Raw genomic sequence first — 226,494 nt, forward strand, 5'->3', positions numbered from 1 at the left:
CACGCCCACGATGACCAGGGTGATGGAGACGATCTTCAGGGTGGAGACCAGGTCGCCGAGGAAGACCATGCCGTAGACCGCGGTGCCCGCCGCGCCGAGGCCGGTCCAGACCGCGTAGGCCGGGCCGACGTCGAGCCGGCGCAGCGCCAGCGTCAGCAGACCGAAGCTGGCCAGGGCGAACGCGGCGAAGGCGATGGTCGGGTAGATGCGGGTGAAGCCGTGCGAGAGCTTCAGGCAGACCGCGAAGCCGGTCTCCAGCAGCCCGGCCACCACGACCAGCAGCCACGACCACGCCATAACCACGCCTCCGTCAGCTGGATGGGTGACGACGGGACTTCACCCTCACTCGTCCGGGGCCCCGTCCGGGCGACCAGGGCCTGGTGACCAGTTCGTCAGCCTTGGTGTGATTATGCATTTACCTCGGCAGGGTGGTGGCAAACGTCGGTGATCAGTCGCCCTCGCGTCGCTCCCGGGTGGCCAGGAGGCGCCGCAGCGAGTAGAGGCGGGCCGGATCGGCGTGGCCGGTGGCGACCCACTCGTCCAGTGCGCAGTCCTGCTCGTCGTGGCTACAGGCGCGCGGGCATTCGACGGTGCCCGGCTCCAGGTCGGGGAAGGCGTGGATGACCCGGGACGGGTCGATGTGCGCCAGCCCGAAGGAGCGGACGCCCGGGGTGTCGATGACCCAGCCCGAGCCGCCGGGCAGCGGCAGCGCCAGCGCGGAGGTGGTGGTGTGCCGGCCGCGGCCGGTGACGGCGTTGACGTGCCCTGTGGCCCGGCGGCGCTCCGGGACCAGGGCGTTGACCAGCGTCGTCTTGCCGACGCCGGAGTGTCCGACGAACGCCGTCATACGGCCCGTCAGCGCCTGCCGGACCCGCTCGGCGGCGCTGCCGTCGGTGAGTTCGTCGCGGTTGGTGACGACATAGGGGACGCCGAGCGCGCCGTAGGACTCCAGCAGGGTGTCGGCGGGGGCCAGATCGGACTTGGTCAGCACCAGCAGCGGGTCCAGGCCCGCGTCGTAGGCGGCGACCAGACAGCGGTCGATCAGACGGGGGCGCGGCTCGGGGTCGGCCAGTGCGGTGACGATCGCGAGCTGGTCGGCGTTGGCGACCACGACCCGCTCGTACGGGTCGTCGTCGTCGGCCGTACGGCGCAGCGTCGAGGAGCGCGGCTCGACCCGGACGATCCGGGCGAGGGTGTCCTTGGCACCGGTCAGATCGCCGACCACGGCGACCCGGTCGCCGACCACCGCGCTCTTGCGGCCCAGCTCACGGGCCTTCATCGCGGTGACCGTACGGCCGTCGACGAGACAGGTCAGCCGGCCGCGGTCGACGGTCAGGACCAGGCCCTCGCCGGCGTCCAGGTGCTTGGGGCGGATGTTGGTGCGGGGACGGTTGCCCTTGGGGTTGGGCCGGACGCGGATGTCGTCCTCGTCGGGGTTCTTGCCGTAGCGGCGCATGGCGCGTCAGCCCTCACGCTCTCCGGGCGGGGACGGCCGACGGACCGAGCATCTGTGTCCACAGCGCGGGGAAGTCGGGCAGGGTCTTGGCCGTCGTGGCGACGTTCTCCACCTCCACGCCCTCGACCGCGAGGCCGATGACCGCCGCGGCGGTGGCCAGCCGGTGGTCCTCGTAGGTGTGGAAGACCCCGCCGTGCAGGGGGCGCGGCCGGATGTGCAGACCGTCCGCGGTCTCGGTGACATCGCCGCCGAGTTCGTTGAGCTCCTTGGTGAGCGCGGCCAGCCGGTCGGTCTCGTGCAGCCGCAGATGGGCCACCCCGCGCAGCGTCGAGGGGGAGTCGGCCAGCGCGGCGACCGCGGCGATGCCCGGGGTCAGCTCGCCGACCTCGCTCAGGTCGACGTCGATGCCGTGGATCCGGCCGCTGCCGGTGAAGGTCAGGCCGTGCTCGGTCAGCTCGCAGGAGCCGCCCATGGTGGTGAAGATCTCGCGCAGCGCGTCACCGGGCTGGGTGGTGTGCTCGGGCCAGTCGGGGATGGTGACGCTGCCGCCGGTGACCAGCGCGGCGGCCAGGAACGGCTGGGCGTTGGACAGATCCGGCTCGACGACCAGATCGCGGCCGAGCATCGCGCCCGGGGTGACCCGCCAGACGTTGGGCTCGCCGCCCGCCTCCGGGGTGTCCACCTGCGCGCCGACGCTGCGCAGCATGTCGACGGTCATCCGGATGTGCGGCATCGAGGGCAGCGCGGCGCCGATGTGCCGGACCTCGACGCCCTGGTTGAAGCGCGGCGCGGACAGCAGCAGGGCGCTGACGAACTGGGAGGACGAGGACGCGTCGATCTCGACCGCACCGCCCTCCAGGGCGCCGCCGCCGAAGACCGTCATCGGGAGCGCACCGCGGTTGTCGTCGTCGATCCGGGCGCCCAGGGCGCGCAGCGCGTCGATGACCCCGCCGAGCGGGCGCTCGTAGGAGCGCGGGTCGCCGTCGAAGCGGACCGGGCCGTCGGCCAGCGCGGCGACCGGCGGCAGGAAGCGCATGACCGTTCCGGCATTGCCGACGTCGATGGTGGCCGGGCCGTGCAGCCCCGCCGGGATGATCCGCCAGGCCTCACCGCCGCCGGGCTGCCCGGCACCCTCGGCGGAGCCGGCGGAGCTCGAGGAGGCCGTCTCCTCGATGCCGACACCCATGGTGCGCAGCGCCTCGGCCATCAGCAGGGTGTCGCGGGAGCGCAGCGGGCGGCGCAGCCAGCCGGGCTCGGAGGAGAGGGCGGCCAGCACCAGGCCGCGGTTGGTGACCGATTTGGAGCCGGGCACGGTGACGGTTGCATCGACGGCGCCGGAGGCGAGGGGGGCGGGCCACAGGGCGGGGTGTGCGGGGCTCTCGGTCATGCCCTTACTTTAATGGCTGGGCAAGGGTGCCGATCTTGATCAAAAGTGGCACAGCCCCTCCGGCACACGGCGCCGACACCGTGCGCGCGTACCGGGGTGCGGCAAGCGGCGGAAACGCAGGGCCCGTTGGGACGGGAACCGGCCGCGGACGGCGTCACAGGCCCAGCAGCCAGCGGCCGCCGCCTATCAGGGAGCACAGCGTCACCACGTGGAAGAGGCCGAGCCAGACGGCAGCCGGGACATTGGTCAGCCGTGCCAGCTGGTCCGGATCGGAGTCCGCTGCCCCGCCCCGGCGCCGCTTGCCCATCAGCTCGAACGGCGGCCGCACCCCGCCCAGCAGCAGGAACCACACCACCATGTACCCGAACGCGGCCTGCACCTCGGCCGTCGTCATCCAGGAGACCAGCACGAACGTGGCGCCGGCCAGTACGACGGTCAGTACGCCGTAGGCGTTGCGGATCATGACCAGCATCGCCAGCAGCAGCGCGGTGGCGCCCCACAGCAGCGCCGTGATGTGCCCCGCGGCGAGCAGCGCGGCGCCGGCCAGACCCAGCAGGGACGGCGCGATGTAGCCGGCCGCGGCGGTCAGCACCATGCCGAGACCGGTCGGCTTGCCACGCGAAACGGTCAGACCCGAGGTGTCCGAGTGCAGCCGGATGCCGTCCAGACGGCGTCCGGTGACCAGCGCGATCAGCCCGTGCCCGCCCTCGTGCGCGATGGTGACGGCGTTGCGCGACAGCCGCCAGGTGGTGTGCGGGACGACGGCGCCCAGCGCGAGCACCGCCGTGACGATCACCAGCCAGAGCGAGGGGGCGGGCTGGGTCCCGAAGACGCGGCCCCATATGTCGGTGAGGTGGTCGGTGTCCATGTCTCCCCTTCGTGTGGCATGGCAGTGTGGCATGTATGTGCGGTAGGTATGCAGCGAGCCGACGCCCGGAGGACCTGGTGGGGGTCTTCGGCGTGCAGCAGTGGGAGCCGAAGGAGACCCTGGCGCCCAGTTGGAACGTGGCTCCGACGGACAACGTGCACGCGGTGCTCGAACGCCCCCTCAAGGGCGAGGCGGCCGGGGCCTTCCCGCCGGGCCCGGTGCGCCAGCTGCGGACGCTGAAGTGGGGCCTGGTCCCGTCGTGGTCGAAATCACCCGAGGGCGCGGCGCGGATGATCAATGCGCGGGCCGAGACGGTGCACGAGAAGCCGTCCTTCCGCCAGGCCTTCGCGGTCCGCCGCTGTCTGCTGCCCGGTGACGGCTACTTCGAGTGGGTCACCGACCCCGCCGAGCGTCAGCTGGAGGAGCAGGGCAGGAAGAAGCGGCCCCGTAAGCAGCCGTACTTCGTCACGCCCGCCGACGGCTCGGTGATGGCGATGGCCGGGCTGTACGAGTTCTGGCGGGACCGGACGCTGCCCGGGGACCACCCGCTGGCCTGGTGGGTGACGTGCGCGGTGGTCACCACCGAGGCCGAGACCACCCCGCTGGCCGGGGCGGACGGCGGTGAGGGGCCGCAGGCGCTGGCCGACATCCACCCGCGGATGCCGCTGGTGCTCACCCCGGACCGCTGGGACGCCTGGCTCGACCCGGACCGCACGGACCCCGACACCGTGCAGGACCTGCTGGCGCCGCCGCCCCCCGGCATGATGCGCGCCTATCCGGTGTCCACCGAGGTCAGCAATGTCCGCAACAACGGGCCCGAGCTGGTGGCCGAGCTGGAGGCACCCGAGGTCGGCACGCTGTTCTGAGGTGCCCGTGCGTGCTGCGGTGCCCTTCCCGCCGCGGCGCGGGCAGGATGGGCGTATGAGTACAGGGGCGATGGAGACCGAGACGGTCGCGACACCGGTGGGCGACGCCCGGATCACCTGGTACCGCGACGCGGAGCCGGCCCGGGCCGTGGTGGCCGTCAGCCACGGCGCCGGCGGCGGCATCGAGGCGCGTGATCTGCGGGCGCTGGCGGCGGTGCTGCCGGCCCGCGGCTACACCGTGGCGCTGGTCGAGCAGCCGTGGCGGGTGGCCGGCAAGAAGGTGGCGCCCGCGCCGAAGACCCTGGACACCGGGTGGACCGCGCTGTGGCCGGCGCTGGAGAAGCCGGGGCTGCCGGTGGTGGCCGGCGGCCGGAGCGCCGGGGCCCGGGTGGCCTGCCGTACGGCGCGTGAGCTGGGCGCCGAGGCCGTACTGGCGCTGAGCTTTCCGCTGCACCCGCCGGGCAGGCCGGAGAAGTCACGGGTCGACGAGCTGACCGGCGCCGGGGTGCCGACGCTGGTGGTCCAGGGCGGCCGGGACCCGTTCGGCCGGCCTGCGGAGTTCCCGCCGGGGACCACGCTCACCGAGGTCCCGCACGGCGACCACGGCTTCGCGGTGCCGAAGAAGGCGGGCGTCGGCGAGGCGGAGTCGATGGCGGTGCTCACGGACGCGGTGGTGGCGTGGCTGGACGGGATGTTCGGCTGACCGCTGGGGTGGGGGCCGGCGGCAGGTGCGGCTGACCGGGCGGGCCGGGACCCCGGACGGCCGCCCGGACCGGGGTGCCGCGTCGCGGCCCGCGGAGTCAGTCCGCCCGCCCCCGCGGCCGGGCCCGTACGTGCATCCGCTCGCCCTGCCGGCCGAACAGGCTCAGCAGCTCCACCGGCTCGCTGTCCGCGGGTCCGAACCAGTGCGGCAGCCGGGTGTCGAACTCCGCCGCCTCCCCGGCCCGCAGCTCCACATCGCGGTCGGCCAGCAGCAGCCGCAGCCGCCCGGACAGGACGTACAGCCACTCGTAGCCCTCGTGCGTCCGCTGCTCGGGCGGACCGCCGCCCGGGTCGATGACCAGCTTGAACGCCTGGAGCGCGCCCGGCTGCCGGGTCAGCGGCACCACGGTCCGGTCCCCGCGCCGCACCGGCACCGCGCGTACCCGCGGATCGCCCACCTGCGGCGCCCCCACCAGCTCGTCCAGCGGCACCTGGTGCGCCTGCGCCAGCGGCAGCAGCAGTTCGAGGGTGGCCCGGCGGCCGCCGGACTCCAGCCGCGAGAGCGTGCTCACCGAGATCCCGGTCGCGTCGGAGAGCGCGGCGAGCGTCACCCCGCGCTCCTGGCGCAGCCGCCGCAGCCGCGGGCCCACCTCGGCGAGCACCCGCTCGTAGGCGTCCTCGGTCACGCCGCCACCGCCACCGTCGCCGCCGTCGTTTCCCTTCGCGCCGCCGCGCGCCTTGTCGTCCACCTCTCCATTGCCGAACCGGCAAGGGGCTTTGTCAACCCGGGCGGCTGGCGGACAAAGATCGCCCCGCCGGACGGGAATGCCCCGGCGGACGCGGCTGTTGTGGCTTGCGTAGGTACTCGAGTACGTCCAGCGCAGCACGAGGAATGGGAGTCCGCCGCATGGGAATCGCTTGCCCGGCCCGCCCGGCCGCTGATCTGCCGTGGTCGCAGATGCAGGTGACGCAGCCCGCCCTGGCTGGAGCGGCGGCGGCATCGGATCGTCGTCTATTCTCCGAATCGAGTGGGTCCGCTTCCGGATCCGTGACGGTGTTGGAGGAGGTGGGTCCGGTCACCGGTACCGACGCAGGGGCCGACGGCGCGGCTGAGGAGAAGTCTGCGCGCCGGGAGGAGAGTGCGTCCGAGCGCAATGCGCGCTTCGAGCGGGATGCGCTCACCTTCCTCGACCAGATGTACTCCGCCGCGCTGCGCATGACGCGCAATCCGGCCGATGCGGAGGACCTGGTGCAGGAGACGTACGCCAAGGCGTACGCGTCCTTCCACCAGTTCCGGGAGGGCACCAACCTCAAGGCCTGGCTCTACCGCATCCTCACGAACACCTTCATCAACTCCTACCGCAAGAAGCAGCGGGAGCCCCAGCGCAGTGCCGCCGACGAGATCGAGGACTGGCAGCTGGCGCGCGCCGAGTCGCATATGTCGACGGGTCTGCGCTCCGCCGAGTCCCAGGCGCTCGACCACCTGCCCGACTCGGACGTGAAGGCCGCGCTCCAGGCGATCCCCGAGGAGTTCCGTATCGCCGTCTACCTCGCGGACGTCGAGGGCTTTGCGTACAAGGAGATCGCGGACATCATGGGGACACCCATCGGCACGGTGATGTCCCGACTGCACCGCGGCCGGCGCCAACTGCGCGGCATGCTGGAGGACTACGCCCGTGAGCGCGGGCTGGTCCCGGCGGGGGCGACGGCTGCGGACCCGCAGGCCGCGCGGACGTCGGAGTCGCACGACCGGAAAGGCTCGGGATCATGAGCTGCGGACAGCCGCACGAGAAGGACTGCTCAGAGGTCCTTGACCACCTCTACGAGTATCTCGACCGCGAGATGCCCGCCGGGGAGTGCGCGGAGTTCCAGGTGCATCTCGAGGAGTGCTCGCCGTGCCTGGAGAAGTACGGGCTGGAGCAGGCCGTCAAGAAGCTCGTCAAGCGCTGCTGCGGGCATGACGACGTCCCCAGCGATCTGCGCTCCAAGGTGATGGGCCGGATCGACCTCATCCGGGCGGGCGAGACCGTGCCCGAGGTGAGCGTGCTCGAACAGGCACGGCACGAAGCGGCACAGCGGGAGCAGGCCGACGCGGAGGCCCGCTCCGAGGAGGCCGGCGGGCCGTCCGGGACGGCCGGCTCCGCCGAGGCACGTTCGAAGACCGCGCGCGCCGAATAAGGCGGCAGATCACCCTAAGGGGTGAGGGGCGGGCGATTCGTCCGGCCCGATCCGCTGATGCGCCTTCCCCGGCGCCCCAGCCCCTCTATTCTCACCGGACCCGAGCGCACTGCGGATGCGGGCGCCGGGCATCCCCTGCTCCCCACGGGCGGGGGAGAGCCGTGGGCACGGTGAGGAGGGCGCGATGCGGGGACTTCCGGCGGCCGCGCGAGGGTACATCGGCTGCGCCGCCCTGGTCGCGGCGCTGTGCACCGCCCCCGCCGTACGGCTCGGCCCTGGCGCCCCCTGGAGCACCGCTCTGACCCTGGCCGCTCTCTATGCGCTGTGCGAACGGCTCCGCCGCTGCCCGCTGACGGGCGGCCGCACGCCGCACGGGACATGGTCGTCCGCGGGCCCCGGCTGGGCCGGCCCGGTGCTGCTCGCCGCGGTCTTCCTGCTGCCGCCGCCACTGGCCGCCCTGGCGGCCGTGCCGGGCGCCCTGCTCGCCCCGGCCGCGGCCCGCTCGGCCGCGGCCCGCAGACTCTGGCACGCCGCCGAGCTGGCGCTCGCCTGCTCCGCGGCCGCCTGGGTCTTCGGCGCCCTGGGCCACCAGCCGCTCACCGCACCGGAGTTCCCCGTCCTGCTGCTGCCCGCCGCGGCCGCCGCAGCGGTCTTCTGCGCGGTGCCGGCGGCGCTGGAGGGCGGGGTGCTGGTCACCGCCGAACGGCACCCCGTACGCACCGCCTGGCGCGGTCTGCTGACCCGCTCGCTGGGCCCGCACCTCGTCCACGGCCTCGCCGGGCTGATGATGGCGGTCCTGTGGTGCAGCTCGTACGGGCCGCCGGCGGCGCTGCTGGTGCTGCTGCCGATGTATCTGTCGTGCTGGGTCTTCGACCGCTACCACCGCGAGCGCGCCGCCCATCAGGCCACCATCCGGGCCCTGGTGCAGGCCGTGGACCTCAAGGACCGCTACACCCGGGGGCACAGCGAGCGGGTCGGCCGGGCCTCCGTGATGATCGCCCGGGAACTGGGCATGGCGGAGGACCGGGTCGAGGCGCTGAGGTTCGCCGGCATCCTGCACGACGTCGGCAAACTCGGCGTCCCCACCCGGCTGTTGCGCAAGGACGGCCCCCTGACCCCGGAGGAGCGCCGGGTCATCGAGCTGCATCCGGAGTACGGACACGAGATCGTGCGCGGCATCGGCTTCCTGGGAGAGGCGCGGAAAGCGATCCTGCACCACCACGAACGGCTCGACGGCCGCGGCTACCCCTACGGCCTGAGGGGGCATCAAATTCCCGAGTTCGCCAGGGTGGTGGCGGTCGCCGACGCCTTCGACGCGATGACCTCGACCCGCTCCTACCGCCGGGCCCGGCCGGTGCCGGCGGCGGTCGCGGAGCTGCGCCGGTGCGCCGGTGCGCAGTTCGATCCGCGGATGGTCCGGGCGCTGGTGGCGTCGCTCGACCGGTACGGCTGGCATCCGGACCTGGTGACGGCGGCGGACCCGGAGCCGGGAGGGGTGCGAGGTGGTGTGCGGGGCGCCGGAGGAAACGTCACGCCCCCGCAGGTGGAAGGGGCGCATGACGCGGACGGGGTGCGCGGGGCGGAAGGGACGCGAGGGACGGACGGTGTGCCGGGGGCGGTACGGGACGGTGCCCGATGACCGGCACGCCTACCGGCACGCCTGAGGAGCCTTCCGAGGAGCCCCCCGAGGTCAGGACCCCCGAGGACCGGCGCCCCGAGGACGACCGGGCCCGCGAGGACCGCCCGGCCCCGGACGACCACACCGCCCGCTGCGCCGGCCGGTCCGCCGCCCGCGGCCGCGCGGTGATCGCCGCGGTGTATGTGCCGGCCGCCGCCCTGGCGTGCTGGTCGCTCGGCGGCACGCTCTGGGAGGGGCTGGAACAGCCCGGTATCGCGCTGGCCTTCGGCGTCCTGATCGCGGTGGGTGAGCTGGCCGGCCGGGGCCCGGCACCGGCAACGGAGGACGGGCGGGCGCCGGGGGAGCGGGAGGGCGCACCGCTCGGCGCGGCCGGCGCGCTCGCGTATGCGCTGCTCGGCGAGGCCGGCGGCCGCCCGACCACCCATGGCGTGGCGCAGGTCGTGGCGGTCGTCCTGGCGGCCGGGCTGGTCGGGCTGGTCCCGCGGCTCGCGCGCGGCCGGGGGCCGGCGCTGGATCCGCTGGCGCGCCGGGTGCTGACCGTCGGCTTCGCCGCCACCTGCTTCCAACCTCTGTACAACACCGGGAGGTTGGGCAGCTGGCTGGCGTCCGGTCCTGGCTGGGCGCTCTTCCTGGTCGGTCTGCTGGCCCTGACCACGTTGTGTGACGCGGTGCTGGCCGCCGCGCTCGCCCGGGCCCGTACCGGCTGGCCGTACGGACCGCTGCTGCGCGACGAGTTGCGGGCGCTGCTCGGCATCGGCACCGCCATCTGTGCCACCGGGGTGGTGATCTCGCTCGCCACCGCGGTCGCCGGACTGTGGGCGCTGCCGGTGTTCTGTCTGCCGCTGCTGCTGACCGAGTGTGCCTTCCGCCGGTTCGCGGCGGTGCGCGCCACCTACCGCCAGACCATCGCCTCACTGGCCCGCTCCACCGAGATCGCCGGGTACACCCCGCACGGTCACGCCCGCAGGGTGGCCGCGCTCAGCCGGGCGGTGGGCCGTGAACTCGGCCTGAACGGACCGGATCTGGACATGCTGGAGTACGCCGCCCTGATGCACGACATCGGCCAGCTCTCGCTGTTGGACCCGGTGCCCGACGGGGCGACCGCACCGCTGCCGCCCGCCGAGCAGCGCCGGATCGCGCTGCTGGGCGGCGCCGTCGTCCGGCAGACCGGGGTGCCCCCGGAGGTGGCGGTGATCGTCGAGCGGCAGGCCGATCCGTACCGGGACCAGCCGGTCACGGCACGTATCGTCCGCACCGTCAACGCCTACGACGATCTGTCGGGCGGCAGCGCGGGGCCCGGCGGCCCGCTGCGCGCCCTGGAGCGGCTGCGGCTGGCGACCGCCCAGGACCATGAACCCCAGGTCGTGGAGGCGCTGGCCCGGGTCCTGGCGCGCGGTGGACGAGCCGTGTGCGCCGGGCGCAAGGCGGTGTGAGTGCGCCGATGTGAGCGGTGCACGGTGCCGCTTGTGCGGCCCGCTGCGGGCTCCCCGCGACCGGCCCGCGGACCCCTCCCCGAACGTATCGGACGGTAAGGTCGGAACTAGCCCATGACGGGTGGAGAACGCTCCCCGCCGGATCCGTCCGGTCGCGCCGAAACCCCGCCGTTGAGCCTTCGCAAAGTGCCCGAGGTCATGGAACCCATGGGTAATGAGCGCCCTTCGAGATGGGCATGGTTGGATGCGAAGGAAGCCCCTTCAGGGGGGTTCAGGGGGTCGGCACAGGGCAAGGAGCCGCAGGGGGCGCAGCAAACCAGGCTGAGCCCGACGGCAATCTGTGGCAGGTTGTCGAGTGGGCCCCCAGAAGGGCCCCGGGCGCCGCTCGGGACACCTCCGGAGCGGCATCGAGAGCAACCAGCAGGCGGGAATCGTGAGGATCTTCGGCAAGGTACGGCACCGGCCCTCCGCCTCGTGGCGACAGGCGACCGACCGCGCTTTCACGCTGATCGGCGACGGCCGTTACGAGGACGCGGGGGCGCTGCTGACCCGCGCCGCGGACATGGAGCCGTGGCTGTCGGAGTCCTGGTTCAACCTGGCCCTGCTGCACAAGTTCCGGCACGACTGGGAGCAGGCGCGGGCCGCCGGCCTGCGCGCGGTGGCGCTGCTGGACCGCGAGAGCGGGGCGCCCGACTGGTGGAACGTCGGGATCGCCGCCACCGCCCTCCAGGACTGGCCGCTGGCCCGCCGCGCCTGGCAGGCGTATGGGCTCAAGGTCCCCGGCGACGGCTCCCCGTCCGGCGAACCGCTCGGTATGGCCCTGGGCAGCGCCGCCGTCCGCCTCTCCCCGGAGGGCGAGGCCGAGGTGGTCTGGGGCCGACGGCTGGACCCGGCCCGTATCGAGGTGCTGTCCATCCCGCTGCCGTCCTCCGGGCGGCGCTGGGGCGAGGTGGTGCTGCACGACGGCGTACCGCACGGCGAGCGCACCACCGCCGCGGGCACGGCCGGTGCCACCCGGGCGTTTCCGGTCTTCGACGAGATCGAGCTGTGGGCGCCCTCCCCGGTCCCCACCTGGGTGGTGCTGCTGGAGGCCGCCACGGAGGCCGACCGGGACGCCCTGGAGCGGCTGGCGGCCGATGCCGGCTTCGCCGCCGAGGACTGGTCGTCCTCGGTACGGCTGCTGTGCCGTACGTGCTCGGAGAGCCGGATGCCCAGCGACGAGGGCGACGGCGAGCATCTGGACCCGCACGACCACAGTGAGCCGGGCCATCCCGGTCCGCTCGGACACCGCACCGCGGGCTCGGGATCCCTGTGGGTCCCGGAGCGCGAATGCGGGATCGCGGCGCCGTCCGCCCTGGTGCGCGGCCTGCTCGACGGCTGGGTCGCGGACAGCCCGGACACCCGGGAATGGCGCGATCTTGAAGAGGTCTGCTGAGGGCCCGCTCCGGTCCCCGTAGGCTGTACGGCGACTCATCAGGGTTTTTTGAGGAAGGCGTACGGCGGAGATGGCCCAGCAGCCTGTGTTTGATCAAGACGGTGACCAGCGGGTGGACGACGAGTTCATCGACGATGTCACGGACGCCGAGGAGCGGGAGGCCGCCCACCGCGCACGCGGCACCTCGCGGCCGATCACGGTTGTCGGCAACCCGGTGCTCCACAAGGAGTGCAAGGACGTCACGTCGTTCGACGACGAGCTCGCCCAGCTCATCGACGACATGTTCGCCAGCCAGCGCACCGCCGAGGGCGTGGGCCTGGCCGCGAACCAGATCGGTGTGGACCTGAAGGTCTTCGTCTACGACTGCCTGGACGACCAGGGCGTCCGGCACGTCGGTGCGGTCTGCAACCCGGTGCTGGACGAGCTGCCCGCCGAGCGCAGGGTGCTGGACGACTCCAACGAGGGCTGTCTGTCGGTGCCCGGTGCGTACGCGGAGCTGGCCCGCCCCGATTACGCCGTCGTCCGGGGGCAGGACGCCAAGGGCGAGCCGATCGCGGTGGAGGGCACCGGCTACTTCGCGCGCTGCCTCCAGCACGAGACCGATCACCTCTACGGCTACCTCTACATCGACCGGCTCAGCAAGCGGGACCGCAAGGACGCGCTGAAGCAGATGGCCGAGCAGGAGCCGCGCTACCCCGTCGTCGCCAACGACTGAGGACGGTGGGCGCCCGGCCCCGTGGCCGGGCGCCCAGGCGCGTCAGGACGCGTTCTGGTAGGCGCTCCAGACCTTCGGGGGCAGGTCCGTGCCCAGTGCCTTGTCGTCGCCGCCGACGCCCTGCATGGGCAGCAGCTCGGGCGCTCCCGGCTTGTTGCGGAACAGGGTGATGGCGGTGGTCGGCTCGCCGCCGTCGCCGGGCGTGAGGCCGGGGCGCACCCCGTCCCACTTCCCCGCTCCGGTGCCGGGGCCGGTGCCGGTCTCCGGGCCGGCGACCGGGCTGCCGATGAACCACGCCGACTTCATCCGGTCGCCGGGCTCGGTGCGGCCCGCCGCGACCAGCTGCCGGGACGCCTTGCCGCCGGGCAGGCCCGGCGTGCGCAGGCCCAGCCCCTCCAGGGTGCCGGACACCTGCTGGGCGACCCCGGCGTCGAGGACCTGGTCGGGCTCGGCCCGGTCGAAGCCGTGGACCTTCTTGCCGCCGTAGGTCATCGATGACACCGCGTACGGGTCGGAGTGCAGTCCGCCGTTGACGAACGTGGTGTAGGCGCTCGCCATCCGGATCGCGCTGGGTGCGGAGGTGCCCAGCGGGAAGGTCTGCTCCAGGCGGGCCATGCTCTCCTCGCGCAGGCCCGCGGCCACCGCCAGATCCCGGATCCGCTCCAGCCCGATGTGCTGCCCGGCCTGAACGAACGGCGGGTTCTCGGCCTTCAGCAGGGCCGAGCGGAGATTTTCCGGTCTGCTCTTGAGGTCCACCGGCTGCGCCTGGTCCGTGCCCTCGTACGTGTCGAAGGAGTCGTCGGGCCGGTCGAGCAGCTGCTGGAACGCGGCCGCCAGCACGAACGGCTTGAAGGCGGAGCCGGCCGGAACCGCCGTGGTGTCCGCGTTGTTGCTGAAGTGCCGGGTGGCGTCCGTGCCGCCGTAGACGGCGAGGATCGCCCCGTCCTTCGGACGGACGGAGGCCGCGCCGAACTCCACGTAATTGTCCGCGGCGCGCTTCTTCGGGTCGATGTTCTGACGGCGGACATCGGTGACCGCCTTTTCCAGGCGGCGGGTGCGCTCCTTGTCGAAGGTGGTGTGAATGCGGTAGCCGCCGCGTGCCAGGTCCTTGTCGGTGAGCCCGGTCTTCGACTTGACGAACTTGTTGGCCACATCGACGAGATAACCGATCTGGCCGGCCTGGCTGGTGGGCTTCGAGGGTGACCGGGGCTCGGGGAATTTCCGGTACTTGGCCCGTTCCTGCTCGCTCATCTTCCCGGTGGCGACCTGCCGGTCGAGTATCCACTTCCAGCGCGCCACGGCCCGCTCGTGGTTGGCCTTGCCCATCCCCGGGTCGTACTGCTCCGAGCCCTTCAGCAGGGCGGCCAGCAGGGCGCCCTGACTGGGGTTCAGGTCCTTGGCGTCGATGCCGTAATACGCATGGGCGGCGGCCTGTATGCCGTACGAACCCCGGCCGAACCAGCTGGTGTTGAGGTAGCCGCGCAGAATCTCCTGCTTGGACTGCTGATTGCTCACCTTCAGCGCAATGATGAATTCCCTCAGCTTGCGGGTGACCGTCTGGTCCTGCGAGAGATAGGTGTTCTTCACATATTGCTGGGTGATGGTGGAGCCGCCCTGGGTCTCCTCACCGGAGACCATATTGACCACCGCGCGGGCGATGCCCTGGAAGGAGATGCCCGGGTCGCTGTAGAAGGTGGCGTTCTCCGCGGCGATGACGGAGTTCTCGACGGAGTCCGGCACCTTGTCGAGGGCGACGTTCTGCCGGTTGACGGCGCCCACGCTCACCATCTGGCTGCCGTCCGCCCAGTAGTAGACGGTGGCCTCCTGTCCGGCCAGCGTATTCTCGTTCGGGATGTCGACATTTGCATACACAATGGCGAACAGCCCGGCCAGCGAGAGGATGCCGAAGCCGAGGGTGCCGAGCCACAGCCGCCATGACGGCAGCCAGCGGCGCGGCCCCTCCCGGCCCCGGCGCGGATAGTCGATGAACCGGCGACGCCCCTTCGTGCCCTTCATACCCAGATAGATGCGCGGGCCACGGCTCCGGTTGCCGAGGTAACAGAACGCTCACAATCGGGGGTTGACCAGGCTGAAGGGGCGTCGCGGCCGGGGGAGTTGCCCGTCTCTAGAAGTCGTCGTCGAAGGAGACCGAACCCTCGACGGCGACCTGATAGGCGGAGGCCCGGCGCTCGAAGAAGTTGGTCAGCTCCTGGACGTTCTGGAGCTCCATGAAGGAGAACGGGTTCTCCGAGCCGTACACAGGCGCGAAGCCGAGCCGCTGAAGCCGCTGGTCGGCGACGCACTGGAGGTACTCGCGCATCGACTCGGTGTTCATCCCCGGCAGGCCGTCACCGCACAGGTCGCGGCCGAACTGGAGCTCCGCCTCGACGGCCTCCCTGAGCATCTCGGTGACCTGCTGCTCCAGCTTGTCGTCGAAGAGGTCGGGCTCCTCCTCGCGGACGGTGTCCACCACGGAGAAGGCGAACTCCATGTGCATGGACTCGTCCCGGAAGACCCAGTTGGTGCCGGTGGCGAGCCCGTGCAGCAGACCGCGCGAGCGGAACCAGTAGACGTAGGCGAAGGCGCCGTAGAAGAACAGGCCCTCGATGCACGCCGCGAAGCAGATCAGGTTGAGCAGGAAGCGGCGCCGGTCGGCCTTGGACTCCAGCCGGTCGATGCTCTCGACCGAGTCCATCCACTTGAAGCAGAACTCGGCCTTCTCACGGATGGAGGGGATGTTCTCCACGGCCGCGAAGGCGGCGGCGCGGTCCTCCGGGTCGGGCAGATAGGTGTCCAGCAGCGTCAGATAGAACTGGACGTGCACCGCCTCCTCGAAGAGCTGACGGCTCAGGTACAGCCGCGCCTCGGGGGAGTTGATGTGCTTGTAGAGCGTCAGCACCAGGTTGTTGGCGACGATCGAGTCACCGGTCGCGAAGAACGCGACCAGCCGGCCGATCATGTGCTGCTCGCCCGGCGAGAGCTTGGCGAGGTCGGCGACGTCGGAGTGGAGGTCGACCTCCTCCACGGTCCAGGTGTTCTTGATCGCGTCGCGGTACCGGTCGTAGAACTCCGGGTACCGCATCGGACGCAGCGTCAGCTCGAAGCCCGGGTCGAGGAGGTTCTTCGCGCCGGTGGTGGCGGTGTGCGCCGCTGCGGCATTCGTCTCGGTGGGGCTGCCGGCGCGCAGCGCCGTCGTTGAGGGGCGGTGGTCGGGCGACGGGTGGGACATTACTGGCAGGCCTCGCAGGACTCGGGGTTTTCCAGGGAGCAGGCGACCGCCTCGGGGTCGGTGACCTGCTGCGGCACGGGGACGGACGCGGCGGAGGTGCCGCGGGCCGACTGGGCGATCCGGGTCGCCGGACGGGAACGCAGGTAGTACGTCGTCTTGATGCCGCGCTTCCAGGCGTAGGCGTACATCGAGCTGAGCTTGCCGATGGTCGGCGACGCCATGAAGAGGTTCAGCGACTGGCTCTGGTCCAGGTACGGCGTACGGGCCGCGGCCATGTCGATCAGGGCGCGCTGCGGGATCTCCCAGGCGGTGCGGTACAGCGCCCGGATCTCCTCGGGGATCCAACTGACGTCCTGCACCGAGCCGTTCGCCTCGCGCAGCGCGTCACGGGTCCGGGCGTCCCACAGTCCCAGGGCCTTGAGCTCCTCGATCAGATAGGCGTTGACCTGGAGGAACTCGCCGGACAGCGTCTCGCGCTTGAAGAGGTTGGAGACCTGCGGCTCGATGCACTCGTACACGCCGGCGATCGAGGCGATGGTCGCGGTCGGCGCGATCGCCAGCAGCAGCGAGTTACGCATTCCGGTCATGGCGATACGGCTGCGCAGCGCCGCCCAGCGGTCCGCCCAGCGGGGCTCGGCGTTGGGGTAGTGGTCCGGGTGCAGCACTCCACGGGCGGTGCGGGTCGCGGACCAGGCCGGGTGCGGGCCGTGCCGCTCGGCGAGGTCGGCGGACGCCTCGTAGGCGGCGAGCATGATCCGCTCGGAGATCCGGGTGGACAGCTCCTGCGCCTCGGGCGAGTCGAAGGGCAGCCGCAGCCGGAAGAAGACGTCCTGAAGGCCCATCAGGCCCAGACCGACCGGGCGCCAGCGGGAGTTGGAGGCGCCGGCCTGCTCGGTCGGGTAGAAGTTGATGTCCACGACGCGGTCGAGGAAGGTGACGGCCGTACGGACCGTGGCGTCCAGCTGCTCCCAGTCCATCTCACCGTCCGCCCCCAGGTGGGCGGCGAGGTTGACCGAGCCGAGGTTGCAGACCGCGGTCTCCCCGTCGTCGGTCACCTCCAGGATCTCGGTGCACAGGTTGGAGGAGTGCACGACCTTGCCGCGCTCGGCGGTCTGGTTGGCGGTGCGGTTGGCGGCGTCCTTGAAGGTCATCCAGCCGTTGCCGGTCTGCGCCAGGGTGCGCATCATGCGCGAGTACAGCACCCGGGCCGGGATCTGCTTGAGCGCCCGGCCCTCGGCCTCGGCCTTGCGGTACGCGGCGTCGAACTCCTCGCCCCACAGGTCCACCAGCTCCGGGACGTCCGAGGGCGAGAACAGCGACCAGTCGGTGTCCGCCTCGACCCGGCGCATGAACTCGTCGGGGATCCAGTGCGCGATGTTCAGGTTGTGGGTACGGCGGGCCTCCTCACCGGTGTTGTCGCGCAGCTCCAGGAACTCCTCGATGTCCGCGTGCCAGGTCTCCAGGTACACACAGGCGGCGCCCTTGCGCCGGCCGCCCTGGTTCACGGCCGCGACCGAGGCGTCCAGCGTGCGCAGGAAGGGCACGATGCCGTTGGAGTGCCCGTTGGTGCCGCGGATCAGCGAACCGCGGGCGCGGATGCGGGAGTACGAGAGGCCGATGCCGCCGGCGTGCTTGGAGAGCCGGGCGACCTGGTGGTACCGGTCGTAGATCGAGTCCAGCTCGTCCAGCGGAGAGTCCAGCAGGTAGCAGGACGACATCTGGGGGTGGCGGGTACCGGAGTTGAAGAGGGTGGGGGAGGAGGGCAGGTACGACAGCGAGCTGGTCAGACGGTAGAGCTCGGCGACATCGGCCACGGCCCGCTCGGTGTGGTCCTCGGCCAGGCCGCAGGCCACCCGCAGCAGGAAGTGCTGGGGGGTCTCGATGACCTGACGGGTGGTGGGGTGGCGCAGCAGGTAGCGCGAGTGCAGCGTACGCAGTCCGAAGTACCCGAACCGGTCGTCGGCCCCGTCCGTGAGCGCCTGGTCGACCAGCGCGTCCAGCCGCCCGGCGTGCGTCCGTACGAACTCCGCGGTCTCATCGGCGATCAGCCCCTCGCGGTGGCCGACCTCGATGGAGGCGGAGAAGGCGACCGCCCCCTGTGCGGCCGCCTCCTCCGAGATCGAGAGGGTGAGCAGCCGCGCGGCGAGCTTGGAGTACTGCGGCTCGTCGCCGATCAGACCGGCCGCGGCCTCGATGGCCAGCGACCGCAGTTCGGCCTCGTCGGAGCCCGCGTGCCGGCCGCGCAGGGCGGCGGCGGCCACCTTGCCGGGGTCGGTCGCGGTCAGGTCCTCGGTCAGCTCGGTCAGGGTGCGCAGCAGCGCAACACCCGGACCGTCCTGTCCGTCCTCGCCCGGCCCGGCGGGGGTTCCAGGCGTGACCACGGCAGGCGGCACGACCTCGGCGTCTGACGCGGGCTCCGTTGGCGCGATGGTCACGTGATGCTCTCCCTCACTCGGCGGGGGCCAGGAGGGGGGCGACGGGCGCACGCGGGCATGCGGCACCCCATGACGATCAGGGGTGCGCGGGCACACCGCGCGGCGTCCACCGGCCCATCCCTCGGGGCCCGGACGTATCGACGTCCACACCCATGGCGGTGCGGACGTACCGTCGGCAGGTCCTCGGACTACACGGGCGCGCGAGAGGCCGTCATCAGGCCACCGGCGCGCTCCCACACCGTTGCGGGACAGTTCCGGATTCGCACCGGATTCCCCTGCGGCGACAGCGAGGACGAGCATACATGTGGTGGTGGCCCCTCAGGCGCACCCCCACATCTAGTGTGTCGAGAGTGATCACGCGGTGTCTGTCAGTGGCCTCGTCCCGCGCCTCCCGGCCCCGTGGGCCGCATGCGCGAAACCGAGCGGTCGAAGGACCGGGCGAACTGGCCCCGCCGGCACGCCAACGGGCCGCCGCACCCCCGAAGGGACGCGACGGCCCGTTGGTGAAGAGCGGCCGGTGGCTCAGTGACCGGCCGGCGACCCTGCCGTGGCCGGGGGCAGTTCGACGGTGACGCCCTTGTCGCCGGCGTCCGCGGTGTAGTCGGAGGGGCTGGTCTCGTCGGGGCCGTCGGGGGCCTTCATGGCCTTCAGGGCGAGGGTGAGGACCACCGTGACCACGACGTTCAGGACGAAGGCCGTCAGGCCGATGTAGCCGATCTCACCGATGCCGGGGATCTCCTTGCTGGAGCCGCCGAAGTGGGCCTGCGTCGGGCTGGCGACGCCGTAGGCGGCGAGGGTGCCGTAGAGCATGCCGGCCGCCCAGCCGGTCAGCAGCGCCCAGCGGTGGAACCAGCGGGTGAACAGGCCGCCGACCAGCGACGGCATGGTCTGGAGGATCCAGATGCCGCCCAGCAGCTGGAAGTTGATGGCGACGGTCTTGTCCATGGTGAGGACGAAGACCAGGGCGCCGACCTTGACCAGCAGGGAGACGAGCTTGGCGACCTTGTGCTCCTGCTCGGGCGTGGCGGCCGGCTTGAGGAAGTCCTTGTAGACGTTGCGGGTGAACAGGTTGGCCGCGGCGATCGACATGATGGCCGCGGGCACCAGCGCGCCGATGCCGATCGCGGCGAACGCCACACCCGAGAACCAGCTGGGGAACATGTCCTCGAACAGCTGCGGGATGGCCAGCTGCGGATTGCCCTGGATATCCGTACCGGCCGTGATCGCCATGAAGCCGAGCAGCGCCAGCAGACCCAGCATCAGGGAGTACAGCGGCAGGATCGTGGTGTTGCGGCGGATGACGTTGCGGCTGCGGGAGGACAGCGTGGCCGTGATGGAGTGCGGGTACATGAACAGGGCCAGCGCCGAGCCGAGGGCCAGCGTGGCGTACGCCCACTGGGCGTTGGGGCCGCTGGTGAGCTCGCCCCGCGGTTTGCCGGGCACGGGCCCGGGCTGGGCGAGCGCCTCGCCCGCCGCGTCGAAGATGTGCCCGAATCCGCCCAGCTTGATCGGGATGTAGATGATCGCCACGGCGATGACCAGGTAGATCAGGCCGTCCTTGACGAACGCGATGAGCGCGGGGGCACGCAGGCCGGAGGAGTACGTGTAGGCAGCCAGCACCGCGAAGGCGATCAGCAGCGGCAGGTCCTTGACGAACCAGTTGGTGTGTTCGCCGCCGCCGATGCCCATCACGTCCAGGACCGCCTGGATGCCGACCAGTTGGAGCGCGATGTACGGCATCGTGGCGAGGATGCCGGTCAGCGCCACGGCCAGCGACAGTCCCTTGGAGCCGAAGCGGCCGCGGACGAAGTCCGAGGTGGTGACGTAGCCGTGCTTGTGCGAGACCGACCACAGGCGCGGGAGGAAGGTGAAGATCAGCGGGTAGACGAGGATCGTGTACGGGACGGCGAAGAAGCCGGCGGCGCCCGCCGTGTAGATCGCCGCCGGGACGGCCACGAAGGTGTACGCGGTGTAGAGGTCACCGCCCAGCAGGAACCAGGTGATCCAGGTGCCGAAGCTGCGTCCGCCCAGGCCCCATTCGTCGAGGTTGGCGGACTCCTCGGCCTTGCGCCAGCGGGCGGCGAGGAAGCCCATGACCGTCACGGCCAGGAAGAAGAAGACGAAGACGGCGAGGGCCACGCCGTTGACGCCCTTGGTCTGGGAAGCGGCAAGGACGGCCAGGGCGTCCGGTGCGGTGGTGGTCGGTGTCACTGGTCCGCACCGCCCTTGCGCACGCGCTGCTCATGCCGGACGAGCTTGTACGCGACGGTCGTCAGCGCCGTCGAGATCAGCACCCAGAGCATCTGGTACCAGTAGAAGAACGGGATGCCGGTGAGCTTGGGCTCGATCCGCGCGTACGAGTTCACCCACAGCATCGCCACGAACGGAGCGAGCAGGCACAGTCCGGCCACCACACGTGCCGGCGTGACGACGGGGGGTCTGCTGGTCAGGGATTCGGCTGGCTCTGGCATCGCTGGCTCCGTCCGTGGCGATCTCCGGTGATCGGCTGGAAATCTATGGCAGGGCCGTGGCGCGCGTCACTAGCTGTCCGCATATCGGTATGAAGAATTCCTGCACGGCGCCACGCCGCAGGGGCCGGAGACCGGGGAACGGGGAACGGGAAACGAGCCGGTCAGTCCGCGGGGCGCTGGAGCCGGGCGACGAACTTGTAGCGGTCGCCGCGGTAGACCGAGCGCACCCACTCCACCGGCCGGCCCTGGGCGTCGAGCGAGTGCCGGGAGAGCATCAGCATCGGCAGGCCGACGTCGGTGCCCAGCAGCCCGGCCTCGCGCGGGGTGGCCAGCGAGGTCTCGATGGTCTCCTCGGCCTCCGCGAGCCGGACGTCGTAGACCTCGGCCAGCGCGGTGTAGAGCGAGGTGTACTTGACGAGGTTGCGGCGCAGTGAGGGGAAGCGCTTGGCGGACAGATGGGTGGTCTCGATGGCCATCGGTTCACCGCTGGCCAGCCGCAGCCGTTCGATGCGCAGCGCCCTGCCGCCGGGGGCGATGTCCAGCAGCCCGGCCAGCCGGTCGTCGGCGGTGACATAGCCGATGTCCAGCAGCTGGGAGGTCGGCTCCAGGCCCTGGGCCCGCATGTCCTCGGTGTACGAGGTCAGTTGCAGCGCCTGGGAGACCTTGGGCTTGGCCACGAAGGTGCCCTTGCCCTGGATGCGCTCCAGCCGGCCCTCGACGACCAGCTCCTGGAGGGCCTGACGCACCGTGGTGCGCGAGGTGTCGAACTCCGTGGCGAGGGTGCGCTCGGGCGGTACCGGGGTGCCGGGCGGCAGGGTCTCGGTGATCTCCAGCAAGTGCCGCTTGAGGCGGTAGTACTTGGGCACCCGCGCGGTCCGCGCGCCGCCGCTGATCTCGGCACTGCCCCCGTCGGTCTCCATGACCCGCCTCTCCGACTCCTGTCGTGCTGCCGTCACCGGCTCCTCCGTACGTAGCGGCTCACATCGTGGCACGGGCGGGTTCGCCGTGCTCCCTCGCAGGTCCCGGCGCGCCATATGTCGGTCCGGTAACGGACCTGACAGCGACTCTTATACACCCTTGACACTCCAAAAGGTCTAGGCCAAGCTGCGGGGCACTGGTCTAAACCATTAAAGACCACACCCGGCCTTTAGGGGAGAGCGCAATGAAGCGTGGGCTCATAGCGGCGACGGCGGTCGCGGGAATGCTGGTGAGTGTCGCTGCCTGTGGAGCCGGCGGCGGCAACACGGCGGGGGCGGACGGCTTCAAGGGCCAGAAGCTGACCGTCTGGGTGATGAGCGGGTCGAATCCGGAGCAGTGGACCAAACAGGTCTCCGCGCAGTTCAAGAAGAAGACCGGCGCGACCGTCGAGTTCAAGGTCCAGCAGTGGAACGGCATTCAGCAGAAACTGAGCACCGCCCTCTCCGAGGACACCCCGCCGGACGTCGTCGAAATCGGCAACACCCAGACCGCCGCCTACGCCAAGGCCGGCGCCCTGGCCGATCTCGGGGATCTCAAGAAGGAGATCGGCGCCGACTGGAACGACGCCTTCAACAAGGCCGCGCTGGTCGACGGCAAGCAGTACGCACTGCCGTGGTACGCCGGAAACCGCGTGGTGATGTACAACAAGAAGATCTGGGCCGAAGCCGGCCTCAAGGGCACCCCCAAGACCCGCAATGAGCTCTTCAAGGCCTTCGACACCATCAAGAAGAAGACCGGCGCCGAGCCCCTCTACCTCCCCGGCCAGAACTGGTACTTCTTCGACGGCCTGACCCTCGGCACCGGCGCCGACCTGGTGAAGAGGCAGGGCGGCACATGGGTCTCCAACCTCGGTGACCCCAAGGTCTCCAAGGCCATGGACATCTACCGGCAGTACCAGGCCTTCAGCACCGCACCGAAGAACAAGGACGAGGCCACCCCGCAACAGGCCGAGATCTTCGCCAAGGGAAAGACCGGCGCCCTCATCGCCATGGGATACGAGGCGGCCGAAGCCATCAAGGTCAACCCGGACATCAAGAAGGACATCGGATTCTTCACCATCCCCGGTGAGACCGCCGGCCGGCCCGAAGGCGTCTTCCTCGGCGGCTCCAACTTCGCCGTCGCCGGAATGGGCAAGAACCAGGAACTCGCCAAGGAATTCCTGAAGATCGCCCTGTCGAAGGAGAACGACGCGCAGATGGTCAAGGAATCCGGCTGGACCCCGAAGTCCCCGGACCTGGCCGGCGCCGCCAAGGAGAATCCGGCCGCCGCTGCCGCCGCGCCCGCGGCACAGCGCTCCGGCGGCACCACACCGCTGATTCCGCAATGGGCCGCGGTGGAGAACGTACCGAACCCCATCAAGAGCTATATGACGGCCGTGCTGAACGGCAAGGCCCCGGCCGACGCCGCCAAGGACATCGAGTCCGAGATCAACGCGCGGCTCGCCAAGCAGTAGGCACCCAGGCTGCGTACGGGGCCGGCCGACCCCGGCCCCGTACGCGTAACAGCACACGACGGGGACGAGGGGGAGCAGGGGCCCATGGCAGTGCAGCTCGACGACGCGGCCGGCGAGGCCGCACCGGGGAACGGCAAGGAAAGCCCCCCGCCGCCCCGCGACGACAGAGGCAGCCCGCCTCCCACCGCCCGCCGCGCCGCTCTCCCTCCCACCCGCCGCGCCCCTCTTTCCCCCGCCCGCCGCGCCCCGTATCTCCTGCTGCTGCCGGCCCTCCTCGCGACCGCGGTCCTCCTGGGCTGGCCCATGGTCCGCAATCTGCTGCTCTCCTTCCAGAACCTCAATATGAAGGAGCTGATCCAGCACCTCACCGACTGGCGCGGCACCGGCAACTACCAGGAGATCCTGGGCAGTGCGCAGTTCTGGCGGGTCACCCCGCGGACCATCGTCTTCACCGCGGTCAACGTCACCCTGATCATGGTCCTCGGGGTGCTGATCGGGCTGCTGCTGGCCCGGCTGGGCAAGAAGATGCGGCTCACGCTCTCCCTGGCGCTGGTGCTCGCCTGGGCGATGCCGGTGATCGCCGCCACCACCGTCTTCCAGTGGCTCTTCGACTCCCGCTACGGCGTCGTCAACTGGGTGCTGGACGCCCTCGGCCGGCACTCGATGGCCCACTACGACTGGGTCGGCACCCAGCTGTCGACCTTCTTCGTGATCACCGTACTGATCGTCTGGCAGTCGCTGCCGTTCGTGGCACTCAACCTCTACGCGGCCACCACGACCATCCCCAGGGAGCTCTACGAGGCGGCCCGGATGGACGGCGCCGGCACCTGGAAGGTCTTCACCTCCGTCACCTTCCCTTTCCTGAAGCCGTTCTTCCTCGCCACGACGTTCCTGGAGATCATCTGGGTCTTCAAGGCGTTCCCGCAGATCTTCGCGATCAACGCGGGCGGCCCGGACCGGCTCACCGAGACCCTGCCCATCTACGCCTTCACCGAGGGCGTCGGCAACCTCCACTTCGGGATGGGCGCCGCGATCTCGGTGCTGACGATCGTGGTGTTGCTGACCATGACCGCGTACTACCTGCGTCTGACGCTCAAGCAGGAACAGCAGGAGGAGAACGAGCTGTGAAGCGCGCTGCCTTTTCGACGGTTGGCCGCATCTGGCCCAACGCCACTGCGATCGTGCTCGCCGCCGGCTTTGCCTTCCCCGTCTACTGGATGTTCAGCACCGCCTTCAAGCCGACCCGGGACATCCTCAGCGAGGACCCCGTGTGGTTCCCCCTCCACGGCACCTTCGAGCACTTCGCGACGGCGGTGAACGCCCCGAACTTCTGGACGCTGGCTCGGAACTCGGTGATCGTGACCGTGCTCGCGGTCGGACTGTCGCTGGTCATCGCGCTCTGCGGGGCCTTCGCCCTGACCCGGATGCGCTTCAAGGGCCGCCGGGGCGTCCTGCTGACCTTCATGGTCGCCCAGATGGCACCCTGGGAGGTCATGGTGATCTCGGTCTATCTGATCGTCCGGGACGCCGACCTGCTCAACAGCCTGGTGCCGCTCACCCTCTTCTACATGCTGATGGTGCTGCCCTTCACCCTGCTGACGCTGCGCGGCTATGTCGCCGCCGTGCCCAAGGAGCTGGAGGAGTCCGCGATGGTCGACGGCTGCTCCCGCCCCCAGGCCTTCCTCAAGGTCGTCTTCCCGCTCCTGGCGCCCGGCCTGATGGCCACCTCCCTCTTCGGCTTCATCACGGCCTGGAACGAGTTCCCGCTGGTGCTGGTCCTCAACAAGGAGCCGGCCATGGGCACGCTGCCGCTGTGGCTCTCGCAGTTCCAGAGCCAGTTCGGCGACGACTGGGGTGCCACCATGGCCGCCGCCTCGATCTTCGCCGTACCGATCCTGATCCTCTTCCTGTTCCTGCAACGCAAGGCGGTCGGCGGTCTCACCTCCGGCGCAGTGAAGGGATAACGCAGCCCATGACTCCTTCCGTAGGCTCTGCACGCCCGGTACGTTCCCCCGACACCCTCACCCGCGACGCGCTCGCCGTCCTCCAGCCCGGCTTCACCGGCACCACGGCCCCCGACTGGCTGCTGCGCCGGCTCGGCGAGGGCCTGACCGCGGTCGGCCTCTTCGGCCGCAACATCGCCGACCCCGCCCAACTCGCCGCGCTCACCGCCCGGCTGCGCCGTGAGCGGGAGGACCTGCTCGTCGCCATCGACGAGGAGGGCGGCGACGTCACCCGCCTGGAAGTGCGCGGCGGCTCCTCCTTCCCCGGCAACCACGCACTGGGCGCCGTCGACGACACCGCGCTGACCCGCGCGGTCGCCCGCGAACTCGGCCGCCGGCTGGCCGACTGCGGTATCAACCTCAACTGGGCGCCGTCCGCCGACGTCAACTCCAACCCCGCCAACCCGGTCATCGGCGTCCGCTCCTTCGGCGCCGACCCGCAGCTGGTCGCCCGGCACACCGCCGCCTACGTCGAGGGCCTCCAGTCCGCCGGCGTGGCCGCCTGCACCAAGCACTTCCCCGGACACGGTGACACCGCCGTCGACTCCCACCACGACCTGCCGCGGATCAACGCCGGCCTGGCCACCCTCCAGGAACGCGAACTGGTGCCGTTCCGCGCCGCCATCGCGGCCGGCACGCGGGCCGTGATGAGCGCGCACATCCTGCTGCCCGCGCTGGACGGCGACCACCCCGCCACGCTCAGCCCGGCCGCGCTGCACGGACTGCTGCGCGCCCCCGCCGCCGAGGGCGGCCTCGGCTTCGACGGCCTGATCGTCACCGACGGGATGGAGATGCAGGCCATCGCCGCCACGTACGGCATCGAGCGCGGCAGCGTGCTGGCCATCGCGGCCGGCGCCGATGCGATCTGCGTGGGCGGCGGACTGGCCGACGAGGACACCGTGCTGCGGCTGCGCGACGCCCTGGTGAGGGCGGTACGCGAGGGCGAGTTGCCCGAGGAGCGGCTCGCCGATGCCGCGGCGCGGGTACACGCCCTGGCACGCCACCCCGGGGGCACCCGTGCGGGGGAGTCCACCGGTCAGCACGCGGGGGAGGGACAGGCGGCCGCGCCCGCACCCGCCCCCGGGATCGGCCTCACCGCCGCCCGACGCGCCCTGCGGCTCACCACCGCCGCCGGCCGCCCCTACGAGCCGCTGACCACCCCCTCCTACGTCGCTGCCTTCACCCCGCTCGCCAATATCGCCGTGGGGGACGAGACCCCTTGGGGCGTCGCCGCCGAACTGGCCCGGCTCCTCCCCGGCACCGAAACCGGCACCTACACCGCCGAATCCGCCGCCACGGCCGGAACCGCGGCGCTGATCGACACTCTGCTCACCGCCGCCGCAGGCCGCCGCATCGTCGCCGTCGTACGGGACCTGCACCGCCACCCCTGGATGGCCGAAGCACTGACAGCCCTCCTGGCCGCCCGCCCCGGAACCGCGGTCGTCGAAATGGGCGTCCCCCAGTCCCCGCCCCAGGGCGCCCTGCACCTGGCCACCCACGGCGCCGCCCGCGTCTGCGGCCAGGCCGCAGCCGAGGCCCTGACAGGCCGAACCCCGACCAACGACGCCTGAACCAACGGGCCGACAGCCCCCGGCCGAGCATTCCCCGGCCAGGGCATTCCACGGCCTGGGCAGCCACCGGCCCGGGCAGCCACCGGCCTGGGCAGCCTCCGGCTCGGGCGGCTGCCGGCCTGTGCAGCCGCCAGCTCGGCAGCCGCCGCCCGGAGTTCCCGCCCGGGCAGTTCCCGCCCGGCCAGGCCGCCGGCCTGTGCAGCCGCCGGCCCCGCCAGTCGCCGACTCGGGCGGCCGCCGGCCCGGGCAGCCCCCGACTGAGCAGCCGCTGGCCCGCCAGCCACCGGGTCGGGCAGCCGCTGGCCTGGACATCCCCGGCTCGGCAGCCGCCGCCCGGGCAGTTCCTGCCTGTGCAGCTCCCGCCTGGCCAGGCCACCGGCCTGTGCAGCCGCTGGCCCGCCAGTCCCCGACTCGGGCGGCCGCCGACAGAGCAGCCACCGACTGAGCAACCCCCTGCCTCGACAGCCACTGCCAGGGCAACCACCGACTGAGCAGCCGCCGGCCTGAGCAACCGCCCCGCCGCCCGCCTGCCCCGCCAGCCACCGGCCCGGGCAACCACCGGCCCGGGCATGCACCGCCCTGACCGGCCCCGGCCACGGCTCGGCCGGAGCCTCCCGACGGGACCACGCCGGCCGCACCTTCGCCCCCCGCCCGCACAGGCATCCCCAGGACCAACCGGCTGCACCTTCGGCACCCGCCCCGCACGGGGAGGGGAGGGGCGGCTAGAGGCCCTGCCAATCCGGCTTGGCGGCGTAGGTGGCGCGGAAGTAGTCGGCGAGCTTCAGCTTGGCGGCTGCGGCCTCGTCGACGACGACCGTGGCGTGCGGGTGGAGCTGGAGCGCCGAGGCCGGGACCAGTGCGGCGACCGGACCTTCGACGGCATGCGCCACCGCATCGGCCTTTCCCTCGCCCGTGGCGAGCAGCACCAGATGGCGGGCCTCCAAGATGGTGCCGATGCCCTGGGTGATGACGTGGTGCGGCACCTCGTCGAGGCTGTCGAAGAACCGGGCGTTGTCCTCCCGGGTCTGCCGGGTCAGCGTCTTGATGCGGGTACGGGAAGCGAGCGACGAGCAGGGCTCGTTGAAGCCGATGTGCCCGTCGGTGCCGATGCCGAGCAGCTGGAGGTCCACCCCGCCGGCCTCGCCCAGCGCACGGTCGTACGCCTCGCAGGCAGCCTGGACGTCGTCGGCCGTCCCGTCGGGGCCCATGAAGGAGTCCTCGCCGAGACCCAGCGGTTCGACCACCTCGCGCAGCACCACCGAGCGGTAGGACTCGGGGTGCCCCGCCGGCAGGCCGACATACTCGTCGAGCTGGCAGATTCGGGTTCGCGAGACATCGACCGCCCCGGCCCGGACCTTCGCCGCCAGCGCCTGGTAAATGGGCAGCGGGGTCGAGCCGGTGGCCACACCGAGCAGCGCGTCGGGCTTGCGGCGCACCAGGGTGGCGATGGCCTCCGCAATCAGCTCGCCGCCTGCCGCGGCGTCCGGAACGATGACAACTTCCACGCTTTGGCCTGCCGTTCTGGAGAGTGGTCCCATGAGGTCATGTGGTATAGACCAATCTAGCAGAGCGCGGGTTCCCCTTCCCGGTGCCGCTCCCGAACGGTGGAGCACGATTTCCCGTCCGCCCGGTGACCAAGGGGCCACCGGGGCGTGCGGGCGGACGCTGCGCCGTCACAACAGGGCGCCTCCCGTCGCATCGATCCACTGGCCGGTCACCCAGCGGCTGTCGTCCGAGGCCAGGAACGCCACGATGTCGCCGATGTCGGTGGCGTCCGCGAGCCGGCCCAGCGGTGATATCTCCCTGAGCCTGCGCCGCGCTTCGGTATTGGCCTCTCCCCGCAGCCACCCGGCATTCATGTCCGTGTCCACCGCGCCGGGTGCCACCGCATTGACCGTGATCCCGCGCCGGCCCAGGTCCTTGGCGAGCGTCGAGGTGAACACATCGAGCGCGCCCTTGGTCATCGCATACGCGATCAGCTCGGGTTTGGCCGCGCCATGCGTCAGCCCCGTCGAGGTGTTGATGATCCGCCCCCCGTCCCGCAGCCGGCTCAGCCCCTGCTGGACGATGAAGAACGGCGCCTTGGTGTTGACCGCGAAGAGCCGGTCGAAATCGTGGGGCGCCAGTTCGCCGATGCTCTTGAGTGTCCCGTCGGCCGCCTTGTTGATCCCGGCGTTGTTGACCAGGATGTCCAGCCCGTCGGCCTGTTCGTCGAAGGCTGCCCACAGCGCCTCGGCGTCGCCCGGCACGCCGAGTTCGGCCCGGACCGTGAACGCCCGGCCCCCTGCCGCCTCGATCGCCGCGACCGTCTCCTTGGCCGCGGTCTCGTCGTGGCCGTAATGCACACCGACCCGCGCGCCGTCCCTCCCCAGCCGCTCCGAGACCGCCCGGCCGATTCCCCTGCCGCCGCCGGTCACCAGCGCCGTCTTCCCGCTCAGCGCACCCATCGCGATGCCCCTCCCCGATCCGTGTCCGGACGCACGGCTGTCCGTGCACCGACCTCTTTCTGTATCGCTCGCTACAGAAAAACCGTAGCACGCGTTCCGTACCGACCGCTATAAAATTCCTCCCATGGCGACCAAGGAAACGAAGCAGCGAGGCCGGCCCCGGTCCTTCGACCGGGAGACCGCCCTGGAACAAGCGGTCCGTTCCTTCTGGGAGCAGGGCTACGAGGCCACATCGATCTCCGACCTCACCCACGCCATGGGCATCAGCGCGCCCAGCCTCTACGCCGCCTTCGGCGACAAGCGGGCACTGTTCGGCGAGGTCGTGACCGAGTACCGGCGCCTCTACGGCGGCTTCATCTCCCGTGCCATGGCCGAGGAACCCACCGCCCGCCGCGGCGTCGAACGGGCGCTGCGCGAGGCCGCGGCCGAATACACCCTGCCCGGCCGCCCCCGCGGCTGCCTCGTCATCAGCGCCGCCCTGAACACCTCACCGGCCTCCGCCGAAGTCGCCGCGTCCCTGCGGGAGATGAGGCGGTCGAACATCCGGGAGATCGCGAGCGCCATCCGGGCGGACATCGCCTCCGGCGAACTCCCCGCCGAGACGGACGCGGGCGCGCTGGCCGACTATGTGGGCGCCGTCGTCCAGGGCATGTCCCAGCAGGCGCGGGACGGCGCGGAGCGGACGGCGCTGGAGGCGGTCGCCGAGCTGGCGATGCGGGTCTGGCCGCGGACGGCGAGCGGCACGGCCTGACGGCGAGTGGCACGCCCCCTGAAACACCCGCGGGCCGCGGCGCCGGGACAGGACCCTCAACCTGTCCGGCACCGCAGCCCGGAGCTCATATCGGCCGGCCCCGCCGTGCGGGCGGAGTCTCGTCCCCGTGTGCGGTGGGAACGCCACCCCGTCCTAGGACCGGTCGATCGGAGGCCGCTTGGCGCAGTCAGGGCAGAGAGCGCCGCCGGCCTCTATCCGCTCTCCTGTGCGGGGAGAACGGAGGCCTTTGCTGAATTGTGGACTAGACCATTCTTACTTGTCCATGCCCGTGCAAGCACAACACTTACACCGTACGCCGGTAGGCTCCAAAGCGTGCCCTCCATGAACGATCTCGTACGCCAGCACACCGCTCTGAGCGACTCCGACCTCGAGTGGCTCCACTTGCTGGTCTCGGAGTGGCAGCTGCTCTCCGACCTGTCCTTCGCCGATCTTGTGCTGTGGGTCCCCACCCTCGACGGCACCCGCTATGTCTCCGTCGCCCAGATGAGGCCGAACACCGGCCCCACCTCCTACCAGGACGACATGGTCGGCCACCTCGTTCCGCGAGGCCGCCGGCCGATGCTGGATTCCGCCTTGGATGAGGGCCGCATCGTACGCGAGGGTGACCCGGAGTGGCGAGAGGAAGTTCCGGTCCGCGTCGAGTCCATCCCGGTACGCCGCGAGGGGAGGGTGCTCGGGGTGATCGCCCGCAACACCAATCTGCTGACCGTACGCACCCCCAGCCGGCTGGAGCTCACCTACCTCCAGAGCGCCTCCGACCTCGCCCAGATGATCGCTGCCGGAACGTTTCCGTTCCCCGGTCAGCAGGTCGACATGGATGCCTCACCGCGCGCCGGCGACGGACTGATCCGGCTCGACGCGGACGGCGTCGTGCAGTACGCCAGCCCCAATGCGCTCTCCGCCTACCACCGGCTCGGTCTCGCCGCCGACCTGGTGGGCCACCACCTGGGGCAGGCCACCGCCGAACTGGCGCCCGCCCGCGGCCCGGTGGACGAGGCCCTGGTCAAGCTCGCCAGCGGCTGGGCCCCCAGGGAATTCGAGGTCGAGGGCAACGACGGGGTCATCCAACTGCGCGCCATCCCGCTCAAACCGAAGGGCACGCACATCGGTTCGCTGGTGCTGCTGCGGGACGTGACCGAGCTGCGGCGCCGCGAGCGGGAGCTGATCACCAAGGACGCCACGATCCGGGAGATCCACCACCGGGTGAAGAACAACCTGCAGACCGTTGCCGCGCTGCTGCGGTTGCAGTCCCGCCGGATGGATTCCGAACAGGGCCGCGAGGCGCTCAACGAAGCCGTCCGCAGGGTCGGTTCGATCGCGATCGTGCACGAGACGCTGTCCCAGAACCTCGACGAGCGGGTCGAGTTCGACGACATCGCCGACCGGGTACTGGCCATGGTCGCCGAGATCTCCCCGGGCCGGGTGACCACCCGCCGCACCGGCCGCTTCGGGATCCTGGACGCCGAGGTCGCCACCCCGCTGTCGATGGTGCTCACCGAGGTGCTCCAGAACGCCCTGGAGCACGCCTTCGAGCAGACCGAGCAGGGCGTCGTCGAGGTCGGCGCGGTGCGCGGGGGCAGCCGCAAGGAGCCACGGCTGCTGGTCACCGTCCAGGACAACGGCCGCGGGCTGCCCGAGGGATTCGATCCGCACCGCGCCGGAAACCTGGGGCTCCAGATCGTACGGACCCTGGTGGAGGGGGAGTTGGGCGGAAAGTTCGACATGGTGCGGGCACCCGGGCGCGGCACCCAGGTCGTCCTCGATGTGCCCGTGCGCCCCGAGAAGCAGCACTGAGACCGTACCGAGGCGGCACCGAGACGGCATCGATACCAGGGCGGAGCGAAGCGCGGATCCGGCCCGGCACAGCAACAAGCCCCGGACCGTGTGGTCCGGGGCTCAAAGCTATTGCGATGCGGTAACGACCGGGCTTTTCAGCGCCGATGGTGCATCGGGGGTACTGCGCGCTGCGGCTCGGGGGCCACGGGGCGGCTGGCTCAGGCGCTGGCGTTGCGCGCCCGGTTGCGAGCTGCACGGCGCTTCATCGCGCGGCGCTCGTCCTCGCTCAGACCACCCCAGACGCCGGAGTCCTGGCCGGACTCGAGCGCCCACTGCAGGCACTGCTCCATGACGGGGCAGCGGCGGCAGACGGCCTTGGCTTCCTCGATCTGCAGCAGCGCAGGACCGGTGTTGCCGATAGGGAAGAAGAGCTCGGGGTCTTCCTCGCGGCAAACGGCGCGGTGACGCCAGTCCATGGCTGCTCCATCTCCTCGTGTGACGGGATCGTTGCTTGTGAATGTGAACGCTTTCACGAATCCCTCCACAAGGGAAGGGCCGAACTCCAGTTGCGCACTGGTGCGGTCCTGTGGAATGAGGAGGAGGATTCGGGCTCTCAAGGGGGCCGGTAAAGCGGCCGTCCCGATCGCCATGAAGAGACTCGCAAACCTCGGCTGCGGATACAACCCCTTCCGGAAACTTTTTTTTGATTCCTTGGTGTCGCCTCGGTCACAGCCGTCATTCCAGGGGGTGGGAACCAGCCTAAACGTTCGAGTGAAAGGACTTTAGGCCCTACTGCTCACACAATCACACGCAGTGCACGGCGAACGCCTGTGAACGTCACACTCGTACGCACTCCTAGGTGGTCGCCGTCCATCTGGAAGGGCAGTGGAACCTGCGAATGCAAGGTGAAGTCCGTGAGGTCGTGAAGTGACAGTGCGTGCTTGCCGTGGGGGCCGCGCTCGGGCGTTGACGTCAGCAACTGGGTGGCATACCGGGCAGCGGCGGGCGGCGAGAGCTTGTCCAGTGCGAACAGGTCCAGCGCGGCGTCGAACGAGGCGTCCGGGGAGGGGTAGATCGGCCGGTTGCCCAGGTAGGTCCATGGGGCGGTGTTGCAGATTATGGCCATCGCCAGGTTCTCGACGATCTCCGTGACGCCCTCCGCGCCGCCCGGACGTTCGAGGGTGATCGTCCCTCCCCGGCGGTTCGCCTCCACCAGGAACTGCCGTACGACCTGTCGCATATACAGGGCATGGGTCGAACGCTTGCCGCGTTCGCGCTGCTGCTCCACCCGGCCGACGACGCCGGCGTCGAAGCCGAAGCCGGCGCAGAAGGTGAACCAGCGCTCGGGCACGCCCTCGTCGTCGGTGCCCGGAGTGCCCGCGGCCAGACCCAGGCCGATCGTGCGCTCACTGCCGTCGCGCAGCGCGTCCAGCAGAGCGCCGGTCGCCTCCACGACGTCGTTGGGCAGTCCCAGCGCGCGGGCGAAGACATTGGTGGAGCCGCCGGGGACGACGGCCAGCCGTGGATGCGAGTCCGGATCGGGGCCGTTGGCCAGCAGGCCGTTGACGACCTCGTTGACCGTGCCGTCGCCGCCGAGCGCCACGACCAGCTCGGTCTCGCCGCCCTCGGTGGCCTGCCGGGCCAGATCGCGGGCGTGCCCGCGGTACCGCGTCTCGGCGACCTCCAGCTTGAGGTCGCTGGCGAGGGCGTGGGCGAGTACTTCACGGGTGCGGGCACTGGTGGTGGTGGCGGCGGGATTGACCACGAGAAGTGCGCGCATGTGCAGCAGCGTACCTACCTGCTGGTACCGGCCTCACGCCCCGTCCGGTTCCGGGGCATCCCCGGGCCTCCGGGGCGCCGGCGCTACCCTGCTGGGGTGAGCAGTCAGCAGAAGCAGTCCGCGAAGCGCGCCGCCGGCGCCCCCGCAGCGCCCGAGCCGGCCGGCCCCCGGCCCGCACGGCTGAGCGCCGCCGCCGCGCTCACCGCGGTCGAAGGGCTCGCCCTGGCCGCACTCGGTACGTACATGCTGATCATGGGGCTGGCCGGTTCACCGGACAGTCCGCAGCAGGCGGAGATGGGCGGGCTGACCGTGCTGGCGCTCGCGGTGCTGCCGCTGGTGGCGGCGCGCGGGCTGTGGCTGCGCCGCCGCTGGAGCCGGGGCCCGTCCCTGATCACCCAGATCGTGGCGCTGCCGGTGGCCTGGACGCTGGTCAACGGGGGCGGGCCGCTGATCGCGGCCGGGATCGCGCTGGCCGTGGCCGCGCTCGCGGTGCTCGTCCTGCTGGTCAACCCGACGGCCACCGAGGCGCTGGGCATCGGCCCGCGCGAGACGCCGTAGGCGAGGCCCGGTAGGCCCCCGTAGACCCGCTAGAGCCGGTAGGCCCCGTAGGGGAGGGGCGAACACATCCCGTAGGGGGTGCGGGCGCCCCCTACGGGGCCACAACAGGGCGGGGGTGGGCGGGTATTCCCGTGCGCCACTACGCGGGCCGGGACAGGACGGGATGGAACGGGACGGGTGCGGGCCGGGCTGGTATCCAGCCCCTCGCTTCTCGGCACGGTGCGGGCCGGGCCCGTTATTCCCGTGCCGGCCCGTATTCCGGTGTCGGCCCGTTGTTCCGGTGTGGGCCCGTAGCCCCGCCCGTCACTCCTCGACGAGGAGCTTGTCGCGTAGCTGGGCGAGTGTGCGTGCCAGCAGCCGGGAGACGTGCATCTGGGAGATGCCGACCTCCTGGGCGATCTGGGACTGGGTCATATTGCCGAAGAAGCGCAGCAGGAGGATCTTCTTCTCGCGCGGCGGCAGGTCCTCCAGCAGCGGCTTGAGGGATTCGCGGTACTCCACGCCCTCCAGCGCCTCGTCCTCGGCGCCGAGGGTGTCGGCGACCGCCGGGGACTCGTCGTCGGTGTCCGGGACGTCCAGGGAGAGCGTGCTGTACGCGTTGGCGGACTCCAGGCCCTCCAGGACCTCTTCCTCGGAGATCGCCAGATGCTCGGCCAGCTCATGGACCGTCGGCGCCCGGCCGTGCCGTTGGGAGAGCTCGGCGGTCGCCGTCGTCAGCGACAGCCGCAGCTCCTGGAGGCGGCGCGGGACGCGGACCGCCCAGCCCTTGTCGCGGAAGTGCCGTTTGATCTCGCCGACGACGGTGGGGGTGGCGTACGTGGAGAACTCCACCCCGCGCTCCGGGTCGAAGCGGTCCACCGACTTGATCAGACCGATGGTGGCGACCTGGGTCAGATCGTCCAGCGGCTCACCGCGGTTGCGGAAGCGCCGGGCCAGATGCTCGACGAGCGGGAGGTGCATGCGGACGAGGGTGTTGCGCAGCTCCGCGCGCTCCGCGGAGCCCTCGGGCAGCTTGCGCAGCTCGTGGAACATCGCCCGGGCGCCGCTGCGGTCCTGCGGCTCCTGGGAGTCCTGTGGTTCTGGCAGCTTGTTCTCGGGAGCCGGCGCACCGTGCTGCTGCGCCTGCTGCCCCTGCTGCTCGCTCTGGTCCATGTGGTCCGCCCGCTCTGCCTGCTCCGCCGCGTCCAACTGGCCGCCGTGGTCGTCTACGCCCATCGGATGCGGCCGGGCCTGCTGCTCGGGGATGGTCGCACTGGACGCCATCCGCCCGCCGCGTTCGAGATCTTTCACGGGGCCCCCTGTTCGGTCATGACGGTCCGGGACCGGCGCCGCGCTCCTTGTACAGACTGATGGTGACCGTACGGTCCTCGGCGACGGTGGAATCGACCTTGCCGGCCAGTGCGGAGAGCACCGTCCAGGCGAAGGTGTCGCGCTCCGGCGCGCGGCCGTCGGTCGTCGGGGCGGACACGGTCACCTGCAGTGCGTCGTCGATGAGACGGAAGACGCAGCTGAGCACACTGCCGGGGACGGCCTGTTGCAGCAGGATCGCGCAGGCCTCGTCGACCGCGATGCGCAGATCCTCGATCTCGTCGAGGGTGAAGTCCAAGCGGGCTGCGAGCCCGGCCGTGGCCGTACGCAGCACGGACAGGTAGGCACCCGCAGCGGGCAGACGGACTTCCACGAAGTCCTGAGTCCCGGGCTCGCCTGCGATCTGGGACACCCTCACCTCCAAGGTGGCACAAGCTGGTTGAGCTGGAATGCGCGATATTCGCGTGGTTCGGAATATTTCGCTCCGGTCCTTTCTCCCCTCGGATGAAAGGAGAACGATCCGGCGCTGCTCATGGTTCGGCTGTGACGCTATCGCGATCTGCGGGCCGGTGTCGCCCGGAAGGAGCACGACCGCTCCGCGGGCGCATTCCACCCCGAGGCCGCCGGGCACCTCCGCTGTCACTGATTGTAAAGCGACGGGTACGGACAGTGGCTAGGGGTGTGCACTGCCAAATCGAGGACGATTACGCTCCGTTGACGGGCGAGGCGGCCGCAAGGTTGTGCAGTGCCTCTCCAGTGAGCCGGAAGACGGTCCATTCGTCCATGGGCTGCGCGCCGATCGACTGGTAAAAACCGATGGACGGTTCATTCCAATCCAGGACTGACCACTCGAAACGCTCGTATCCGCGGCGTACGCAGATCTCCGCGAGCGCCGCGAGGAGCGCCTTGCCGTGGCCGCCGCCGCGCGCCGCGGGGCGTACGTAAAGATCCTCCAGATAGACACCGTGCGTGCCCGTCCAGGTGGAGAAGTTACGGAACCACAGGGCATAGCCCACCGGGGCGCCGTCCGCCTCGGCGATCAGTGCGAAGGCGGCCGGCTGCGGGCCGAAGAGGGCCTCCTTCAGCTGCGGCTCGGTGGCCTGGGCGGCCTCGGGGGCGCGTTCGTAGGCGGCCAGCTCGCCGATCATGGCGAGGATGGCGGGGACATCGTCGGGCGTCGCTTCGCGGATCATTCTTGAAGGCTAAACCGACACTGCCGAAGGTTTCATACCCCTCACACCAATTGCTGGTCGACGAAGCACCAGCGCCAGGAGTCACCCGGCTCGAACGTCCGCATCACGGGGTGGCCGGTCTCCGCGAAGTGCTCCGTCGCATGCCGGTAGGGCGAGGAGTCGCAGCAGCCGACATGGCCGCAGACCAGGCACAACCGCAGCTGTACGGGATGACTGCCGACCGCCAGGCACTCCGGACAGGTCGCGCTCAGCGGGGCCGGTTCGGCGCGCGGCAGTTCAGCAACGTGCGTGCACTCACTCATGCCGGATCCTCGCTTCCCTCGGCCCCGCATTCGCGAGGCGCGCACCTTTCCATGATTCGCTCGCTGCGCTCCCTCATGATGGCCAGGTTAGATCGCCGGGACGGTCGGCGGAGTTTACGGGGACGGGACGGGCCGATGGCTGTGATGCCGCTGTTTTTGCTGGTCGCGGGGAGCGCGGCGGTCGCGGGGCTGGCCCGCAGGACCCCCGTACCGGCGCCGCTGCTGCTGGTCGCCGCCGGACTCGCGGCGTCCACCGTCCCCGGGATCCCGGACTACACCCTCGATCCGCACATCGTGCTGCCGCTGGTGCTGCCCCCTCTGCTGCACACCGCGGCCCTGGACAGCTCGTATCTGGACCTGCGGGCCAATCTGCGTCCGGTGGCGCTGCTGTCGGTGGGGTACGTCCTGTTCGCGACGGTGGTGGTCGGCTGTGCGGCCTACCTCGTCATCCCGGACCTGCCGCTGCCCGCCGCGCTCGTCCTGGGCGCCGTCATCGCCCCGCCGGACGCCGTCGCGGCCACCGCGATCGCCCGCCGGCTCGGGCTGCCGCACCGGATCACCACGATTCTCCAGGGCGAATCGCTGGTCAACGACGCCACCGCGATCACCGCCTACAAGGTGGCGGTGGCCGCCGCCGTCGGCGTCGGTGCCACCTGGGGCGGCGGTCTCAAGGAGTTCGCCATCGCCTCGGTGGGCGGTATCGGCATCGGTCTCGTTCTGATGGTGCCGCTGCACTGGCTGCGGGTGCGGCTGAGGGAGTCCGCCCTCCTGGAGAACACCCTCTCCCTGCTCATCCCCTTCGTGGCCTACGCGGCGGCGGAGCAGTTCAAGGCCTCGGGGGTGCTCGCCGTCGTCGTGGTCGGCCTCTACCTGGGGCACCGCTCCTGGCAGGTCGACTTCGAGACCCGGCTCCAGGAGGAGGCCGTCTGGAAGATGATCTCGTTCGTCCTGGAGTCCGCGGTCTTCGCGCTGATCGGGCTTCAGCTGCCGGTCGTGGTGCGCGGCCTGGGACAGTTCAGCGAGACCGAGGCCCTGTGGTACGCGGCCGTGGTGTTCTTCGTCGTCGTTCTGGCCCGTTTCGTATGGGTCTTTCCCGCGACGTATCTGCCGCGTCTGCTGTCGGCGCGGATCCGTACCCGCGAGCCCGATACGAACTGGACCGCACCGGTCATCGTCGGCTGGGCCGGGATGCGCGGGGTGGTGTCGCTGGCCATCGCGTTCTCGATCCCCGCCACGGTGCCCGGCGGCGGCCCCTTCCCGGCCCGCAACCTGGTGCTGTTCCTGACCTTCACCACCGTCATCGCCACCCTCGTCGTCCAGGGCCTGACGCTGCCGGTGCTGATCCGCGCCCTGAAGCTGCCCGGCCGGGACGCGCGGGCCGAGACGCTGGCCGAGGCCCAGGCGCAGAACGAGGCCTCACGGGCCGCCGAGGAGCGCCTGGACGAACTGCTGCGGGACGAGCGCAACGCCCTGCCCGGGCCGCTCTCCGACCGTCTGCGCAGCGTCCTGGAGCGGCGCCGCAACTCCGTGTGGGAGCGGCTGGGCACGGTCAACGAGGTGACCGGCGAGTCCGCCGACGAGACCTACCGGCGCTTGGCCAGGGAGATGATCGACGCCGAGCGGCGGGTCTTCGTCAGGCTGCGCGACGCCCGGCGGATCGACGACGAGATGATGCGCACCCTGCTGCGCCGGCTGGACCTGGAGGAGGCGGCGGCGTACCGGGAGCGCGCGCTGTGACGTGAGGGGTCCCGGGGGCGGGAGCGCCGTTGTCTCACGGGGTGCCGGTGATGACGGCGGCCACCGTGCTGCCGGGCGGGAAGGCGCCCTCCTCGGCCAGCGTGGTCAGCCCGAACAGCAGCTTGGCGACGTAGATCCGCTCCAGTGCCAGCCCGTGCCGCCGCTCGAAGGCGTCCGCGAAGGCCTCCAGCTCCGGGGTGCGGCGGGCGTATCCGCCGCAGTGGAAACGGTCCTCCAGCCGCCAGTTGCCGTACACCGTGCCGAACGCCGCGCGTTGCAGGGCGCCGACCGTCCCATGGAGGAAGTGCGGGTGGCCGCCCTTGAGTACGGGGAAGCCGAGAGCCCGCTGGTCCGGGTCCAGCCCGGCGGCGAGACCGGCCACGGTGCCGCCGGTTCCGCAGGCCACCGCGACGGTGTCCGCGGCCCCGCGCAGCTCCCGGCCCAGCTCCGCACACCCCTGTGCGGCAAGGGGGTTGCTGCCGCCCTCCGGGAGGACGCGGAAGGCACCGAAACGGTCGTGCAGGGCGGCGAGCACGTCCGGGTCGTCCTTGCGGCGGTAGCGGGCCCGGTCGAGGAAGTGCAGCCGCATCCCGTCGGCGGCGCAGCGGGCCAGCGAGGCATTGAGCGGTGCCCCGGCCAGCTCGTCACCGCGGACCACGCCGATGGTGGTGAAGCCGAGCAGCCGGCCGGCCGCCGCGGTGGCCCGCAGATGGTTGGAGTACGCACCACCGAACGTCAGCAGCGTCCGCTCGCCCGCGGCGGCCGCGTCCCGCAGATTCGGCGCCAGCTTGCGCCACTTGTTGCCCGGCAGATCCGGGTGGATCAGATCGTCCCGCTTGAGCAGCAGCCGCACCCCACGCCGCGCGAAGGGCTCGTCCTCGATCTCCTGGAGGGGCGAGGGCAGCCGGGGGCGCAGGGTGGTGGCGAGGTCGACGGGCTGGTCCACCCCTCCATTGTCGCCGCCGCCGTCCTGGGAGAACGCCGGACCGCATCCCGTCCCGGGGACCGCGAGCGCACGGGGCGGTGGACCGAGGCACGCTCCGTCCGGACGGGCCCCGGGGGCCGTTCACTTCAGTTGTTCGGCGATCCGGGCGCGGAGGGCGGTCATGGTGAAGCCGCGGGGATCGACCTTGCCCGGTTGCCACTCCAGGTGGCCGATCACCGAGCGTTCGGTCCAGCGGTGGGCCCGGCACACCGCCGCGGCGGCCCTCGCCAGGGCGTCGAGCTGGGGCTCGGGCCAGGGGTCCTGGCCGTTGCCGAGGTTTTCGCACTCGAAGCCGTAGAAGGCCCGATTGCCGTCGGTGTCCTTCTCGTTGTCCGGGGGCAGTCGTTTCTCGGCGATCACCGCGCGCAGGACGTCACCGTCGCCGAGGCCCGCGTGATTGGCGCGGCCGTAGCCCACCAGATGCACCGTGCCGTCCTTGGTGATCACGCCATGGCACAGCGGGCCCGGCAGATCAGGCCGGCCGTCGTGGCAGAGCCGGACGGTGCGGTCGGCGCCGGAGGTCGCGGTGTGGTGCACCATGACGCCGTGCACCGGGCCCCACGGCCCCTTGCTGTTGCGGTTGTGCGTCTTCCAGCCGTCGACCCCGACGACCCGCAGCCCTTCGGACCTGAGCGCGGCGAGGAACCGATCGGCGGACAGCGGTACGGACATGGCCCACTCCGGTGTCTGCGCGGCGGCCGCAGGCCGCGTACCGCCTCCTGTCTCGCTTGTACGGGACGGTCCGGCGCCCGGCGTGGGGAACGGAATTAAACAGATCGGTTGTTCGGGGCCTGTGCGAGCGGTTTCGGCCGCCCGGAAACCCGGCGGCCGTGCGCGCTATCCGTGCAGGAACGCGTCGCCGTGCGCGTTGACATGCGCCTCCAGCGTATGGAGCGCGTCCTGGGTCGCCTCGGGCGAGCCGCTGCCGCGCCGCTCGGCGAGGTACGCGGCGCCCAGCTTTCTCAGCAGGTCGTTGCCGTGCCGCTGCTGCTGTACCTCGTCGACCTTCTGCTTGCCCGCTTCCAGCCCCTGCCGTGCCTGCTCCTTGGCGCGGTCGAGAAACCCTGACATGTGCCACCTCCATGAGGTCCGTGTCGTAAGGGATCAACGGCGCGGACGGCCGTGAGGTTCCCGTGCCAGGGTGGGGGACGTGGGTGAAGAGCGCGACACGGATGGGCCGGCCGGAGTAACGGGCGGGTACCGGGAGCGGACGTCGAGGCTGGCCGGCGCGGTGCTGTGGACCACCACCACGCGGCCCTCGGCGCGGCCGGTACTGCCCGACGGCTGCATGGATCTGATCTGGAGCCAGGGCCGGCTCCTGGTGGCGGGGCCGGACACCGGGCCGCAGTACCCCGAAGGCGTACCGCCCGGCACCCGCTACACCGGTGTGCGCTTCGCACCGGGCCAGGGCCCCGCCGTCCTCGGCGTACCGGCCCATGAACTGCGCGACCGGCGCGTGCCGTTGGCGGACCTGTGGCCCGCGGACCGGGTGCGGGAGGCGGCCGGGCGGGCGGCGGCGGCCGGAACGCCGGGTGGCATCGCCCGCGTGCTGGAGCAGACCGCGGCGGCCCGGCTGCGGCAGGCCGCCGCGCCGGACGGCCGGACCGCCGCCGTCGCCGCGGCGCTCGCCCGCGGCCGCCCGGTCGCCGAGGTCGCCGGGGCAGTAGCCCTGAGCGAACGCCAGCTGCACCGCCTCAGCCTGGATGCCTTCGGCTACGGCCCCAAGACCCTGACCCGTGTGCTCCGGCTGGTGCGCGCCCTCGGCCTGGCCCGCTCCGGGATGCCGTACGCCCAGGTCGCGGTCCGCGCCGGATACGCGGACCAGGCGCACCTCGCACGGGAGGTGAAGGCGCTGGCAGGGGCCCCGATGGGGCGGCTGCTCGCCTCGGGTTAGCGTGTCCGTCATGGACTACCAGGCCGTTCTCGAGGAGGTAGCGGCCCACGCCCGGCCGTTCGTGCGTCAGGGACAGGTCGCCGACTACATACCCGCGCTGGAGCGGGTGTCCGCGGACCGTTTCGGGATCGCGGTCGCCGACATCAACGGTGCGGTGTACGGCGTCGGCGACTGGGAGGTGCCGTTCTCCGTCCAGTCGATTTCCAAGACCTTCTCGCTGGCGCTGGTCATGGCCCAGAGCCCGGGGAACCAGGGCGACGACGGCATCTGGAAGCGGGTCGGCCGTGAGCCGTCCGGTACGCCGTTCAACTCGCTGGTCCAGCTGGAGGCGGAGAACGGCATCCCGCGCAACCCGTTCATCAACGCCGGTGCCCTGGTGGTCACCGACCGGCTGCAAACCCTCACCGGCGACGCCAGCACCTCCTTGCTGCACTTCCTGCGTGAGGAGAGCGGCAACCCGGACCTCGCCTTCGACCAGGCGGTGGCGGGATCCGAGGCCGAACACGGTGACCGCAACGCCGCACTGGCGCACTTCATGGCGTCCTTCGGCAATCTGGAGAACCCCGTCCCCAGCGTCATCGAGCACTACTTCTGGCAGTGCTCGATCGAGATGAGCTGCCGCGATCTGGCCGTCGCCGGGGGCTTCCTGGCCCGCCACGGGCTGCGCGCGGACGGCAGCCGGCTGCTGGAGGCCCGTGAGGCCAAGCGGATCAATGCGGTGATGCTGACCTGCGGGACGTACGACGCGGCCGGGGAGTTCGCCTACCGGGTCGGGCTGCCCGCCAAGAGCGGCGTCGGCGGCGGCATCATCGCCGTCATCCCCGGCCGCTGCACGCTGTGCGTCTGGAGCCCTGGCCTCGACGCCCGCGGCAACTCCGTGGCGGGCGCGGCGGCCCTGGACCACTTCACGACGTTGACCGGGTGGTCGGTGTTCTGACGCGGTGCGGGCGCGGGTTTTCCGGCCGGGGGTCCGGGGGTTGTCTCCCGGGGGATGCGGTACGACGTTGACCGGGTGGTCGGTGTTCTGAGCCCCCGGCAGAGGGGATCAGCTGGCGTTGTGGCCCCCGGGCGGCTGGCGCATCGTATGGGTAGGAGGTGCACCGCCATGGAGCACGAGATACGGGCCGAGTACGAGGAAGGCGTCCTGCCGCACAAGGACACGCCGGTCAAGCTCTGGCACATGACGCGGGTGGGCACCACCACGGCCATGTGCGGACGGGACCTCGCCCCGGCCGCCGCCACTCAGCCGGCCGACGCCTGGGGCGAAGCCGGCGCCAAGCCGTTCTGCCGCCTCTGTGGCGTGCTCTACCTGGGTGAGCACCCCGCCAGCTAGGCGGACGCGGCCTGCGCCTCTCCTTGGGGCAGCGGTGCGAACAGGTCCACGCCATGGCCGTCCGGGTCCTGTACGACGGCGTAGCGCTGGCCCCAGAAGGCGTCCCACGGCGGCTTCTCACCCGTATAGCCGGCGGCGGTGAGCTCCGCGTAGACCGCGTCGACACCGGCCGGGCCTTCGCACTCGAAGGCCAGGCCCGTGGGGACACCGCCCTGCGGCGGTGTCCAGTCCGGGTCGATGGCGCGGGCGGTGGCGTACGAGTCCCACATCAGGCGCAGGCCGCCGGGCAGCTGCGCCTCGGCGTGCGGGGCGGTGTCCGCTTCGGCGGGGATGTCCAGGCCCAGCCGGCGGTAGAAGGCGAGGGCGGCGGCCATGTCGGAGACGACGATGCCGATGGCCGCGAAGCGTGGTGTGGCGGATGTGGCAGGAGTGCTGGTTGTCATGTGGCGAGCGTAGGCAGCCGCGCGGGCCGCCGTCTTGAACGAATCGGACGCGGCCGGCCCGCCGTGCCCCGTCTCAGGGGCAGCGGATGACCTGGCCCGCGTAGGAGAGGTTGCCGCCGAAGGCGAACAGCAGTACCGGGTCGCCGGAGGCGATCTCGCGGCGCTCCACCAGCTTGGACAGGGCCAGCGGTACGGAGGCCGCGGAGGTGTTGCCGGAGTCGACGACGTCCTTGGCGACCACCGCGTTGACCGCGCCGAGCCGCTGCGCGACCGGCTCGATGATCCGCAGATTGGCCTGGTGGAGCACCACTCCCGCGAGATCGGCGGGGGTGATCCCGGAGCGCTCGCAGACCTTGCGGGCGATGGCCGGCAGCTGGGTCGTCGCCCAGCGGTAGACGGTCTGGCCCTCCTGGGCGAAGCGGGCCGGCTCGCCCTCGATCCGTACCGCGCCGCCCATCTGCGGCACCGAGCCCCACAGCACCGGACCGATGCCGGGCTCCTGGGCGGCGGAGACCACCGCGGCGCCGGCGCCGTCGCCGACCAGCACACAGGTCGTACGGTCCGTCCAGTCGACCACGTCGGTGAACTTCTCCGACCCGATGACCAGCGCGTTCGTCGCGGACCCGGCCCGGATGGCGTGGTCGGCGGTCGCCAGGGCGTGGGTGAAGCCGGAGCAGACGACGTTGATGTCCATCGTGGCGGGCGCGTCCAGCCCGAGCCGGGCGGCGACCCGGGCCGCGGCGTTGGGGCTGCGGTCGGTGGCCGTGCAGGTGGCGACCAGGACCAGGTCGATGTCCTGCGGGGCGAGGCCGCTGCCGGCCAGTGCCTTGGCCGCGGCGGCGGCCGCCATCGAGTCCACGGTCTCGTCCGGCGCGGCGACGTGCCGGGTACGGATGCCGACCCGGCTGCGGATCCAGGCGTCGTCGGTCTCGACGATCTTGGCGAGGTCTTCGTTGGTGAGCACGCCGGAGGGCTGGTAATGGCCGAGAGCCAGGATCCGTGACCCGGTCATGAGTTCCCCTGTACGTGGACGTCGGTGCCTCACCAGTCTCACCCGCCGGAGATGACCGGCGGGTGAGCGATCCGCCAATGTTCCGGCTCCAGAACTGGAGACAGGTGCCAGAACTGGGCAACCCCCTGACAGTGCGGGTCAGCCGCGTCCGTCCTGCTGGACCAACGCCTTGAAACGGCGCAGTCGCAGACTGTTGCCGACGACGAAGACCGAGGAGAAGGCCATCGCGGCCCCGGCGATCATCGGGTTGAGCAGTCCGGCGGCGGCCAGCGGCAGCGCCGCCACGTTGTAGCCGAACGCCCAGAACAGGTTGCCCCGGATGGTGCCGAGGGTGGCGCGGGCCAGCCGGATGGCGTCCGCGGCGGCGCGCAGATCGCCCCGTACGAGGGTGAGGTCGCCGGCCTCGATGGCGGCGTCGGTTCCGGTGCCCATCGCCAGGCCCAGATCGGCGCGGGCGAGCGCGGCGGCGTCGTTGACGCCGTCACCGACCATGGCGACCGAGCGGCCCTCGGCCTGGAGGCGGGCGACCACGGCGACCTTGTCCTCCGGCAGCACCTCGGCGATCACCTCGTCGATGCCGACCTCGGCCGCCACCGCCTCGGCGACGGCCTTGTTGTCGCCGGTCAGCAGCACCGGGGTCAGGCCCAGCGCGCGCAGGTGGCGCACCGCCTCGGCGCTGGTGGGCTTGACCGCGTCGGAGATGACCAGGACCGCCCGCGCCTTGCCGTCCCAGCCGACGGCCACCGCGGTACGGCCCTCGGCCTCGGCCGCGGCCTTGGCGGCGGCCAGGCCCGGCGGCAGGGGCTGGGTCCACTCGTTCAGCAGCTGCTCACGGCCCACCAGGACGGCGTGGCCCTCGACGACTCCCTGGACGCCCAGGCCGGGAACGTTCCTGAAGTCCTCGGGGACCGGCAGCGCGGCGCCGGTACGGGCCTCGGCGCCGGCGGCGACGGCCCGGGCGACGGGGTGCTCGGAGGCGTGCTCCAGCGCCCCGGCCAGCCGCAGCACCTCCGCCTCCTCGACGCCCTCGGCGACATGGACGCCGGTCAGCGTCATCACGCCGGTGGTGACCGTGCCGGTCTTGTCCAGGACGATGGTGTCGGCCTTACGGGTCGACTCCAGCACCTCGGGCCCCTTGAGCAGGATGCCGAGCTGGGCGCCCCGGCCGGTACCGACCATCAGAGCGGTCGGGGTGGCCAGGCCCAGGGCGCACGGGCAGGCGATGATCAGCACGGCGACGGCGGCGGTGAAGGCGGCCACCGCACCCGCGCCGGTGGCGAGCCAGTAGCCCAGGGTGCCCAGGGCGAGCGCGATCACGGCCGGGACGAACACCGCGGAGATCCGGTCGGCGAGCCGCTGCGCCGCGGCCTTCCCGTTCTGCGCGTCCTCGACCAGCCGCGCCATCCGGGCGAGCTGGGTGTCCGCGCCGACCCGGGTGGCCTCGACCACCAGCCGGCCGCCCGCGTTGACGGTGGCTCCGGTGACGGTGTCGCCGGGGGAGACCTCCACGGGGACGGACTCGCCGGTGAGCATCGACGCGTCCACGGCGGAGGAGCCCTCGACCACCGTGCCGTCGGTGGCGATCTTCTCCCCGGGGCGCACCACGAACCGGTCGCCGACGCTCAACGCATCGGTGGGGACGCGGATTTCGCGCCCGTCGCGCAGCACCGCGACGTCCTTGGCGCCCAGCTCCAGCAGCGCCCGCAGGGCCGCGCCCGCCTTCCGCTTGGAGCGTGCCTCGAAGTAGCGGCCGGCCAGGATGAAGGCGGTGACGCCGGCCGCGGCCTCCAGGTAGATGGCGCTGCCGCCGTCGGTGCGGGCGAGGGTGAGCTCGAAGGGGTGGGTCATCCCCGGCATGCCCGCGGTGCCGAAGAACAGCGCCCATACGGACCAGCCGAGCGCCGCGAGGGTGCCCATCGAGATCAGGGTGTCCATCGTGGCGGCGCCGTGCCGCAGATTCGTCCAGGCGGCCTTGTGGAACGGCCAGGCCCCGTACGCCACCACCGGGGCGGCCAGGGTCAGCGACAGCCACTGCCAGTTGGTGAACTGGAGCGGCGGCACCATCGCCATCAGGACGACCGGGACGGCGAGGGCGAGCGAGACCAGCAGCCGCTGCCGGAGCGGGGCGAGGGCGTCGCCGGCCCCGTCCGGGCCCTCGGCGCCTGGGCTCTCCGGCGCCGGTGCGGCCGCCGGCGGCTCGGGGACCTGGGCGGTGTAGCCGGTCTTCTCGACGGTGGCGATCAGGTCCGCGGTGCCGACGCCGCTGCCCGCCGCGATGGCCACCTGCGCCTTCTCGGTGGCGTAGTTGACGGTGGCGGTGACGCCCTCCATGCGGTTGAGCTTCTTCTCGATGCGGGCGGCGCACGAGGCGCAGGTCATCCCGCCGATCTCCAGCTCGACGCCGTGCTCTCCGATCGCGGTGGTCATCAGGGCTCCTCGGTCTGCTGCGACGGCATGCGCCAAGTAGCGCATTCCCCAGGAGAAACCATATACCCCCTAGGGGTATTCCGTCAGGGAGTGCTCTGTGCGGCCCCGTACGCGTCGCCGCCCGCCGCGCGGGTCACCCGCCGGCCCATCGCCCGCAGATACGCCACCAGCTCGGGCGGCCCCTGCACCGTGAACTCGCGTCCCAGCATCGTCAGCCGCACCGCCAGCCACTCCAGCGCATCGGGGGAGCTGTGCCAGCGGCAGGACGCCTCGTCGAGCGGTTCGACCTCGCCCGCCGCCCCGCCCAGCCGGGCCGCCACCTCGGCGGCCGGTGCGTACACCGTCGCCACCGCCCGGTGGGCCGTGGCCGGGCCCTGCATCCGCGCCCGGACGTAGGCGGCCGCGTCGGCGGCGGGCAGCTCGCGCGGCGGGGTCCGTACGCCGGTGGGGAACGGCTCGGTCAGCCGGTCCACCCGGAAGATCCGCCAGTCCTCGCGGTCGTTGTCGTACGCCACCAGGTACCAGCGCCGCCCCGCCGCCACCAGCCGGTGCGGCTCCACCAGGCGCTTGGTGCGGGCGCCGGCGCCCGACCGATATGCGAAGCGCAGCCGCTCGTGGTTGGTGACGGCGGCGGCGAGCACGGTCAGATGCTCCGGGTCGACGGTCGGGCCGTCGCCGGCCGGCATCGGGACGGTGGCCGTCCCGAGCGTGCCCACCCGCCGCCGCAACCGGGCCGGCAGTACCTGTTCGAGCTTCGCCAGCGCCCGTACGGACGCCTCCTCGATGCCCTCGATGGTGTGGCCGGCCGCCGAACGCAGCCCGACCGCGATGGCCACCGCCTCCTCGTCGTCCAGCAGCAGCGGCGGCATCGCGGTGCCCGCGGCCAGCCGGTAGCCGCCCTCCGCGCCCCTCGTGGCGTGCACCGGATACCCCAGCTCCCGCAGCCGCTCGACATCGCGGCGGATGGTCCGGGAGGTGACCCGCAGCCGCTGGGCCAGCTCACTGCCCGGCCATTCGCGCGGGGTCTGCAACAGGGACAGCAGATTCAGCAGTCGTGCCGATGTCTCGCTCATGGGACCGATGATGCCCCTCCCAATAGGACCGGTCCTGTCCTATAGCGCTCCTAACGTCAGGGACGGCAGAGAGCCGCCGGCGTCCTGAACCGCCGGCGCCGCGCGCCATGACGCACCGACCAGAGCCCCGGGAGACCGCATGACCACCACCACCGTCCCGACCGCCCCCGACGCGGCCGGCCGCAGACGCTGGATCGCGCTCGCCGTCGTCCTCACGGCCGGCTTCATGGACCTGGTCGATGCGACCATCGTCAACATCGCGCTGCCCAGCATCCGGCAGGACACCGGCGCCGGCTTCAGCGCCCTCCAGTGGGTCACCGCCGGCTACGCCCTCGCCTTCGCCCTCGGCCTGATCACCGGCGGCCGGCTCGGCGACATCTACGGCCGCAAGCGGCTCTTCCTGCTCGGGATGGCCGGCTTCACCCTGGCCTCCGCCCTCTGCGGCCTCGCCGCGACCCCGGGGGTGCTGGTCGGCGCGCGGGTGCTCCAGGGCGCGATGGCGGCGCTGATGGTGCCCCAGGTGCTGGCGATCATCCATGTCAGCTTCCCCGCCGAGGAACGCGGCAAGGTCTTCGGGATGTTCGGTGCGGTGATGGGCCTCGGTGCGGTCTGCGGCCCGCTGATCGGCGCCCTGCTCACGGAGGGCAACCTCTTCGGCCTGGAATGGCGCCCGATCTTCCTGATCAACCTGCCGGTCGGCATCGCCGGCATCCTGCTCGGCCGCCACTTCATCACCGAGTCCCGGTCCCCTCAGGCGCTGCGCCTCGACCTCGTCGGTACCGCGCTGGCCACCGTGGGCCTGCTGATGCTGCTCTACCCGCTCACCCAGGGGCAGGAGTCCGGCTGGCCGCTGTGGGGCTTTGTGTCGATGGCCGCGAGCCCGCTGGTCCTGGCGCTCTTCGTCCGCTACGAGCACCTCAAGGCCCGCAAGGACGGCTCCCCGCTCGTCGAGCTCTCCCTCCTCAAGATCAGGACCTTTGCGGCGGGCGCCGGCGTCCAGCTGACGTTCGGTGCGGTCGGCGGCCTCTTCTTCCTCATCTGGACGCTCCATATGCAGCTGGGTCTGGGCTGGAGCGCGCTGCACGCCGGACTGACCGGGGTGCCGTTCTCGCTGGCCTGCTCGGCCGCGGCCGGGATATCCGTCCAGAAGCTGGTGCCGCGCTTCGGACGCAAGGTGATGCAGGCCGGCGCGCTGATCATGCTGGCGGGTGCGCTGCTCTACCTCGAGGAGGCGGGGCGTCACGGCACCGCGCTGACGTCCTGGCAGATGGTGCCGGCCATGGTGCTGCTGGGCGCAGGGATGGGGCTGATCGTCGCCCCGATCACCGATGCGGCGATCTCCGATGTGCCGGCCGCGCACTCCGGCTCGGCGTCCGGCATCTTCAACACCACCCGCCAGCTGGGCATGGCGCTGGGCCTGGGCCTGTCGTCGGTGGCCTTCTTCGGGGTCGCCGACGGCACGGGGGAGGCGGGCGGCGCCGCGCGGGGGACCTCGTTCGTCGACGCCACCACCCATGCCCTGTGGTGGGTCTCGGCCGGCCTGGTCCTCGTCTTCGGCCTGCTGTTCCTGCTGCCGCGCCGGGCCCGTACGCAGCACACGGCGGAGCGCCCGGCGGCGGACGACGGGGCCGGGTCGGAACCGCAGCCGGCGCTGGCCGGCTGAGCCACGGACGGCGGCGAGCACCTGCCCAGGGTGCGGGCCGGCGAAGTCCTGGCGGGCTCCACGGAGTTGACGGCCGGCACGGTCACGGTGGGGCCGCAGGCCCGGGGGCGGCCGGCTCCGGCGGGCGGCCCGGGCCGTGGCCGGCCGGGTAAAAACGCCCCCTCCGGCATACCGTCCGCGGGCCGTCGCGGGCCATACTGGCCGGGTGTCGATGATCAGCAACCTCCGCAAGGCCGTCCGGCTGCCGCAGCCGCGCACCCGGGGTGTCGACCTCAGCCACCCGGCCCGTTCGCCGCTGGGCACCGCCGTGGTGAACTGCGCGGTGTACGTGGACGGTGTGCGGCAGAACGGCAACCACCCCGCCGATGTGGCGATACGGCAGGTCCGCAGATCCGGCCGGGGATTTGTCTGGATCGGGCTGCATGAGCCGTCCGAGAGGGAATTCTCCGGAATTGTCGAGCTGTTCGGGCTGCATCCGCTCGCCGTCGAGGACGCGGTCCACGCCCACCAGCGGCCCAAGCTGGAGCACTACGACGATGCGCTGTTCACGGTCTTCAAGACGGTCCGCTACGTCGAGCACGACCGTCTCACCGACACCAGCGAAGTCGTCGAGACCGGCGAGATCATGGTCTTCACCGGCACCGACTATGTGATCACGGTGCGGCACGGCGGACACGGCTCACTGGGACCGCTGCGCGAGCACCTGGAGTCCGAGCCCGAGCAGCTGTCGCTCGGTCCGTCCGCCGTACTGCACGCCATCGCCGACCTCGTCGTGGACGACTATCTCGACGTCACCGCCGCCGTCCAGGACGACATCGACGACGTCGAGAGCGAGGTCTTCTCGGTACGCGGCAGCGTCGGGGCCGGCCGGATCTACCAGCTCAAACGCGAACTGCTCGAACTCAAGCGGGCGGTGGCCCCCTTGGACCGGCCGATGCAGGAGCTGGCCACCCGGCCGATGCGGCAGCTCGACCCCCGGATCAAAACGTACTTCCGGGACGTCGCCGACCATCTCGACCGGGTCACCGAGCAGATCACCGCCTTCGACGAACTGCTCAACTCGATACTCCAGGCCCATCTCGCCCAGGTCACCGTCGCCCAGAACGAGGACATGCGCAAGATCAGCGCCTGGGTGGCGATCCTCGCCGTACCGACCATGATCTGCGGGGTGTACGGCATGAACTTCGAGCACATGCCGGAGAAGCACTGGACCTTCGGCTACCCGCTGGTGATGGCGGTGATCGTGACCCTGTGCTGGACGATCCACCGCGGCTTCAAACGGAACGGCTGGCTCTAGGACCGAGCCGGGGGGCGTCTTCGCGGCCACACGAAAGCGGTGGGGCTCGGGAGGAGCCCCACCGCGTGGGCGGCGCAGGATGCGAGGGCTGGTGGGGATACGAGGGCCGGCCGCCAGGTTCCGGCACTCGTCAGCCCCAGGCCGTATGCGGACCGATGGTAGTCAGCCAGCTCCGGACCGCGGGCCACCGCCGAACTCGTGATGCAGCAACTGCTTCATGTGCATCGTGGTGGAGAAGGTGTGAGGTACGGGGAGTGTCCTGACGGCGCTGTCAGGACGCCTTGCCGAAGTGGACGCCCTTCAGGCCGTTGGCCCACAGCTCTTCCACCTTGGCGCGCTCGTTCTCGTCCGGCTGGCTGTTCTGGCAGGACGTGCCGGGGCCGCCGCCGGACATCAGCTCGCTGCACGGGCCCTCGTAGTGGTCCGGCAGGCCCAGCACATGGCCGGTTTCGTGCGCGGTGACGCGGGTCGAGTTGTACTCCTGGTTCTGCTGGTAGTCGAGGAAGACGAAGCCCTTGCCGTGGCCGTCGGTGCTGGCGTACGACCCGTTCGGGTCGTTGCCTTCCTTGTACTGGAAGTCGCCGCCGCTGCCTTCCTGCAACTGGACATTCTTGACGGCGCTGTTCCAGATCGACGCGCTCTCGGCTATCTGGCTCTTGAACGTGGGGGCCGCGCTGGCGTCATAGGTGACGGTGACCGAGGCCGCGTTCGGATGGGCCTTCATCTTGGCCCGGGCCGACTTGATCACGGCTTCGAAGAACGCCTTGGTGTTGGCCTTCTCGGCCGCCGAGCCGTTGTACGCCGCGATCGAAGCCGGGGTGCTGTGAGAGGAGTGAGTGGCGGAGGAGGGGGTAACTGCGGATACCGGCGCCGCGCCTGCGAGCGCGGCGACGAGGCCCAGACCGAGCGCTGCCGACAGCGCCGTCCGAGGAGATCTCATGTGGGGGGCTCCTTAATCTCCGAGGGCCGTACGGTCGCCGTGTGGGGCGGCGACCGGGGCCCTGCGGATTTCTTGGTGCCGTTGAGTCTGGACGGAGTTCACCCGGAAGACGGAGATGCCAAGTGGCGATAGCGTCAGCCAATACCCCTCGGAAAAAGGCGAGTTCCGACGGGTTTGGGAGTCTGGTGTGACGGATGCCCGGTCGTTATGCTCCCGACGTGGAGCTCGAGGTAAGGCATCTTCGCGCATTGTGCGCCATCGCGGACTCCGGCAGCGTACGCAAGGCGGCCCGGCAGCTCGGCATGACTCAGCCTTCCCTGACGACCCAGCTCCACCGCATCGAGAAGGCCCTCGGTGGCCAGCTCTTCTTCCGTGAGCCGACCGGCAGCCGACCCACCCCGCTGGGGCACTCGGTGCTGTGCCGGGCCCGGCCGATAGTGGCCGAAATGCGGGCGCTTCTTGACGAAGTTGCCTCTGCCTCACAGCGCGAACAGGGCGCCCGGCTGCACATCGGCAGCACCAACAGCCCCGCCGTCGCCGGCTGGCTGCGCCGGCTACGGGTGCGGCTGCCGGAGACGGATACCACGATAAGGACCGATGTGTCCGCCAATGCCCTGTTGCACATGGTGGCCACGGGGCAGCTCGACGCCGCGTTCGTGCACGAGGTCGAGGGCGCGCCGCTGCGTGTGCCCGACGGACTGGTCGAACATGAATTGATCGCCAGGGAACCGCAGTTCATCGCGCTGGCGGAGACCCACCCGGCGGCCGCCCAGGAGATCGTCCGGGTCGCCGACCTCGCCGACGACCACTGGATGGTCGACCCGACCGTGGACGGCGAATGGGCCGGTTTGCGCCGGATCTGGGCCGCGGCCGGTATCAACCCCCGGGTGGCGCACGGCGATTACCTCACCACGGTGGATCTGGTCACGGCCGGTGAGGTGGTCACCCCGTGCCAGCCGACCGCCCGCGCCCGGCCCGGGATGGCGATCCGCCCGCTCTACGGCGACCCGCTGGCCGTACGGCTCTTCATGGCCTGCCGCCAGGAGGGCACCCCGGCCGCCTCCCCGGACGAGCTCTTCGCCGATCTGACCGCCTCGTACATGGAGATCGCCTGGGCGAGCGACGCGTACCGGGCCTGGCTCGTCCGCCATGACGGGCCGCTGCCGGTGGCCACGTAGGGCCCGGTTTCGGACGACCGGCCCTACGAGCCGGGCCGCTGCTCCAAGGCCCGCTGCTCCAACAGCGTCCGCTCGCGGGCATTGCGGGTCAGGGCGGCCGCCCGCAGAAACTCCTCCCTGGCCTCCGCCGCCCGCCCCAGCCGGGCCAGCAGATCGCCCCGTACGCTCGGCAGCAGATGGTATCCGGCCAGCGCCGGCTCCGCCGCCAGCGCGTCGACGACGGCCAGCCCCTGCTCGGCCCCGAACGCCATGCCCACCGCGACCGCCCGGTTGAGTTCCACCACCGGCGACGGCGCGACCTGCGCCAGCGCCCCGTACAGCACCGCGATCCGCGGCCAGTCCGTCTCCTGCGCGGTGCGCGCCCGGGCGTGGCAGGCGGCGATCGCGGCCTGGAGGGCGTACGGGCCGACCGTTCCGCCCAGCTCCTCGGCGCGGGCGAGCGCGGCCAGTCCCCGGCGGATCAGCAGCCGGTCCCAGCGCGCGCGGTTCTGCTCCAGCAGCAGCACCGGCTCCCCGGCAGGGCCGGTCCGCGCGGCCGACCGCGAGGCCTGGATCTCCATCAGCGCCACCAGCCCGTGCGCCTCGGGCTCCTGCGGCAGCAGCCCGGCCACCATCCGGCCCAGCCGCAGCGCGTCCTCACACAGGGCCGGCCGCATCCAGTCGTCCCCGGCCGTGGCCGCGTACCCCTCGTTGAAGACCAGGTAGATCACTTCGAGCACCGACGACAGCCGCTCGCCGAGCTCGTCCCGGCCCGGCACCTCGAACGGCACCCGCGCCTCGGCGAGCCGCTTCTTCGCCCGGACGATCCTCTGCTGCACGGTCGCCTCGGACACCAGGAAGGCCCGCGCGATCTCATCGGTCCGCAGCCCGCCCACCAGCCGGAGGGTCAGTGCGACCCGGGCCTGGGTGGACAGCACCGGATGGCAGGCGATGAAGACCAGCCGCAGCAGATCGTCCTCGATCTCCGCACCGTCCACCACCCGCTCGAAATCGGCCTCCGCCCAGCCGGGTTCGCCCTCCGCCTCCCGCCCCAGCACCTCGACCTTCCGCGCCAGCCGCTCCTGTCTGCGCAGCAGGTCGACCGCGCGGTTCCTGGCGGTGGCCATCAGCCAGGCACCCGGGTTGTCCGGGACACCGGTTTTCGGCCATCGCTCCAGCGCGGCCACCAGGGCGTCCTGCGCCAGCTCCTCGGCGAGCCCCACATCCCGTACGATCCGCGTCAGCCCGGCGATCAGCCGGGCCGATTCGATCCGGAACACCGCCTCGACCGCGCGATGCGCCTCACCGTTTGCCGCTCCAGCCGTCACGGCCACCCATCAGAGCAGCCGGGCCCCGCCGCGGCAATCCACCACCACGGACGAGGCCCCGGCCGGCGCACCGCTGCGTCACGCATCCGCCCCCGGCGGCTCCTCCACCTGCCGGATCTCGGACGTCAGCGTCCACTCGTCGCCGTGCACCCGCAGGAACCGCTTCGCCCATTCGACGGCCTCCTCCTTCGATGCGGCCTGGATGAGGGCGTAGCCGCCGATGACCTCCTTGGCCTCGGTGAACGGCCCGTCGGTCGCGGTGATCTTCCCGCCCGAGAGATGCAGCCGGGTGGCCTGCGCGCTCGGTGTGAGCCCGGCGGTGTCCAGCAGCACCCCGGCCTTGGTCATCTCGTCGAGCAGCTTGCCCATCTCCGCGATCAGCTCCGGGCTGGGCCCGCCGGCCGGCACCGCGTTCTCGTCGATCTTGAGCAGCATCATGAAACGCATGACGGTCTCCTTCTGGCTCTGTCTGTCTCTGTTCGTCCGTATGACCGGGACGGAATCAGTGGCCTGAACCGGCCGCTGACCGGTGGCTCGAATCCGCCCCCTTACTTACGCGACGAACGGCCGGCACCGGGATCGACACCACGAACGGACATTTTTTTTCTCCCGCTTTCCTTCCGGAGCCCTCCGCTCGGCCAACCGTGTGAAAGGCGCCGTCCCGGGCTATGGACAGCGGTCCGGGGGCGCGGGCATGGCGGAGGGTTGGGGGCTCGATCGTGGTGGGCCAAGCCTGGAGACCCTGTGGACGGCACCTCTTCCCTCGTCCTGTTGCTGCTGTTCGCATGGTGTCTGTGCGCACGGCGGATGGAGCGCTTCGAACTCACCGCTCCGGTCGCCTTCGTGCTGGCGGGCCTGCTGCTCGCCGAGGGCACAGGGGTCCTCGACCTCGCCCTCCCGCACGAGACGGTCAAGGTGCTCGCGGAGATCACCCTGGTGTGGGTGCTCTTCACCGACGCCGCACGGCTCTCCTTCCGGGCCCTGCGGCCGGAACTCGGCCTCTGCGTACGGCTGCTGGGGATCGGACTGCCGCTGTGCGTGGGTCTCGGCACACTGCTCGCGGCGGTCCTGCTCCCCGGGGTCTCGGGGTGGGCCGCCCTGTACGTCGGGGCCGCGCTGGCACCGACGGATGCCGCGCTGGGCGCCACCATGATGGTCAACCCCGAGGTCCCGTCGCGGGTCCGCCGGATCATCAATGTGGAGAGCGGCCTCAACGACGGCATCGCGACGCCGCTGGTGGTGCTCGCCCTGGCCGGTGTCTCCGCGGCCGAGGGCGCCACCGGCCCGGACGCCCCCGGTCACGCCGTGGTGCAGCTCATGGTCGGTGCGGCGTACGGCATTGCGCTGGGGCTGGCCGCCGGATGGCTGCTGCGGACCACGCTGCGCGCCGGCTGGGCGGCCGAGGACTTCGCCGGGGCGGGCGTGCTGGCCCTGGCCCTCCTCGGCTACACCTCCGCCCTCGCGATCGGCGGGAACGGTTTTGTCGCCGCCTTCGTCGCCGGGCTGGCCTTCGGCACTGTGCACGGCGCACCGCCGCGGGTGCTGCTCTACGCGGAGCAGTCCGGGGCGCTGCTCTCCGTACTGGTGTGGCTGGTCTTCGGCGCCCTCCTGCTCCCGGAGGTGTGGGCCCACCTCACCTGGCAGGCCGTGCTCTACGCCGTGCTGAGCCTGACGGTGGTCCGGATGCTGCCGGTGGCGCTGTCCCTGGCCGGAAGCGGACTGGACCTGCGGACCGTGCTGTTCGTGGGATGGTTCGGCCCCCGCGGACTGGCCTCGGTCATCTTCGGACTGCTCGCGGTCGAGCAGCTGACCGGCCCCGGCCGTCGGGCGCTCGTCCCGGTGGTCGGCTGCACCGTCCTCCTCAGCGTCCTCGCCCACGGCCTCACCTCCGCGCCCCTGGCGAAGCGTTACGGCAGGGCGGCGGCCGCCGGCGCGGGCCCGCGGGGCGCGGTGGCGCCGGAACTGCCCGTCAGGGGAATGGCGGCGGGCGGTATGCACCGGGCCCGCAAAGCCCGGTGACACCGAGCGCTGACGCGCGACGAAGGCCATCAGGATCCAGACCCGCCCCATGACCGAAGAGGAAAAGACGACGCGGTGCGGCAACGCGAGCCCCGGCCACGGCAGTCGGCGCACCGTGCGGTGACCGCCTGACACACCAGCCCCAGGTCTGTGACCTGGGGGCTTCTGGCATGGAGCGGGTGACGGGAACCGAGTCGGCGCTGTGTTCTCGCGGTCAGCCGTGGTCCTTCTTCGCCGTCACGGCGAAGTCGCCCCGGATGCCGTTGCCGGCCATTCCGGGCTTGCAGGCGGTGGTGTAGGAGCCGGGCTTGGTGATCTTCACGGTCATGGTGCGGGAGGTGCCGGGGCCGATGCCCTCGACCTCGCTGACCACTTTGTGGTCCGGGCTGTAGAGGTAGAACTCGGTGATCCTGCCACCCTTGTTGGCGACCTCGAAGCTGATGGACCCGGTTGGTGCGGAGGTCCGGGAGAGCTTGCAGGCGTCATCGGTGGACTCGACCGTGATGGCTCCCCGCTTCCCGCCGCTGTTGTGGCCGCTGTTCTTCTCGGCGCACGCGGCCAGCAGGGCGAGGGGGCTGACGGTGAGCAGGGCAAGGGTGGTGGATCGGGTCACGCGAGAGGTCACGACGGGCTCCAGAGGGGCATACGGGGGACGGGCAGCGCGCAGCTTAGGCGAGGGACAGGCCTGGGTGTCCAGATACTTATCCTTCCGCTGCCGCTCGAACGGGCTGGTCGGCCTGTCGACGGTGTGTCAACTTGCCTTCTGACTAAGGGAGTCCCTTCGGCGGCGTCGGATGTGCGAGCAATGTCCGTAATGCGAGAGGGGTTGACTCGCGCACGACAGCTCTTTAGGTTCGCCTTACCTTACTTCCTACCGAAGGTTTTCAGCCATGCCTAGGTCCTCGCTGCGTTCGCTCGCCCTCGCCGTCCCGCTGGCCCTCGCCCTGACGGCTTGCGGCGGCGCCGATTCCGGCAAGGCCGAGAAGGCGCCCGCCAAGGGTCAGGCGAAGGAGACCGCACCGGCCGGCGTGGCGCACCAGCACACCGTGCTGGAGGCGGAGATCGCGGCCAAGGGCGGCGAGGTCAAGGCCGGCGAGTACCGCATCGGCTACATCGTCGAGGCGGCCGAGCCGTGGTTCCACGGCGAGCACGGCGAGCACGGGAAGCTGGTCCACCGTGAGCCGGCCAAGGGCGAGACCCACCACATCGAGATCATCCCGATGGAGGCCAAGACCGGCCGCATCGTCCCGGATGTGCCGATCCGCCTCGAAGTCGTCGACAGCAAGGGCAAGGTCGTCCAGGCCCAGGACCTGAACTTCTACTACGCCGAGTTCTTCCACTACGCCAACAACTTCTCCATCCCCAAGGGCGGCAAGTACACCCTGCGGGCCACCCTGGAGCGGCCGACGTTCCTGCGGCACGGCGGCAGCGGTGAGAAGCCCCCGCTCAGCGAGAAGACCACCGCGACGTTCCGCAATGTGGAACTCACCTCGGAGAACTGACCGGTGGCCCCAACCTCCAATCTGCCGGTGGCCGCTCCGCGGCCCCGGCACACCGGGGCACCCGGGTGGGCCGCGTCCGGCGACGGCGCCGCAGCCGGTGCCGCCCCGCCCACCCCGGCCTGGGCACTCGTCGCCCTGGGAGTTCTGAGCTGCGCCACCCTTGCGGCCGCCTGCTGGGTTGCCGGCCATGTGCACGCCGACCCGTCGCTCCAGATGGCCGCTCGCTTTCTGCATCTCGTGGCGCTTGTCGTCGGGCTGGGCTCCGTGCTCGCCGTCGACTGGTTCGCCCTCCTGTGGTTGCTCGGACGGCGTCGGCTGGCCGACGTCCTGCGTACCGCCTGCACGCTTCAGGTCCCCATCTGGCTGGGGCTGGCCGGCCTGGTCGTCACCGGCCTGTTCCTCCGCCCGGACCTGGGGTCGCCGCTGACCGCCGTCAAGTTGGGGCTCGTGCTGGCCATCACCCTCAATGGTCTGTACGCCCATCGGCTCGGGCAGCGCCTCGAACTGTGCGGCAACGCCCGGGTGTCCCGCCCCCTGCGCATCCGGTCCGGTATCGCTGCCGCCGTAAGCCAGCTCGGCTGGTGGGGCGCCAGCCTGATCGGCTTCCTCAACGGCCACTCCTGACCGCTCCTGAGGGCGGTCATCCTTCGGCGCGGGCGGGGCCGACGCGCACCGTCAGCCGTACCGCGCTGCTCGTGAGGCCCGCGATGTTCCGCAGACTCCATAAAGAATCCGGTCACGGGCCTCACCGGCGTATATGACGCACTCGGCCGGAATGCGGTCAGAGGCGGCGTACCCGTGCAGCGATCCCATGGCCGAGCAAGAGGTAAATCACCGCGGGCAGGCCGTAATTGAGAAATACCCGCAGACCTTCGGTCTCCATGGTGAAGATGTCCTGGGACCAGCCGGCGAGCCAGTCGGCCATACCGTGCACAAAGCCGACGAAGGCATTTCCCTGGTTGGCCTCGAGCAGGTACAGCAGGATCCACAGGCCCAGAAAGCCTGCGGCAATGTCCGCGACCGTATGGATGATCAAGGCCGTCCGGTGCGCTCCGGAGCCGTCCCGGCGGGGCCTTTGGGTGTCCCGGTTTTGGCTGTAAGGGCCGTAGGTGTCGCTTACGGGCATGGGTTCATGAGGGCTGTTCATGCCCCCCTGCTTGCCTCGCCCGAGGGCGCGAAACCTTTCTCAAACCTGCGATTGCATATCGGTTCGGGCCACGGCCGGAACGGTGCCTTTGCTGCAAAAATCGATGCCCGGACTTCACCTGGAATTCTTACCCGTACCGGTGTGAACACCGAACTCTCACATTCTGGTTCGGCACATCCGGCGGTTCGCCTCAGGGGTGGTAGAGCGCGCGGACGCGGTCCGGGTCGGCCGGGCCGGTGGCGGGAAGGGGCAGGAAGTAGCGCACCTGCCACTCCTGGGTGGTGCGGGCCTGGCGGCTGGTCGTGGTCACCCACGGCGGGTAGACGCGGAAGCCCCGCTTCCCGCCGGCGCCGTCGCGCGAGAGGATGCCCCGCACGCCCAGCGCCTCGCGCGGAAAGACGAAGTGCCCGTAGCAGTTACCTTCGCGGCTGCTGATGACGAAGAGGTCGACCGGGTCCTCGACGCCGAACGGCCGGATCGGGCCGCCACCGTGGGGCCGCTGCCACAGCGTGACGAACTGGCCCACCTTCGTCGGGGTGGTCTTTGCCACCCGGAACCTGACGGCCAGGCCGTCCAGGGTGAACGTATGCGCCCCGTACTCGGCGCTCTCCGCCTCGGGCACCGGCCGCGAGCAGACAAAGCCGCCCGGTTCGTACACCGCAGCCTGGGCCGCGCGAAGCTCGTCGTGCATCCCGTCATCATTCCACTCCCGCCGGCACCCGCCTCCAGCAGGCCGGAGGCCGAGGCCCGGCCGGAGCTTCGAGCCCGGCGGGCTGCCGCGCGCACCGGTGGCCGGGCGAAGAAGACCGCACCCGCTCCGTCATGGACGCCGTGCTCGGCGGCCTGCGGACCGGGTGCGGACAGATAGGCGAAGTGACCCGCGGAAGTGCGGGCCGGGACGCCTAGGCAAGGCTCAGGCCTTCTTCGTCTCCCAGAAGATCCGGTCGATCTCGGCGATGAGCTCCAGCGCCTTCTCGCCCGTCTTCGGGTCGTTGGAACCCTTGGCGGTGCTCAGGGCCTTGAGGGTGTCGTTGACCAGCTGGTGCAGCTGCGGGTACTTCTCGAAGTGCGGGGGCTTGAAGTAGTCGCTCCACAGCACCGACACGTGGTGCTTGGCCAGCTCGGCGCGCTGCTCCTTGATCAGGACGGCGCGGGTGCGGAAGTCCGCGTCCTCGTTGGCCTGGTACTTCTCCTGGACGGCCTTGACCGACTCGGCCTCGATGCGGGCCTGGGCCGGGTCGTACACGCCGCAGGGCAGGTCGCAGTGGGCGCTGACCTTCACCTTGGGGGCGAACAGGCGCGAAAGCATGTTCAGTCCTTCCTCGTGATCGTCTTCTCAGGTGCGAGATTACTCGGTGGGGGAAGGCTTTTCTCGGGCGGCCCGGGGGTCTTAGGGCAAAAGTCCGGTGTCACGCTGGGACTGTTGGAGGATGGGCCGGTGAGCGGGTCGGACCGGGAGGTACGGGATGCCGGAGCGGGTGGATGAGCGCGGGCCGGAGCAGGGCGAGGGCGCGGAGCGCGGCGGGCTGCTGCGGGCGTTCGGGCTGGCCGAGGTCTACAACCCGTCAATGGTGCCGACGCTGCAACCCGGTGACCAGCTGGTGGTGCGGTACGGGGCGGCGGTGCGGCCCGGTGACGTGGTCGTGCTGCGGCATCCGTTCCGGCAGGACCTGCTGATCGTCAAGCGGGCCGTACGGCGGTGCGGCGGCGGCTGGTGGGTCCAGGGGGACAATCCGTTCGTCGAGAACGACAGCCGGGAATTCGGGGCCGTTCCGGACGAACTGGTGCTCGCCCGCGCCTGGGTGCGCCTCCGGCCGCCGCGCGGGATTCAGCGGTCGGTCGCCGGGGTGCTGTCCTGGGCGGTGTCGGCGGTCCGCCCCGTACGGGCCGAGCGCTCGCTCTCCAGGCGCTTGCGGGCGCGGTAGGCGGCGACGTTGGCGCGGGTGGCGCAGCGGTCGGAGCAGTAGCGCCGCGAGCGGTTGGTGGAGGTGTCGAGGTAGACGTTGCGGCAGGGGGCCGCCTCGCAGATGCCCAGGCGGTCCACGCCCAGTTCGGTGAGGTGGAAGGCCAGGCCCATACAGGCGGTCGCGGTGAAGCCGGCCGTCGCGTTGGCGGCGTGGTCGGCGATGTGCATGTGCCACTTGGGGCGGCCGTCGTCGTCCCGGTACTCATGGCCGGAGATCTGCGGGCTGACCGGGAACTCCATCATCAGGGCATTCAGCAGGTCCACGGCCAGCGCCTCGTCGCCGGCGGCGGCGGCCTCGAAGACCGCGCGCAGCCGGGAGCGGACCGTACGCAGCCGGGTCACATCGCTGTCGGTGGCGCGCCGGGCGGCCTGCTGGGACGGGCCGAAGAGTTCGCGTACGGCCTCGACCGAGGTGAGGCTGTCGCCGCCGCGCTCGGGCTGCTCGGTGTTGACCAGTCGCACGGCGTAGTCCGAGTAATAGGCCAGTTCCACTTGTAGTCCTTACGGGCGGGGGTTAGGGTGCGGGTGTGTGCGTAGTAATAGGCGTTGTTACTACGAGGGTATTACGGCCCGGAGGGGAAGCGATGACCGAGACCGTCGTCGGCGCCGATTGGCAGGCGTGGCAGCGCAGTTGGGACCGTCAGCAGGAGTGGTACCTCCCCGACCGCGAGGAGCGGTTCCGGGTGATGCTCGACATGGTCGAGGCGCTGGTGGGCCCCGCGCCCCGGGTACTGGATCTGGCGTGCGGTACGGGCAGTATCTCCGACCGGCTGCTCAAGCGGTTCCCGGAGGCCGAGAGTGTGGGCGTCGATCTGGATCCCGCGCTGCTGGCCATCGCGGAAGGGTACTTCGAGGGCGAGTCCCGGGTCCGCTTCGTACGGGCGGACCTGAAGGACCCGCGGTGGACCGAGAAGCTGCCGCACGACACCTACGACGCGGTGCTCACCGCCACCGCGCTGCACTGGCTGCACACCGAGGACCTGCGCGGGCTCTACGGGCAGCTCGGCCGGCTCGTACGGGACGGCGGCGTCTTCCTGAACGCCGACCACATGCCCGAGGAGTCCACCCCGCGGATCAACGCCGCCGAGCGGGCCTTCCGGCATGCGCGGATGGACGCGGCGAAGGCGGCCGGCGCGGTCGACTGGGCCGGCTGGTGGCAGCTGGCCGCCGCCGACCCGCGGCTGGCAGGACCGACCGCCGAGCGCTTCGAGATCTACGGCGAGCACGCGGACGGGGACACCCCGTCGGCGTCCTGGCACTCCGCCGCCCTGCGTGACTCGGGCTTCGCCGAGGCGCGGGCGGTGTGGGCCTCGCCCAGGGACGCCATGGTGCTGGGCCTGAAGTAGCCGGGCGGGAACACGGCGCGGCCCGCCGTCGCGGTGGAGGTCTCCCTCCTGCGACGGCGGGCCGCGCCGTGTTCCGCTACAGCACCTTCGAGAGGAACGACTTCGTCCGCTCGTGCTGCGGATTGCCCAGTACCTCGCGCGGGTGGCCGGACTCGACGACCACGCCGTCGTCCATGAAGACCAGCGAGTCGCCGACCTCGCGGGCGAAGCCCATCTCATGGGTCACGACGATCATCGTCATGCCGTCCGCGGCCAGGTCCTTCATGACGTCCAGGACATCACCGACCAGCTCCGGGTCGAGCGCCGAGGTCGGCTCGTCGAAGAGCATCAGCTTGGGCTCCATCGCCAGCGCACGGGCGATGGCGACACGCTGCTGCTGGCCGCCGGAGAGCTGCGAGGGGTAGTTCCCGGCCTTGTCGGCGAGGCCGACGCGGTCCAGGAGCTTGGTCGCCCGCTCGCGGGCGGCGGCCTTGGACTCGCCCTTGACCTGGATCGGCGCCTCCATGACGTTCTCGATCGCGGTCATGTGCGGGAAGAGGTTGAAGCGCTGGAAGACCATGCCGATGTCCCGGCGGCGGGCGGCGACCTCCTTGTCGCGCAGCTCGTAGAGCTTGCCGTTGTGCTCGCGGTAGCCGACCAGTTCGCCGTCGACGGAGAGCCGTCCGGCGTTGACCTTCTCCAGGTGGTTGATGCAGCGCAGGAACGTCGACTTGCCGGAGCCGGACGGGCCGATCAGGCAGAAGACCTCCCGGGGCGCGACCTCCAGGTCGATGCCCTTGAGGATGTGCGCCGCGCCGAAGGACTTGTGGACGCCCTCGGCCTTGACCATCGGGCCGCCGCTGGTGCCGGCGGTCTTGCTCGTCGTGATCTTGGTGGTCATCCGACACCTCCGGGGCGGTTGAAGCCGCCGGACAGCTTCGCCTTGGCGCGCTGGAGCGGGGTGAGTGGGAGCTGGCGGCTGGAGCCGCGGGCGTAGTAGCGCTCAAGGTAGTACTGCCCGATGCTGAGCACCGTAGTGGCGATCAGGTACCAGGCGGCGGCGAGGATCAGCATCTCGACCACCACACCGGAGTCCCGGCCGACGTTCTGCGCGGCCTGGAGCAGGTCGTAGTACTGGACGGCGATCACCAGCGAGGAGGTCTTCAGCATGTTGATGACCTCGTTGCCGGTCGGCGGCACGATCACCCGCATCGCCTGCGGCACGATGATCCGGCGCAGCGTCTTGGCGTGGCTCATGCCCAGCGCGTGCGCCGCCTCGGTCTGGCCCTCGTCGACGGCGTTCAGACCGGCCCGGCAGATCTCCGCCATGTACGCCGCCTCGTTGAGGCCGAGGCCCAGCAGCGCGCACAGGAACGGGGTCATGAAGTCCGACCACTCGTCCTTGTAGATCGGCATGATGTCGATGTACTGGAAGACGAGACCCAGGTTGAACCACAGGAACAGCTGGACGTAGACCGGCGTACCGCGGAAGAACCAGACGTAGAACCAGGCGACGGTGGACGTCACCGGGTTCTTGGACTGGCGCATCACCGCGAGGATCACGCCGCCCACGATGCCGATGATCATCGAGAGCACGGTGATCAGCAGGGTGTTGCGCAGACCCTTGAGGATGTCCGCGTTGAACATGTACTCCGGGATCGCGCCCCAGTTGACGTTCCCGGAGGCGAAGGCCCGGCCGAGCAGGGCGAGCAGTCCGAGGACGACGATCGCCGCCACCCAGCGGCCGTAATGCCGGACCGGGATGGCCTTGATGGGCTCGGGCTGGGGCGGCGGAGCGTCCGCCGGCGGCTGGGCCGACTTGTCGACGTCAACTGACACGGATGTTGCCTTTCAGCATTCTGCGGGTGGTCAAGGTGGTCAAAGGGGACGGGACGGCTGCCGGCGGCTCAGGTGCCGCCATTGAGCTTCACTTCCTTGACCGCCGCGTCCTTGACGTCCCACTTGTCCAGGACCTTGGCGTACGAGCCGTTCTTGATCGTGAGTTCCACGGCGGCCTTCAGCGCATCGCGCAGCTTCTCCTGGCCCTTGGGGACCGCGATGCCGTACGGGGCCGCCTTGAGCGGGGCGCCGCCGACCATCTGGAAGTCCTTGCCGCCTCCGGAGACCTTCACCGCGTACGCCGCGACCGGGTAGTCGCTGGAGACGGCGTCCACACCGCCGGTCCGCAGCCGGGTCTGGGCCTCGGAGTCGTTGTCGAACGCCTCGATGGCGATCGGCTCCTCGTCGTTCTTCTTGCAGGCCTTGGACTTGTCCTTGGCCAGGTCGTGCGAGACCGTGCCGCGCTGCACCGCGATCTTCTTGCCGCAGAGGGTTTCCCAGCCGTCGATGCCGTTGGTCTTGCCCTTCTGGGTGTAGAGCGAGACGCCGACGTTGAGGTAGTCGATGAAGTCGACGCCCTGGCCGATCTTCTTGCCGGTGTTGCTGTCGATGCCCTCCTGGCGCTCCTTGGTGTCCGTCATCGCCGACATCGCGATGTCGTAGCGCTTGGACTTCAGACCGCCCATGAGGGTGTCGAAGGTGGCGTTGTTGAAGTTGAGCTTGATGCCCAGCGCCTTCTCCATCGCCGCCGCAAGGTCCGGGTCGATGCCGGTGACCTTGCCGTTCGTGCGGAACTCCACCGGCTTGTACGTGATGTCCGAGCCGACCTGGAGCAGCGCCTTTTCCTGGACGCTCTTGGGCAGCATCTTGAACAGCGGCGCGTTGACATCGCGGTTCTTCTCCGCCTCACGCCTGGCGATGGCCGCGTCCGTCTGGTCGCCGCAGGCGCTGAGCAGCGTCAGCGAGGCGACGACCGCGGCCGCGGCGGCCACAGCTTTGTGTGACCTGCCGGTGGCCGGGCGACGGGTGGTGCTTGCGGTCATGCTGATCCTCCTGCGGATGGAGAAGCCGACGTGACAAAGACGTGACTAAAGGGCCGGGCACACACCTTCGAGCGTCGCGACCTGGGTTGGTGACGGAATCCTGCCATCCGGACTCCGGTATTCGGACTGCTGTCCAGGTCAAAATCGGATAACGGACAGGGAAGCCGAGGTGACGGCCCTGTGGCGCAAGCGAGACGGCCTCCGAGGAGGGACGCACGGTATGCGGTGCGTTCCCCCGTCTCGGAATCCGGACGCCGCAGCGGGATGCTCTTCTGAGTTTTTTGTGTATTTCGCCGCTATTGTCGAATCTCTGAACCCGAGGGTAATGAATCTGACTCGTCGGGGCCCGCGCCCGTCCGGTAGAAAGGTTCGTTACACCCCTCATCCGGGGCTCAGGGCGCGTGTGCGGCGCGCCCGGCGTCCGTACCTCCCCCCGCGCGGCGGCCATGCGCCTCGCAGGGCGCGGACGCGGTGCCCGCCCACCCCCCAACCAGGGAGTGGCCACCCTCAGCAGATTTACGAAAAAAGGGGTAAGACAAGTGGCAGCGGAGATCGTCAATCCTCGCAGCGACAGCAATACGGGCGCGGACGAAGGAGCGGGCACAGCGCCCGACGACACCTTCGATCCGGCCTTCGCGCTGCACCGTGGCGGCAAGATGGCCATCCAGGCCACGGTGCCGGTCCGCGACAAGGACGACCTGTCCCTCGCCTACACACCGGGCGTCGCCAAGGTGTGCAGTGCGATCGCCGAGCAGCCCGAGCTCGTGCATGACTACACCTGGAAGTCCCAGGTCGTGGCCGTCGTCACGGACGGCACCGCGGTGCTGGGCCTGGGCGACATCGGCCCGGAGGCCTCCCTCCCCGTGATGGAGGGCAAGGCCATCCTCTTCAAGCAGTTCGGCGGGGTGGACGCGGTGCCGATCGCGCTCGCCACCACCGACACCGACGAGATCGTGGAGACCGTCGTCCGGCTCGCGCCGTCCTTCGGCGGCGTCAACCTGGAGGACATCTCGGCGCCCCGGTGCTTCGAGATCGAGCGACGCCTCCAGGAGGCGCTGGACATCCCGGTCTTCCACGACGACCAGCACGGCACCGCCGTCGTCACACTGGCCGCGCTGCGCAACGCCGCCAAGCTCACCGACCGGTCGCTCGGCCAGCTCCGTGCGGTCATCTCCGGTGCCGGCGCGGCCGGCGTCGCGATCGCCAAGATCCTCATCGAGGCGGGCATCGGCGATGTCGCGGTCTGCGACCGCAAGGGCGTGGTCTCCGCCGACCGCGAGGACCTCACCGACGTCAAGCGCGAGGTGGCCGGCTTCACCAACAAGGGCGGGCTGACCGGTTCGCTGGAGAAGGCGCTGGACGGCGCCGATGTCTTCATCGGGGTCTCCGGCGGCACGGTGGCGGAGGAGGCGGTGGCGACGATGGCGAAGGACTCGCTGATCTTCGCGATGGCCAACCCCACCCCGGAGATCCACCCCGACGTGGCGCACAAGTACGCGGCCGTCGTCGCCACCGGGCGTAGCGACTTCCCCAACCAGATCAACAACGTGCTGGCCTTCCCCGGCATCTTCGCCGGGGCCATGCAGGTGCGGGCCTCGCGGATCACGGAGGGCATGAAGCTCGCCGCCGCCGAGGCGCTGGCCGCCGTCGTCGCCGATGAACTCAGCGCCGACCGGGTCATCCCCTCGCCGTTCGACGAGCGGGTGGCGCCGGCCGTCACCGCCGCGGTCGCGGCCGCCGCCCGCGCCGAGGGCGTGGCACGCCGCTGACCGCCGTCCGGCCGTGAGCGAACGGGCCGGGCCCGCCTCCGACAGGGGTGCGGGCCCGGCCCGTTGCGGTGTGCGGCCGGGGCGGCGCGGTGCGTGTCACACCCGTGCGCAGTACCGCAGCGGGCGGCCGCGGCCTACGTTGGGATCATGTTTGCTGCCTATGCCGCCCGCATCGACCGTGACCAGCCGCTCAGCGGCCTCGAATTGGGGGAGCGCCCGGCCCCCGACGTACGCCCCGGCTGGACGACCGTCAACGTCAAGGCCGCCACCCTCAACCACCACGACCTGTGGTCGCTGCGCGGGGTCGGCATCAGCGAGGAGTCGCTGCCGATGATCCTCGGCTGCGACGCCGCCGGGATCGACGCGGACGGCAACGAGGTCGTCCTGCACTCCGTCATCGGCCAGACCGGCCACGGGGTCGGCCCCAAGGAGAGGCCCTCCATCCTGACCGAGCGCTACCAGGGCACCTTCGCCGAACAGGTCACCGTCCCCGCCTGGAACGTGCTGCCCAAGCCGAAGGAGCTGTCCTTCGAGGAGGCCGCCTGTCTGCCGACCGCGTGGCTGACCGCGTACCGGATGCTGTTCACCAACGCGGGTGTACGGCCCGGCGACAGCGTGCTCGTCCAGGGCGCGGGCGGCGGTGTGGCGACCGCCGCCATCGTGCTGGGCGCCGCCGCGGGCCTGCGGGTCTTCGCCACCAGCCGGGACGAGGCCAAGCGCAAGCGCGCGCTGGAGCTGGGCGCCGAGGGCGTGTTCGCCTCCGGGGAGCGGCTGCCGCAGCGGGTGGACGCGGTGATCGAGACGGTCGGCGCCGCCACCTGGTCGCACTCCATCACCTCGCTGCGCCCCGGCGGCACGCTCGTCATCTCGGGCGCCACCAGCGGTTTCACCCCCAAGAGCGGGGAGCTCAACCGGATCTTCTTCCTGGAGCTGAAGGTCGTCGGCTCGACGATGGGCACCAAGGAGGAGCTGTCCGGGCTGCTCAGCTTCTGTGCCGCCAAGGGCATCCGGCCGGTCATCGACTCGACGCTGCCGCTGGACCGGGCGCGTGAGGGCTTCGAGAAGATGGCGCAGGGCGACCTCTTCGGCAAGATCGTCCTGACGGTGTGACGGACCGTCTCCTCCCGGCGGAGGCCGGGCGCGTACGGATCCTGCGGGCGGCGGGGCGGAGCGCCACGCCGTGGAGCAACGGGGGCGGGGTGACCCGCGAGGTCGCCGTCCACCCGCCGGGCGCCGGCTGGGACACCTTCGGCTGGCGCCTCAGCCTGGCCGACGTCACCCGGGACGGGCCGTACTCACCGCTGCCCGGCGTCCGCCGGATCCTCACCGTCGTCGACGGCGGGGGCCTGGAGCTGACGGTGGACGGCACCGTCCACCGCCTCCCGGCCGGCCACCGCCCCTTCGTCTTCTCCGGTGCCGCCGCCACCGGCTGCCGGCTGCTGTCCGGTCCGGTCGTCAACCTCAATGTGATGCTCCGGGAGGGGTGGGCGGCGACCGTGGAGCGGGTCCGGGGCCGCCGCACGGTCGCCCCGGTCCCGTCGGCGGCCGAGAGGGCCGGCGCTCCGGACACCGTCGTGGTGGTGGCGCTCCAGGGACATACGCGGCTCGGGGCGGCGGGGGAGCCGCCGGCACAGCTGGAGCGGTTCGACGCGGCGCTGCTGACGGGACCGCAGGCGGTGGCCCTCGAACTGCGGACCGATGGCACCGCCGCGGTGATCGCCCTGTCCGCCGCTTTCTGATCGCCCTCTCGGCCGTCTCCTGACCGTCGTCTCCTGGCGGACCAACGCCTCGCTCCTTTACGGGCCGTTGTCCGCCCGCCGGCCCGCACACCCTTCCGTGTCAACAAAGGTTGACGGCTGCCGGATGTCAACGTAGATTGACGCCATGACCGACGCAACGGACCTCGCCGAACGGGCGGGTGACCAGGACCCCAGGGTCGGGCTGCGGGCGGTGGCCGCACTGCGGCGGCTGCTGGAGCAGCTCGAAGCCGTGCAGGTGCGCAGTGCCAGGGCGAAGGGCTGGTCATGGCAGGAGATCGCGGCGGAGCTGGGAGTCAGCAGACAAGCGGTGCACAAGAAGCACGGGAGGCGCTGATGTTCGAGAAGTTCACGGCGGACGCGCGGGCGGTGGTGCGCCGGGCGGTCGAGCTGGGGCACGCCGAGGGCCGCCCGGGCCGGACGGAAGGACCGCACGGCAGCGGCACCGTCGGGGAACCGGAACTGCTGCTGGCGCTGCTGGACCGTACCCACTCGCCGGCCGCTGCGGTGCTCGGCGCCCTCGGGATCCACCGGCGGCGGGAGTCGGTGGTGCAGGCGCTGGCGGCGGTGCGCCGGCGCGGGGGGATGTCGACGCGGGACGCGGCGGCGCTGGCCGGGCTGGGGATCGATGTCGATGCGATCGTGGCGCGGGTGGAGCAGGTGCACGGAGTGGGCGCGCTGGCCGGCGCCGGGACGGGCGGGCACCGCAGGCGGGCGCGGCCGCGGTTCACCGCGGAGGCGAAGGCGGTGCTGACGCGGGCACTGCGGATCGCGGCCGGCCGCGGCGAACGGCACCTCGGCGACGAGCATCTGCTGCTGGCCCTGGCCGGCGGACCGGGACCGGCCGCCGCGGTGCTCGCCGACCACGGGGTGACCTACGCGGAGGTGCTGCGGCTGCTCGACGAGGGCCGGGGCCGCCGCGCGAGCTGAGGCACGGGGTGAACTCGGCGCAGCCGTCACCGTGTTGTTCGCGGGCGGCCGTGAGGTCGTGGCCCCGTGGGGCGGGATCGTCGACGGCCGCACCGGACGGGCCCGGCAGGAGGACACCGTCCTTCCGGTGATGTCCGGCATGAGGGGCGGTCGCGGCGACCAGCGGGCCGATCGGCTCATCGGGTGCCGCGCACGTGCGTGGCGGGCTGAACCCCGCCGTGCCATGAGGCAGGGCCGGACACCTCTGGGGGTGTCCGGCCCTGCGCCAAGGCGGCGGTGGGACGGGGCCGTTGGGACGGCTGCCGGCACCGCTCGTGACCCCTACGGCCGGGGCGTCGGTTCCTGGTCCGGATGCGAGATGGGCCACTCGGGGTGGCGCAGCAGGGCGCCGATGTGGGCGGCGGCGGTGGACAGCCGGCGGCGGGACTCCTTGAGCTGCTCGGCCGTGACGCCGTGGTCGCGGGCGGCGTCCCGCAGATCGTCGCGGAAGCGGTCCAGCAGCCGGTCGAAGTCGCGGGCCGGATCGCCGCTGGCCGGCTCCTCCGCCCACGCGGGCGCGGGCGGGGCGGGAGCCGAAGGTCCCTCCTCGGCGGTCTCCTCGGCCAGGTCGACGCGCTCGACGGTCACCCGGCTCTCCCCGGCCGCCCCGCCGGCACCGCGGCCGGTGGTCTCCGGCCCGCCGCCGTGGCCCTCGCCGGTGAACCGGCCGACCTCGCGGGAGACCTCGGCCAGCGCCTCGCGCACCGCACCCGACCAGTCGCCGGTGCGCACCGCCCCCTGGGCCTGCTCCTGGACGCGCCTGATGACCCGCTGGACCTCCTCGCGCGCGAACACCTGGGCGTCCCTGGCCTGCTTACGGGCCCGCTGGGCGTCCTGCCTGGCCCTCCTGCTCTCCTCCTTGGCCCGCCGCGCCTGTTCCTTCCACTCGTCCTTGGCGCGCCGGAACTCCTCCTTCGCCTGCCGCCAGGCCTCCTTGTCGCCGAACGCGGCGTCGAAGTAGTCCGAGGCCTCCGGGAACGGCCGCCCTGCGCCCTCGTCCTCCGCCGTCTTCTTCGGGCCGGCGCCCCGCCCGGCCCGGCCGGAACCCCCTGCGCCCGCGCGGGCCTGCTGGGCGGCCTCCCGGATCTCGCGGCGCAGATCCCGCGCCGAACCGCTCACGTCCTCCCGGATGTCGGAGGCGAGTGCGGCGACCGACTCCCTGATCTCGAGTTCGAGATCGGCCAGTTCACCGCCGCGGTCGGCGAGTTCGGCCCGGCCGGCGTCGGTGATCGAGTAGACCTTGCGGCCGCCCTCGGTCGCATGCGTCACCAGCCCCTCGGCCTCCAGCTTGGCGAGCCGGGGGTAGACCGTACCGGCGGAGGGGGCGTACAGCCCCTGGAAGCGTTCCTCCAGGAGGCGGATGATCTCGTAGCCGTGCCGAGGGGCCTCGTCCAGCAACTTGAGGAGGTAGAGGCGCAGACGGCCATGGGCGAAGACGGGGGGCATGCTCAGAGCACCTTCTTCCCGGTGGGCGGGGTGGTGGGGGAGTCCTCGTACGGGCCGGGCCGCCCGCCGTTCTCGTCCTCCCGGGCGGGGCGGCGCACCAGGGTCAGACCGCCGGACACGGTGGTGGCCTTGAGGGTGCCGGTGCCCGCGCCGAGCGAGCCGGTGATCTTCTTGGCGCCCCACTGGCCGCTGACCCGCAGCTCGTCGAAGGCGTTGGCGACCGTGCCGCTGGTGGTGTTGGCCTCCACCCGGGCATCGGCCGGGTCGGGCAGCCGGATGGCGATCTCCCCGGTGACCGTCGTCAGCTCGATGCCGGAGCCCTTGCCGGGGTCCAGATCGAGGACCATGTCGCCGCTGACGGAGTCGGCGCGCACCCCGCCGCCCGCACCGTCGATGACCGTCAGATCCCCCGAGACGGAGCTGAAGCGCAGATCGCCGGTGAGCGACTGCACCTCGACGTTGCCCGAGACCGTCTCGGCCCGCACCGGGCCGGTGATCCCGGCGAGTGTGCTGTGGCCGGAGACGCCGCGTACGTCCGTACGCCCCGAGATGCCGGAGACGACCGCGCTCGCGCCCACCACCCCGACCTCGACGCGGGTGCCGGCCGGCACCCGCACCGAGATCACCGCGCTGCGGTTCCAGCCCCTGCGGTCGAGGAACTTGAGGAAGTCCCGCCAGGGAAGGTCCTCGTACGCGACGGAGAGCACGCCCCGGCGGCACGAGACGATCAGCGGTGGCCCGTGCAGCTCACTGATCTCCACGCGCGCGGGGCCGCCGTCCGAGGTGCCGACGACATTGACCGTCCCGCCGTACACCCGCACATTGAGCGCCTCGACGGGGTCGGTGATCTCCAGCGTGCGTGCTTCGGCCACCTGCGTCGGACTCTGTGACCACTCGGTCCCGGCTGACATTCCTGGCCTCCCCTGGATAGCCGTGCAACGCAACATATCGCGTCCTCGCTGGACACGATATATCGCGGATTGCGGAAGTCAAGCGACCCCGACCCTGACCGGCCCCCGGCTCGTCCCCTAGGGGCTCTCCTCGTCTACTCGTCCTCCTCGTCGTCCAGCCGCGCCAGCCACGTCGCCAGCCGCTCCACCGGCACCTCGAAGTCCGGGTTGAGATCGACGAACGTCCGCAGCTGGTCGGCCACCCAGGCGAGGGTGACCTCCTCCTCGCCGCGCCGGTTCTCCAGCTCCTCGATGCCACGGTCAGTGAAATACACGCGCTCTCCACCAGGGGTCATGGGACATTCCCGGCCAGGATAGGCCGAGCCGCCGCAACGCCCGAGGGCCCGCCCCCGCAGCAGCGGGGACGGGCCCTCGGGATGCTCCCGGTACGACCGGTGGCCGTGACGCCTAGGCGTCGAAGACCTCCGCGACCAGCTGTGCCTGCTCCGCCTGGTGGCGCTTGGCGGAGCCCACGGCCGGCGACGAGGAGTGCGGCCGCGAGATGCGGCGCAGGCGCTCACCGTGCGGGACGTCGGCGCCGACGGCCAGGTCGAGGTGGTCGATCAGGTTGAGGCCGAGGAACGGCCAGGCACCCTGGTTCGCCGGTTCTTCCTGGGCCCACAGGTACTTCTCCGCGTTCGGGAACTTGGCGATCTCCGCCTGGAGTTCCTTGCCGGGGAGCGGGTACAGGCGCTCGATGCGGACCAGCGCGGTGTCGTTCGCGCCGCGCTTGGCGCGCTCGGCCTCGAGGTCGTAGTAGACCTTGCCGGAGCAGAAGACGACCTTGCGGACGTCCTCGGCCTTGACCGTGGCGTCGCCGATCACGGGGCGGAAGCCGCCCGTGGTGAACTCCTCCGTCTTCGACGTCGCAGCCTTCAGACGCAGCATCGACTTCGGGGTGAAGACGACCAGCGGCTTGTGGTGCGGGTTGTGCACCTGCCAGCGCAGCAGGTGGAAGTAGTTGGAGGGCAGCGTCGGCATCGCGACGGTCATGTTGTTCTGCGCGCACAGCTGGAGGAAGCGCTCGATGCGGGCCGAGGAGTGGTCCGGGCCCTGGCCCTCGTAGCCGTGCGGGAGGAGCAGGGTGACGCCGGAGGTCTGGCCCCACTTCTGCTCCGCCGAGGAGATGAACTCGTCGACGACGGTCTGGGCGCCGTTGACGAAGTCACCGAACTGCGCCTCCCACATGACCAGCGCCTCCGGGCGGGCCAGCGAGTAGCCGTACTCGAAGCCCATCGCCGCGTACTCGCTGAGCAGCGAGTCGTAGACGTTGAAGCGGGCCTGGTCCTCGGAGAGGTAGAGCAGCGGGGTGTAGTCGTCGCCCTTCTCACGGTCGATCAGCACCGCGTGGCGCTGGCCGAAGGTGCCGCGGCGGGAGTCCTGGCCGGCGAGCCGGACCGGGGTGCCCTCCATCAGCAGCGAACCGATGGCCAGGGTCTCGCCCATGCCCCAGTCGATGGTGTTGTCCTCGACCTGGGCCGCGCGGCGCTGCAACTGGGGCAGCAGACGCGGGTGGACGGTGACCCGCTCCGGGATGTTGACCTGGGACTCGGCGATCCGCTTGACGACCTCCTGGGAGATCGCGGTGTCGACGTAGACCGGGAACTCCGCCTTGGGCTGCGGCACCTCGGGGACGGCCGGGGTCGTCGTGGCGTCGCGGACCTCGGTGAAGACCTTCTCCAGCTGGCCCTGGAAGTCCTGGAGCGCCTGCTCCGCCTCTTCGAGGGTGATGTCGCCACGGCCGATCAGCGACTCGGTGTAGAGCTTGCGCACCGAGCGCTTCTTGTCGATCAGGTCGTACATCAGCGGCTGGGTGAAGGCCGGGTTGTCCGACTCGTTGTGGCCGCGGCGGCGGTAGCAGATGAGGTCGATGACCACGTCCTTGTTGAACGCCTGGCGGAACTCGAAGGCCAGCCGGGCGACGCGGACGACGGCCTCGGGGTCGTCACCGTTGACGTGGAAGATCGGCGCCTCGATCATGCGGGCCACGTCCGTGGCGTACATGGAGGAGCGCGACGACTCCGGGGCGGCGGTGAAGCCGACCTGGTTGTTGATGACGACATGCACCGTGCCGCCGGTGCGGTAGCCGCGCAGCTGCGACATGTTGAGCGTCTCGGCGACCACGCCCTGGCCGGCGAACGCCGCGTCACCGTGCAGCTGGATCGGCAGAACGGTGAAGTCCGTGCCGCCCTTGCCGATGATGTCCTGCTTGGCGCGCGCCACACCCTCGACGACCGGGTCGACGGCCTCCAGGTGGGAGGGGTTGGCGGTCAGCGAGACCTTGATCTGCTCGCCGTCCAGACCGGTGAAGGTGCCCTCGGCGCCCAGGTGGTACTTCACGTCGCCGGAGCCGTGCATCGACTTCGGGTCGAGGTTGCCCTCGAACTCGCGGAAGATCTGCGCGTAGGACTTGCCGACGATGTTGGCGAGGACGTTGAGGCGGCCGCGGTGGGCCATGCCGATGACGGCCTCGTCCAGGCGCGACTCGGCGGCCGCGTCGATGACGGCGTCGAGCAGCGGGATGACGGACTCGCCGCCCTCCAGCGAGAAGCGCTTCTGGCCGACGTACTTGGTCTGCAGGAATGTCTCGAAGGCCTCGGCGGAGTTCAGCCGGCGCAGGATGCGCAGCTGCTCATCGCGCTCGGGCGACTTGTGCGAGCGCTCGACACGGTCCTGGATCCACTTGCGCTGCTTGGGGTCCTGGATGTGCATGAACTCGATGCCGGTGGTGCGGCAGTACGAGTCACGCAGCACGCCCAGGATGTCGCGCAGCTTCATCATGGACTTGCCGGCGAAGCCGCCGACCGCGAACTCCCGCTCCAGGTCCCACAGGGTGAGGCCGTGCTCGGTGATGTCGAGGTCGGGGTGCTTGCGCTGGTGGTACTCCAGCGGGTCGGTGTCGGCCATGACGTGGCCGCGGACCCGGTAGGAGTGGATCAGCTCGAAGACCCGGGCGGCCTTGGTGACGTCGTCGTCGTGCGAGGCGTCGATGTCACGCAGCCAGCGGACCGGCTCGTAGGGAATCCGCAGCGACTTGAAGATGTCGTCGAAGAATTCGTTGTCGCCGAGCAGCAGCTGGTTCATGATGCGCAGGAATTCGCCGGAGGCGGCGCCCTGGATCACGCGGTGGTCGTACGTGCTGGTCAGCGTCATGACCTTGGAGACGCCCAGCTTGTTCAGGGCGTCCTGGGAGGTGCCCTGGAACTCCGCGGGGTAGTCCATCGCGCCGACGCCCATGATCATGGACTGGCCGGGCATCAGACGCGGCACGGAGTGGACGGTGCCGATGCCGCCCGGGTTGGTCAGCGACGCGGTGACTCCGGTGAAGTCCTCCATCGTCAGCTTGTTGTCGCGGGCCCGGCGGACGATGTCCTCGTAGGCCTGCCAGAACTCGAAGAAGGAGAGCGTCTCGGCCTTCTTGATGGCCGCGACGACCAGCTGGCGCTCACCGCTCGGCTTCACCAGGTCGATGGCCAGACCGAGGTTGATGTGCTCGGGCTTGACCAGCGTCGGCTTGCCGTCCTTGACCGCGAACGAGTAGTTCATCGACGGCATGGCCTTGAGGGCCTGCACCATCGCGTACCCGATGAGGTGGGTGAAGGAGACCTTCCCGCCACGGGCGCGCTTGAGGTGGTTGTTGATCACGATGCGGTTGTCGAAGAGCAGCTTCACCGGGACCGCGCGGACGGACGTGGCCGTCGGCAGCTCCAGGGAGGCGTTCATGTTCTTCGCAACGGCGGCCGACGGACCGCGCAGGGTGACGAACTCGGGACCGGTGGCCTCGCCGTCGGCCTCCTGCTTGGCTGCGGGCTTCGCGGCGGGCTTGGCCGGGGCTGCCTTGGCCGGCGCCGGCTGGGCGGGGGCCGGAGCGCTCGCGGCAGGCTTCGCCGGGGTCGCCGGCTGGGCGGGGGCAGGCTTCGGCTGCGCCGCGGCGGGGGCCGCCGGGGCAGCCTGCGCGGCGGGAGCCGACCCGTCCGGGGCCGGAGCGGGGGCAGCGCCCGCGCCCTCCGCCGGCTTGCTCGGCGCGGTCGCGCCGCCCGGCTTGTAGTCGGCGAAGAAGTCCCACCAGGCTCGGTCTACCGAGTTCGGGTCCTGGAGGTACTGCTGGTAGATCTCGTCGACGAGCCACTCATTGGGGCCGAAAGCGGCAGCAGGGCTCTTGCCCTGCCCCTCTTGATCGGCCTCGGTCGAGATGCTCGAGCTGTTGGGGGACTGTAGCGACACGGCGGCAACCGCCCTCTTCCGCTTCCTAAGGTGGTGGACAGCGGGAATAAAGGCTACGCCTCTTGTGACCTTCGGTGCAGTCCAGAAGGGTCACTCGTCGCGCACGTCACATTCCCCGAGGGGTTTCGGGGCATGACTTGGCGGGAAACACACGAGGTTTGCCCGTGTGAGGGTAGGGCTCACCGCTGTCGCACCCATGGAATGAGTGCTCCTGCCACCGACCCTACGCCAGTGGGCGTCAGCTCCGGGGTGACTCCAGCCCCGGAAGAGTGACCCGAATCCGGCAACCCCGCGCAGATTCGGCCACGCCGATCCGTCCGCCGTGCAGATCCACCGCCCAGCGCGCGATCGCCAGCCCCAGGCCGGTACCGCCGTCGCTGCCGGGGCCCGACGGGCCGGGGCCGCCGCGGTTGAACCGCTCGAAGACCCGGTAGCGCTCCGATTCGGGGATGCCGGGACCTTCGTCCTGCACCTCCAGCTCCAGGCTCTCGGGGCCTTCCCCGCGCCGGGCGTGCACGGTGACCCGGCCGTGGCGCGGGCTGTGCTTGATCGCGTTGTCGATGAGATTTGCCACGACCTGGTGCAGCCGCTCGGCGTCGGCGTGCGCGGTCAGCTCCGGCGGCGAGACATCGAGGTGGAGGTGGACGTCGGTACGGGTGTGGGTGCCGGAGCCGGCCAGCCCGGACAGCCCGGAGAGCGTGGCGGCGCCGCGGCTCATATTGGCCTCCTTGAGCACCCCGGACAGGTACGGCCAGACCTCGAAGCGCCGGGCGTGCAGCGGCACCACGCCGTTGTCCAGCCGGGACAGATCCAGCAGGTGCTCGACCAGCCGGCCCAGCCGCTCGGTCTGCTTCAGCGCCGTCCGCATCGTCTCCGGATCGGGCTCGCAGACCCCGTCGACGACGTTCTCCAGAACGGCGCGCAGCGCGGCGATGGGGGTGCGCAGCTCGTGCGAGACATTGGCGACCAGCTCCTTGCGGTGGGTGTCCACCGCCTCCAGGTCGGCGGCCATCCGGTTGAAGGCCTCCGCCAGGTCGCCGAACTCGTCGCGGCGGGCCGAGCCCACCCGGCGGCTGTAGTCCCCGTGCGCCATCGCGCGGGTGACATCGGTCATCTCGCCGAGCGGGGCGGTCAGGCTGTTCGCCACGAACTGGGTGATCAGCAGCGAGGCGATGATCGAGAAGATCGTGATCACCCGCAGCTCGGTGGCCGAGTGCATGGCCACGAAGACCAGCAGGGTGGTGATGATCACCGAGACGCTGACCAGCGCGCCGAGCGCGGCCTTGACGGAGCGGTACGGGTCCAGGGGGCGCAGCGCCTCCCAGACCCGCGCCCACAGCTCACGCACGGGCGTCTGCCACCACCGGCGTTTGCGCAGCCGCCAGGGGGTCATGCCGGCGGGGTCTCCAGGGCGTAGCCGACGCCGTGGACCGTACGGATGCGCTCGGCGCCGATCTTGCGGCGCAGGGCCTTGATGTGGCTGTCGACCGTACGGGTCCCGGAGGCGTCGGCCCAGTCCCACACCTCGGCCAGCAGCTGCTCGCGGGAGAGCACCGCGCGCGGGGTGTTGGCCAGGCAGACCAGCAGATCGAACTCGGTGGGCGTCAGATGGACGTCGGCGCCGCGCACCCGCACCCGGCGCTGCGCGTGGTCGATCTCCAGCTCGCCCAGGCGCAGGATGCCGCTGCGCGGGGTGTGCGCGGCCAGCGCGGCGCGCTCGACCCGGCGCAGCAGGACGTGCACCCGGGCGGCCAGCTCCCGCATCGAGAACGGCTTGGTCATGTAGTCGTCGGCGCCGACGCCGAGGCCGACCAGCATGTCCGTCTCGTCGTCCCGCGCCGTGAGCATCATCACCGGCACCGGGCGCTGCGCCTGGACCCGGCGGCAGACCTCCAAGCCGTCGAAGCCCGGCAGCATCACGTCGAGGACCAGCAGATCGGGCTGCCAGGCCTCGGCGGTGTCCACCGCGGCCGGGCCGTCGGTGGCCGTCTGCACCTGGAAGCCCTCGGCGCGCAGCCGGGCCGCGATGGCGTCGACGATCGTCGGGTCGTCCTCCACGACCAGCACCCGGCGCTGGGCGCCCGGCGTGGCAGCGGCGCCGCCCTGCGTTGTCTGAGTCTGGTCCATCGCCCGCCCCTGCATTCCCTGCGTGGTCGCGTCTTGCTGGGCAGCAGCGTACGGGCATGGTGCGACTGTCGGCTACGCACCCTTACGCGCGAGGTGGACCACGTCGGGGACGCCTCGGGCAACGGGGATCTCTTCCGTACGTACCCCGCTGAACCCGGCATTTCGCAAGGCTTCTTCGAAGGCCGGCGAGGGCTGCGCGGACCATACGGCGAGCACCCCGCCGGGCGTCAGCCGGTCCCGGCAGGCGGCGAGACCGCCCGGGGAGTACAGGCTGTCGTTGTCCTCGGTGACGGTCCAGTCGGGGCCGTTGTCGATGTCCAGGCACAGGGCGTCATAGGTGTCCCCGCCAGGAGAGGGGTGGCCGGGCCGGGCGCGGAGGTGGGCGACCAGGTCGGTGTGCAGGATCTCGCAGCGCGGGTCGGCCAGCGCTGCCGCGGAGACGGCGGAGAGCGGGCCCGTACGGTGCCAGTCGATGACCGCCGCCTCGCGCTCGACGACGGTGATCCGCCCCCAGCGCGGCTGCTCGGCCGCCCGGGCCAGCGAGAAGCCGACGCCCAGGCCGCCGATCAGTACGGCGGGCCGCGGCCGGTCCGCCGGCAATGCGGCCGACGCCGCGTCGATCAGCAGCCGCTCGGAGCGGCCGTCGGAGGTGTCCATGAGGAAGCAGCCGTTGGCGATGATCTCGTAGACCACGGGTGGGCCGGCGGCTCCCGGCCCGGTGGGGTCCGCGTCGCGTTGCCGCAGCACCACCTCGCCGTAGGGCCCCTCGCGGCGGTCGAGCGTGCGCGGGGACCGGAGCGGACCGGTCGTCGAATCCAGGGGAGTAACGGGCGCCATGCGGTTCATGGTGGCCAATGGGGGCCGGGGCGGTCCAACGCGTTACGGGGCGGACGCGCGGGCCGAGACGGCCGTTGCCTGGTGTGAGGCATCTCACTCTCACAGTTTCTTCATGGGTTGAGCGTGCAGGCTGTTCCGCGACGTTGTGCAGAACAGAGCCGGCACGCGCCCGGGACGGGTCCGGGCGCGGCTCAGCGGATGCGCCATGGACGGAAGGGGCCTCGGAAAGTGAGCAGGCTGGGTACCGTCGGGGGGATGCGCCGGGACCGGGCGCCGGGCGAGGGGGCACCGGCCGCGGACGCCGCGCCGGACGGCCGGCCCGCCCTGCTCGCGGGCATTCCCCGGCAGCGGGCGTCGGCACGGGAGGCCGTCGCACCCGATCCGGTGGAGGCCGGGCGCCCGGGGGACGCCGAGCACCCGGTGGAGGCCGAGCGTCCGTTGGAGCCGGAGCCGGAGCCGGAGCCGGAGCCGGCGGCGGGTGCGCCGTGGCGGCCCTGGCGGCTGTTGCCCACCCCAGGCGGCACCCCGTTCACCTTCGGCTACGCCCTCCTGCTCGTGGGCACCTCACTCTTCGCCGAGTACGCCGACCCCGGCCTGGTCTCCGAGCTGTTGCAGGGCTCCAGCACCGACGTCGTCCACCTCACCAAGGCCCCGCTGCTGGTGCTGCTCGCCAGCGCGCTGTGGATCGCCGGCGGGCTGACCTCCGGGTATGCCGTCGCCCTGCTCTTCGTACTGACCGCCCTGGAGCGGCGGATCGGCGGGCTGCGCACCGCCGCGGTCTTCTTCGGCGGCCATGTGCTGGCCACCCTCGCCACCGAACTGCCGGTCGCCTTCACGGTGGCCGCCGGAGAGCTCCCGGAGAGCTCCCTGCACCGCCTCGACTACGGCATCAGCTTCGGCGTGATGACCTGTACCGGAGCCCTCGCGGGCATGCTCCCGGCCTGGTCGCGCTGGCCCCTGCTGGCCGGCGTCGGCTATCTGGCCCTCACCGATCTGCTGGTCTACGCCGACCCGATGACCGACTGGGGCCATCTGCTCTCCCTGGCCCTGGGGATGGCGAGCTGGCCCCTGCTGCGCCGCTGGCGCGCCCACCGCACCGGGCCGGCGCCGCTCCTCGGCGACCTGGGGCACCCGGCACTGCGGGGCGTGCGCACCTACTGAGCCGGCAGGGCGACGGAGAACGGAGACGGGGGAGAGTCCCTACGGCCGTACGGCCGAGCGGTAGGCCCGGCCGATGGCGTAGGCGCAGCCGCCCAGCAGCGCCACACCGGACAGCACCCCGCTGACGAACGGCACCCACACCACCGCCGAGGTCGCCGCCATACCGAGCCCCGCCGCACCGAGCGCGGTCAACGCCGCGCCGGGGAGCGCGATGCTGCGCCGCTTCCAGACCGCCGCCAGCGCCAGGAAGTGCAGACCGACGATCAGCGCGATCCAGGCCACGGCGGTCTCCGCCGGGGCGTCCGCCTCACGCAGCGCGAGGTTGCCGCCGATCAGCAGCACCACCTCGGCCGCCACGACAAAGCCGAACTTCCCGCCGAACCAGTCCGCCCGGGCCGCCCCGGGGTCACCCGGTGCGGGCCGGCCCCGGCGCGCCGCCAGCAGCGCGAGCGCCAGCAGCCCGCCGAAGGTGAGCACCGCGAGCACCCGCAGCCCGACCCCGATCAGGGGGTGGAGCGGAGCGTGTGCGTTGGCGACCACGAAGACCGTTCCGAAGAGCGCACCGATGAACACGCCGGACATCCGCTGCAACATGCCGCGAAAGTAGCAGTCCTGACGGGGCGTGAGTCAGCTAGCCGAGCCACAGCAGCATCGCGTCCCCCTCCTCCGCCGCCGCCCGGAAGAAGGGCCGGAGGACGTCGTAGTAGTCGCGCACATAGTCCAGGGATTCGCCGCGCTCCCACACGATCACCGGGTAGACCTCCGCCTCGGCCAGGTCCTTCGGTCCGGCACCGTCCGTCAGGTCCGCGGCGGTTATCCCCGCGAGCGCCACCGCGGCGGTCCGCACCCGCTCGGGGGTGAGGTAGCGGGGCGGGCCGTAGCCCCAGTCGTCGGCGTCCGGGACGGCTGCTTCGCCGTGCACGATGTCCACCGGGAACTCCGCGCGGCGCAGCAGGAATCCGAGCGCGTCCCAGGTCTTGTCGATGTCCAGGCAGCGCGCCCGGGCCGGCTCGGGGGTGGCGTCCGCCTCCGCCTCCATCCGCCCGGTGACCAGCTTCAGCGCCCACTCGGGATCGCCGAGGGCCCGGTCGAGTTCGGCGGGTGTGACACGTGCGTACTCTCCGATCATGCTCATGGTCCTGAGGCTAGGGGCGACCACTGACAACGCCGGACGACTGCCGACCACCGGCGCCGCAACGGCAGTTGGGCGGCGGCCCCTGGCCCCGCAGCCCCGCGGCGACCGGAACCGGCCACGGCCAGGGCGCCGCCGCAGGCTGGGAGAATGGACGCCCCTTCCGGGCGCAGCCCGTACGTCGCCCGCCGGCCGCAGGAGTACCGCACCGTGTCCGCAGACCGCACACCGCACCGCCCACAGGACCGCCCCCACTCGATTCCGGTCACCGTCGAGCTGGGTCTTCGGTCCGACTGCGGCAGCTGCTTCGGGCTGTGCTGTGTCGCGCTGCCGTTCGCGGCCTCGGCGGACTTCGCGCGCGACAAGGAGGCCGGCCGGCCGTGCCCGAACCTCCGGACCGACTTCCGCTGCGGCATCCACGCCGACCTGCGGGAGCGGGGCTACTCCGGCTGCACCGTCTTCGACTGCTTCGGCGCGGGCCAGAAGGTCTCCCAAGTGACCTTCGGCGGCCGGGACTGGCGGGAGGCCCCCGAGACCGCCCGGCAGATGTTCGACGTGTTCCCCGTCATGCGGCAGCTGCACGAACTCCTGTGGTACCTGGCCGAGGCGCTGGCCCTGCCGGCGGCCCGCCCGGTCCACGCCGAGCTGCGCGCCGCACTGGAGAAGACCGAACGCCTCACCCGCGGCAGCGCCCAGGAGATCGCGCAGCTGGATGTGCCGGCCCACCGGGGCGAGGTCAACGCCCTGCTGCTGCGCACCAGTGAGCTCGTACGGGCCAAGGTCCCCGGCCGTAAGAAGGAGCGGCGGGGCGCCGACCTGATGGGGGCCCGGCTGCGCGGCGCCGCCCTCCGGGGCGCCAACCTCCGCGGGGCGTACCTCATCGCCGCCGACCTCAGCGGCGCCGATCTGCGACAGGCGGACCTGATAGGGGCCGATCTGCGTGACGCGGACCTCAGTGGCGCCGACCTCACCGGCGCGATCTTCCTGACCCAGTCCCAGCTCAACGCGGCCAGGGGCGATGCCGCCACCAAGCTGCCGCCGGCGCTGACCCGCCCCGCGCACTGGTAGCGGCGGCCCGCTGACCCGCGGCCCGCCCGATCGCTCACAGCGAACACAGCATTGGGAACATCTCGCGGCCCCTCCACATTGAGTGAGTAAGGCTCAAGTTGCTTGCCGAAGGGGAGATCATGGCTTCGACGTCCACCTCGCTCACTCTGCCGGTGCTGCCCCTCGATGACGAGGTCGTGTTCCCCGGCATGGTGGTGCCGCTGGACCTGTCCGACGGGGATGTCCGCGCCGCGGTGGAGGCCGCCCAGGCGGCCGCCTCCTCGCGTAACAAGCCGCGGGTGCTGCTTGTGCCCCGCGTCGACGGGAAGTACGCCGCGATCGGCACGCTCGGGCGGATCGAGCAGGTCGGGCGGCTCTCCGACGGCGACCCCGGGGCGCTGATCCGGGGCCTGGGCCGGGTGCGGATCGGCTCCGGAACGACCGGACCGGGGGCCGCGCTGTGGGTGGAGGGCACGACCGTCGACGAGCAGGTCCCCACCGGGCCCGAGGGAAAGGGGCTGCCCGGTGCCGTCGCCGAACTCGTCACCGAGTACAAGGCGCTGGCCACCAGCTGGCTGCGCAAGCGCGGCGCCTGGCAGGTCGTCGACCGCGTCCAGCAGATCGAGGACGTGCCCGCCCTCGCCGACAACTCCGGCTACTCGCCGTTCCTGACCACCGAACAGAAGGTCCGGCTGCTGGAGACCGTCGACCCGGTCGCCCGGCTGAAGCTCGCCACCGAGGCGCTGCGCGACCACCTCGCCGAGCAGGACGTCGCGGAGTCGATCGCCAAGGACGTCCAGGAGGGCGTCGACAAGCAGCAGCGGGAGTTCCTGCTGCGGCGGCAGCTGGAGGCGGTCCGCAAGGAGCTCGCCCAGCTCAACGGCGATCCGGAGGACGAGGGCGACGACTACCGTGCCCGGGTCGAGGCCGCCGATCTGCCCGAGGACGTCCGCAGGGCCGCCCTCAAGGAGGTCGACAAGCTGGAGCGGGCCAGCGACCAGAGCCCCGAGGGGTCGTGGATCCGGACCTGGCTGGACACCGTCCTGGAGCTGCCCTGGAACGAACGGACCGAGGACGCCTACGACATCGCCGGCGCCAAGGACGTCCTGGACGCCGACCACGCGGGCCTGGAGGACGTCAAGGAGCGGATCACCGAATACCTGGCCGTCCGCAAGCGCCGGGCCGAGCGGGGCCTGGGACTGATCGGCGGCGCATCAGGAGGGGCGTCGCGCAGCGATGCGGGCAAGGGCGGTGGTGGGCGACGGGCGGGCGGTGCGGTGCTGGCGCTCGTCGGGCCGCCCGGTGTCGGCAAGACCTCGCTGGGTGAGTCGGTCGCCCGCGCCATGGGCCGTAAGTTCGTCCGGGTGGCGCTCGGTGGCGTCCGGGACGAGGCGGAGATCCGCGGCCACCGCCGTACGTACGTCGGCGCGCTGCCCGGCCGGATCGTGCGCGCCGTCAAGGAGGCCGGGTCGATGAACCCGGTGGTGCTGCTCGACGAGATCGACAAGGTGGGGTCCGACTTCCGTGGCGACCCGGCGGCCGCCCTCCTGGAGGTGCTGGACCCGGCGCAGAACCACACCTTCCGCGACCACTACCTGGAGGTCGAACTCGACCTCAGCGATGTGGTCTTCCTGGCCACCGCCAACGTCCTCGAAGCCATCCCCGAGCCGCTGCTCGACCGGATGGAACTGGTCCGGCTGGACGGCTACACCGAGGACGAGAAGGTCACCATCGCCCGGGACCATCTGCTGCCGCGGCAGCTGGAGCGGGCCGGGCTGGAGGCCGGCGAGGTGGTGCTGGAGGACGAGGCGCTGCGCAAGCTGGCGGGCGAGTACACCCGTGAGGCGGGCGTACGGAACCTGGAGCGGTCGGTCGCCCGGCTGCTGCGCAAGATCGCGGCCCAGCACGAACTGGGCGAGCGGGAGCTGCCGTTCACGGTCGGGGTGGAGCAGCTGCGCCCGCTGATCGGGCGGCCGCACCACACCCCCGAGTCGGCGCAGGACCCGGCCGAGCGGCGCACCGCCGTGCCCGGTGTGGTCACCGGCCTCGCGGTCACCGGCGCCGGCGGCGATGTGCTCTACGTGGAGGCCTCGCTCGCCGATCCGGAGACCGGGGCATCCGGTCTGACGCTGACCGGTCAGCTGGGCGAGGTGATGAAGGAGTCCGCGCACATCGCGCTGTCCTTCCTGCGCTCGCACGGCGCGGAACTGGAGCTGCCGGTCGCCGACCTGAAGGAGCGCGGGGTGCATCTGCACGTACCGGCGGGCGCCGTCCCCAAGGACGGCCCGAGCGCGGGCATCACGATGACCACCGCGCTGGCCTCGCTGCTCTCGGGCCGGCAGGTCCGGCCGGACGTGGCGATGACCGGTGAGGTCTCGCTGACCGGGCGGGTGCTGCCGATCGGCGGCGTCAAGCAGAAGCTGCTGGCGGCGCACCGGGCCGGGATCACCACGGTGATCATCCCGAAGCGGAACGAACCGGATCTCGACGAGGTGCCCGCCGAGGTCCTCGCATGCCTGGAGGTCCACCCGGTCTCGGACGTCCGCCAGGTGCTGGAGCTGGCGCTGACCCCGGCGTCGAACGGGGCGGCGCCGGAGGTCCCCGTCGCTGCGTGAGGGACGAGCGAGGAAAGGGGACGGGCCCCTGCCGCACCGCTCGTGCGGAAGGGGCCCTCCCGTGCGTACGACCAGGCGTGGAGGGGGCCGTACGCCCGCGTAACGGCCGTCGGCTGCCCGGACAGCGGCCGCCGGACCTCCGCGTTCAGCCGTTGGCCAGCGCCTGGAGCCGGTCGTACGCGCCGTTGAAGCGGTTGTGGTCACCGACCGTCGGGCCGGTCGAGGTGTACTGCCAGATGGTGTGGAAGCCCCAGCCGGCCGGGAGTTCGCCGACCGAGGAGCCGTAGCGCGGAACCCACAGCGGGTTGACGGTGCCGAAGGCGGACGAGTTGCCGGTGCACTGCTTCCACCAGCTGGTGGAGGTGTAGATGACGGCGTCCCGGCCGGTGCGTGCCTTGTAGGTGGCGAACCAGTCCTTCATCCAGTTGACCAGCCCGGCGGCGCTCAGTCCGTAACAGGTCGACCCGTAGGGGTTGTACTCCATGTCGAGCGCCCCGGGGAGCGTCTTGCCGTCCTTCGACCAGCCGCCGCCGTGGTCGACGAAGTAGTTGGCCTGGGCGGCGCCGCTGGAGGTGTTGGGCGTGGCGAAGTGGTAGGCGCCGCGGATCATGCCGGCGTTGTAGGAGCCGTTGTACTGCTGCGCGAAGTACGGGTTGGTGTAGCTGGTGGACTCCGTCGCCTTGACGTAGGCGAAGCGGGCGCCGCTGTTCCAGAGCGTGGACCAGGCGACGTTGCCGTTGTGGCTGCTGACGTCCACGCCCTCGACGGACGCCGCGAGCGAGGCCGCGGGCGGCGCGGTGCCGGCCGTGGCGCCCTCGTGCCGGGCGATCTGCGAGCCGGCCCAGTCCTGACCGGGGTGGGTGGGTTCCGGTGCCCGCTTCGCCACCGCGGCGCCGGCGGTGCCGGGCAGGCCGAGGAGGAGGGCGAGGACCGCGAGAAGGGCCCCGGTCACGGTCGCGAGGGAGCGTGCGGGGCGGTGGGGGGAGCCGGATCTGCGTACGGATCTGAGCACGGGCATACGTGCCTCCGAAGATCTCGGTGGGATGACCTGAGGGGGATGTCCTGAGGGGAGTGCATGAGGGGGTGATCTGAGGCGGTCATCTGAGGGGGGTGTCCGGACGGCATGACGCGGACGTGAGCCCACCGCGGTGCGGTGTGCGGGACGCGCGGCGGAACCTTCGGCGCTCGGCCGCTTGGTATGGCCATGCCAGAACTCACGATACGCGCGTAGACCGACGTGCCAAAAGAGGTTCCGTGGGCTGCCGTTGGTCTAATCCTGCGAAATACTGGCCGAGCTGCGGCTTCGGCCGCCGAGGGCGGAAACTTTCAGAAGAGGGAAAGCGGGAATGGGCGCTGACGTGCACAACACCGGAGCCGGCGGTACGGCGGCGAACGGCGAGCCGATTGGTGTGGACCACGTATTTCTCGCCCTGGAACGGGAATTGGCGGTATTTCTCCGCCGCGCCCGGGCCTCTTCCGGCGAATTGGCCCGGGAGGTGCATCCCGACCTGGAGCCCGCCGCGTACGGCCTGCTGGTCCGGCTGGCCGACGCCGGTGCCCAGCGCGCCACCGACCTCGCAGGCTTCTTCGGCGTCGGCAAGGCCACGATGAGCCGTCAGCTGCACGCCCTGGAACGGCTGGGGCTGGTCGCCCGCCAACCGGACCCGGCCGACGGCCGCGCGGTCCTGGTGCGCATCACGGAGGAGGGCCGCGAGCGCTTCTCCAGGGTCCGCAACGGACGCCGGGCCCGCTATGCGCGGCGCCTCGCCTCCTGGGACCGCGCGGAGGTCGCCGAACTGGCCCGCCTCCTGCACCGGCTCAATGCGGAGCAGGAGGGCGAGGAGGGGTGAACCGTACGGTTCCCGTGCGGGCGGCGGCTTCCCGTACGGAGGACCGCTCACCCGGAAAATTTACTCACGGCATGACAAAAATGACCGCCGCGTCGTCCCGCCCCTTCCCCCGCGGGTACGCCGCGCACTCCGGATCGGCCGCCTCCGCCGCCCGGACCCGGTCGATGAGCGACTGGGGACCCTGTGCACGCACCAGGCCCGCACAGTCGGTCCAGGAGCCCTGCCGGAAGACCTCGACCCAGCGGCTCGCACCGTCGCTGAGCGCGGTCAGGGAGCGGACCTCGGCGCGCGGGGTGTGTCCGGTGACCGCCCGGGCGGCCACCGACGGATCGGCCGCGGCGGTGTAGAAGCCGCCCTCGGCGTTGCGCAGCGCCTCGACCGCACGGCCGTACTCCCGGCCCGCGGCGGCCCGTTCGGCCGAGCCGCGGGGCAACGCCCGTACGGCATCGCGCCGGGCGCGGAGCGCGGGCGGCAGTTCGTCCAGCCGTGGGTCGAGCACCGGATGCACCGATCCGTCCGGTCGCTCCAACAGGAGGACGGAATCGGACAGTACGAGGTGTTCCACGGTGTCCCCGGACCACCGTGCGGCGACGACAGTTGCCTGTGGAGTGCGGACGTGAGAAAGGTCACAGGTGTCCCGGTGGGCCTCGGCCGTCCGGGAGATGGCCCCGGACAGGGCCTCAGGGAGCGTCATATCCCGGTGTGAAACCGACAGTTCGAGCAATGCGCCCCCGAGCCGCGCGGTGAACCACGGCACCGTGTGGCGGCATCCGTAGTCCCCCTCCGGCGGCGTCACACCATCCAGCAGAACCAGGACCCCGCCCTGGCCGGAGGCCGGCAGGGCTACCGATGCGTAGTCCTCGTTTGGGTGTTGGGGATCGCCCGGCTCGGTGGCGAGTTCGATGCGCATGGCGGCAAGTCTGCCGGAGGGCGCGATTTCCGCCCTGGTGGCGGACGCGCGCGGCGGCGCCGGCGTACGGCCAGGTCAGGCACGGCCGAAGGGGCGGGCCGTGGGGCCGGCGGGATGCGGGCGCGCATCTTTCCAGGACCGGGGCGCATCTCCAAACCCGTCCGGGGGTTGCGCGGGGTTGCGGCAGGAAACAAGGGTGCACGGAAGTTGATGGTCAAACTCCGATTGAGGTTCACTCGTTCAGGTGGCCGGGCAGGTGTTGCCGAGCCACTGCGCGGTGCCGGTGGAATGGTCGGGCCCGGTCATGGGGCGGGGCCAGAACGTCCGTCGCGACGCGCAAGCCGGACTGTTTACCCTCGCGGAAGTGTGTGCTGCTGCGGTGTTCGCGCAGGTCCGCCCCGCGAGCGGAGAGCGAGCCGGGTCCGCGACGCCACACGGCGTGGGCAGGCGAGACAGGAATGCGAGCAGCGGTGCGGAAGATGCGGCTTCGGGGCGGCGCAGGGAAGCCGGGTTCACCGGCCGGTTCGGTCTCGGGACCGGGCAAGGGTCCTGGTAAGGGGCTGGGCACGACCGGCGACGACCTCGCGGGACGGCGTCCCGCGCGGGTGCGCAACCGGCTCGTCGGAGCGGTGGCCGTGGTCACCGCCGCGGTCATCGGTGCCGGCGCCCCGGGCCTCGTCGCCACGGCCGACAACGCCAACAACAGCCAGCACCTGGTCGATCTCGCCGAACTCAACGCCCGCGCCATCGCCCTGGCGCACTCCCTCGCCGACGAGCGCGACGGGATGACCGCGTACGCGGCCACCGCCCGGGCCGGCCGTACGGGCGCCGGGAACGGCACCGCGACCGGTCGCACCGCACCCAAGAAGACGGGTGTCAACGGCGCCGGGGCCAACGCGACCGGTGCCGCCGGCACCGCGGCCCGGGCCACCGTCTCCGCCGACTCCGCCGTCTCCGGCACCCAGCGCGCCCGCGTCGACCGGCAGATCGCCGAACTGCGCTCCGAGGCCCAGGACGCCTCGGGCGGCACGACGGTTTACGCGGCCGCCGCCAAGCTGCTGGCCGCACTGCCGCAGACCCGTCACAAGGCGCTGTCCGGGGCGGAGTCGGCCGAACTGGTCCAGCGCGCCTACAGCGAGATCATCCAGGCACTCGGTGCGATCAGCGACGACATCGCCCGTGGACTGCCGGCCCGCGCGGACTCCGGGGACGCCGGCACCCGTGCGCTGCCCTTCCTCGGCCGGGCCACCGACCAGGCCGCCGCGACCCGGGGCCTGCTGCTCGCCGGGCTCAACGCGGGCGACACCCGGTCGCCGCTGACCGGCCTCGCCCAGATCGCGCACGTCCGGGAACAGGGCGCGCTGAACGACTTCCGGCAGACCGCGGGCCAGGGCGCCCGGGACCGCTACGACCGCACCGTCAACGGCGCCGACGTCAACACCGCCGAGCGCTATCTGACCCGGCTGACCGACCAGCCCCGCCTGGACGCCGCCGATCTGCGGCTCAGCCGCCGGCGGGTGCAGAGCACCGTGACCACCCGCGTCGGGCTGATGCGCGGCGTCGAATCGGCCATGGCCACCGCCGACATCCAGCGCCTGGGCACGCTGCGCGACGACGATGTGACGGAGCTGGAGATCCGCACCGGCCTGATGGCGCTCTGCCTGCTGCTCGCCGTCGGCGCCGGCATCTGGGCCGCCCGCACCATGACCCAGCCGCTGGCCGCGCTGCGGATCGGCGCCAGGCGGGTGGCCGACGACCCCGCGAACGAGGAGCCCATCAGCTACAAGGGCCGCAACGACGAATTCGCCGCCGCCGTACGGTCCGTCAACTCGCTGCACGCCCAGGTGGGCGAGCTGGCCCGGCGCACCGCCGAACTGGAGGGCGAGCGCAAGCGGCTGGTCGGCGGCCGGCAGCGGCTGGTCGCCGAGCGCGAGGTGCTCCAGGAGCAGAGCGCGACGCTCAAGGAGCAGGTCGCCGACCTCACCGAGCGGCTGTCCGCCGCGTACACCGGCGTACACGGCCGGTTCGTCAACCTCTCGCTGCGCACCCTCGGCCTCGTGGAGCGCCAGCTCGCGGTCATCGAGTCGCTGGAGGACGGCGAGCAGGACCCGGAGCGCCTGGCGACCCTCTTCAAGCTGGACCACTTCGCCACACGGATGCGCCGTAACAGCGAGAACCTGCTCGTGCTGGCGGGCGCGGAGCAGCACAGCACCAACCACCAGGGCCCGGTGCCGCTGCTGGACGTGCTGCGCGCCGCGGTCAGCGAGATCGAGCGGTACGACCGGGTGGAGATCCAGTCGCTGCCGCCGCACTCCCAGGTGGCCGGGTTCGCCGCGGACGACCTCAGCCATCTCGTCGCCGAACTCCTGGAGAACGCCACCGCGTTCTCGCCGCCGGACGCCCATGTCGGGCTCTCCGGCTGGCTGATGGAGAGCGGCGAGGTGATGCTCTCGGTCCAGGACGGGGGCATAGGGATGACCGCGGAGCGGATGGCCGAGCTCAACGAGCGGCTGTCGGACGCCGAGTCCGCCTCGTCCTCCGAGACCGTCGACGAGGCGCTGGGCCTCGGGCTGTACGTGGTGGTCCGGCTGGCCGCCCGGCACGGCGTCCGGGTCCAGCTGCGGGACGCGAAGCAGGGCGGCGTCACCGCCGTCGTCGTGCTGCCCGGCTCGATCCTGCCGACCCGTCCGGGCCCGGCGTCGTCCTCGCACTCCGCGCCCCGGGACGTGGTGCACACCCCCGGGCTGCCCGGCTCGGTCGCCGAGGCGAACTCCAACGCCCTGCCGACGCGGGCGCAGCGGGTGGCTCCGGCGCCGGCGGGCGGCGGTACGCCCGCCGCGGCGACCCCGGCCCCGAACTCCGGGCAGGACACCGGTCAGGAAGCCTCCCCGGCCGACGCGGACGCCACGCCTGCCCCTGACCTCGCGCCCGCTCCCGCCCCCGGCGCCGACCCGTTGGTGGCCGCCGCCGAGCGCGCCATCGACGCGGCCGGGCTCACCACCGGCGGCAGCGACGAGCACACCCGCCCGGCCGACGAGGCGGGCCCGGCCGTGGAGCAGCCGGCGCCCGGCAGCACCGCGCCGTCCGCCCCGGCCGCGTCCGACCCGTACGCCATCGGCCCGGACCAGCACACCCGCCCGGAGGCCGACGCCCCGGCCGACGCACCGACCGCCGCCGCACCGCCCACGGAGAAGCGGCGGACCGCCATGGGGCTGCCCAAGCGCACGCCCAAGGTCGTGGAACAGACGCAGAGCCCCACCGCCCCGCGCAAGAGCGGTGCGGCCAATGCCGAGGCGCTGCGGCGCCGGCTCGGCGGCTTCCAGCAGGGGTCGCGGGACGGCCGGCGCGAGGTCGCGGCCGAGATCGCGGAACGCACAGCGGAGCAGACCATCCCACAGACGGACACCGACGGAGCGGGGGCCCCGGGAGACAGCCACGTTGGCGAGGAGGCACGCGATTGAAGGCGCAAGCGCCCACAGGTTACGGACAAGGACTGAGCAGTCAGGCACGGAACCTGCACTGGCTGCTGACCAACCTGGTCGACGAGGTGCCCGGCATCCGCTCGGTCGCCGTGGTCTCCTCCGACGGCCTGCTGCTGCTCAGCTCCGACCCCGACCGGGCGGGGGAGACGGCGGACCGTACGGGCGCCGGTGACGGGCCCAGAGGCTCCAGCGCCGACCTCGCCACCATCGTCTCCGGGCTCGCCAGCCTCACCCATGGCGCGGCGAAGCTGATGGACGGCGGCGGCGTCAAGCAGACGATGATCACGATGGACGAGGGCAGCGTGTTCGTCATGTCGATCAGCGACGGCTCGCTGCTCGGTGTGCACGCCACCCCGGACTGCGACATGAACGTCATCGCCTATCACATGGCGCTGTTCGTCGGCCGGGCCGGCCATGTCCTCACCCCCGAACTCCGCAGCGAACTGCGCAAGTCGATGGAGAGCGCCCAGTGACCACCAAACTCCCCATACGCGGCGGCGACCGCAAACCCGCGCGGGTACGGCCCTACTCGCTCACCGGTGGCCGAACGCGCTTCGGCCACGTCCTGCTCGTCGAGACGTTCGTGGCCGCGCTGGACGCCCCCGAGGAGCGGCCGGAACTCACCTCCGGCGGCTGGGGCGACCGGGTCATGCCGGAGATGCGCGCCATCGTCGAACTGTGCCGCCGGATGCGCTCGGTCGCGGAGATCTCCGCGCTCCTCAAGATGCCGCTGGGTGTGGTCCGGGTGCTCCTCAGCGACCTCGCCGACCAGGGAAAGATTCGCGTCTACGGCACCGGGCAGCGCTCCGGCCGGCCCGACCGCGCGCTGCTCGAAAGGGTGCTGGGTGGACTTCACAGGCTCTGACACGATATCGGCCGGGTCCACGACGCCCGCCGGCTCCACGGGTCAGGCCGCCCCGGTGGCCACGGCCGCCGACGCGGGCCTGCACAGCTGGCAGACGGACCGTTCCCGGGCACCGATCGCCACCAAGATCGTGGTGGCCGGCGGCTTCGGCGTCGGCAAGACCACCTTCGTCGGATCGGTCTCGGAGATCACCCCGCTCCAGACCGAGGCGGTGATGACCCAGGCCAGCGAGGACACCGACGACCTGTCCTCGACCCCGGAGAAGACCACGACCACGGTCGCCATGGACTTCGGCCGGATCACCCTCGACCAGGACCTGGTGCTCTATCTGTTCGGCACGCCCGGACAGCAGCGCTTCTGGTTCATGTGGGACGACCTGGTGCGCGGTGCGATCGGTGCGATCGTGATGGCCGACACCCGGCGGCTGGAGGACTGCTTCCCGGCGCTGGACTACTTCGAGAGCTGCGGGCTGCCGTACGTCGTCGCGGTCAACCACTTCGAGGGGACCGAGTCGTACGCCGCCGAGGACGTCCGCGAGGCGCTGACCGTCCCGGAGCGGGTACCCGTTGTGATCATGGACGCGCGCCAGCGGGTCACGGTGGTCCAGTCGCTGCTCGCGCTGGTCGGCCACGCCCTGGAAACCGCGCCGGAGTAGCCGGGCCCGCCCGCTACGGGCCCGACCCGAGGGGTCCTCCCTCGCTCCACCCCCCACACCTCTCCCCGAACAACGCAGTGAAGAGAAGAGCCGCCATGCGGAAGATACTCATCGTCGGAGCCGGCCAGTCCGGCCTCCAGCTGGCCCTCGGCCTCCAGTCCCAGGGCTACGAGGTCACCTTGATGTCCAACCGCACCGCCGACGAGATCCGCTCCGGCCGGGTCATGTCGACGCAGTGCATGTTCGACACCGCCCTCCAGCACGAGCGCGACCTCCAGATCAACTTCTGGGAGAGCCAGGCCCCGCGGATCGAGGGCCTGGGCGTCTCGGTCGCCGCGCCCGGCAGCCATGCGGAGCCCGGCGGCTCGCAGCGCGCCATCGACTGGGTCGGCAAGCTCGACGGCTACGCCCAGTCCGTCGACCAGCGGGTGAAGATGGCCGGCTGGATGGAGACCTTCGCCCAGCGCGGCGGCCAGCTCGTCATCCACGGTGCGGCCGTCTCCGACCTGGACTTCTTCGCCGGACGCTACGACCTCACGCTGGTCTCGGCCGGCAAGGGCGAGCTGGTGTCCATGTTCGGCCGGAACGCCGAGCGTTCGCCCTACGACACCCCGCAGCGCGCGCTCGCCGTCTCCTACGTCCACGGCCTGGGCCCGCGGCCGGAGCACCCCGACTACGACGCGGTGCGCTGCAACCTCGTCCCCGGTGTCGGCGAGCTCTTCGTCATGCCGACGCTCACCACCTCGGGCCGCGCCGACATCCTCTTCTGGGAGGGCATCCCCGGCGGCCCGCTGGACGTCTTCCAGTCCGTCAAGGACCCGGGCGAGCACCTGGCCACCACGCTGGAGCTGATGGAGAAGTTCCTGCCCTGGGAGTACGCGCGCGCCACCAAGGCCGAACTGACCGACGCCGGCGGCACCCTGGCCGGCCGCTACGCCCCGACCGTCCGCAACCCGATCGGCCGGCTGCCCTCCGGCGGGCTGGTGCTCGGCGTCGCCGACGTCGTCGTGGCCAACGACCCGATCACCGGCCAGGGCTCCAACTCGGCCGCCAAGTGCGCCGCTTCCTACCTCGCCTCCATCGTGGAGCGAGGGGAGAAGCCCTTCGACGAGGAGTGGATGCAGACCGCCTTCGACCGCTACTGGAGGACCGCCCAGCACGTCACCAAGTGGACCAACGCGATGCTGGCCCCGCCGCCGGAGCACATCCTCAACCTCATCGGCGCGGCCGGCCAGGTCCAGGCCGTCGCCGACCGGTTCGCCAACGGCTTCGACGACCCGTCCGACTTCGAGAACTTCTTCTACGACCCGGACAAGACGAACGCCTACCTGGCGTCGGTCACGGGCTGACGCCGGCCGCCCCCGGCCGCGGTGTGTCCGTCCCGCACACCATGTCCCGGGCCGGGGGCGCCCCCGTCAGCAGGAAGGTGTCCACGACGCGGTCCACACAGGCGTTGCCGTTGCGGTACTGGCCGTGGTCGCCGCCGGCCGCCGTCACCAGCCGCGAACCGCGCAGCGCGCGGTGGGCCGCCACCGCTCCCTCGTAGTGCGTGGCCGGGTCGTGGCGGGAGTTGAGCATGAGGGTGGCCGGCAGGCCCTTGCCGGTCACCCTCACCCGCGGTGCCCCGGAGGCGGGCCAGGCCGCACAGGTCGCGGCGAACGCCAGCTCCCGGGCGCCGACCAGCGGATGTTCCGCGGTGTCCTTGGCGCTGCGCCGGATCCAGTAGCCGATATCGCGGTTCCACGGAGTGTCGTTGCAGGTCACGGCCGAGAAGTCGGCGAGGAAGTCCGGTGACAGATAACGGGTGAAGACCTCCCGCACGGTCTGCTTCTCCTGCGGCGTTGCGGTGTCCCAGTGCTCCAGGGCCGCGAGCCCGCGTGCCAGGACGGGGAACGCCGAGGCGCTGTAGAGCGCCTGGAGCGTGCCGTTGTCGAGCTGGTTGGGGCCGATCACCGTGCCGTCGACGTGGACCGGGTGCGCGCGCAGCGCGGCCCGCCGCCGCTCCCAGGCCGCCTGTGCCCGGGCGGGGGAGTTTCCGTAGTGGTAGACGGCGTCCCGGCCGGCGAGCCAGGGCAGGAAGTCCTGCTCGAAGCGGCGCTGGAAGCTCCTCGGCTGTCCCTCCTCGAAGGACTGCCAGCTGCCGGCGAAGGCGATGTTGCTGTCGAGGACGAACCGGTCCACCCGCCGCGGGAACTCGCTCGCGTAGTAGGCGCCGAGCATCGTGGCGTAGGAGGGGCCGTAGTACGAGAGCTTCGGGGCGCCGAGCAGCGCGCGGTAGAGGTCCATGTCGTGGACCGCCTGATCGGTGGTGAGGTACGGCAGCAGACCGCCGCTCCTGGCCACGCAGCTCCGCACCAGTTGGCGTGAGCGCGCAACGACGCCCTTGACGGCCGCGGGTGAGCGGTCGCGGAAGTCATGCGCGAAGAAGTCCTGGAACTCCTTCTCGCTCTGGCAGTGCACGGGCGTACTGCGGCCCACGCCCCGCTGGTCGAAGCCCACCACGTCGTAGACGGCGGCCAGCTCCGGGGACTTCGCCACGAAGCCCTGGGGCCGGAGCAGCCCCGAGGCGCCAGGGCCGCCCGCGGCCATCATCAGCACCCCGCGCCTGCGGTGCGGGTCGCTCGCCCGGTGCCGGGAGACCTCCACGGTGAGGTCCCGGCCGGCGCGGGGGCGGTGCCAGTCGCGCGGCACGGTCATCGCCGCGCACTCCAGCGACGGCGCCCCGGCACAGGCCTGCCACACCAGCTTCTGCTCCGCGTAGCGTGCGGGCACCTCCGGCCGGGCGGCCGCCGCGGCGGAGGCGCTGACCGGCCCCGGCAGCACGGCCGCCGCGAGAGCTGCCGCCACCCCCGACACAACGGTGGCCGCCACCGCCCGCCGTCGGCGGCGGGACAGGGGCTTCCTCGGCATGAACATCGTTCCTCCCCAAGGGACATGGGCAACAAGGACGATGCTCCACGGGCGGCGGATGCGGGTCGATCATGCTGGGGTTACGTTTGGGGGTGGCACTAGCATCCCCCCTTCCCACGTTTTCGGCTGTCCCGCCGTGGTTGTTGCTCGCCGTGGCGCCTGCGGCGGGCCAGGTGGTGGTCGGGTGCGGTGACGGACCTCCGGGGTCTTGTTTGTGGACTGCTTCGCTTTACGTCCACAAACAAGACCCCTCCGGCCCGTCCCCTCCCGTTGAGGGAAAAGGAAAGGCCGGCGGGGGTGCACGTAAGTGATCACGTGCACCCCCACCGGCCTTGGTCCACCCACCCACGGGAGGGGCCGCGCCGCAGGACGAAGTCCGGAGGAGCGGCACCGCACCCGACAACCCACGCCCGCCGCAGGCGCAACGGCGAGACGGGACACGGCGCCGCAGCCGACAACGTGGGCCGAGGCAAAGCGCAGCGGAACGGCGGGACAGCCGAAAACGTGGGAAGCCTAACTCCAAGGCCACTTGAGGCGCTTCAGGCCACGGCCCGACGGTTCGGCCTCCGGGTCGTACTCGTACTTCCACCCGGCGGGGAGACCCAGTCGCCCCACCCGGGCGGGGACCCGTCGGTAGACATGTACCGTCGGCGGCCGGCCGTCGTCGTTCGGCACCGGGACTTCATAGGTCTTCGGCGGCTGGCCGGTCATACCGAGCAGCACCGGCAGGACCCGGCCGTCCAGCGGTCCGCCGACGAACGGGGTGTTCTCGCTTCGCACCGCCCCAGTCTCCCACCCGGAGGGTGCGGAAGCAGGTCACAGCAGGTGCGCGGCGTCGCTCACGACGGGCAGGATCTGGCGGGCGAGAGTGCCGAGCGGGCCGTCGGAGGCCTCCAGCTTCAGCGCCGCCCGGGTGACCCGCGCGGTCTGCGGGTCGCGGGCCGCGGTGGCGGTCAGCAGGGCGACGAAGTGGTCGACCAGCCAGTCGCGCAGTTCGTCGAGCGGGGGCCGCTTGCCCTCGTCGAGCCAGATCAGTGAGGCGCCCTCGACGGCGCTGATCCACATCCGGACGGTCATCCGCAGCAGCAGGCCCGGCTCCGGCTCGCCCAGATGGCGCAGGATCTGGTCGGCGGCGGCGCGCCGTACCTCGTCCACGATCGCGGACGTACGGGAGGTCTCCACGACGCTGCCGCCCTGGAGCAGCGCGCTGAAGCCGGCGTCGTGCTCGTCGACGAAGGCCAGATAGCGGTCCAGTGCGCGCGACAGCCGCCGGGTGAGCGGCCCCGTCTCCGGCTCGGCGAAGCAGCCTTCCAGGATGTCGGCGGCGCTGCGCAGCGCGGCCTCGTACAACTGCTGCTTGCCGCCGGGGAAGTAGCGGTAGACCAGCGGCCGCGAGACCTCGGCGGCGGTGGCGACATCGTCCAGCGAGACGTCCTCGGGGGCGCGGTGGGCGAACAGGTCGAGCGCGGCGGCCAGCAGTTGGCTGCGGCGCTGCTCCACGCTCAGCCTGCGATAGGCGGGTCGGGGTACTGCTGGGGCGGTGCCGCTGCCGTTCATGCACAGCAGCGTAACCGCACCGGATTTCCGTTCGTACAGGTGCTCGTGTCCGGCCGGCATGCAAGTCGGCCCTTCAGGCCAGCAGTCCGGAGCTGCGCCACAACCTGCGGCCCACCCCGCGCAGTACGCCGATCTCGTCGAGGAAGTCGGTCAGCCGCCGGGCGCCGGACTGCATCACCTCGCGGCGGTGGCCGCTGGCCTTCACCTGCGCCAGGGCCTCGCGCCTGTCCAGTCCGACGTTGGTGTAGACGTCCGGATTCACGAAGGCGAGGGAGAAGACCCGGGCCGCTTCGCCGGAGCTGATCCGGGTCAACTCCCGTTCCCAGCGCGGCGCGGTGACCATCTGGCGGCGCAGTTCCTCGCGGGCGTACCGGACATGGCGGGCCTCCTCGACGACATGGATCCGGGTCACCCCGCGCACCAGGGTCTGCACCCGCTCGTCCGGGAAGGTCAGCCGCTGCATCCAGTCCAGGATCTCCTCGCCGAGGAGGGTGCAGGCGAAGGAGCCGGGGGTGGTGGAGACGGTCTTCAGGACGCGGGCGAGGTTGTGGTGGAGGCGGGAGACCGGGTACGCCGGTGCGCCGCCTCGCTGGATCATGCGGGCGAACATCTTGGAGTGCCGGCACTCATCGGCGATCTCGGTGAGCGCATAGCGGACATGTGCGCTGGTGACGGGCTTGTCGTAGATGTGCCGGACGAGCAGCTGCATCAGGATGATCTCGAACCAGATGCCCAGCGAGGCGAGCGAGGCGGCCTCGTGCCGGGAGAGGTCCTGCTGCTGCTCCAGCGACATCTTCTTCCACAGCGGGGTGTCGTAGAGCGAGACCAGTTCCGGCGGCCAGAACCACTTGCCCTCTTCGAGGGGTGCGTCCCAGTCGAGTTCGGTGTCGGGGTCGAAGGAGTGCTTGGCGGAGGAGTCGAGCAACCGCTCGGCGACCTGTTCCCGGTCCTTGAGCAGACCGAGGGCGTCCCGCAGGACTTCGGTGTCCGTCACGGTCATTGCGGTGGGCGTGCTCGTCATGGCTGTGGCTACCTCGCTCATGGGGTCGGGGCCGGTCCGGCGGATCAGGGCCGGACCGGCCCTACCCGCGGTAAGCTCTTATGAGACTGCTTGTCAGCAAGCTCGTCAATCCCCTGCGCACGACTTATTGACCCGCCGGTAAGAAACGTGTGAGCCTGCCAACGACCGCCCATGACAAGGCGTTTGGCGAGCCGAGGAGGCTGTCCGTGTCGACCCGAGACCTCTACGCACAGGACCCAGGCAGCCCGCTGTGGAAGGTGCCCGCCTCCGGCGCGGCCCGCTTCAGCTGGGAGTACGGCGACGGACGCGAACGGCTGCTCGCGCTCTACCAGAAGGGCAAGGACAAGCAGTGGGACGCCAATCTGCGCATCGACTGGGACCTGGAGGTGGACCCCGCCGACCCGCTCGGCACCCCCGATGAGTCGATGTCCCTGTACGGCACCAAGTACTGGGACAAAATGAACCGGCGGGACCGCGGTGAGCTCCGCCGGCACTACACCTCCTGGCAGTTCAGCCAGTTTCTCCACGGTGAGCAGGGCGCCATGGTCTGCGCGGCCCGGATCGTGGAATCCGTACCGGACCTCGACGCGAAGTTCTACTCCGCCACCCAGACCATGGACGAGGCACGGCACGCCGAGATATACAGCCGCTTCCTCCAGGAGAAGATCGGGATGCTCTACCCGGTCAACGACAATCTCCAAACGCTGCTCTCCGACACCCTCACGGACTCCCGCTGGGACATGCCCTACCTCGGTATGCAGGTGCTGATCGAGGGCCTGGCGCTGGCCGCCTTCGGCATGATCCGCGACACCACCACCAAGCCGCTGCCGAAGCAGATCCTGGCCTACGTCATGCAGGACGAGGCGCGCCATGTCGCCTTCGGCCGTATGGCGCTGCGCGACTACTACAAGCAGCTCACCGACGCCGAACTGCGCGAGCGCGAGGAATTCGTCATCGAGGGCTGCTATTTGATGCGCGACCGGCTGCGCGGGCTGGAAGTGCTGGAAAACTTCGGCATTCCGCACGCCGAGGCCGCCGAATTCACCGAACGCTCCGAATTCCTGCACCTCTTCCGGAAGCTGCTCTTCAGCCGCATCGTGCCGTGCGTGAAGGACATCGGGCTGTGGGGCGAACGACTCCAGCGCGCGTATCTCGACATGGGCGTCTTCGAGATGGGCGACGCCAACCTGGATCTGCTGATGGCCCAGGACGAGGAGCTCGCCGAGAAGCTGGACGCGGAGCGCTTCGCCGCCGAGGAGCAGGCCCGTACGGCGGAGGTCGCGGAGGCCATCGCGCAAGGGGCGGCGGGGGACTGACCCCCACGAGGCGGGTCATCCACGGGTCAGCCGGCCATGACGAACACGCCGATGAAGAAGGCCATGTAGAGCAGCAGGATCGCGCCCGCTACGGCCGCCACGATGAGGACAGCCTTCATCACTTTCTCCACGGCACGACGGTCGCGGACGGGTCGCACAGGGACCTGGGGGCCACCCTCGTGTTCACTCACGGAGTCATCCTGCCGACCGCGGTGCCGGCGGGCCATCCGTAGAAGTACTCATGTCAGGGTGGTGGCGGGTCGGACCGCTGTCGGACGGGACCTGGGATCACGTGCCCGTTCAGCCGTCCAGAAACTCCCGTATCCGCCGGGCCAGTTCCCCGGACCGGTCGTCCGGCATCGAGTGATGGCTGACCCCCGGCAGGGTCTCCACCCGTATGTCCGCCGGTGTCCGGGCCGCCCCTGCCGCGACCCGCCGCAGCGCATGGGCCCGGCTGCGCTCCGCCAGCAGCACCAGCGCCGGCACCCCGGCCTCGCGCAGGGCGGTGACCTCGGGCCGCGGCCCGGTGACGGGCTTCGCGTCGCGGAACTCCAGCGCGCCCAGCCCCATCAGCCGCACCAGTTCGGGGGCCGGCGGTGCGCCGCGCGTCTCCCACTCCAGGAACCGCCGGGTGCTCCGCTCCCCGGGCCGGACGAACAGCGGCAGCGCCCGCAGCAGGTACGACGCCCGGAACCCGGCGAAGCACTGGGTGGGGTCGAGCAGCACCAGCCGGTCGACCCGGTGGGGCGCGTGCACCGCATGGCTCAGCGCGAGCCAGCCGCCGTACGAGTGCCCGACCACCGTGGCCGACGCCAGACCGAGGCCGTCGAGCACACCGTCGAGCCACGCCGTCAGGTCCGCGGGACGCCGCAGCGGCCGGCTGCCGGGGACGCTGAGCCCCGGCGTGCCCATCTGGTCCGGCGCATGAAGCCGGTGCGTGGGGGCGAGTCCGGCGGCGAGGGCGTACCAGACGGCGGAGGTGGTGCCGCCGCCGTGCAGCAGTACCAGCGGGGGCCCGTCGGCCGGGCCGCAGATGTTGACCCGGGTACTGCCGAACTCCGAGACCACCTCCCGGCGTTCCACCGGGACCGGCCACCGCGCCATGGCCTCTTCGTAGGCGGCACGGAAGGCAGCGGCTGGCATACGAGTTCCCCTCGCTCGGCAAGTATCTCGCTGAGCGAGATATTAGAGTAGGGGGCCGGGAAGCGGAAACGGGAAGGCGGTTGTTCATGACCGAGCGGCGGGAAGCGGAAGAGCCCGAAGGGATGGACCTCATCCATCTCCTGCGCGAGGTGACCGTGCAACTCGACCTCGCAGGGGCCCGGTTCGCCGGCCGCAACGGTCTGCACCCCACCGACCTCCGGGCGCTGATCGGCCTGCTGGACGCCGCCCGCGCCGGCACCGAGACCACCCCCGGCCGGCTCGGCGCCCAACTGGGCCTGAACTCCGCCGGCACCACGGCGCTCATCGACCGCCTGGAACGGCTCGGTCTGCTCCGCCGGGTCCGGGACCACCGCGACCGCCGCCGCGTCCTGCTGGAGGTCGACGACCGCGCGCTCGCCCTGGGCCAGTCGTTCTTCGGCCCGCTGATCGACCGCACCCTCGGCCTCCTCGCCACCTTCGACGCCGGAGAACGGGCGGCGATCCGCCGGTTCCTGGGCGGGGTGCGCGACGCGGCCGCCGAAAGCGAGGACACCCCCTAGGGCTAGCCTCAGGCCACGCCCCGGCCCGAGCGGGCCAGCCAGCGGCCCTCGTGGTGGGAGACCTCGATCGGGCGGCCGAAGCAGGCGGTCATCCGGGCACTGGTCAGTACCTCCTCGACCGGGCCGCGGGCCTGGACGCGGCCGTCGCGCAGCAGCAGGGCGTGGCCGATGGCGGGGGAGAGCTCCTCCAGATGGTGGGTGACCGTCACGGTCGCCAAGTCGGGGCGGCCGGTGGCCAGTCGGTGCAGGGCATCGATCAGGTCCTCGCGGGAGGGCAGGTCGAGCGCGTTGAAGGGCTCGTCGAGCAGCAGCAGTGAGGGGTCGGCCATCAGGGCGCGGGCGATCAGGATCCGGGCCCGCTGGCCGCCCGAGCACACTCCGTACGGGCGGTTCGCCAGCTCCTTGCAGTCCAGTTCGGCGAGGAGTTCATGGGCGCGTTCGCGGGTGGCGGGGTCGTACGAGCGCCACAGCGGCTGCACGGTGCCGGTCGCGCCGGTCAGTACGACGGTGTGGCCCGTCGCGTCCTGCGGGACCTTCTGGGCGCTGGAGACCAGGCCGATGACGGCGCGCAACGCACGGACGTCTACCGAGCCGAGCCGGTGGCCCAGCACCTCGACGGTGCCGACGGTGGGGAACATCAGCGCGCCGAGGAGGCGCAGGACGGTGGTCTTGCCGGCGCCGTTCGCACCGAGCAACGCCCAGTGCTCACCGGAGCGTACGGTCCAGTCGACGGCGTCGAGGATGATCTGGTCAGTGGTGTAGCGGCGGACGCCGACGCCTTCCAGGGCGGCGATCACGCGGGCGGGGCGCGGGTCCGACGGCTGCGGAGGGGTCATCGCGGCAGGGTAGCTGTGCATGCCATCTTTCTGCCCGGCCGTCCGCGGTGTGGACCTCCGGGGGCGGGGAGCGGCGGTTTCAGGCCAGGCCCAGCAGGGTCCGCACCCGGGCGTACTTCGCCGTCAGACGGTCCCGCGTCGGCGCGTCCAGCACGGCCAGCCGGGCCGGATCGGCGTTGTGCGCCAGGTCGGCCTCCTTGACCAGCAGCGCACCGGGCGTGGCCAGAATGCGGGCGGTGTACTCCTCCAACGGCTCACCCGCCCGCTTGGTGACCGCCAGAACCATCGCCTTGGTCGCCTCGCTCAGCGCCGCACCGGCCAGCCACTCATGGCTCAGCGCCGCGTCCTCGACCGCGTCGTGCAGCCAGGCCGCCGCGATCTGCTCCTCGCTGCCGCCCCGCGCACGCACCCCGTCGGCGACCGCGGCCAGATGCTCGGCATACGGGCGGCCCGCCTTGTCGGTCTGCCCCCCGTGCGCCCGCCGGGCCAGCTCCTCCACTTCGGCGAGGGACAGCAGAGGGCGTGGGGCGGGTGGGCCGGGCGAGGCGGGCGGGGGAGTGTCGGTCATGCGGACATTGTGGCGTGGGCGGGGAGCGCGGTGCCTAGGAGCGCTGCCGTAGCGCCGCCGCCATCACCGCGCGGGCGATCGGTGCCGCGCTGCCGCCGCCGCTGATGTCCGCGCGGTCGGCGGCCGCGTCCTCGACGACCACGGCCAGCGCGACCGCCGGCTCGTAGGTGTCCTTCTGCCGCGCCCAGGAGATGAACCAGGCGTACGGCAGCCCCTCGTTGTGCACACCGTGCTGGGCGGTGCCCGTCTTGCCGCCGACCGTCACCCCCTTGAGGGCGGCGCGCCGGCCGCTGCCGTGCGCGACGACGTCGGTCATCATCTCCTGGAGCCGTCGCGCGGTGGCCGGGCCGACCACCTCGCGGTCCAGCCGGTGCGGTCCGGGGGCGACCATGATGCCCCTGGCGTCGGTCACCTTGTCGACGAGGTACGGCGGCGCCAGCCGGCCCCCGTTGGCGACCACCGCCGCAACCATCGCCATCTGGAGCGGGGTGGCGGCGGTGTCGTACTGGCCGATGGACGAGAGCGCGAGCTGTGCGGGGTCCATCCGGGTGTCGAAGGTGCTGGGCGCGACGGGGGAGGGGAGGCGCAGCAGGCGGTCGTTGAAGCCGAACCTGCGGGCCATGTCGGACATCCGGCGCAGCCCGATCCTGGCCCCCAGCCGCGCGAAGACGGTGTTGCAGGAGGCCCGGAAGGCGTAGCGGAGCGGGGCGTCCTCGCAGTCCTCGGCCGCATTGCCGAGCCGGGTGGCGGTGCCGGGCAGGGTGTAGGGGTCGGGCGAGTCCGTGGGGGCGTCGATATCGGTGACCCGGCCGCTCTCCAGCGCGGCCGCCGCGGTGACGACCTTGAAGGTCGAGCCGGGCGGATAGGTCTGGTGCAGCGCGCGGTTGAGCATCGGGCGGCGCACGTCTCCGTTCAGCCGGCGCCAGGCCTCGTCCACCGCCGGGCCGTTGCCGGACAGCGCGCCCGGTTCGTACGACGGCGTGCTGACCAGCGCCAGGATCCGGCCCGTACGCGGCTCGATCGCGGCCACCGCGCCCTTCTTGCCGCCCAGCCCGGCGAACGCGGCGCGCTGCATCCTGGCGTTGAGGGTGGTGTGGACGGTGCCGCCCCGGCGATGGGCGCGGGTGAAGTGGTCCCACCAGGGGAAGGCGGCGAGCCGGTCGTCGTCGCCGGAGAGGATGCCGTCCTCGGCCTGTTCCAGCAGTGAGGTCCCGTAGGTCTGCGAGGAGTAGCCGGTGACCGGCGCGTAGAGCGGCCCGTCGGTGTAGGTGCGCTCGTAGCGCAGCCGTCCGCCGCTGTCCCGGGACCCGGTGACCGGGCTGCCGTCGACGAGCACCGCGCCGCGCGGCACGGCGTAACGTGCGATCTGCGCCCGCCGGTTGGCCGGGCTCGCGCCGTAGTGCTCCGCCTCGATGACCTGGACCCGGGCCGCGTTGACCAGCAGGGCGACCAGCAGCAGGAAGGAGAACGCGGCGGTGTGCCGGATGCAGCGGATCAACGGCCGGCCTCCGGTGCGGGGACGCCGTCGGCGGGGGCGGCCCGCGGGGACGTGGGGCGCGGCCGCCCGTGTGCCCGCCGTTCCGGCTCCGGCCGTGGACTCCGCGCCCGGTCGCTGATCCTCAGCAGCAGCGCGACGATGATCCAGTTCGTGACGACGGACGACCCGCCCTGGGCCAGGAACGGCATCGCCATCCCCGTGAGCGGGATCAGCCCCATCACCCCGCCCGCGATGACGAAGACCTGGAGGGCGGGGAGGGCCGCCAGGCCGACGGCCAGCAGACTGCCGAAGGGGTCCCGCAGTCCGAGCGCGGCCCGGTAGCCGCGGGCCACCAGCAGCGCGTAGAGGAGGAAGAGCGCGGTGAGTCCGGCCAGCCCCAGCTCCTCGCCGAAGGTCGCCAGGATGAAGTCGGACTTCATGGCGAAGCCGATGAGGGCGGAGTGGCCCTGGCCGAGGCCGGTGCCGAGCAGCCCGCCCGCGGCGAAGGCGAAGAGCGACTGGGCGAGCTGGCCGGCTCCCCGGCCCGCCGCGATGCCGGCGAACGGATGCTGCCAGTCCTCGACCCGGCCGTGCACATGCGGCTCCAGGGTGCCGACGGCGGCCGCGCCGACCGCCGCCAGCAGCAGCCCGACCGCGATCCACCCGGTCCGTCCGGTCGCGACGTACAGCAGCACCACGAAGATCCCGAAGAACAGCAGCGAGGTGCCCAGGTCGCGCTCCAGGACCAGTACCGCCACGCTGATCAGCCAGATCGTGACGATCGGCCCCAGCACCCGGCCGGCCGGCAGCTGAAGCCGCATCACCCGGCGGCCGACGTGTGCCAGCGCGCTGCGGTTGGCGGCGAGGTAGCCGGCGAAGAAGACGGTGATCAGCACCTTGGCGAACTCGCCCGGCTGAATGGAGAATCCGGCGAGCCGGATCCAGATCTTCGCCCCGTTGACGGCCGGGAAGAGAATCGGCGCGGCCATCAGGAGCAGGGCGAGCGCCGCGCACACATAGGCGTAGCGCTGGAGCACGCGGTGGTCGCGCAGCAGCAGCACCACCCCGATGAAGAGCGTGACCCCGACCGTCGACCACATCAGCTGGGTGGGCGCGGCATGGTCGTCCGGGGTCTCCAGATCGAGCCGGTAGATCAGTACCAGCCCGAGCCCGTTGAGGAGGACGGCGGTGGGCAGCAGCAGCGGATCGGCGTACGGGGCGCGCAGGCGTACCGCGAGGTGTGCGAGCAGGGCCAGCCCGCCGATCCCGGCGCCGTAGCGGAGCGCACCGCCGGGGAGCGCATGCCCTCGGGCCAGGCCCACGACGGCATAACCGCAGACGCTGATGAGCACGGCGCCTACGAGGAGGGCCAGTTCGATACCGCGCCGCCTGGGCACGAGCGGCAAGGGTGGGGGAGTGTCCGCGGGGCGCGCGGTGGCCGCCGTCCCTGCCGTTGCCGTCATGCCTGGCAACGTAGCAAGCAGTGGCCGCTATTTCCGTTATGTCGGATACCGCGTCCGGACGGCATCCGGGGCCCCATGCGCGGCTGTCCGAGCCTTCCGGCCGTCGACGCGGTGCTCGCCCACGGGGGAGCGCCAGTTCGCGATCGCCTCTCCCTGCCCACAGGGAAGTACGCGAGGGTGAAGGGGATGTCGAGGGCCGGCCCGATCGAATGGATCATGATCGCGGGGATGACTAAGGGAAGAATCAGGGACGGCTCAGGGACCTCCCGGGGCCTTAGGGGGTTGTTCCGTGAACGCGGCCAATGACAGTTTGTAAACTCTTCCAGACCGAATAGAAGAAGGCCGAGCTCGTCACGCTGATGCGGACGACCGAACACACCGGTCGAGGGCATGGACCTGCGCCATGACCACCGCGAGCGAGGGGCTATGGCGTACGTCACACCCGTGCACGCCGAGTGGAGGTCCCGTGTTGTCCCGGCCGCCTTTGGGCCGCCAGCGCGGGTGACCGTGCCCCTCGACGAAAGGCAGTATGAGCGTCATGACGACCCTCCGATCCCGGATCATCGCCTGGGCCGGCCGCCTGTATCTGGCGAGGACCCAGAGGAAAGGCTTCGACCTGTCTCGAATGTCTTTCTTGCCCGAGTCCGTCCTGATGCCCCTGCGGCGGGACGGTCTCAACCCGGTGGGCGATCTGGCGGCGGTACGGGAGAAGGAGCCCATCAGCAGGCTGCCCGTACCGATAGCCGCCAACGTCTGGCTCGTCACTGGCTACGACGAGGTCAAGGCGGTGCTCGGGAAGGCCAGTGCCTTCAGTTCGGACTTCACCAACCTGGTCGGCAAGGCCGGTGCCGGCGCCGAACAGAACCCCGGCGGACTCGGATTCGCCGACCCGCCCGTGCACACCCGTCTGCGCCGGCTGCTGACCCCCGAATTCACCATGCGCCGGCTCGGCCGGCTCACGCCCCGCATCCACGAGATCGTCGAGGAACGTCTCGACGCCATGGAAGCGGCGGGCAAAAACGGTGACCCGGTCGACATCGTGCACGCTTTCGCGCTGCCCATCCCCTCTCTCGTCATTTGCGAACTCCTCGGCGTTCCTTACGAAGACCGCGCCGACTTCGAGCGGCTGAGCGCGGCCCGCTTCGACCTTTTCAGCGGTGCGAACGCGTCCTTCGGGGCCATATCCGAATCGCTCTCGTATTTCCGGGACATCGTCAAGAAGCAGCGGGAAAACCCCGGTGACGGATTGCTCGGCATGATCGTCAAGGAGCACGGCGACTCGGTCAGTGACGAGGAACTGGCGGGCCTCGCCGACGGCGTACTGACCGGCGGCTTCGAGACCACCGCCAGCATGCTGGCGCTCGGCACCTTGGTCCTCCTTCAGGACCCGAAGCACTTCGCGGCCCTCAACGACGGCGAGGAGGCCGTCGAGCGCTATGTCGAGGAGCTGCTCCGCTACCTGACCGTCGTGCAGGTCGCCTTCCCGCGTTTCGCCCGCGAGGACCTGGAGATCGGTGGCGTCCAGATCGCCGCCGGCGACGTGGTGCTGTGCTCGCTGAGCGGCGCGGACCGGGACGGCAAACTGGGCCCGGAGATGGAACAGTTCGACCCCTCCCGCAACGTCCCGTCCCACCTGGCCTTCGGCTACGGCATCCACCGCTGTGTGGGCGCCGAACTCGCCCGGATGGAACTGCGCGCCGCCTACCCCGCCCTGGTCCGCCGCTTCCCGAACATGCGCCTGGCCGCCGAGCCGGAGGAGCTGGCGTTCCGCAAGCTGTCGATCGTCTACGGGATCGAGTCCCTGCCGGTCCGGCTGGACGGCTGACGCCGGGGTCGGCCGGCCGGTCCGGACCGGGCGCCCGCCAGCGGGCCGGTGCCCGGTCCTCGCTGTGCGCTCAGCGCACGCCCTCGACGGCGGCCCGCGGGCGCTCGGGATGCCGCATCGTCCCCGCGGGCAGTCCCTGCCGGCGCAGCCGGCGGCAGGCGTCCTTGACCACGTCGATCTGCGGGGTCTCGTGGTCGGCGGCCGGCCAGGCGACGGCGAAGGTGCACGGCGGCAGGTCGTGCACCGGCAGATAACTGATGTCGGGGCGCGGGTAGAACTCGGCCGCGACGGCGGGCAGAAAGGCGATCGCCCCGTCGAACGAGACCGCGGACAGTAGTGATTCGACCCGGGTGACGCGGTGCGAGGTATAGCGGACCGGGCTGCCGTCGGGGCGCGGGTCCATGGCCCAGAAGTCGCGCCCGGCCTGCGGCATCTCCGGGGTGAGGCTGACCGTCGGACGGTCGGCGAGGTCCGCCAGCCGCAGCGACGGGCGCCGGGCGAGCGGGTCCGAACTGGACAGGCACACCACACGGGGTTCCGTGCTCAGCGGCTGGGTGCGCAGCCCGTCGGGGACGGGGAGGTAGACGAACGCCGCGTCGATCTGGCCCTCTGCCAGTGCGGTGGCCTGCTCGACCAGGTCGACCACCCGGACGGTCAGATCGAGACCCGGGTGCAGGGCCGTGATCGTGGCGAGCACGCTGCGGGTCGAGGCCAGTGCGGCGGCGCAGTCGGACACCCCCAGCCGCAGTCCGCCCCTGCCGAGCGAGGAGTGCCGCGCCGCGTTGCGCAGATCGTCCGTGGCGTCCACGACGTTCTTGACCAGCGGCAGCAGCTCCTGGCCGATGGGTGTCACCTCGACCCGGCGGCTGGTGCGGGTGAACAGCTCCACGCCCAGCCGGTGTTCGAGCGAGCGGATCTGCTGGCTGAGGGCGGGCTGGGTGAGGTAGAGGCGGGCGGCGGCGCGGCCGAAGTGTAATTCCTCGGCCAGGGTCAGCAGCAGGCGCAGTTGATGGACCGTGGGGTCCTCAACATTGATCACAGTCGATGTCCCCCCATGGATCGGACATTGATATGGAGCGCTGTCTTCCGTATTCCGCCAGCGAGTTGATCTGCACCGCGGGAACGTGCTTCACATACCGACCAGTATGCAAGGAAATCCCACCGTTCCTGATCAATAAACTTTGCTCTACCGCTCCATGTCACATGTTAATCGATAGCTTATTGCGCGGGCCACTGTGCAGGTGGCAACCTGCAGTTACTTTAGCGCTTGCGGGGGATTCTGGCGTCCGGGCGATTGCGGTGGGTCACAGGGGGTTCAAGTGACCAGCCGTGCCGCCGGGTTGCCCCCTCGGCCGCACACGGCGAAGCGCTTCCAGTCATGTTCAGCCAGAAGTGGCTGGTCGGGGTGGATAACGGGGGGACTTGGTGCCGCACCAGCGGATCGCCAACCGAGCAGTGTCAGAACGAAGCAGCACGTGGCCGGCTACCGCACACGTGCGCCCGCCGCAGGCGAACAGAACCGCACCACCATTCGCGGCGGCCGGCTTCCCTTCCTCCGATAAATCCCGTTCAGGCCGTCCTTGTACAGACGGGGAAACTCTGGCTACCCACGGGTGAATTCATGTGCCATGGAGGAATGGTGAACAACAGTGCAACGGAGGGGCCGTGTTCGGCCGACGTCTCCCGCAGAGTTCTGGAACTCCTCTACCGCTACCGGCGGGTCGACGACTCGCTGAAGACGGAAGACACTCTTGAAAATGCACCGTGCGCGGCCTGCTTCGAAACGCGCCAGGCCAAGCTGGAACGTTTCATCGAACGGGACGAACCGATCCACTTCGTCGTCCCGGCCTTTCCGGCGAAGTCGCCGAACCAGAGCAAGGTGCTCGGCGCGTTACCGGATCTCGGTGAGCACATGGGACTGGGCTTCCTCCAGTCGCTGTGCGACTACGTGAGCCATTTCTACGCCCCCGGAGCCCGGGTCACGATCTGCTCCGACGGCCATGTCTTCGGCGATGTGGTCGGCGTGACCGACGGCGCGGTGACCGCGTACCGGGAGAGCCTGGCGGAGCTGATCAGGGCGGAGAACTGGACGTCACTGGACCTGTACGGGCTGGACGACGCCTTCGGCGGTATGGACTATCCCAAGCTGCGGCAGGTGCTGGAGCACAACTACTCCTCCAGCCTGGAAGAGCTGAAGGAGAGCGTCCGCAGCGACAACAGCGCCCGCTCGCTGTTCAACGGTATTCACCGCTTCATGTTCGAGGACGCCCTGGCGCGGAACAAGGGAGAGGCCTCCAAGTCCCAGCTGCGCAAGGACTCGAAGGACACCGCGTACCAGACCATACGCCGAAGCAATGCCTGGAGCCGGGTGGTCGCCGAGAAATTCCCCGAGGCAATACGGCTGTCGATACACCCGCAGCCCCCGCATTCGGAGAAGTTCGGCCTGCAGCTCATGCGGACGCGGGACGGCTGGCTGACCCCCTGGCACGGCGTGGTGCTCGACGACGGAGTCAGTCTCTCCATCGTCAAGAGGTGGGAGGCCGAGGAGCTGAATGCCTCCCTGGTCTGGCGGCACGGCCGCCCCTCCCACTTCGTCGGACCCCACCTCGCCACGAATTCCTAGAAAGGCAGTACCGACATGAACGGTTTTGCGTCCCCCGGCACGATGAAGCATCTCCCGCTGCGCCCGTTCGGCCGCATCGTCGAGGCCCCGGCCGGTACCGGCATCGGTGACATACCCGTCGAGACGCTCGCGCGGTGGACCGAGGAATCCCGGGTCCTGGTGCTGCGCGGTTTCTCGCGCCTGGGAAAGCAGGAGTTCGCCGACTACTGTCGGCGCTGGGGCGAGGTGCTCAAATGGGAAGCCGGTGAAGTCATCGACCTGATCGTCGAGGACAACCCGAAGAATTACCTGTTCGCCAGCGGCGATGTGCCCTTCCACTGGGACGGCGCCTTCGTCGAGGCCGACCCCCGGTTCTTCTTCTTCCAGTGCCTCGACGCCGCCCCCGACGCGGGCGGGGAGACCGTCTTCTGCGACACCACCGCGGTATACCGGGACGCCGCTTTCGAACTCCGCGAGCAGTGGGCGGAGATCAGCCTCACCTACAAGACCGACAAGCTGGCGCATTACGGCGGAGAGGTCACCGAAAAACTGGTCTCCCAGCACCCCGCCACCGGCGTCCCCGTGCTCCGTTTCGCCGAGCCCCTGGACCCGGCGGTCTACAAGAACCCGGTGTACGCCACGGTCCAGGGGATCGAGGAGTCGCAGGCCGACGACTTCCTGGCGACGATGGCCGAGCTGGTCCACCGGCCCGAGTACTGCTACGCCCATGCCTGGGAGGCCGGCGACCTCGTGATCGCCGACAACTTCGCGCTCATCCACGGCCGTAACGCCTTCACCGGCCCGACCACCCGCCATCTCCAGCGGGTCGAGGTCATCTGAGCCGCACCCCGTCAAGCCCAGGAGGGAACCATTCCCAGCACAGGTGGAGCGAGAGCATGAGTATTGGCATTGTGGGCACCGGGATATCCGGCCTGCACCTTGCACTCCGGCTGCAACAGCTCGGTGTCGACGCGACGTTGTACACCGCCCAGGAGCCGGACGACATCCGCAGTGGGCCGCCGTTGAACTTCGTCACTCGTTTCGGTTCCACCAGGGAAAGGGAAAAGGCCCTCGGTATCACCGAATGGGCGTCCAGCACGTACGACAACCCTTGGATGCATATGCGCATCGAGGGTCCGGAAGGGCTGAACTTCCTCGGCAGACTGCCGACTCCGGCAAGCTCGGTGGATTTCCGGATGTACCTCGCGGGGCTGCTGGAGGAGTACCAGCGGCGTAACGGAAACCTCGTACACCGCACGATCGCCGACCGGGACCGGCTCGCCGAACTGGCCGGACACCATGACCTCCTGGTCGTCGCCGCGGGCCGGGGCGCGCTCACCGACACCTTCCCGCGTGACCCGGCCCGCTCGCCCTACACCTCGGCGCCGCGGCAGCTCGCCGGAGGGCTGTTCCACGGCATCCGGCCGCCCGAGCCCGCCGGGATGACCATGCACATGGTCCCGGGAGCGGGTGAGATCCACGCACCCACGTACCACTCGTTCACCGGACAGGTCACCGTCGTCCTGGTGGAGGCGCTGCCCAGCGGCCCGTTCACCGCGCTGACCGGCCGGAACTACCGGGACGAACCGGACCAGTTCGCGAAGGACGCCCTGGACCTGATCACCACGTACGCGCCCACGCTGCGCGAGCGGATCGACGAGCGGGAGTTCGCCCTCGCCCGTCCCGTGGACCTGCTCCAGGGCGCGGTCGTGCCGGTGGTGCGGCACGGCTGGGCGCAGCCGGCACCGGACAGGTTCGCGCTGGCCATCGGCGACGCCTGGATCGCCAACGACCCGCTGACCGCGCAGGGCGCCAACCTCGGCTCGTACCAGGCCTTCCAGCTCGCCGACGCGCTGCACAAGCACACCGGGCCCTACGACGAGCAGTTCTGCCGCACGGTCTCGGAGCGGTTGTGGCAGGCCGCCCGGCCGGTCGTCGACTGGACGAACATGTTCATCGGCGACCCGCCGCCCCATATGGGCACCCTGCTGGCGGCCGCGGCCGCCGACCAGCGCGTGGCGGACGCCTTCGTGCGCAACCTCGACCGCCCGGATGCCATGTGGCAGGCCCTCTGCCGGCCGGAGAACACCGATCGATTCATTGCACAGGCACGGTCAGTGAGGAGCGCGGTATGAGCGTCAAGGTTGGCCTGGTCTGGGACGCCGTGGGGCAGATCGAGGCCGGACGCGGCCTGCTCGGTCTCGCCCGTACGGCCGGACTGGACACGTTCCTGGTCTTCGACCACCTGATCAACATCTTTCCCCGGCAGGCCTGGGACGCGGACTTCACCCATCTGACGGAGGAGTTGCCGACCCCCGACCGCTGTCTCGACTTCGCCACCGTGCTCGGCAGCTTCGCCCCGCAGGCGGGACCGGTCCGGCTCGCGATCGGGGTCACCGACCCCAACCGCCGGCACCCCGCCGTGCTGGCCCAGACCGCGCTGACCCTGGCGCAGCTGACCGAACAGGCGCCGGTTCTCGGCATCGGCGCGGGGGCGCTGGAGAACCTCCAGCCGTTCGGCGTCCCGCACGACCACCAGGTCGGCCGGGTCGAGGAGGCCCTGCAGATCCTGCGGATGTTCTTCGCCGGCGAGGGCCCGCACGACTTCAAGGGGACGTTCTTCACCCTGGACCGGGCGCTGATGGGGCTGCGGCCCCCGGAGGGGAAGACCCCCAGGATCTGGCTCGGGGCGAACCGCAACCGGATGCTCACACTGGCCGGCCGGTACGCCGACGGATGGCTCCCCTCGGAGCTGATGACCCCGGACGAGTACGCCCGGCGGCTGGGCGTGGTGCGCTCGGCGGCCGTCGCGGCGGGCCGCGACCCGGACGGCATCGTCGCCGCGGGCGGGGTACCGATCGTGGTGGCCGAGACCGATGCGGAGGCCCATGAACTCCTCAAGGCCCCGGCGATCCGCTTCCTCGCCCTGCACGCCGGCGCGGACAAATGGCGCAAGTACGGGGTCCCGCACCCGTTCGGGGAGGACTACCGGGGGCTGGTGGAGCTGCTGCCCCATCTGCTGACCCGCGACGAGGTCCGGCGCGCCATGGCGGCGGTCCCCGACGAGCTGGTGGCCGAGCAGGCCCTCGTGGGGAGCCGGCAGACCGTGCTGAAGCGGATCGGTGAGCTGATCGACGCCGGCCTCGAACACCCCATGCTGATACCGGTCTCGGCACTGGCCTCACCCGCGGCGGCCGCCTTCACGGTGGAGACCGTGGTGTGGCTGGGAACCGAGCTGCGGACGGCCCCCTCCGCTGGAAGTGTGACGCCATGACGAGCATCGGCATCATCGGCTCCGGCATCTCGGGCCTCCAACTGGCCCTGAGGCTCCAGCAGTTGGCCGTTCCGGTGACTCTCTACTCGACGCAGGACGCCGAGGGGCTCAGGTCCGGGCGGCCGCGGAACTTCCCGGCCAGGTTCGCCCGCACCCAGCAGCGGGAGAAGCAGCTCGGTGTCTTCGACTGGCACCTGGCCGACGCACAGGTGCAGCACTGGGCGGTCACCGTCCGGACCGGCGGGCCCGCCCTGGAGTTCCTGGCCGCGCTCACCCCGCCGTCCAGCGTGGTGGACTTCCGTATCTATCTGCCGCATCTGTTCAACGAGTTCGTCAACCGCGGCGGGGACGTGGTGACCGGTACCCGCCCGGTCGAGGAGATCGCCCCGCACCACGATCTGATCGTGGTCGCCAACGGGGACCGCTCGATGCGGCACCTCTTCCCGGTGGACCCGCTGCGTTCACCGCACGCCACACCGCAGCGCATTCTGTGCAGCGGGCTCTACTTCGGAATCGACGAGGACGTACCGCATTCGCTCGATATCCACTTCCTGCCCGGCCTCGGCGAGATTCTGCGGCTTCCGTTCTATTCCCCCGCCGGGCGGGCCGATGTCCTCGCCTTCGAGGCGGTACCGGGCAGCCCGCTGGAGGCGCCCGCCCGCCTCGACGCGGACGCCGATCCGGAGGCCTTCCACCACCAGGTGCTGGAACTGGTCGCCACCTACGCCCCGGAACTGCGCGAGCGCATCACCACCGAGAAGTTCACCCTGATCGGGCCCGGTGAACTGGCACAGGGCGGCATTACACCGGTGGTCCGCCAGGGATGGACACGACTGGAGAACGGCACCTGCGCGCTGGCCATCGGTGACGCCTGGATCACCAATGACCCGCTGACCGCACAGGGCGCCAATCTCGGCTCGCACACGGCATTCGCGCTGGCCGATCTCATTACGACGCAGGTGGGCCCGTTCGACGCGGCATTCTGCCGTTCCGCTTCCGCGCAGCTCTGGGAGCACGCGCGCCATGTAGTCGAGTGGAGCAACGCCTTCCTCGGCGAGCTCCCGCCGCATGTCCAGGGCCTTTTCGCGCGGGCCGCGGAGGACAAACGGATCGCCGATGCCTTCGTCAGCAACTTCAACGACCCCGTATCGATGTGGCAGACCCTCTCCAGCGAAGAAGGCGTGGCCGCGTTCCTCGCCGGCGCTCGGCGCCAGGGCCCGTCGCCCGTGAAGTCCGCCCCCGAACACCGGCCCGCGGCCGCATCCGACAAGCCGTAATTCCTGGAAAGGAGCACGATGACCCACCTGGAAATCGAACGTGACGCGCAGGGCCGGGAGAAGGGGCTGTTCATCCCGGAGTCCGACCAGACCGCGGTATGGCTGCTCGGCGGCCTGGCGCAGGTCAGGGTTCCCGGAGCGGCGACCCGGAACTCCTTCACCGTCGTCCAGCACACCGGAAAGCGCGGCTACACCACCCCGCTGCACATCCACGACTACGAGGACGAGGTCTTCATCGTCCTGGACGGCACCCTGCGCATGATCTGCGACGGAAAGGAACAGATCGCCGAGGCCGGCTCCACGATGATCGTGCCCAGGACCGTCCCGCACGGTTTCGTCGCGACGTCCGACAACGCCCGCTTCCTCACCATCCATTCGACGCCGCAGCCGGACCGCACCCCGCAATTCGACCTTTTCCTGGATTCCGAGATACCGCGCGCCAAGGCGCTCACCCTTCCGACGGAAGAGGCCGCCGAGGAAGCCGCGGTGGACCTCGATCACATCATCGCGCTTGGTACCAAGTACGCGTACGGCTACGCCGGACCGGCTCCCACCCCGTAGTGGGCCGGCGGCGGATCGACAGAACTACAACACCGGACAGAAGAGGCACCATGAGGTTAAGTCTCGTTTCCCTGATGCTGTGTGTTTTCGGCATCACGACAGGCGAGTTCGTCATCGCGGGCATCCTGCCGGACATCGCGGGCGATCTCGATGTGTCGATCTCGGCCGCCGGCCTGCTGGTCACCGCATACGCCATCGGAATGATCATCGGTGGCCCGGTGATGACCGCACTGACCGCGCGTTATCCGCGTAAGCCGCTCATCATGGTGCTGCTCGCGATCGTGATCGTCGGTAACCTCGCCTCGGCATTCGCCCCGTTCTACGGAGCGCTGTTCGGGGCCCGGATCATCACCTCGCTGGCGACCTCCACATTCTTCGCCAACGCGATCGTCATCGCGGCCTCGACCGCGCCGCCCGGAAAACAGGCCTCCACGGTTTCCAAGCTCGTCTTCGGAATGAACCTGTCCATGATGCTCGGTGCCCCGCTCGGCACCTTCGTCGGCAACAACTACGGCTGGCGGGCCACCTTCCTGGTCATCGCCGGAGTCTGCCTCCTCGGCCTGCTGCTCTCCCTGAAGCTCGTGCCGAGCGTCGAAGGCGCCACACCGGGTACCTCCGCCGTCGCCGAACTCCGGGTGTTCCGCAACCGCAATGTGCAGCTCGCCATTCTCGTCACCGCCATCGGCAATGCGGGCCTGCTCATGTTCTTCACCTACTTCGCGCCGCTGCTCACCGACATCACCAAAATCGCCGGCGGCACCGTCGCCGTCCTGTTGCTGGTGTACGGAGTCGGCGCCGCGGCCGGCAATTTCGTCGGCGGCTGGCTCTCCGACCGTGCGCTGATGCCCTCCCAGGTCGGGCTGCTCGCCGTCCTCACCGCTGGATTGGCCTTTATGTGGGCGGTCAGCACCAACACCGTGGCCACCGTCATCATGGTGTTCCTGATCGGCGCGATGGGCTTCTCGGTCATTCCCGGAATGCAGACCCGGGTCCTGACCACCGCAAGTGAGGCGCCGACCCTGGCCATTGCGGTCAACGCCTCCGCATATCAGCTCGCGGCGGCATTCGCCGGATGGCTCGGCGGCCGGGTCATCGACAGTGGATTCGGTCTGCGCTCGGTCTATCTCGCCGCGGCGGTCGTCACCGTCGTCGGCATTCTCGTCAGCTGCTACGCGTGGTACCGGGACCGCACGGTGGCCAAGGTGGAGGAGGCGGAGGCCTCCCCGGCCTGACACATCCGGCCGGCCGGGCCCGCCCTTCTCCCGCATACCGGGGCGGGCCCGGCCGGCGCACCAGAAATCATCGGGGAACTCAGGGGGAACCATGGGTCGGGAATCCGCACTGGTCACGGGGGAGTGGGCCGAGAGCCACCTCGCCACGGAGCATGTGGTGTTCGTCGAAACCGGCAACGAGGACGCCGACTACCGCAAGGGCCATGTCCCCGGCGCGGTCTGGATCGGCTGGAGTGCCTTCCAGGACGAGGTCGAACTGGGCGTCATCGGCCGGGCGAGGTTCGCACGTCTGCTGCGCACCAAGGGCATCGCCGCCGACGACACCGTCGTCATCTACTCGGCAAACTCCAACCTCCTCGCCGCACTCGTCTACTGGTACTTCACGCTCTACGGCCACCGCTCGGTGAAACTGCTGGACGGCGGCCGCCGGAAATGGGAGCTCGACGCCCGCCCAATGGATTCGCAGACACCGCACCGCCCGGCAACGGATTACCGGGCCAAGGAACCGGACGCCTCGGTCCGGGCCCTGCGCGACGATGTCCTCGCCGCCCTCGGCAACCAGAACATCGTCGACGTCCGCACCCCCGAGGAATTCTCCGGACAGATCTTCGCGCCCGGTTTCGCCGGTGAGGCATTCGCCCCCGGAAACAACCCCCATGAGGTCGCCCAGCGGTCCGGCCACATCCCCGGTGCGGTCAACCTCCCCTGGGAGGCGGTCGTCAACGCGGACGACACCTTCAAGTCCGACGCGGAGCTCACCGAGCTCTACACCGCACTGGACCCCGGCGCCGGCACCGTCACGTACTGCTGGGTCGGCGCCCGGTCGGCACACACCTGGTTCGTGCTGCGCGAGCTGCTGGGCCGTCCGGACGTCAAGAACTACGACGGATCCTGGGCCGAATACGGGTCCTTGATCGGCGTACCGGTCGAACGCGGCAGCACCGCCTGACCCACCCGGCAACCCGCGCAGCAACCACCCGTCACCTCTTCCCGAAAGGAGCGGGGTCCGCCCCCCGAGGGCGCACCCGATCACCCCCATGAGCAACAGCACTCAGGCATCGTCCGCCGACCGCACCGCAGACCGCACCGCAAACCCGCGTCGCCTGCACGGCAAGGTCGCCCTGGTGACCGGCGCCAGCTCCGGCATCGGTGAAGCCGCCGCCAAGGCACTGGCCTTACAGGGCGCGAGCGTCGTCCTGGCGGCCCGGCGGACCGCCGAACTCGACCGGGTCGCCGGCGAGATCAACGCTGCCGGCGGCGCCGCGCTCACCGTACGCACCGATGTGACGGTGGACGACGACCTCCGCAACGCGGTGCGCACCGCCGAGGACCACTTCGGCGGACTCGACATCGCCTTCAACAACGCCGGCGCCCTCGGATCCATGGGCCGGGTCGCCGAGCAGAAGCCCGAGGCCTGGACCGCGGACCTGAACACCGTCCTGACCAGCGTGTTCCTCTCCATGAGGCATGAGCTCGCCGCCATGGAGCGCCGCGGCGGCGGGGTGATCGTCAACAACGCCTCCCAACTGGGCGTGGTGGGTTTCGGCGGCGGCATCAGCGCCTACGTGGCCGGCAAGCACGGCGTGATCGGCCTGACCAAGGCCGCCGCCCTCGAATACGCCCCCCAGAACATCCGGATCAACGCCCTCGCCCTGGCCTCCGTGGACACCCCCATGTACCGCTCCTCCGTGGGCGCGAGCGAGGAGGCGACCGCACACTTCGTCGGGCTGCACCCGCTCGGCCGGATCGCCAGCGCCGAGGAGGCCGCGTCGGCCGTGGCCTACCTCGCCGGTGACGAGGCGGGCTTCTTCACCGGCTCCGTCCTGGTCATGGACGGCGGATGGACCGCGCAGTGACGCGGGCACCCAGGGCCGTACGCGCCGAGCCGCAGCGGCCATGACGAGGAGACCCCGGAGACCAAGGAGACCGGCGTGCTGACCGAACCCCTCCCGGCCACCGGAGCCGGCCGCCTCCCGGCGGTGGTCGGCGCCGGTCTGCGGGTGCCGCTGGTGACCGGACAGCGGGTGCCCTACGCCAACTTGGACCACGCGGCGAGCACCCCGTGCCTGGCCGCGGTGCAGCAGGCGGTGGACCGGCTGCTGCCCTGGTACAGCAGCGTGCACCGCGGCGCCGGCTTCACCTCCCAGATGTCCACGCTCGCCTACGAGCGGGCCAGGACGGCCGTCCGGCGGTTCACCGGCGCACCACCGGACGCCACGGTGCTCTTCACCCGCAACACCACCGACGCGCTCAACCTGCTCGGCCAGGCACTGCCACCGGACACCACGGTCTTCCGGTTCTCCACCGAGCACCACGCCGCCCTGCTGCCCTGGCGCGGCGCCCGGGTGTGCCGGCTCGGCATACCGGCCGACGCCGCGGACGCGGTCCGGCGGCTCACCAAGGCCCTGGCCGACGCCCCGAAAGGGCCCCGGCTGGTGGTGATCACCGCGGCCTCCAACGTCACCGGCGAGCTGTGGCCGGTGCCCGAACTCGCCGCGACGGCCGCCGCCCACGGCGCCCGTACGGTGCTCGACGCCGCCCAGTTCGCCGCCCACCGTCCGCTCGACCTCGCCGGCTGGGGCGTGAACTGGGCGGCGCTGTCCGGGCACAAGATGTACGCCCCGTTCGGCGCCGGCGCCCTGGTGGGGACCGGCGACTGGCTGACCACCGCCGGGCCCTACCTGGCCGGCGGCGGGGCGACCGCGCGGGTCGCCGAGGAGGCGGGGGAGGAGCACATCACCTGGGCGGGCCTGCCCCAGCGGCACGAGGCCGGCTCCCCGAACGTGGTCGGCGCCCACGCCATGGCGGTCGCCTGCGACACCCTCACCACCGCCGGCTGGGACGCGATCACCGCCCACGAGCAGGCCCTGGCCGCCCGGCTGCGCGGCGGACTGGCCGCCATCCCCGGCGTACGCCAACTCAACCTCTGGGACGCGGAACACCCCCGGGTAGGCGTCATCTCCTTCACCGTCACCCACCTCCAGGGTGAACCCGCCGACCAGCAACTGGTCGCCACCGCACTCGCCGCGGAGCACGGCATCGGCATCCGGCACGGGGCCTTCTGCGCACATCAGGCCGTGCACGCCCTGCTGAGCGGCACCGGAGGACCCGATCCCGACCGCGCCCTGCGGGCCAGCATCGGCCTCGGCACCACCGCCGGACATATCGACCGCCTGCTGACGGCGCTGGATGATCTGGTGCACAACGGTCCACGATGGTCCTACCGACAGCCCGCGGACGGCTGGACGCCCGTCCCCGACCCCCGGCCGCTGCCCGACTTCCTCACCTGACATCCACCCCGTTCGCCTGCCCGACAAGGGAGTTCCGCCCAGTGTCACCCTCCGCTGCCACCCGCAGGTTCGGCGTCATGCTCTACCCCGACCAGCCGATCCCGGTCCTCGTCGAACGCCTCAGGTGGCTGGAGAGCCTCGGCTTCGACCAGGTCTTCCTCCCCGACCACAGCGCGGACCTCCGCAACCGGGGCAACACCTGGTTCGACAGCTGGACGGTGCTCGCCGCGGCCGCCCTCGGCACCCGGCACATCGGCCTGGGCACCCTCGTGGCGAACCAGATCCTCCGCCCGCCCGCCCAACTGGCCAAGCAGGCGATCGCCCTCGACCACCTCTCCGGCGGCCGCTTCGAACTGGGCATCGGCGCCGGCATCTTCCCCTTCGACCACCTCAGCGTCGGCGAACTGCCCTGGTCGCCCAAGGAACGCGCGGAACGGTTCGCCGACTACATGGCGATCGTCGACGGCATCCTGCGCGAACGCGACGGCACCTTCAGCTACACCGGCCGCCGTCTCTGGGTGAAGGACGTCGCCACCTTCCCCGCCTCACTCCGGTCCCCCCGCCTGCCGCTCACCGTCGGCGGCCAGTCACCCACCCTGCTCCGGACCGCGGCCGAACGCGCCGACACCTGGAACACCCACGGCCCGCCCGGCGCCACGGCCCAGGAGGTCCTGGACATCACCGCCGAACAGAACCTCACGGTCGACCGCCACGCCCTCGCCGCCGGCCGCGACCCCTCCCACATCCGCCGCTCGTACACCCTCTTCGGCCCCTGGGACCCCCGCCACACCCGCCACACCTACGAGGAGATCTTCGAACGCTTCGGCAAGGCCGGCGTACAGGACTTCGTCCTCGACTGGCCGGGCGCCGCCCACACCGAGGAGTTCGAACGAGTGGCCCGCGAGGTGATCCCGCCCCTCCGCACCAACTGACCGCAGCCGCCCCCGACTTCCCCCACGACACAGGAACGCCCACGACACATCAACCACCTCAGAAGGTCCCCGAATGGCCACCATCCTGTCCGTCTCCGGAAGCCCCTCCGCCACCTCGCGCACCGCCCGGCTGCTGCGCCACCTGGACGCCCGTCTCACCACCCACGGCCACCACACCATCCCCCTGGACGTCCGCACCCTCCCGGCCGACGCCCTCCTCGGCGCCGACCCCCACCACCCGGCGATAGCCGAAGCAGCGGCCCTCTTCAAAAGCGCGGACGGCGTGGTCATCGGCACCCCCGTCTACAAGGCCGCCTACTCCGGCCTCCTCAAGGCCCTCCTGGACCTGCTCCCCCAGTACGCCCTGGCGGACAAGACCGTCCTCCCCCTGGCCACCGGCGGCAGCACCGCCCACGTCCTGGCCATCGACTACGCCCTGCGCCCCGTCCTCACCGCCATGGGCGCGACCCACGTGGTCCAGGGCTGGTTCACCCTGGACAAGGACATCACCCTCCACCACGACGGCACCCTCACCCTCCCCCCGTCCGCCGCCGACCCCCTCCACCAGGTCGTCGACCACTTCTCGGCGGCGGTGGGGGCACGGGCGGCGATGCTGACGGGTACGGGCCTGGGGGCGTAACCGGGCACCCGGGCACCCGTGCTTCAGGAGCAGCCGCCGCTCCCCTCAGAGGTCAATCTCGGCCCACACGGTCTTGCCGGGACCGCCGAGGCGCGGGGCGACCGCCCAGCGAGTGGCGAGCGCGGCGACGAGGACCAGCCCGTGGCCGGACTCGGCGCCGTAGGACGGGGCGGCGCGAAGGGGCCGCCGCTCGGCACGGGTATCCGACACCTCGATGCGGAGCATGGCAGCCGCGACGGGACCAGGGGCAGCAGTCAGACGAAGGTGGAAGTCCCGCCCGGGCACATGGCCGTGCCGGACGGCATTCGAGGTGAGTTCGGCGGCGATCAGGGTCACCGCCTCGTTGGCGGCCGAGGCGTACGGATACCCCCACTCATCGAGCCGGTGCGAGACGAGCCGCCGGGCGAGCCGGGCGCCACGCGGGGTGGAGGTGAACCGCATGGTGAATTCGTATGCAGTGACGGCCCGTTGGGGCATTTCCTCGGAACGGGAAGATGCGCTGTTCATAGGCCCTACGCTCCCGCCGGGACATACCGTTGACGAGCGGTGACGCGCTGACTGCGGCGCGTTGTACGTGCCGGCGCGGCGCTTGTACGTCGCGGGCGACGTGACCGCGCGGAAGGCGATGCGTTGACCCAGGATCGGGGAGGTGCCGGGGTCATGGACGACGAGGTTCAGCGGGCGGATCACGAGGCCGGGACGGGCATCCTGTGCGTCTTCGGCCGCCAGATGAAACGGCTACGGGAATGGGCGGGCCTGGACCGGGCCGAGTTCGGCTCGCGGACGGGCTACTCACCGGCCACCATCGCCTCGTTCGAGCAGGGCAGGCGCATCCCACCGCCGAAATTCATCGACAAGGCCGACGAGGTACTGGGCGCGCACGGGGTCCTGTCCGAGATGAAGGAGGAGGTGGCCCGGGCGCAGTACCCGGCGTTCTTCCGCGATGCGGCGCGGCTGGAGACGACGGCCGTCGAACTGCATGTGTACGCGACGAAGGCCGTGCCGGGGCTCTTGCAGACCGAGGAGTACGCAAGGGCCGTATTCGCGATGTGGCGCCCCCTGTTGGACGAGGACACCATCGAGCAGCGGGTCGCAGCGCGCCTGGCCCGACAGGCGATCTTCACTCGGACACCGCTGCCTACCATCAGCTTCGTCATCGAGGAGCCGGTCCTGCGGCGCCCTCTGGGGGGACGGACGGTCATGCGAGGCCAGCTGGAGCAGATCCTGCTGCACGGCCAGCGTCGCAACGTCGAGATTCAGGTGATGCCAACCGAGCGCGAGGAACACGCCGGTCTGGAAGGACCCTTCACCTTGATCGAAACACGGGAGGGGCGGAGGATCGCCTACGTGGAGGCGTACAAGGACAGTCGTCTGCACACAGAGCGGCAGTCGGTCCGGGAAATGGAAGAGCAGTACGGCATTCTCAGGGCCCAGTCGCTCACTCCGCGCGAATCACTGGCTTTCGTTGAGAAGTTGCTGGGAGAAGCATGAACGTTGATGAGTGGGCCGTACGCGAGCCGGCCTGGCACAAGAGCAGTTACAGCACTGGCTCGGGCGGCGAATGCATCGAGGTCGCGGCTGGTGCCAGCTCCGTCCATGTCCGTGACTCGAAGGACATAACGCGGCCCGCGCTGGCCGTCAGCTCCACCGCCTGGACCGAGTTCGTCGGGTTCGTAGCGAGGCGGGACGCCTGACGCGGGCTGGATCATCAGCCGTATCAGAGGAGCTGAGCGGGCCGCGTGGCACGGCCCGCTCAGCCGTATCTGCAAGAAAGCGGACGGCTCTCAGACAGCAGGCTGGGTGCGCTGCTGGGGCGTGGCCTCGGGAGGCTGTTCCAGCTGGAGTTCCTTCTTCCGCTGCTCTTCCCGGATCCTCTCAATTTCCTCTGCGAACTGCGCTGAGGCCTCCTCGGGAGAGAGATTTTTGTAGCGCCTGATCCGCAAGGTATAGGCCTGGACTTCCAGGTCCATGGAGTCGGCGGTTTGTTGCAGGTTGAGGCTGCGTTCGCGGAATTTGAAGTAAGCGATGATTCCGGCCGAAATGCTGACGAGCGCACTGATGCCCACGGCGATCCAGCTCCACACGCCTTGCTCGGCTGACGCGGTAGTGCTGACCGAGGTGAGGATGGACCCAACGATGACCGTGAGCTGGAAGATATTGTGCCGGCCTCGATACTTCTCTGCGCTGCGCCGGTACTCGTCCCGGAAGCGCGGGACCGACTCGTAGTAGGCGTGGAAGGCATTCGGAAGCTTGCGCGCCCCCGCTTCCCTGGCCTGGAGGGCGATCCTCTCCGCTTCCAGTTTACGGAGCTGCACTTCGGTGGTGCGTATCTGCGTCCTGTGCCAGTTCCACCAGTAAATGGAACCCAGGGTGGATGCCAGGAAGGCAGCCCCTCCGAAGAAAATGAGCAATCCCCGCCCTCCGCCGGCGGGGGACCAGTCTCCAAGAATGTTCCACGTGATCACACCGCCGGCGATCAGTGGATTTCCCAGCAGCATCCACAAGAGAGTGAATCTCTTGATGAACTGGTGCTCCGTAATTTTGGCTTCGTACTCAATAATGCGCTGATCAACTGACAGTGCAGTTGACGGTGTCGTCACGCGCCCCCCAAATTGGCTCAGTGCTGAGAGCGACAAAAGAGCCGGATCCAGTGGGACTGGATCCGGCTCTTGAAGTCTGGCACTTCAGCGGGACAGCGGCTTGATCACGCTGATCCGGCTTTCTGTGCCCCCGGCAGGATTCGAACCTGCGCACACGGCTCCGGAGGCCGTTGCTCTATCCCCTGAGCTACGGGGGCGTTGCCGCTGTTCGTTGCGGCGACGGGTAGAACCCTACCAGCTCTGATGGGGTGTTCATGAACAGGTTTCGCGGGAGGTGGGGGAGGGGCGGAAGGGGGTGGCCGGGGCGGGCCGGACGGGAGGTGCCGGGGCGGCCCTACCGCATGGGGCGTCGCGGTCGGCGGGGGTCGGGGAAAGGTCCCCCGCATGGGGGCGGAAGTGGGTAAAACCGGGACGGCACCGCAGGTAGGCCCCTAGTCTCATGGTGTGCCTGGCTTGTCCGGTCGGATCCTTGTTGTCGATGACAACAAGGTGATCCGGCAGTTGATCAGGGTCAATCTCGAGCTGGAGGGCTTCGAGGTCGTGACCGCGGCTGATGGTGCCGAGTGTCTGGACGTCGTGCACCACGTAAGACCCGATGTCGTGACCCTTGATGTGGTGATGCCGCGGCTCAGCGGACTGCACACCGCGGCGCGGCTGCGCTCCGATCCCCGGACGTGGGACATCCCGATCGCCATCGTCAGCGCGTGCACCCAGGGCGAGGTCGACAACGGCGAATCGGTGGGGGTGGACGCGTTCCTCGCGAAGCCCTTCGAGCCTGCCGAGCTGGTGCGGACGGTGGGGAAGCTGGTGCGCGAGGGCCGGCAGCGGGGGCGCGGGTCCGAGGGCGGGGCCAGGAGCGAAGTCGGGAAGGAAGTCGGGAAGGACGAAGGCGCCGGGGGCGAGGACGGGGAGAGCGACCGGGGCGCGACGGGGATGGTGGACGCGGGCGGGGAGGCGGGCCCGGTGGCCCGGCCCGGGGCCGACCGGAGATGAGCTGGGGTTTCTGCTCCGGTGAGCGGTTGTTCCGCTCGTGCGCCGGAGGCCGGAGCGGCCGGGCCGGGGCCGGCAGGGGCGGGGAAGTGTCCACAGGGCGAAACCGGGTCGCATGGCTGCCCCTGGTCTCCCATACGCTTGTCCCGTGACCCCCGCCGAGCTCTCCCGCACCGTTCTGCGCTCCGTGCGTGGTGCCGTTGAGGAGCAGGAGCTCTCCGTGCCCGTGCCGGCGCGGATCGTGGTGCAGCCTCCGCCGCGGCCCGGGTGCGGGGACTACGCCTCCAATGTGGCGCTGCAACTCGCCAAGCCGGCGGGCCGGCCGGCCCGTGAGGTCGCCGAGATTCTGCGCAAGCGGCTGGCCGGCAGTCCCGGGATCTCCCGCGTGGAGATCGCCGGGCCCGGCTTTCTGAACTTCACGCTGGGGGACGGGGCGCTGGTGGCGCTCGTACGGGAGGTACTGGCGCAGGGCGCGGCGTACGGGGACCGCAGTGCGGCGGCGGACGGCCCGGCCGCCGTGGGTTCCCCGGCCGGTCCGGGGGCCAGGGAAGTGGTCGTCGCCGAGGCGCTGGCACGGATCGACCAGGCGGCCGGAGGCGTCGGCGGACGGTCCGACGGCCACCCCGTCCTCGCCCCCGCGCCCCACGATCTCGCCACCCTCACCGCCCGTCTGGGCCGCGACGAGGCCCGCTGGGTTCTGCTGCGGCCCGCCGCCCATGACCCGGTACGGGTGCCCGAGCGCCCCGTGCAGCGGGAGAGCAACCCGCGGTTCCGGGTGCAGTACGCGTACGCCCGGAGCCGGGCGCTGGTGCGCAATGCGCGGGACCTGGGGTTTGTGAGTGCGGTGGGGGAGATGGGGGAGCTGGGAGGGCTGGGGGGCCCGACGGCCCACCGGGACGTGGGCGAGCATGTGCTCCAGGAACTGCGCATCCTCCTCGCCGGCTACCCCTCCGCAATCGAAAGCGCCGCGCGGCTACGGGCACCGGACCGGGTGGTGCGGCATCTGGAGGCCACGGCGGACGCGTTCTTCCGGTGGCACGACCTCTTTCCGCCGTTGCCCGTCGGGGAGCAGAAACCCTTGGCCGTGCACCGCGCCCGGCTGGCCCTTGCCGAGGCCGCCGGAACGGTGCTCGCCAACGGCCTGCGTCTGCTCGGCATCTCCGCTCCCGAACACCTCTGAAAGACCTTGAGGGGACCCCACTGTCATGAGTCGTTCCGCGCATCCCGCAGGGCCCCGGCACGCCGATGTGCTGCCCGAGGGGCATTACGCCGGGCCGCCCGCCGACCTCAACACCCTTGACCCGCGCGTCTGGTCCCGTACGGTCCGGCGCAATGCCGACGGTGTGGTCACCGTCGGCGGGCTCGACGTCGCCTCGCTGGCCGAGGAGTTCGGCACCCCGGCGTACTTCCTGGACGAGGAGGACTTCCGGGCGCGCTGCCGGGCCTGGAAGGACGCCTTCGGGCCGGGCGCCGATGTCTTCTACGCCGGGAAGGCCTTCCTGTCCCGGGCCATCGTGCGGTGGCTGCACGAGGAAGGGCTGAATCTCGACGTCTGCTCCGGCGGCGAGCTGGCGACCGCGCTGGGGGCGGGGATGCCCGCCGAACGGATCGCCCTGCACGGCAACAACAAGAGCACCGAGGAGATCACCCGGGCCGTGGAGGCCGGGGTGGGGCGGATCGTGCTCGATTCGTTCCAGGAGATCGTCCGGGTCGCGCATATCGCGGCGAAGCTCGGTAAGCGGCAGCGCGTGCAGATCCGGGTGACGGTCGGTGTCGAGGCGCATACCCATGAATTCATCGCGACCGCCCACGAGGACCAGAAGTTCGGCATCGCGCTGGCGGACGGGCAGGCGGCCGAGGCGGTACGCCGCGCCCTGAAGCTGGACGGGCTGGAACTCATCGGTATTCACAGCCATATCGGGTCGCAGATCTTCGACATGGCGGGCTTCGAGGTCTCCGCCCGCCGCGTGGTGCAGCTGCTGACCGAGGTGCGCGACGAGCACGGCATCGAGCTGCCGGAGATCGACCTCGGTGGCGGGCTCGGCATCGCGTACACCTCGGAGGACGATCCGCGCGAGCCGCACGAGATCGCCAAGGCGCTGAGCGAGATCGTGAGCAAGGAGTGCGCGGCGGCCGGGCTGCGCATGCCGCGGCTGTCGGTCGAGCCGGGCCGGGCGATCGTGGGGCCGACGGCCTTCACGCTCTACGAGGTCGGCACGGTCAAGGAGCTGGAGGGGCTGCGGACCTATGTGTCCGTGGACGGGGGGATGTCGGACAACATCCGTACCGCCCTGTACGACGCGGAGTACAGCGTGGCACTGGTCTCGCGGACGTCCGACGCCGAGCCGATGCTCTCGCGGGTGGTCGGCAAGCACTGTGAGAGCGGTGACATCGTCGTCCGCGACGCCTTCCTGCCGGCCGATGTGGCGCCGGGGGATCTGCTCGCGGTACCGGCCACCGGTGCGTACTGCCGTTCCATGGCGAGCAACTACAACCATGCGCTGCGGCCCCCGGTCGTAGCGGTCAAGGACGGCGAGGCCAGGGTGATCGTCCGGCGTGAGACGGAGGAAGATCTCCTGCGGCTGGATGTCGGGTAGGACCGGATCGCCGGGGCCCGGCCCCGGATGAAATAAATGTCTCGGTATCCGGACGACGGACGGAAACTGCCGTCCGGTGCGTGAGACTGGTGCAAGAGCAAGCTGAAATCGCTGATCGATGAGAAGCAGAGGTCGAATGATGCGTACGCGTCCGCTGAAGGTGGCGCTCCTGGGCTGTGGTGTGGTCGGCTCAGAGGTGGCACGCATCATGACGACGCACGCGGACGACCTCACGGCCCGTATCGGCGCGCCGGTGGAGCTCGCCGGGATCGCGGTACGCCGCCCCGACAAGGTGCGCGACGGCGTCCCGGCCGAGCTGGTCACCACCGATGCGACCGCGCTCGTCAAACGCGGTGACATCGATGTGGTGATCGAGGTCATCGGCGGTATCGAGCCGGCCCGTACGCTCATCACCACCGCTTTCGAGCACGGCGCGAGCGTGGTTTCGGCCAACAAGGCGCTGGTGGCGGCCGATGGCGCGGCGCTGCACGCGGCGGCCGAGGCCAACGACGCCGACCTGTACTACGAGGCGGCCGTCGCGGGGGCGATCCCGCTGGTGCGGCCGCTGCGCGAGTCGCTGGCCGGTGACAAGGTCAACCGGGTCCTCGGCATCGTCAACGGGACCACCAACTTCATCCTCGACAAGATGGATTCGACCGGCGCCGGCTACAGCGAGGCGCTGGACGAGGCGACCGCGCTGGGCTACGCCGAGGCCGACCCGACCGCCGATGTCGAGGGGTTCGACGCCGCCGCCAAGGCCGCGATCCTGGCCGGTATCGCCTTCCACACCCGGGTGACCATCGACGATGTGCACCGCGAGGGGCTGACCGAGGTCACCGCGGCCGATATCGCCTCGGCCAAGCGGATGGGCTGCACCGTCAAGCTGCTGGCCATCTGCGAGCGGGCCGCGGACGGCGCCTCGGTCACCGCGCGGGTGCACCCCGCCATGATTCCGCTGACGCATCCGCTGGCCTCCGTCCGCGAGGCGTACAACGCGGTCTTCATCGAGGCCGACGCGGCCGGTCAGCTGATGTTCTACGGACCGGGTGCCGGCGGCGCGCCCACCGCCTCCGCGGTCCTCGGCGACCTCGTCGCGGTCTGCCGCAACAAGCTCGCCGGGGCCACCGGACCGGGAGAATCCGCGTACACCGCCCTGCCCGTCAGCCCCATGGGCGAGGTCGTCACGCGGTACCACATCAGTCTCGACGTGGCCGACAAGCCCGGCGTTCTTGCGCAGGTCGCGACGGTCTTCGCCGAACACGGCGTATCGATCGATACGGTCCGTCAGCAGGGCAAGGACGGCGAGGCCTCCCTCGTCGTCGTCACCCACCGGGCGGCCGACGCGGCGCTGTCGTCGACCGTCGGGGCACTGCGCGAGCTGGACACCGTCCGCGGTGTCGCCAGCATCATGCGGGTCGAAGGGGAGTAAAGGAACCCATGTCTGCCAATTCCACCGTGACCAAGACAAGCAGTCAGTGGCGCGGAATCATCGAGGAATACCGTGACCGGCTTCCGGTCAGCGACACGACCGAGGTCGTCACCCTCCGGGAGGGCGGCACTCCCCTCGTACCGGCCCAGGTGCTGTCCGAGCGCACCGGCTGTGAGGTGCATCTCAAGGTCGAGGGTGCCAACCCCACCGGCTCCTTCAAGGACCGGGGCATGACGATGGCCATCACGCGCGCCAAGGAGGAGGGCGCCAAGGCCGTCATCTGCGCCTCCACCGGCAACACCTCCGCCTCGGCCGCCGCCTACGCGGTCCGGGCCGGGATGGTCTGCGCCGTGCTCGTCCCGCAGGGCAAGATCGCGCTCGGCAAGATGGGCCAGGCGCTGGTGCATGGCGCGAAGATTCTCCAGATCGACGGAAATTTCGACGACTGTCTGACGCTGGCCCGTGGCCTGTCCGACAACTACCCCGTCGCACTTGTGAACTCCGTCAACCCGGTGCGCATCGAGGGCCAGAAGACCGCGGCCTTCGAAATCGTCGACATGCTCGGCGACGCGCCCGACATCCATGTGCTGCCGGTCGGCAACGCCGGCAACATCACCGCGTACTGGAAGGGCTACGGGGAGTACGCGGCCGACGGTATCGCCACCCACACGCCGCGCATGTGGGGCTTCCAGGCCTCCGGCAGCGCGCCGCTCGTGCGCGGTGAGGTGGTCAAGGACCCGACGACCATCGCCACCGCGATCCGGATCGGCAACCCCGCCTCGTGGGCCAACGCCGAGCGGGCACGGGACGAGTCCGGCGGCTTCATCGATGACGTGACCGACCGTCAAATCCTGGCCGCGTACCGGCTGTTGGCCGCGCAGGAGGGCGTCTTCGTGGAGCCCGCCTCGGCCGCTTCGGTGGCCGGTCTGCTCAAGGCCGCCGAGGAGGGCAAGGTCGACCCCGGCCAGCGCATCGTCTGCACGGTCACCGGCAACGGCCTCAAGGACCCGGACTGGGCGGTGGCCGGTGCGCCGCAGCCGGTGACGGTCCCGATCGACGCGGACGCCGCCGCCGAGCGCCTCGGCCTCGCCTAGGCAAGCCCCGCCGTAGGCGCTGACCTGCGCTTACGGCATACGGTGACGGGGCGTCCGGCGTCCCGTCACCGTCCGCACAGCAAACTGTGCAAAGGCCTGCAAAGCCCGAAGAAGGCAGCATCGGGGCACGGTAAGGCGCGCGACACGCATCGTGCGCCTCCTGTGCGCCCTATGTCGCGACAGAACCTTCCTTCGATAGGCTGGCAGCCAACTCCCCTCCCCACGGCATAACGCAGTGGTGTTCAGGGCAGGTCAGAACAGACCCCACGAGCCGGCCGGGCACCTCGGTGCCGCGGCGCCCTGGGGCAGTACCGCAGCATCAATCAAGGAGAGTCATCGAGCGATGGCCGGTCCCGCGTTCCGCGCCGCCGCCGTCCGGGTGCGCACCCCCGCTACCAGCGCCAATCTCGGTCCCGGCTTCGATGCCCTGGGTCTTTCCCTGGGCCTGTACGACGATGTCGTGGTGCGCGTCGCCGACTCCGGGCTGCACATCGACATCGCAGGTGAGGGCGCCGAGACCCTGCCGCGCGACGAGAGCCACCTGCTCGTACGGTCGATGCGCGCCGCCTTCGACCTGCTCGGCGGCCAGCCGCGCGGCCTGGAAATCGTCTGCGCCAACCGCATCCCGCACGGCCGCGGCCTGGGCTCCTCGTCGGCCGCCATCTGCGCGGGCATCGTCGCCGCCCGCGCCGTGACCATAGGCGGCGAGCAGAAGCTCGACGACACCGCACTGCTGGAGCTGGCCACCGAGATCGAGGGCCACCCCGACAATGTCGCCGCCTGTCTGCTGGGCGGCTTCACGCTCGCCTGGATGGACACCGGAACCGCGCGGGCGATCCGGATGGATCCCGCCGATTCCATCGTTCCGGTGGTCTTCGTGCCCGGAAAGCCGGTGCTCACCGAGACCGCCCGCGGACTGCTGCCGCGCACCGTCCCGCATGTGGACGCCGCGGCCAACGCCGGCCGCGCCGCACTGCTCGTCGAGGCCCTGACCAGGCGCCCCGAGCTGCTGCTGGCCGCGACCGAGGACCGACTTCACCAGGAATACCGCGCCCCCGCGATGCCGGAGAGTGTGGCCCTGGTGAACCGACTGCGCGCGGACGGCGTCCCCGCGGTCGTATCCGGTGCGGGCCCCACGGTGCTCGCACTGGTCGAGGACGCGGCGGCCGAGAAGGTCGCGGCACTGGCGGGAGAGGGGTGGGCCGCCAACCGGCTGACCCTCGATGCCGCGGGGGCCTGTGTACTGCCGCTCGCCGGGTGATCGACGATTGCCGGTCTTGGAGAGGGGGAATGTTTGTTGGATCCGGTAGTGTTAACCTCAAGTGAGTACGAGACGCCGCAGTGGCGCTGTGCTTCGTGTCCCCATTCGGGACCACCTTTCTTCCGGGAGCCTCCCAGACTGCTTGGAGCAGTTGCCTGAGCAGAGGCGAGCATGCTCCGGAATCGGCGTGACGACATGGGTCACCTTGCATCTCTTCGCGCCGGAATCATGAACTGATCTCTCCGCCACTTCCGGCGGGACCACCGCCCCGGCCCCGGTCCGCAAGACCTAAGGACCCAGCCGGACAGCACAACCGGTCGCCGAGCCAGACAGGCCGACGCCCGCTCCAGGGAAGGACCCTTCGTGAGCGACACCACCGATCTGATGGGCGCGCGCACCGATGGCAGTGCCACCACGCCCGCCACGGACGCTCCCGCCGCGCCCGCAACCACGCGGCGCCGCCGTTCCGGCACCGGCCTTGACGGCATGGTCCTGGCAGAGCTCCAGCAGGTCGCCTCCGGCCTCGGTATCAAGGGCACCGCGCGGATGCGCAAGAGCCAGCTGATCGAGGTCATCAAGGAGCGCCAGGCCGGAGGCTCGGGCACCGCAGCCAAGGCCGACGCGCCCGCCGACACCGAGACCAAGCCCAAGCGCCGTACGACCTCCAAGGCCCGCACCGGCGACGAGGGCGCGGAGCCGGCCGCCAAGGCCGACAAGGCCGAGCGCGGCGCCAAGGCCGACAAGGCCGCGGACAAGGCCGGCGCCCAGCAGCAGATCGACATCCCCGGTCAGCCGGTCAGCGACGAGCAGCCGGCCGGTGAGCGTCGCCGCCGCCGCGCCACCGCCGCCGCGGGTGCCCCCGAGGCCGCGGGCGACCTCAAGACCGACACCAGGGTCGAGGCGAAGACCGAGGTCAAGGCCGACGCCAAGACCGACACCGCGGTCTCCCCGCAGGAGACCGGCGAGGGCCGGCCCGGCAAGGGCGAGCGCCAGGACCGCGGCGACCGCCAGGACCGCGGGCAGAAGGGCGACCGCGGTGAGCGGCGTCAGCGTGACCGCGGCGACCGCGGCGGCCGTAAGGGCGACGCGGGCGACGGCGGTCAGGGCGGCCAGGGCGGACAGCGCCAGCGCGACCGCCGGGATGACGACGACGACTTCGAGGGCGGCCGTCGCGGCCGTCGCGGCCGCTACCGCGACCGCCGGGGCCGTCGCGGGGGCCGCGAGGACTTCGGCAACGAGCCGCAGGTGTCCGAGGACGATGTGCTGATCCCGGTCGCGGGCATCCTCGACATCCTCGACAACTACGCGTTCATCCGGACCTCCGGCTACCTGCCCGGTCCGAACGACGTGTACGTCTCGCTCGCCCAGGTCCGCAAGAACGGCCTGCGCAAGGGTGACCACGTCACCGGTGCGGTCCGCCAGCCCAAGGACGGCGAGCGGCGCGAGAAGTTCAACGCGCTGGTGCGCCTCGACACGGTCAACAGCGTGGCGCCCGAACAGGGCCGCGGGCGGCCGGAGTTCGGCAAGCTGACGCCGCTCTACCCGCAGGAGCGACTGCGGCTGGAGAGCGAGCCGGGCGCGCTGACGCCGCGGATCATCGACCTCGTCGCGCCGATCGGCAAGGGCCAGCGTGGTCTGATCGTCTCGCCGCCGAAGGCCGGCAAGACCATGATCATGCAGTCGATCGCCAACGCGATCACCCGCAACAACCCCGAGTGCCACCTGATGGTCGTCCTCGTGGACGAGCGTCCTGAAGAGGTCACCGACATGCAGCGGTCGGTCAAGGGCGAGGTCATCTCCTCGACCTTCGACCGCCCGGCCGAGGACCACACCACCGTCGCCGAGCTCGCCATCGAGCGCGCCAAGCGCCTGGTGGAACTGGGCCACGACGTGGTCGTCCTGCTGGACTCGATCACCCGACTGGGCCGTGCGTACAACCTCGCCGCCCCGGCGTCGGGCCGCATCCTGTCCGGTGGTGTCGACTCCACGGCGCTCTACCCGCCGAAGAAGTTCTTCGGTGCGGCGCGCAACATCGAGGACGGCGGTTCGCTGACCATCCTGGCCACCGCGCTGGTCGAGACCGGCTCGCGGATGGACGAGGTGATCTTCGAGGAGTTCAAGGGCACCGGCAACATGGAGCTCAAGCTCGACCGGAAGCTCGCCGACAAGCGCATCTTCCCGGCGGTGGACGTGGACGCGTCCGGTACCCGTAAGGAAGAGATCCTGATGGGCAGCGACGAGCTGGCCATCGTCTGGAAGCTGCGCCGGGTGCTGCACGCCCTGGACCAGCAGCAGGCCATCGAGCTGCTGCTGGACAAGATGAAGCAGACCAAGTCCAACGCGGAGTTCCTGCTCCAGATCCAGAAGACGACGCCGACCGCGGGCAACGGCAACGACTGACGCCCGCAGCCCGCGTCCTGGCACCGTTCAGGAAGCCCCCCTCGCCCTTACGGGTGAGGGGGGCTTTGCGCTGGGTGCCCCGTACGGCGGTGTGCCGCGGCCGGGTGATCTGTGAGCTGCGCCGCCCGGTGCCAGGCGGTACCGCTGCCCTGTTTGAGACCTTCCGCACAGATCCGTAACGGACGCAACGTTTCGGCCATGGCCGAAAACAGGACGAACGTCCTGGTGAGAGGGGCGTAGGTCCCGCGCCGCCGTCGGCCGCCGCCGCTGATTTCTAAGAAGTTGCTCATCACTCGCTGTGCAACCCTTCCCGTCAGCCTCCCGTCTGACAAGGAGCAACGAGCCGTGACGGCACGCAGCACGGTGGCGGCGAGGGGCAGCCGAGCGAACAAGGACTGAGGAGCAGATGGCGGACAGCAACGGGACCGCGACGGCCGAAAGCCGCGCTCGCGGCATACGTGCCACGGGCCGCCGGCGCAAGGCACCCAGCCGGCGCCGCAGGGCCGTGACCATCACCGTGTGCGCGCTGACCAGCGCCGTACTGCTCGGTGGTGCGGGACTCGGATACGTCTACTTCAAGCTCAACGGCAACCTGAAGGGCGTCGACATCAACGCCGCCCTCGGCCACGACCGGCCCACCAACGTCGACAACGGCTCGATGGACATCCTCGTCATGGGGTCCGACTCCCGCGCCGGCAAGAACGGCGAGTACGGCAGGGACGAGGGCGGGGCGCGCTCCGACACCGCGATGATGGTGCACGTCTACAAGGGCCACAAGAAGGCCAGCGTCGTCAGCATTCCGCGCGACACCCTGGTCACCCGGCCCGACTGCACCAACAACGGCAAGAACGTCCCCGGTGACCGGCGGGCGATGTTCAACACCGCGTTCGAGGTCGGCGGACCGGCCTGTGCGGTCAAGACCGTCGAGTCGATCAGCGGGATCCGGATGGACCACTTCATCGAGGTCGACTTCACCGGCTTCAAGAAGCTCATCGACGCGCTGGGCGGGGTGAGCATCACCACCAGCAAGGCGATCGACGACAACAGCAGCCATCTGCACCTCCAGCCCGGCAAGCACATCCTCAACGGCGAGCAGTCGCTCGGCCTGGTGCGGACCCGGCACGGAGTCCCCGGCGGCGACGGCAGCGACCTCGGCCGCATCCAGCTCCAGCAGACGTTCCTCAAGGCCCTGATGAACCAGGTCAAGAACGTCGGGGTGCTCACCAACCCCGCCAAGCTCTACGACATCGCCGACACGGCCACCAAGGCCATCACCACCGACACCGACCTCAACTCGGTCAGCGAGCTCACCGGACTGGCCAAGAGCCTGGGCTCCATCGGGTCGGAGAACATCAACATGGTGACGCTGCCGGTCACCTACGACACCGCCAACCCCGACCGCGTGGTGCCGCTGACCCGGCAGAGCAAGCAGGTCTGGGACGCGCTGCAGAAGGACCAGGACATCCCCAAGGCGGCGATCAAGGGCTCGGCCGGCGACAAGGGCGGCACCGACAACTACGTCAAGTAACGGCGGGGCCGCCGCGGACCGCCGGGAATAGTTGCGCCGGTACCCCGGTTTTGGGAGATACGGCTAGTCCTGGCAGACTGGACCGTCGGCCCCGGTTCACGTGACGCAACCCGCGACACGACCCGGTGCACTCCCGAACCTAGGAGAATCCCTTGAAGCGCGACATCCACCCGGAGTACGTCGAGACCCAGGTCAGCTGCACCTGTGGCGCGTCCTTCACCACCCGCAGCACCGTTGCCGGCGGCAGCATCCGTGCCGACATCTGCTCCGAGTGCCACCCGTTCTACACCGGCAAGCAGAAGATCATGGACACGGGCGGCCGCGTGGCCCGCTTCGAGGCCCGCTTCGGCAAGGCCGCCGGGTCCGCCAAGAAGTAGCGACCCGAAAGGCGCCGGCATCCGGTCGCCCCTGCGCAGGGGCGACCGGGCCGGCGTCTTTGTCGTCCAGGCCTCCCGTCATCCGGCCGGGGGCAGGGGATGCCCCCCCGCGGTAGACACAGTCAGCCAGCCAGCAGAGGAACCCACGATGTTCGAGGCGGTCGAAGAACTGATCGGCGAGCACGCCGATCTCGAGAAGCGGCTGGCCGACCCCGCGGTCCACGCCGACCAGCGCGAGGCCATGCGGCTCAACAAGCGCTACGCCGAGCTGACCCCGATCATCGCGACGTACCGCGACTGGAAGCAGACCGGCGACGACATGGAGACCGCGCGCGAATTCGCCGCGGACGACCCGGACTTCGCCGACGAGGTCAAGGAGCTCGACGCCCGGCGCGAGGAGCTGACCGAGAAGCTGCGGCTGCTGCTCGTCCCGCGCGACCCCAGCGACGACAAGGACGTCATCCTCGAGGTCAAGGCCGGTGAGGGCGGCGAGGAGTCCGCGCTGTTCGCCGGCGACCTGCTGCGGATGTACCTGCGCTACGCCGAGCGGGTCGGCTGGAAGACCGAGATCCTGGACGCCAACGAGTCCGACCTCGGCGGCTACAAGGACGTCCAGGTCGCGGTGAAGACCAAGGGCGGGGGCGGCGCCACCGAGCCCGGCCAGGGCGTCTGGGCGCGGCTGAAGTACGAGGGCGGGGTGCACCGCGTCCAGCGCGTGCCCGCCACCGAGTCGCAGGGCCGTATCCACACCTCCGCGGCCGGTGTGCTGGTCACGCCCGAGGCCGAGGAGGTCGAGGTGGAGATCCAGGCCAACGACCTGCGGATCGACGTCTACCGCTCCTCGGGGCCCGGCGGCCAGTCCGTCAACACCACCGACTCCGCGGTCCGTATCACCCACCTGCCCACCGGCATCGTCGTCTCCTGCCAGAACGAGAAGAGCCAGTTGCAGAACAAGGAGCAGGCGATGCGCATCCTGCGCTCCCGGCTGCTGGCCGCCGCCCAGGAAGAGGCCGAGCGCGAGGCGTCCGACGCCCGGCGCAGCCAGGTCCGCACGGTCGACCGCTCCGAGCGCATCCGTACGTACAACTTCCCGGAAAACCGCATCTCGGACCACCGGGTCGGCTTCAAGGCGTACAACTTGGACCAGGTGCTCGACGGCGAGCTCGACCCGGTCATCCAGGCGTGCGTCGACGCCGACTCGGCCGCCAAGCTCGCCGCCGCCCAGTAAGCCCGCAACACCCGTACGTACCGGCTGGAGACCGCATCCCCGGGGGACAACCCCCGGGCCCCGGCCAAGGAAGACGCAGCGCACCAGGAGGAAGGCCCGTGAACCTGCTGCTCGCCGAGGTGGCCCAGGCCACCCAGCGGCTGGCCGACGCCGGTGTGCCCTCACCCCGCTTCGACGCCGAGGAGCTCGCCGCGCATGTGCACGGCGTCAAGCGGAGCCAGCTGCACACGGTCCCCGACGCGGACTTCGACGCCCGCTACTGGGAGGCCATCGCCCGCCGCGAGGCCCGTGAGCCGCTTCAGCACATCACCGGCCGGGCGTTCTTCCGCTACCTCGAACTCCACGTCGGTCCTGGGGTGTTCGTGCCCCGCCCGGAGACCGAGTCGGTGGTCGGCTGGGCGATAGACGCGGTACGGGCGATGGACGTCGTCGAGCCGCTGATCGTCGACCTGTGCACCGGCTCCGGGGCGATCGCCCTGGCGCTGGCCCAGGAGGTGCCGCGCTCGCGGGTGCACGCCGTGGAGCTGTCCGAAGAGGCCCTGGACTACGCCCGCAAGAACGTCGAGGGGTCCCGCGTCGTTCTCCATCACGGCGATGCGCTGACCGCGCTTCCCGAACTGGACGGGCAGGTCGACCTGGTCGTCTCCAACCCGCCGTACATCCCGCTGACCGAGTGGGAGTACGTCGCCCCCGAGGCGCGCGACCACGACCCCGAGCTGGCGCTGTTCTCGGGCCAGGACGGCCTGGACACCATCCGTGGCATCGAGCGGACCGCACACCGCCTGCTGCGGCCCGGTGGCGTGGTCGTCATCGAGCACGCCGACACCCAGGGCGGACAGGTGCCGTGGATCTTCACCGAAGAGCGGGGCTGGGCCGACGCGGCCGACCACCCCGACCTCAACAACAGGCCCCGTTTCGCCACCGCGCGCCGGGCGACGCCATGACGACCGCCGCCCCGAATCACCCCCCAACCGTTCGGCACCAGGAGGACCGCTAATGGCACGGCGATACGACTGCAGCGACGCGACCGACCGCGCCACCGGTCTGCGCGAGGCCGCCTCGGCCGTCCGCCGCGGTGAGCTGGTCGTGCTGCCGACCGACACCGTCTACGGCATCGGCGCGGACGCCTTCAGCGCCGAGGCCGTCGCCGATCTGCTGGAGGCCAAGGGCCGCGGCCGCGGGATGCCCTCCCCGGTGCTCGTCGGGTCGCCCAACACCCTGCACGGCCTGGTCACCGACTTCTCCGAGCAGGCCTGGGAGCTGGTCGACGCCTTCTGGCCCGGCGCCCTCACCCTCGTCGCCAAGCACCAGCCGTCGCTGACCTGGGACCTCGGCGAGACCCGGGGCACGGTGGCCGTACGGATGCCGCTGCACCCGGTCGCCATCGAGCTGCTGACCGAGTTCGGCCCGATGGCCGTCTCCAGCGCCAACCTGACCGGCCACCCCTCCCCGCAGGACTGCGACGCCGCACAGGAGATGCTGGGCGACTCGGTCTCCGTCTACCTCGACGGGGGCCCGACGCCCGCCGCCGTGCCGTCCTCGATCGTCGACGTCACCGGCCAGGTCCCCGTGCTGCTGCGGGAAGGCGCGATCAGCGCCGAGGAGCTGCGCAAGGTGGTACCCGAGCTCGAGGTGGCCAATTGATGGCGCCCCTGGGGCGTGGCATAGCAGGACCCGGCGACGACAACCCCCTTCCCCCCGCGTCCCCCTCACCCCTCTTCCGGATCCTCCACGTCAGCACCGGCAACGTGTGCCGCTCGCCGATCACCGAGCGGCTGCACCGCCATGCCCTGGAGCTGCGGCTCGGCGGGGCGCACAGCGGGGGACTGGTCGTGGAGAGCGCCGGCACCTGGGGCCATGAAGGCGCCCCGATGGAGGCGCACGCCGCGACGGTGCTCACGGACTACGGCGCCGACCCGGCCGGGTTCCTCGGCCGGGAGCTGCTGGACGAGCACGTCATCCGGGCCGACCTGGTGCTCACCGCCACCCGCGACCACCGTGCCCAGGTCATCTCGATGGGGCACTCCGCGGGGCTGCGCACCTTCACGCTCAAGGAGTTCAACCGGCTGGTGCGGGCCATAGACCCCGCCACGCTGCCCGAGCCCGACCCGGCCCTCCCGGACGGCGGGCTGGTCGAGCGGGCCCGGGCGCTGGTGGGTGCCGCCGCGGCGCTGCGCGGCTGGCTGCTGGCGCCCAACCCGGAGTCCGACGAGGTCTACGACCCCTACGGCGCCCCGATCACCTTCTTCCGCTCCATCGGCGACGAGATCAACCAGGCGCTGGACCCCGTCGTCACGGCCCTGACGGGGGTCCCGGCGCGGGCGTAGCGGGCCGCCCGGGGGCGGGTGCGGCCCCCGTGGCCCCCGGAAGGACCGCACACCGCGCCCGATCGCTGCCGCGCGCCTACATTGGGACTACGTCCCGTACGAGGCCCGGAGCCAGCGATGCCCGCCACCACCGCGTCACACCGCAGCGAATCCGCGGCCGGCCGTGTACCGGCCGCCGAGTCCGCCGCCGGCCCCGGAGCCGGTGTGCCCGAGACGATCGAGGACCGGGCCAGGGCCGCCGCCCGCGAAGGCCTCAGCCACCCGGCAGGCGCGCCGGACTTCGCCGCGCTGCTGCGCCAGGACCCGGAGATCGCCGGCGTACTGCTCGGCGAGAGCGCCCGGCAGAGCGACGGGCTCCAGCTGATCGCCGCGGAGAACTTCACCTCACCGGCCGTACTGGCCGCCCTCGGCTCCCTGCTGGGCAATAAATACGCCGAGGGCTATCCGGGCGCCCGGCACCACGGCGGCTGCGAGATCGTCGACCTCGCCGAGCGGATCGCGGTGGAGCGCGCCAAGGCCCTTTTCGGCGCCGAACACGCCAACGTCCAGGCCCACTCCGGGTCTTCGGCCGTACTGGCCGCCTACGCCGCCCTGCTGCGCCCTGGTGACACCGTGCTGGCCATGTCCCTGCCGCACGGCGGGCACCTCACCCACGGATCGCCCGCCAACTTCTCCGGCCGCTGGTTCGACTTCGTGGGCTACGGCGTCGACGAGGAGACCGGCCTGCTGGATTACGACGCGATCCGCGACCTGGCGCTCGCCCGCCGCCCCAAGGCGATCGTCTGCGGTTCGATCTCCTACCCCCGTCACCTCGACTACGCGGCCTTCCGCGATATCGCCGACGAGACCGGCGCTTACCTGATCGCGGACGTCGCGCACCCCCTCGGGCTGATCGCCGGGGGAGCGGCACCCAGCCCCGTCCCGTACGCCCATGTGGTGTGCGGCACCACCCACAAGGTGCTGCGCGGGCCGCGCGGCGGGCTGATCCTGTGCGGGGCGAAGCTGGCCGAGCGGATCGACCGTGCGGTGTTCCCGTTCACCCAGGGGGGTGCACAGATGAACTCGGTCGCCGCCAAGGCCGTTGCCTTCGCGGAGGCCGCCACGCCCGCCTTCGCCGCGTACGCCCACCAGGTCACCGCCAATGCCGGGGCGCTCGCCGAGGCGCTGGCCGGGCAGGGCCTGACGCTCACCACCGGCGGCACCGACACACATCTGATCACCGCCGACACCGCGCCCCTCGGACTGGACGCGCGCACCGCCCGGGGCCGGCTGGCGGCCGCCGGGATCGTGCTGGACACCTGCGCGCTGCCCTGCGCCGACGCGCCCGCGACCCGCCGGACCGGGATCCGGCTGGGCACCGCGGCGGTGACCACCCAGGGGATGGGCGAGGCCGAGATGCAGCAGGTCGCCGAGCTGATCGTGGCGGCGCTGCGGCAGGACGCCACGGCCCGCTCCAGGACCGTCGCTTTGGTCCACGGCTTTCCGCCTTATCCCGATCACGGATGAGGCCGGAACCGTACGCCGGCGCAGTGCGTCTCCTCCTGTATTCACGGCCAGGGGGCGGACACGCATAGGGTGTGGGGCTGTGATGGCCAGCTATACCAATGGGGCAGCCCGTGCGTGAATACCTGCTGACGCTGTGCGTCACGGCCGCGGTGACCTACTTGCTGACCGGGCCGGTGCGGAAGTTCGCGATCGCGGCCGGTGCGATGCCGGAGATCCGTGCGCGTGATGTGCACCGCGAACCGACACCCCGGCTCGGCGGTATCGCGATGTTCGGCGGGCTGTGCGCCGGTCTGCTGGTCGCCTCGCACCTGACCAACCTCAAGAGCGTCTTCGAGAACTCCAACGAGCCCCGGGCGCTGCTGTCGGGCGCCGCGCTGATCTGGATCCTCGGCGTGCTGGACGACAAGTGGGGCGTGGACGCGCTGGTCAAGCTGGGCGGCCAGATGATCGCCGCGGGTGTGATGGTCCTCCAGGGCCTGACGATCCTGTGGATCCCCATCCCCGGCGTCGGCACGGTCTCGCTGACCCCGATGCAGGGCACGCTGCTGACCGTCGCGCTGGTCGTGATCACCATCAACGCGGTGAACTTCGTCGACGGCCTGGACGGTCTGGCCTCCGGCATGGTGTGCATCGCCGCCGCGGCGTTCTTCATGTACGCGTACCGGATGTGGTTCGGCTACGGCATCGAGGCGGCCGCGCCCGCAACCCTGTTCTCGGTCGTTCTGATGGGCATGTGCCTGGGCTTCCTGCCGCACAACATGCACCCGGCGCGGATCTTCATGGGCGACTCGGGCTCGATGCTGATCGGCCTGGTGATGGCGGCCGGTGCGGTCTCGGTGACCGGCCAGGTCGACCCGGACCTGCTCAACGTCAAGGCGGGCGGTCTGCGGGAGGCCACCCACGCGATGGTGCCGGTCTACATCCCGCTGCTGCTGCCGCTGACCGTCATCGCGGTGCCGGTCGCCGACCTGATCCTGGCGATCGTGCGCCGTACGTGGAAGGGCCAGTCGCCGTTCGCCGCCGACCGCGGCCATCTGCACCACCGGCTGCTGGAGATCGGGCACTCGCACAGCCGGGCCGTGCTGATCATGTACTTCTGGTCGGCGCTGATCGCCTTCGGCGCGGTCGCCTACTCCGTGAACAACGCCAGCATGTGGATCGTGCTGGGCATCGTGCTGCTGAGCGCGGTGGGGCTGGTGCTGCTCCTGCTGCCGCGCTTCACGCCGCGGGCGCCGCGCTGGGCGGAGCGGATGGTTCCGCCGCGTTACCGCAGGGTGGTCCGGACGGCGCTGGCGCCGGCCGAGGCGGACGGCGGTGAGGGCGACGGGGCGACGGCGGAGGAGGACCGCGAGCCGGTCCCGGCGGGGATCAACGGGGCCACCGCGATCGGCGACCGGTCACGCTTCGTGGACCGCCGGCGGGCGGGCAGTCATCACTGAGCCAGCGAGGTGATCGCCCGAACGGGCATCGAAAACCGGACTTGTTGACCCTATACCAGACAAAAAACCTCCTGTCAGTGCACCAACGCGCAGGTTCATGCTCAAGTGTGACAGGGTCCACACGAACCAGGTAAAGACCTCATCAAATAGTTTGTGATACCGTTCACGAAACCCGGCGACAGAGCCGAAGGACCGTAGTGCGACGGTTCTTCAGCCCCAGGTTCCGCCTCAGGCCGGGTCTACGCTCGTCCCTGACGACACAATCCCCACCCCTTGCCGGAGCGCCGCCATGCAGTCGAATGACGCCCGACTACTCCTTCACGCCGTTGTGCCCACGCTCGCCCTCGGCGTTGTCGCCGTTGCCGTGAGCGCGGTGGTCGCAGGCGCGAAGGGAGCGATCGGCGCCGTCGTCGGCACGGTGCTGGTGATGCTCGTCATGGGGGTCGGCCTCGTGGTCCTCCAGAAGACCGCGAAGAGTCTTCCGCAGCTGTTCCAGATGATGGGCCTGCTGCTCTACACGACGCAGATCCTGTTCGTGCTGCTCTTCCTGCTCGCGTTCAAGGACACAACGCTCTTTGACACCAAGGCATTTGCGTTCACCCTGCTCGGTGCCGTTCTCGTGTGGATCGCGGCGCAGACCCGCGGTCATATGAAGGCGAAGATTCTGTACGTGGATCCCCACTCCGCCGAGTCGAAGAAGGCGGAGACGGCGGGGTCGTCGACGTGACACGTAGGGCCGAGATAAATGCCCTCATGCGGGCCTGCTATCGTCCGGTGCCAACTGCGGCACAGATGGCGCAGGCGGCTGAGCTCCCGAGTTCCGAGCGAGGGAACGGGATGTTCTCGCGGCCGAAGCCTGTGATTCGGCCCGGCCCAGCGCCGGCCGGCCGCCCCCTAATCCGTAAGACCAGTCCAGTGCCGCTCCGTGGCTCAACGCCGCGCCGACACAACGAGGTTGCCGTACCCATGCGCCACGCTGAAGGAGCTCGCGGTGAGTGCTGAAACGATGCTCGCCTTCGAGACCGACTGCCACATCTTTTCCGGGTGCGGCTTCGATGCCCCCGGGCTTCATAACTTCGTCTTCCAGCCGCTCTTCACCATCGGCGGCTACGAGTTCAACAAGCCGATGCTGCTGGCCCTGCTGAGCACGGTCGTCGTTGTCGGCTTCTTCTGGGTCGCATTCGGCAAGGCGAAGGTGGTCCCCGGAAAGCTCCAGATGATCGGCGAGGCGGGCTACGACTTCGTGCGCCGCGGACTCGTCTATGACGCGCTGGGCAAGAAGGAGGGCGAAAAGTACGTCCCCTTCATGGTCTCGCTGTTCTTCTTCGTGTGGATCATGAACCTGTGGTCGATCATCCCGGTCATGGCGTTCCCGGTGACCTCGATCATCGCGTTCCCCGCGGGCCTCGCGCTGCTCGTCTATGTCCTGTGGGTCTACCTGACCTTCAAGAAGCACGGCTTCGTCGGTGGCTGGAAGAACATCACCGGCTATGACAAGTCGCTCGGCTGGGTCCTGCCGCTGCTCATGGTCATCGAGTTCTTCTCGAACCTGATCATCCGCCCCTTCACCCACGCGGTCCGGCTCTTCGCCAACATGTTCGCGGGCCACCTGCTGATCCTGATGTTCACCATCGCCAGCTGGTACCTGCTGAACGGCATCGGCGTCGTCTACGCCGGGGCCTCGTTCCTCATGACCATCGTGATGACGGCGTTCGAGCTGTTCATCCAGGCCGTCCAGGCGTACGTCTTCGTCCTCCTGGCCTGCAACTACGTTCAGGGCGCGCTCGCCGAGCACCACTGAGCGCACCCGCCTCCCCGCCCAACAGCTGTTCGGTGGCCAACCCCCACCGGTACGTGAAATGAGAAGGAAGTAACGGCATGTCCGCTGCTCTGGAACTGGTCAACCTCGCCGCTGCCGGTGACACCGCCAAGTCCGCCCTGGTCGGCAACATCGCCTCCGTCGGTTACGGCCTGGCCGCCATCGGCCCCGGCGTCGGCGTCGGCATCATCTTCGGTAACGGCACCCAGGCCCTGGCCCGTCAGCCCGAGGCCGCCGGCCTGATCCGCACCAACCAGATCATGGGCTTCGCGTTCTGTGAGGCGCTCGCCCTGATCGGCATCGTCATGGGCTTCGTTTACAAGTAAACAAAGCTCATCGACACCCATTGAGACGGAAGGCACTGATGTGAACGCCCTGAACCTGGCGGCGGAGGTTCCTGAGAACCCCCTGGTCCCGCCGATTCCAGAGCTGGTCATCGGCCTGATCGCTTTCTTCATCGTCTTCGGCTTCCTCGCCAAGAAGCTCCTCCCGAACATCAACAACGTTCTGGACGAGCGGCGGAAGCTGATCGAAGGCCGCATGGAGGACGCCGAAGCGGCTCAGGCCGAGGCTCAGCAGGTGCTCGCGGACTACCGGGCCCAGCTGGCCGACGCCCGCCACGAGGCCGCGCGCCTGCGCCAGGAGGCGCAGGAGCAGGGTGCGACTCTCATTGCTGAGATGCGCGCCGAGGGCCAGCGGCAGCGTGAGGAGATCATCGCTGCCGGTCACGCCCAGATCGAGGCGGACCGCAAGACGGCTGCGCAGGCGCTGCGCCAGGACGTGGGCAAGCTCGCCACCGACCTGGCCGGCAAGCTCGTCGGTGAGTCCCTGGAGGACCACGCCCGGCAGAGCCGGACCATCGACCGCTTCCTCGACGAGCTCGAGGCCAAGGCGGCGTCGGACGCGACGAAGGCTGAGGCCGGCCGATGAACGGAGCGAGCCGCGAGGCACTCGCCTCCGCACGCGAGCGGCTCGACGCGCTGACGGACGACACCTCCGTCGACGCGGCGAAGCTCGCCGAGGAGCTGGCTGCCGTCACCGCTCTGCTCGACCGCGAGGTGTCGCTGCGTCGGGTCCTGACCGACCCGGCGCAGACCGGCGAAGCGCGGGCCGAACTGGCCCGGCGGCTGCTCGGCAGCCAGATCGGCGGCCCGGCCGTCGACCTGGTCACCGGCATGGTCCGCGACCGCTGGTCGCGCTCGCGTGAGCTGGCTGACGCGATCGAGGAGCTGGCGTACAGCGCCGACCTCGCCGCGGCCCAGCGCGCCGGTGCGCTCGACGACGTCGAGGACGAGCTGTTCCGGTTCGGCCGGATCGTCAGCTCCAGCGGCGATCTGCGCCGTGCGCTGACCGACAAGAACGCGACGGCCTCGGCCAAGACGGAGCTGCTGCGTTCGCTGCTGGGCGGCCGGGCCAACCCGGTCACCGAGCGGATCGTGATCCGTCTTGTCGTACAGCCGCGGGGCCGTAGCCTGGAAGCGGGGCTCGACGCCCTCTCCAAGCTGGCGGCGCACCGCCGGGACCGGATGGTCGCGGTGGTCACCTCCGCGGTGCCCCTCAGTGACGGGCAGCGGGAGCGCCTGAGCGCCTCCCTGACCTCGCTGTACGGACGGCAGATCCACCTGAACCTCGACGTGGACCCCGAGGTCCTCGGCGGTGTCCAGATCCGGATCGGCGACGAGGTCATCAACGGGACCATCGCGGAGCGCCTCGACGAGGCGACCCGGCGGATGGCCGGCTGACCCAGCCACCAACTCAAGAGCTGCACAACCGGCGGCCAGGCGCCGGACCAGCCGGCCGGACCGAGAGGTCCGGCTGCGGTCCGGAAGAAGCCCCGGGGACCAGCACAAGCATGACGGCGGCCCGAGTTGGGCCGTAAGCGGAAACCCCCTGGGGCAGCCCCCCAGACCCCCGCAAGTAACTTCGGGCCCAACAAGGAGAGCAGGGAACCCAGATGGCGGAGCTCACGATCCGGCCGGAGGAGATCCGGGACGCGCTGGAGAACTTCGTCCAGGCGTACAAGCCGGACGCGGCCTCGCGCGAGGAGGTCGGCACGGTAAGCGAGGCCGGTGACGGCATCGCGAAGGTCGAGGGTCTTCCCTCGGCGATGGCGAACGAGCTGCTGAAGTTCGAGGACGGCACGCTCGGTCTTGCGCTGAACCTGGAAGAGCGCGAGATCGGTGCAGTCATCCTCGGTGAGTTCAGCGGCATCGAGCAGGGCCAGCCGGTGCAGCGCACCGGTGAGGTGCTCTCGGTCGCCGTGGGCGAGGGCTACCTCGGCCGCGTCGTCGACCCGCTGGGCAACCCGATCGACGGCCTCGGCGAGATCGCGTCCGAGGGCCGCCGCGCCCTGGAGCTTCAGGCTCCGGGCGTCATGGTCCGTAAGTCGGTGCACGAGCCGATGGAGACCGGCTACAAGGCCGTCGACTCGATGGTGCCGATCGGCCGCGGCCAGCGTCAGCTGATCATCGGTGACCGCCAGACCGGCAAGACCGCGCTGGCCGTCGACACGATCATCAACCAGCGCGACAACTGGCGCACCGGCGACCCGAAGAAGCAGGTCCGCTGCATCTACGTCGCCATCGGCCAGAAGGGCTCCACCATCGCGTCCGTGCGCGGTGCGCTGGAGGAGGCCGGCGCCCTGGAGTACACCACCATCGTCGCCGCCCCGGCGTCCGACCCGGCGGGCTTCAAGTACCTCGCGCCCTACACCGGCTCGGCCATCGGCCAGCACTGGATGTACCAGGGCAAGCACGTCCTGATCATCTTCGACGACCTCTCGAAGCAGGCCGACGCCTACCGCGCCGTGTCCCTGCTGCTGCGCCGTCCGCCGGGCCGTGAGGCCTACCCGGGCGACGTCTTCTACCTGCACTCGCGTCTGCTGGAGCGCTGCGCCAAGCTCTCCGACGACATGGGCGCCGGCTCGATGACCGGTCTCCCGATCGTCGAGACCAAGGCGAACGACGTGTCGGCGTTCATCCCGACCAACGTCATCTCCATCACCGACGGCCAGTGCTTCCTGGAGTCGGACCTGTTCAACGCGGGCCAGCGCCCGGCGCTGAACGTCGGTATCTCCGTCTCCCGTGTCGGTGGCTCGGCCCAGCACAAGGCCATGCGCCAGGTCTCCGGCCGCCTCCGTGTGGACCTCGCCCAGTACCGCGAGCTGGAGGCGTTCGCCGCCTTCGGTTCCGACCTGGACGCGGCCTCCAAGGCGCAGCTGGAGCGCGGTAAGCGGATGACCGAGCTGCTGAAGCAGCCGCAGTACTCCCCGTACGCGACCGAGGACCAGGTCGTCTCCATCTGGGCCGGCACCAACGGCAAGATGGACGACGTCCCGGTCGAGGACATCCGCCGCTTCGAGCGGGAGCTCCTCGACCACCTCCACCGGGAGAAGAAGGACCTGCTGACCAGCATCCGCGAGGGCGCCAAGATGTCCGACGACACCATCGGGGCGATCTCCGATGCCGTCGACGGCTTCAAGCGGCAGTTCGAGACCTCGGACGGCAAGCTGCTCGGCGAGGACGCCCCGGCCGGCCCCGGCAAGTGACGACGGAAGGGACCTGATCCATGGGAGCCAAGCTCCGGGTCTACAAGCGTCGCATCCGCTCCGTCACCGCGACCAAGAAGATCACCAAGGCGATGGAGATGATCGCCGCCTCGCGCGTCGTCAAGGCGCAGCGCCAGGTGGCGGCGTCGACGCCGTACGCGAGTGAACTGACCCGCGCGGTGACAGCGGTTGCCACCGGTTCGAACACCCAGCACCCGCTGACGACCGAGGCGGAGTCCCCGGCCCGGGCCGCGCTGCTGCTCATCACGAGCGACCGCGGTCTGGCCGGCGGCTACTCCTCCAACGTCATCAAGGCCGCGGAGCAGCTCACCGAGCGGCTCAAGGCCGAGGGCAAGGAGGTCGACGTCTACATCGTCGGCCGCAAGGGGGTGTCGTACTACAGCTTCCGCGAGCGCAAGGTCGTGGAGTCGTGGACCGGCTTCACCGACAGCCCGACGTACGGGGACGCGAAGGCGATCGCCGCACCGCTCATCGCGGCCGTCCAGCAGGACACCGCCGAGGGCGGGGTCGACGAACTCCACATCGTCTACACCGAGTTCATCTCGATGATGACGCAGACGGCGCTCGACGACCGGCTGCTGCCGCTGTCCCTGGACAAGGCCGCCGAGGAGTCGGCGGCGGAGTCCAAGGGCGAGATCCTTCCGCTGTTCGACTTCGAGCCGTCGGCCGAGGACGTCCTCGACGCCCTGCTTCCGCGGTACGTCGAGTCGCGGATCTACAACGCGCTCTTGCAGGCCGCCGCCTCCAAGCACGCCGCCACGCGCCGTGCGATGAAGTCGGCGACCGACAACGCAGAAGAGCTCATCAAGTCGCTCTCGCGGCTTGCCAACGCGGCCCGACAGGCCGAAATCACCCAGGAAATCAGCGAGATCGTCGGTGGCGCAAGCGCACTGGCCGACGCGACCGCGGGGAGTGACTGACAACTATGACCACCACTGTTGAGCCGACCGCCGCGGCTGGCGTGGCCGCTGGCCGCGTCGCGCGGGTCATCGGCCCCGTCGTCGACGTGGAGTTCCCCGTCGACGCGATGCCGGACATCTACAACGCGCTGACCGTCGAGGTCGCCGACCCGGCCGAGGCCGGTGTCAAGAAGACCCTGACCCTCGAGGTTGCCCAGCACCTCGGCGAGGGCCTGGTCCGTGCGATCTCCATGCAGCCCACCGACGGTCTGGTCCGCCAGGCCCCGGTGACCGACACCGGTGCGGGCATCACCGTGCCCGTCGGCGACATCACCAAGGGCAAGGTCTTCAACACCCTCGGTGAGATCCTGAACAAGCCGGAGGCCGCGTCCGAGGTCACCGAGCGCTGGCCCATCCACCGCAAGGCCCCGTCCTTCGACCAGCTCGAGTCCAAGACCGAGATGTTCGAGACCGGCGTCAAGGTCATCGACCTGCTGACCCCGTACGTCAAGGGCGGCAAGATCGGTCTGTTCGGTGGTGCCGGTGTCGGCAAGACCGTTCTGATCCAGGAAATGATCTACCGCGTGGCCAACAACCACGACGGTGTGTCGGTGTTCGCCGGTGTCGGTGAGCGCACCCGTGAGGGCAACGACCTCATCGAGGAGATGACGGACTCCGGCGTCATCGACAAGACGGCGCTGGTCTTCGGCCAGATGGACGAGCCGCCGGGCACCCGTCTGCGGGTCGCCCTTGCCGGTCTGACCATGGCGGAGTACTTCCGCGATGTGCAGAAGCAGGACGTGCTCTTCTTCATCGACAACATCTTCCGCTACACCCAGGCCGGTTCCGAGGTGTCGACCCTGCTCGGCCGGATGCCCTCCGCGGTGGGCTACCAGCCGAACCTGGCCGACGAGATGGGTCTCCTCCAGGAGCGCATCACCTCGACCCGTGGTCACTCGATCACCTCGATGCAGGCGATCTACGTCCCCGCGGACGACCTGACCGACCCGGCGCCGGCCACCACCTTCGCCCACCTGGACGCGACGACCGTTCTGTCGCGCCCGATCTCGGAGAAGGGCATCTACCCGGCGGTGGACCCGCTGGACTCGACGTCCCGGATCCTGGACCCCCGCTACATCTCGCAGGAGCACTACGACTGCGCCTCGCGCGTCAAGACGATCCTGCAGAAGTACAAGGACCTCCAGGACATCATCGCGATTCTGGGTATCGACGAGCTCGGCGAGGAGGACAAGCTCACCGTCCACCGCGCGCGTCGTATCGAGCGGTTCCTGTCGCAGAACACCCACGTGGCGAAGCAGTTCACCGGTGTGGACGGTTCGGACGTGCCGCTGGACGAGTCCATCGCCGCGTTCAACGCGATCGCCGACGGTGACTACGACCACTTCCCCGAGCAGGCGTTCTTCATGTGCGGTGGCCTTGAGGACCTGAAGGCCAACGCCAAGGAGCTGGGCGTCTCCTGACCCCGGCAACGGCCCCGGGGGCGGCCCTGGCCGCCCCCGGTCCGTACGACCACTAGTATTTGACCCAACATCTGCCATGCCAGGCAGGTGGAGACCCGAGGAGCCATCGTGGCTGAGCTGCACGTCGAGTTGGTCGCCGCGGACCGTCAGGTCTGGTCCGGCGAGGCCAGCCTGGTCGTCGCGCGCACCTCGTCGGGCGACATCGGCGTCATGCCCGGACACCAGCCGCTGCTCGGCGTGCTGCAGTCGGGCCCGGTGACGATCCGTACGACCGGCGAGAGCGGGGACGGCACCGTCGTCGCCGCGGTGCACGGCGGCTTCATCTCGTTCGCCGACAACAAGCTGTCCCTGCTCGCAGAGGTGGCCGAGCTGTCGGACGAGATCGATGTCCAGCGCGCGGAGCGGGCCCTGGAGCGTGCGAAGTCGGAGGCCGACGCGGCCGCCGAGCGCCGCGCCGATGTCCGGCTGCGTGCGGTGACGGGTGTTCACTGAGCCCCGCACCGACGAGATCGATCCTCAGCCGCGGGCTGCCCGGAATTCTCCGGAGCGGCCCGCGGCTGAGGCAATGCAGGTGCGTTTCCCTCCCTCACGCCTGAACGGCGTGGGGGGACCCCCATCGAGGCGAGGAGGTCGGTCGGGATGGTCCTCGCTCTGCTTGTGAGCGGCGCGGTCGTGGTGCTGGTGCTGCTGGGGCTGTTCGTCTTCGGACTGAGACGGCGGCTGATCCAGCGGTCCGGCGGCACCTTCGACTGCAGCCTGCGCTGGAACGTGCCGGAGAACGAGACCGGCGGCAAGGGCTGGATCTACGGTGTGGCGCGCTACAACGGAGACCGCGTCGAATGGTTCCGGGTGTTCTCGTACGCGCCCCGGCCCCGCCGCCTCCTGGAGCGCTCCGCGATCGAGGTCCTGGAGCGCCGCACCCCCCAGGGTGAGGAGGAGCTGGCGCTGCTCTCCGACTCCCTCGTGCTGGCCTGCCGGCACCGTGGCACCCGTCTGGAGCTGGCGATGAGCGAGGACGCGCTCACCGGCTTCCTGGCCTGGCTGGAGGCGGCCCCGCCCGGCCAGAGGGTGAACGTGGCCTGATCCCAGTGGCGTGATCGCAGTGGTGTGATCCGAGTGGCGTGAGCCGAGTGGCCTGATCCGAGCGGTCCTGGGAATAGCCTCCGCCTCCGGCGCATTGTGGCCCCGCAAGGGGGGGCTCGTGCCCCCTACGGGATGCGTTCGGCCACCCCCTACGGCCCGCCCCCTCCACCCGCCCGGCCGCCCCTCGCCCCCTCCGCCCCGCCCCCCGGCCCGCCCGCCCCTACGGCCCGTCCACCCCCAACTCCTGGGCCAGTACGGCTGCTTGGACCCGGCTGCGCAGATCCAGCTTCGCCAGCAGCCGGCTGACATGGGTCTTCACGGTGGCCTCCGCCATCGCCAGCCGTAAGGCGATATCGGCGTTGGACAGCCCCCGGCCCAGACACCCCAGCACTTCCCGCTCGCGCGGTGTCAGCGCGTCCAGCACCGTCGGATCCGGCGCGGCGCCGTCCCGCGCGGGCCGCGCCGCGCTGCGCGGACTGGCGAACTCGGCGATCAGCCGGCGGGTCACCGCCGGTGCGATCAGCCCCTCGCCGGACGCCACCGTGCGCACCGCGGTCAGCAGCGCGGCCGCATCGCTGTCCTTGAGCAGAAAGCCCGCGGCGCCGGCCCGCAGCGCCCCGAAGACGTACTCGTCCAGGTCGAAGGTGGTCAACACCAGTACGTCGGCCAGCTTCTCGGCGACCACCTGCCGGGTGGCGGAGACCCCGTCGAGCCGGGGCATCTGGATGTCCATGAGGACGAGGGTGGGGCGCAGCTCACGGGCGAGCCGCACCGCCTCCTCGCCGTCCTCCGCCTCCCCGACGACATCGATGTCGGGGGCGGAGCGCAGGATGAGGACCAGCCCGGCCCGTACGGCGGACTGGTCCTCGGCGACGAGAACCCGGATCGGCTGCGCGTCGGCGCCTGTCATCGTTGCTCTTCCTCCTCGGCAGCGGGCAACGCTGCCCGCACCAGCCAGACTCTGCCGGCCGGCCCGCTCTCCGGACCGGCCTCGAATGCCCCGCCCAGCAGGGCGATTCTCTCCCGCATCCCGACCAGACCGGTACCGGAGCCCGGGGCCCGGGGGCCGGGCCGGTCATCGAACGGGCTGCGGACGGTGACGGTGAGCGCCCCGTCGCGCTCATGGGCGAGCCGCACCCGCACCTCGCCGGCGGCGGCGTGCTTGAGCGCATTGGTCAGCGACTCCTGGACGATGCGGTACGCGGCCAGTTCGGCCGGCGCCGTCGGCCGCAGCCTGCCGTCGGTGGCCCGGGCGTCGTCCAGGACGAAGGTCAGCCCGCTGCTCGCGCCGTGTGCGCGGGCCTGGGCGAGCAGCGCGTCCAGCCCGCCCAGGGTGGGCGTCGCGGCGGGCTCCTCCGTATCCTCGCTCGTCCTCGGGTCGCGCAACAGCCCGATCAGGCGGCGCATTTCGGCCAGACCTTGCACGCTGTTCGTACGGATCACATCGAGCGCCTCGCGGGTCGCCGACGGATCGTCGACGGACTGTGCGGCGGTGGCGTGGATCGCGATGGCGGACAGATGGTTGGCGACCATGTCGTGCAGCTCACGGGCCATCCGGGCGCGCTCGCCGGCCACCGCCCGGGTGCGGTCCCGTTCGGCCAGCAGCGCGATCCGTTCGGCCCGGAGCCGGGCGGCCTGGGCGGCGTCGCGGTGGTTGCGGATGATCGCGCCCGTCCAGGCCGGGCCGATGGTGATCACCGCGATGCCGATGACCGCCATCACCACCTGCGGGTTCTGCCACAGCGCGGTGAGCGCGACGGCCGCCACGACGGTCGCCAGTACCGCGTGCAGCGGGATCCGGCGGGCCGCCCGCGCAGGGCCGTAGAGCACCGCCGCATAGACCACGTCCGTGAACATCAGGACGGTGGCGACCAGGGTGCCGGTGCAGATGTCCAGTGCCAGCGCGGGCACCGCGAGGGCCAGCGCCGCCATCGGGGCCGTACGGCGCAGCAGCTCCGCCGCCGACATCGTGCCGAGCGCGACCAGGGTGAGCGAGGGCGGCAGTCCCAGGCGCGCCGGCCCGCCCTGGAGATGCAGCGCCCAGAGCAGCAGTCCGCCGAGCAGCCCGCCGCCCGCGATGAGCACATCGAGACGGTGCGGCCGGCCGACGGCGGCGGGGGATCTGACGGTCACCCCTCCATCAAACACGGCGCCGGGGCCCGCTGCCTCCACGTCCGGGTCATCCCCGTGCCACGCGCGCTACATCGAAAGATGCAGTCCGGGATCGTCGTGTGCGACGACGTTTGGGGCGGCGGCCGCTGGGAGCCTTGAAGTGTTCGGTGAAGGGCCCTGAAAGGAGACAGCCGTGGTCGTCGCGCTGATCATCGCCTGCGAGGTCGGCTTCTGGGTGCTGCTGGTGGCCGGTCTGGCGCTGCGGTACCTGGCGCGGATGCCGCGTACCGGAGCGGCGGTGCTCCTGATGGAGCCGGTGCTGGAGCTGGTACTGCTGATCGTCACCGCGATCGATCTGAAGAACGGGGCGACCGCCGACTGGAAACACGGGCTTGCCGCCCTCTACATCGGCTACACCGTCGCGTACGGCCACTACACGATCAAATGGATCGACGGGCACTTCGTGCACCGGTTCGCGGGCGGTCCGCCACCGGTCAAGCCGCCGCGCTACGGTCTGGCCCGCGCCCGGCACGAGGGGATGCTGTGGCTGCGTACGGTGCTGTGGGTGGCCCTCTCGATCGGCCTGCTCCAGGTCGCGATCTGGTACGTCGGCGAGGGCGGCGACACCGCGTCGCTGCACGAGTGGCAGGCCACCTCGCTGCGGATCCTCCTCATCCACGGCGTGATCGCGCTGAGCTACTTCCTCTTCCAGAAGAAGGACCCGGACCGGGGCCGGGGCGCCGCCGCTGAGGAGGCGGCCCGGCCCGGCCAGAAGACCCTGAGCTGACCGGCCGTCAGCGCTCGCCGCCCGGCACCCACAGGACGTCGCCGACCTCCTTGTTGGCCGTACGGGCCAGGATGAACAGCAGGTCGGAGAGGCGGTTGAGGTAGGTGGCGGTCAGCGGGTTCATGCTGCCGCCGGTCTCGGCGCTGCCGTGCTCCTCCAGGGCCGCCCAGGTGGAGCGTTCGGCGCGCCGGACCACGGTGCAGGCCTGGTGGAGGAGGGCGGCGCCGGGGGTGCCGCCGGGGAGGATGAAGCTGCGCAGCTTCTCCAGGTCCGCCAGGAACCGGTCGCAGTCGGCCTCCAGTTTGTCGATATAGCTCTGCTCGACGCGCAGCGGCGGGAATTCCGGGTTCTCCACCACCGGTGTCGACAGATCCGCGCCGACGTCGAAGAGGTCGTTCTGCACCCGCAGGAGCACCGCGGCGACCTCCTCCGGCAGCGTGCCGAGGGCCAGCGCCACGCCGATCGCGGCGTTGGCCTCGTTGGCGTCCGCATACGCCGCGATGCGCGAATCGGTCTTGGCGGTGCGGCTCATATCGCCCAGGGCGGTGGTGCCCTTGTCGCCCGTACGGGTGTAGATGCGCGTCAGATTCACCATGAGGCGAGCCTACGCCGCGGACCTGCGGAAGGCCCGGGTGCACAAGGTCACCGACAGTGCGGCGAAGGCGAGCGCCACCAGGACGCCGTAGAGCACCGCCGAGGAGGTGTACGCGCCGACGAACGCCGCCCGTACCGCGTCCACGAGGTAGCGGAACGGCATGAGGTGCGAGAGCACGTCCAGCCACCGCGGGCCCAGCGTCATCGGCAGCATCAGCCCGGACAGCAGCATCGAGGGCATGGTGACGGCGTTGATGACCGGCCCGAACTCCTGCGGGGTGTTGACCTTCAGCGCCAGCGCGTACGACAGCGAGGCCAGTGCCACGGTCAGTACGGCGACGAACGCGAAGCCGATGAGGACGCCGGGCAGGGGCGCGCGCAGCCCCATGGCCAGGGCGGCCAGCACCAGCAGCGCGGCCTGGAAGACGAACAGCAGCGCATCGCGCAGGACCCGCCCGAGCAGCAGCGCCAGCCGGCTCACCGGCGTCACCCGCATCCGCTCCACGACCCCGAACTGCTTCTCGATGATGATGCCGAAACCGCAGAACGCGGCCCCGAACAGGCCGAGTTGGAGCAGCAGCCCGGGCACCAGCACCTGCCAGGAGCTGCCGGACGAGGACAGCGGCAGTTCGGTCAGCAGCGGGCCGAAGAAGAGCAGGTACAGCAGCGGCATCAGCACGCCGAAGAGCATCTGGAGCTTGGAGCGCAGCGTCTGGCGGGCGTAGCGCCCGAAGATCAGCGCGGTGTCGGAGACAAGGGACGACATGGGGGCTCCTAGATGGCGACGGGGGCGGGGTCCTGGGGCGCCGTAGTGCGCCCGGTGATGGCGAGGAAGGTGTCCTGGAGGGATGCGTCGGGGGAGCCGGCGTGGGCGCGCTTGAGCGCGTCCGGGGTGCCCTCGGCGACCACCACGCCCTTGTCGACGATCACCAGCCGGTCGGCGAGCGCATCGGCCTCGTCGAGGTAGTGGGTGGTCAGGAAGACCGTGGTGCCGTGCTCGGCGCGGATCCGGCGGACCAGCTCCCACAGGTCGGCGCGGCTGCCCGGGTCGAGTCCGGTGGTCGGCTCGTCGAGGAAGAGCACCTGTGGGCGGTGGGTGAGGCCCATCGCGATGTCCAGCCGACGCCGCTGGCCGCCCGAGAGCGTGGCGGTCTTGCGGTCCAGCAGTCCGTGCAGGCCGAGGTCTGCGGCCAACTCCTCGGTACGGGCCAGGGCTTCGGCCTTGCCGAGGCGGTAGAGGCGGGCCTGGGTGACCAGCTCCTCGCGTACCGAGATGTTGGGGTCGACGCCGCCGGACTGGGCGACGTACCCGGAGGCGCGGCGCACCCCCGCGGGATCGCGGACCAGGTCGCAGCCCGCGACGGTCGCGCTGCCGCCGGTGGGCGTCAGCAGGGTGGTGAGCATCCGCAGGGTGGTGGTCTTGCCGGCGCCGTTGGGGCCGAGGAAGCCCAGGATCTCGCCGCGCTCGGCGGTGAGGTCGATACCCCGTACGGCTTCGACGGGGCCGCGCTTGGTGGTGAAGGTCCGGGCGAGTCCGGACGTGCTGATGACTGGCATGCCCACAGAAAAACAGAGGGACTGAAAAATTGCAACGTCCCCAAAATTTAACGAGGCCCAGCGAAAGGTAGGCTGAGGGCATGGCAGAGGGACTCAGGGAGCGGAAGAAGCGCCAGACCAGGCAGTACATCTCGGACATGGCCACGGGTCTGTTCATGGAGCGCGGCTTCGACGCGGTGACCATCGCGGAGATCGCCGAGGCCGCGGATGTCTCGGTCAACACCGTCTACAACTACTTCCCGGCCAAGGAGGACCTCTTCTTCGACCGGAGCAAGGGGCTGGTCGACCGGCTGTCGCGGTTCGTACGGGCCCGCCCCGCGGGGGAGTCGGCCGCCGCCGCGGTGCTGCGCGAACTGCGCGAAGAGGTGGAGAGCGTCTCGCCCAAGGTCGGCCTCATCGAGGGATATGAGCGCTTCATGAAGGTCGTCCACGGCTCGGCGGTCCTCCAGGCCCGCCTGTGGCACCTCCAGCGCGAGCAGTACGAGGACCTCGAAGCCACGCTCCGGCAGGAGACCGGCGTCGCCGACGACGACCCGATGCCCGGTCTGATGGCCGGCCAGATCAACTGGGTCCACCAGACCTTGATGACCACCATCGCGCAGGAGATGATCGCCGGCCGCAAGCCCGAGGTGGTCTCCCGTGAGGCGCTGGTGCTCCTCGACGAGATGGAGGAACTGCTGAGCGCGAGGGTGCTCAACTACGCCGTACGGGCAGCCGGCTGAGGACGGCGCGCCGTACTCAGCCGCGGGCTCGGTGTGATGTCCGTCATGGACAAACCGGCGTGGCGGCCCGAAGGGCCTCGTTGAGGGGCGGTGGTTGGGTGACGGGCGGGAGTGACGCGCATCTCTTACCCGCCAAAGGATCGCCAACGACCGCTAACGTCACCCGAAGACCGACAGGCTTTCAAATGCACAGGGTGTGAGGGGACAGCAGTGGCAAAGAAGCTCGCCGTCATCGGCGCCGGACTGATGGGGTCCGGTATCGCGCAGGTCTCCGCCCAGGCGGGCTGGGACGTGGTCCTCCGCGATGTGACGGACGAGGCGCTGGCCCGGGGGAAGGGCGGCATCGAGGCCTCGTACGAGAAGTTCGTCTCCAAGGGGAAGCTGGCGGCGGCCGACGCCGAGCAGGCGCTGGCCCGCATCACCACCACGACCGACCTGGAGGCCACCGCCGACGCCGATATCGTCGTCGAGGCGGTCTTCGAGCGGATCGACGTCAAGCGGGAGATCTTCCAGACGCTGGACAAGATCGTCAAGGACGAGGCGGTGCTGGCCTCCAACACCTCCGCCATCCCGATCACCAAGATCGCCGCGGCCACCTCCCGCCCCGAGCGGGTCGTGGGGACGCACTTCTTCTCGCCGGTGCCGATGATGCAGCTGTGCGAGCTGGTCCGCGGGTACAAGACCAGCGACGAAACCCTCGCCACGGCCCGGGCGTTCGCCGAGTCCGTCGGCAAGACCTGCGTCGTCGTCAACCGTGACGTGGCCGGCTTCGTCACCACCCGGCTGATCTCGGCGCTGGTCGTCGAGGCCGCCAAGCTCTACGAGTCCGGCGTGGCCAGCGCCGAGGACATCGACACCGCCTGCAAGTTGGGCTTCGGCCACGCGATGGGCCCGCTGGCCACCGCCGACCTGACCGGCATCGACATCCTGCTGCACGCCACCGACAACATCTACACCGAGTCCCAGGACGAGAAGTTCGCCCCGCCGGAGATCATGCGGCGGATGGTCGACGCCGGCGATATCGGCCGCAAGAGTGGGCAAGGCTTCTACGAGCACTGATACCGGGTCAAGGTGCCGGGCCGAGCTGAAAAGTCAAGGCCTGGGCCTGATGGGGTCACCCGGTGGGGTGAATTCGGTATCGGTTCGCTTACAGGCGGCAACTTCGCCGCATGAGAGGCAGTCAGATCTGTAGACGTCCAGGCATGAACCCATGACACAGGGGAGCGCATATGCACATCAGGGGCGACCACGCCGAGCTGGTCGTCGAGGGCCGCCTCGACGTCCGCAGCGCGGCGGACGCCCGTACGGCCCTGCACACCGCCGTCGACTCCGGTCGCGGTGATCTGGTGCTGGACCTGACCGAGCTGGATTCCTGGGACGCCACCGGCCTCGGCGTGATCATGGGCGCGCACCGCCGGGCCGGCCGGGTCAACCGCAGGCTCGTGCTGCGCGGGGTGCCGCCCCAGATGCAGCGCCTGCTGGTCGCCACCCGGCTCCACCGCATCCTCGCCATCGAGGGCGGCATCGAAGCGGAATCGCTTCCTCGCGTCTGAGGCACGGGCCGCGGCCGCCCCAAGGCCGTGCCCGGGGCGGGACGTTCCCCCGGGCGAGAAAGACCGTATAAAGCACGACAGAGCTGACCGGTAGAAATGTCGTAAACCGCCGGAGAGCGGCCAATCCCGGAAGTTCCGGTCAGGAGCCGCCCCCGGCGGTGCGGCGTTCCGCGCTCCAGGTCTAAGGTTCGGATCCCGCCCGTATGCCATCATCCGCGGCGGGCACCGGACCGGACGCGACGGCCGAGTACGACCTGCCGGAGCCGGCGGAGTGCGGACGCGGGAGCGCATCCGGCACGGCGCTCCGCCCTGCGGGTGGAGCTGCCTGCGGAGGCGGAGCGGAACGAAGCACCTGGGAGCTTGCAGCATGGACCCGAACACTCACCGGGGATCCGAGGAGTACGGCGAGCAGGACACCCCTGCCCGGCCGCCGGCCCCCGCGTTCGGCGGCCCGCAGGGCGGCTCCGGGGGGCTCGCCCGCGTCGTCCGGCTGGTCTCGGGCCCCTACCTCGTCACCGTCAACCCGGTCGACGGCAGCGAGATAGCACCCTGCCCGCCCGGAGAGCGCCCCGCCGCCCCCGGAAAGCTCGATCCGCAGGAGCGCGCCGCGGCCGCCCGCGCCGCAGCGCCCCCGCTGCCCCCGGGCCCGCCCGGCTCCGCCGGCCCCGCCACCGAGCTCGAAGAGCGCACCGAGGACGTCGAGCGCCTGGTCCGGCTGCTCTCCCGCGGCCGCTCGGTACGCGTCACCGGCCCCTCCGGCTCGGGCCGCACCCGGCTGCTGGACGCCGTCGCCACCTCCTGCGCCGACCTCGCCCCCGACGGCGTGATCCGGCTCTCCGGCTACCACCGCACCGCCACCGACCTGCTGTACGCACTGTTCGCCTCGGTCCACCGGGCCCCGCAGCACCGCCCGGACCGGCCCGAGCTGCTGCGTATGGCCGCCGAGATCGGCGCGATCGTCGTCCTGGACGACCTGGAGTTCGGCGGTGCCGCGCTCGACGAGCTGCTGGACGCCACCCCCGAGTGCGCCTTCCTGATCTCCGCGACCCCCGACGTCGCGGCCCCCAGCGCCGGCTCGCACCTCGAAGAGGTCTTCCTCGGCGGCATCGGCCGGGAGGGCTGCGTACGGATGCTGGAGCGCGCCGTGGACCGGCCGCTGACCGACGACGAGGAGGCCTGGGCCGCCGACCTCTGGTTCGAGTCCGAGGGGCTGCCGCTGCGCTTTGTGCAGGCCGCCGCCCTGCTGCGGCAGCGCGAGCGGACGACCACCCGGCCCGGCGCCCTCGACGACGGCTACGGCATGTTCCCCGCGGAGCAGCCGGCGACGGACGGCACCGACGGCAGCGACGCCGAGGCCGGTGAGCGCTCCGAGCCGACGCTGCCGTCGCTCGGCGAGGCCGCCGCCCCCGCCCCCCTGCTCGCCTCCCGGCTGAGCGAGTCCGCCCGCGAAACCCTGCGCTTCGCCGTCGCGCTCGGCGGCGAACTGCCGCACCAGGCGCATCTGCCGGCCCTCACCGAGGACACCCACGCCGACGCCGCCCTCGGCGAGCTGCTGGCCTGCGGACTGATCACCCCCGTCGGCAGCCACTACCGGCTCGCCGCCACCGTCCTGGACCAGCTGACCGCGGCCGGCTACGCCGAGGGTGCCGCCGCCCGCGCCCACACCGCCGCCCAGCACTACGCCTGGTGGGCCGGGCACCCCTCGGTCACCCCCGAGCGGGCCGCCGCCGAGGCGGATGTGGCGCTGGCCGCCATGAGCGTGCTGACCGGAAGCCGGGAGAGCGGGCACGCCAGCGCTGCCGTGCTCCTGGCCCGTACGGCCGCCCCCGCGTTCGCCGCTGCGCTGCACTGGAGCGCCTGGGAGCGCAGCCTGCGGCACGGCCAGGAGGCCGCGCGGCTCGCCGGGGAGGTCGCCGAAGAGGCCTACTTCCACCATGAGCTGGGCGTGCTGGCGCTGTGCACCGGCAGCCTCGACCGGGCGCGCGCCGAGCTGGAGGCGTCCATCGGGCTGCGCGGGGTCCTCTCGGACCGCAATGGCGCGGTGGCCGGCCGGCGGGCGCTGGCTCTGGTCACCGACCGCGCACGGGCCGCCTCGGCGCCCACCACGGCCGTCCCGCAGATCGCCGCGGCCCCCGGCGGCGACCGCCGGCCGGACGCCCGCAAGGACCGGGCCGCCACCCCGCCCGACGGGGTGTCGACCGCCAAGCTGCGGGCGCCGGGCGCGGCGACCACCGCGGCCACGGCCGCCGCCCGGGGCGCCGCGCAGACCGCCGCCACCGCCGCCGTCCCGGCCGCGGCTGCCGGCAGCACCGCCAAGGGCGCCCGGCGGGTGCTCGGCGGGAGCCGCCGGAACCTCGTCGCCGCGGGCGCCGGGGCGCTGCTGGTGGCCGTCCTCGGCACCGTCGTCACCCTCGGCGCGATGTCCGGCGCCGACGACACCCACGACGACAAGGTCAGCACGGAACAGACCACGGACGACAGCACCCCGGAGCTGCCGGCCGAGGCACCGGACACGGACTCCGGCCGGCCGACCGCAGGCTCCGGCAGCACCAGGCCCGGCAGCACCGGCCGTTCCGCCAGCCCCTCCCCGTCGACCAGCGGCCCCGCCACCAGCGGCGCGCCGACCGACTCCGCCACCGGGCCGACGGACCCCACCACCGGTCCCGACGAGCCGACCGGACGGCCCACCGAGCCCACCTCCCGGCCGACCCGCCCCACGCACACGCCGACCGACGAGCCGACGGATCCGCCGACCACGCCCACCGACGAGCCGACGGATCCGCCGACCACCCCCACCGACGACCCGACGACCCAGAGCCCGTCGCAGAGTTCCGCCGCCTCCTCGGCCGCCGGCACCACGGAAGGCGGCACGCCGAGCGACAGCGGCGGCACCTCCTCCGGCACGCAGAGCGCCCCGGCCGCCTGACACCCGGGCAAAACAGCGGGCGGCCCGGTACGTGCGTACCGGGCCGCCCCGCTGTGTGGTCCGCCGGAGCCGGCCGGGATCAGAACAGCCGGAGCTTGTCGTCCTCGATGCCGCGCAGCGCGTCGTAGTCCAGCACGACACAGCCGATACCGCGGTCGGTGGCCAGCACCCGCGCCTGCGGCTTGATCTCCTGGGCCGCGAAGATCCCCTTGACCGGGGCCAAGTGCGGGTCGCGGTTGAGGAGTTCGAGGTAACGGGTGAGCTGCTCGACCCCGTCGATCTCACCGCGCCGCTTGATCTCGACGGCAACGGTCTGGCTGTCGGCGTCCCGGCACAAGATATCCACCGGGCCAATGGCAGTGGGGTATTCACGCCGAATCAGGGAGTAGCCCTCGCCGAGGGTTTCGATCCGGTCCGCGAGCAGTTCCTGAAGGTGGGCCTCCACACCGTCCTTGATGAGCCCCGGGTCGACGCCGAGCTCGTGCGAGGAGTCGTGCATGACCTCCTCAAGCGTGATGATCAGCTTCTCGCCGCCCTTGTTCTCCACCGTCCACACATCCCCGTCGCCCTCCTTGAGAGTGCAGGGCGGGGACATCCAGTTGAGGGGTTTGTAGGCCCGGTCGTCCGCGTGAACGGAGACGGAGCCGTCCGCCTTCACCAGGATGAGGCGAGGGGCGGAGGGGAGATGGGCAGTGAGCCGGCCCGCGTAGTCCACGGAGCAGCGGGCGATGACGAGACGCATGGGGCGTCACGCTACTCGACCGGAGGCCCCCGACGCGATTCGCCCTGGACCGGGGGGCCTTTACGGCGGAAATCCCCGCACCCCCGGCGTTCGCCATTGGCCGGTTGTATGTGCAATCTCCTGGTGCGGGCCTCTTGCGCGGCATACCGTTGAAGCGGGGGGTTGTGAGGCGAACACGCTCCGTCGCGGAACCCCTAGTCCCGTCCCTAGGCCCCGTCCGTCCCGGCGGGGCCGCGAGAGGAGAACCTCATGTCGCTCGACGTCTCACCGGCCCTCCTCGAACAGGCCGAGCGAGGCGAGGTCGACGAAGCCGCATTTGTCGACTGCGTCCGGAACTCCCTGCCCTTTGCCTGGGAGATGATCAGCTCTCTGGTGGCCCAGCTGAAGGTCGACGGCGGACAGTTCGCCGACAATCAGACGCCGCCGCCGGACGAGCAGGCGCGCGGCCAGCTGCTGCGCGCACTGGCGAGTGACGCCATCCGTGGTTCGCTGGAGCGCCACTTCGGTGTGCGGCTCGCCTTCCAGAACTGCCACCGGGTCGCGGTCTTCCCGCTCGACCCGGCGGTGGACGACCGCCTGGCCAAATTCACCTCGATCCGGGGCCAGCTGCTGAACCAGTCGCCTGAACTCCGCGACTGCTGATCGGAGTTGCTGCCGCTGCGTACGCGGGGTTGGGCGCGCCCCGTGGTACATCGTGCGCCAGCGGCAGCACCACCGCACGACCACGCCCCGTTGCTCACCCCAGCTGCGGCAGCACCTCCGTGCCCAACCGGCGGACGTTCTCCTCCGTCGCCGCGAGATCGCCGGAGCCCTCGACCAGCAGCGCGAAGCGGGTGATGCCGGTGCGCTCCGCGGTCGCCGCCAGCCGGTCCGCGCACAGCCGCGGCGGGCCGACGGGATGCAGCGCGCACAGCAACTCCGTATACGCCAGCGGATCGCGCATCGCGCGGTAGCGGCCGTCGACCGTCACATGCGCGCCCAGCCCCTGCCGTAGCCAGCCGGGCATCGCCTTGGTCAGGGTCTCGGTCGCGGCGGCCCTGCCATCGGCGATCTGCACCACCCCCGCCGAGACATGCGCGGCCGCGGCGATCTCGTCGCCGTCCCGGCCGGCCTCCCGCGCTGCGGTCCGCCACAGCGCCACCATCTCGGCCTTCTCCTCGTCGCCACAGTGCATACCCAGCAGCATCGGCAGTCCGCGCTCGGCGGCCGTCCGTACGGACGCGGGGGAGGTGCACGCCACCACCACGGGCGGGCCCGTCGGACCGGCGCACGGGTCGTCCGGATCGCCCAGCGCCTGATCCGGCCGCGGTACGACCGCCACCTCCCGGAAGGCGTAGCGCTCGCCCTGCGCGCCGACCCGGGGCTCGCGCAGCCAGCGCAGCAGCAGATCGAGCGACTCGGGGAAGCCGTGGTCGTACGCGGCGAGTCCGGAGCCGAAGACCTCCAGATCCACCCAGGGACCGCCGCGGCCCACACCGAGCGTGAAACGGCCCTCGGCGGTGAGATGGAGCAGCGCGGCCTGCTCACCGAGCGCCACCGGATGCTGGGTCGGCAGCACGCTGACCGCCGTCCCGACGCCGATCCGGCGGGTGCGCCCCAGCAGCAGCGCGGCCAGCGTCACGGCGTTCGGACAGACGCCGTAGGGTACGAAGTGGTGTTCCGCCAGCCAGACATCGTCGAGTCCGGCCTGCTCCGCGACCTCCGCGGAGCGCACCGCGCGGTGCAGTGCTTCCCCCTGTCCCTGGCCGGGGAATTGGGCGGCCAGGATGAAAGCCCCAACGCGCATCGCTCTTCTGCCTCCTCGCAGCCGACGCGACTCCCCCTCACAGGCAACAACGGCCGACACGTGCCAAGGGCACGGCCTGGCGCGAAATTTCCCGATGATCGCAGAATCCCGTGTGCCGGCGCAGGCCCGCGGGCCCGCCGCGTACGCTGGTGACATCCCGTGACCCCGTACGCATCCCGAGGTGTTCTGTGTCCCCGCGTCGAAACCGCCAGCGCGGCGGTGCGAAGCCCGCCGGCCGCACGGGCGGCGACCACAACGGCCTGATGGGGGGACCCCTCGGAGGCGGCTGGGAGACCACGGAGGAGTGGCGTGGCGAGGACTGGGTGGTACGGCAGGTCGGGGGCGGCGGCGCGGCCAAGCACTACCGCTGCCCCGGCTGCGACCAGGAGATCCCGCCCGGCGTCCCGCATGTCGTCGCCTGGCCGCAGCACGGCGACGTCGACGACCGCAGGCACTGGCACCGGGCGTGCTGGAACGCACGGGACCGCCGGAGCGCGCGGCTCCAGCGGTCCCGGAATGCGCCCAGGTACTGAGCGTCAGACGTCGCGCTGCCGCATGGCGGCGTACGCGCCGCCGAGGGCGACGGCGGCGAGCCCCATCACGATCCACAGCGGCTGCCAGCCGGACGGACCGCCGTCCACGAACGGGAACTTGCTGCCGTACATGACCGTGAGCTGGTTGGGGATCGAGTAGCCGAGCAGGAAGTTCCGCAGCTCGTCCAGGCTCTCGGTGAGCATGAACATCGACAGCACGAACGGCAGCAGCACGACCCCGATCATGATCGTGATCGCGCCCGCGGAGTGCCGGATCAGCGAGCCGACGGCGAGCGCCAGCAGCCCCAGGAACGCGACGTAAAGGCTGACCCCCACGGTCGACTTGAGCCACTGGGCGCCGGTGAGCTCCACCTTGCTGAGGTCACCGAGCATGGCGCTGTCGGCGAGCGCGACCAGTCCGGTGACGACGGTGGTGACCACGAAGGTCAGCCCGAAGAAGACGATTGCCTTGGCCGCGAGCACCCGGCCCCGGGCGGGGCAGGCGGTCAGGGTCGTACGGATCATGCCGGTGCCGTACTCGGAAGACGTCACCAGCACACCGAGCGGGAGGACGCAGAGAATCCCCAGCAGCATCCCGAAGAACCCGAAGAAGAGCGGCGATACCGCGCCGATGGTCTCGTTCGTCGAGACGGACGTGGCGACCAGCACGCCGATGCCGAGGACGAGGACCGCCATCACACCGAGCGTCCAGATCGTCGAGCGCACCGAGCGGATCTTGGTCCACTCGGAGGCCAGCGCATGGCCGAGGTGGGTGGGGCGCACCGGGATCGGCGAGACATAGCCGCCACCCGCGCCGACGGGGCCGGGCTGCTGGTGGGGCTGCGCGGGGGCGGGCGCCTGGGCCTGCGGCTGGGGGGCCTGCGGATGTGCCTGGGCCTGCGGCTGCGGTGCCGGGGGCTGAGCCTGGGCCTGGGCCTGGAGCATCATCGTGCCCCCGTCCTTGCCCGGACCGTGCGCCGCGAGCGGCCGCGGCTCGGGCATCGGCTGGGCCTGGAGCATCATCGTGCCGGCTTCCTTGGCCGGGGCGGGCTGACCGGGCGCGGGCTGGGCCTGGAGCATCATCGTGCCCGCTTCCTTGGCCGGCGCGGGCTGCTCCTGGGCCGGCTGGGCCTGCGGCTGGGGCGGCGCGGCGGGCGGCATCGGCGGTGCGGCCGGCGTCGGCTGTGGCTGCGCGCCGGCGCCGTGCGGTCCGGGCTCAGGCTGCGGCTGCTGCTGAGGGGTGGTCATCGGGCGTCCTCGTTCTGCGGCGTGGGCATGTCGGCGGGCTGCGGGGCCGGCGCGGCGGGCGGCATCGGCGCGGCGGGGGGCTGCCCGTAAGGGTGGGGTGCCCCGTACGACTCGGGTCCCCCGTACGGGTGACCTTGCGCCGGCGGCGGATAGCCCGCCCCCGGAGCGCCCCCGGGCGCCCGGCCGTACGGATCCGGCTGCGCATACGGATTCGGCTGCCCCTGGCCGGGCATACCGGGCTGACCCGCGTACCCCGGGCCGCCCCCGTACCCCTGCGGCGCACCCTGCGGGGCGTACCCGGCGGGGGCCTGCTGGAGACCGGCGCGCTGATCGGCTGTCGAGCGGTAGTCGACGACGCTCTGCGTCATCTGCATATAGGCCTCTTCCAGGGACGCCTGGTGCGGCGACAGCTCCCACAGCCGGACATCGGCACCGTGCGCGAGATCACTGATCCGGGGGAGCGGCAGCCCGGCCACCCGCAGCGCCCCGTCCGGCTCGGGCGTGACCTGTCCGCCCGCCTCACCGAGCGCGACGGTCAGCTTCTCGCGCTGCTCCGGCTCGGTGTCGGGGGTCCGTACCCGGGCGAAATCGGCGGAGTTGGCCGAGATGAAGTCCTTGACCGACATATCCGCCAGCAGCTGCCCGCGGCCGATCACGATCAAGTGCTCGGCGGTGAGCGCCATTTCGCTCATCAGGTGCGACGAGACGAAGACCGTACGTCCCTCCGCCGCCAGCTGCTTCATCAGATTGCGCACCCACAGGATGCCCTCGGGGTCGAGGCCGTTGACCGGCTCGTCGAAGAGCAGCACCTGCGGGTCGCCGAGCAGCGCCGCCGCGATGCCGAGCCGCTGGCCCATGCCGAGCGAGAAGCCCTTGGAACGGCGGCCCGCCACGTCCTGGAGGCCGACCACGCCGAGCACTTCGTCGACCCGGCGGGCCGGGATACCGGACAGCTGGGCGAGCGAGAGCAGATGGTGCCGCGCGCTGCGGCCCCCGTGCACGGCCTTGGCGTCGAGCAGCGCGCCCACCTGGCGGGGCGCGTTGGTGAGGTTGCGGAAGGGGCGGCCGGCGATGGTGGCATGTCCCGACGTCGGTGCGTCCAGACCCAGAATCATGCGCATGGTCGTGGACTTGCCGGAACCGTTGGGCCCCAGAAAGCCGGTCACCGTGCCCGGCCGCACTTGGAACGACAGGTTGTACACGGCCGTCTTGGCGCCGTAGCGCTTCGTCAGGCCGACTGCCTCGATCATTCTCCGCCCCTCGCAGATGCTTCGGGGCAGAGGCGCTCTCGTACCCCCGTGAGGATTAGGAGGCTATCGGGGCGTTGACGGTTCCGCGGTGCGGGGGCCTTCCCACGTTTTTGTCCGTCCCGCCGTGGTTGTTGCTCGCCGTTGCGCCTGCGGCGGGCGTTGGTTGTTGGGTGCGGTGACGGACCTCCGGGGCCTTGTTGGTGGACTGCTTCGCTTTACGTCCACAAACAAGGCCCCTCCGGCCCGTCCCCTCCCGTTGGGGGGGAAGGGAAAGGCCGGTGGGGGCGGGCGTGTCCGGTTGCTGTGACTGGATCCACGAGCGTGCACCCGCCCACTTACGGGCACCCCCACCGGTCTTCCTTCCTCCCACCCACGGGAGGGGACGGGCCGGAGGGGCAGGGTTTCCGGACGTAAAGCGAAGCAGTCCGGAAACCCTGCCCCGGAGGACCGTCACCGCACCCGACAAACCCACGCCCGCCGCAGGCGCAACGTCGAGACACCACCACGGCGGGACAGCCGAAAACGTGGGAAGCCAGCCAAGCGCAGCGCCTACGCGTCCCTCCGCTTAAGGAGGACGTAGCCTCCGATCAACGCCGCCACCGTCCAAGCGATCATGATCGCCAGCCCTCCCCACGGGCCGTACGGGAGGTCCTCGCCGGCCCGGGGAACCACCTGCATGATCTTCGAGCCGGCCTGGTCCGGGAGATAGCGGCCGACCTTCCGCGTGGCGGACACGTTTCCGAGGATGTTGGAGATCAGGAAGAAGAACGGCATCAGGATGCCCAGCGAGAGCATCGGGCTGCGCAGCATCGTGGCGACCGCCATCGAGAACAGCGCGATCAGGGTCATATAGAGGCCGCCGCCGATCACCGCGCGCAGTACGCCCGGGTCGCCGAGGTGGGCGCGGAGGTTCTCGCCCAGCGCCGTCTGGCCGGCGAAGAACGCCGCGAAGCTGGTCGCCAGGCCGACCACGAACACCAGCGCGGTGGCCACCGTCAGCTTGCAGAAGAGCAAGGTGCCGCGCTGCGGTACGGCCGCGAGCGAGGCGCGGATCATGCCGGTGCTGTACTCGTTCGAGACCACCAGCACACCGAAGACGATCATCGCGAGCTGACCCAGGCCCATGCCGGCGAAGCTCACATTGGTGGGGTCGAACGACAGCCGGTCCCGGGGCGGCATCGAGGAGAAGTCGTTGCTGGCCAGCATGCAGAGCAGCACGCCCAGCACCACGGTGACCACGACCGCGATGCCCAGGGTCCACACCGTCGACCGCACTGACCTGATCTTGGTCCACTCCGACCGGAGGACCTGTCCGACCGCCGCCATCCGTCAGCTCCTCTTCTTCTGCCAGTCCGCGCCCCAGCCGGCCGGCTGCGGTTCCCCCGTAAGGGGTGTGTCCGGCGGGAGGCCGGCCTGCGCCGGTACCGGATCGCCGTCGTGTGCGTGGTACTCCACCGAACCGGCCGTCAGCCGCATGAACGCCTCTTCCAGGGACGCCTGCTGGGGGCTCAGCTCGTGCAGGGCCAGCTGGTGGGCGGCGGCCAGTTCGCCGAGCCGGTCGGCGGGCACCCCGTCGATCTCCAGCGAGCCGTTGCCGACCGCCACCGCATGGATCCCCTCGCGCTGAAGCACATCGAGCAGCTTCTCCTGCTCGGGGGAGCGCATCCGGACGTAGGACCGGGAGTTCTGGTGGATGAAGTCCTTCATCGATGTGTCGGCCATCAGCCGGCCCTGCCCGATCACCACCAGATGGTCGGCGGTCAGCGCCATCTCGCTCATCAGGTGGGAGGAGACGAAGACCGTACGGCCCTGGGCCGCGAGGTTCTTCATCAGATTGCGGATCCAGTGGATGCCCTCGGGGTCGAGGCCGTTGACCGGTTCGTCGAAGAGCAGCACCTGCGGATCGCCGAGCAGCGCCGCCGCGATACCGAGCCGCTGGCTCATACCGAGTGAGAAACCCTTGGCGTGTTTCTTCGCGACCGAGGACAGCCCCACCATTTCGAGCACCTCGCCGACCCGGCTGCGCGGGATGCCGTTGCTCTGTGCCAGGCACAGCAGATGGTTGGCGGCGCTGCGGCCCCCGTGCACCGCCTTGGCCTCCAGCAGCGCGCCGATGTACGTCAGCGGATCCTGGAGCTGCCGGTAGTGCTTGCCGTCGATCCGGACCGTCCCCGATGTCGGGTTGTCCAGGTCGAGCATCATCCGCATGGTCGTCGACTTGCCCGCACCGTTGGGGCCGAGGAAGCCGGTGACGATACCGGGCCGCACCGTGAAGGTGAGGTGGTCCACGGCGACCTTGTCGCCGTAGTGCTTGGTCAGCCCCTCGAGATCGATCATGTACTGCACGCTAGGTGCGCCCGGTGGCGCCTGCCACCGGGGCGGGGCCGCCCGGCTGACCCCGGATACGGCAGCGCCCCCGTACCGCCGGCGGTGGCGGTGACGGGGGCGCGGTCGTACGGAGGCGAAACCTTCCTGGGGGCACCTCCCAGCGTTGGCTGGGGGAGGTTCAGCGGCTCTGCTGGGCCGGGACGCCGCGGGAGATGGTCTCCTCGTCGCCGGGGGCGCCCGCCGCGGCCACCGCCGCGCCGGTCAGCGTCGCCAGCATCTCGCGGACGTTGGTCAGCTGCGCGTTGATCGAGTCGCGGCGGTTGGTCAGCGCCGCCAGCTCGCGCTCGGATTCGCTGCGGATACGGTCCGCCTTGGCGTTGGCGTCCGCCACGATGTCCTCGGCCTGGCGCTGCGCGGTCTCCACCGTCTGGCGGGCCCGGCGCTCGGCGTCCGTACGCAGCTTCTCGGCCTCCAGGCGGAGCTGCTCGGCGCGGTGCTCGATCTCCGCGAGCCGCTTCTCGGCCTTGGCCTGACGCGAGGCCAGGTCGCGCTCGGACTGCTCACGGCGCTTGGCGAGGTTGGTCTCGAAGTCGGCGGCGGCCTGGGCGGCCTTGGCACGGGTCTCCTCGAAGAGGGAGTCCGCCTCCTCGCGCTTGGACTGCGCGTCCTTCTGCGCCTCGGCCCGCAGCGAGGACGCCTCGCCCTTGGCCTTCTCGACGACCCGGGCGGCGTCGTCCTCCGCCTTCGCCTTGCGCTCGGCGGCGAACGCCTCCGCGTCGTTACGGACCTGCTGGGCGGCCGACTCGGCCAGCTCGCGGTGCTGCTCGGCGGCCCGGCGGGCCTCCTCGCGCAGGTCCTTGGCCTCCTCCTCGGCGAGACGGAGGATCTTCTCCACGCGCGCACCGAGGCCCGCGTAGGACGGTTCGGCGTCATTGACCTGCGCCTGGGCGTTCTGCGTCTCGAGGTGCAGCTCCTCGATCCGCTTTTCCAGCGACGTGATGCGGGCCAGCGCGCTGTCGCGGTCGGCGACGAGCTTCGTGATGCGGTCGTCCACCTGACCGCGGTCGTACCCACGCCGCACGAGCTCGAAGCCGAAGGGGGAGGAAGTGTCGCTCATGGGGTTCCTGTCGAAGAGACCGGTGAGGTGATAAGGAGAATCCTAGGGGTCACAACGGCGTGTCATCGAGTCATTGCCGGTTTGATCTGGAGAATGACCCCTCATTTGAGTGGCTACCCTTCAGACTGCTTGCCACTCGAACGAGTTGCACCTGCCCCAGCGGCCGCTTTGACCCCATTGCCCTTCTCTCCGCCGCCCCCGCCGGGTGCCTCGAACGACTCCAGGGCTTCCAGAACGTCCTGAACACGGGAGATTTCGGCGTTGATGTCCTCGCGCCGGCGCACCAGGACCTCCAGCTCCCGCTTGCCCTCGTCCACGATCCGGGTGGCCTCCGCCGTGGCCTCGTTGCGCATCCGCTCCGCGTCGCGCACCGCCGCGGCCTTCTTGTTCTCGGCCTCCTTGATCAGGCCCTCGGCCTTCTTCACCGCCGCGATCCGGACCTTGCTCGCCTCGCTGTTCGCGTCCGCCATCATCTGGTCGGCCTTCTCCTCGGCCTCCACCTGCTGGGCGGTGGCCTGCGCGATGAGCTTGTCGACCCGCTCGCCGGCGTTCTTCATCGCCTCCGCCGACTCCCGGCGGGCCCGCTCGTGCAGCTCCTCGACCTCGGACTCGATCCGCTGGCGCAGCTCCTCGGCGCGCTCCCGGATGCCGGTGGCGTCGCGCCGGGCCTCCTCCAGCAGCGTGTTCGCGTCGGTACGGGACTTCTCCACCCGGGCGTTGCCGTCGGCGGTCGCCTCGGTGACGATCCGGTCGGCCTCCTTGCGGGCCGCCGCGACCATCGTGTCGGCCTGCTCCTCGGCGGCGGTGGCCGCCTTGAGCGCCTCCTCCTGGGCCTTGGCGACGAGCTGGTCGGCCTGCTCGGCGGCGTCCCCGCGGCGCTTGGCGGCGTCCTTACGGGCCTCGTCGAGCAGCCGGTCCGCCTCCTGCTGGGCCTCGCTGCGGGTCTGCTCGGCCGCGGCCTCGGCGTCCTCCTTGATCTTCGCGGACTCGCTGCGGGTGCGGGTGGCGTGCTCCTGCGCGGCGGTGACCGTCTCGGCCGCCTCGGCCCGCAGCCGGTCCGCCTCCGCGGTGGCCTGCGCGAGCATCCGGTCCGCCTGCTCGCGGGCGTCGGCCCGGGTGCGGTCGGCGTCCCGCTCGGCGTCCGCGGTGGTCTCCGCCGCCTCCGTACGCAGCCGCTCCGCCTCGGTCGCGGCCTCCGACATCAGCTGGTCGGCCTGCTCCGCGGCGTCCGAACGCGTCTTGTTGGCCGCCTCGCGCGCCTGGTCGCCGGTGCGCTCCGCCTCCGTACGGGCCTTCTCCAGCACCTCGGCGGCCTCGGTCCGCAGCCGCTCGGCGGTCTCGGTCGCCTCCGCCACCAGGGAGCGGGCCTGCTGCTCGCCCTCGGTGCGCAGCCGCTCGGCGGCCTCCCGGCCCTCGGCGACCGTACGGTCCGCGTCGTCCTGCGCCGAAGACGTCAGCTCGGTCGCCTCGGTGACGATCCGTTCGGCTTCGGTCCGCGCCTCGGCCAGCAGCCGGTCCGCCTGCTCCGCGGCGTCCGAACGCATCCGGTTCGCGTCGTCGCGCGCCTCCGCACGGGCCCGCGCCGCGTCCTGCTCGCCCGACGCCAGTGCGTTGGAGGCGTCGGTCCGCAGCTGCTGCGCCTTCGCCGTGGCGTCCGCGACCAGCTTTTCGGCCTGCGCCGTCGCCTCCGACACCAGCCGGTCGGCCTGCTCGGCGGCCTCCGTACGCGCCGTATGCGCGTCCCGGCGCGCCTCGTCGACCACCCCGGCCGCCTCGGTGCGCAGCCGCTCGGCCTCCTCGATGGCCTCGGAAACCGCCCGCTCCGCGAGGGACTTCGCGGCCTCGGTCGCCTCCTGCGCCTCCTGCCGCATCCGCGCCGCGTCCTCCGAGGCGCGCTCCCGCTCGTCGTAGGCGTCCTTGCGGACCCGGTCGGCCTCTTCCTGGGCCTCCGCCTTGGTGCGCTCCGCGGCGTGCTCGGCCGCCGACCGCAGCCCGGCGATCTCCTCACCGGCCTGCTCGTGCAGCCCCGCGACGGAATCCCGCACCTGCTGCGCGGTCTGCTCGGCCGCCGCCACCAGCTCGCCGGCCCGCCGGTCCGCCTCCTCGACCAGCCGCTCGGCCTCCGTCTGCGCCTCGCTCACCCGGTTACGGGCCGAGGCCAGCAGCTCCTCGCTCTGCTCGCGGGCCGCGGTGCGCTCCTGGTGGGCCTCCTCGCGGGCCTCGCCCAGCAGTTGCTCGGCCTCCCGGCGCCGCCGCGCGGCCTCCTCCTGGGCCTCGGCCAGCGCCTGCGCCGCCTCGGTACCCGTACGCTCCGCGGCGGCCGCCGCCTCCGCGCGCACCCGGTCCGCGGTCTCCTGCGCCTCCGACTTCAGCCGCTCCGCCTCGGCCGCCGCCTCGCTGCGCAGCCGTACGGCCACCGACTCGCTCTCGGAGCGCGCCGCCGAGGCGTCCGCGGCGGCCTCCGCGCGCAGCCGCTCGGCCTCCTCCTCGGCCTCCTGCTGGAGCGTCCGGCGCCGCTCGGCGGCCTCCGCCTTGAGGCGGGCCGCCTCCTCCTGGGTCTCCCTGCGCAGCCGCTCGGCCTCCGCGCGGGCCTCGCGCAGCGACTCCTCGGCGGCGGTGACCTTGTCCTCCGCCTCGCTGCGCAGCCGGTCCAGCTCCGCCTGCGCCTCGGCGCGCCGCTCCTCGGCGGCCTCCTCGGCCTCCGCGCGCAGCTTGGCCGCGGCCTTCTCGGCCTCGGTGGTGACCAGCTCGGCGGCCTCGGCGCCCTCGGTCAGCAGCTGTTCGGCCTCCGCACGGGCCCGCTCCAGCGCGTCCTCGGCCTGCCGGCGCAGCGCCGTGGCGCGCTCGATGGCCTCGGTCCGTACCCGCTCGCTCTCCGAGACGGCACCCGAACGGGTCTCCTCGGCGTCCGACTTGGCCTTGGACAGCAGCTCCTCGGCGGTACCGGCCGCCTCCTCGATCTGCTGGACCGCCTCCCGGCGGGCCTCGCTGCGGATCCGCTCGCCCTCGGCGACCGCGTCCGCCCGCAGCTGCTCGGCCTCCCCGCGCAGCCGCCGCGCCTCCTCCTGGAGCTCGACGGTCTTGGCGCGGTACTCCTTGGTGTCGTCCTTCGCGGCGCCCTTGAGCTGGGCCGCGGTGTCATGCGCCTCCTCGCGCAGCCGGTCCGCCTCGGACTCGGCCTCGCTGCGCAGCCGTTCGGCCTCCTCGGTGGCCGCCTTGATGGTGGCCTTGGCGTCCTCCGACGCCTTGGTCAGCACCTCCTCGGCGGACCGCGCGGCCTTCGCCAGCTGTGCCGCGGAGTCCTCCGCCACCTTCGAGCGCGCGGCCTCCTGCGCCTCGGCGACCAGCCGCTCCGCCTCCGTGCGGGCGTCGGCGCGCAGTTGCTCGGCCTCGGCCTTGACCGCCTCGGCCTCCTTGGTGGCCTCGGCCACCAGCCGGGCGACCTCCGCCTTGGCCGTACGGGTGCGCTGCTCGTTCTCCGACTCGGCGGCCGACAGCCGCTTGCCGGCGCTCTGCTGTGCCTCCTCCAGCAGCTTCTCGGCCTCGGCGCGCGCCTCGCGCAGCGCCGTGTCCGCCTCCTGGATCCGGGCCTCCGCGGCGCGGGTCAGCTCGGCGGCCTGCCGGCGGGCCTCCTCCGATTCGGAGCCGGCGCTGGTACGCAGCTGCTCGGCCTGATCGGTGGCCTCCTGGGCCTGGTTGGAGGCCGCGGTCAGCAGCCGCTCGGCGTCCGTACGCGCCCGGCGCAGGATGGATTCGGCTTCGGCGCGGGCCTCTTCCGCCGCCGTGCCCAGCCGTTCCCGGGCCTGGTCGGCCAGCCGCTGGGCCTCGGCCCGCGCGGACGCCAGCGCCTGCTCGGCCTCCGCCCGGGACTCCTCCATCAGCCGGCGGGCCTGCGACTCCGTACGGGCACGCAGCTGTTCGGCCCAGGCGACGTTCTCGTTGACATGCGATTCGACGGTCTGCCGGCGCTCGTTGAGCTCCTCGTCGAGGCGCTGGCGGCGGCTGACCGCCTCGGCGTGCAGCTCGGCCTCCAGCCGGGCCTGCCGCTCGGCCTGCTCCTGGAGCAGCCGCTGGGTCTGGGCCCGCGCCTCGCGCAGCTCGCGCTCGGCGTCCGAACGCAGTTGGTCCGCCTGGATCTGCGCATTGCGCAGCAGCTGTTCGGCCTGGTGACTGAGGTTGTCGTAGGCAGGGCGGGTCGCGAGGTTGCGGCGCGCCTCATGCAGCTTGGCGCGCAGCACCTCGACCTGGTAGCCGAGGTCGTCGGCGTGCTGGACGGCCTTGTCCCGCTCGGTCTTCAGCCGCTCCATCTCGGCTTCGAACTGCGAGAGGTGGTCGTCAGCCTCGTAGCGGTCGTTGCCCCGCACTGCGCGGTCCCATCCGTCCCCTGGTCATGGTGGCGGCCGGCTCCGGTCCTTGCAGCGGTCGTCCCGTACACGTCACGTCGTACGGACTCACGCCCATTGGAGCCGCCCCTTCCGAAGAAATGGTGTCAGATCATCGGCAGAGTATGGGCCGAGCCCCATTCCCGTACCCCGGCCGAAGCTGCACTCTACCGGCCGGGGAAGGTGAAGGTCAGTGGTCCGTCGCGGCAGGGGGCGCGGCGGTGACGAGTTCGGTGAGCACTCCGTGGCAGTCCTTGGGGTGCAGGAAGGTGATCCGGGAGCCCATCGAGCCCTTCCGCGGCTCGTCGTAGAGGACCCGTACGCCCTTTTCGCGGATGGCCTCGGAGTCACCGTCGACGTCCGCGGTGCCGAAGGCGATGTGGTGGACGCCCTCGCCGTTCTTGGCCAGCCACTTGCCCACCGCGGAGTCCTCGCGGGTCGGCTCCAGCAGCTGGAGGTACGAGGCGCCGCCGTCGGACGTCTCGTTGATCTTGAGCATGGCCTCCCGGACGCCCTGCTCCTCGTTGATCTCGGTGTGGAACACCTCGAAGCCATACGTGGCACGGTAGAACTCGACAGTCTTGTCGAGGTCGAAACAGGCGATCCCGATGTGGTCGATTCGCGTCAGCATGGCTCCAGTGCACCGCTCGCACGGCTGGTTACGCAACGTGCGCGCCGTCACACCTGCTTGCCGGTGACCCGGCGCCTACCGCTCAGTACATTGACCGGAACCCTCGTTAACTTCCCTGCAAAGGAAGGGCCGCATCGCATGTCTGAAACCAACGGCACGAACGGCACCACCTCAGTAATCGTGGCGGGCGCGCGCACCCCCATGGGCCGGCTCCTGGGGTCCCTGCGGACCTTCTCCGGCGCCGACCTGGGCGGGTTCGCCATCAAGGCGGCGCTGGACCGGGCGGGCATCGGCGGCGACCAGGTGCAGTACGTGATCATGGGCCAGGTGCTACAGGCCGGCGCAGGGCAGATCCCGGCACGCCAGGCCGCCGTCAAGGCCGGCATCCCCATGAACGTCCCCGCGCTGACCGTCAACAAGGTCTGTCTGTCGGGCCTCGACGCCATTGCGCTGGCCGACCAGCTGATCCGCGCCGGCGAGTTCGACGTGATCGTGGCCGGCGGCCAGGAGTCCATGTCCAACGCCCCGCACCTGCTCCCCAAGTCCCGTGAGGGCTTCAAGTACGGCGCCGTCGAGATGCTCGACGCGATGGCCCACGACGGCCTCACGGACTCCTTCGAGGGCATCGCCATGGGCGAGTCGACCGAGAAGCACAACACCCGGCTGGGAATCGCCCGTCCGGAGCAGGACGAGATCGCCGCGCGCTCCCACCAGCGGGCCGCCGTGGCCCAGAAGAACGGGCTCTTCGAGGCCGAGATCACCCCCGTGGAGATCCCGCAGCGCAAGGGCGACCCGGTCCTCTTCAGCAAGGACGAGGGCATCCGCGCGGAGACCACCGCCGAGTCGCTGGGCAAGCTGCGCCCGGCGTTCGCCAAGGACGGCACGATCACCGCCGGCACCTCCTCGCAGATCTCCGACGGCGCGGCCGCCGTGGTCGTGATGAGCAAGGCCAAGGCCCAGGCGCTGGGCCTGGAGTGGATCGCGGAGATCGGTGCGCACGGCAATGTCGCGGGCCCGGACAACTCGCTCCAGTCCCAGCCGTCCAACGCCATCAACCACGCGCTGGGCAAGGAGGGCCTGACCGTCCAGGATCTTGACCTGATCGAGATCAACGAGGCCTTCGCGGCCGTTGCGGTGCAGTCAATGAAGGACCTCGGGGTCTCGCCCGAAAAGGTGAATGTCAACGGCGGCGCGATTGCCCTGGGTCACCCGATCGGGATGTCCGGCGCCCGCATCGTGCTCCACCTCGCCCTGGAGCTGCGCCGGCGGGGCGGTGGCGTGGGTGCCGCCGCGCTGTGTGGTGGCGGCGGTCAGGGCGACGCGCTGATCATTCGCGTGCCGGGTAAGTAAGCGCGTACGGGCGGGCCGAACGCGGACGAGCGAGCCGAAGGAGACGGGCGGCAATGGTGGACGTTCCCCAGCTGGTGGAGCAGGCACGGCAGGGCCGGCCGAGGGCGGTGGCCCGGCTGATCTCCCTCGTGGAGGGGGCGGCGCCGGAGCTGCGCGAGGTGATGGCGGCGCTGGCGCCGCTCACCGGCAACGCCTATGTGGTCGGACTGACCGGCTCACCCGGTGTCGGGAAGTCCACCACCACCTCCGCCCTGGTGACGGCGTACCGCAAGACGGGCAAACGGGTCGGCGTGCTCGCCGTCGACCCGTCCTCGCCGTTCTCCGGCGGGGCGCTGCTCGGCGACCGGGTCCGGATGAGCGAGCACGCCTCCGATCCCGGCGTCTACATCCGCTCGATGGCCACCCGCGGCCATCTGGGCGGCCTGGCCTGGGCCGCGCCGCAGGCGATCCGGGTCCTGGACGGGGCCGGCTGTGAGGTGATCCTCGTCGAGACGGTCGGCGTCGGGCAGTCCGAGGTGGAGATCGCCTCCCAGGCCGACACCAGCGTGGTGCTGCTGGCGCCCGGTATGGGTGACGGGATCCAGGCGGCGAAGGCCGGGATCCTGGAGATCGGCGACGTCTATGTCGTCAACAAGGCCGACCGGGACGGGGCCGACGCCACCGCCCGGGAGCTCAATCACATGCTGGGCCTGGGCGAGTCCCGGTCGCCGGGCGACTGGCGGCCGCCGATCGTCAAGACGGTCGCGGCCCGCAGCGAGGGCGTGGACGAGGTCGTCGAGGCCCTGGAGAAGCACCGCGCCTGGATGGAGGAGCGCGGCGTCCTGGCTGAACGGCGCCGTGCGCGGGCCGCCCACGAGGTCGAGACGATCGCGGTCACCGCGCTGCGGGAGCGGATCGGTGACCTCGGCGGCGACCGCAGGCTCGATGCCCTGGCCGAGCGCATAGTGGCCGGTGAGACCGATCCGTACCGGGCGGCGGACGAACTGGTGGACGGGCTGACGAACGGCGGCTGACCGGGCCGCGAACGGGCGCGGGGGCCGCAGATGCGGCCCCCGGCAGGTGGTAACGGTGCGTCAGTCGTCGGCGCCGTCGTTGTCGTCGTCGTCCGCGTCGTGGGCAGGGGCGGCGGTCACCTTGCCGGTCTGCGGGTCCACCAGCAGCCGGTGTTCCCTGTGGTCCTTGGTGACCGTCTCGACCTCCCAGACGGCCTTGGCCCGGTGGTCGCCGTCCAGTTCGACGGAGGTCACGGTGCCGTGTGCGGCCGCGGCCTTGCGCGCGGCCGCCGCGGCGTCGGTCCGGGCGCTCTTGAGGGCGGCGCTCTCCCGGGCGTGATCGTCGTCGTCCCCCTGCTCGACGTGCTGGTTGATCACCCGCGCGGTGCCGGCGTCGAGGGTGATCTCGTGCCATGCGCCGTCCTTGCCCAGCACGTCCGCGTCCCAGACCAGCCCGGGCCGGTCCCGGTCGAGGTCGAGGCTGCTCACGGTGCCGGGGACGGCCTTCAGGGCGGCGGCCGCGGCCTCGGGAGCGGTCACCTGCGCGGCGGCGGCCTCGCGGCTGTCCTCGGTGTCCGGGCGGCCGTGGTCGTCCGTGTCCCGCGGCTGGACGGCGGACGGTCCGGTGTGGGAGCTGCCGCCGCCGACCGCGACGGCGGTGACCGTACCGCCGGCGACGAGGGCGGCCGCGGCCGCGGTGGCGATGACGAGGTGGCGCTTCATGGAATCTCCCCTTGGTCGGTTGTGCCAGCGCTGGGTGAACGCTGTGTTGCCACACTGGCCGGACGAAGCTGAAGGGGAGCTGAAGGCGGCTGAAGAGGCCTTCAGGTTCGGGGTGGCAGGGTGGGGGCCTATGAGGCTCCTGATCGTGGAGGACGAGAAGCGGCTGGCCCTGTCGCTGGCGAAGGGGCTGGCCGCCGAGGGGTATGCGGTCGATGTGGTGCACGACGGACGGGAGGGGCTGCACCGGGCGGGTGAGGGCAGTTACGACCTGATCGTGCTGGACATCATGCTGCCGGGCATGAACGGCTACCACGTCTGCGCGGCCCTGCGGGCGGCCGGCCATGAGGTACCGATCCTGATGCTGACCGCCAAGGACGGTGAGTACGACGAGGCCGAGGGGCTGGACACCGGCGCCGACGACTATCTGACCAAGCCGTTCTCGTATGTGGTGCTGGTGGCGCGGGTGAAGGCGCTGCTGCGGCGGCGCGGGAGCGGCGCCCGGCCGGTGCTGCGGGTGGGGCCGCTGGCCATCGACCAGGGCGCCCGGCGGGTCGAGCGGGACGGCGCCGAAGTGGCGCTGACCGCGAAGGAGTTCGCGGTGCTGGAGCAGCTGGCGGTGCGGGCGGGCGAGGTGGTCTCGAAGGCGGAGATCCTGGAGCACGTCTGGGACTTCGCGTACGAGGGCGACCTCAACATCATCGAGGTCTATGTGAGCGCGCTGCGGCGCAAGCTCGGCGCGGGCCACATCGTGACGGTGCGCGGCGCGGGGTACCGGCTGGTGCACGGTGGCTAGTACGAGGAAACAGCCACAGCCACAGCCACAGCCACAGCCACGCCTCCGCCTGCCGGGTTCCGTACGGGCCAGGGCGGCGGCCGGGGCGACCCTGGTGGTGGCGGTGGCCCTGCTCGCGGCGGGCACCGCGGTGCTGCTGGTGCTGAGCGCAAAACTTGAGGGCCAGGCCGGGCTGCGGGCGGAGGTCGCGGCGCGCGAGGTGGCCGCGCAGATCGCCACGGACACCGCGTACGACCGGCTCGATCTGCCGGACGACGACGATCACCCGGTGGTGGTCACCGATGAGGACGGCCGGGTGCTGGCGGCCGGCGAGGACGTACAGGCCGTGGACGGGAAGCCCGTGCGGGGTGCCGGTCCGGGGGCGGGGCGCGTCGGGACGCAGCCGCCGGCCGACGACGATGACGACGACGAGGACGAGGACGACGCGGCGGGCGGGCCCCGGCCCGGCGAGGTCGATGACGAGGTGCACGTCCGGGACGGGACCGCGCGGGTGGACGGCACGGTGGCCGATTACCGCTTCGCGGTGGTGGAGGCCAAGGACGGCCGGGGGGAGAAGGCCACCGTGCGGGCCGGTTCGGCGCTGGCGCCGGAGCGCGCGGCCGTCGGGTCGGTACGCGACGCGATGCTGGTCGGGCTGCCGCTGCTGCTGATGGTCGTGGCCGGGGTGACCTGGCTGGTGACCCGGCGGGCGCTGCGGCCGGTGGAGGGCATCCGGTCGGAGATGGCGTCGATCACGGCGAGTACGGACCTGTCGCGACGGGTGCCGGAGCCGGCGTCCCGGGACGAGATCGCCCGGCTGGCGCGGACCACCAACGAGACGCTGGCCGCGCTGGAGACGAGCGTCGAGCGGCAGCGGCGGTTCGTCGCGGACGCCTCGCACGAGCTGCGCAGCCCGATCGCGAGTCTGCGCACCCAGCTGGAGGTGGGGGTGGCGCACCCGGAACTGCTCGATGTGCCGGGCGCGGTGGCCGACACCGTACGGCTCCAGCGGCTGGCGGCCGATCTGCTGCTGCTGGCCCGGCTGGACGCGGGGGAGCGGCCCGCGGATGCCCGGGTGGGTCTGGCGGCGATGGTGCGCGAGGAGACCTCACAGCGGACCGGTGACCGGGTCCCGGTGCGGCGGGGGGAGCTGGCGGACCTGGAAGTGCTGGGGTCCCGGAGCCAGTTGGCGCGGGTGCTGGGCAATCTGCTGGACAACGCGCAGCGGCATGCGGTCTCGCGGGTGACGGTGGCCGTGGTGCGGGCGGGGGAGTGGGCGGTGCTGCGCGTCGAGGACGACGGGCCGGGGGTGCCGGAGGACCAGCGGGAGCGGATCTTCGAGCGGTTCGTACGGCTCGATGAGGCGCGGGCGCGGGACGACGGCGGGGCCGGGCTGGGGCTGGCCATCGCGCGGGACGTCGCGGTGCGGCACGGCGGCACGCTGGCCGTGCGCGAGGGTTCGGTCTTCGAACTGCGGCTTCCGGTCGCCGGCGCGGTGGAATCCACCGGCTGAGCGGACGCCGCGGCCCCGAGCGGGGCCGCGGGTCCTGGGTCAGAGGCCGCCGCGGTGCGAGCGGAGGTGTTCGGCGACGGGGGTGAGGGAGACCCGCAGCGCTTCGAGGTCCTCGGAGGAGAAGAGGTCGATGAAGTGCTTGCGGACCGAGGCGACATGGTGCGGGGCGACCCGGCGCATGGTGTCCCAGCCCTCCTCGGTCAGCACGGCGTACAGGCCACGACGGTCCGACTCGCAACTCTCGCGGCGCACCAGACCGGCGTTCTCCATCCGCGTGATCTGGTGGGAGAGACGGCTCTTGGACTGGAGCGTGCTGGCAGCCAGGTCGCTCATCCGGAGCCGGTGGTCCTCGGCCTCGGAGAGGTTGACCAGGATCTCGTAGTCGTTGTTCGTCAGGCCGAACGGCTGGAGATCGCGCTCGAGTTGGTGCATCAGCAGCCTGCTGACGTCCAGATGAGTGCGCCAGGCACGCTGCTCCTGGTCGGTCAGCCAGGGGGTGTCGCTGTCGGTCGTCATGGATGAATTCTACCCGTAAAAGTTGAATAATGAATTAATCGGGGCGTGAGGGTATTGAGGGCAGTGACGTCGTCCGGCCGGGGCCGGTGTTGGTCAGACGTTCGAGGTCACCGTCCGCAGACTACCGCTCACAGCCCGAAGCGACGCTGGAGGCTCCCCAGATTGCCGGGCAACTGGGGCAGTTGTGAGCCACTTTGCGGGACCTGTCCGCCCCCGCCCGGAACACCCGCCTCCGTCGGTACTGCACCGGTTTCCAGCTCCGGCATCAGCTGCTCCGTCGACTGCAACAGAACCGTGCCGGCTCCGACGAACTCGAATTGGTGCTCCTCGCCCGAGGCTCCGCCGATACCGGTGTGCGCCCGCAGCCCGCCCAGGAATCCCCGCAGGTACTGGTGGTCGTAGTGGTGGCACGGCGAGGGGCAGTCCGCCCAGCCGACGAGCGCCTGCGGGTCCACCCGGATCGGCGGCTCCATGAACACCACAGGACCGTTGGACGCGGCCACGAACTTGCCCGTGCCGATGAGGGTGAGGAAGCCCGGGATGATCGACTGCTTCAGCGACAGAGATGGCTGAAACGCGAGCAGGTTGCCCGAGCGAATGGTGAGGTTCCCTTCGTCGAGATCGAAGGAATTCACATCGAAGGCCCGGTCCGCGAGCAGCATCTTCCCCTGGCCCTCGGCGACGACCCAGTCGGATGCGTGCAGTGGCGAATGGAAACTTCCGGCGACCAGCCGGTCCAGCCGCCCGTGTCCGATGCCCTGGAAGTCGATCTGCCCGTAGTAGGCGATCATCTTCCCCTTCTGGAGGAACCACTGGCCGTTCAGATCCACGCTGAAGGCATAGGGGTTGACGTTGTCGTCGACGGGGAGCGCATGGACGTCGTGGATGACGGGACCGGTCACAGCTTCTCCTCCGACGCCTGTACATAGACGGTGCCCTGGCCCGACAGCTCCAGCTGGAAGGCCTCGCCCGAGCCGCGGCCGACCATGTCGCGCCAGCCGAGCGCGGTGGACAGTTTGTTGCGGACCTCGCCGCGGTGGGCGACATACGCCTGCGGGTCGACATGGACCGGGCGCTGCGGGGTGATCGGCAGCTCGATCACGCCGCCGTGAGCCATCACCGCGGCCGAGCCGACGCCCTTGAGGGTCGTGGTGAACAGGCCCTGGCCGGTGACCTGGCCGCGCACCATGCCCATCACCCCGCCCTGCGAGCCCATGAACATCGTGCCCTGCTGAAGCGACCCGTCGAAGGCCAGCAGCCGGTCGGCCTCGACGTACAGCGTCTCGCCCGTCAGGTCGACGACATGGACGTGGTGGCCGCCGTGCCCGAACATGACCGTGCCGGTGCCCTCCACCGTCATCAGGGGCGTGGCCTCACCGGCGATCCGGCGGCCGAGCATCGAGCCGACACCGCCCTGGCCGCCCTGGATGTTCGGGGTGAAGCTGACCTCGCCGCGGTAGGCGAGCATCGCCCCGCGCTGGCTGAACATCCGCTGGCCGGGGCCGATCCTGGCCTCCACCATGCGGGAGTTGAGCGCCGTGAACGGCATCAGACCTCACCACCCACGGTGTTGCGCTCGCTGGGCTGCACGTAGACCAGGCCCTCGCCCTCGAAGCGGATCTGGAAGGCCTCACCCGAGCCCTCCCCGATGAAGGTGCGGAAGTTCACTCCGGACTGGAAGTGCTGCTTGAGATCGCCGGTGTGCGCCACATAGGCGCCCGGGTCGACCTGGAGCGGGTACTGCTTGGTGACGCGCAGCACCAGCGCCTGCCCGTGCGAGGTGATCGCCGCCTGGCCGCTGCCCTCGACGGTCGTGGTGAACAGGCCGTTGCCCTGCGAGGCACCGCGCAGACCGGTGAAGGTCGTGCCGGTGCGCAGCGCGGCGTCCGTGCACAGCAGATTGCTGGCCTCCACGTACAGCTTCTCGCCCCGCAGCTGCACCAGATTGATCTCGCTGGCGCGGTCGGCGAAGTAGCAGGTGCCGTGGCCCTTCACCTCCATCACGGCCATCTGTTCGCCCGTCAGCCGCCGGGTCACCATGCCGCGCAGCCCCTCGCCGCCGCCGGACATCTTCTTGAACGTCATCTGGCCGTCGTACGCGACCATCGCACCGTTTTTCGCCTTGACGGCGTCGCCGGTCATGTCGACGGCGAGCACTTTGCTCCCCTGGAGCCGAAACTGAGCCACGGGTCAGACGGTAGTCGGCGCGGGCCGCGACGGGCAGGGCCTTCGGTCCTGACATCCCCCTGACATTGCCCTGAGATCTCCCCCACGCCGGCCCCGGACGGCCTCCCCCATGCCGTACCCCGCGCCCCTTGCCATGCTTTCCGACGTCCCCCCGGCGCAGTGCTCCCTGGAGCGGCTGTAACAATGGGGGGCGCTTGTGAACCCTTGCACAAGCATGCGCCCGCCCGTCGCCCGACCTCCACCCCCAGAAGACGGCGCTGCGCGCCGACCGCCCATCTGTACCCGAACGAGGTTGTTGTGGACATCAAGACCGCCGCCGCCCTGCACCGCCTGCGCCTGGCCTCCATCCCGGAGGCGATCTCCTTCCCCGCGCTGCTGATCTTCGGCACCGGCTTCCGTCTGGCCTTCGACTACGACGCCCTGGTGATGCCGCTCGGCCTGATCCACGGCCTGCTCTTCATCACGTACGTGGTGCTGCTGCTCGACGTGTGGAACCGCACCAAGTGGCCCTTCAAGCGCGTCGCGTTCTTCTTCGTGCTGGCGATCCTGCCGTTCGGCGGCCTCTACGGGGACCGGGTCCTCAAGCGCGAGGAGGAGGCCGGTGTGATCGCCGCGCGCGCCCGCAAGGAAGGTGTCGTGAACGCATGATCGTCGCCTTCTCCGTGAGCCCGCTGGGCGTGGGCGAGGACGTCGGCGAGTACGTCGCCGACGCGGTCCGGGTCGTGCGCGAATCGGGGCTGCCCAACCGTACGGACGCGATGTTCACCTCGATAGAAGGCGAATGGGACGAGGTCATGGACGTCGTCAAACGCGCCGTCGCGGCCGTCGAGGCACGCTCGGGACGCGTCTCGCTGGTCCTCAAGGCCGACATCCGGCCCGGCGTCAAGGACGGCCTGACGTCGAAGGTGGACACGGTCGAGAGGTATCTCTCCGAGGGTTAACCCCCACGTTTTTGTCCGTCCCGCCGTGGTGGTTTGTCGCCGTTGCGCCTGGCGGCGGGCCCGTCCGCTGCGCTTTGCCTCGGCCGATGTTCTGGCTTTCCCGCCGTTGCGCCTGCGGCGGGCTGTTGCCGCTGCGCGGGGCTGTTCGCTGCGGGTGCGCCCCTCCGGACTTCGTCCTGCGGTCCGCCCCCTCCCGTGGGTGGGTGGAAGAAGATTGGTGGGGGTGCACGCAGACCGTCATCAGCGCGCAGTGAGAAAGACCACGCCCGCCCCCACGAGAAATCCCCCCACTCACGGGAGGGGCCGCGCCGCAGGACGAAGTCCGGAGGAGCGGCACCGCACCCGACAACCCACGCCCGCCGCGTGGGGGTACCTCCCACGCCCTTCAGGCAGTGGGGGAGCAACGGCGACAAGCCACCACGGCGGGACAGCCGAAAACGTGGGAAGGCCAGCCAAGCGTCAGGCAGGCGCAGCCAACGCCATCCCCAGCGGCGTCCGTTCGTAGCGCACCTGGTGTCCGTGCCGGTGGGCGGTGAGCAGACCGGCGTCGCGCAGTACGGACAGATGTGCCGAGACCGATGACGGTGCCAGCCCGAGGCGGTGGGCCAGGGCGGTTGTCGTCGACGGGGCGTCCAGGGCGGTCAGGACCGCGGCGCGGTTCGCCCCGAGCAGTCGCGCCAGCGCCGGGCCGGTCTCCGGCTCGTGCCACAGGCCGCCGATGCCGCGCGCCGGGTAGATGACGGTCGGCTGCCAGGGCGGGTCGAAGCCGCTGACCACGTCCGGCCATACGAAGACGCTGGGCAGCAGCAGTACCCCGCGGCCGTCGAGCTTCTGCATCTGGACGAAGTCGATCCGGGTGCGGACCGTGAGGGTGTCGCCCTCCCAGGACACCAGCGGATGGAGATCGGCGAACAGCCGCTGGAGCCCGCCGCCGGCCAGCTGGGCCGACCGGTAGGTGATCTCGGCCTCCAGCAGCGCGCGCAGCCGCGGCCAGTCCGGGGCGAGCAGCGTCTGCCAGGCCCGCTCGGTGACGTCGGCCAGTTCACGGATCGCCGCGGCCGGATCCGCCAGTGCGGCCCGGCCCCGCTCCGACTCCAGCGCACCGGGCGTGCACGCCAGCGACTTGGCCATCTCGGCGCGGGCCAGGGCCGGGTCGGTGGCCCGCAGCCGCGCCAGCTCCTCGTCGAAATCGGCCAGTGGGCTCTCCGGCGGGCGGCCCAGGAAGTCCGGTGTGTAGCCGGGCGGCGGTGACGGCATGAACAGCCACAGCGGGGTCAGGTCCAGCCCGGCCAGTGTTCTGCGCATCCGGCGGAGCCAGGGCGTGTGGTAGCCGTGCCGGTCGGCGCGCCGCAGGGTCCGTACCGCCTCGTGGGTCTCGCACAGCGGCGAGACGGCGAAGCGGATACGGAGCAGATCGTCGGCGCCGAAGTGCAGATGCAGCGGCATACCGCGGCCCCCCAGGATTCGGCTGCAGCCGAAAGACTACGGCGCGCGGGCGGGGCCCGGCAGGCTGCCGTCATGTCCGCGACCACCGGGCCCGTACCGCCGGGCCGCACCCCCGCCTGCCCTGATGAGGACGGTGCCCGGGCCGAGGCCGGGCCGGGCCGCTCGCCCGGCTACCGGGCCGTCTTTGCCGTCCCCGAATTCCGGTACGTCTTCGCCGCCCATCTGCTCTCCTCCCTCGGCGTGGTCGTCTGTGAGCTCGCGCTGTCCGTGCTCGTCTTCCGCCGTACAAACTCGCCGCTGCTCAGCGCCCTGACCTTTGCGCTGGGCCTGCTGCCGTACGTGCTCGGCGGCACCGTGCTGTCGGCCGTCGCGGACCGCTACCCGGCCCGTCGGGTGCTGGTCGTCTGCGATGTGCTGTGTGCTCCGGCCGCCGCGGCCATGGTGCTGCCGGGTACGCCGGTCGCGGTGCTGCTGGCCCTGCGCTGTGTGATCGCCGCCATCGCGCCGGTCTTCGGCGGGACGCGGGCCGCGACGCTGGGCGACATCCTCGGCGAGGGTGAACGGTTCGTGCTGGGGCGTTCGGTGATCCGGATCGTCAACCAGGGCGCACAGCTGGCCGGGTTCGGGGCCGGCGGTCTGCTGCTGGTGGTGGCGTCCCCGGAGGCGGTGCTCGCGCTCACCGCCGGGACGTTCCTCTGCTCGGCGGTGCTGCTGCGGGTGGGGACGCGTCTCCGGCCGGCCCGCGACGGGGCCGGGGGAGCGGGCCGTAAGGCGCTGCTGGGCGCTTCGCTGGGCGGCGTACGGCGGCTGCTCGCCGACCGCCGGGTACGGGCGCTGCTGCTGCTCACCTGGCTGCCGCCGGCGTTCGTGGTCGTCCCGGAGGCGCTGCTGATCGCGTACGCGGGCCGGCTCGGCGTCGGCCCGGCAGGCGCGGGGCTGCTGATGTGCAGCATGCCCGTCGGCGCGATGGTGGCCGAAGGCCTGGTCGGCTCGTTCCTCGGCCCCAGGGCCCGCACCCGGCTCACCTTCCCCATGGGGGTGTTCGCCGTACTGCCGTCCCTCGGCTTCGCCGCGGAGCCCTCGCTCGGCTGGTCGGTGCTGCTGCTGGTGCTGACCGGCACCGGGATCTCGTACAACTTCGGCGTCGACCGCTGGTTCGTCGCCGCCGTCCCGGAGAAACTGCTGGGCCGGGCGATGACGCTGAGCCAGGCCGGCCGGATGACGGCCATGGGCCTGGCGATGGGCGCCGCCGGAGCGGCCGCGGAGCTGGCCCCCTTACGGGTGGTGATGCCGGCGGCGGGGGTGGCCGGCGCGGTCTGCGTCCTGGCGGTGATCGCCGAGGTACGGCGTACCGGGGGCGGTCCCGCGGGGCGTTCCCGGTGCGACCGAAAACTGAGACACGGCTGACCACAATATGACCGCCGGGTAGGGTCGGAAGCGTGTCGAAGCCGCTCAGCCTTGCTTTCGATCCCATCGCCCGCGCCGACGAACTGTGGCGGCAGCGATGGGGTGCCGTGCCGTCGATGGCCGCGATCACCTCGATCATGCGCGCCCATCAGATCCTGCTGTCCGAGGTGGACGCGGTGGTCAAGCCGTACGGGCTGACCTTCGCGCGCTATGAGGCGCTGGTGCTGCTGACCTTCTCCAAGGCCGGTGAGCTGCCGATGTCGAAGATCGGCGAGCGGCTGATGGTGCACCCCACCTCGGTCACCAACACCGTCGACCGGCTGGTGAAGTCCGGTCTGGTCGCCAAGCGGCCCAATCCGAACGACGGGCGCGGCACGCTCGCCTCGATCACGGACAAGGGGCGTGAGGTGTGTGACGCCGCGACCCGGGAGCTGATGGCGATGGACTTCGGGCTGGGGGCGTACGACACCGAGGAGTGCGCCGAGATCTTCGCGATGCTGCGGCCGCTGCGGCTGGCGGCGGGCGATTTCAAGGACGAGTAGCCGCGGGCCGGCCTGCCGGGACGGGGGTCCTGGCTTCCGGGACGGGGCCCGGTTTCCGCGGGGGCCGGTGAAGATCGCCCCGGAACGGGTGGTTACGCTCGGGGGCATGAAGCGAAGCGTCCTGACCCGCTACCGGGCGATGGCCTACATCACCGCCGTGATGCTGCTGGTGCTCTGCACGTGCATGATCTTCAAGTACGGCTTCGGGACGGGCAAGGACCTCACCCTCGTCGTCTCGCAGATCCACGGCGTGCTCTACATCATCTACCTGGTCTTCGCCTTCGACCTGGGCTCCAAGGCCAAGTGGCCGTTCGGCAAGCTGCTGTGGGTGTTGGTCTCCGGCACGATCCCCACGGCCGCGTTCTTCGTGGAGCGCAAGGTGGTGCGGGAGGTCGAGCCGCTGCTCACCGGTGACGCTCCGGAGCCGGTCAAGGCCTGACGCCCGGCACCTTCGCCGTCCCTTACGCGCCTGTCCTGCCCTTGGACAGGCGCGTTTGTGTTCTCCCCAGGCGCATGTAGCCGCTCACGCACCGTAATGCCCTACGACTCACAAGCCTCTCCCGTCGACAACTACTAGGACGTCCTAGTAAATTCGAAGGTATGGACGCTGACGCGATCGATGAAGGCCGCCGTCGCTGGCAGGCTCGGTACGACTCGGCCCGGAAGCGGGACGCGGACTTCAGCACGCTCTCGGGCGACCCCGTCGAGCCGGTGTACGGGCCCCGCCCCGGGGACGCGTACGAGGGGTTCGAGCGGATCGGCTGGCCGGGCGAGTTCCCGTACACCCGGGGCCTGTACCCGACCGGCTACCGGGGCCGGACCTGGACGATCCGCCAGTTCGCCGGCTTCGGCAACGCCGAGCAGACCAACGAGCGCTACAAGATGATCCTCAAGGCGGGCGGGGGCGGCCTCTCCGTCGCCTTCGACATGCCGACCCTCATGGGCCGTGACTCCGACGACCCGCGCTCGCTGGGCGAGGTCGGGCACTGCGGCGTCGCGATCGACTCCGCCGCCGACATGGAGGTCCTCTTCAAGGACATCCCGCTGGGCGATGTCACGACCTCCATGACGATCTCGGGCCCGGCCGTCCCCGTCTTCTGCATGTACCTGGTCGCCGCCGAGCGTCAGGGCATCGACCCCGCCGTCCTCAACGGCACGCTCCAGACGGACATCTTCAAGGAGTACATCGCCCAGAAGGAGTGGCTCTTCCAGCCCGAGCCCCATCTGCGCCTCATCGGCGACCTGATGGAGCACTGTGCGCGCGGCATCCCCGCGTACAAGCCGCTGTCGGTCTCCGGCTATCACATCCGCGAGGCCGGGGCCACCGCCGCACAGGAGCTGGCGTACACCCTCGCGGACGGCTTCGGGTACGTGGAACTGGGCCTCAGCCGCGGCCTGGACGTCAACACCTTCGCGCCCGGCCTCTCCTTCTTCTTCGACGCCCATGTCGACTTCTTCGAGGAGATCGCCAAGTTCCGGGCGGCGCGCAGGATCTGGGCCCGCTGGATGCGCGACGTATACGGCGCGACGAGCGAAAAGGCGCAGTGGCTGCGCTTCCACACCCAGACCGCCGGTGTCTCGCTGACCGCCCAGCAGCCGTACAACAACGTGGTACGGACCGCGGTCGAGGCCCTTGCCGCGGTGCTGGGCGGCACGAACTCCCTGCACACCAACGCCCTCGACGAGACCCTGGCGCTGCCCAGCGAGCAGGCCGCGGAGATCGCGCTGCGCACCCAGCAGGTGCTGATGGAGGAGACCGGCGTCGCCAATGTCGCCGACCCGCTGGGCGGTTCATGGTTCGTCGAGCAGCTGACGGACCGCATCGAGGCCGACGCCGAGCGGATCTTCGACCGGATCAAGGAGCGCGGCGCACGGGCGGTACCGGACGGTCAGCACCCGATCGGCCCGATGACGTCCGGAATTCTCCGCGGGATCGAGGACGGCTGGTTCACCGGCGAGATCGCCGAATCCGCCTTCCAGTACCAGCAGGCCCTGGAAAAGGGCGAGAAGAGGGTCGTCGGCGTCAACTGCCACCACGGCTCGGTCACCGGCGACCTGGAGATCCTGCGGGTCAGCCACGAGGTCGAACGCGAGCAGGTGCGGGTCCTCGCCGAGCGCAAGGCGGCCCGCGACGACGCCCAGGTGCGGGCCGCACTGGAGGACATGCTCACCGTCGCCCGCAACGGCGGCAACATGATCGAGCCGATGCTGGAGGCGGTACGCGCCGAGGCGACGCTCGGCGAGATCTGCGGGGTGCTGCGGGACGAGTGGGGGGTCTACACCGAACCGGCCGGCTTCTGACGCACCCTCACCGTGTGCGACGCCCCGGGGGCACGACCCCCGGGGCGTCGCCCGTGTGGCGCGCCGGCAGGCCCGCTCAGCCGAGTCCGGGCAGGACGTGCCCCAGGACCGTACTGACGACGAACATGCCGACGAGGACCACCGTCGTGCTCGTGAGCACGATCGTGCGGGTTCGCGTGCCCGCGGTCGCGCGCCAGGTCGCCCGGAACTGGCGGTAGGTGACGCCGTCCGAGCCGAATCCGGTGAGCCGGACAAAGAGCATCACGGGGATGGCGAGCAGGACGCCGAAGGCGCACATGAAGTTCGTCGAGACCTGGGCGCCGTCGGCGAGGAGGTAGCCCGACGTCAGGAGCCCGAGAACGCCGGCGTCGTTGTGCTGGACCGACAGGCTGGTGCCCGCGTCGTAGTCCTTGTTGAAGCTGTCCAGGGACGCCTTGTCGTCGACGGTGCTCCCGCCGTCGGGGCGGAAGACTCCGGAGCATTCGAATTCATTCGTGGGTTTATTCGAACGCCTGGTGGCGGCTTCCTCCGTGCACTCCTTGACCGTGAATGTTCCGTGCGTGCCCGTGAGGCCCGCCGCGGTCAGTCCTTTCATGACAAACACGGTGCTCGCCAGCAGAACGATAATGAGGAGCCCCCATCCGATCCATCGCATCCTGAATGAGGTTTTTCCGGACATGCGGCGTGGCGTGGGCATGGCGGATTGTTCCCTTTCCTGGTCGCTGACGGGGGCGACGTCCATTTCCGGTAGCGCGTCGGGCGTAGGTGGTGCGTCAAATGTGAAAAGGATCTTCACGGCTCGGTCACTTCCGCCGCGGCGGGCATCGGATACCGTACGCCATGCGATTTATCCGATCCTTACGCCGCAGGTGAAGGGGGACTCATGGCAGGCTCCGGGTACGACGTCGATCCGGCCGTCCTCAAGACGCAGGGCGGCATTTTCGGTGATATCGGCTCCGAATTCAGTACGGCCGCAAAGAAGTTGAAGGCGGCTCTCAAGGATGCCGAGGAGTGGGGTAGTGACGAGTTCGTCACGATCTTCAATGACTTCTACAAGCCGGTGAGCGAGGGCATCGTCGATTCGATGCCGCATCTCGGTGAGGAAATCACCAAGATCGGCGAAAAGCTGGCGGCAATGGGCGCGCAGTACGCCGCCACCGAACACGACCAGCAGCAGCACCTCGACAAGTACGCGGCCAGCCGTCCCGACATCACGGGCTGACGCGGCATTCGCTCGGCCCGCCCCACCTGTGCCCACCGCACCAACGTTCCAACGATCACGCGCTTCCGGGGGAGTGACTCACCGTGGCCACCATCATGCTTCCGACAGAGGTCGACTGGATCCTCGACCTCCTGGGCTTCCAGTGGCCCAATGTCGACGAAGACAAGATGCGGGAGGCGGCCGAGGCCTGGAGCCACTTCGCCGAGGCCTGCCGCCAGGCGGCAGCGGACGGTGCCACCGCGGCGAACACCGTGCGCGGCGCCAACTCCGGTGAGGCCGTCGAGGGGTTCAACAACCACTGGAACAAGTTCGCGGGCGACGCCGGGTTCCTCGACGACGCCGCCGACGCCGCCGAGACGATCGCCATCCTGCTCCAGGTGGTGGCGATGATTGTCATGATTATGAAGATCGCGGTGATCGTGCAGCTCATCGCGCTGGCCATCGAGCTGGCGATGGCCCAGGCCGCCGCGCCGGTCACGCTGGGCGCCTCCGAGGCCGGGGCGGCCGCGGCCACCGCGACCACCCGGACGATCGTCCGCAAGATCTTCGACGAGGCGAAGACGAAGATCGTTCAGGCCGTCAAGGAGGCCCTGGCGAAGGAGCTTCGGAAGAACTGGAAGGACATGCTCAAGGACCTGGGCCTGGACCTCGCCAAGGACGCGGCCAAGAAGCTCGGGGGAAACCTCGCCTCGCAGGGCATCAAGAACTACTTCGGGGCGCAGGACGGGTTCGACGTCAAGGACGCGGCGAAGGCGGCGGCCAACCCCGTGGTGGAGAAGGCCAAGGACGTCGGCAAGGTCGGCACCGGTGCGTACCACATGGCCGAGGGCGTCGGCGAGATGACGCAGGGCGACTTCGCCAAGGGCGGCAAGGACTTCCTCGCGGGGCAGCAGGAGACCGCCGACGGCGCCAAGAGCGTCTACGACATCGCCTACAAGAAGAAGGGGGAGGCGCCGGCCGAGGGGGACGGTACGGGCAGCGGCTCGTCGTCCGGCGGCGATTCGGGCTCCGGGGGTTCGTCGGACTCGTCGTCCGAGGGCGGGTCGGGCTCCGGGGGTTCGTCGGGCTCGTCGTCCGACGGCGGCTCCGGCGGTTCGTCCTCCTCCGGCGGTGGCGCCGACGGGGCGTCGGCCGCCCCGGCGGGCGGTACGAGGTCCCGCCTCGCGGACGGCATTCCCGACACCGAAGCCGCCGACCAGGACGGCGAGAGCGACCAGGACGAGGCCGCACGCGTCCGCAACGCCTTCGGCTGACGCAGACCCGTACCGTCCGACAGGAGCCCTGCCCCATGACCGGCAACAACGCCTTCACCAACCCCGGCGACCGCGAATACCCCATCGAGGAGAGGGACCTCTCCGAGGAGCAGAACGAGCATCTCACCTCCACCCTGCGCGCCGTGCGCGACAACGCCAACGCTCCCTCCGAACTCCAGGACATCGCCCGCAAGATGCTCGGCGGCCGCCTGGAGCTCAAGGACGTCCTCGACGACCCGTCAGGGTTCCGGGCGCTCACCGACGGCATTTCGGGGATGAGGGAGAGCTGGCGGTCGATGTCGCCGCAGGACCGGCAGGCGGTCCGTGCGAAGGTCGAGGAGAAGGCAGAGGAAGCGGAGGCCGAGGGGGGTGGCGCCACGTACCGGCCTCGTGAAGTGTGAGGGCGTCCCCGTTACGCCACTCCGGCCGGCATCCGCAGCCGGAAGAGGGCGCCGCCGCCCGGGGCCTGCTCGGCCGTGAGGCCGGCGCCGTGGGCGCGGGCGATCTGTCGGGCCATGGCCAGGCCCAGGCCCGAGCCGGGCAGCGCGCGGGCGGCCTTCGCGCGGTAGAAGCGGTCGAAGACATGGGGGAGGTCCTCGGGTGCGATGCCGGGGCCGTGGTCGCGCACGGTCAGCTGCAACTCGCCTTCGTGCAGGGTGAGTTCGGTGTCCACCGGGCCGCCCGGCGGGGAGAACTTGGCGGCGTTGTCGAGGAGGTTGGACAGCAGCCGGGTGAGGCGGGCGGGGACGCCGGGGAGGGTGAGGTCGGTGGTGGCCGGGTCGAGGGTGGCGGTGAAGGTGATTTCCGGCCAGTGTTCGCGGGCGGCGCCGACCGCATGCTCCAGGAGGGCGGCCGGGCGTACCTGCTCGACCAGGGGCCGGGGTTCCTCGTCGCGGGCGAGTTCGATGAGGTCGTTGACGAGGGTGGTGACCTCGCGGAGCTGACGGCCCAGGGCCGTGGCGGCGCGGTCGCGCTGGGCGTCGGTCAGGCGGTCGGCCCGGGCGAGGAGTTCGGCGTTGGTGCGGAGCGCGGTCAGCGGGGTGCGCAGTTCGTGGGAGGCGTCGGCGACCAGCCGGCGCTGGGCGGTGACGGACTGTTCCAGCTCGCCGAGCATGGTGTTGAAGCTGGTGGCGAGGCGGGTGATCTCGTCCTCGCGGGACGGCGGGCCGGACGGGAGCTCGATGCGGTGGCGGGCGTCGCGGGTGGTGGCGATGCGCTCCGCGGTGGCGGTGAGGCGGGCGACCGGGGCCAGGCCCGTACGGGAGACCCAGTAGCCCAGTGCGGCGGCCAGCAGGACACCGGCGGTGCCGACCAGTGACAGCACCCAGGCGGCCTGCTCCACGCCGTGCTCGACGGCGTCCGAGCGCAACGCCAGCTGGAGCGCCTGGTGCTTGCCGGGGGACCGGGTGGTGTACATCCGGACGGGCTGTCCGGCGACGGTGAGTTCGGTGTAGAAGGCGGTGCGCTTGCCGGCGGCGACCTCGCGGGTGGCGGGGGTGACCGGCAGGACGGAGTAGCCGCCGCGGGGGTCCTTCGTCGGGTCGGCGGAGACGATCTGGGTGCACGGGGTGGCCGGGTACCGGCAGGTGGCGTCGGCGGGGGTCGGGCCCCAGCCGCGGGTTCGCTGGATGACCTGGGTGGCCGTCTGGGCGAGGTTGAGCTCGAGCTGGCGGGTCATCTCGTAGCGGATGAGGACGAAGGCGGCGGCGCAGACCCCGATGGCCACCACGGCCACCGCGGCGGAGGTGGCCAGTGCCAGACGGGTCCGCAGCGGACGGCGGCGGCGCCAGCGGGCGCCCAGACCGCGGGTGCCGGTCACCGCTCCTCCGGGTGGCCGAGGCGGTAGCCGATGCCGTGCACGGTGTGGACGAGCCGGGGCTCGCCGCCCGCCTCCAGCTTGCGGCGGAGGTAACCGATGTAGACGGCCAGCGAGTTGGAGTCCGGGCCGAAGTCGCGGCCCCAGACGCGTTCCAGGATCATCTCGCGCGGCAGCACCTGGCCGGGGTGGTGCAGCAGCAGCTCCAGCAGCGCCCATTCGGTGCGGCTGAACTCCAGGGGGCGGCCCGCCCGGTGGCCGCTGCGGGTCACCGGATCGACGACCAGATCGTCGAAGGAGAGCCGGGTGTCCTCGACGGCGCCGGCCGAGGCGCGGCGCAGCAGCGCCCGGATGCGGGCGACCAGTTCGTCCAGTGCGAACGGTTTGACCAGGTAGTCGTCGGCACCGGCGTCGAGCCCGTCGACCCGTTCGCTGACCGAGTCCAGTGCGGTCAGTACGAGGATGGGGGTGCGGTCGTCCAGCGCGCGCAGCCGGCGGCAGACGGCCAGCCCGTCCAGCACGGGCATCATCACGTCCAGCACGATGGCGTCCGGCTGCCAGGAGGCGACCTCCGAGAGGGCGGCCAGGCCGTCGGCCGCGCCCCGCACCTCGTACCCCTCCACGGCGAGGCCGTCCTCGACGGCGGCGCGCACCTCCGGTTCGTCGTCGACGACCAGGATCTTGGCGGCCGGGGTGGGCCCGGGCGGGGACTGTGGCATGGACATAGGCTGCCAAACACCTCTCTTAGAACACTCTTAGTCCGCGTGGCGAGCGTGGCGGCCATGCGCACACCACTCTCGGTCGTCATCGGTGCGGGCGGCACCGGCGGCCATATCTATCCCGGACTCGCCCTCGCCGACGCGCTCCGCCGGGCCGTGCCCGATGCCGTGATCTCGTTCGTCGGCACCGAACGCGGCCTGGAGACCCGGCTGATACCCCAGGCCGGCTACCGGCTGCACACCGTCGACATGATCCCCTTCGACCCCTCGCTCGGTGCCCGACGCTATCTGCTCCCGGCCGCGCTGCTGCGCTCGGGCGCCCAGTGCCGGGCCCTCCTCAAGGAACAGAACGCCCAGGTCGCGGTCGGTATGGGCGGCTATCCGAGCGCTCCGGTGATCGTCGGGGCGCGGCTGGCCGGGCTGCCGAGCCTGATCCATGAATCCAATGCGGTGCCCGGCCGGGCCAACAAGTTCGCCGCCCGGCTCACCCCGCACCTCGCCCTCGCCTTCGACCGCAGCCGGGAGCATCTGACCGGTGGCGAGCGGGCCGAGACGGTGGGGATGCCGCTGGTGGGGCCGCTGGCCGAGCTGGACCGTACGGCGCTGCGGCCGGCCGCCCGGCAGGCGCTGGGCGTCCCGACGGGCGCGCGGCTGCTGCTGGTCAACGGCGGCAGCCTGGGCGCGGCCCGGCTGACCGAGGCGGCGGTGGGGCTCGCCGCCCGCTACCGGTCGCGGACCGACCTGCGGCTGCTGATCAAGACCGGCCCGGCGGCACTGGAGGAGACCCGGGCCCTGCTGGCGGCCAACGGCGGGGCGGCGGTCGCCGAGGCGGTGCCGTATCTGGACCGGATGGACCTGGCGTACGCCGCGGCCGATCTCGTGGTGTGCCGGGCCGGTTCGGCGACCGTCGCCGAGCTGGCCACGATCGGCATGCCGGCCGTCCTCGTCCCGTATCCGCACGCCCCCGGCGACCACCAGACGCACAACGCGCGGGTGCTCTCCGACGCCGGGGCGGGGCTGCTGCTGCCCGATGCCGAGGCCTCGGCGGAGCGGCTGGACGAACTGGTCACCCCCCTCCTCGACGACCCCGGCCGGCTCGCCGCCATGGGCGCGGCCGCCGACCCGGGCACCCACGCCCGCGCCGCCGACCTGCTCGCCGCCAAGACGCTGGCGCTGGCCGGCCACCCCCACGCACACCACCTGTACACCCACCTGAAGGAGTCAGCATGAGCAGCAGCACCACCCAGCAGTGGACCGGCCGGAGGGTCCTGGTCACCGGGGCCGAGGGGTTCATCGGCTCGGTCCTGGTCGACATGCTGGTCGAGGCCGGCGCCGAGGTACGCGCCCTTGTGCACTACAAGCCGTACGCGGAGAAGGGCAATCTGGCCCGCTATCTGGGGCCGGACAGCCCGGTGGAGATGGTCGCGGGGGACGTCCGGGACGCCGGGCGGGTCATGGACGCGGTCGCGGGCTGCGACACGGTCTTCCATCTGGCCGCGCTGATCGGCATCCCGTACAGCTATGACTCGCCGGGCGCGTATGTGCAGACGAACGTGGTCGGTACGGAGAACGTGGCGGAGGCCTGCCGGCGGCACGCCGTACGCCGGCTGGTGCACACCTCCACCAGCGAGGTCTACGGGACCGCGCGGACCGCGCCGATCAGTGAGGATCACCCGCTCCAGCCGCAGTCGCCGTACTCCGCCTCGAAGATCGGCGCGGACATGATGGCGCTGTCGCACTGGCACGCCTTCGAGCTGCCGGTGACCGTGGTGCGGCCGTTCAACACCTATGGGCCCCGGCAGTCCGCGCGCGCCGTGATCCCCACGATCCTGGCCCAACTCCACGCCGGTGCACGGCAGATCAAGCTCGGCTCGCTCACCCCGACCCGTGACTTCACCTATGTCACGGACACCGCGGCCGGGTTCCTGGCGATGGCCGACTGCGACCGGGCGCTGGGACAGGTCGTCAACCTCGGTACCGGGCGGGAGATCGCCATCGGGGCGCTCGCCGAGGCGCTGATCGCCGCCTCGGGCCGGGAGGCCGAGGTGGTCGTCGACCCGGCGCGGCTGCGGCCCTCGGGCAGCGAGGTCGAGCGGCTGCTGTCGGACAACTCCCGGGCGCGCCAGTGGGCTTCATGGCAGCCGGAGGTCTCCTTGGAGGAGGGCCTGAAGCGGACCTCGGAGTGGGTCGCGGAGAATCTGCACCTCTTCGCGGCCGACCGTTACCAGGTCTGATCCGCGGCGGGCGGCTGCTCCTGGTCGCCCAGGCCGGCCAGCCCGGTGAGGAAGAGCGCGGCGAAGTCGCGGGCCCAGGCGGCGTCCACGGGCTCACCGCTGACCAGGGTGCGGTGCACGATCGCCCCGGCGATCACATCGAAGATCAGGTCCATGGCGCGGGCCGCCGTCCGGGCACCCTCCTCACCGGGGGTGTCCGGCGGCAGTTCGCCCCGGACCTGGGCGCGTGAGCGGCCCAGCAGCACCAGCCGCTTCTGGCGGTCGACGATCGCCGAGCGGATCCGTTCGCGCAGCGCCTCGTCGGTGGTGGACTCGGCGACCACGGCCATCAGCGCGGTCTTGGTCTCGGGCCGGGCGAGCAGGGCGCCGAACTGGAGCACCACGCCCTCGATGTCGGCCCGCAGCGAGCCCCGGTCGGGGAGTTCGAGCTCGTCGAACAGGACCGCCACGGCGTCCACGACGAGCTCGTTCTTGTTGGCCCAGCGGCGGTAGAGCGTCGTCTTGGCGACGCCGGCCCGGGCCGCCACATCGCTCATGGTCAGCCGTCCCCAGCCCAGCTCGACGAGCGCGGCCCGGGTCGCGTGGAGGATCGCGTGGTCGGTCTCGGCGCTGCGGGGGCGTCCCGTGCGGCCTTTCCGGGGGCTGGCGGAGTGGTGCATGCGGGCGACCATACCGGCGAGTACGGGGCCGGGCGGCGCGCCTCGTGAGGGAGATCACTCCGGGCGGGGCCGGAACCGGTTGTCGTCCGGGGGCGACGGCGAGTTACGCTACGGGTCGTAGCGTAAGAGCGACAGCCACTGGCCGTGGGTGGGGACCCATGGCCGCGCACCACGGCCCTGCCCGGGCCTCGCAGTACCGATCGCCGGACCGACCACCGCGCCGATCGCGCCACCGCCGTCATCGCTTTCCGGATCGCTTTCCGGAACGGACCGCTCAGGGGGGAGGATGGACCCATGCAGCCACGCAATATGTCCATGAGCGGAGTCGTCGATCTCGCAGCGGTGAAGGCGGCCGGGGAAGCGAAGCAGAAGGCGGAGCAGGCACGCGCCGAGGCCGCCCGTACGGGACGGGCGCCGGCGGGCGCCGCCCGTCTGGTGTACGACGTCGACGAGGCGGGGTTCCAGCAGGACGTCCTGCAACGCTCCACCGAGGTCCCGGTCGTCATCGACTTCTGGGCCGAGTGGTGCGAGCCGTGCAAGCAGCTGGGTCCGCTGCTGGAGCGCCTCGCGGGCGAGTACGCCGGCAAGTTCGTGCTGGCGAAGATCGACGTCGACGCGAACCAGATGCTGTTCCAGCAGTTCGGGGTGCAGGGCATCCCGGCGGTCTTCGCGGTGGTCGCCGGTCAGCCGATCCCGCTGTTCCAGGGTGCGGCCCCCGAGGCGCAGATCCGGCAGGTGCTCGACCAGCTGGTGCAGGCCGCCGAGCAGCAGTTCGGCATCGTGGGCGCGCCGGTCGACGCGGCCGCCGCGGGCGAGGAGGCACCGGCCGAGGCGCCGGCGCCGGCCGGTCCGTACGACGCGCTGCTGGAGGCGGCCAGCCAGGCGCTGGACTCCGGCGATCTGGGCGGCGCGGTCCAGGCGTACAAGAACGTGCTGGCCGACGACCCGGCCAACCCGGAGGCCAAGCTCGGTCTCGCGCAGGCCGAGCTCCTGAGCCGGGTGCGGGACCTCGACCCGCAGGCGGTGCGCAAGGAGGCCGCGGAGAACCCGGCCGATGTGCCGGCGCAGATCCGTGCCGCGGACCTCGACCTGGTCGGCGGGCATGTCGAGGACGCTTTCGGGCGGTTGGTCGACGCGGTCAAGCGGACGGCCGGGGACGACCGGGAGGCCGCGCGGGTCCGGCTGCTGGAGCTGTTCGAGGTCATCGGAGCGGACGATCCGCGGGTGACGGCGGCGCGGACCGCGCTTGCCAGGGTGCTGTTCTGACCCACTGTTGTACGAGGCGCCCGCTTCTGACCTGTACGGGCTCCGCACGCTGACCAAACAAACGAAGCAGCGGCCACGTTTTACCAAATCTTGGTAAACGTGGCCGCTGTTACTTGGAGTAAGTTCGGCCGACCTCCTTGCGGCATTCTGTCCGCAATTTTCGTATGTCCCCTTGTAGTAAGCGGCGACCCTGTGTGCGTGGTCGATCCCGGTGCGTCGTGGCGCGGTTATCAGCCCGTTACCCGCAAGTAACGAGCCTCTTGTGTCCAGGGCGTGAATGGACCACGATCGGCCACGCTCGGTCCATTCCCGCAGCCCGGCATCCGGTCGGCGCGGCGGGGCACTTGGGTCCCCACCGAGTGGTCGGCGGCAGTGGCGCCGGCCGTGGACAGGGGGGTCTCTGCCCCACCCGGCAGGGCCTGTCCAGGAGGTTGCGCGAGAGCGTGGCCAGTGGTTGTCGCTCGGGGGTGATCGCCGGTATTCGGAACACGATGTGCCTCCGAGGACGGGCGCTCTCCTTCCCGAGGACGTAGCACTTCTCCCATCCCAGGTACGGCCGTCCCAACGGGGGCCGCCGGTACCGGAGATGTACGTCCGAGAAGGAGGAAAGTCATGGAGTCCCTGGCTCGTGGCGGGACCAGATGGAAGCGGTTCGCCGTCGTCATGGTGCCCAGCGTCGCGGCGACCGCCGCGATCGGCGTCGCCCTTTCGCAGGGTGCGCTCGCGGCATCGTTCAGCGTGTCCGGCCAGCAGTTCAAGGTCACTACGGACCGGCTGGACGGCACCGGCTTTGTGCAGTACGGAGCCATTGACGCCCAGAAGGGCGGCAAGCAGGTCCCGGTGGCGGTCTCGGGGTTCTCGAACGCCAAGATCAAGAACCTCTGCCAGTCGGTAGTGGTGCCGGTCCCGGTCTTCGGCGATGTGTCGATGAAGCTGTCGGCCGGTGGCGGTGACACGCCTGTCGAGGCGAAGAACCTCTACATCGACCTCGATCAGCTGGACGCGGACGCGACCTTCAACAACATCGACATCGGTGTTGCTGCGGGCTCGACGACCAAGGGTCCGGGCATGCACAAGGGCGACAAGGCCGACCCGGGCTCGTTCGCCCAGCAGGCCGACTCGGCCACGCTGACCCACGTCAAGCAGACGGCATGGGCCACTACGGCCGGCACGTTCAAGCTCAGCGGCCTCAAGATGAGCGTCGCCAAGGGCAAGAACGAGTGCTACTGACGCACTGAGCGTACGGGCGCGGGGCAGAGCTGCGCGGCGCGAGTTGCCGTTCCCCGTGCCCGTACGCCGGGTAGCCAGGTAGCACACCTCAGCTCAGAACCACCGATTTGCCAGTCCCGAGGAGCTGTACGACATGAGCGCCGATACGCGACCACGGCTGATCGAGACCGTCGGCCGGAAGCGGATTTCGTTCCGGGAGTGGCGCGGACACCGCCCGTTCTGGGGCGGATTGCTGACTCTGCTGGCCGGCATCCCGATCATGTACATCCCTTACGCGAATCTCACGATCGGTTCCCTGACCGTCCGCATGGCGACCACCGCCGGCGCCGGCTCGCTGATCATCGGCGTCCTCCTGGTCGTGCTCGGTCTGACCATGTGGTTCCAGCCGGCCTCGCGCGTCTTTGCGGGCGTGGCGGCGATCCTGCTCGCCCTGGTCTCCCTGGTCGTCTCCAACTTCGGCGCCTTCATGATCGGCTTCCTCATGGGGCTGATCGGCGGTGCGCTGGGAGTGGCCTGGGCGCCGGGCAAGGCCGAACGGAGCGAGGAGGACACCGACGGGCCGGCGCGCACGATCGCCGGACCGGTGGTGGCCACCAACCCCGCGCCGGCCGGGCCCGCGTTGGGCAATGGACTGGACGACCTGTCAGGCCCGACCAACGGAACCAACAGGAGGCACCGTGCCGGGTGACGAGCTGCACGAGGAGACTGCAGCCGCCGGGGCGAGAACCGGGCCGAGGCATGCGGCGCCCAAGAAGCCGCTGCTGACTCGGCTGCATGTGCCCGCGGGCAAGGCGATAGCCATCGCCGCCATGCCGTCCGCCGTGCTCATGGGTATGGGGCTGACGCCCCAGATGGCGATCGCCAAGCCGGCGCCGCCCAAGAGCCCTTTCAAGGACGGCCCCTGCGTCACCGCTCCCGACAAGGTGGAGGGGAAGGACGCCAAGTCCAAGGACGGCGCGAAGGGCAGCACGGACAGCAAGGACGGTGCCTCACCGACCGCCGAGCCGTCCGCCAAGCCCTCCGCCAAGCCTTCCCCCTCGCCCTCGCCGTCGGCCGGCGAGGACGCGGAGAAGGCGCCCGCGCCCACGCCGTCCGCCTCCGAGAAGACCGACGAGCCCTCGGGCTCCGCGACCCCGTCGCCGTCGGCCTCCGAGGAGAGCAAGGACGACGGGAGTCTGCTGGGCGGCATCGGTGATGCGCTCGGCGGTCTCCTGGGCGGCGACGACGACAAGTCCGCGGAGCCGGCCGCTTCGCCGAGCCCGTCGCCGTCCGAGTCCGCCACCAAGGAAGCCACGCCGCAGGCGACCGGCTCCGGATCCGCCACCGACAAGGTCACCGAGCCGCTCAAGGACACCCTCGACGGTGTCAAGGACGGTGCCGACAAGGCCGGTGACAGCGTCAAGGACGGGTCCAAGACGGTCAACGACACCGTCCACGGCGCCGTGGGCGCGGCGGACAACGCGCTGCCCGGCGGCGGGCTGGACGGCAAGGACAGCGACGGCAAGAAGTCGTACCCCTGTGTCGTCGAGAACAAGCAGAAGGGCAAGGACGAGCAGACCCCCGTCACCCTGCCCGACGACCCCTGGCACCTGGAGTCCAGCGCGCTCACCCTGCGCGGTCTGAACTACGAGGGCGTCGTCAATGTCACCACCCAGAACGGGCACACCAAGCAGGCCCTGAAGTTCACCGCCGACAGCGTCGACATCGGCGATCTGCACCAGATCGTCGACGACCGGCAGTCCGGCAAGAAGTACCACGTGCAGGCGTCCGCGGGGTCCACGTCCACGATCCGCGGCGGCAAGGTGACGATGTACACCGAGCGGTTGCAGGGCAACCTCTTCGGGCTGATCCCGATCGTCTTCGACCCCGAGCATCCGCCGCCGCTCAACGTCCCGTTCGCGTACTTCACCAAGGTGAAGATCGACCAGGCGGGCCAGTTCGGCGGCAACCTCCACGTCCCGGGTCTGCACCAGTTCATGACCGGCTGAGGACGCCCCGGGCCACCGACCCGTTCGGGAGCCGCAGAAAACGGCGGTGGGCCGCCCCCTCCTGGAGGGGGCGGCCCACCGCCGTTCTGCTTACGGGCGCGTCAGGCGCGCTCGCCGCCCAGGTGGTGCACCCGGACCATGTTGGTGGTGCCGGGGACGCCGGGGGGCGAACCGGCCGTGATGAGCATGGTGTCGCCCTTGCTGTAGCGCTTGAGCTTGAGCAGCTCGGCGTCCACCAGGTCGACCATCGCGTCGGTGTTGTTGACGTGCTCCACCACGAAGCTGTCCACGCCCCAGCTCAGCGTGAGCTGGTTGCGGGTGGAGGTGTCGGTGGTGAAGGCCAGGATCGGCTGGGCCGCGCGGTAGCGGGAGAGCCGGCGGGCGGTGTCACCGGACTTGGTGAAGGCCACCAGCGCCTTGCCGTCCAGGAAGTCGGCCATCTCGCAGGCCGCCCGGGCGACCGAACCACCCTGCGTACGCGGCTTCTTGCCGGGCACCAGCGGCTGAAGGCCCTTGGACAGCAGCTCCTCCTCGGCCGCCTCGACGATCTTCGACATCGTCTTGACGGTCTCGATCGGGTACTGGCCGACCGACGACTCCGCGGAGAGCATCACCGCGTCCGCGCCGTCGAGGATGGCGTTGGCGACGTCGGAGGCCTCGGCGCGGGTCGGCCGGGAGTTGGTGATCATCGACTCCATCATCTGGGTCGCGACGATCACCGGCTTGGCGTTCCGGCGGCACAGCTCCACCAGGCGCTTCTGCACCATCGGGACCTTCTCCAGCGGGTACTCCACCGCCAGGTCACCACGGGCGACCATGACGGCGTCGAAGGCCATCACGACCTCCTCCATGTTCGCCACCGCCTGCGGCTTCTCCACCTTGGCGATGACCGGGACCCGGCGGCCCACCTCGTCCATGACGCGGTGCACGTCCTGGACGTCCTTGGCGTCCCGGACGAAGGACAGCGCGACCATGTCGCAGCCCAGCTTCAGGGCGAACTTGAGGTCCTCGACGTCCTTCTCGGACAGCGCGGGCACGTTCACCGCGGCGCCGGGCAGGTTGATGCCCTTGTGGTCGGAGATGACCCCGCCCTCGATGACGATGGTGCGCACCCGCGGACCCTCGACCTCGACGACCTGGAGGGCGACGTTGCCGTCGTTGATCAGGACCGGGTCGCCCTTGGAGACATCGCCGGGCAGGCCCTTGTACGTGGTGCCGCAGATGGTCTTGTCGCCGGGCACGTCCTCGGTGGTGATGACGAACTCATCGCCGCGCACCAGCTCCACCGGGCCGTCGGCGAAGGTCTCCAGGCGGATCTTGGGGCCCTGGAGGTCGGCCAGCACACCGACCGCGCGGCCGGTCTCCTCGGCGGCCTTGCGGAGGCGGTGGTACCGCTCCTCGTGCTCGGGCTGGGTCCCGTGGCTCATATTGAATCGGGCCACGTTCATGCCGGCCTCGATCAGCGTCTTCAGCTGGTCGTAGGAGTCGACGGCGGGGCCCAGGGTGCAGACGATTTTGGAACGGCGCATGGGCGGGATCCTATCGGTTTGTTTACGAGCGGAATATTCCAGCTGGCGGAAAGCCCAGGGATCAAGCGTTGACCAGGGCGTATGTCTGCTGAGCGATCTCCAGTTCCTCGTCCGTCGGCACCACGGCGACCGCGACGCGGGCGTACTCGGGCGAGATCAGCCGGGGCTCGCCGGAGCGTACGGCGTTGAGCGCGGCGTCCACGGCCATGCCCATCTCCTCCAGCCCGGCGATCGCGGCCTCCCGCACCGGGGCGGCGTTCTCGCCGACGCCCGCGGTAAAGGCCACCGCGTCGACCCGGCCGAGCACCGCGCTGTAGGCGCCGATGTACTTCTTCAGCCGGTGGATGTAGATGTCGAAGGCGAGCCGGGCGCGCTCGTCGCCCTCGTCGATCCGGCGCCGGATCTCCCGCATGTCGTTGTCGCCGCACAGGCCGATCAGCCCGCTCTTCTTGTTGAGCAGGACGTCCACCTCGTCCTCGTCCATCCCCGCCACCCGCTTGAGGTGGAAGGTGACCGCCGGGTCGATGTCACCGGAGCGGGTGCCCATGACCAGGCCCTCCAGCGGGGTCAGGCCCATCGAGGTGTCCACACAGCGGCCGCCCTGGACGGCGGACGCCGAGGCGCCGTTGCCCAGGTGGAGGACGATCACATTGACCTCTTCCGGCGCCTTGCCCAGCAGCTCCGCGGTCCTGCGGGAGACATAGGCGTGCGAGGTGCCGTGGAAGCCGTAGCGGCGGATGCGGTGGGCGTCGGCGGTCTCCACGTCGATGGCGTAGCGGGCCGCGTACTCCGGCATCGTGGTGTGGAAGGCGGTGTCGAAGACCGCGACCTGCGGCAGGTCGGGGCGGAGCGCCTGGGCGGTCCTGATGCCGGTGATGTTCGCCGGGTTGTGCAGCGGGGCGACCGGCACCAGCCGCTCGATCTCCTTGAGCACCGCGTCGTCGATGACGGTCGGCTGGGTGAACTTCAGCCCGCCGTGCACCACCCGGTGCCCGATCGCGGCCAGCTCGGGGGAGTCCAGGCCGAGACCGTCGGCGGCCAGCTCCGCGGCGACGGCCTTCAGCGCGGCCTCGTGGTCGGCTATCGCGCCCTCGGTCTCGCGCTTCTCACCGCCGGTGGCCAGCGGGGTGTGCGCCAGACGCGAGGTCTCCTCCCCGATCCGCTCGACGAGGCCGACGGCGAGACGCGTGCCGTCGCGCATGTCGAGCAGCTGGTACTTCACCGAGGAGGAGCCGGAGTTGAGGACGAGGACGCGGGTGGCTTTGACAGTCATGGAGGGCTTTCCGGTGGGGTGGGGCGAGTGGGCTTACGGGCTCAGGCGGTGTGTGCGGCGCCGGGCTGGGCGCCCTGTGCCTGGATCGCGGTGATGGCCACGGTGTTGACGATGTCCTGGACCAGGGCGCCGCGCGAGAGGTCGTTGACGGGCTTGCGCAGACCCTGGAGGACCGGGCCGACGGCGACCGCACCGGCCGAGCGCTGCACGGCCTTGTAGGTGTTGTTGCCGGTGTTGAGGTCGGGGAAGATCAGCACGGTGGCCTTGCCGGCCACGTCGGACTCGGGGAGCTTGGTCCGCGCGACCGCCGCGTCCACCGCGGCGTCGTACTGGATCGGGCCCTCGACCAGCAGGTCGGGGCGGAGCTCGCGGACGATCTCGGTGGCCTTGCGGACCTTGTCGACGTCCGCACCGGAGCCGGAGGTGCCGGTGGAGTACGACAGCATCGCGATCCTGGGCTCGACGCCGAACTGGGCGGCCGTGGTGGCCGACTGGATGGCGATGTCGGCCAGCTGCTCGGCGTTCGGGTCCGGGTTGACCGCGCAGTCGCCGTAGACCAGCACCCGGTCGGCCAGGCACATGAAGAAGACCGAGGAGACGATCTGGGCGTTCGGCTTGGTCTTGATGATCTCGAAGGCGGGCCGGATGGTGGCCGCGGTGGAGTGCACCGCGCCGGAGACCATGCCGTCGGCCAGGCCCTCCTGGACCATCAGCGTGCCGAAGTACGAGACATCGGCGACCACGTCGTAGGCCAGCTCATAGCTGACGCCCTTGTGGGCGCGCAGCTTCGCGTACAGCTCGGCGAACCGCTCGCGCAGCTCGGAGGTCTGCGGGTCGATGATCTGGGCGTCCGCCAGGTCGATGGCCAGGTCGGCGGCGCGCTTGCGGATCGCCTCCTCCTCGCCCAGCAGCGTCAGGTCGCAGACGTCGCGGCGCAGCAGGACGTCGGCGGCGCGCAGCACCCGCTCCTCGCCGCCCTCCGGGAGGACGACGCGGCGGCGGCCCGAGCGGGAGCGCTCGATCAGCTCGTGCTCGAACATCATCGGCGTGACCCGGCCGGAGCGGGCCACCGAGATCCGGTTGGTGAGCTCGACGGTGTCCACATGGCGCTCGAAGAGGCCCAGCGCGGTCTCCGCCTTGCGCGGTGAGGCGGCGTTCAGCTTGCCCTCGATCGCGAACAGCTCGGCGGCGGTCGGGAAGGAACCGCCCGGTACGGAGACGACCGGGGTCCCGGGCGCCAGCCGGCTCGCCAGCGCCATGATGTCGGGGCCGGGCCGCTCGTCGAGGGTGAGCAGCACACCGGCGATCGGCGGGGCGCCGGCGCTGTGCGCGGCGAGCGAGCCGATGACCAGGTCGGCGCGGTCGCCGGGGGTCACCACGAGGCAGCCTGGGGTGAGCGCCTTGAGGAACGTCGGCAGCATCGCGCCGCCGAAGACGAAGTCGCGGGCGTCCCTGGCGAGCCCGGAGTCGTCGCCGAGCAGCACCTCGGCGCCGAGGGTGTGCACGATCTGGCCGACGGTCGGCGCGGAGAGCGAGCCGTCCTCGGGGAGCGCGTAGCAGGGCACCGGCAGCCGGGCGGCGAGCCGCTCGACGACCGCCTCGCGGTGCTGGGGCGCCACCCGGTTGACGACCATGGCGACGACATCGCAGCCCAGCGAGGTGTAGGCGCGGTAGGCGTTACGGGCCTCGGCGCGTACCGACTCCGCCTCCTGGCCCTGGCCGCCGACGACGGCGATCACCGAGGCGCCGAATTCGTTGGCGAGCCGGGCGTTGAGGTTGAGCTCGGCCGGGAGGGCGGTGGCCGCGTAGTCCGAGCCGAGGACCAGGACGTACTCGTAGTCCCTGGCCACGTCGTGGAAGCGGCCGACGAGCCGGGAGACCAGCTCGTCGGTGCCGCGCTCGGCCTGGAGGGCGGCCGCCTCGTCGTAACTGAGGCCGTATACGGTGTCGGCGGGCTGGGTGAGCCGGTAGCGGGCCCGCAGCAGTTCGAACAGCCGGTCGGGTCCCTCGTGGATCAGCGGGCGGAAGACCCCCACCCGGTCGACATGGCGGGTCAGGAGCTCCATGACTCCCAGTTCGACGACCTGACGGCCGTCGCCGCGGTCGATACCGGTCACGTACACGCTGCGCGTCACGCGTGCTCTCCGATCCATTCCGTTGGTCGCAAGGTCAAAATCAGCCGTTATTGTGGGCTTGCCCCTCTTGACAATACCTGCGCGGGTGGCTAGGCCGCTCTCCCAGTTTCCCTTGTGGGGGCCGGGCGGGGACAGTAGGGGTCGGGCCCTCGTGTGCGGCCGGGGCCTGTCGGACCGTGAAACAATCGGACCGGGTCAGGGAACCGACGAGCGAGCACAGGAGACACAGCACGATGCGTATCGGAGTCCTCACCGCAGGCGGCGACTGCCCCGGCCTGAATGCTGTGATCAGGTCTGTTGTTCATCGCGCCCTCACCGGCCACGGCGACGAGGTCATCGGTTTCGAGGACGGCTTCAAGGGCCTGCTCGACGGCCGCTTCCGCAAGCTCGACCTGGAAGGCGTCAGCGGCATCCTCGCCCGCGGCGGCACCATCCTCGGCTCCTCCCGGCTGGAGCGGGCCCGGCTCCAGCAGGCCTGCGAGGACGCCAAGGACCACTCCAAGGACTACGGCATCGACGTCCTCATCCCGATCGGCGGCGAGGGCACCCTCACCGCCGCCCGGATGCTGTCGGACGCCGGGCTGCCGGTCGTCGGCGTCCCCAAGACCATCGACAACGACATCTCCTCCACCGACCGCACCTTCGGCTTCGACACCGCCGTCGGCGTGGCGACCGAGGCGATCGACCGCCTCAAGACCACCGCCGAGTCGCACCAGCGCGTGATGGTCGTCGAGGTGATGGGCCGGCACGCCGGCTGGATCGCGCTGGAGTCCGGGATGGCCGGCGGCGCCCACGGCATCTGTCTGCCGGAGCGCGGGTTCGACGTCAACGACCTGGTCACGATGGTCGAGGAGCGGTTCGCCCGGGGCAAGAAGTTCGCCGTGATCTGCGTCGCCGAGGGTGCCCACCCGGCCCCCGGCACCATGGACTACAAGAAGGGCGCCATCGACCAGTACGGGCACGAGCGGTTCTCCGGCATCGGCACCGCGCTCGCCCACGAACTGGAGAAGCGCCTCGGCAAGGAGGCCCGCCCGGTCATCCTCGGCCACGTCCAGCGCGGCGGCACCCCCACCGCCTACGACCGGGTGCTCGCCACCCGCTTCGGCTGGCACGCCGTCGAGGCCGCGCACCGCGGCGACTTCGGCAAGATGACCGCGCTGCGCGGCACCGACATCACGATGGTGCCGCTGGCCGAGGCGGTCACCGAGCTCAAGACCGTGCCCGCCTGGCGGATGGACGAGGCCGAGTCGGTCTTCTGACCCTCCGCACCCCTGCACGCACACGACGGCGGCGCGCCTCCCCTCGGCCGAGGGCAGGCGCGCCGCCGTTTGCGCGCTCCGTGTCACTGGGAGCCGATGGCCTCCAGCATGTTCAGCCGGGCCGCGCGGCGGGCCGGCCACACCGCCGCCAGCACGCCCACCACCAGCGAGATCAGCAGGAACAGCCCGAGCCTGCCCCAGGGCAGGACCATTTCGTACGTCGGGAACGACGAGCCGACGAGGCTGCCGCCGGCCCAGGCCAGGAAGATCCCCACCCCGATGCCGAGCACCGCGCCGAAGAGCGAGATGACCACCGACTCCAGGCGCACCATCTGCTTGATGCCGCTGCGCGCCAGTCCGATGGCCCGCAGCATCCCGATCTCCCGGGTCCGCTCGAACACCGACATCGCCAGGGTGTTGACCACGCCGACCACCGCGATGATGACGGCCATGCCCAGCAGCCCGTAGACCATGTTCACGATGGTGTCGATCTGCCCGGCGGCCTCCTTGCGCATGTCGTCACGGTTCTCGATCTTCAGCAGCGGGCTGTCGTCGAGCGCGTGGCGGATGTCCTTGGCCAGCGCGGGGGAGGCGCCGTCGGCGGACTTCACCAGCAGTTTCTCGTTCTTGAGGCGCGACAGGTGTGGGTCGACCAGCGAGACGTCACCGAAGGCGTCGCCCAGCACCTCGTTGTCCGCGTAGACGGCCGCGATCTTCAGCCGGGCCTTCTTCTTGTCGTCGAACTCCACGGTCGCCGTGTCTCCGGCATGCCAGCCGCGCCGCTTGGCCTCGTCCTGCGAGACGGCCACCCCGCCGGCCCGCACATCGGCCAACGAGCCCTCCCGGAAGGTGAGTTGGGTGACCTTGTCGATCTGTGTGAGGTCGGTGCCCTGGAGGAAGCCGTAGTCGCCGTCGGTGGTGCCGTAAGTGGTGCCGCGCAGCGGCGCCATCGCCTGTACGCCCGGGACCTTCGCCACCTTCTTCGACAGCTCGGCGTCCAGCCCCACAAAGGTCGAGGTCTCGATCTGGTAGTCGGCCTTCAGCCCGACGCCCGCCATCTTGTCCATGCCCAGCTGCGCCGAGTGCCCGACGACCGTCATCCCGGTGATCAGGGTGAGACCGATCATCAGCGCCGACGCGGTGGCCGCCGTACGGCGCGGATTGCGCAGCGCGTTCTCCTTGGCCAGCTTGCCGCCGACACCGAACAGCCGGGTGGTGACCAGGCCCGCCAGTGAGACCAGCGGACGGGACAGCAGCGGGGCCAGAACGATCACGCCGGTCAGCGTCAGCGCCGAACCCAGCATCGCGATCGGCAGGTTGTCACCGTTGTCGAGGGTCGATATCCAGAGCATCACCGCGACGCCCGGCAGGGTGATCAACGCGCCGATGATGTTGCGGACGACCAGGCTGCGCAGCTTGGGCGGCGCCTCCACCGAGCTCAGCGCCTCCACCGGCGCGATCTTCGCCGCCTTGCGGGACGGCAGCCAGGCGGCCAGGACGGTCACCACGACGCCCACGCCCAGCGCGGAGAGCACCGCGGCCGGGCTGATGATCAGCGGCCCGTCCGGGAAGCCCACCCCGTTGGCGTTCAGCACCGCCCGCAGTACCACCGCGAGACCGGTTCCCAGCGCGAAGCCGACGACCGAGGAGATCAGCCCCAGCAGCCCCGCCTCGGCGAGCACCGAGCGGACGACCTGCCGGCGCGAGGCGCCGACCGCGCGCAGCAGTGCGATCTCCCGGCTGCGCTGGGAGATCAGCATGGTGAAGGTATTGGCGATGATGAACACCCCGACGAACAGGGCGATCCCGGCGAAGGTCAGCAGGGTCTTGCTCAGCGCGCGGTTCTGCTCGGCGATCATCCGGGACTGCTGGGCGGCCAGCTCGGCACCGCTGGTCGCCTCCGCGCGCTTCGCCGGCAGCACCTCGCGGACCTTCGCGGTCAGTGCCCGCTCGTCGGTGCCGGGCGTGGCGGTCACGATCAGCTCGTCGAACTGGCCGGGGTGCAGATACAGCTTCTGCGCGGTGGCGGTGTCGAACAGCGCCAGGCTGCCGCCCGCGGTCACCTGCGGGTCGTCGCTGGCCACGATGCCGACCAGCTTCTTCTTCAGCACCGGCCCGTCGGTGGCGAACCGCACGGTGTCGCCGAGCGAGACGCCGGCCGCCTTCGCGGTGGACTCGGCCAGCGCCATCTCGCCGTCGTTCGCCGGGCCGCGGCCCTGGACGAGCGGATAGCGGCTGTCCTTGCCGTCCTTGCCCGGCTGGTAGTTGACGGCGCGGTTCTGCCAGCCGTTGCCGACCGGCTGGTCGTCGCGGCCGGCGAGGGTGGCCGTGCCGGTGACGTTCGAGCGTACGGAGGCCACGCCCGGCAGGGCACGGATCCGGTCCGCGAGCTTGTCGTCGAGGGCGGTGGCCCGCTTGCCGTCCTTGCCGGCGCCGACGACGTCGGGGGCATCGGGGCCCGAGTCGGCGGCCTGGACGGAGACGGCCACGTCCTTGAGGTTCTTGGCGGAGGCGTTCTTGACGGCCTCGCCGACGGTGTCGCTGAAGATGAGGGTGCCGGCGACGAACGCGACGCCGAGCAGTACCGCGAGCGCGGTCATCATCAAGCGGGCTTTGTGCGCAAGCACGTTGCGCAAGGCAGTACGCAGCATGGTGGTGGTGTCAGTCCTGGGTCCGGTGCTCGGGATACGGAAGGGGGCGCCCTGGGCGCCGCGGGCGGGACGAGCCGCGTCAGCTGGTACGGCCCTTGGAGTCGAACAGCCGCATCCGGTCCAGGACGGCGTCCGCGGTCGGCTCGTGGAGCTCCTCGACGATCCGGCCGTCCGCGAGGAAGACCACCCGGTCCGCGTAGCCGGCCGCGACCGGGTCATGGGTGACCATCACCACCGTCTGGCCCATCGCCTGCACCGACTCCCGCAGGAAGCCCAGCACTTCGGCGCCGGAGCGGGAGTCGAGGTTGCCGGTCGGCTCGTCCGCGAAGATGATCTCCGGCTGGGCGGCCAGGGCCCGGGCGACCGCGACCCGCTGCTGCTGGCCGCCGGAGAGCTGCGCCGGCCGGTGGGCAAGGCGTTCGGACAGCCCGACGGTCTCGATGACCGCGCTGATCCACTCCTGGTCGGGCTTACGGCCGGCGATGTCCATCGGCAGGGTGATGTTCTCCAGCGCGGAGAGCGTCGGCAGCAGGTTGAACGCCTGGAAGATGAAGCCGATCTTGTCCCGGCGCAGCCGGGTCAGCTGCTTGTCGTTGAGCGAGGCCAGTTCCACGTCGCCGATCCGGGCCGAACCGGACGAGATCGCGTCCAGGCCCGCCATGCAGTGCATCAGCGTCGACTTGCCGGAGCCGGACGGGCCCATGATCGCGGTGAACCGGGCCCTGCCGAACTCGACCGAGACCGAGTCCAGTGCGACGACCCGGGTCTCGCCCTGGCCGTAGACCTTGCTCAGATCCGTTGCCCGGGCGGCGACGGCGGTGGCGGCGCGGGTGGATGCGGGGGAGCCGGGAAAGCCCGGGAAAGCGGCCGCGTGGGACACGGGGACTCCTGGAGAAGGGACGGAAGAGGAAGAATTTCGACGTCCTTATTCTCGAATGCGCAGGTCAGCCCGGTCCTCACCCGCAGGGACCGAAAGCCGGACCGGCCGGAAGTGCCATCACCGCCCACCGCGTCATTCTCTGGACGGACGCTCCTCCGACCTGGGGCCGACGGGACCGGTCAGGGTGCCGGGGCCCTGGAGAGGGCTCTTCCCGGCGTGAACAACGCTCCGGGTCAATACTTCTAGTGGCCGGTCCGCGCCCAGAACTCCGCCAGGATGCCGTCGAGAAAGGCGCGCCCCGCCTCGCCGGACTCCTCGGTGCCGTCCCCGCCGCCCCAGTTGAGCGTAGCCGTCATGGCCGCCTGATAGTCGGCGTGCAGCTGCGCAAGGACGTCCTGGATCTGCTCCTTGGGCAGCGGTACGAGCTTGCCCACCGGGCGCACATAGGCCTGCCAGCGGGTGGTGGCGGCGCTGGTCAGCAGCTCGGTCAGCCTGCCGTCCCGGCCGGTGAAGCGGAGCAGCGCGGGCAGGGGCAGATCCAGGGTCTCGGCGAGCGCCGCGGCCTGCCGGTCGTTGCCGCTCCACTTCCCGCCGGCCTCCAGCCGCTCGTACGCGCTCTGGTCCATGCCGATGGCCAGCGCGAGCGCGTCCGGGGCGAGGCCGAGCGCGAGGCGGTATTCGCGCAGGGTGTCCGGTGCGCCCAGCAGGTCCCCGGGTGCGCACCACAGGGCGCCGGCCAGTGCGGTCAGTTCGGCCTGCGCCGGGGCGGATTCGCCCAATTCCCAGGACGTCACCGTTGCCGGCGCTATACGTATTCCGAAAGCGGCCCATATTCCATAGGCGACATGGGCAGGGGTCATGCCGAGGGCTTCGCGACAACGGCGGGCGGCCTCGGCATTGAAGGGGGGCCTGCGCGGCTCCCGGGCTTGCGTGTTCACCGGCACACGGTAGGTGACGGGGTGGCTTCGCACCTATTGTGCGGATATCCAAGGTGCAAGGTCGTAGGAACCTACCAGTGGGCCGGTTTTCCGCGGAGATCGGGGGCGGCACCCCCTAGCCCTTCACCGCACCGCCCAGCGCAAAGCCGCCGCCCAGTCGCCTCGAAATGAGCAGGTACAGGAGGACGACCGGTGTCGAATAGAGGAGGGAAAATGCCGAGAGTTCACCGAAGGCGATGGCGCCGTAATTGCCGAAGAAAGTGAAAATGCTGACCGAGGCGGGCAGTTGCTCCGGAGAGAGCAGCAGCATGAAGGGCACAAAGAAATTGCCCCACATCATGATGAAGGTATAGATCGCGACGACCGCGACGCCCGGCCCCATCAGCGGCAGGATCACCCGCAGCAGGGTCTGCGGCCAGGAGGCGCCGTCCGTCCAGGCCGCCTCCTCCAGCACCCTCGGCACACCGTCCATGAAGTTCTTCATCAGCCAGATGGCGAACGGGAGTTGGGCGGCGGCCAGGAACAGTGCCGTGCCGTACCGGGTGTCGATCAGATTGACCTGCACGAACAGCCCGTAGACCGGGACCATCACCGCGGTGATCGGCAGACAGGTCGAGAACAGGACCGTCAGCAGGTACGGGCGGGCGAAGCGCGAGCGGTAGCGGGAGAGCGGATAGGCGGCCAGCGCCGCGCAGACCACCGTGAGCAGGGTGGCGCCGCCGCAGATCAGCAGGCTGTTGAGCATCGGGGTGAAGGTGATCTCGTCGGTCAGCACCGCCGAGAAGTTCGCCGTCGTCGCGGACTTCGGCAGCCGCACCCGCAGCGTCGCCTCCGCGTCCAGCGACGACAGCACCAGCCAGACCAGCGGAACCGCGAACGCCACCGCGGCGGCCAGCAGCCCGGCATCGGCGGCCAGCCGGCGGAGGACCTGGCGGCGCCCCCTGCGCGGAGCGGGCCGGAGAGCTCGGGGGAGGGGGCGCGGCACGGCTCAGACCTCCTCGCGCATCAGGCGCAGATACACGGCCGAGAACAACGCGCCCACCAGCAGCAACAGCAGCGCCACCGCGGTGCCGTAGCCGATCAGCGACTTCATGAAGGCCTGGTCGTACATGAACACCGGCAGCGTCTGACTGCGGTTGCCCGGACCGCCCCGGGTCATCGCCCAGATCAGCCCGAAGACGGAGAGCGTCTGGAGGGTGTTGAGCATCAGATTGGTGCCGATCGAGCGGCGGATCATCGGCAGGGTGATGTGCCACAGCCGCCGCAGCCCGCCCGCCCCGTCCACCGCGGCGGACTCGGTGACCTCCTGGGGTATCCCGGAGAGCGCCGCGGAGTAGATCAGCATCGAGAACGCCGTGCCACGCCAGACGTTGGCGAACGACACGGCCAGCACGGGCAGTGTGAACAGCCAGTTCTGGGCGGGCAGATGGAGCCACCCCAGCAGCGCGTTGAGGGTGCCGCGCCGCTCGAAGAAGGTGTAGAGCAGAAAGCCCGCGACGATCTCCGGGAGCACCCAGGCGGTGATCACCATGGCTCCGGTCAGCGACCGTACGGGCCGCGAGGCGCGCCGCATCAGAGCGGCCAGCGCAAGACCCAGGGTGTTCTGCCCGAGGATCGAGGAGACCACGGTGAAGACCAGGGTGAGCACCACCGCATTGCGGAAGGCCGGGTCGGCGAAGGCGCGTTGGAAGTTGGCCAGGCCGACGAAGGACGCCGACTCCTGGCCGGTCAGCTGGGTGTCGGTGAAGGCGATGGAGACGCAGTAGCCGATCGGTCCTGCGAGGAAGACCAGCAGCAGGACGGTGGCCGGGACGAGCGGGAGCCAGCGCAGCAGCCGCGTACGGGCCGGGGCGGTGCGCGGGGCGCGGGTGACGGCGGTGGCCCGGCCTGCGGTGCCGGCCGTCATGGCTTGGCGACCGTACGGCCGTCCACGAGGGACTTCAGCGCCTCGTCGTAGTCCTCGGCCGCTTTCCCGGGTGCGGAGTCGCCGGCGGTGACCGCCTCCATCGCCTCACCGATCGCCGCGGCGACCTTCGGGTACGCGGGCAGCGCCGGCCGGTACCGGCTGACCTTGACCAGCCCGGTGAAGAAGCCGATACCGGGCACGGACCTCAGATAGCGGGGGTCGGCCGCGACGTCCTTGCGGACCGCGATCTGGGCGCCCCGTACGCACCACTCCAGGGCGTTCGCCTTCGACTGGAAGGTCTCGATCAACTTCCAGGCAAGCTCGGGCTGTTGGGCCTGCCGGGGCACCGACCAGGTCCAGCCGCCGGCCAGGCTGACCTTTCCGGGCGGTGCACCGTGCTGGGTGGGGAACGGCGTCTGGCCCAGCGTCGTCGACCACTCCGGCCAGGGGTTGCCGCCGCCGGTCTTCTGCCACTGCTGGCCCAGCCAGGAGCCGTCGAGGTCGATCGCCAGCTTCTCCTCCGGCAGCAGCTCGGCGGCCACATTGGTCTGGATGTTGGGGCTGAGGGCATCGGAGACGTCGGGCCCCAGCTTCTCCTCGTAGACCGTGTCGATGAAGGCCAGACTGTCCTTGAAGCCCTTGGTGCCGGTGACCCACCTCTTGCTTCCCGGGTCGTAGAGCTGATTCTCGCCGGTGCCGTACAGCAGCATCTCGAAGCCCTGCATCACGGCGGCCTCGCCCGCGCCCTTGCCGGTGAAGACGTTCAGTGGGATGACGCCGGGCACCTTGCGCTTGATCGTCCGGGCGGCGTCCAGCACCTCGTCCCAGTTCTTGGGCCGCCAGTCGGCCGGCAGCCCGGCCTTCTTGAAGATCTTCTTGTTGAACCACAGCCCGCGGGTGTCCGTACCGTCCGGGACGCCGTAGGTCTTCCCGTCCTGCCCCCTGGCCGCGGCCTTCGCGGCCGGCTCGAACTGCCGCCAGTCCTCCCAGGTGTCGACATGGGCGTCCAGCGGCCGTAACAGCCCCGCCTTGATGTCGGAGTTGACCAGGAAGGTGTCCTCGTAGACCAGGTCCGGTGCGGTCCTGGGGGAGCGCATCATCTGCTGGATCTTGGTGTAGTAGTCGTTCTCCGACGCCTGGATCGGGATCAGCCGGACCTTCTTGCCGGGGTTGTTCTTCTCGAACTCCTTCGCCACCAGGCGGATGTAGTCGTCGCGGACGGTGACCTTGGCGTTGGTGTCCTTGATGAAGGCGACCTTGACGGTGTTCTTCTCGCTCCCTGACCCGCTGCCGCAGGCGGTGAGCGTACCGGCGGCCACGACGGTGGCGGTGAGCAGAATCAGCGGGGCGGTGGGGCGCACGGCACTACCTCCGGCTACGGACCACGGTCAATCAACCACGGCGTACTGCCTGCTGAAAGTAAGTCACCGGTCACACCGGGTCAATGGCCCGACCAGCGGTAGCGCAATTCGGGGCGTCCGACCTGGCCGTACTGCGGGGCGCGGACGGCCCGGCCGCTCTCCACGAGGTGTTCGAGGTAGCGCCGCGCGGTGATCCGGGAGATGCCCACATCGGCGGCCGCCTCGGCCGCCGTCAGGCCCCGCTCGGCGGCCCGCAGCACCTCGGTCACCGCGCGCAGGGTCGCCGCGGTCAGCCCCTTGGGCAGGGCGGCCGGGCGCGGTGCGCGCAGGGCCGCGATCGCCCGGTCGACCTCGTCCTGGCCGCTGGCCTCCCCGGTGGTGGCGCGGAACTCGGCGTAACGGGTGAGGCGGTCGCGCAGCGTGGAGAAGGTGAACGGCTTCAGCACGTACTGCACCACACCGAGCGAGACGCCCTCGCGCACCATCGTCAGATCGCGGGCCGAGGTGACCGCGATGATGTCGGCGGTGTGGCCGGCCGCGCGCAGCGTCCGTACCAGCGCCAGCCCGTGGCCGTCGGGCAGATAGAGGTCGAGCAGCAGCAGATCGACGGCGTGCTGGTCGAGGTGGCGGCGGGCGTCGCCCATCGAGTGCACGGTGCCGGAGACGGTGAAGCCGGGCATCCGTCCCACGTACAGGGCGTGCGCGGCGGCGGCCACCGGGTCGTCCTCGACGACCAGGACCCGGATGTCGGAGGGTCTCACCGGGCACATCCTCTCGTGGCCGGGCGTCTGTCGCCCGTCGGCCCGCTCATGCCGTCGCCCCCGTCCGCAGCGGCAGCCGTACGGTGAAGCGTGCGCCGCCCTCCGGTGCCCGGTCCAGCGTGACGGTGCCGCCGTTGCGCCGTACGGCCTGCTGGACCAGGGCCAGCCCCAGGCCGTGGCCATGGGCGGTGGGGGACTGTTTGGTGGTCCAGCCGCGCCGGAAGATCTCCTCGGCGGCGTCCGCGGCCACCCCCGGCCCGTTGTCCGCCACCCGCAGCAGCAGTTCGCCGCCGGCCGCCCGCGCGGTGACCCGTACCCGCGGCGGCTCGGCGGCGCCGTGCTCCTCGGTGGGGGCCGCGGCCTCGATGGCGTTGTCGAGGAGGTTGCCCAGCACCGTCACCAGATCGCGGGCCGGCAGACCGGGCGGCAGCAGTCCGTCGTCGATCCGGCTGTCGGGCGTCAGGGTCAGCTCGACCCCGCGCTCATTGGCCTGGGCGGCCTTGCCCAGCAGCAGCGCGGCGAGCACCGGCTCGGCGACCGCACCGACGACCTGGTCGGTCAGCGCCTGCGCCAGCTCCAGCTCCGCGGTGGCGAACTCCACGGCCTCCTCGGCCCGCCCCAGCTCGATCAGCGAGACGACCGTGTGCAGCCGGTTGGCGGCCTCGTGGGCCTGCGAGCGCAGCGCCTCGGCGAAGCCACGTACCGAGTCCAACTCGCCGGACAGCGCCTGGAGTTCGGTGTGGTCGCGCAGGGTGACCACGCTGCCGCGCTGTTCGCCGCCGGAGACCGGGGCGGAGTTGACGACCAGCACCCGCTCGCCGGTCAGATGCAGCTCGTCGACCCGCGGGCCGGGCGCCAGCAGCGCCTCGGTCAGCGCCTCGGGCAGCCCCAGTCCGGCGACCGGCCGGCCCACCGCGTCCTCGGACAGCCCCAGCAGCTCCCGCCCGCCGTCGTTGATCAGGGCGACCCTGCGCTGTCCGTCGAGCATCAGCAACCCCTCGCGTACCGCGTGCAGCGCGGCCTGGTGGTAGTCGTGCATCCTGCTGAGCTCCTGGGCGTTCATCCCGTGGGTGTGCCGCCGCAGCCGGGCGTTGACGACGTATGTGCCCGCGCCGCCGAGGGCCAGCGCCGCCGCGGCCACCCCGGCCAGCGACAGCACCTGGTCGCGCAGCTGCTCGCTGATGGTCTTGATGGTGATCCCGGAGCTGACCAGCGCGGTGATCCGGCCGCCGCGCTGTGGGTCGTGGACCGGGGCGACCACCCGTACGGACGGGCCGAGTACGCCCATATGGGTCTCGGGGAAGATCTTGCCGCGCAGCGCCGGGCCGGTGTGCCCGAGGTACTTCTTGCCGATCGCGGACGGCTCCGGGTGCGTCCAGCGGGTCCCGTTCGGGGCCATCACCACCACGAAGTCGACGCCCGCATCGCGCCGCAGCCGCTCGGCGTACGGCTGGAGCACGGCGGTGGGGTCCGGGGTGCGGGCCGCCGCCACGACGGCGGGGGAGTCGGCGACGGCGGTGGCCGCCGCGGTCGCCTGCCGCCGGGCGGTCTCCTCCGCCTGCCGGCCGGCACTGACGTACGCGAAGACTGCGCAGCCCACGACGACCGCCGCCACCAGCACCGCCTGCATGGCGAAGAGCTGGCCGGCGAGGCTGCGGGGGCCGCGCAGCCGGCCGGGCCACCGGGGCCCGCGGGGTCGGGGGAGTCGCATACAGAACAGTCTGCACGGTCAGCTTTTGCGTGAACGAAATGAACGTAAGGGTGACGTGCGCCACAGCGGCGTGCATAGTCGCCGGGACTTGTTGTGCGGGCGAGCCGCAGATCAGCGCACAACCGTAGACCCGAGGAGGCAGCCGTGGCTGCACAGACCCCGCCGCGTGGGGGCACCACCGGCGCGACCGCGCCACCGAAGCGGGACCGGACCCACTTCCTCTACATCGCCGTCATCGGGGCGGTGCTGCTCGGCATCATCGTGGGCTTCGCGGCCCCCGGTGTGGCCGTCCAGCTCAAGCCGCTCGGCACCGGGTTCGTGAACCTGATCAAGATGATGATTTCGCCGGTCATCTTCTGCACGATCGTGCTGGGCGTCGGCTCGGTCCGTAAGGCGGCCAAGGTCGGCGCGGTGGGCGGACTGGCCCTCGGCTACTTCATGGTGATGTCCACCGTCGCACTCGCCATCGGCCTGGTCGTCGGCAACCTCCTGGAGCCCGGTTCCGGGCTGCATGTGACCGAGGCCGTACGGCACGCGGGCCACGCCCAGACCTCGGGCGGCGGCGAATCGCTGCCCGAGTTCCTGCTCGGCATGATCCCCACCACCCTGGTGTCCGCCTTCACCCAGGGCGAGGTGCTCCAGACGCTGCTGGTGGCGCTGCTGGTCGGCTTCGGCCTCCAGGCGCTGGGCGCGTCGGGCGAGCCGGTGCTGCGCGGCGTCGGGCATCTCCAGAAGCTGGTCTTCCGGGTGCTCGCCATGATCATGTGGGTGGCGCCGGTGGGTGCCTTCGGCGCGATCGCCGCGGTGGTCGGTGAGACCGGCCTGGACGCGCTGAAGTCGCTGGCCATCATCATGGTCGGCTTCTACACGACCTGTCTGCTGTTCGTGTTCGTGGTGCTCGGCGCGCTGCTCCGGCTGGTCGCCGGGATCAACATCTTCACGCTGCTGAAGTACCTCGGCCGCGAGTTCCTGCTGATCCTGTCGACCTCCTCCTCGGAGTCGGCGCTGCCCCGCCTGATCGCCAAGATGGAGCACCTGGGTGTCAGCAAGCCGGTGGCCGGCATCACCGTGCCGACCGGCTACAGCTTCAACCTCGACGGCACCGCCATCTACCTGACGATGTCCTCGCTGTTCGTGGCCGAGGCGATGGGCAAGCCGCTCTCGCTCGGCCAGCAGATCTCGCTGCTGGTCTTCATGATCATCGCGTCGAAGGGTGCGGCGGGCGTCACCGGCGCCGGACTGGCGACGCTCGCCGGCGGTCTCCAGTCGCACCGCCCCGAACTCGTCGACGGCGTCGGCCTGATCGTCGGCATCGACCGCTTCATGAGCGAGGCGCGCGCCCTGACCAACTTCGCGGGCAACGCGGTGGCCACGGTCCTGATCGGCACCTGGACCAAGGAGATCGACAAGCCCCGGGCGGCCGAGGTGCTGGCCGGCCGGATCCCGTTCGACGAGAAGACGCTCAACGCCGACGGTCACGGTGCGCCCGAGGACGCTCCGGACGGGCCGCCGGCCGCCAAGGTCGTGGGACCGCGCGACGGCGGTACGGCGAAGGAGTCCGCCTCGGCCTGAACCTGCCGCGCAGGAGGGGAGAGGGGGCGGGTGCCGGATCCGGCACCCGCCCCTTCGGCGTACCCCGGCGGGTACCGGGGGCGACGGCGACCGCCCGTGCGGGGGCTCAGGCCGGCCGCAGCCAGAGGGTCGCCAGCGGGGGGAGGACGGTGGAGACGGAGCAGCTGCGGCCGTTCCAGGGGGTGCGTTCGGCCTTCAGGGGGCCGGGGTTGGCGACGCCGCTGCCGCCGTAGTGCGGCGCGTCGGTGTTGAGGACCTCACGCCAGGCGGGGACGTCCTCGGGGACGCCGAGCCGGTAGGCGTGGCGTACGACGGGGGAGAAGTTGGTGACCGAGATCAGCGGGGAGCCGTCGGCGGCGAAGCGCAGAAAGGAGAAGACATTGTCCTCGCCGGCATCGCCGTCGATCCAGCGGAAGCCGACCGGGTCGGTGTCACGTTCCCACAGGGCGGGGAGGGCGGCGTAATGGCGGTTCAGGTCGCGGACGAGGTCGCGTACGCCGCGGTGGTCGGGCTCCGCGTCGTAGGACGGGTCGAGCAGCCACCAGTCCGGGCCGTGGCTCTCCGCCCACTCCGCGCCCTGGGCGAACTCCTGCCCCATGAAGAGGAGTTGCTTGCCCGGATGGGCCCACATGAAGCCCAGGTAGGCCCGGTGGTTGGCGCGCTGCTGCCACCAGTCGCCGGGCATCTTCGACACCAGCGCCCGCTTGCCGTGCACCACCTCGTCATGGGAGATCGGCAGGACGTAGTTCTCCGAGTAGGCGTAGATCATCGAGAAGGTCATCTCGCCGTGGTGGTACTTGCGGTGCACCGGCTCCTTGGAGACATAGCCGAGGGAGTCGTGCATCCAGCCCATGTTCCACTTCAGCCCGAAGCCCAGCCCGCCGAAGCCGCCGGGCCCGACGTGGTGCGTGGCGCGGGTGACGCCGTCCCAGGCGGTGGACTCCTCGGCGATGGTGACGACGCCCGGGCAGCGGCGGTAGACCGTCGCGTTCATCTCCTGGAGGAAGGCGACCGCGTCCAGGTTCTCCCGTCCGCCGTTGACGTTCGGGGTCCAGTTGCCGTCCTCGCGCGAGTAGTCGAGGTAGAGCATCGAGGCGACGGCGTCCACCCGCAGCCCGTCGATATGGAACTCCTCGCACCAGTACACGGCGTTGGCGACGAGGAAGTTACGGACCTCGGTGCGGCCGTAGTCGAACTCCAGGGTGCCCCAGTCCGGGTGCGCGGCCCGTGCCGGGTCCTGTGGCTCGTAGAGCGGGCGGCCGTCGAACTCCGCCAGCGCCCAGTCGTCGCGCGGGAAGTGCGCCGGCACCCAGTCCATCAGGACGCCGATCCCGGCCCGGTGCAGCGCGTCGATCAGGAACTTGAAGTCGTCCGGGGTGCCCATCCTGGCCGTGGGCGCGTAGAAACCGGTCACCTGGTAGCCCCAGGACCCGCCGAAGGGGTGCTCGGCGACCGGCATGAACTCGACGTGGGTGAACCCCAGATCCTTGACGTAGCCGGGGAGTTGAGCGGCCAGCTGGCGGTAGGTGAGTCCGGGACGCCAGGACGGCAGGTGCACCTCGTAGACCGAGAACGGCGCCTCGTGCACCGGCCGCTCGCCGCGCCGGGCCATCCACGCGGCGTCCTGCCAGCGGTGGTGCGACTCCGCCACGACCGAGGCATTGGCGGGCGGGCACTCGGTCCGCCGGGCCATCGGGTCGGCGCGTACGGTCTTCGACCCGTCCGGCCGGGTGATCTCGAACTTGTACAGCTCGCCCTCGCCGATGCCGGGGAGGAACAGCTCCCAGACACCGGAGGAGCCCAGCGACCGCATCGGGAAGCCGGTGCCGTCCCAGTAGTTGAAGTTGCCGACGACCCGGACCCCCTGGGCGTTGGGCGCCCAGACCGTGAAGCGGGTACCGGTCACGCCCTGGTGGTCCATGGGCCGCGCGCCGAGCGCCTGCCACAGCTGCTCGTGCCGGCCCTCGCCGAACAGATGCAGATCCAGCTCGCCGAGGGCCGGCAGGAAGCGGTAGGGGTCGTGCACGGTCACGGTGCTGTCGCCGTAGTCGACCAGCAGCTCGTACTCCGGAACGGTGCGCAGCGGCAGCACCCCGGCGAACAGCCCGTCGCCCTCCGACGGCAGCTCGGCACGCAGGCCCTTGCCGAGGACGGTCACGCTCCGCGCGAAGGGCCGCAGGGCCCGGATGAGCAGCCCGCCGCGTACGGGGTGCGCGCCGAGCAGCGCATGCGGGTCGTGGTGCGCACCGCCGAGCAGCCGTCCGCGGTCCTCGTCGGACAGCGGTTCGGCGGGCCGCACCCCACGCCCCGCGGACGCCGGCATCGTGGCGCGCGGGCGGGCGTCAGCGGACTCCTGGGGAGCGGACGGCGGCACGGCGGGGGTGCGGAAGGTCTCGGGGACGGGGTGGCGGTGGGACGGCGGAGATCCGGAGGGGGACGGCGAAGCCGTTCCGGACGGGGTGGTGGCGGGCGACGGGCGGGATGTCACGACTGGGGTCTCCTCGGGGCGGGATCCTGCGGCGCTTCGGGCGGGTCGGTGCTGCGGGGGTTCGGCCGGTCCGCTCACCCCCGGCCGTCGGACCCGGCGGAGCGGGCCGGGCCGGCTCCGTCCATGCGCGCGGCCGGCTCCCCGCCCGCCGCCAGCCGGCGGATGGCGGCCATCGGGACGGACAGCCAGTCGGGCCGGTGCCGGGCCTCGTACAGCACCTCGTAGACGGCCTTGTCGGTCTCGTATGCGCGCATCAGTTCGGGCGCGGAGCGCGGATCGAGCCCGCCGGCCTCGGCGTACCCCAGGCAGTAGGCGGCCCGGGTCCGCCGCGCCCAGTCCACCGCCCAGGGGTCCCCGCCGGCCGGCCCGCTGCGGGCGGCGTAGTCGAAGGAGCGCAGCATCGCCGCGACATCGCGCACGGCCGGCTGAAGCCGCCGCCGCTCGGCCAGCGGGCGGGCCGGTTCCCCCTCGAAGTCGATCAGCGACCAGCGGCCCTCCTCGGCGGAGCGCAGCGTCTGCCCCAGGTGCAGATCGCCGTGGATGCGCTGGGCGGCCCAGCTGCGGCCGTCGTGGCCCATCGCGGCCAGCGCGTCGAAGGCGGTGCGCAGCCGTGCGCGGTAGGGCTGGAGTACGGGCACGGCGCGGGCGGTGGCCTCCAGCCGCTCGTTCATCTGAGCGGCGATCACATCCAGCTGCGGGCGGCGCAGCTCGGTGGTCGGCAGCGCCTGGGCGAGCGCGGTGTGCACCTCCGCGGTGGCGTGCCCGAGCGCCCGCGCCGAGCCGGTGAAGTCGGCGCGTACCGCCAGCGCATTGAGCGCCAGCTGCCAGCCGTCCGCCGAGCCCGGCAGAAACGGCTGGAGCACGCCGAGCGTGGTGGCCTCACCGCTCTCGTCGGCGGCCGCCGACTCGAACCACGCGGCGGGCGCGGGCACCCGCGCACAGTGGGCGTTCGCCAGTGCCCGCGGCAGCTCCAGATCCGGGTTGACGCCCGGTTCGATCCGCCGGAAGACCTTCAGGATGAACGTATCGCCAAAGACGATCGAGGAGTTGGACTGCTCGACGGCGATCGGCCGGGCCGGCAGCCCGGGCGGGATGTCCACCCCCGGTTCCCGGCAGAAGCGCAGACCCCCGAGCCGTCCCGGCACCCGCAGCCGCTCCAGCAGCAGCCCGCACAGCCGGTTGTCGAGCAGCGCGTCATAGACCGAACGGCCCCGCAGCGGACCGCCGCCCGGACGGCCGATCACCGCCCGCGCCAGCTGCGGCGGCGGCGCCGGATGTACCCCCAGCAGCAGTTGGTAGGAGTCCCCGCCGGCCGGCGTACGGCTCGGCGGCGCGCTCTGCTGGGCGCGTACGAGCATATGGAGCAGGCCGGGAGCGGTGCCGTCGCCGGTGCACGGCAGCAGCTCGGTGGCCGAGAGCAGGGTGAAGCCGGTGATCAGCCGTCCCTTGCCGGCGAACCAGCGCTGGCGGGGCACCCATTCCGCGAGCAGGGGCACCAGTGAGGACAGCAGGTCGGGTGCGGTGACGAGCGGGCGGCGGTCAGGGCTGTAGCGGGTGGCACGGGTCGGGGCGGTGTCCGACATGGCGTCGCGTCCTTTCCCCGGGCACACGACAGGTAGGGCAAAGTGTCCCGGAATGCGGCCTTCACTGTGCGGTGGCGCGGTGGCAGTACCCCCGTACGGAGGCTGTGCGGGTACCCCCGAAAGGAGTGTCTTCGGGAGTGTCTTCGGCCTCCGCGCTTCCGCCGCGTGGCGGTCCCCTCCGAAGCCGGGGGACCGACGGTGGCTCACCCGGCCCGTGCGGTAGTAGGGAGACTGCCCGTGCGAAAGGTCAAAAAACGCCCGTACGCGCCATGCGGCCGCGTACGGGCGGTGGTCTCGGCACCCGTGCCCGGTCAGGACACGCCCTAGGCTTTTCCTGCGTTCTTGCGCAGCCGGAACCAGTAGAACCCGTGCCCCGCCAGGGTCAGCAGATACGGCAGCTCCCCGATCGGGGGGAAGCGGACACCGCCGATGAGCTCCACCGGATGGCGGCCGCTGAACGACCGCAGGTCCAGCTCCGTCGGCTGGGCGAACCGGGAGAAGTTGTGCACGCACAGCACCAGGTCGTCGTCCGCGCCGCCGGTGCCCGGCGAGGCGCGCAGAAAGGCCAGCACCGCCGGGTTGGTGGACGACAGCTCGGTGTAGCTGCCGAGCCCGAAGGCCGGGTTCTGCTTCCGGATCTCGATCATCCGGCGGGTCCAGTGCAGCAGCGACGAGGGCGAACTCATCGCGGCCTCGACATTGGTGACCTGGTAGCCGTAGACCGGGTCCATGATGGTCGGCAGGAAGAGCCGGCCCGGGTCGCAGGAGGAGAATCCGGCGTTGCGGTCCGGGGTCCACTGCATCGGGGTGCGCACCGCGTCCCGGTCGCCGAGCCAGATGTTGTCGCCCATGCCGATCTCGTCGCCGTAATAGAGGATCGGCGAGCCGGGCAGCGACAGCAGCAGGGCGGTGAAGAGCTCGATCTGATTGCGGTCGTTGTCGAGCAGCGGGGCCAGTCGCCGGCGGATGCCGATATTGGCGCGCATCCGCGGGTCCTTGGCGTACTCCGCGTACATGTAGTCGCGCTCTTCGTCCGTGACCATTTCGAGGGTCAGCTCATCGTGGTTACGCAGGAAGATGCCCCATTGGCAGCCGGACGGGATCGCCGGGGTCTTGGCGAGGACTTCCGACACCGGGTAGCGCGATTCGCGGCGCACCGCCATGAAGATGCGCGGCATGACCGGGAAATGGAATGCCATATGGCATTCGTCGCCGCCGACGGCGTAATCGCCGAAGTAGTCGACGACGTCCTCCGGCCATTGGTTCGCCTCGGCCAGCAGCACGGTGTCCGGGTAGTGCGCGTCGATCTCCGCCCTGACCCGCTTGAGGAAGGCGTGCGAGGCGGGCAGGTTCTCGCAGTTGGTGCCCTCCTCGGCGTAGAGGTACGGCACCGCGTCCAGCCGGAAGCCGTCGATGCCCAGGTCGAGCCAGAAGCGCAGGGCGGAGATCATCTCCTCCTGGACCGCGGGGTTCTCGTAATTGAGGTCCGGCTGGTGGGAGAAGAAGCGGTGCCAGTAGTACTGCTTGCGTACCGGGTCGAAGGTCCAGTTGGAGGCCTCGGTATCGACGAAGATGATCCGCGCGTCGGCGTACTGCTTGTCGTCGTCCGCCCAGACGTAATAGTCGCCGTACGGGCCCTCGGGGTCGGTGCGCGATTCCTGGAACCACGGATGCTGGTCGCTGGTGTGGTTCATCACCATGTCGATGATGACCCGCATCCCACGGTGGTGTGCGGCGTCGACGAATTCCACGAAGTCCGCCAGATCACCGAATTCGGGGAGCACCGCGGTGTAGTCGGCGACGTCGTAACCGCCGTCCCGTAGCGGGGATTTGAAGAACGGCGGCAGCCAGAGGCAGTCCACCCCCAGCCACTGAAGGTAGTCGAGCTTGGCCGTGAGGCCCTTGAGGTCGCCGATACCGTCGCCGTTGCTGTCCTGGAACGAGCGCACCAGGACTTCGTAGAAGACGGCCCGTTTGAACCAGTCGGGATCGCGGTCCTTCGCCGGTGTGTCCTCGAATGTGTCGGGGACTGGCTCATTGACGATCAATTGGGTGACCCTCCGATCGGTGAGGACGGTCGCAGCGACAGCACATGGGCGGGCGCGAGCGAG

Annotated in this window: 209 protein-coding genes, 1 tRNA gene, 1 pseudogene and 1 riboswitch (2 of these 212 cut by a window edge); of the genes and pseudogenes, 111 read left to right on the plus strand and 100 right to left on the minus strand. The window is 71.0% G+C overall.

Features of this window, described 5'->3' with window-relative positions; genetic code table 11:
- From ACZ55A_RS18740 to ACZ55A_RS18755, 4 genes are all read right to left on the minus strand, one after another.
- Positions 1-297 carry the 5' portion of a DMT family transporter gene (locus ACZ55A_RS18740; RefSeq protein WP_468841113.1) on the minus strand. The gene continues 33 nt to the left of window position 1, outside the view, so 297 of the gene's 330 nt are visible here — the first part of the coding sequence; the start codon lies at positions 295-297; its stop codon lies off the left edge, out of view.
- A gap of 151 nt (positions 298-448) precedes the next feature.
- Entirely contained in the window at positions 449-1,456 is a 1,008-nt protein-coding gene (rsgA, locus tag ACZ55A_RS18745) for a ribosome small subunit-dependent GTPase A (RefSeq protein ID WP_468841115.1), read from the minus strand.
- Positions 1,457-1,469: 13 nt separating this feature from the next.
- On the minus strand, positions 1,470-2,843 hold the full coding sequence (gene aroA / locus ACZ55A_RS18750; protein ID WP_468841117.1) for a 3-phosphoshikimate 1-carboxyvinyltransferase: 1,374 nt from the start codon (positions 2,841-2,843) through the stop codon (positions 1,470-1,472).
- Positions 2,844-2,997: 154 nt separating this feature from the next.
- A complete protein-coding gene (locus ACZ55A_RS18755) occupies positions 2,998-3,711 on the minus strand; it encodes a M50 family metallopeptidase (protein WP_468841119.1) in 714 nt (237 codons plus the stop codon).
- Between the two features lie 35 nt (positions 3,712-3,746).
- Here ACZ55A_RS18755 and ACZ55A_RS18760 point away from each other — a divergent pair, with 35 nt between their 5' ends.
- On the plus strand, positions 3,747-4,577 hold the full coding sequence (locus tag ACZ55A_RS18760; protein ID WP_468841121.1) for an SOS response-associated peptidase: 831 nt from the start codon (positions 3,747-3,749) through the stop codon (positions 4,575-4,577).
- Between the two features lie 55 nt (positions 4,578-4,632).
- Complete coding sequence (locus ACZ55A_RS18765; RefSeq protein WP_468841123.1) at positions 4,633-5,280, plus strand: alpha/beta hydrolase family protein; 648 nt, start codon at positions 4,633-4,635, stop codon at positions 5,278-5,280.
- A gap of 97 nt (positions 5,281-5,377) precedes the next feature.
- Here the strand turns inward: ACZ55A_RS18765 and ACZ55A_RS18770 are convergent, their stop codons facing one another.
- Positions 5,378-5,965, minus strand: a complete 588-nt coding sequence (locus ACZ55A_RS18770; protein WP_468841559.1) for a helix-turn-helix domain-containing protein — start codon at positions 5,963-5,965, stop codon at positions 5,378-5,380.
- Positions 5,966-6,345: 380 nt separating this feature from the next.
- Between ACZ55A_RS18770 and ACZ55A_RS18775 the strand changes: the two genes are divergently transcribed.
- The 6 genes from ACZ55A_RS18775 (at position 6,346) to def (ending at position 12,679) form a co-directional block, all read left to right on the plus strand.
- A complete protein-coding gene (locus ACZ55A_RS18775; RefSeq protein ID WP_468841561.1) occupies positions 6,346-7,050 on the plus strand; it encodes a sigma-70 family RNA polymerase sigma factor in 705 nt (234 codons plus the stop codon).
- Positions 7,047-7,457 (plus strand): mycothiol system anti-sigma-R factor, encoded by a 411-nt coding sequence (gene rsrA / locus ACZ55A_RS18780; protein ID WP_468841125.1) that lies wholly within the window; start codon positions 7,047-7,049, stop codon positions 7,455-7,457. The genes ACZ55A_RS18775 and rsrA overlap by 4 nt, the downstream gene beginning before the upstream one ends.
- 184 nt (positions 7,458-7,641) lie before the next feature.
- The gene (locus ACZ55A_RS18785; RefSeq protein WP_468841127.1) at positions 7,642-9,096 is read left to right on the plus strand and encodes an HD-GYP domain-containing protein; all 1,455 of its coding nucleotides are present in this window, start codon (positions 7,642-7,644) and stop codon (positions 9,094-9,096) included.
- Positions 9,093-10,529: an HD-GYP domain-containing protein gene (locus ACZ55A_RS18790; protein WP_468841129.1), complete on the plus strand. Its 1,437-nt coding sequence runs from the start codon at positions 9,093-9,095 to the stop codon at positions 10,527-10,529. Before ACZ55A_RS18785 ends, ACZ55A_RS18790 begins: the two co-directional genes overlap by 4 nt.
- A gap of 433 nt (positions 10,530-10,962) precedes the next feature.
- Positions 10,963-11,964 (plus strand): tetratricopeptide repeat protein, encoded by a 1,002-nt coding sequence (locus ACZ55A_RS18795; protein ID WP_468841131.1) that lies wholly within the window; start codon positions 10,963-10,965, stop codon positions 11,962-11,964.
- A 70-nt stretch (positions 11,965-12,034) separates the two neighbouring features.
- Complete coding sequence (gene def, locus ACZ55A_RS18800) at positions 12,035-12,679, plus strand: peptide deformylase (RefSeq protein WP_468841133.1); 645 nt, start codon at positions 12,035-12,037, stop codon at positions 12,677-12,679.
- 42 nt (positions 12,680-12,721) lie between these two features.
- Here def and ACZ55A_RS18805 read toward each other — a convergent pair whose 3' ends face one another.
- From ACZ55A_RS18805 to ACZ55A_RS18830, 6 genes are all read right to left on the minus strand, one after another.
- Positions 12,722-14,695: a transglycosylase domain-containing protein gene (locus ACZ55A_RS18805; protein ID WP_468841135.1), complete on the minus strand. Its 1,974-nt coding sequence runs from the start codon at positions 14,693-14,695 to the stop codon at positions 12,722-12,724.
- Between the two features lie 109 nt (positions 14,696-14,804).
- Positions 14,805-15,908: a ribonucleotide-diphosphate reductase subunit beta gene (locus tag ACZ55A_RS18810; RefSeq protein ID WP_468841137.1), complete on the minus strand. Its 1,104-nt coding sequence runs from the start codon at positions 15,906-15,908 to the stop codon at positions 14,805-14,807.
- Complete coding sequence (locus ACZ55A_RS18815; protein ID WP_468841139.1) at positions 15,908-18,343, minus strand: ribonucleoside-diphosphate reductase subunit alpha; 2,436 nt, start codon at positions 18,341-18,343, stop codon at positions 15,908-15,910. The genes ACZ55A_RS18810 and ACZ55A_RS18815 overlap by 1 nt, the downstream gene beginning before the upstream one ends.
- A 157-nt stretch (positions 18,344-18,500) precedes the next feature.
- A riboswitch (cobalamin riboswitch) is annotated at positions 18,501-18,647 on the minus strand.
- 218 nt (positions 18,648-18,865) lie between these two features.
- Positions 18,866-20,524: a monocarboxylate uptake permease MctP gene (gene mctP, locus ACZ55A_RS18820; RefSeq protein ID WP_468841563.1), complete on the minus strand. Its 1,659-nt coding sequence runs from the start codon at positions 20,522-20,524 to the stop codon at positions 18,866-18,868.
- Positions 20,525-20,550: 26 nt separating this feature from the next.
- Positions 20,551-20,814: a DUF3311 domain-containing protein gene (locus ACZ55A_RS18825; protein ID WP_468841141.1), complete on the minus strand. Its 264-nt coding sequence runs from the start codon at positions 20,812-20,814 to the stop codon at positions 20,551-20,553.
- A 161-nt stretch (positions 20,815-20,975) separates the two neighbouring features.
- Positions 20,976-21,734: a GntR family transcriptional regulator gene (locus ACZ55A_RS18830; RefSeq protein WP_468841565.1), complete on the minus strand. Its 759-nt coding sequence runs from the start codon at positions 21,732-21,734 to the stop codon at positions 20,976-20,978.
- Positions 21,735-21,976: 242 nt separating this feature from the next.
- Here ACZ55A_RS18830 and ACZ55A_RS18835 point away from each other — a divergent pair, with 242 nt between their 5' ends.
- The 4 genes from ACZ55A_RS18835 (at position 21,977) to ACZ55A_RS18850 (ending at position 26,819) form a co-directional block, all read left to right on the plus strand.
- On the plus strand, positions 21,977-23,245 hold the full coding sequence (locus tag ACZ55A_RS18835; protein WP_468841143.1) for an extracellular solute-binding protein: 1,269 nt from the start codon (positions 21,977-21,979) through the stop codon (positions 23,243-23,245).
- A gap of 84 nt (positions 23,246-23,329) precedes the next feature.
- Positions 23,330-24,373: a carbohydrate ABC transporter permease gene (locus tag ACZ55A_RS18840; protein WP_468841145.1), complete on the plus strand. Its 1,044-nt coding sequence runs from the start codon at positions 23,330-23,332 to the stop codon at positions 24,371-24,373.
- Positions 24,370-25,209 (plus strand): carbohydrate ABC transporter permease, encoded by an 840-nt coding sequence (locus ACZ55A_RS18845; RefSeq protein ID WP_468841147.1) that lies wholly within the window; start codon positions 24,370-24,372, stop codon positions 25,207-25,209. Before ACZ55A_RS18840 ends, ACZ55A_RS18845 begins: the two co-directional genes overlap by 4 nt.
- An 8-nt stretch (positions 25,210-25,217) precedes the next feature.
- Complete coding sequence (locus ACZ55A_RS18850) at positions 25,218-26,819, plus strand: glycoside hydrolase family 3 protein (protein ID WP_468841149.1); 1,602 nt, start codon at positions 25,218-25,220, stop codon at positions 26,817-26,819.
- A 722-nt stretch (positions 26,820-27,541) separates the two neighbouring features.
- Here the strand turns inward: ACZ55A_RS18850 and nagB are convergent.
- Entirely contained in the window at positions 27,542-28,324 is a 783-nt protein-coding gene (gene nagB / locus ACZ55A_RS18855; protein WP_468841151.1) for a glucosamine-6-phosphate deaminase, read from the minus strand.
- Between the two features lie 168 nt (positions 28,325-28,492).
- A complete protein-coding gene (locus tag ACZ55A_RS18860) occupies positions 28,493-29,266 on the minus strand; it encodes an SDR family oxidoreductase (protein ID WP_468841153.1) in 774 nt (257 codons plus the stop codon).
- A 124-nt stretch (positions 29,267-29,390) separates the two neighbouring features.
- Between ACZ55A_RS18860 and ACZ55A_RS18865 the strand changes: the two genes are divergently transcribed.
- A complete protein-coding gene (locus tag ACZ55A_RS18865; RefSeq protein ID WP_468841155.1) occupies positions 29,391-30,017 on the plus strand; it encodes a TetR/AcrR family transcriptional regulator in 627 nt (208 codons plus the stop codon).
- 342 nt (positions 30,018-30,359) lie between these two features.
- Positions 30,360-31,832 carry a sensor histidine kinase gene (locus tag ACZ55A_RS18870; protein ID WP_468841567.1) on the plus strand — a complete coding sequence of 491 codons (1,473 nt, stop codon included), beginning with the start codon at positions 30,360-30,362 and terminating at the stop codon, positions 31,830-31,832.
- Between the two features lie 200 nt (positions 31,833-32,032).
- Here ACZ55A_RS18870 and ACZ55A_RS18875 read toward each other — a convergent pair whose 3' ends face one another.
- Complete coding sequence (locus ACZ55A_RS18875) at positions 32,033-32,290, minus strand: WhiB family transcriptional regulator (RefSeq protein WP_003983230.1); 258 nt, start codon at positions 32,288-32,290, stop codon at positions 32,033-32,035.
- A gap of 320 nt (positions 32,291-32,610) precedes the next feature.
- On the minus strand, positions 32,611-33,594 hold the full coding sequence (locus ACZ55A_RS18880) for a diacylglycerol/lipid kinase family protein (protein ID WP_468841157.1): 984 nt from the start codon (positions 33,592-33,594) through the stop codon (positions 32,611-32,613).
- 96 nt (positions 33,595-33,690) lie between these two features.
- Between ACZ55A_RS18880 and ACZ55A_RS18885 the strand changes: the two genes are divergently transcribed.
- Entirely contained in the window at positions 33,691-34,152 is a 462-nt protein-coding gene (locus ACZ55A_RS18885; protein WP_468841159.1) for a hypothetical protein, read from the plus strand.
- 303 nt (positions 34,153-34,455) lie between these two features.
- Here the strand turns inward: ACZ55A_RS18885 and ACZ55A_RS18890 are convergent, their stop codons facing one another.
- The 4 genes from ACZ55A_RS18890 to ACZ55A_RS18905 form a co-directional block, all read right to left on the minus strand.
- Complete coding sequence (locus ACZ55A_RS18890) at positions 34,456-35,415, minus strand: RNA polymerase sigma factor SigF (protein ID WP_468841569.1); 960 nt, start codon at positions 35,413-35,415, stop codon at positions 34,456-34,458.
- A 43-nt stretch (positions 35,416-35,458) separates the two neighbouring features.
- A complete protein-coding gene (locus ACZ55A_RS18895; protein ID WP_003985353.1) occupies positions 35,459-35,872 on the minus strand; it encodes an ATP-binding protein in 414 nt (137 codons plus the stop codon).
- 292 nt (positions 35,873-36,164) lie between these two features.
- Positions 36,165-36,653 (minus strand): GNAT family N-acetyltransferase, encoded by a 489-nt coding sequence (locus ACZ55A_RS18900; RefSeq protein WP_468841162.1) that lies wholly within the window; start codon positions 36,651-36,653, stop codon positions 36,165-36,167.
- Between the two features lie 41 nt (positions 36,654-36,694).
- Positions 36,695-36,955: a UBP-type zinc finger domain-containing protein gene (locus ACZ55A_RS18905; RefSeq protein WP_468841164.1), complete on the minus strand. Its 261-nt coding sequence runs from the start codon at positions 36,953-36,955 to the stop codon at positions 36,695-36,697.
- A 135-nt stretch (positions 36,956-37,090) separates the two neighbouring features.
- Here ACZ55A_RS18905 and ACZ55A_RS18910 point away from each other — a divergent pair, with 135 nt between their 5' ends.
- Complete coding sequence (locus tag ACZ55A_RS18910; RefSeq protein WP_468841166.1) at positions 37,091-38,692, plus strand: Na+/H+ antiporter; 1,602 nt, start codon at positions 37,091-37,093, stop codon at positions 38,690-38,692.
- Between the two features lie 34 nt (positions 38,693-38,726).
- On the opposite strand, the gene ACZ55A_RS18915 is transcribed toward ACZ55A_RS18910, so the two are convergent.
- From ACZ55A_RS18915 to ACZ55A_RS18925, 3 genes are all read right to left on the minus strand, one after another.
- Complete coding sequence (locus ACZ55A_RS18915; RefSeq protein WP_468841168.1) at positions 38,727-39,638, minus strand: 1-aminocyclopropane-1-carboxylate deaminase/D-cysteine desulfhydrase; 912 nt, start codon at positions 39,636-39,638, stop codon at positions 38,727-38,729.
- Between the two features lie 120 nt (positions 39,639-39,758).
- The gene (locus ACZ55A_RS18920) at positions 39,759-40,349 is read right to left on the minus strand and encodes an N-acetylmuramoyl-L-alanine amidase (protein ID WP_468841170.1); all 591 of its coding nucleotides are present in this window, start codon (positions 40,347-40,349) and stop codon (positions 39,759-39,761) included.
- A gap of 165 nt (positions 40,350-40,514) precedes the next feature.
- Positions 40,515-40,748, minus strand: coding sequence for a hypothetical protein (locus ACZ55A_RS18925; RefSeq protein WP_468841172.1), 234 nt, complete (start codon positions 40,746-40,748; stop codon positions 40,515-40,517).
- Between the two features lie 79 nt (positions 40,749-40,827).
- On the opposite strand from ACZ55A_RS18925, the gene ACZ55A_RS18930 reads away from it, so the two are divergent.
- From ACZ55A_RS18930 to ACZ55A_RS18940, 3 genes are all read left to right on the plus strand, one after another.
- On the plus strand, positions 40,828-41,571 hold the full coding sequence (locus ACZ55A_RS18930) for a helix-turn-helix domain-containing protein (RefSeq protein ID WP_468841174.1): 744 nt from the start codon (positions 40,828-40,830) through the stop codon (positions 41,569-41,571).
- Between the two features lie 10 nt (positions 41,572-41,581).
- Positions 41,582-42,508 carry a glutaminase gene (locus ACZ55A_RS18935; protein WP_468841176.1) on the plus strand — a complete coding sequence of 309 codons (927 nt, stop codon included), beginning with the start codon at positions 41,582-41,584 and terminating at the stop codon, positions 42,506-42,508.
- A gap of 168 nt (positions 42,509-42,676) precedes the next feature.
- Positions 42,677-42,904: a hypothetical protein gene (locus ACZ55A_RS18940; protein WP_468841178.1), complete on the plus strand. Its 228-nt coding sequence runs from the start codon at positions 42,677-42,679 to the stop codon at positions 42,902-42,904.
- On the opposite strand, the gene ACZ55A_RS18945 is transcribed toward ACZ55A_RS18940, so the two are convergent.
- From ACZ55A_RS18945 to ACZ55A_RS18960, 4 genes are all read right to left on the minus strand, one after another.
- Positions 42,901-43,347: a VOC family protein gene (locus ACZ55A_RS18945; RefSeq protein WP_468841180.1), complete on the minus strand. Its 447-nt coding sequence runs from the start codon at positions 43,345-43,347 to the stop codon at positions 42,901-42,903. The two genes, ACZ55A_RS18940 and ACZ55A_RS18945, sit on opposite strands and share 4 nt — an antisense overlap.
- Before the next feature lie 73 nt (positions 43,348-43,420).
- Complete coding sequence (locus ACZ55A_RS18950) at positions 43,421-44,359, minus strand: beta-ketoacyl-ACP synthase III (RefSeq protein ID WP_468841182.1); 939 nt, start codon at positions 44,357-44,359, stop codon at positions 43,421-43,423.
- Positions 44,360-44,497: 138 nt separating this feature from the next.
- Positions 44,498-46,786: a heavy metal translocating P-type ATPase gene (locus ACZ55A_RS18955; protein ID WP_468841183.1), complete on the minus strand. Its 2,289-nt coding sequence runs from the start codon at positions 46,784-46,786 to the stop codon at positions 44,498-44,500.
- 83 nt (positions 46,787-46,869) lie between these two features.
- Complete coding sequence (locus ACZ55A_RS18960) at positions 46,870-47,859, minus strand: helix-turn-helix transcriptional regulator (protein WP_468841185.1); 990 nt, start codon at positions 47,857-47,859, stop codon at positions 46,870-46,872.
- A gap of 139 nt (positions 47,860-47,998) precedes the next feature.
- Here ACZ55A_RS18960 and ACZ55A_RS18965 point away from each other — a divergent pair, with 139 nt between their 5' ends.
- Complete coding sequence (locus ACZ55A_RS18965) at positions 47,999-49,522, plus strand: MFS transporter (RefSeq protein WP_468841187.1); 1,524 nt, start codon at positions 47,999-48,001, stop codon at positions 49,520-49,522.
- Between the two features lie 211 nt (positions 49,523-49,733).
- Entirely contained in the window at positions 49,734-50,819 is a 1,086-nt protein-coding gene (locus ACZ55A_RS18970; RefSeq protein WP_468841571.1) for a magnesium and cobalt transport protein CorA, read from the plus strand.
- A 271-nt stretch (positions 50,820-51,090) separates the two neighbouring features.
- Here the strand turns inward: ACZ55A_RS18970 and snpA are convergent, their stop codons facing one another.
- A complete protein-coding gene (gene snpA / locus ACZ55A_RS18975; RefSeq protein WP_468841189.1) occupies positions 51,091-51,759 on the minus strand; it encodes a snapalysin in 669 nt (222 codons plus the stop codon).
- Between the two features lie 194 nt (positions 51,760-51,953).
- Between snpA and ACZ55A_RS18980 the strand changes: the two genes are divergently transcribed.
- Entirely contained in the window at positions 51,954-52,937 is a 984-nt protein-coding gene (locus tag ACZ55A_RS18980; protein WP_468841191.1) for a LysR family transcriptional regulator, read from the plus strand.
- A 23-nt stretch (positions 52,938-52,960) separates the two neighbouring features.
- Here ACZ55A_RS18980 and ACZ55A_RS18985 read toward each other — a convergent pair whose 3' ends face one another.
- Both ACZ55A_RS18985 and ACZ55A_RS18990 read right to left on the minus strand, forming a co-directional pair.
- Positions 52,961-54,244: an RNA polymerase sigma factor gene (locus ACZ55A_RS18985; RefSeq protein ID WP_468841193.1), complete on the minus strand. Its 1,284-nt coding sequence runs from the start codon at positions 54,242-54,244 to the stop codon at positions 52,961-52,963.
- 78 nt (positions 54,245-54,322) lie between these two features.
- The gene (locus ACZ55A_RS18990; protein WP_468841195.1) at positions 54,323-54,691 is read right to left on the minus strand and encodes a YciI family protein; all 369 of its coding nucleotides are present in this window, start codon (positions 54,689-54,691) and stop codon (positions 54,323-54,325) included.
- 297 nt (positions 54,692-54,988) lie between these two features.
- On the opposite strand from ACZ55A_RS18990, the gene ACZ55A_RS18995 reads away from it, so the two are divergent.
- The gene (locus ACZ55A_RS18995) at positions 54,989-56,263 is read left to right on the plus strand and encodes a cation:proton antiporter (protein WP_468841197.1); all 1,275 of its coding nucleotides are present in this window, start codon (positions 54,989-54,991) and stop codon (positions 56,261-56,263) included.
- Positions 56,264-56,477: 214 nt separating this feature from the next.
- On the opposite strand, the gene ACZ55A_RS19000 is transcribed toward ACZ55A_RS18995, so the two are convergent.
- Positions 56,478-56,888, minus strand: a complete 411-nt coding sequence (locus ACZ55A_RS19000; RefSeq protein ID WP_468841199.1) for a cupredoxin domain-containing protein — start codon at positions 56,886-56,888, stop codon at positions 56,478-56,480.
- Between the two features lie 265 nt (positions 56,889-57,153).
- Between ACZ55A_RS19000 and ACZ55A_RS19005 the strand changes: the two genes are divergently transcribed.
- Positions 57,154-57,765, plus strand: a complete 612-nt coding sequence (locus ACZ55A_RS19005) for an iron transporter (protein WP_468841201.1) — start codon at positions 57,154-57,156, stop codon at positions 57,763-57,765.
- A gap of 27 nt (positions 57,766-57,792) precedes the next feature.
- Positions 57,793-58,389 (plus strand): hypothetical protein, encoded by a 597-nt coding sequence (locus ACZ55A_RS19010; protein WP_468841203.1) that lies wholly within the window; start codon positions 57,793-57,795, stop codon positions 58,387-58,389.
- Positions 58,390-58,546: 157 nt separating this feature from the next.
- Here ACZ55A_RS19010 and ACZ55A_RS19015 read toward each other — a convergent pair whose 3' ends face one another.
- The 3 genes from ACZ55A_RS19015 to sodN form a co-directional block, all read right to left on the minus strand.
- On the minus strand, positions 58,547-58,891 hold the full coding sequence (locus ACZ55A_RS19015) for a hypothetical protein (RefSeq protein ID WP_468841573.1): 345 nt from the start codon (positions 58,889-58,891) through the stop codon (positions 58,547-58,549).
- 211 nt (positions 58,892-59,102) lie between these two features.
- The gene (locus ACZ55A_RS19020) at positions 59,103-59,603 is read right to left on the minus strand and encodes a MepB family protein (RefSeq protein ID WP_468841205.1); all 501 of its coding nucleotides are present in this window, start codon (positions 59,601-59,603) and stop codon (positions 59,103-59,105) included.
- Positions 59,604-59,825: 222 nt separating this feature from the next.
- Positions 59,826-60,221 carry a superoxide dismutase, Ni gene (sodN, locus tag ACZ55A_RS19025; RefSeq protein ID WP_006603170.1) on the minus strand — a complete coding sequence of 132 codons (396 nt, stop codon included), beginning with the start codon at positions 60,219-60,221 and terminating at the stop codon, positions 59,826-59,828.
- Between the two features lie 157 nt (positions 60,222-60,378).
- Between sodN and sodX the strand changes: the two genes are divergently transcribed.
- Positions 60,379-60,837 (plus strand): nickel-type superoxide dismutase maturation protease, encoded by a 459-nt coding sequence (gene sodX / locus ACZ55A_RS19030; protein ID WP_468841207.1) that lies wholly within the window; start codon positions 60,379-60,381, stop codon positions 60,835-60,837.
- On the opposite strand, the gene ACZ55A_RS19035 is transcribed toward sodX, so the two are convergent.
- A complete protein-coding gene (locus ACZ55A_RS19035; protein WP_468841209.1) occupies positions 60,741-61,370 on the minus strand; it encodes a CGNR zinc finger domain-containing protein in 630 nt (209 codons plus the stop codon). The two genes, sodX and ACZ55A_RS19035, sit on opposite strands and share 97 nt — an antisense overlap.
- A gap of 92 nt (positions 61,371-61,462) precedes the next feature.
- On the opposite strand from ACZ55A_RS19035, the gene ACZ55A_RS19040 reads away from it, so the two are divergent.
- Positions 61,463-62,224: a class I SAM-dependent methyltransferase gene (locus ACZ55A_RS19040; RefSeq protein WP_468841211.1), complete on the plus strand. Its 762-nt coding sequence runs from the start codon at positions 61,463-61,465 to the stop codon at positions 62,222-62,224.
- 76 nt (positions 62,225-62,300) lie between these two features.
- On the opposite strand, the gene ACZ55A_RS19045 is transcribed toward ACZ55A_RS19040, so the two are convergent.
- The 3 genes from ACZ55A_RS19045 to ACZ55A_RS19055 form a co-directional block, all read right to left on the minus strand.
- Positions 62,301-63,053, minus strand: a complete 753-nt coding sequence (locus ACZ55A_RS19045) for an amino acid ABC transporter ATP-binding protein (RefSeq protein WP_468841575.1) — start codon at positions 63,051-63,053, stop codon at positions 62,301-62,303.
- 47 nt (positions 63,054-63,100) lie between these two features.
- Positions 63,101-64,042 (minus strand): amino acid ABC transporter permease, encoded by a 942-nt coding sequence (locus ACZ55A_RS19050; RefSeq protein WP_468841213.1) that lies wholly within the window; start codon positions 64,040-64,042, stop codon positions 63,101-63,103.
- 68 nt (positions 64,043-64,110) lie between these two features.
- The gene (locus ACZ55A_RS19055; protein ID WP_468841214.1) at positions 64,111-65,085 is read right to left on the minus strand and encodes an ABC transporter substrate-binding protein; all 975 of its coding nucleotides are present in this window, start codon (positions 65,083-65,085) and stop codon (positions 64,111-64,113) included.
- Positions 65,086-65,624: 539 nt separating this feature from the next.
- Here ACZ55A_RS19055 and ACZ55A_RS19060 point away from each other — a divergent pair.
- The 5 genes from ACZ55A_RS19060 (at position 65,625) to ACZ55A_RS19080 (ending at position 69,541) form a co-directional block, all read left to right on the plus strand.
- Positions 65,625-66,854, plus strand: coding sequence for an NAD(P)-dependent malic enzyme (locus ACZ55A_RS19060; RefSeq protein WP_468841216.1), 1,230 nt, complete (start codon positions 65,625-65,627; stop codon positions 66,852-66,854).
- 147 nt (positions 66,855-67,001) lie between these two features.
- A complete protein-coding gene (locus ACZ55A_RS19065; protein WP_468841217.1) occupies positions 67,002-67,964 on the plus strand; it encodes a zinc-binding dehydrogenase in 963 nt (320 codons plus the stop codon).
- The gene (locus ACZ55A_RS19070) at positions 67,961-68,593 is read left to right on the plus strand and encodes a HutD/Ves family protein (protein ID WP_468841219.1); all 633 of its coding nucleotides are present in this window, start codon (positions 67,961-67,963) and stop codon (positions 68,591-68,593) included. The genes ACZ55A_RS19065 and ACZ55A_RS19070 overlap by 4 nt, the downstream gene beginning before the upstream one ends.
- Positions 68,594-68,738: 145 nt before the next feature.
- Positions 68,739-68,948, plus strand: a complete 210-nt coding sequence (locus tag ACZ55A_RS19075) for a helix-turn-helix domain-containing protein (protein WP_468841221.1) — start codon at positions 68,739-68,741, stop codon at positions 68,946-68,948.
- Positions 68,948-69,541 (plus strand): Clp protease N-terminal domain-containing protein, encoded by a 594-nt coding sequence (locus tag ACZ55A_RS19080; protein ID WP_468841223.1) that lies wholly within the window; start codon positions 68,948-68,950, stop codon positions 69,539-69,541. The genes ACZ55A_RS19075 and ACZ55A_RS19080 overlap by 1 nt, the downstream gene beginning before the upstream one ends.
- Before the next feature lie 321 nt (positions 69,542-69,862).
- On the opposite strand, the gene ACZ55A_RS19085 is transcribed toward ACZ55A_RS19080, so the two are convergent.
- The 7 genes from ACZ55A_RS19085 to ACZ55A_RS19115 form a co-directional block, all read right to left on the minus strand.
- Complete coding sequence (locus ACZ55A_RS19085; protein ID WP_468841225.1) at positions 69,863-71,026, minus strand: PadR family transcriptional regulator; 1,164 nt, start codon at positions 71,024-71,026, stop codon at positions 69,863-69,865.
- 2 nt (positions 71,027-71,028) lie between these two features.
- Positions 71,029-71,937, minus strand: coding sequence for a DUF4097 family beta strand repeat-containing protein (locus tag ACZ55A_RS19090; RefSeq protein ID WP_468841227.1), 909 nt, complete (start codon positions 71,935-71,937; stop codon positions 71,029-71,031).
- Between the two features lie 134 nt (positions 71,938-72,071).
- The gene (locus ACZ55A_RS19095) at positions 72,072-72,251 is read right to left on the minus strand and encodes a DUF6104 family protein (RefSeq protein ID WP_468841229.1); all 180 of its coding nucleotides are present in this window, start codon (positions 72,249-72,251) and stop codon (positions 72,072-72,074) included.
- 133 nt (positions 72,252-72,384) lie between these two features.
- On the minus strand, positions 72,385-76,200 hold the full coding sequence (locus tag ACZ55A_RS19100; protein ID WP_468841231.1) for a multifunctional oxoglutarate decarboxylase/oxoglutarate dehydrogenase thiamine pyrophosphate-binding subunit/dihydrolipoyllysine-residue succinyltransferase subunit: 3,816 nt from the start codon (positions 76,198-76,200) through the stop codon (positions 72,385-72,387).
- 238 nt (positions 76,201-76,438) lie between these two features.
- Positions 76,439-77,593: a HAMP domain-containing sensor histidine kinase gene (locus ACZ55A_RS19105; RefSeq protein ID WP_468841233.1), complete on the minus strand. Its 1,155-nt coding sequence runs from the start codon at positions 77,591-77,593 to the stop codon at positions 76,439-76,441.
- Positions 77,590-78,327 (minus strand): response regulator transcription factor, encoded by a 738-nt coding sequence (locus tag ACZ55A_RS19110; RefSeq protein ID WP_393493430.1) that lies wholly within the window; start codon positions 78,325-78,327, stop codon positions 77,590-77,592. The genes ACZ55A_RS19105 and ACZ55A_RS19110 overlap by 4 nt, the downstream gene beginning before the upstream one ends.
- Before the next feature lie 72 nt (positions 78,328-78,399).
- Positions 78,400-79,164, minus strand: coding sequence for a spermidine synthase family protein (locus ACZ55A_RS19115; RefSeq protein WP_468841236.1), 765 nt, complete (start codon positions 79,162-79,164; stop codon positions 78,400-78,402).
- A gap of 255 nt (positions 79,165-79,419) precedes the next feature.
- Here ACZ55A_RS19115 and ACZ55A_RS19120 point away from each other — a divergent pair, with 255 nt between their 5' ends.
- Positions 79,420-80,325 carry a rhomboid-like protein gene (locus ACZ55A_RS19120; RefSeq protein WP_468841577.1) on the plus strand — a complete coding sequence of 302 codons (906 nt, stop codon included), beginning with the start codon at positions 79,420-79,422 and terminating at the stop codon, positions 80,323-80,325.
- A 39-nt stretch (positions 80,326-80,364) separates the two neighbouring features.
- Here ACZ55A_RS19120 and ACZ55A_RS19125 read toward each other — a convergent pair whose 3' ends face one another.
- Positions 80,365-80,919 carry a hypothetical protein gene (locus ACZ55A_RS19125; RefSeq protein WP_468841237.1) on the minus strand — a complete coding sequence of 185 codons (555 nt, stop codon included), beginning with the start codon at positions 80,917-80,919 and terminating at the stop codon, positions 80,365-80,367.
- 37 nt (positions 80,920-80,956) lie between these two features.
- A complete protein-coding gene (locus ACZ55A_RS19130) occupies positions 80,957-81,460 on the minus strand; it encodes a YfbM family protein (protein WP_468841239.1) in 504 nt (167 codons plus the stop codon).
- A 147-nt stretch (positions 81,461-81,607) separates the two neighbouring features.
- Here ACZ55A_RS19130 and ACZ55A_RS19135 point away from each other — a divergent pair, with 147 nt between their 5' ends.
- Together ACZ55A_RS19135 and lon are read left to right on the plus strand one after the other, a co-directional pair.
- Positions 81,608-82,525, plus strand: a complete 918-nt coding sequence (locus ACZ55A_RS19135) for a pentapeptide repeat-containing protein (RefSeq protein ID WP_468841241.1) — start codon at positions 81,608-81,610, stop codon at positions 82,523-82,525.
- 119 nt (positions 82,526-82,644) lie between these two features.
- Complete coding sequence (lon, locus tag ACZ55A_RS19140) at positions 82,645-85,119, plus strand: endopeptidase La (protein ID WP_468841243.1); 2,475 nt, start codon at positions 82,645-82,647, stop codon at positions 85,117-85,119.
- A gap of 145 nt (positions 85,120-85,264) precedes the next feature.
- On the opposite strand, the gene ACZ55A_RS19145 is transcribed toward lon, so the two are convergent.
- Positions 85,265-86,137, minus strand: a complete 873-nt coding sequence (locus ACZ55A_RS19145) for a lysozyme (RefSeq protein WP_468841245.1) — start codon at positions 86,135-86,137, stop codon at positions 85,265-85,267.
- Positions 86,138-86,465: 328 nt separating this feature from the next.
- On the opposite strand from ACZ55A_RS19145, the gene ACZ55A_RS19150 reads away from it, so the two are divergent.
- Complete coding sequence (locus ACZ55A_RS19150) at positions 86,466-86,969, plus strand: MarR family winged helix-turn-helix transcriptional regulator (protein WP_468841247.1); 504 nt, start codon at positions 86,466-86,468, stop codon at positions 86,967-86,969.
- Positions 86,970-87,033: 64 nt separating this feature from the next.
- Here ACZ55A_RS19150 and ACZ55A_RS19155 read toward each other — a convergent pair whose 3' ends face one another.
- Positions 87,034-87,879 carry a protein phosphatase 2C domain-containing protein gene (locus ACZ55A_RS19155; protein ID WP_468841249.1) on the minus strand — a complete coding sequence of 282 codons (846 nt, stop codon included), beginning with the start codon at positions 87,877-87,879 and terminating at the stop codon, positions 87,034-87,036.
- Between the two features lie 458 nt (positions 87,880-88,337).
- Between ACZ55A_RS19155 and ACZ55A_RS19160 the strand changes: the two genes are divergently transcribed.
- The 5 genes from ACZ55A_RS19160 (at position 88,338) to ACZ55A_RS19180 (ending at position 94,230) form a co-directional block, all read left to right on the plus strand.
- Positions 88,338-91,340, plus strand: coding sequence for a sensor histidine kinase (locus ACZ55A_RS19160; protein WP_468841251.1), 3,003 nt, complete (start codon positions 88,338-88,340; stop codon positions 91,338-91,340).
- Positions 91,337-91,834: a roadblock/LC7 domain-containing protein gene (locus tag ACZ55A_RS19165; RefSeq protein ID WP_468841253.1), complete on the plus strand. Its 498-nt coding sequence runs from the start codon at positions 91,337-91,339 to the stop codon at positions 91,832-91,834. Before ACZ55A_RS19160 ends, ACZ55A_RS19165 begins: the two co-directional genes overlap by 4 nt.
- Complete coding sequence (locus ACZ55A_RS19170; protein WP_468841255.1) at positions 91,831-92,226, plus strand: DUF742 domain-containing protein; 396 nt, start codon at positions 91,831-91,833, stop codon at positions 92,224-92,226. The genes ACZ55A_RS19165 and ACZ55A_RS19170 overlap by 4 nt, the downstream gene beginning before the upstream one ends.
- A gap of 55 nt (positions 92,227-92,281) precedes the next feature.
- Positions 92,282-92,881, plus strand: a complete 600-nt coding sequence (locus tag ACZ55A_RS19175) for a GTP-binding protein (protein WP_468841579.1) — start codon at positions 92,282-92,284, stop codon at positions 92,879-92,881.
- Positions 92,882-92,976: 95 nt separating this feature from the next.
- Positions 92,977-94,230: a styrene monooxygenase/indole monooxygenase family protein gene (locus ACZ55A_RS19180; RefSeq protein WP_468841257.1), complete on the plus strand. Its 1,254-nt coding sequence runs from the start codon at positions 92,977-92,979 to the stop codon at positions 94,228-94,230.
- Here the strand turns inward: ACZ55A_RS19180 and ACZ55A_RS19185 are convergent.
- From ACZ55A_RS19185 to ACZ55A_RS19200, 4 genes are all read right to left on the minus strand, one after another.
- A complete protein-coding gene (locus ACZ55A_RS19185; RefSeq protein ID WP_468841259.1) occupies positions 94,220-95,791 on the minus strand; it encodes an alpha/beta hydrolase in 1,572 nt (523 codons plus the stop codon). The two genes, ACZ55A_RS19180 and ACZ55A_RS19185, sit on opposite strands and share 11 nt — an antisense overlap.
- 513 nt (positions 95,792-96,304) lie before the next feature.
- Positions 96,305-96,571 (minus strand): hypothetical protein, encoded by a 267-nt coding sequence (locus ACZ55A_RS19190; protein WP_468841261.1) that lies wholly within the window; start codon positions 96,569-96,571, stop codon positions 96,305-96,307.
- Positions 96,572-96,607: 36 nt separating this feature from the next.
- A complete protein-coding gene (locus ACZ55A_RS19195) occupies positions 96,608-97,348 on the minus strand; it encodes a TetR/AcrR family transcriptional regulator (protein ID WP_468841263.1) in 741 nt (246 codons plus the stop codon).
- Positions 97,349-97,421: 73 nt separating this feature from the next.
- Entirely contained in the window at positions 97,422-98,369 is a 948-nt protein-coding gene (locus ACZ55A_RS19200) for an AurF N-oxygenase family protein (protein ID WP_468841265.1), read from the minus strand.
- Positions 98,370-98,575: 206 nt separating this feature from the next.
- On the opposite strand from ACZ55A_RS19200, the gene ACZ55A_RS19205 reads away from it, so the two are divergent.
- Complete coding sequence (locus ACZ55A_RS19205; protein WP_468841267.1) at positions 98,576-99,685, plus strand: ferritin-like domain-containing protein; 1,110 nt, start codon at positions 98,576-98,578, stop codon at positions 99,683-99,685.
- Positions 99,686-99,985: 300 nt separating this feature from the next.
- On the opposite strand, the gene ACZ55A_RS19210 is transcribed toward ACZ55A_RS19205, so the two are convergent.
- A complete protein-coding gene (locus tag ACZ55A_RS19210; protein WP_468841269.1) occupies positions 99,986-100,828 on the minus strand; it encodes an alpha/beta fold hydrolase in 843 nt (280 codons plus the stop codon).
- A gap of 86 nt (positions 100,829-100,914) precedes the next feature.
- On the opposite strand from ACZ55A_RS19210, the gene ACZ55A_RS19215 reads away from it, so the two are divergent.
- Complete coding sequence (locus ACZ55A_RS19215; RefSeq protein ID WP_468841271.1) at positions 100,915-101,388, plus strand: MarR family transcriptional regulator; 474 nt, start codon at positions 100,915-100,917, stop codon at positions 101,386-101,388.
- An 8-nt stretch (positions 101,389-101,396) separates the two neighbouring features.
- Here the strand turns inward: ACZ55A_RS19215 and ACZ55A_RS19220 are convergent, their stop codons facing one another.
- The 4 genes from ACZ55A_RS19220 to ACZ55A_RS19235 form a co-directional block, all read right to left on the minus strand.
- The gene (locus ACZ55A_RS19220) at positions 101,397-102,224 is read right to left on the minus strand and encodes an ABC transporter ATP-binding protein (protein ID WP_468841273.1); all 828 of its coding nucleotides are present in this window, start codon (positions 102,222-102,224) and stop codon (positions 101,397-101,399) included.
- A 79-nt stretch (positions 102,225-102,303) separates the two neighbouring features.
- Positions 102,304-102,792 (minus strand): HD domain-containing protein, encoded by a 489-nt coding sequence (locus ACZ55A_RS19225; protein WP_468841275.1) that lies wholly within the window; start codon positions 102,790-102,792, stop codon positions 102,304-102,306.
- A gap of 34 nt (positions 102,793-102,826) precedes the next feature.
- Positions 102,827-104,290 carry a peptidoglycan D,D-transpeptidase FtsI family protein gene (locus tag ACZ55A_RS19230; RefSeq protein WP_468841277.1) on the minus strand — a complete coding sequence of 488 codons (1,464 nt, stop codon included), beginning with the start codon at positions 104,288-104,290 and terminating at the stop codon, positions 102,827-102,829.
- On the minus strand, positions 104,287-105,732 hold the full coding sequence (locus tag ACZ55A_RS19235) for an FtsW/RodA/SpoVE family cell cycle protein (protein ID WP_468841279.1): 1,446 nt from the start codon (positions 105,730-105,732) through the stop codon (positions 104,287-104,289). Before ACZ55A_RS19235 ends, ACZ55A_RS19230 begins: the two co-directional genes overlap by 4 nt.
- A 529-nt stretch (positions 105,733-106,261) precedes the next feature.
- Between ACZ55A_RS19235 and ACZ55A_RS19240 the strand changes: the two genes are divergently transcribed.
- The gene (locus ACZ55A_RS19240; RefSeq protein ID WP_468841281.1) at positions 106,262-107,557 is read left to right on the plus strand and encodes a cytochrome P450; all 1,296 of its coding nucleotides are present in this window, start codon (positions 106,262-106,264) and stop codon (positions 107,555-107,557) included.
- Between the two features lie 70 nt (positions 107,558-107,627).
- On the opposite strand, the gene ACZ55A_RS19245 is transcribed toward ACZ55A_RS19240, so the two are convergent.
- On the minus strand, positions 107,628-108,596 hold the full coding sequence (locus tag ACZ55A_RS19245) for a LysR family transcriptional regulator (protein ID WP_468841283.1): 969 nt from the start codon (positions 108,594-108,596) through the stop codon (positions 107,628-107,630).
- 597 nt (positions 108,597-109,193) lie between these two features.
- Here ACZ55A_RS19245 and ACZ55A_RS19250 point away from each other — a divergent pair.
- From ACZ55A_RS19250 to ssuE, 12 genes are all read left to right on the plus strand, one after another.
- Positions 109,194-110,180, plus strand: coding sequence for an L-tyrosine/L-tryptophan isonitrile synthase family protein (locus ACZ55A_RS19250; RefSeq protein WP_468841285.1), 987 nt, complete (start codon positions 109,194-109,196; stop codon positions 110,178-110,180).
- 15 nt (positions 110,181-110,195) lie between these two features.
- Positions 110,196-110,999 (plus strand): TauD/TfdA dioxygenase family protein, encoded by an 804-nt coding sequence (locus ACZ55A_RS19255; RefSeq protein ID WP_468841287.1) that lies wholly within the window; start codon positions 110,196-110,198, stop codon positions 110,997-110,999.
- Between the two features lie 56 nt (positions 111,000-111,055).
- Complete coding sequence (locus ACZ55A_RS19260; RefSeq protein ID WP_468841289.1) at positions 111,056-112,294, plus strand: styrene monooxygenase/indole monooxygenase family protein; 1,239 nt, start codon at positions 111,056-111,058, stop codon at positions 112,292-112,294.
- On the plus strand, positions 112,291-113,433 hold the full coding sequence (locus tag ACZ55A_RS19265; RefSeq protein WP_468841291.1) for an LLM class flavin-dependent oxidoreductase: 1,143 nt from the start codon (positions 112,291-112,293) through the stop codon (positions 113,431-113,433). The genes ACZ55A_RS19260 and ACZ55A_RS19265 overlap by 4 nt, the downstream gene beginning before the upstream one ends.
- On the plus strand, positions 113,430-114,710 hold the full coding sequence (locus tag ACZ55A_RS19270; RefSeq protein WP_468841293.1) for a styrene monooxygenase/indole monooxygenase family protein: 1,281 nt from the start codon (positions 113,430-113,432) through the stop codon (positions 114,708-114,710). The genes ACZ55A_RS19265 and ACZ55A_RS19270 overlap by 4 nt, the downstream gene beginning before the upstream one ends.
- Positions 114,711-114,728: 18 nt before the next feature.
- Entirely contained in the window at positions 114,729-115,271 is a 543-nt protein-coding gene (locus ACZ55A_RS19275) for a cupin domain-containing protein (RefSeq protein WP_468841295.1), read from the plus strand.
- A gap of 50 nt (positions 115,272-115,321) precedes the next feature.
- Complete coding sequence (locus ACZ55A_RS19280; RefSeq protein WP_468841297.1) at positions 115,322-116,503, plus strand: MFS transporter; 1,182 nt, start codon at positions 115,322-115,324, stop codon at positions 116,501-116,503.
- Between the two features lie 91 nt (positions 116,504-116,594).
- The gene (locus ACZ55A_RS19285; protein ID WP_468841299.1) at positions 116,595-117,452 is read left to right on the plus strand and encodes a sulfurtransferase; all 858 of its coding nucleotides are present in this window, start codon (positions 116,595-116,597) and stop codon (positions 117,450-117,452) included.
- Positions 117,453-117,540: 88 nt separating this feature from the next.
- The gene (locus ACZ55A_RS19290; RefSeq protein ID WP_468841301.1) at positions 117,541-118,359 is read left to right on the plus strand and encodes an SDR family NAD(P)-dependent oxidoreductase; all 819 of its coding nucleotides are present in this window, start codon (positions 117,541-117,543) and stop codon (positions 118,357-118,359) included.
- A 75-nt stretch (positions 118,360-118,434) separates the two neighbouring features.
- Positions 118,435-119,793 carry an aminotransferase class V-fold PLP-dependent enzyme gene (locus ACZ55A_RS19295; RefSeq protein WP_468841303.1) on the plus strand — a complete coding sequence of 453 codons (1,359 nt, stop codon included), beginning with the start codon at positions 118,435-118,437 and terminating at the stop codon, positions 119,791-119,793.
- A 41-nt stretch (positions 119,794-119,834) separates the two neighbouring features.
- Positions 119,835-120,725 carry an LLM class flavin-dependent oxidoreductase gene (locus ACZ55A_RS19300; protein WP_468841305.1) on the plus strand — a complete coding sequence of 297 codons (891 nt, stop codon included), beginning with the start codon at positions 119,835-119,837 and terminating at the stop codon, positions 120,723-120,725.
- Positions 120,726-120,798: 73 nt separating this feature from the next.
- Entirely contained in the window at positions 120,799-121,365 is a 567-nt protein-coding gene (gene ssuE, locus ACZ55A_RS19305) for an NADPH-dependent FMN reductase (RefSeq protein ID WP_468841307.1), read from the plus strand.
- Between the two features lie 45 nt (positions 121,366-121,410).
- Here the strand turns inward: ssuE and ACZ55A_RS19310 are convergent, their stop codons facing one another.
- Positions 121,411-121,806 (minus strand): ATP-binding protein, encoded by a 396-nt coding sequence (locus ACZ55A_RS19310; protein WP_468841309.1) that lies wholly within the window; start codon positions 121,804-121,806, stop codon positions 121,411-121,413.
- A gap of 219 nt (positions 121,807-122,025) precedes the next feature.
- On the opposite strand from ACZ55A_RS19310, the gene ACZ55A_RS19315 reads away from it, so the two are divergent.
- Both ACZ55A_RS19315 and ACZ55A_RS19320 read left to right on the plus strand, forming a co-directional pair.
- Positions 122,026-122,856, plus strand: coding sequence for a helix-turn-helix domain-containing protein (locus ACZ55A_RS19315; RefSeq protein WP_468841311.1), 831 nt, complete (start codon positions 122,026-122,028; stop codon positions 122,854-122,856).
- Complete coding sequence (locus ACZ55A_RS19320) at positions 122,853-123,059, plus strand: DUF397 domain-containing protein (RefSeq protein ID WP_468841313.1); 207 nt, start codon at positions 122,853-122,855, stop codon at positions 123,057-123,059. Before ACZ55A_RS19315 ends, ACZ55A_RS19320 begins: the two co-directional genes overlap by 4 nt.
- Before the next feature lie 90 nt (positions 123,060-123,149).
- Here the strand turns inward: ACZ55A_RS19320 and ACZ55A_RS19325 are convergent, their stop codons facing one another.
- Positions 123,150-123,965 (minus strand): DUF4231 domain-containing protein, encoded by an 816-nt coding sequence (locus tag ACZ55A_RS19325; RefSeq protein WP_468841315.1) that lies wholly within the window; start codon positions 123,963-123,965, stop codon positions 123,150-123,152.
- A gap of 125 nt (positions 123,966-124,090) precedes the next feature.
- Positions 124,091-124,162 (minus strand) — tRNA-Arg (locus ACZ55A_RS19330).
- 256 nt (positions 124,163-124,418) lie between these two features.
- Between ACZ55A_RS19330 and ACZ55A_RS19335 the strand changes: the two genes are divergently transcribed.
- The 25 genes from ACZ55A_RS19335 (at position 124,419) to ACZ55A_RS19455 (ending at position 150,991) form a co-directional block, all read left to right on the plus strand.
- A complete protein-coding gene (locus ACZ55A_RS19335) occupies positions 124,419-124,958 on the plus strand; it encodes a response regulator (protein ID WP_468841317.1) in 540 nt (179 codons plus the stop codon).
- 145 nt (positions 124,959-125,103) lie between these two features.
- Positions 125,104-126,135: an ArgS-related anticodon-binding protein NrtL gene (gene nrtL / locus ACZ55A_RS19340; protein WP_468841319.1), complete on the plus strand. Its 1,032-nt coding sequence runs from the start codon at positions 125,104-125,106 to the stop codon at positions 126,133-126,135.
- A 25-nt stretch (positions 126,136-126,160) separates the two neighbouring features.
- Entirely contained in the window at positions 126,161-127,552 is a 1,392-nt protein-coding gene (gene lysA / locus ACZ55A_RS19345; protein WP_468841321.1) for a diaminopimelate decarboxylase, read from the plus strand.
- 136 nt (positions 127,553-127,688) lie between these two features.
- Positions 127,689-128,981, plus strand: coding sequence for a homoserine dehydrogenase (locus ACZ55A_RS19350; RefSeq protein WP_468841323.1), 1,293 nt, complete (start codon positions 127,689-127,691; stop codon positions 128,979-128,981).
- A gap of 8 nt (positions 128,982-128,989) precedes the next feature.
- On the plus strand, positions 128,990-130,075 hold the full coding sequence (gene thrC / locus ACZ55A_RS19355) for a threonine synthase (protein ID WP_468841325.1): 1,086 nt from the start codon (positions 128,990-128,992) through the stop codon (positions 130,073-130,075).
- A 343-nt stretch (positions 130,076-130,418) separates the two neighbouring features.
- Positions 130,419-131,336 carry a homoserine kinase gene (thrB, locus tag ACZ55A_RS19360; RefSeq protein WP_468841327.1) on the plus strand — a complete coding sequence of 306 codons (918 nt, stop codon included), beginning with the start codon at positions 130,419-130,421 and terminating at the stop codon, positions 131,334-131,336.
- Between the two features lie 363 nt (positions 131,337-131,699).
- Complete coding sequence (gene rho / locus ACZ55A_RS19365) at positions 131,700-133,736, plus strand: transcription termination factor Rho (RefSeq protein WP_468841329.1); 2,037 nt, start codon at positions 131,700-131,702, stop codon at positions 133,734-133,736.
- Between the two features lie 406 nt (positions 133,737-134,142).
- Positions 134,143-135,264: an LCP family protein gene (locus ACZ55A_RS19370; RefSeq protein ID WP_468841331.1), complete on the plus strand. Its 1,122-nt coding sequence runs from the start codon at positions 134,143-134,145 to the stop codon at positions 135,262-135,264.
- A gap of 152 nt (positions 135,265-135,416) precedes the next feature.
- On the plus strand, positions 135,417-135,641 hold the full coding sequence (rpmE, locus tag ACZ55A_RS19375) for a 50S ribosomal protein L31 (RefSeq protein ID WP_468841333.1): 225 nt from the start codon (positions 135,417-135,419) through the stop codon (positions 135,639-135,641).
- 148 nt (positions 135,642-135,789) lie between these two features.
- On the plus strand, positions 135,790-136,869 hold the full coding sequence (prfA, locus tag ACZ55A_RS19380) for a peptide chain release factor 1 (RefSeq protein WP_468841335.1): 1,080 nt from the start codon (positions 135,790-135,792) through the stop codon (positions 136,867-136,869).
- Between the two features lie 98 nt (positions 136,870-136,967).
- On the plus strand, positions 136,968-137,813 hold the full coding sequence (gene prmC, locus ACZ55A_RS19385; RefSeq protein WP_069571963.1) for a peptide chain release factor N(5)-glutamine methyltransferase: 846 nt from the start codon (positions 136,968-136,970) through the stop codon (positions 137,811-137,813).
- A 52-nt stretch (positions 137,814-137,865) separates the two neighbouring features.
- Entirely contained in the window at positions 137,866-138,513 is a 648-nt protein-coding gene (locus tag ACZ55A_RS19390; protein ID WP_468841337.1) for an L-threonylcarbamoyladenylate synthase, read from the plus strand.
- Positions 138,513-139,196: an arsenate reductase/protein-tyrosine-phosphatase family protein gene (locus ACZ55A_RS19395; protein ID WP_468841339.1), complete on the plus strand. Its 684-nt coding sequence runs from the start codon at positions 138,513-138,515 to the stop codon at positions 139,194-139,196. Before ACZ55A_RS19390 ends, ACZ55A_RS19395 begins: the two co-directional genes overlap by 1 nt.
- A gap of 117 nt (positions 139,197-139,313) precedes the next feature.
- Positions 139,314-140,702: a serine hydroxymethyltransferase gene (locus ACZ55A_RS19400; protein ID WP_468841341.1), complete on the plus strand. Its 1,389-nt coding sequence runs from the start codon at positions 139,314-139,316 to the stop codon at positions 140,700-140,702.
- A 98-nt stretch (positions 140,703-140,800) separates the two neighbouring features.
- Positions 140,801-142,141, plus strand: a complete 1,341-nt coding sequence (locus ACZ55A_RS19405; protein WP_468841343.1) for an MraY family glycosyltransferase — start codon at positions 140,801-140,803, stop codon at positions 142,139-142,141.
- Between the two features lie 289 nt (positions 142,142-142,430).
- Positions 142,431-142,868, plus strand: a complete 438-nt coding sequence (locus ACZ55A_RS19410) for a hypothetical protein (RefSeq protein WP_468841345.1) — start codon at positions 142,431-142,433, stop codon at positions 142,866-142,868.
- 279 nt (positions 142,869-143,147) lie between these two features.
- Positions 143,148-143,942: a F0F1 ATP synthase subunit A gene (gene atpB, locus ACZ55A_RS19415; RefSeq protein WP_468841581.1), complete on the plus strand. Its 795-nt coding sequence runs from the start codon at positions 143,148-143,150 to the stop codon at positions 143,940-143,942.
- Between the two features lie 77 nt (positions 143,943-144,019).
- Complete coding sequence (atpE, locus tag ACZ55A_RS19420) at positions 144,020-144,286, plus strand: ATP synthase F0 subunit C (protein WP_030811000.1); 267 nt, start codon at positions 144,020-144,022, stop codon at positions 144,284-144,286.
- A gap of 40 nt (positions 144,287-144,326) precedes the next feature.
- Positions 144,327-144,890, plus strand: coding sequence for a F0F1 ATP synthase subunit B (locus ACZ55A_RS19425; protein WP_468841347.1), 564 nt, complete (start codon positions 144,327-144,329; stop codon positions 144,888-144,890).
- The gene (locus ACZ55A_RS19430; protein WP_468841349.1) at positions 144,887-145,702 is read left to right on the plus strand and encodes a F0F1 ATP synthase subunit delta; all 816 of its coding nucleotides are present in this window, start codon (positions 144,887-144,889) and stop codon (positions 145,700-145,702) included. The genes ACZ55A_RS19425 and ACZ55A_RS19430 overlap by 4 nt, the downstream gene beginning before the upstream one ends.
- A gap of 212 nt (positions 145,703-145,914) precedes the next feature.
- Positions 145,915-147,507 carry a F0F1 ATP synthase subunit alpha gene (atpA, locus tag ACZ55A_RS19435; RefSeq protein ID WP_468841351.1) on the plus strand — a complete coding sequence of 531 codons (1,593 nt, stop codon included), beginning with the start codon at positions 145,915-145,917 and terminating at the stop codon, positions 147,505-147,507.
- A gap of 20 nt (positions 147,508-147,527) precedes the next feature.
- Positions 147,528-148,448 carry a F0F1 ATP synthase subunit gamma gene (locus ACZ55A_RS19440; protein WP_468841353.1) on the plus strand — a complete coding sequence of 307 codons (921 nt, stop codon included), beginning with the start codon at positions 147,528-147,530 and terminating at the stop codon, positions 148,446-148,448.
- 5 nt (positions 148,449-148,453) lie between these two features.
- Positions 148,454-149,908: a F0F1 ATP synthase subunit beta gene (gene atpD / locus ACZ55A_RS19445; protein WP_468841355.1), complete on the plus strand. Its 1,455-nt coding sequence runs from the start codon at positions 148,454-148,456 to the stop codon at positions 149,906-149,908.
- Positions 149,909-150,016: 108 nt separating this feature from the next.
- On the plus strand, positions 150,017-150,400 hold the full coding sequence (locus ACZ55A_RS19450; protein ID WP_030081273.1) for a F0F1 ATP synthase subunit epsilon: 384 nt from the start codon (positions 150,017-150,019) through the stop codon (positions 150,398-150,400).
- 147 nt (positions 150,401-150,547) lie between these two features.
- Positions 150,548-150,991, plus strand: a complete 444-nt coding sequence (locus tag ACZ55A_RS19455) for a DUF2550 domain-containing protein (protein WP_468841358.1) — start codon at positions 150,548-150,550, stop codon at positions 150,989-150,991.
- A 220-nt stretch (positions 150,992-151,211) separates the two neighbouring features.
- On the opposite strand, the gene ACZ55A_RS19460 is transcribed toward ACZ55A_RS19455, so the two are convergent.
- Together ACZ55A_RS19460 and ACZ55A_RS19465 are read right to left on the minus strand one after the other, a co-directional pair.
- Complete coding sequence (locus tag ACZ55A_RS19460) at positions 151,212-151,901, minus strand: response regulator (RefSeq protein WP_468841360.1); 690 nt, start codon at positions 151,899-151,901, stop codon at positions 151,212-151,214.
- On the minus strand, positions 151,898-153,124 hold the full coding sequence (locus ACZ55A_RS19465; RefSeq protein ID WP_468841362.1) for a sensor histidine kinase: 1,227 nt from the start codon (positions 153,122-153,124) through the stop codon (positions 151,898-151,900). Before ACZ55A_RS19465 ends, ACZ55A_RS19460 begins: the two co-directional genes overlap by 4 nt.
- A gap of 172 nt (positions 153,125-153,296) precedes the next feature.
- Between ACZ55A_RS19465 and ACZ55A_RS19470 the strand changes: the two genes are divergently transcribed.
- Positions 153,297-153,890, plus strand: a complete 594-nt coding sequence (locus tag ACZ55A_RS19470) for a hypothetical protein (RefSeq protein ID WP_468841364.1) — start codon at positions 153,297-153,299, stop codon at positions 153,888-153,890.
- A gap of 7 nt (positions 153,891-153,897) precedes the next feature.
- Here the strand turns inward: ACZ55A_RS19470 and ACZ55A_RS19475 are convergent, their stop codons facing one another.
- The 3 genes from ACZ55A_RS19475 to ACZ55A_RS19485 are packed head-to-tail and all read right to left on the minus strand — an operon-like array spanning position 153,898 to position 156,041.
- Positions 153,898-154,485, minus strand: coding sequence for a cob(I)yrinic acid a,c-diamide adenosyltransferase (locus tag ACZ55A_RS19475; RefSeq protein WP_468841366.1), 588 nt, complete (start codon positions 154,483-154,485; stop codon positions 153,898-153,900).
- A 9-nt stretch (positions 154,486-154,494) separates the two neighbouring features.
- Complete coding sequence (locus ACZ55A_RS19480; protein WP_468841368.1) at positions 154,495-155,250, minus strand: ABC transporter permease; 756 nt, start codon at positions 155,248-155,250, stop codon at positions 154,495-154,497.
- Between the two features lie 8 nt (positions 155,251-155,258).
- Complete coding sequence (locus tag ACZ55A_RS19485; RefSeq protein WP_468841370.1) at positions 155,259-156,041, minus strand: ABC transporter ATP-binding protein; 783 nt, start codon at positions 156,039-156,041, stop codon at positions 155,259-155,261.
- 80 nt (positions 156,042-156,121) lie between these two features.
- Here ACZ55A_RS19485 and ACZ55A_RS19490 point away from each other — a divergent pair, with 80 nt between their 5' ends.
- From ACZ55A_RS19490 to ACZ55A_RS19505, 4 genes are all read left to right on the plus strand, one after another.
- Positions 156,122-156,763 carry a TetR/AcrR family transcriptional regulator gene (locus ACZ55A_RS19490; RefSeq protein WP_468841372.1) on the plus strand — a complete coding sequence of 214 codons (642 nt, stop codon included), beginning with the start codon at positions 156,122-156,124 and terminating at the stop codon, positions 156,761-156,763.
- A 210-nt stretch (positions 156,764-156,973) separates the two neighbouring features.
- Entirely contained in the window at positions 156,974-157,822 is an 849-nt protein-coding gene (locus ACZ55A_RS19495) for a 3-hydroxyacyl-CoA dehydrogenase family protein (RefSeq protein ID WP_468841374.1), read from the plus strand.
- Positions 157,823-157,992: 170 nt separating this feature from the next.
- Positions 157,993-158,316 carry an STAS domain-containing protein gene (locus ACZ55A_RS19500; protein ID WP_362918767.1) on the plus strand — a complete coding sequence of 108 codons (324 nt, stop codon included), beginning with the start codon at positions 157,993-157,995 and terminating at the stop codon, positions 158,314-158,316.
- A 367-nt stretch (positions 158,317-158,683) separates the two neighbouring features.
- Entirely contained in the window at positions 158,684-161,242 is a 2,559-nt protein-coding gene (locus ACZ55A_RS19505) for an ATP-binding protein (RefSeq protein ID WP_468841376.1), read from the plus strand.
- 79 nt (positions 161,243-161,321) lie between these two features.
- On the opposite strand, the gene nucS is transcribed toward ACZ55A_RS19505, so the two are convergent.
- Positions 161,322-161,984 (minus strand): endonuclease NucS, encoded by a 663-nt coding sequence (gene nucS / locus ACZ55A_RS19510; protein WP_366419567.1) that lies wholly within the window; start codon positions 161,982-161,984, stop codon positions 161,322-161,324.
- Between the two features lie 249 nt (positions 161,985-162,233).
- On the opposite strand from nucS, the gene ACZ55A_RS19515 reads away from it, so the two are divergent.
- Positions 162,234-162,626: an SCO5389 family protein gene (locus ACZ55A_RS19515; protein ID WP_030065560.1), complete on the plus strand. Its 393-nt coding sequence runs from the start codon at positions 162,234-162,236 to the stop codon at positions 162,624-162,626.
- Positions 162,627-162,720: 94 nt separating this feature from the next.
- Here the strand turns inward: ACZ55A_RS19515 and ACZ55A_RS19520 are convergent, their stop codons facing one another.
- The gene (locus tag ACZ55A_RS19520) at positions 162,721-163,770 is read right to left on the minus strand and encodes an LLM class flavin-dependent oxidoreductase (protein ID WP_468841379.1); all 1,050 of its coding nucleotides are present in this window, start codon (positions 163,768-163,770) and stop codon (positions 162,721-162,723) included.
- 188 nt (positions 163,771-163,958) lie between these two features.
- On the opposite strand from ACZ55A_RS19520, the gene ACZ55A_RS19525 reads away from it, so the two are divergent.
- The gene (locus tag ACZ55A_RS19525; protein WP_468841381.1) at positions 163,959-164,303 is read left to right on the plus strand and encodes an ATP/GTP-binding protein; all 345 of its coding nucleotides are present in this window, start codon (positions 163,959-163,961) and stop codon (positions 164,301-164,303) included.
- 3 nt (positions 164,304-164,306) lie between these two features.
- Here the strand turns inward: ACZ55A_RS19525 and ACZ55A_RS19530 are convergent, their stop codons facing one another.
- The 7 genes from ACZ55A_RS19530 to mce all read right to left on the minus strand — a co-directional run bounded on the left by ACZ55A_RS19530 (position 164,307) and on the right by mce (position 175,259).
- The gene (locus ACZ55A_RS19530) at positions 164,307-165,551 is read right to left on the minus strand and encodes an ABC transporter permease (RefSeq protein ID WP_468841383.1); all 1,245 of its coding nucleotides are present in this window, start codon (positions 165,549-165,551) and stop codon (positions 164,307-164,309) included.
- Positions 165,548-166,801, minus strand: a complete 1,254-nt coding sequence (locus ACZ55A_RS19535) for an ABC transporter ATP-binding protein (RefSeq protein WP_468841387.1) — start codon at positions 166,799-166,801, stop codon at positions 165,548-165,550. Before ACZ55A_RS19535 ends, ACZ55A_RS19530 begins: the two co-directional genes overlap by 4 nt.
- Before the next feature lie 549 nt (positions 166,802-167,350).
- Positions 167,351-168,127 carry an ABC transporter permease gene (locus ACZ55A_RS19540; RefSeq protein ID WP_468841389.1) on the minus strand — a complete coding sequence of 259 codons (777 nt, stop codon included), beginning with the start codon at positions 168,125-168,127 and terminating at the stop codon, positions 167,351-167,353.
- A 3-nt stretch (positions 168,128-168,130) separates the two neighbouring features.
- The gene (locus tag ACZ55A_RS19545; protein WP_468841391.1) at positions 168,131-169,138 is read right to left on the minus strand and encodes an ABC transporter ATP-binding protein; all 1,008 of its coding nucleotides are present in this window, start codon (positions 169,136-169,138) and stop codon (positions 168,131-168,133) included.
- Positions 169,139-169,307: 169 nt separating this feature from the next.
- A complete protein-coding gene (locus tag ACZ55A_RS19550) occupies positions 169,308-170,246 on the minus strand; it encodes a cellulose-binding protein (RefSeq protein WP_468841393.1) in 939 nt (312 codons plus the stop codon).
- A 113-nt stretch (positions 170,247-170,359) separates the two neighbouring features.
- Complete coding sequence (gene scy, locus ACZ55A_RS19555; RefSeq protein WP_468841395.1) at positions 170,360-174,610, minus strand: polarized growth protein Scy; 4,251 nt, start codon at positions 174,608-174,610, stop codon at positions 170,360-170,362.
- 208 nt (positions 174,611-174,818) lie between these two features.
- Positions 174,819-175,259, minus strand: coding sequence for a methylmalonyl-CoA epimerase (gene mce, locus ACZ55A_RS19560; protein ID WP_468841397.1), 441 nt, complete (start codon positions 175,257-175,259; stop codon positions 174,819-174,821).
- Positions 175,260-175,397: 138 nt separating this feature from the next.
- Here mce and ACZ55A_RS19565 point away from each other — a divergent pair, with 138 nt between their 5' ends.
- A complete protein-coding gene (locus tag ACZ55A_RS19565) occupies positions 175,398-176,609 on the plus strand; it encodes an acetyl-CoA C-acetyltransferase (RefSeq protein WP_468841399.1) in 1,212 nt (403 codons plus the stop codon).
- Between the two features lie 53 nt (positions 176,610-176,662).
- Complete coding sequence (gene meaB, locus ACZ55A_RS19570; protein WP_468841401.1) at positions 176,663-177,622, plus strand: methylmalonyl Co-A mutase-associated GTPase MeaB; 960 nt, start codon at positions 176,663-176,665, stop codon at positions 177,620-177,622.
- A 60-nt stretch (positions 177,623-177,682) separates the two neighbouring features.
- Here meaB and ACZ55A_RS19575 read toward each other — a convergent pair whose 3' ends face one another.
- Entirely contained in the window at positions 177,683-178,324 is a 642-nt protein-coding gene (locus ACZ55A_RS19575; RefSeq protein WP_468841403.1) for a PepSY domain-containing protein, read from the minus strand.
- A gap of 130 nt (positions 178,325-178,454) precedes the next feature.
- Between ACZ55A_RS19575 and ACZ55A_RS19580 the strand changes: the two genes are divergently transcribed.
- Together ACZ55A_RS19580 and ACZ55A_RS19585 are read left to right on the plus strand one after the other, a co-directional pair.
- Positions 178,455-179,117 (plus strand): response regulator transcription factor, encoded by a 663-nt coding sequence (locus tag ACZ55A_RS19580; RefSeq protein WP_468841405.1) that lies wholly within the window; start codon positions 178,455-178,457, stop codon positions 179,115-179,117.
- 49 nt (positions 179,118-179,166) lie between these two features.
- Positions 179,167-180,609, plus strand: coding sequence for a sensor histidine kinase (locus ACZ55A_RS19585; protein ID WP_468841583.1), 1,443 nt, complete (start codon positions 179,167-179,169; stop codon positions 180,607-180,609).
- Positions 180,610-180,648: 39 nt separating this feature from the next.
- On the opposite strand, the gene ACZ55A_RS19590 is transcribed toward ACZ55A_RS19585, so the two are convergent.
- The 4 genes from ACZ55A_RS19590 to ACZ55A_RS19605 form a co-directional block, all read right to left on the minus strand.
- Positions 180,649-181,125: a MarR family winged helix-turn-helix transcriptional regulator gene (locus ACZ55A_RS19590; protein ID WP_468841406.1), complete on the minus strand. Its 477-nt coding sequence runs from the start codon at positions 181,123-181,125 to the stop codon at positions 180,649-180,651.
- A 128-nt stretch (positions 181,126-181,253) separates the two neighbouring features.
- Positions 181,254-182,027, minus strand: coding sequence for an AIM24 family protein (locus ACZ55A_RS19595; RefSeq protein ID WP_468841407.1), 774 nt, complete (start codon positions 182,025-182,027; stop codon positions 181,254-181,256).
- Positions 182,024-182,674, minus strand: a complete 651-nt coding sequence (locus tag ACZ55A_RS19600) for an AIM24 family protein (protein WP_468841408.1) — start codon at positions 182,672-182,674, stop codon at positions 182,024-182,026. The genes ACZ55A_RS19595 and ACZ55A_RS19600 overlap by 4 nt, the downstream gene beginning before the upstream one ends.
- Positions 182,674-183,312, minus strand: a complete 639-nt coding sequence (locus ACZ55A_RS19605) for an AIM24 family protein (RefSeq protein WP_468841409.1) — start codon at positions 183,310-183,312, stop codon at positions 182,674-182,676. The genes ACZ55A_RS19600 and ACZ55A_RS19605 overlap by 1 nt, the downstream gene beginning before the upstream one ends.
- Positions 183,313-183,609: 297 nt before the next feature.
- On the opposite strand from ACZ55A_RS19605, the gene ACZ55A_RS19610 reads away from it, so the two are divergent.
- Both ACZ55A_RS19610 and ACZ55A_RS19615 read left to right on the plus strand, forming a co-directional pair.
- Entirely contained in the window at positions 183,610-183,960 is a 351-nt protein-coding gene (locus ACZ55A_RS19610) for a DUF3817 domain-containing protein (RefSeq protein WP_468841411.1), read from the plus strand.
- Entirely contained in the window at positions 183,957-184,253 is a 297-nt protein-coding gene (locus tag ACZ55A_RS19615) for an MTH1187 family thiamine-binding protein (protein WP_468841413.1), read from the plus strand. The genes ACZ55A_RS19610 and ACZ55A_RS19615 overlap by 4 nt, the downstream gene beginning before the upstream one ends.
- A 459-nt stretch (positions 184,254-184,712) precedes the next feature.
- Here the strand turns inward: ACZ55A_RS19615 and ACZ55A_RS19620 are convergent, their stop codons facing one another.
- Complete coding sequence (locus tag ACZ55A_RS19620) at positions 184,713-185,699, minus strand: ArsR/SmtB family transcription factor (protein ID WP_468841415.1); 987 nt, start codon at positions 185,697-185,699, stop codon at positions 184,713-184,715.
- Between the two features lie 72 nt (positions 185,700-185,771).
- On the opposite strand from ACZ55A_RS19620, the gene ACZ55A_RS19625 reads away from it, so the two are divergent.
- The 4 genes from ACZ55A_RS19625 to ACZ55A_RS19640 all read left to right on the plus strand — a co-directional run bounded on the left by ACZ55A_RS19625 (position 185,772) and on the right by ACZ55A_RS19640 (position 189,949).
- Positions 185,772-187,106, plus strand: a complete 1,335-nt coding sequence (locus ACZ55A_RS19625) for an MFS transporter (protein WP_468841416.1) — start codon at positions 185,772-185,774, stop codon at positions 187,104-187,106.
- A gap of 32 nt (positions 187,107-187,138) precedes the next feature.
- The gene (locus tag ACZ55A_RS19630) at positions 187,139-187,648 is read left to right on the plus strand and encodes a MarR family winged helix-turn-helix transcriptional regulator (RefSeq protein WP_468841418.1); all 510 of its coding nucleotides are present in this window, start codon (positions 187,139-187,141) and stop codon (positions 187,646-187,648) included.
- 106 nt (positions 187,649-187,754) lie between these two features.
- Positions 187,755-188,087, plus strand: coding sequence for a DUF3817 domain-containing protein (locus ACZ55A_RS19635; RefSeq protein WP_468841420.1), 333 nt, complete (start codon positions 187,755-187,757; stop codon positions 188,085-188,087).
- Positions 188,088-188,248: 161 nt separating this feature from the next.
- Positions 188,249-189,949 carry an acyl-CoA mutase large subunit family protein gene (locus tag ACZ55A_RS19640; protein WP_468841422.1) on the plus strand — a complete coding sequence of 567 codons (1,701 nt, stop codon included), beginning with the start codon at positions 188,249-188,251 and terminating at the stop codon, positions 189,947-189,949.
- A gap of 76 nt (positions 189,950-190,025) precedes the next feature.
- On the opposite strand, the gene ACZ55A_RS19645 is transcribed toward ACZ55A_RS19640, so the two are convergent.
- Positions 190,026-190,544: a hypothetical protein gene (locus tag ACZ55A_RS19645; protein ID WP_468841424.1), complete on the minus strand. Its 519-nt coding sequence runs from the start codon at positions 190,542-190,544 to the stop codon at positions 190,026-190,028.
- Positions 190,545-190,832: 288 nt separating this feature from the next.
- Between ACZ55A_RS19645 and ACZ55A_RS19650 the strand changes: the two genes are divergently transcribed.
- The 3 genes and pseudogenes from ACZ55A_RS19650 to ACZ55A_RS19660 all read left to right on the plus strand — a co-directional run bounded on the left by ACZ55A_RS19650 (position 190,833) and on the right by ACZ55A_RS19660 (position 192,825).
- On the plus strand, positions 190,833-191,171 hold the full coding sequence (locus tag ACZ55A_RS19650; protein ID WP_468841426.1) for a hypothetical protein: 339 nt from the start codon (positions 190,833-190,835) through the stop codon (positions 191,169-191,171).
- A 95-nt stretch (positions 191,172-191,266) separates the two neighbouring features.
- Positions 191,267-191,686: pseudogene (locus ACZ55A_RS19655) on the plus strand (WXG100-like domain-containing protein); the annotation flags it as partial.
- Positions 191,687-192,459: 773 nt separating this feature from the next.
- Positions 192,460-192,825: a hypothetical protein gene (locus tag ACZ55A_RS19660; RefSeq protein ID WP_468841428.1), complete on the plus strand. Its 366-nt coding sequence runs from the start codon at positions 192,460-192,462 to the stop codon at positions 192,823-192,825.
- A gap of 11 nt (positions 192,826-192,836) precedes the next feature.
- Here ACZ55A_RS19660 and ACZ55A_RS19665 read toward each other — a convergent pair whose 3' ends face one another.
- The gene (locus ACZ55A_RS19665) at positions 192,837-194,243 is read right to left on the minus strand and encodes a sensor histidine kinase (protein ID WP_468841430.1); all 1,407 of its coding nucleotides are present in this window, start codon (positions 194,241-194,243) and stop codon (positions 192,837-192,839) included.
- On the minus strand, positions 194,240-194,965 hold the full coding sequence (locus tag ACZ55A_RS19670) for a response regulator transcription factor (RefSeq protein ID WP_468841432.1): 726 nt from the start codon (positions 194,963-194,965) through the stop codon (positions 194,240-194,242). Before ACZ55A_RS19670 ends, ACZ55A_RS19665 begins: the two co-directional genes overlap by 4 nt.
- Positions 194,966-195,022: 57 nt before the next feature.
- Here ACZ55A_RS19670 and ACZ55A_RS19675 point away from each other — a divergent pair, with 57 nt between their 5' ends.
- Both ACZ55A_RS19675 and ACZ55A_RS19680 read left to right on the plus strand, forming a co-directional pair.
- Positions 195,023-196,189 (plus strand): UDP-N-acetylglucosamine--N-acetylmuramyl-(pentapeptide) pyrophosphoryl-undecaprenol N-acetylglucosamine transferase, encoded by a 1,167-nt coding sequence (locus ACZ55A_RS19675; protein WP_468841434.1) that lies wholly within the window; start codon positions 195,023-195,025, stop codon positions 196,187-196,189.
- A complete protein-coding gene (locus tag ACZ55A_RS19680; RefSeq protein WP_468841436.1) occupies positions 196,186-197,193 on the plus strand; it encodes a GDP-mannose 4,6-dehydratase in 1,008 nt (335 codons plus the stop codon). The genes ACZ55A_RS19675 and ACZ55A_RS19680 overlap by 4 nt, the downstream gene beginning before the upstream one ends.
- Here the strand turns inward: ACZ55A_RS19680 and ACZ55A_RS19685 are convergent.
- The gene (locus ACZ55A_RS19685; RefSeq protein ID WP_468841438.1) at positions 197,181-197,864 is read right to left on the minus strand and encodes a TetR/AcrR family transcriptional regulator; all 684 of its coding nucleotides are present in this window, start codon (positions 197,862-197,864) and stop codon (positions 197,181-197,183) included. The genes ACZ55A_RS19680 and ACZ55A_RS19685 overlap by 13 nt on opposite strands.
- A gap of 282 nt (positions 197,865-198,146) precedes the next feature.
- Here ACZ55A_RS19685 and ACZ55A_RS19690 point away from each other — a divergent pair, with 282 nt between their 5' ends.
- The 4 genes from ACZ55A_RS19690 (at position 198,147) to ACZ55A_RS19705 (ending at position 202,336) form a co-directional block, all read left to right on the plus strand.
- Positions 198,147-199,118 carry a tetratricopeptide repeat protein gene (locus tag ACZ55A_RS19690; RefSeq protein WP_468841440.1) on the plus strand — a complete coding sequence of 324 codons (972 nt, stop codon included), beginning with the start codon at positions 198,147-198,149 and terminating at the stop codon, positions 199,116-199,118.
- A 612-nt stretch (positions 199,119-199,730) separates the two neighbouring features.
- A complete protein-coding gene (locus ACZ55A_RS19695; RefSeq protein ID WP_468841442.1) occupies positions 199,731-200,348 on the plus strand; it encodes a DUF6230 family protein in 618 nt (205 codons plus the stop codon).
- A 133-nt stretch (positions 200,349-200,481) separates the two neighbouring features.
- The gene (locus ACZ55A_RS19700) at positions 200,482-201,036 is read left to right on the plus strand and encodes a DUF6114 domain-containing protein (RefSeq protein ID WP_468841444.1); all 555 of its coding nucleotides are present in this window, start codon (positions 200,482-200,484) and stop codon (positions 201,034-201,036) included.
- The gene (locus ACZ55A_RS19705) at positions 201,026-202,336 is read left to right on the plus strand and encodes a hypothetical protein (RefSeq protein WP_468841446.1); all 1,311 of its coding nucleotides are present in this window, start codon (positions 201,026-201,028) and stop codon (positions 202,334-202,336) included. Before ACZ55A_RS19700 ends, ACZ55A_RS19705 begins: the two co-directional genes overlap by 11 nt.
- A 101-nt stretch (positions 202,337-202,437) precedes the next feature.
- Here the strand turns inward: ACZ55A_RS19705 and pyk are convergent, their stop codons facing one another.
- The 3 genes from pyk to pta form a co-directional block, all read right to left on the minus strand.
- Positions 202,438-203,865 carry a pyruvate kinase gene (gene pyk, locus ACZ55A_RS19710; RefSeq protein ID WP_468841448.1) on the minus strand — a complete coding sequence of 476 codons (1,428 nt, stop codon included), beginning with the start codon at positions 203,863-203,865 and terminating at the stop codon, positions 202,438-202,440.
- A 61-nt stretch (positions 203,866-203,926) separates the two neighbouring features.
- The gene (locus ACZ55A_RS19715) at positions 203,927-205,138 is read right to left on the minus strand and encodes an acetate kinase (RefSeq protein ID WP_468841450.1); all 1,212 of its coding nucleotides are present in this window, start codon (positions 205,136-205,138) and stop codon (positions 203,927-203,929) included.
- A gap of 41 nt (positions 205,139-205,179) precedes the next feature.
- Positions 205,180-207,273: a phosphate acetyltransferase gene (gene pta / locus ACZ55A_RS19720; protein WP_468841452.1), complete on the minus strand. Its 2,094-nt coding sequence runs from the start codon at positions 207,271-207,273 to the stop codon at positions 205,180-205,182.
- A 233-nt stretch (positions 207,274-207,506) separates the two neighbouring features.
- On the opposite strand from pta, the gene ACZ55A_RS19725 reads away from it, so the two are divergent.
- Positions 207,507-208,532 (plus strand): ATP-dependent 6-phosphofructokinase, encoded by a 1,026-nt coding sequence (locus tag ACZ55A_RS19725; RefSeq protein ID WP_468841454.1) that lies wholly within the window; start codon positions 207,507-207,509, stop codon positions 208,530-208,532.
- 83 nt (positions 208,533-208,615) lie between these two features.
- Here the strand turns inward: ACZ55A_RS19725 and ACZ55A_RS19730 are convergent, their stop codons facing one another.
- From ACZ55A_RS19730 to ACZ55A_RS19765, 8 genes are all read right to left on the minus strand, one after another.
- Positions 208,616-211,183, minus strand: a complete 2,568-nt coding sequence (locus tag ACZ55A_RS19730) for an ABC transporter permease (protein WP_468841456.1) — start codon at positions 211,181-211,183, stop codon at positions 208,616-208,618.
- Between the two features lie 79 nt (positions 211,184-211,262).
- Positions 211,263-212,063, minus strand: coding sequence for an ABC transporter ATP-binding protein (locus ACZ55A_RS19735; protein WP_468841458.1), 801 nt, complete (start codon positions 212,061-212,063; stop codon positions 211,263-211,265).
- Between the two features lie 242 nt (positions 212,064-212,305).
- Positions 212,306-213,007, minus strand: a complete 702-nt coding sequence (locus ACZ55A_RS19740; RefSeq protein ID WP_468841585.1) for a helix-turn-helix domain-containing protein — start codon at positions 213,005-213,007, stop codon at positions 212,306-212,308.
- A gap of 109 nt (positions 213,008-213,116) precedes the next feature.
- Positions 213,117-213,986, minus strand: a complete 870-nt coding sequence (locus tag ACZ55A_RS19745; protein WP_468841460.1) for a carbohydrate ABC transporter permease — start codon at positions 213,984-213,986, stop codon at positions 213,117-213,119.
- 3 nt (positions 213,987-213,989) lie between these two features.
- On the minus strand, positions 213,990-214,907 hold the full coding sequence (locus ACZ55A_RS19750) for a carbohydrate ABC transporter permease (protein ID WP_468841462.1): 918 nt from the start codon (positions 214,905-214,907) through the stop codon (positions 213,990-213,992).
- Entirely contained in the window at positions 214,904-216,268 is a 1,365-nt protein-coding gene (locus ACZ55A_RS19755; RefSeq protein WP_468841464.1) for an extracellular solute-binding protein, read from the minus strand. Before ACZ55A_RS19755 ends, ACZ55A_RS19750 begins: the two co-directional genes overlap by 4 nt.
- Before the next feature lie 80 nt (positions 216,269-216,348).
- On the minus strand, positions 216,349-217,038 hold the full coding sequence (locus tag ACZ55A_RS19760; protein ID WP_468841466.1) for a response regulator: 690 nt from the start codon (positions 217,036-217,038) through the stop codon (positions 216,349-216,351).
- Positions 217,039-217,075: 37 nt separating this feature from the next.
- A complete protein-coding gene (locus ACZ55A_RS19765) occupies positions 217,076-218,740 on the minus strand; it encodes a sensor histidine kinase (protein ID WP_468841468.1) in 1,665 nt (554 codons plus the stop codon).
- A gap of 144 nt (positions 218,741-218,884) precedes the next feature.
- On the opposite strand from ACZ55A_RS19765, the gene ACZ55A_RS19770 reads away from it, so the two are divergent.
- Positions 218,885-220,312 (plus strand): cation:dicarboxylate symporter family transporter, encoded by a 1,428-nt coding sequence (locus ACZ55A_RS19770; protein ID WP_468841470.1) that lies wholly within the window; start codon positions 218,885-218,887, stop codon positions 220,310-220,312.
- Positions 220,313-220,418: 106 nt separating this feature from the next.
- On the opposite strand, the gene glgB is transcribed toward ACZ55A_RS19770, so the two are convergent.
- The 4 genes from glgB to ACZ55A_RS19790 form a co-directional block, all read right to left on the minus strand.
- Complete coding sequence (gene glgB, locus ACZ55A_RS19775) at positions 220,419-222,635, minus strand: 1,4-alpha-glucan branching enzyme (RefSeq protein ID WP_468841587.1); 2,217 nt, start codon at positions 222,633-222,635, stop codon at positions 220,419-220,421.
- A 239-nt stretch (positions 222,636-222,874) separates the two neighbouring features.
- Positions 222,875-224,383, minus strand: coding sequence for a maltokinase N-terminal cap-like domain-containing protein (locus tag ACZ55A_RS19780; protein ID WP_468841472.1), 1,509 nt, complete (start codon positions 224,381-224,383; stop codon positions 222,875-222,877).
- A 323-nt stretch (positions 224,384-224,706) separates the two neighbouring features.
- Positions 224,707-226,431, minus strand: coding sequence for a maltose alpha-D-glucosyltransferase (gene treS, locus ACZ55A_RS19785; RefSeq protein WP_468841475.1), 1,725 nt, complete (start codon positions 226,429-226,431; stop codon positions 224,707-224,709).
- Positions 226,428-226,494: the 3' portion of an alpha-1,4-glucan--maltose-1-phosphate maltosyltransferase gene (locus ACZ55A_RS19790; RefSeq protein ID WP_468841477.1), read on the minus strand. Its footprint extends 1,937 nt past the window's final position; only the last 67 of its 2,004 coding nucleotides appear in the window; its start codon lies beyond the right edge, outside the window — the gene reads right to left on this strand; its stop codon occupies positions 226,428-226,430. Before ACZ55A_RS19790 ends, treS begins: the two co-directional genes overlap by 4 nt.

It is taken from the genome of Streptomyces sp. NPDC034111 (assembly GCF_055575375.1).

Coding starts and splice junctions, on each gene's coding strand:
- rsgA (WP_468841115.1), bottom strand. CDS start 1,456: ATGCGCCGCTACGGCAAGAACCCCGACGAGGACGACATCCGCGTCCGG.
- aroA (WP_468841117.1), bottom strand. CDS start 2,843: ATGACCGAGAGCCCCGCACACCCCGCCCTGTGGCCCGCCCCCCTCGCC.
- ACZ55A_RS18755 (WP_468841119.1), bottom strand. CDS start 3,711: ATGGACACCGACCACCTCACCGACATATGGGGCCGCGTCTTCGGGACC.
- ACZ55A_RS18760 (WP_468841121.1), top strand. CDS start 3,747: ATGTGCGGTAGGTATGCAGCGAGCCGACGCCCGGAGGACCTGGTGGGG.
- ACZ55A_RS18765 (WP_468841123.1), top strand. CDS start 4,633: ATGAGTACAGGGGCGATGGAGACCGAGACGGTCGCGACACCGGTGGGC.
- rsrA (WP_468841125.1), top strand. CDS start 7,047: ATGAGCTGCGGACAGCCGCACGAGAAGGACTGCTCAGAGGTCCTTGAC.
- ACZ55A_RS18785 (WP_468841127.1), top strand. CDS start 7,642: ATGCGGGGACTTCCGGCGGCCGCGCGAGGGTACATCGGCTGCGCCGCC.
- ACZ55A_RS18790 (WP_468841129.1), top strand. CDS start 9,093: ATGACCGGCACGCCTACCGGCACGCCTGAGGAGCCTTCCGAGGAGCCC.
- def (WP_468841133.1), top strand. CDS start 12,035: ATGGCCCAGCAGCCTGTGTTTGATCAAGACGGTGACCAGCGGGTGGAC.
- ACZ55A_RS18805 (WP_468841135.1), bottom strand. CDS start 14,695: ATGAAGGGCACGAAGGGGCGTCGCCGGTTCATCGACTATCCGCGCCGG.
- ACZ55A_RS18810 (WP_468841137.1), bottom strand. CDS start 15,908: ATGTCCCACCCGTCGCCCGACCACCGCCCCTCAACGACGGCGCTGCGC.
- ACZ55A_RS18825 (WP_468841141.1), bottom strand. CDS start 20,814: ATGCCAGAGCCAGCCGAATCCCTGACCAGCAGACCCCCCGTCGTCACG.
- ACZ55A_RS18830 (WP_468841565.1), bottom strand. CDS start 21,734: ATGGAGACCGACGGGGGCAGTGCCGAGATCAGCGGCGGCGCGCGGACC.
- ACZ55A_RS18835 (WP_468841143.1), top strand. CDS start 21,977: ATGAAGCGTGGGCTCATAGCGGCGACGGCGGTCGCGGGAATGCTGGTG.
- ACZ55A_RS18840 (WP_468841145.1), top strand. CDS start 23,330: ATGGCAGTGCAGCTCGACGACGCGGCCGGCGAGGCCGCACCGGGGAAC.
- ACZ55A_RS18850 (WP_468841149.1), top strand. CDS start 25,218: ATGACTCCTTCCGTAGGCTCTGCACGCCCGGTACGTTCCCCCGACACC.
- ACZ55A_RS18860 (WP_468841153.1), bottom strand. CDS start 29,266: ATGGGTGCGCTGAGCGGGAAGACGGCGCTGGTGACCGGCGGCGGCAGG.
- ACZ55A_RS18865 (WP_468841155.1), top strand. CDS start 29,391: ATGGCGACCAAGGAAACGAAGCAGCGAGGCCGGCCCCGGTCCTTCGAC.
- ACZ55A_RS18870 (WP_468841567.1), top strand. CDS start 30,360: ATGAACGATCTCGTACGCCAGCACACCGCTCTGAGCGACTCCGACCTC.
- ACZ55A_RS18875 (WP_003983230.1), bottom strand. CDS start 32,290: ATGGACTGGCGTCACCGCGCCGTTTGCCGCGAGGAAGACCCCGAGCTC.
- ACZ55A_RS18880 (WP_468841157.1), bottom strand. CDS start 33,594: ATGCGCGCACTTCTCGTGGTCAATCCCGCCGCCACCACCACCAGTGCC.
- ACZ55A_RS18890 (WP_468841569.1), bottom strand. CDS start 35,415: ATGGCGTCCAGTGCGACCATCCCCGAGCAGCAGGCCCGGCCGCATCCG.
- ACZ55A_RS18900 (WP_468841162.1), bottom strand. CDS start 36,653: ATGATCCGCGAAGCGACGCCCGACGATGTCCCCGCCATCCTCGCCATG.
- ACZ55A_RS18905 (WP_468841164.1), bottom strand. CDS start 36,955: ATGAGTGAGTGCACGCACGTTGCTGAACTGCCGCGCGCCGAACCGGCC.
- ACZ55A_RS18910 (WP_468841166.1), top strand. CDS start 37,091: ATGGCTGTGATGCCGCTGTTTTTGCTGGTCGCGGGGAGCGCGGCGGTC.
- ACZ55A_RS18920 (WP_468841170.1), bottom strand. CDS start 40,349: ATGTCCGTACCGCTGTCCGCCGATCGGTTCCTCGCCGCGCTCAGGTCC.
- ACZ55A_RS18925 (WP_468841172.1), bottom strand. CDS start 40,748: ATGTCAGGGTTTCTCGACCGCGCCAAGGAGCAGGCACGGCAGGGGCTG.
- ACZ55A_RS18935 (WP_468841176.1), top strand. CDS start 41,582: ATGGACTACCAGGCCGTTCTCGAGGAGGTAGCGGCCCACGCCCGGCCG.
- ACZ55A_RS18940 (WP_468841178.1), top strand. CDS start 42,677: ATGGAGCACGAGATACGGGCCGAGTACGAGGAAGGCGTCCTGCCGCAC.
- ACZ55A_RS18945 (WP_468841180.1), bottom strand. CDS start 43,347: ATGACAACCAGCACTCCTGCCACATCCGCCACACCACGCTTCGCGGCC.
- ACZ55A_RS18950 (WP_468841182.1), bottom strand. CDS start 44,359: ATGACCGGGTCACGGATCCTGGCTCTCGGCCATTACCAGCCCTCCGGC.
- ACZ55A_RS18955 (WP_468841183.1), bottom strand. CDS start 46,786: ATGACCACCGCGATCGGAGAGCACGGCGTCGAGCTGGAGATCGGCGGG.
- ACZ55A_RS18960 (WP_468841185.1), bottom strand. CDS start 47,859: ATGAGCGAGACATCGGCACGACTGCTGAATCTGCTGTCCCTGTTGCAG.
- ACZ55A_RS18965 (WP_468841187.1), top strand. CDS start 47,999: ATGACCACCACCACCGTCCCGACCGCCCCCGACGCGGCCGGCCGCAGA.
- ACZ55A_RS18970 (WP_468841571.1), top strand. CDS start 49,734: ATGATCAGCAACCTCCGCAAGGCCGTCCGGCTGCCGCAGCCGCGCACC.
- snpA (WP_468841189.1), bottom strand. CDS start 51,759: ATGAGATCTCCTCGGACGGCGCTGTCGGCAGCGCTCGGTCTGGGCCTC.
- ACZ55A_RS18980 (WP_468841191.1), top strand. CDS start 51,954: ATGCCCGGTCGTTATGCTCCCGACGTGGAGCTCGAGGTAAGGCATCTT.
- ACZ55A_RS18990 (WP_468841195.1), bottom strand. CDS start 54,691: ATGCGTTTCATGATGCTGCTCAAGATCGACGAGAACGCGGTGCCGGCC.
- ACZ55A_RS19005 (WP_468841201.1), top strand. CDS start 57,154: ATGCCTAGGTCCTCGCTGCGTTCGCTCGCCCTCGCCGTCCCGCTGGCC.
- ACZ55A_RS19015 (WP_468841573.1), bottom strand. CDS start 58,891: ATGCCCGTAAGCGACACCTACGGCCCTTACAGCCAAAACCGGGACACC.
- ACZ55A_RS19020 (WP_468841205.1), bottom strand. CDS start 59,603: ATGCACGACGAGCTTCGCGCGGCCCAGGCTGCGGTGTACGAACCGGGC.
- sodN (WP_006603170.1), bottom strand. CDS start 60,221: ATGCTTTCGCGCCTGTTCGCCCCCAAGGTGAAGGTCAGCGCCCACTGC.
- sodX (WP_468841207.1), top strand. CDS start 60,379: ATGCCGGAGCGGGTGGATGAGCGCGGGCCGGAGCAGGGCGAGGGCGCG.
- ACZ55A_RS19040 (WP_468841211.1), top strand. CDS start 61,463: ATGACCGAGACCGTCGTCGGCGCCGATTGGCAGGCGTGGCAGCGCAGT.
- ACZ55A_RS19045 (WP_468841575.1), bottom strand. CDS start 63,053: ATGGTCAAGGCCGAGGGCGTCCACAAGTCCTTCGGCGCGGCGCACATC.
- ACZ55A_RS19055 (WP_468841214.1), bottom strand. CDS start 65,085: ATGACCGCAAGCACCACCCGTCGCCCGGCCACCGGCAGGTCACACAAA.
- ACZ55A_RS19065 (WP_468841217.1), top strand. CDS start 67,002: ATGTTTGCTGCCTATGCCGCCCGCATCGACCGTGACCAGCCGCTCAGC.
- ACZ55A_RS19075 (WP_468841221.1), top strand. CDS start 68,739: ATGACCGACGCAACGGACCTCGCCGAACGGGCGGGTGACCAGGACCCC.
- ACZ55A_RS19080 (WP_468841223.1), top strand. CDS start 68,948: ATGTTCGAGAAGTTCACGGCGGACGCGCGGGCGGTGGTGCGCCGGGCG.
- ACZ55A_RS19085 (WP_468841225.1), bottom strand. CDS start 71,026: ATGCCCCCCGTCTTCGCCCATGGCCGTCTGCGCCTCTACCTCCTCAAG.
- ACZ55A_RS19090 (WP_468841227.1), bottom strand. CDS start 71,937: ATGTCAGCCGGGACCGAGTGGTCACAGAGTCCGACGCAGGTGGCCGAA.
- ACZ55A_RS19105 (WP_468841233.1), bottom strand. CDS start 77,593: ATGACCCCCTGGCGGCTGCGCAAACGCCGGTGGTGGCAGACGCCCGTG.
- ACZ55A_RS19110 (WP_393493430.1), bottom strand. CDS start 78,327: ATGGACCAGACTCAGACAACGCAGGGCGGCGCCGCTGCCACGCCGGGC.
- ACZ55A_RS19115 (WP_468841236.1), bottom strand. CDS start 79,164: ATGGCGCCCGTTACTCCCCTGGATTCGACGACCGGTCCGCTCCGGTCC.
- ACZ55A_RS19120 (WP_468841577.1), top strand. CDS start 79,420: ATGCGCCGGGACCGGGCGCCGGGCGAGGGGGCACCGGCCGCGGACGCC.
- ACZ55A_RS19125 (WP_468841237.1), bottom strand. CDS start 80,919: ATGTTGCAGCGGATGTCCGGCGTGTTCATCGGTGCGCTCTTCGGAACG.
- ACZ55A_RS19130 (WP_468841239.1), bottom strand. CDS start 81,460: ATGAGCATGATCGGAGAGTACGCACGTGTCACACCCGCCGAACTCGAC.
- ACZ55A_RS19135 (WP_468841241.1), top strand. CDS start 81,608: ATGGACGCCCCTTCCGGGCGCAGCCCGTACGTCGCCCGCCGGCCGCAG.
- lon (WP_468841243.1), top strand. CDS start 82,645: ATGGCTTCGACGTCCACCTCGCTCACTCTGCCGGTGCTGCCCCTCGAT.
- ACZ55A_RS19145 (WP_468841245.1), bottom strand. CDS start 86,137: ATGCCCGTGCTCAGATCCGTACGCAGATCCGGCTCCCCCCACCGCCCC.
- ACZ55A_RS19150 (WP_468841247.1), top strand. CDS start 86,466: ATGGGCGCTGACGTGCACAACACCGGAGCCGGCGGTACGGCGGCGAAC.
- ACZ55A_RS19155 (WP_468841249.1), bottom strand. CDS start 87,879: ATGCGCATCGAACTCGCCACCGAGCCGGGCGATCCCCAACACCCAAAC.
- ACZ55A_RS19160 (WP_468841251.1), top strand. CDS start 88,338: ATGCGAGCAGCGGTGCGGAAGATGCGGCTTCGGGGCGGCGCAGGGAAG.
- ACZ55A_RS19180 (WP_468841257.1), top strand. CDS start 92,977: ATGCGGAAGATACTCATCGTCGGAGCCGGCCAGTCCGGCCTCCAGCTG.
- ACZ55A_RS19185 (WP_468841259.1), bottom strand. CDS start 95,791: ATGCCGAGGAAGCCCCTGTCCCGCCGCCGACGGCGGGCGGTGGCGGCC.
- ACZ55A_RS19195 (WP_468841263.1), bottom strand. CDS start 97,348: ATGAACGGCAGCGGCACCGCCCCAGCAGTACCCCGACCCGCCTATCGC.
- ACZ55A_RS19200 (WP_468841265.1), bottom strand. CDS start 98,369: ATGACGAGCACGCCCACCGCAATGACCGTGACGGACACCGAAGTCCTG.
- ACZ55A_RS19210 (WP_468841269.1), bottom strand. CDS start 100,828: ATGCCAGCCGCTGCCTTCCGTGCCGCCTACGAAGAGGCCATGGCGCGG.
- ACZ55A_RS19215 (WP_468841271.1), top strand. CDS start 100,915: ATGACCGAGCGGCGGGAAGCGGAAGAGCCCGAAGGGATGGACCTCATC.
- ACZ55A_RS19220 (WP_468841273.1), bottom strand. CDS start 102,224: ATGACCCCTCCGCAGCCGTCGGACCCGCGCCCCGCCCGCGTGATCGCC.
- ACZ55A_RS19225 (WP_468841275.1), bottom strand. CDS start 102,792: ATGACCGACACTCCCCCGCCCGCCTCGCCCGGCCCACCCGCCCCACGC.
- ACZ55A_RS19235 (WP_468841279.1), bottom strand. CDS start 105,732: ATGACGGCAACGGCAGGGACGGCGGCCACCGCGCGCCCCGCGGACACT.
- ACZ55A_RS19240 (WP_468841281.1), top strand. CDS start 106,262: ATGAGCGTCATGACGACCCTCCGATCCCGGATCATCGCCTGGGCCGGC.
- ACZ55A_RS19250 (WP_468841285.1), top strand. CDS start 109,194: ATGGTGAACAACAGTGCAACGGAGGGGCCGTGTTCGGCCGACGTCTCC.
- ACZ55A_RS19255 (WP_468841287.1), top strand. CDS start 110,196: ATGAACGGTTTTGCGTCCCCCGGCACGATGAAGCATCTCCCGCTGCGC.
- ACZ55A_RS19260 (WP_468841289.1), top strand. CDS start 111,056: ATGAGTATTGGCATTGTGGGCACCGGGATATCCGGCCTGCACCTTGCA.
- ACZ55A_RS19265 (WP_468841291.1), top strand. CDS start 112,291: ATGAGCGTCAAGGTTGGCCTGGTCTGGGACGCCGTGGGGCAGATCGAG.
- ACZ55A_RS19270 (WP_468841293.1), top strand. CDS start 113,430: ATGACGAGCATCGGCATCATCGGCTCCGGCATCTCGGGCCTCCAACTG.
- ACZ55A_RS19275 (WP_468841295.1), top strand. CDS start 114,729: ATGACCCACCTGGAAATCGAACGTGACGCGCAGGGCCGGGAGAAGGGG.
- ACZ55A_RS19280 (WP_468841297.1), top strand. CDS start 115,322: ATGAGGTTAAGTCTCGTTTCCCTGATGCTGTGTGTTTTCGGCATCACG.
- ACZ55A_RS19285 (WP_468841299.1), top strand. CDS start 116,595: ATGGGTCGGGAATCCGCACTGGTCACGGGGGAGTGGGCCGAGAGCCAC.
- ACZ55A_RS19290 (WP_468841301.1), top strand. CDS start 117,541: ATGAGCAACAGCACTCAGGCATCGTCCGCCGACCGCACCGCAGACCGC.
- ssuE (WP_468841307.1), top strand. CDS start 120,799: ATGGCCACCATCCTGTCCGTCTCCGGAAGCCCCTCCGCCACCTCGCGC.
- ACZ55A_RS19310 (WP_468841309.1), bottom strand. CDS start 121,806: ATGCGGTTCACCTCCACCCCGCGTGGCGCCCGGCTCGCCCGGCGGCTC.
- ACZ55A_RS19315 (WP_468841311.1), top strand. CDS start 122,026: ATGGACGACGAGGTTCAGCGGGCGGATCACGAGGCCGGGACGGGCATC.
- ACZ55A_RS19320 (WP_468841313.1), top strand. CDS start 122,853: ATGAACGTTGATGAGTGGGCCGTACGCGAGCCGGCCTGGCACAAGAGC.
- lysA (WP_468841321.1), top strand. CDS start 126,161: ATGAGTCGTTCCGCGCATCCCGCAGGGCCCCGGCACGCCGATGTGCTG.
- ACZ55A_RS19350 (WP_468841323.1), top strand. CDS start 127,689: ATGATGCGTACGCGTCCGCTGAAGGTGGCGCTCCTGGGCTGTGGTGTG.
- thrC (WP_468841325.1), top strand. CDS start 128,990: ATGTCTGCCAATTCCACCGTGACCAAGACAAGCAGTCAGTGGCGCGGA.
- thrB (WP_468841327.1), top strand. CDS start 130,419: ATGGCCGGTCCCGCGTTCCGCGCCGCCGCCGTCCGGGTGCGCACCCCC.
- ACZ55A_RS19370 (WP_468841331.1), top strand. CDS start 134,143: ATGGCGGACAGCAACGGGACCGCGACGGCCGAAAGCCGCGCTCGCGGC.
- prfA (WP_468841335.1), top strand. CDS start 135,790: ATGTTCGAGGCGGTCGAAGAACTGATCGGCGAGCACGCCGATCTCGAG.
- ACZ55A_RS19390 (WP_468841337.1), top strand. CDS start 137,866: ATGGCACGGCGATACGACTGCAGCGACGCGACCGACCGCGCCACCGGT.
- ACZ55A_RS19395 (WP_468841339.1), top strand. CDS start 138,513: ATGGCGCCCCTGGGGCGTGGCATAGCAGGACCCGGCGACGACAACCCC.
- ACZ55A_RS19400 (WP_468841341.1), top strand. CDS start 139,314: ATGCCCGCCACCACCGCGTCACACCGCAGCGAATCCGCGGCCGGCCGT.
- ACZ55A_RS19405 (WP_468841343.1), top strand. CDS start 140,801: ATGGGGCAGCCCGTGCGTGAATACCTGCTGACGCTGTGCGTCACGGCC.
- ACZ55A_RS19410 (WP_468841345.1), top strand. CDS start 142,431: ATGCAGTCGAATGACGCCCGACTACTCCTTCACGCCGTTGTGCCCACG.
- atpB (WP_468841581.1), top strand. CDS start 143,148: ATGCTCGCCTTCGAGACCGACTGCCACATCTTTTCCGGGTGCGGCTTC.
- atpE (WP_030811000.1), top strand. CDS start 144,020: ATGTCCGCTGCTCTGGAACTGGTCAACCTCGCCGCTGCCGGTGACACC.
- ACZ55A_RS19430 (WP_468841349.1), top strand. CDS start 144,887: ATGAACGGAGCGAGCCGCGAGGCACTCGCCTCCGCACGCGAGCGGCTC.
- atpA (WP_468841351.1), top strand. CDS start 145,915: ATGGCGGAGCTCACGATCCGGCCGGAGGAGATCCGGGACGCGCTGGAG.
- ACZ55A_RS19440 (WP_468841353.1), top strand. CDS start 147,528: ATGGGAGCCAAGCTCCGGGTCTACAAGCGTCGCATCCGCTCCGTCACC.
- atpD (WP_468841355.1), top strand. CDS start 148,454: ATGACCACCACTGTTGAGCCGACCGCCGCGGCTGGCGTGGCCGCTGGC.
- ACZ55A_RS19455 (WP_468841358.1), top strand. CDS start 150,548: ATGGTCCTCGCTCTGCTTGTGAGCGGCGCGGTCGTGGTGCTGGTGCTG.
- ACZ55A_RS19460 (WP_468841360.1), bottom strand. CDS start 151,901: ATGACAGGCGCCGACGCGCAGCCGATCCGGGTTCTCGTCGCCGAGGAC.
- ACZ55A_RS19475 (WP_468841366.1), bottom strand. CDS start 154,485: ATGGTGAATCTGACGCGCATCTACACCCGTACGGGCGACAAGGGCACC.
- ACZ55A_RS19480 (WP_468841368.1), bottom strand. CDS start 155,250: ATGTCGTCCCTTGTCTCCGACACCGCGCTGATCTTCGGGCGCTACGCC.
- ACZ55A_RS19485 (WP_468841370.1), bottom strand. CDS start 156,041: ATGCCAGTCATCAGCACGTCCGGACTCGCCCGGACCTTCACCACCAAG.
- ACZ55A_RS19490 (WP_468841372.1), top strand. CDS start 156,122: ATGGCAGAGGGACTCAGGGAGCGGAAGAAGCGCCAGACCAGGCAGTAC.
- ACZ55A_RS19500 (WP_362918767.1), top strand. CDS start 157,993: ATGCACATCAGGGGCGACCACGCCGAGCTGGTCGTCGAGGGCCGCCTC.
- ACZ55A_RS19505 (WP_468841376.1), top strand. CDS start 158,684: ATGGACCCGAACACTCACCGGGGATCCGAGGAGTACGGCGAGCAGGAC.
- nucS (WP_366419567.1), bottom strand. CDS start 161,984: ATGCGTCTCGTCATCGCCCGCTGCTCCGTGGACTACGCGGGCCGGCTC.
- ACZ55A_RS19515 (WP_030065560.1), top strand. CDS start 162,234: ATGTCGCTCGACGTCTCACCGGCCCTCCTCGAACAGGCCGAGCGAGGC.
- ACZ55A_RS19520 (WP_468841379.1), bottom strand. CDS start 163,770: ATGCGCGTTGGGGCTTTCATCCTGGCCGCCCAATTCCCCGGCCAGGGA.
- ACZ55A_RS19530 (WP_468841383.1), bottom strand. CDS start 165,551: ATGACCACCCCTCAGCAGCAGCCGCAGCCTGAGCCCGGACCGCACGGC.
- ACZ55A_RS19535 (WP_468841387.1), bottom strand. CDS start 166,801: ATGATCGAGGCAGTCGGCCTGACGAAGCGCTACGGCGCCAAGACGGCC.
- ACZ55A_RS19540 (WP_468841389.1), bottom strand. CDS start 168,127: ATGGCGGCGGTCGGACAGGTCCTCCGGTCGGAGTGGACCAAGATCAGG.
- ACZ55A_RS19545 (WP_468841391.1), bottom strand. CDS start 169,138: ATGATCGATCTCGAGGGGCTGACCAAGCACTACGGCGACAAGGTCGCC.
- ACZ55A_RS19550 (WP_468841393.1), bottom strand. CDS start 170,246: ATGAGCGACACTTCCTCCCCCTTCGGCTTCGAGCTCGTGCGGCGTGGG.
- mce (WP_468841397.1), bottom strand. CDS start 175,259: ATGCTGACGCGAATCGACCACATCGGGATCGCCTGTTTCGACCTCGAC.
- ACZ55A_RS19565 (WP_468841399.1), top strand. CDS start 175,398: ATGTCTGAAACCAACGGCACGAACGGCACCACCTCAGTAATCGTGGCG.
- meaB (WP_468841401.1), top strand. CDS start 176,663: ATGGTGGACGTTCCCCAGCTGGTGGAGCAGGCACGGCAGGGCCGGCCG.
- ACZ55A_RS19575 (WP_468841403.1), bottom strand. CDS start 178,324: ATGAAGCGCCACCTCGTCATCGCCACCGCGGCCGCGGCCGCCCTCGTC.
- ACZ55A_RS19580 (WP_468841405.1), top strand. CDS start 178,455: ATGAGGCTCCTGATCGTGGAGGACGAGAAGCGGCTGGCCCTGTCGCTG.
- ACZ55A_RS19590 (WP_468841406.1), bottom strand. CDS start 181,125: ATGACGACCGACAGCGACACCCCCTGGCTGACCGACCAGGAGCAGCGT.
- ACZ55A_RS19600 (WP_468841408.1), bottom strand. CDS start 182,674: ATGCCGTTCACGGCGCTCAACTCCCGCATGGTGGAGGCCAGGATCGGC.
- ACZ55A_RS19615 (WP_468841413.1), top strand. CDS start 183,957: ATGATCGTCGCCTTCTCCGTGAGCCCGCTGGGCGTGGGCGAGGACGTC.
- ACZ55A_RS19620 (WP_468841415.1), bottom strand. CDS start 185,699: ATGCCGCTGCATCTGCACTTCGGCGCCGACGATCTGCTCCGTATCCGC.
- ACZ55A_RS19625 (WP_468841416.1), top strand. CDS start 185,772: ATGTCCGCGACCACCGGGCCCGTACCGCCGGGCCGCACCCCCGCCTGC.
- ACZ55A_RS19635 (WP_468841420.1), top strand. CDS start 187,755: ATGAAGCGAAGCGTCCTGACCCGCTACCGGGCGATGGCCTACATCACC.
- ACZ55A_RS19640 (WP_468841422.1), top strand. CDS start 188,249: ATGGACGCTGACGCGATCGATGAAGGCCGCCGTCGCTGGCAGGCTCGG.
- ACZ55A_RS19645 (WP_468841424.1), bottom strand. CDS start 190,544: ATGAAAGGACTGACCGCGGCGGGCCTCACGGGCACGCACGGAACATTC.
- ACZ55A_RS19650 (WP_468841426.1), top strand. CDS start 190,833: ATGGCAGGCTCCGGGTACGACGTCGATCCGGCCGTCCTCAAGACGCAG.
- ACZ55A_RS19660 (WP_468841428.1), top strand. CDS start 192,460: ATGACCGGCAACAACGCCTTCACCAACCCCGGCGACCGCGAATACCCC.
- ACZ55A_RS19670 (WP_468841432.1), bottom strand. CDS start 194,965: ATGTCCATGCCACAGTCCCCGCCCGGGCCCACCCCGGCCGCCAAGATC.
- ACZ55A_RS19675 (WP_468841434.1), top strand. CDS start 195,023: ATGCGCACACCACTCTCGGTCGTCATCGGTGCGGGCGGCACCGGCGGC.
- ACZ55A_RS19680 (WP_468841436.1), top strand. CDS start 196,186: ATGAGCAGCAGCACCACCCAGCAGTGGACCGGCCGGAGGGTCCTGGTC.
- ACZ55A_RS19685 (WP_468841438.1), bottom strand. CDS start 197,864: ATGGTCGCCCGCATGCACCACTCCGCCAGCCCCCGGAAAGGCCGCACG.
- ACZ55A_RS19690 (WP_468841440.1), top strand. CDS start 198,147: ATGCAGCCACGCAATATGTCCATGAGCGGAGTCGTCGATCTCGCAGCG.
- ACZ55A_RS19695 (WP_468841442.1), top strand. CDS start 199,731: ATGGAGTCCCTGGCTCGTGGCGGGACCAGATGGAAGCGGTTCGCCGTC.
- ACZ55A_RS19700 (WP_468841444.1), top strand. CDS start 200,482: ATGAGCGCCGATACGCGACCACGGCTGATCGAGACCGTCGGCCGGAAG.
- pyk (WP_468841448.1), bottom strand. CDS start 203,865: ATGCGCCGTTCCAAAATCGTCTGCACCCTGGGCCCCGCCGTCGACTCC.
- ACZ55A_RS19715 (WP_468841450.1), bottom strand. CDS start 205,138: ATGACTGTCAAAGCCACCCGCGTCCTCGTCCTCAACTCCGGCTCCTCC.
- ACZ55A_RS19725 (WP_468841454.1), top strand. CDS start 207,507: ATGCGTATCGGAGTCCTCACCGCAGGCGGCGACTGCCCCGGCCTGAAT.
- ACZ55A_RS19730 (WP_468841456.1), bottom strand. CDS start 211,183: ATGCTGCGTACTGCCTTGCGCAACGTGCTTGCGCACAAAGCCCGCTTG.
- ACZ55A_RS19750 (WP_468841462.1), bottom strand. CDS start 214,907: ATGACGGCCGGCACCGCAGGCCGGGCCACCGCCGTCACCCGCGCCCCG.
- ACZ55A_RS19760 (WP_468841466.1), bottom strand. CDS start 217,038: ATGTGCCCGGTGAGACCCTCCGACATCCGGGTCCTGGTCGTCGAGGAC.
- ACZ55A_RS19765 (WP_468841468.1), bottom strand. CDS start 218,740: ATGCGACTCCCCCGACCCCGCGGGCCCCGGTGGCCCGGCCGGCTGCGC.
- glgB (WP_468841587.1), bottom strand. CDS start 222,635: ATGCCGGCGTCCGCGGGGCGTGGGGTGCGGCCCGCCGAACCGCTGTCC.
- ACZ55A_RS19780 (WP_468841472.1), bottom strand. CDS start 224,383: ATGTCGGACACCGCCCCGACCCGTGCCACCCGCTACAGCCCTGACCGC.